This is a genomic window from Nocardia sp. CA-107356 (assembly GCF_050946365.1).
Lineage (GTDB): Bacteria > Actinomycetota > Actinomycetes > Mycobacteriales > Mycobacteriaceae > Nocardia.
This window is the reverse complement of sequence record NZ_CP191992.1, coordinates 5,559,308-5,789,993: the sequence shown is the minus strand read 5'-3', so window position 1 is coordinate 5,789,993 and position 230,686 is coordinate 5,559,308. Positions and strand designations below refer to the sequence as shown.

The 230,686-nt window shown below is 65.0% G+C and carries 178 protein-coding genes, 17 pseudogenes and 1 riboswitch (2 of these 196 cut by a window edge); of the genes and pseudogenes, 114 read left to right on the top strand and 81 right to left on the bottom strand.

What is annotated here, in order from left to right:
• Window positions 1–729: pseudogene (locus ACQP1G_RS26155) on the bottom strand (IS110 family transposase) (it extends 497 nt beyond the left edge of the window).
• Window positions 730–1,087: 358 nt separating this feature from the next.
• Here ACQP1G_RS26155 and ACQP1G_RS26150 point away from each other — a divergent pair.
• Window positions 1,088–1,507: a hypothetical protein gene (locus ACQP1G_RS26150; RefSeq protein WP_433192208.1), complete on the top strand. Its 420-nt coding sequence runs from the start codon at window positions 1,088–1,090 to the stop codon at window positions 1,505–1,507.
• Between the two features lie 29 nt (window positions 1,508–1,536).
• On the opposite strand, the gene ACQP1G_RS26145 is transcribed toward ACQP1G_RS26150, so the two are convergent.
• Together ACQP1G_RS26145 and ACQP1G_RS26140 are read right to left on the bottom strand one after the other, a co-directional pair.
• The gene (locus ACQP1G_RS26145) at window positions 1,537–2,346 is read right to left on the bottom strand and encodes a transposase (protein ID WP_433192207.1); all 810 of its coding nucleotides are present in this window, start codon (window positions 2,344–2,346) and stop codon (window positions 1,537–1,539) included.
• A 9-nt stretch (window positions 2,347–2,355) separates the two neighbouring features.
• Complete coding sequence (locus ACQP1G_RS26140; RefSeq protein ID WP_433192206.1) at window positions 2,356–3,234, bottom strand: transposase; 879 nt, start codon at window positions 3,232–3,234, stop codon at window positions 2,356–2,358.
• Window positions 3,235–3,632: 398 nt separating this feature from the next.
• Between ACQP1G_RS26140 and ACQP1G_RS26135 the strand changes: the two genes are divergently transcribed.
• From ACQP1G_RS26135 to ACQP1G_RS26120, 4 genes and pseudogenes are all read left to right on the top strand, one after another.
• A complete protein-coding gene (locus ACQP1G_RS26135) occupies window positions 3,633–4,217 on the top strand; it encodes a helix-turn-helix transcriptional regulator (RefSeq protein ID WP_433192205.1) in 585 nt (194 codons plus the stop codon).
• A 790-nt stretch (window positions 4,218–5,007) separates the two neighbouring features.
• Window positions 5,008–5,772, top strand: a complete 765-nt coding sequence (locus tag ACQP1G_RS26130; protein WP_433192204.1) for a response regulator transcription factor — start codon at window positions 5,008–5,010, stop codon at window positions 5,770–5,772.
• A 268-nt stretch (window positions 5,773–6,040) separates the two neighbouring features.
• A pseudogene (locus ACQP1G_RS26125) lies at window positions 6,041–6,466 on the top strand (helix-turn-helix domain-containing protein); the annotation flags it as partial.
• A 256-nt stretch (window positions 6,467–6,722) separates the two neighbouring features.
• Window positions 6,723–7,481, top strand: a complete 759-nt coding sequence (locus ACQP1G_RS26120; RefSeq protein WP_433192203.1) for a response regulator transcription factor — start codon at window positions 6,723–6,725, stop codon at window positions 7,479–7,481.
• A 483-nt stretch (window positions 7,482–7,964) separates the two neighbouring features.
• Here ACQP1G_RS26120 and ACQP1G_RS26115 read toward each other — a convergent pair.
• Both ACQP1G_RS26115 and ACQP1G_RS26110 read right to left on the bottom strand, forming a co-directional pair.
• Window positions 7,965–9,162: pseudogene (locus tag ACQP1G_RS26115) on the bottom strand (IS4 family transposase).
• Window positions 9,163–9,206: 44 nt separating this feature from the next.
• A complete protein-coding gene (locus ACQP1G_RS26110) occupies window positions 9,207–9,410 on the bottom strand; it encodes a hypothetical protein (RefSeq protein ID WP_433192202.1) in 204 nt (67 codons plus the stop codon).
• A 182-nt stretch (window positions 9,411–9,592) separates the two neighbouring features.
• Here ACQP1G_RS26110 and ACQP1G_RS26105 point away from each other — a divergent pair.
• A pseudogene (locus tag ACQP1G_RS26105) lies at window positions 9,593–10,828 on the top strand (IS110 family transposase).
• A 187-nt stretch (window positions 10,829–11,015) separates the two neighbouring features.
• Window positions 11,016–11,204 carry a hypothetical protein gene (locus ACQP1G_RS26100; RefSeq protein WP_433192201.1) on the top strand — a complete coding sequence of 63 codons (189 nt, stop codon included), beginning with the start codon at window positions 11,016–11,018 and terminating at the stop codon, window positions 11,202–11,204.
• An 886-nt stretch (window positions 11,205–12,090) separates the two neighbouring features.
• On the opposite strand, the gene ACQP1G_RS26095 is transcribed toward ACQP1G_RS26100, so the two are convergent.
• Window positions 12,091–12,948 carry an IS701 family transposase gene (locus ACQP1G_RS26095; RefSeq protein WP_433192200.1) on the bottom strand — a complete coding sequence of 286 codons (858 nt, stop codon included), beginning with the start codon at window positions 12,946–12,948 and terminating at the stop codon, window positions 12,091–12,093.
• Between the two features lie 153 nt (window positions 12,949–13,101).
• Here ACQP1G_RS26095 and ACQP1G_RS26090 point away from each other — a divergent pair, with 153 nt between their 5' ends.
• The 3 genes from ACQP1G_RS26090 to ACQP1G_RS26080 are packed head-to-tail and all read left to right on the top strand — an operon-like array spanning window position 13,102 to window position 16,240.
• The gene (locus ACQP1G_RS26090) at window positions 13,102–14,334 is read left to right on the top strand and encodes a tyrosine-type recombinase/integrase (protein WP_433192199.1); all 1,233 of its coding nucleotides are present in this window, start codon (window positions 13,102–13,104) and stop codon (window positions 14,332–14,334) included.
• A complete protein-coding gene (locus ACQP1G_RS26085; protein ID WP_433192198.1) occupies window positions 14,331–15,251 on the top strand; it encodes a tyrosine-type recombinase/integrase in 921 nt (306 codons plus the stop codon). Before ACQP1G_RS26090 ends, ACQP1G_RS26085 begins: the two co-directional genes overlap by 4 nt.
• Window positions 15,248–16,240: a tyrosine-type recombinase/integrase gene (locus tag ACQP1G_RS26080; protein ID WP_433192197.1), complete on the top strand. Its 993-nt coding sequence runs from the start codon at window positions 15,248–15,250 to the stop codon at window positions 16,238–16,240. Before ACQP1G_RS26085 ends, ACQP1G_RS26080 begins: the two co-directional genes overlap by 4 nt.
• 21 nt (window positions 16,241–16,261) lie before the next feature.
• Here the strand turns inward: ACQP1G_RS26080 and ACQP1G_RS26075 are convergent, their stop codons facing one another.
• Complete coding sequence (locus ACQP1G_RS26075) at window positions 16,262–16,687, bottom strand: transposase (protein WP_433192196.1); 426 nt, start codon at window positions 16,685–16,687, stop codon at window positions 16,262–16,264.
• A 2,139-nt stretch (window positions 16,688–18,826) separates the two neighbouring features.
• Here ACQP1G_RS26075 and ACQP1G_RS26070 point away from each other — a divergent pair.
• The 7 genes from ACQP1G_RS26070 (at window position 18,827) to ACQP1G_RS26040 (ending at window position 24,765) form a co-directional block, all read left to right on the top strand.
• On the top strand, window positions 18,827–19,162 hold the full coding sequence (locus tag ACQP1G_RS26070; protein WP_433192195.1) for a reverse transcriptase N-terminal domain-containing protein: 336 nt from the start codon (window positions 18,827–18,829) through the stop codon (window positions 19,160–19,162).
• 106 nt (window positions 19,163–19,268) lie between these two features.
• Window positions 19,269–19,511 (top strand): DUF5372 family protein, encoded by a 243-nt coding sequence (locus ACQP1G_RS26065; protein ID WP_433192194.1) that lies wholly within the window; start codon window positions 19,269–19,271, stop codon window positions 19,509–19,511.
• A gap of 32 nt (window positions 19,512–19,543) precedes the next feature.
• On the top strand, window positions 19,544–19,894 hold the full coding sequence (locus tag ACQP1G_RS26060) for a DUF6788 family protein (RefSeq protein WP_433192193.1): 351 nt from the start codon (window positions 19,544–19,546) through the stop codon (window positions 19,892–19,894).
• A 3-nt stretch (window positions 19,895–19,897) separates the two neighbouring features.
• The gene (locus tag ACQP1G_RS26055; RefSeq protein WP_433192192.1) at window positions 19,898–22,051 is read left to right on the top strand and encodes a recombinase family protein; all 2,154 of its coding nucleotides are present in this window, start codon (window positions 19,898–19,900) and stop codon (window positions 22,049–22,051) included.
• A 90-nt stretch (window positions 22,052–22,141) separates the two neighbouring features.
• Window positions 22,142–22,555, top strand: coding sequence for a reverse transcriptase/maturase family protein (locus tag ACQP1G_RS26050; RefSeq protein ID WP_433192191.1), 414 nt, complete (start codon window positions 22,142–22,144; stop codon window positions 22,553–22,555).
• A 77-nt stretch (window positions 22,556–22,632) separates the two neighbouring features.
• Window positions 22,633–22,980 carry a hypothetical protein gene (locus ACQP1G_RS26045; RefSeq protein ID WP_433192190.1) on the top strand — a complete coding sequence of 116 codons (348 nt, stop codon included), beginning with the start codon at window positions 22,633–22,635 and terminating at the stop codon, window positions 22,978–22,980.
• 129 nt (window positions 22,981–23,109) lie between these two features.
• Entirely contained in the window at window positions 23,110–24,765 is a 1,656-nt protein-coding gene (locus ACQP1G_RS26040) for a recombinase family protein (protein ID WP_433192189.1), read from the top strand.
• Here ACQP1G_RS26040 and ACQP1G_RS26035 read toward each other — a convergent pair.
• Window positions 24,650–25,825, bottom strand: coding sequence for an IS110 family transposase (locus ACQP1G_RS26035; protein ID WP_433192188.1), 1,176 nt, complete (start codon window positions 25,823–25,825; stop codon window positions 24,650–24,652). The genes ACQP1G_RS26040 and ACQP1G_RS26035 overlap by 116 nt on opposite strands.
• A 243-nt stretch (window positions 25,826–26,068) precedes the next feature.
• Window positions 26,069–26,293, bottom strand: a complete 225-nt coding sequence (locus ACQP1G_RS26030; protein ID WP_433192187.1) for a hypothetical protein — start codon at window positions 26,291–26,293, stop codon at window positions 26,069–26,071.
• Window positions 26,294–26,388: 95 nt separating this feature from the next.
• Here ACQP1G_RS26030 and ACQP1G_RS26025 point away from each other — a divergent pair, with 95 nt between their 5' ends.
• The 3 genes from ACQP1G_RS26025 (at window position 26,389) to ACQP1G_RS26015 (ending at window position 30,704) form a co-directional block, all read left to right on the top strand.
• Window positions 26,389–27,069 (top strand): transposase, encoded by a 681-nt coding sequence (locus tag ACQP1G_RS26025; RefSeq protein ID WP_433192186.1) that lies wholly within the window; start codon window positions 26,389–26,391, stop codon window positions 27,067–27,069.
• Window positions 27,070–27,972: 903 nt separating this feature from the next.
• Window positions 27,973–29,034 carry a terpene synthase family protein gene (locus tag ACQP1G_RS26020; RefSeq protein WP_433192185.1) on the top strand — a complete coding sequence of 354 codons (1,062 nt, stop codon included), beginning with the start codon at window positions 27,973–27,975 and terminating at the stop codon, window positions 29,032–29,034.
• Between the two features lie 332 nt (window positions 29,035–29,366).
• Window positions 29,367–30,704 carry a cytochrome P450 gene (locus ACQP1G_RS26015; protein WP_433192184.1) on the top strand — a complete coding sequence of 446 codons (1,338 nt, stop codon included), beginning with the start codon at window positions 29,367–29,369 and terminating at the stop codon, window positions 30,702–30,704.
• A gap of 125 nt (window positions 30,705–30,829) precedes the next feature.
• Here the strand turns inward: ACQP1G_RS26015 and ACQP1G_RS26010 are convergent, their stop codons facing one another.
• On the bottom strand, window positions 30,830–31,372 hold the full coding sequence (locus ACQP1G_RS26010) for a response regulator transcription factor (protein WP_433208825.1): 543 nt from the start codon (window positions 31,370–31,372) through the stop codon (window positions 30,830–30,832).
• Window positions 31,373–32,295: 923 nt separating this feature from the next.
• Between ACQP1G_RS26010 and ACQP1G_RS26005 the strand changes: the two genes are divergently transcribed.
• The gene (locus ACQP1G_RS26005) at window positions 32,296–33,336 is read left to right on the top strand and encodes a polyprenyl synthetase family protein (RefSeq protein ID WP_433192183.1); all 1,041 of its coding nucleotides are present in this window, start codon (window positions 32,296–32,298) and stop codon (window positions 33,334–33,336) included.
• A gap of 698 nt (window positions 33,337–34,034) precedes the next feature.
• Window positions 34,035–34,870 (top strand): annotated as a pseudogene (locus ACQP1G_RS26000) (IS256 family transposase); the annotation flags it as partial.
• A gap of 879 nt (window positions 34,871–35,749) precedes the next feature.
• Here the strand turns inward: ACQP1G_RS26000 and ACQP1G_RS25995 are convergent.
• Window positions 35,750–36,004 (bottom strand): annotated as a pseudogene (locus ACQP1G_RS25995) (ISAzo13-like element transposase-related protein); the annotation flags it as partial.
• A 77-nt stretch (window positions 36,005–36,081) separates the two neighbouring features.
• Here ACQP1G_RS25995 and ACQP1G_RS25990 point away from each other — a divergent pair.
• The gene (locus ACQP1G_RS25990) at window positions 36,082–37,431 is read left to right on the top strand and encodes an IS4 family transposase (RefSeq protein ID WP_433192182.1); all 1,350 of its coding nucleotides are present in this window, start codon (window positions 36,082–36,084) and stop codon (window positions 37,429–37,431) included.
• A 26-nt stretch (window positions 37,432–37,457) separates the two neighbouring features.
• Here the strand turns inward: ACQP1G_RS25990 and ACQP1G_RS25985 are convergent.
• A pseudogene (locus ACQP1G_RS25985) lies at window positions 37,458–38,417 on the bottom strand (ISAzo13 family transposase); the annotation flags it as partial.
• 53 nt (window positions 38,418–38,470) lie between these two features.
• Between ACQP1G_RS25985 and ACQP1G_RS25980 the strand changes: the two are divergent.
• Window positions 38,471–38,977: pseudogene (locus ACQP1G_RS25980) on the top strand (transposase); the annotation flags it as partial.
• A 381-nt stretch (window positions 38,978–39,358) separates the two neighbouring features.
• Here ACQP1G_RS25980 and ACQP1G_RS25975 read toward each other — a convergent pair.
• Together ACQP1G_RS25975 and ACQP1G_RS25970 are read right to left on the bottom strand one after the other, a co-directional pair.
• Window positions 39,359–39,469: pseudogene (locus tag ACQP1G_RS25975) on the bottom strand (IS630 family transposase); the annotation flags it as partial.
• A gap of 473 nt (window positions 39,470–39,942) precedes the next feature.
• Entirely contained in the window at window positions 39,943–40,869 is a 927-nt protein-coding gene (locus tag ACQP1G_RS25970; RefSeq protein ID WP_433192181.1) for a hypothetical protein, read from the bottom strand.
• A gap of 344 nt (window positions 40,870–41,213) precedes the next feature.
• Here ACQP1G_RS25970 and ACQP1G_RS25965 point away from each other — a divergent pair.
• The 3 genes and pseudogenes from ACQP1G_RS25965 to ACQP1G_RS25955 form a co-directional block, all read left to right on the top strand.
• A protein-coding gene (locus ACQP1G_RS25965) for an IS5 family transposase (RefSeq protein WP_433192180.1) occupies window positions 41,214–41,986 on the top strand; the annotation gives its coding sequence in 2 pieces (ribosomal slippage) (window positions 41,214–41,544 and window positions 41,544–41,986; 774 coding nt in all).
• Between the two features lie 252 nt (window positions 41,987–42,238).
• Window positions 42,239–42,481 (top strand): hypothetical protein, encoded by a 243-nt coding sequence (locus ACQP1G_RS25960; RefSeq protein ID WP_433192179.1) that lies wholly within the window; start codon window positions 42,239–42,241, stop codon window positions 42,479–42,481.
• A 140-nt stretch (window positions 42,482–42,621) separates the two neighbouring features.
• Window positions 42,622–44,076: pseudogene (locus tag ACQP1G_RS25955) on the top strand (ISL3 family transposase); the annotation flags it as partial.
• Window positions 44,077–44,123: 47 nt separating this feature from the next.
• Here the strand turns inward: ACQP1G_RS25955 and ACQP1G_RS25950 are convergent.
• From ACQP1G_RS25950 to ACQP1G_RS25905, 10 genes are all read right to left on the bottom strand, one after another.
• On the bottom strand, window positions 44,124–46,439 hold the full coding sequence (locus tag ACQP1G_RS25950) for a tyrosine-type recombinase/integrase (protein WP_433192178.1): 2,316 nt from the start codon (window positions 46,437–46,439) through the stop codon (window positions 44,124–44,126).
• A complete protein-coding gene (locus tag ACQP1G_RS25945) occupies window positions 46,436–47,206 on the bottom strand; it encodes a tyrosine-type recombinase/integrase (protein ID WP_433192177.1) in 771 nt (256 codons plus the stop codon). The genes ACQP1G_RS25950 and ACQP1G_RS25945 overlap by 4 nt, the downstream gene beginning before the upstream one ends.
• Before the next feature lie 31 nt (window positions 47,207–47,237).
• Window positions 47,238–49,199: a tyrosine-type recombinase/integrase gene (locus ACQP1G_RS25940; RefSeq protein WP_433192176.1), complete on the bottom strand. Its 1,962-nt coding sequence runs from the start codon at window positions 49,197–49,199 to the stop codon at window positions 47,238–47,240.
• A 363-nt stretch (window positions 49,200–49,562) separates the two neighbouring features.
• The gene (locus ACQP1G_RS25935; protein WP_433192175.1) at window positions 49,563–50,201 is read right to left on the bottom strand and encodes a tyrosine-type recombinase/integrase; all 639 of its coding nucleotides are present in this window, start codon (window positions 50,199–50,201) and stop codon (window positions 49,563–49,565) included.
• Window positions 50,202–50,209: 8 nt separating this feature from the next.
• Window positions 50,210–50,623, bottom strand: a complete 414-nt coding sequence (locus ACQP1G_RS25930) for a site-specific integrase (protein ID WP_433206472.1) — start codon at window positions 50,621–50,623, stop codon at window positions 50,210–50,212.
• Between the two features lie 559 nt (window positions 50,624–51,182).
• Window positions 51,183–51,749: a hypothetical protein gene (locus ACQP1G_RS25925; RefSeq protein WP_433192174.1), complete on the bottom strand. Its 567-nt coding sequence runs from the start codon at window positions 51,747–51,749 to the stop codon at window positions 51,183–51,185.
• Window positions 51,750–51,781: 32 nt separating this feature from the next.
• Window positions 51,782–53,224 carry a tyrosine-type recombinase/integrase gene (locus tag ACQP1G_RS25920; RefSeq protein WP_433208822.1) on the bottom strand — a complete coding sequence of 481 codons (1,443 nt, stop codon included), beginning with the start codon at window positions 53,222–53,224 and terminating at the stop codon, window positions 51,782–51,784.
• Window positions 53,225–53,320: 96 nt separating this feature from the next.
• Window positions 53,321–54,403 carry a hypothetical protein gene (locus tag ACQP1G_RS25915; protein ID WP_433192173.1) on the bottom strand — a complete coding sequence of 361 codons (1,083 nt, stop codon included), beginning with the start codon at window positions 54,401–54,403 and terminating at the stop codon, window positions 53,321–53,323.
• Window positions 54,400–54,840, bottom strand: coding sequence for a tyrosine-type recombinase/integrase (locus ACQP1G_RS25910; RefSeq protein WP_433192172.1), 441 nt, complete (start codon window positions 54,838–54,840; stop codon window positions 54,400–54,402). Before ACQP1G_RS25910 ends, ACQP1G_RS25915 begins: the two co-directional genes overlap by 4 nt.
• A complete protein-coding gene (locus ACQP1G_RS25905; RefSeq protein WP_433192171.1) occupies window positions 54,837–55,646 on the bottom strand; it encodes a hypothetical protein in 810 nt (269 codons plus the stop codon). Before ACQP1G_RS25905 ends, ACQP1G_RS25910 begins: the two co-directional genes overlap by 4 nt.
• A 168-nt stretch (window positions 55,647–55,814) precedes the next feature.
• On the opposite strand from ACQP1G_RS25905, the gene ACQP1G_RS25900 reads away from it, so the two are divergent.
• Entirely contained in the window at window positions 55,815–56,993 is a 1,179-nt protein-coding gene (locus ACQP1G_RS25900; RefSeq protein ID WP_433192170.1) for a hypothetical protein, read from the top strand.
• 489 nt (window positions 56,994–57,482) lie between these two features.
• Here ACQP1G_RS25900 and ACQP1G_RS25895 read toward each other — a convergent pair whose 3' ends face one another.
• Together ACQP1G_RS25895 and ACQP1G_RS25890 are read right to left on the bottom strand one after the other, a co-directional pair.
• Window positions 57,483–57,845 (bottom strand): transposase, encoded by a 363-nt coding sequence (locus ACQP1G_RS25895; RefSeq protein WP_433208819.1) that lies wholly within the window; start codon window positions 57,843–57,845, stop codon window positions 57,483–57,485.
• Between the two features lie 101 nt (window positions 57,846–57,946).
• Window positions 57,947–58,078 (bottom strand): transposase, encoded by a 132-nt coding sequence (locus ACQP1G_RS25890; RefSeq protein ID WP_433192169.1) that lies wholly within the window; start codon window positions 58,076–58,078, stop codon window positions 57,947–57,949.
• 192 nt (window positions 58,079–58,270) lie between these two features.
• On the opposite strand from ACQP1G_RS25890, the gene prcB reads away from it, so the two are divergent.
• From prcB to ACQP1G_RS25850, 8 genes are all read left to right on the top strand, one after another.
• The gene (gene prcB, locus ACQP1G_RS25885) at window positions 58,271–59,083 is read left to right on the top strand and encodes a proteasome subunit beta (RefSeq protein ID WP_433192168.1); all 813 of its coding nucleotides are present in this window, start codon (window positions 58,271–58,273) and stop codon (window positions 59,081–59,083) included.
• Window positions 59,084–59,276: 193 nt separating this feature from the next.
• A complete protein-coding gene (locus ACQP1G_RS25880; RefSeq protein WP_433192167.1) occupies window positions 59,277–59,573 on the top strand; it encodes a Dabb family protein in 297 nt (98 codons plus the stop codon).
• A 14-nt stretch (window positions 59,574–59,587) separates the two neighbouring features.
• Complete coding sequence (locus ACQP1G_RS25875) at window positions 59,588–61,003, top strand: phenylacetate--CoA ligase family protein (protein ID WP_433192166.1); 1,416 nt, start codon at window positions 59,588–59,590, stop codon at window positions 61,001–61,003.
• Complete coding sequence (locus ACQP1G_RS25870; protein ID WP_433192165.1) at window positions 61,000–61,983, top strand: aminotransferase class IV; 984 nt, start codon at window positions 61,000–61,002, stop codon at window positions 61,981–61,983. Before ACQP1G_RS25875 ends, ACQP1G_RS25870 begins: the two co-directional genes overlap by 4 nt.
• A 2-nt stretch (window positions 61,984–61,985) precedes the next feature.
• Window positions 61,986–62,585 (top strand): prephenate dehydratase domain-containing protein, encoded by a 600-nt coding sequence (locus tag ACQP1G_RS25865; protein WP_433192164.1) that lies wholly within the window; start codon window positions 61,986–61,988, stop codon window positions 62,583–62,585.
• An 11-nt stretch (window positions 62,586–62,596) separates the two neighbouring features.
• Window positions 62,597–63,580 (top strand): ornithine cyclodeaminase family protein, encoded by a 984-nt coding sequence (locus ACQP1G_RS25860; protein WP_433192163.1) that lies wholly within the window; start codon window positions 62,597–62,599, stop codon window positions 63,578–63,580.
• Between the two features lie 27 nt (window positions 63,581–63,607).
• Window positions 63,608–63,895 carry a DUF1330 domain-containing protein gene (locus tag ACQP1G_RS25855; RefSeq protein WP_433192162.1) on the top strand — a complete coding sequence of 96 codons (288 nt, stop codon included), beginning with the start codon at window positions 63,608–63,610 and terminating at the stop codon, window positions 63,893–63,895.
• Window positions 63,895–64,740 carry a PhzF family phenazine biosynthesis protein gene (locus ACQP1G_RS25850; protein WP_433208816.1) on the top strand — a complete coding sequence of 282 codons (846 nt, stop codon included), beginning with the start codon at window positions 63,895–63,897 and terminating at the stop codon, window positions 64,738–64,740. Before ACQP1G_RS25855 ends, ACQP1G_RS25850 begins: the two co-directional genes overlap by 1 nt.
• 22 nt (window positions 64,741–64,762) lie before the next feature.
• On the opposite strand, the gene ACQP1G_RS25845 is transcribed toward ACQP1G_RS25850, so the two are convergent.
• The 7 genes from ACQP1G_RS25845 to ACQP1G_RS25815 all read right to left on the bottom strand — a co-directional run bounded on the left by ACQP1G_RS25845 (window position 64,763) and on the right by ACQP1G_RS25815 (window position 79,590).
• Complete coding sequence (locus tag ACQP1G_RS25845) at window positions 64,763–65,992, bottom strand: cytochrome P450 (RefSeq protein WP_433192161.1); 1,230 nt, start codon at window positions 65,990–65,992, stop codon at window positions 64,763–64,765.
• A 7-nt stretch (window positions 65,993–65,999) separates the two neighbouring features.
• A complete protein-coding gene (locus ACQP1G_RS25840) occupies window positions 66,000–67,790 on the bottom strand; it encodes a beta-ketoacyl synthase N-terminal-like domain-containing protein (protein ID WP_433192160.1) in 1,791 nt (596 codons plus the stop codon).
• A gap of 48 nt (window positions 67,791–67,838) precedes the next feature.
• Entirely contained in the window at window positions 67,839–69,689 is a 1,851-nt protein-coding gene (locus ACQP1G_RS25835; protein WP_433192159.1) for a non-ribosomal peptide synthetase, read from the bottom strand.
• Window positions 69,686–75,778 (bottom strand): acyltransferase domain-containing protein, encoded by a 6,093-nt coding sequence (locus ACQP1G_RS25830; protein ID WP_433192158.1) that lies wholly within the window; start codon window positions 75,776–75,778, stop codon window positions 69,686–69,688. Before ACQP1G_RS25830 ends, ACQP1G_RS25835 begins: the two co-directional genes overlap by 4 nt.
• 194 nt (window positions 75,779–75,972) lie before the next feature.
• Window positions 75,973–77,160 carry a LysR family transcriptional regulator gene (locus tag ACQP1G_RS25825; protein WP_433192157.1) on the bottom strand — a complete coding sequence of 396 codons (1,188 nt, stop codon included), beginning with the start codon at window positions 77,158–77,160 and terminating at the stop codon, window positions 75,973–75,975.
• A gap of 259 nt (window positions 77,161–77,419) precedes the next feature.
• Window positions 77,420–78,526 carry an enoyl-CoA hydratase/isomerase family protein gene (locus ACQP1G_RS25820; protein WP_433192156.1) on the bottom strand — a complete coding sequence of 369 codons (1,107 nt, stop codon included), beginning with the start codon at window positions 78,524–78,526 and terminating at the stop codon, window positions 77,420–77,422.
• A 680-nt stretch (window positions 78,527–79,206) separates the two neighbouring features.
• Window positions 79,207–79,590: a group I truncated hemoglobin gene (locus tag ACQP1G_RS25815; protein WP_433192155.1), complete on the bottom strand. Its 384-nt coding sequence runs from the start codon at window positions 79,588–79,590 to the stop codon at window positions 79,207–79,209.
• A 1,392-nt stretch (window positions 79,591–80,982) separates the two neighbouring features.
• Here ACQP1G_RS25815 and ACQP1G_RS25810 point away from each other — a divergent pair.
• The 4 genes and pseudogenes from ACQP1G_RS25810 to ACQP1G_RS25795 all read left to right on the top strand — a co-directional run.
• Window positions 80,983–81,420 (top strand): annotated as a pseudogene (locus ACQP1G_RS25810) (helix-turn-helix domain-containing protein); the annotation flags it as partial.
• Window positions 81,421–81,484: 64 nt separating this feature from the next.
• A pseudogene (locus tag ACQP1G_RS25805) lies at window positions 81,485–81,913 on the top strand (transposase); the annotation flags it as partial.
• A 240-nt stretch (window positions 81,914–82,153) separates the two neighbouring features.
• A complete protein-coding gene (locus tag ACQP1G_RS25800; protein ID WP_433192154.1) occupies window positions 82,154–83,092 on the top strand; it encodes an IS5 family transposase in 939 nt (312 codons plus the stop codon).
• 111 nt (window positions 83,093–83,203) lie between these two features.
• Window positions 83,204–84,298, top strand: a complete 1,095-nt coding sequence (locus ACQP1G_RS25795) for an IS110 family transposase (protein WP_433208813.1) — start codon at window positions 83,204–83,206, stop codon at window positions 84,296–84,298.
• Between the two features lie 332 nt (window positions 84,299–84,630).
• Here ACQP1G_RS25795 and ACQP1G_RS25790 read toward each other — a convergent pair whose 3' ends face one another.
• Window positions 84,631–85,077 (bottom strand): hypothetical protein, encoded by a 447-nt coding sequence (locus ACQP1G_RS25790; protein ID WP_433192153.1) that lies wholly within the window; start codon window positions 85,075–85,077, stop codon window positions 84,631–84,633.
• 60 nt (window positions 85,078–85,137) lie between these two features.
• On the opposite strand from ACQP1G_RS25790, the gene ACQP1G_RS25785 reads away from it, so the two are divergent.
• From ACQP1G_RS25785 to ACQP1G_RS25765, 5 genes are all read left to right on the top strand, one after another.
• Complete coding sequence (locus ACQP1G_RS25785; RefSeq protein ID WP_433192152.1) at window positions 85,138–85,302, top strand: hypothetical protein; 165 nt, start codon at window positions 85,138–85,140, stop codon at window positions 85,300–85,302.
• 835 nt (window positions 85,303–86,137) lie between these two features.
• Window positions 86,138–86,749 (top strand): SGNH/GDSL hydrolase family protein, encoded by a 612-nt coding sequence (locus tag ACQP1G_RS25780; RefSeq protein ID WP_433192151.1) that lies wholly within the window; start codon window positions 86,138–86,140, stop codon window positions 86,747–86,749.
• 35 nt (window positions 86,750–86,784) lie between these two features.
• On the top strand, window positions 86,785–92,850 hold the full coding sequence (locus tag ACQP1G_RS25775; RefSeq protein ID WP_433192150.1) for an SDR family NAD(P)-dependent oxidoreductase: 6,066 nt from the start codon (window positions 86,785–86,787) through the stop codon (window positions 92,848–92,850).
• Window positions 92,847–93,212 carry a hypothetical protein gene (locus ACQP1G_RS25770; RefSeq protein ID WP_433192149.1) on the top strand — a complete coding sequence of 122 codons (366 nt, stop codon included), beginning with the start codon at window positions 92,847–92,849 and terminating at the stop codon, window positions 93,210–93,212. The genes ACQP1G_RS25775 and ACQP1G_RS25770 overlap by 4 nt, the downstream gene beginning before the upstream one ends.
• Window positions 93,206–94,804, top strand: a complete 1,599-nt coding sequence (locus ACQP1G_RS25765) for a PfaD family polyunsaturated fatty acid/polyketide biosynthesis protein (RefSeq protein WP_433192148.1) — start codon at window positions 93,206–93,208, stop codon at window positions 94,802–94,804. The genes ACQP1G_RS25770 and ACQP1G_RS25765 overlap by 7 nt, the downstream gene beginning before the upstream one ends.
• 226 nt (window positions 94,805–95,030) lie before the next feature.
• Here ACQP1G_RS25765 and ACQP1G_RS25760 read toward each other — a convergent pair whose 3' ends face one another.
• Together ACQP1G_RS25760 and ACQP1G_RS25755 are read right to left on the bottom strand one after the other, a co-directional pair.
• Window positions 95,031–95,930 carry an IS110 family transposase gene (locus ACQP1G_RS25760; protein ID WP_433208810.1) on the bottom strand — a complete coding sequence of 300 codons (900 nt, stop codon included), beginning with the start codon at window positions 95,928–95,930 and terminating at the stop codon, window positions 95,031–95,033.
• A complete protein-coding gene (locus ACQP1G_RS25755) occupies window positions 95,905–96,681 on the bottom strand; it encodes an IS3 family transposase (protein WP_433208807.1) in 777 nt (258 codons plus the stop codon). The genes ACQP1G_RS25760 and ACQP1G_RS25755 overlap by 26 nt, the downstream gene beginning before the upstream one ends.
• A gap of 617 nt (window positions 96,682–97,298) precedes the next feature.
• On the opposite strand from ACQP1G_RS25755, the gene ACQP1G_RS25750 reads away from it, so the two are divergent.
• The 8 genes from ACQP1G_RS25750 (at window position 97,299) to ACQP1G_RS25715 (ending at window position 105,070) form a co-directional block, all read left to right on the top strand.
• Entirely contained in the window at window positions 97,299–98,000 is a 702-nt protein-coding gene (locus ACQP1G_RS25750; protein WP_433192147.1) for an IS110 family transposase, read from the top strand.
• Between the two features lie 33 nt (window positions 98,001–98,033).
• The gene (locus ACQP1G_RS25745) at window positions 98,034–98,411 is read left to right on the top strand and encodes a transposase (protein ID WP_433192146.1); all 378 of its coding nucleotides are present in this window, start codon (window positions 98,034–98,036) and stop codon (window positions 98,409–98,411) included.
• A 341-nt stretch (window positions 98,412–98,752) separates the two neighbouring features.
• Window positions 98,753–99,523: a TnsA-like heteromeric transposase endonuclease subunit gene (locus ACQP1G_RS25740; RefSeq protein WP_433208557.1), complete on the top strand. Its 771-nt coding sequence runs from the start codon at window positions 98,753–98,755 to the stop codon at window positions 99,521–99,523.
• Window positions 99,520–101,592, top strand: a complete 2,073-nt coding sequence (locus ACQP1G_RS25735) for a Mu transposase C-terminal domain-containing protein (RefSeq protein ID WP_433192145.1) — start codon at window positions 99,520–99,522, stop codon at window positions 101,590–101,592. Before ACQP1G_RS25740 ends, ACQP1G_RS25735 begins: the two co-directional genes overlap by 4 nt.
• Window positions 101,583–102,626, top strand: a complete 1,044-nt coding sequence (locus ACQP1G_RS25730) for a TniB family NTP-binding protein (protein WP_433192144.1) — start codon at window positions 101,583–101,585, stop codon at window positions 102,624–102,626. The genes ACQP1G_RS25735 and ACQP1G_RS25730 overlap by 10 nt, the downstream gene beginning before the upstream one ends.
• A complete protein-coding gene (locus tag ACQP1G_RS25725) occupies window positions 102,626–103,579 on the top strand; it encodes a TniQ family protein (protein WP_433192143.1) in 954 nt (317 codons plus the stop codon). The genes ACQP1G_RS25730 and ACQP1G_RS25725 overlap by 1 nt, the downstream gene beginning before the upstream one ends.
• Window positions 103,580–103,715: 136 nt before the next feature.
• The gene (locus tag ACQP1G_RS25720) at window positions 103,716–104,750 is read left to right on the top strand and encodes a tyrosine-type recombinase/integrase (RefSeq protein ID WP_433208804.1); all 1,035 of its coding nucleotides are present in this window, start codon (window positions 103,716–103,718) and stop codon (window positions 104,748–104,750) included.
• Entirely contained in the window at window positions 104,747–105,070 is a 324-nt protein-coding gene (locus tag ACQP1G_RS25715) for a helix-turn-helix domain-containing protein (protein ID WP_433192142.1), read from the top strand. Before ACQP1G_RS25720 ends, ACQP1G_RS25715 begins: the two co-directional genes overlap by 4 nt.
• Window positions 105,071–105,275: 205 nt before the next feature.
• Here ACQP1G_RS25715 and ACQP1G_RS25710 read toward each other — a convergent pair whose 3' ends face one another.
• From ACQP1G_RS25710 to ACQP1G_RS25700, 3 genes and pseudogenes are all read right to left on the bottom strand, one after another.
• The gene (locus ACQP1G_RS25710) at window positions 105,276–105,785 is read right to left on the bottom strand and encodes a DUF4254 domain-containing protein (RefSeq protein ID WP_433192141.1); all 510 of its coding nucleotides are present in this window, start codon (window positions 105,783–105,785) and stop codon (window positions 105,276–105,278) included.
• Window positions 105,785–106,213 carry a hypothetical protein gene (locus ACQP1G_RS25705; protein WP_433192140.1) on the bottom strand — a complete coding sequence of 143 codons (429 nt, stop codon included), beginning with the start codon at window positions 106,211–106,213 and terminating at the stop codon, window positions 105,785–105,787. The genes ACQP1G_RS25710 and ACQP1G_RS25705 overlap by 1 nt, the downstream gene beginning before the upstream one ends.
• Before the next feature lie 1,002 nt (window positions 106,214–107,215).
• A pseudogene (locus tag ACQP1G_RS25700) lies at window positions 107,216–107,682 on the bottom strand (transposase); the annotation flags it as partial.
• 107 nt (window positions 107,683–107,789) lie between these two features.
• Between ACQP1G_RS25700 and ACQP1G_RS25695 the strand changes: the two are divergent.
• Window positions 107,790–109,829 (top strand): annotated as a pseudogene (locus ACQP1G_RS25695) (ISAzo13 family transposase).
• A gap of 17 nt (window positions 109,830–109,846) precedes the next feature.
• On the opposite strand, the pseudogene ACQP1G_RS25690 reads toward ACQP1G_RS25695, so the two are convergent.
• A pseudogene (locus tag ACQP1G_RS25690) lies at window positions 109,847–110,608 on the bottom strand (IS256 family transposase); the annotation flags it as partial.
• Between the two features lie 2,471 nt (window positions 110,609–113,079).
• Here ACQP1G_RS25690 and ACQP1G_RS25685 point away from each other — a divergent pair.
• The gene (locus ACQP1G_RS25685) at window positions 113,080–114,336 is read left to right on the top strand and encodes a cytochrome P450 (protein ID WP_433192139.1); all 1,257 of its coding nucleotides are present in this window, start codon (window positions 113,080–113,082) and stop codon (window positions 114,334–114,336) included.
• 114 nt (window positions 114,337–114,450) lie between these two features.
• A complete protein-coding gene (locus tag ACQP1G_RS25680; RefSeq protein WP_433192138.1) occupies window positions 114,451–116,208 on the top strand; it encodes a hypothetical protein in 1,758 nt (585 codons plus the stop codon).
• Between the two features lie 237 nt (window positions 116,209–116,445).
• Here the strand turns inward: ACQP1G_RS25680 and ACQP1G_RS25675 are convergent, their stop codons facing one another.
• From ACQP1G_RS25675 to ACQP1G_RS25650, 6 genes are all read right to left on the bottom strand, one after another.
• Entirely contained in the window at window positions 116,446–117,522 is a 1,077-nt protein-coding gene (locus ACQP1G_RS25675) for a terpene synthase family protein (RefSeq protein WP_433192137.1), read from the bottom strand.
• Window positions 117,523–117,606: 84 nt separating this feature from the next.
• Window positions 117,607–118,953, bottom strand: coding sequence for a cytochrome P450 (locus ACQP1G_RS25670; protein ID WP_433192136.1), 1,347 nt, complete (start codon window positions 118,951–118,953; stop codon window positions 117,607–117,609).
• Between the two features lie 510 nt (window positions 118,954–119,463).
• Window positions 119,464–119,985 (bottom strand): hypothetical protein, encoded by a 522-nt coding sequence (locus ACQP1G_RS25665; protein WP_433192135.1) that lies wholly within the window; start codon window positions 119,983–119,985, stop codon window positions 119,464–119,466.
• Between the two features lie 523 nt (window positions 119,986–120,508).
• A complete protein-coding gene (locus tag ACQP1G_RS25660; RefSeq protein ID WP_433192134.1) occupies window positions 120,509–121,519 on the bottom strand; it encodes an amidohydrolase family protein in 1,011 nt (336 codons plus the stop codon).
• Window positions 121,520–121,524: 5 nt separating this feature from the next.
• The gene (locus ACQP1G_RS25655) at window positions 121,525–121,914 is read right to left on the bottom strand and encodes a metal-sulfur cluster assembly factor (RefSeq protein ID WP_433192133.1); all 390 of its coding nucleotides are present in this window, start codon (window positions 121,912–121,914) and stop codon (window positions 121,525–121,527) included.
• Between the two features lie 586 nt (window positions 121,915–122,500).
• The gene (locus ACQP1G_RS25650; RefSeq protein ID WP_433192132.1) at window positions 122,501–122,845 is read right to left on the bottom strand and encodes a hypothetical protein; all 345 of its coding nucleotides are present in this window, start codon (window positions 122,843–122,845) and stop codon (window positions 122,501–122,503) included.
• A 112-nt stretch (window positions 122,846–122,957) separates the two neighbouring features.
• On the opposite strand from ACQP1G_RS25650, the gene ACQP1G_RS25645 reads away from it, so the two are divergent.
• Window positions 122,958–124,130, top strand: coding sequence for an IS630 family transposase (locus tag ACQP1G_RS25645; protein WP_433192131.1), 1,173 nt, complete (start codon window positions 122,958–122,960; stop codon window positions 124,128–124,130).
• Here the strand turns inward: ACQP1G_RS25645 and ACQP1G_RS25640 are convergent.
• From ACQP1G_RS25640 to ACQP1G_RS25630, 3 genes are all read right to left on the bottom strand, one after another.
• Window positions 124,127–124,624, bottom strand: coding sequence for a hypothetical protein (locus ACQP1G_RS25640; RefSeq protein WP_433192130.1), 498 nt, complete (start codon window positions 124,622–124,624; stop codon window positions 124,127–124,129). The two genes, ACQP1G_RS25645 and ACQP1G_RS25640, sit on opposite strands and share 4 nt — an antisense overlap.
• A 788-nt stretch (window positions 124,625–125,412) precedes the next feature.
• Complete coding sequence (locus tag ACQP1G_RS25635; RefSeq protein WP_433192129.1) at window positions 125,413–126,240, bottom strand: hypothetical protein; 828 nt, start codon at window positions 126,238–126,240, stop codon at window positions 125,413–125,415.
• A 405-nt stretch (window positions 126,241–126,645) separates the two neighbouring features.
• Window positions 126,646–128,295: a hypothetical protein gene (locus tag ACQP1G_RS25630; protein WP_433192128.1), complete on the bottom strand. Its 1,650-nt coding sequence runs from the start codon at window positions 128,293–128,295 to the stop codon at window positions 126,646–126,648.
• A gap of 197 nt (window positions 128,296–128,492) precedes the next feature.
• Between ACQP1G_RS25630 and map the strand changes: the two genes are divergently transcribed.
• Window positions 128,493–129,260: a type I methionyl aminopeptidase gene (map, locus tag ACQP1G_RS25625; RefSeq protein WP_433192127.1), complete on the top strand. Its 768-nt coding sequence runs from the start codon at window positions 128,493–128,495 to the stop codon at window positions 129,258–129,260.
• Window positions 129,261–129,263: 3 nt separating this feature from the next.
• Here the strand turns inward: map and ACQP1G_RS25620 are convergent, their stop codons facing one another.
• Window positions 129,264–129,983 (bottom strand): glyoxalase, encoded by a 720-nt coding sequence (locus tag ACQP1G_RS25620; protein ID WP_433192126.1) that lies wholly within the window; start codon window positions 129,981–129,983, stop codon window positions 129,264–129,266.
• Between the two features lie 113 nt (window positions 129,984–130,096).
• Here ACQP1G_RS25620 and ACQP1G_RS25615 point away from each other — a divergent pair, with 113 nt between their 5' ends.
• Window positions 130,097–130,645 carry a PadR family transcriptional regulator gene (locus tag ACQP1G_RS25615; protein WP_433192125.1) on the top strand — a complete coding sequence of 183 codons (549 nt, stop codon included), beginning with the start codon at window positions 130,097–130,099 and terminating at the stop codon, window positions 130,643–130,645.
• A gap of 89 nt (window positions 130,646–130,734) precedes the next feature.
• Complete coding sequence (locus tag ACQP1G_RS25610; protein ID WP_433192124.1) at window positions 130,735–131,118, top strand: PPOX class F420-dependent oxidoreductase; 384 nt, start codon at window positions 130,735–130,737, stop codon at window positions 131,116–131,118.
• A gap of 43 nt (window positions 131,119–131,161) precedes the next feature.
• Here the strand turns inward: ACQP1G_RS25610 and ACQP1G_RS25605 are convergent, their stop codons facing one another.
• The 3 genes from ACQP1G_RS25605 to ACQP1G_RS25595 form a co-directional block, all read right to left on the bottom strand.
• The gene (locus ACQP1G_RS25605; RefSeq protein ID WP_433208801.1) at window positions 131,162–132,559 is read right to left on the bottom strand and encodes a metallopeptidase TldD-related protein; all 1,398 of its coding nucleotides are present in this window, start codon (window positions 132,557–132,559) and stop codon (window positions 131,162–131,164) included.
• An 8-nt stretch (window positions 132,560–132,567) separates the two neighbouring features.
• The gene (locus tag ACQP1G_RS25600; RefSeq protein ID WP_433192123.1) at window positions 132,568–134,097 is read right to left on the bottom strand and encodes a TldD/PmbA family protein; all 1,530 of its coding nucleotides are present in this window, start codon (window positions 134,095–134,097) and stop codon (window positions 132,568–132,570) included.
• A 113-nt stretch (window positions 134,098–134,210) separates the two neighbouring features.
• Window positions 134,211–134,978 carry a glucose 1-dehydrogenase gene (locus tag ACQP1G_RS25595; RefSeq protein WP_433192122.1) on the bottom strand — a complete coding sequence of 256 codons (768 nt, stop codon included), beginning with the start codon at window positions 134,976–134,978 and terminating at the stop codon, window positions 134,211–134,213.
• Window positions 134,979–135,064: 86 nt separating this feature from the next.
• Here ACQP1G_RS25595 and ACQP1G_RS25590 point away from each other — a divergent pair, with 86 nt between their 5' ends.
• Together ACQP1G_RS25590 and ACQP1G_RS25585 are read left to right on the top strand one after the other, a co-directional pair.
• Window positions 135,065–135,400, top strand: coding sequence for an ArsR/SmtB family transcription factor (locus ACQP1G_RS25590; protein WP_433192121.1), 336 nt, complete (start codon window positions 135,065–135,067; stop codon window positions 135,398–135,400).
• Between the two features lie 76 nt (window positions 135,401–135,476).
• Window positions 135,477–136,130 (top strand): TetR/AcrR family transcriptional regulator, encoded by a 654-nt coding sequence (locus ACQP1G_RS25585; protein WP_433192120.1) that lies wholly within the window; start codon window positions 135,477–135,479, stop codon window positions 136,128–136,130.
• Between the two features lie 4 nt (window positions 136,131–136,134).
• Here the strand turns inward: ACQP1G_RS25585 and ACQP1G_RS25580 are convergent, their stop codons facing one another.
• Window positions 136,135–136,902, bottom strand: a complete 768-nt coding sequence (locus tag ACQP1G_RS25580; RefSeq protein ID WP_433192119.1) for a TSUP family transporter — start codon at window positions 136,900–136,902, stop codon at window positions 136,135–136,137.
• Window positions 136,903–136,986: 84 nt separating this feature from the next.
• Between ACQP1G_RS25580 and ACQP1G_RS25575 the strand changes: the two genes are divergently transcribed.
• The 9 genes from ACQP1G_RS25575 (at window position 136,987) to ACQP1G_RS25535 (ending at window position 159,491) form a co-directional block, all read left to right on the top strand.
• A complete protein-coding gene (locus tag ACQP1G_RS25575) occupies window positions 136,987–138,165 on the top strand; it encodes a sensor histidine kinase (RefSeq protein WP_433192118.1) in 1,179 nt (392 codons plus the stop codon).
• 70 nt (window positions 138,166–138,235) lie between these two features.
• Window positions 138,236–138,895, top strand: coding sequence for a response regulator (locus ACQP1G_RS25570; protein WP_433192117.1), 660 nt, complete (start codon window positions 138,236–138,238; stop codon window positions 138,893–138,895).
• An 84-nt stretch (window positions 138,896–138,979) separates the two neighbouring features.
• The gene (locus ACQP1G_RS25565) at window positions 138,980–139,456 is read left to right on the top strand and encodes an FxsA family protein (RefSeq protein ID WP_433192116.1); all 477 of its coding nucleotides are present in this window, start codon (window positions 138,980–138,982) and stop codon (window positions 139,454–139,456) included.
• Between the two features lie 101 nt (window positions 139,457–139,557).
• The gene (locus ACQP1G_RS25560; protein WP_433192115.1) at window positions 139,558–139,815 is read left to right on the top strand and encodes a hypothetical protein; all 258 of its coding nucleotides are present in this window, start codon (window positions 139,558–139,560) and stop codon (window positions 139,813–139,815) included.
• Between the two features lie 27 nt (window positions 139,816–139,842).
• Window positions 139,843–141,435 (top strand): amidohydrolase, encoded by a 1,593-nt coding sequence (locus ACQP1G_RS25555; RefSeq protein WP_433192114.1) that lies wholly within the window; start codon window positions 139,843–139,845, stop codon window positions 141,433–141,435.
• Between the two features lie 108 nt (window positions 141,436–141,543).
• The gene (gene lnt, locus ACQP1G_RS25550) at window positions 141,544–143,202 is read left to right on the top strand and encodes an apolipoprotein N-acyltransferase (RefSeq protein ID WP_433192113.1); all 1,659 of its coding nucleotides are present in this window, start codon (window positions 141,544–141,546) and stop codon (window positions 143,200–143,202) included.
• A 397-nt stretch (window positions 143,203–143,599) separates the two neighbouring features.
• Complete coding sequence (locus ACQP1G_RS25545; RefSeq protein WP_433192112.1) at window positions 143,600–157,267, top strand: amino acid adenylation domain-containing protein; 13,668 nt, start codon at window positions 143,600–143,602, stop codon at window positions 157,265–157,267.
• A 371-nt stretch (window positions 157,268–157,638) separates the two neighbouring features.
• Window positions 157,639–158,625: an ATP-binding cassette domain-containing protein gene (locus ACQP1G_RS25540; RefSeq protein ID WP_433192111.1), complete on the top strand. Its 987-nt coding sequence runs from the start codon at window positions 157,639–157,641 to the stop codon at window positions 158,623–158,625.
• Window positions 158,625–159,491, top strand: coding sequence for an ABC transporter permease (locus tag ACQP1G_RS25535; protein WP_433192110.1), 867 nt, complete (start codon window positions 158,625–158,627; stop codon window positions 159,489–159,491). Before ACQP1G_RS25540 ends, ACQP1G_RS25535 begins: the two co-directional genes overlap by 1 nt.
• Before the next feature lie 181 nt (window positions 159,492–159,672).
• On the opposite strand, the gene ACQP1G_RS25530 is transcribed toward ACQP1G_RS25535, so the two are convergent.
• Window positions 159,673–160,008 carry an RNA polymerase-binding protein RbpA gene (locus ACQP1G_RS25530; RefSeq protein ID WP_040691372.1) on the bottom strand — a complete coding sequence of 112 codons (336 nt, stop codon included), beginning with the start codon at window positions 160,006–160,008 and terminating at the stop codon, window positions 159,673–159,675.
• Window positions 160,009–160,300: 292 nt separating this feature from the next.
• Between ACQP1G_RS25530 and ACQP1G_RS25525 the strand changes: the two genes are divergently transcribed.
• The gene (locus tag ACQP1G_RS25525; RefSeq protein ID WP_433192109.1) at window positions 160,301–160,627 is read left to right on the top strand and encodes a hypothetical protein; all 327 of its coding nucleotides are present in this window, start codon (window positions 160,301–160,303) and stop codon (window positions 160,625–160,627) included.
• Window positions 160,628–160,646: 19 nt separating this feature from the next.
• On the opposite strand, the gene ACQP1G_RS25520 is transcribed toward ACQP1G_RS25525, so the two are convergent.
• The 3 genes from ACQP1G_RS25520 to ACQP1G_RS25510 form a co-directional block, all read right to left on the bottom strand.
• The gene (locus ACQP1G_RS25520) at window positions 160,647–161,189 is read right to left on the bottom strand and encodes a YaeQ family protein (protein WP_433192108.1); all 543 of its coding nucleotides are present in this window, start codon (window positions 161,187–161,189) and stop codon (window positions 160,647–160,649) included.
• A 52-nt stretch (window positions 161,190–161,241) separates the two neighbouring features.
• Entirely contained in the window at window positions 161,242–162,228 is a 987-nt protein-coding gene (locus ACQP1G_RS25515) for a hypothetical protein (RefSeq protein ID WP_433192107.1), read from the bottom strand.
• 252 nt (window positions 162,229–162,480) lie between these two features.
• Window positions 162,481–163,176 carry a M23 family metallopeptidase gene (locus tag ACQP1G_RS25510; protein ID WP_433192106.1) on the bottom strand — a complete coding sequence of 232 codons (696 nt, stop codon included), beginning with the start codon at window positions 163,174–163,176 and terminating at the stop codon, window positions 162,481–162,483.
• Window positions 163,177–163,359: 183 nt separating this feature from the next.
• On the opposite strand from ACQP1G_RS25510, the gene ACQP1G_RS25505 reads away from it, so the two are divergent.
• On the top strand, window positions 163,360–163,683 hold the full coding sequence (locus ACQP1G_RS25505) for an ArsR/SmtB family transcription factor (protein WP_433192105.1): 324 nt from the start codon (window positions 163,360–163,362) through the stop codon (window positions 163,681–163,683).
• 4 nt (window positions 163,684–163,687) lie between these two features.
• Here the strand turns inward: ACQP1G_RS25505 and ACQP1G_RS25500 are convergent, their stop codons facing one another.
• Window positions 163,688–164,674 (bottom strand): glycosyltransferase family 9 protein, encoded by a 987-nt coding sequence (locus ACQP1G_RS25500; RefSeq protein WP_433192104.1) that lies wholly within the window; start codon window positions 164,672–164,674, stop codon window positions 163,688–163,690.
• A gap of 201 nt (window positions 164,675–164,875) precedes the next feature.
• On the opposite strand from ACQP1G_RS25500, the gene ACQP1G_RS25495 reads away from it, so the two are divergent.
• From ACQP1G_RS25495 to ACQP1G_RS25480, 4 genes are all read left to right on the top strand, one after another.
• Complete coding sequence (locus ACQP1G_RS25495; protein ID WP_433192103.1) at window positions 164,876–165,286, top strand: VOC family protein; 411 nt, start codon at window positions 164,876–164,878, stop codon at window positions 165,284–165,286.
• A gap of 69 nt (window positions 165,287–165,355) precedes the next feature.
• Window positions 165,356–165,931, top strand: coding sequence for an HdeD family acid-resistance protein (locus ACQP1G_RS25490; protein WP_433192102.1), 576 nt, complete (start codon window positions 165,356–165,358; stop codon window positions 165,929–165,931).
• Between the two features lie 129 nt (window positions 165,932–166,060).
• Window positions 166,061–166,420: an Rv2640c family ArsR-like transcriptional regulator gene (locus ACQP1G_RS25485; protein WP_433192101.1), complete on the top strand. Its 360-nt coding sequence runs from the start codon at window positions 166,061–166,063 to the stop codon at window positions 166,418–166,420.
• Window positions 166,421–166,630: 210 nt separating this feature from the next.
• Window positions 166,631–167,581: an amidohydrolase family protein gene (locus ACQP1G_RS25480; RefSeq protein WP_433192100.1), complete on the top strand. Its 951-nt coding sequence runs from the start codon at window positions 166,631–166,633 to the stop codon at window positions 167,579–167,581.
• Between the two features lie 15 nt (window positions 167,582–167,596).
• Here the strand turns inward: ACQP1G_RS25480 and ACQP1G_RS25475 are convergent, their stop codons facing one another.
• Together ACQP1G_RS25475 and ACQP1G_RS25470 are read right to left on the bottom strand one after the other, a co-directional pair.
• Complete coding sequence (locus tag ACQP1G_RS25475; protein ID WP_433192099.1) at window positions 167,597–167,866, bottom strand: metal-sensitive transcriptional regulator; 270 nt, start codon at window positions 167,864–167,866, stop codon at window positions 167,597–167,599.
• An 82-nt stretch (window positions 167,867–167,948) separates the two neighbouring features.
• Window positions 167,949–168,154 (bottom strand): annotated as a pseudogene (locus tag ACQP1G_RS25470) (MMPL family transporter); the annotation flags it as partial.
• A gap of 257 nt (window positions 168,155–168,411) precedes the next feature.
• Between ACQP1G_RS25470 and ACQP1G_RS25465 the strand changes: the two are divergent.
• The 4 genes from ACQP1G_RS25465 (at window position 168,412) to ACQP1G_RS25450 (ending at window position 174,335) form a co-directional block, all read left to right on the top strand.
• On the top strand, window positions 168,412–170,040 hold the full coding sequence (locus ACQP1G_RS25465; protein ID WP_433192098.1) for an FAD-dependent oxidoreductase: 1,629 nt from the start codon (window positions 168,412–168,414) through the stop codon (window positions 170,038–170,040).
• A gap of 288 nt (window positions 170,041–170,328) precedes the next feature.
• Entirely contained in the window at window positions 170,329–171,255 is a 927-nt protein-coding gene (locus ACQP1G_RS25460) for an ATP-binding cassette domain-containing protein (RefSeq protein ID WP_433192097.1), read from the top strand.
• On the top strand, window positions 171,252–172,853 hold the full coding sequence (locus tag ACQP1G_RS25455; RefSeq protein ID WP_433192096.1) for a hypothetical protein: 1,602 nt from the start codon (window positions 171,252–171,254) through the stop codon (window positions 172,851–172,853). The genes ACQP1G_RS25460 and ACQP1G_RS25455 overlap by 4 nt, the downstream gene beginning before the upstream one ends.
• A 348-nt stretch (window positions 172,854–173,201) precedes the next feature.
• The gene (locus ACQP1G_RS25450) at window positions 173,202–174,335 is read left to right on the top strand and encodes a CapA family protein (protein ID WP_433208798.1); all 1,134 of its coding nucleotides are present in this window, start codon (window positions 173,202–173,204) and stop codon (window positions 174,333–174,335) included.
• Window positions 174,336–174,350: 15 nt separating this feature from the next.
• Here ACQP1G_RS25450 and ACQP1G_RS25445 read toward each other — a convergent pair whose 3' ends face one another.
• A complete protein-coding gene (locus tag ACQP1G_RS25445; protein ID WP_433192095.1) occupies window positions 174,351–176,297 on the bottom strand; it encodes a glycoside hydrolase family 15 protein in 1,947 nt (648 codons plus the stop codon).
• 525 nt (window positions 176,298–176,822) lie between these two features.
• Entirely contained in the window at window positions 176,823–177,092 is a 270-nt protein-coding gene (locus tag ACQP1G_RS25440; protein WP_433192094.1) for a hypothetical protein, read from the bottom strand.
• Window positions 177,093–177,774: 682 nt separating this feature from the next.
• Here ACQP1G_RS25440 and ACQP1G_RS25435 point away from each other — a divergent pair.
• Together ACQP1G_RS25435 and ACQP1G_RS25430 are read left to right on the top strand one after the other, a co-directional pair.
• A complete protein-coding gene (locus ACQP1G_RS25435; protein WP_433192093.1) occupies window positions 177,775–178,527 on the top strand; it encodes a FadR/GntR family transcriptional regulator in 753 nt (250 codons plus the stop codon).
• On the top strand, window positions 178,524–179,255 hold the full coding sequence (locus tag ACQP1G_RS25430; protein ID WP_433192092.1) for a cache domain-containing protein: 732 nt from the start codon (window positions 178,524–178,526) through the stop codon (window positions 179,253–179,255). Before ACQP1G_RS25435 ends, ACQP1G_RS25430 begins: the two co-directional genes overlap by 4 nt.
• Here ACQP1G_RS25430 and ACQP1G_RS25425 read toward each other — a convergent pair.
• Both ACQP1G_RS25425 and ACQP1G_RS25420 read right to left on the bottom strand, forming a co-directional pair.
• On the bottom strand, window positions 179,149–179,514 hold the full coding sequence (locus ACQP1G_RS25425) for a hypothetical protein (protein WP_433208795.1): 366 nt from the start codon (window positions 179,512–179,514) through the stop codon (window positions 179,149–179,151). The genes ACQP1G_RS25430 and ACQP1G_RS25425 overlap by 107 nt on opposite strands.
• 253 nt (window positions 179,515–179,767) lie before the next feature.
• Entirely contained in the window at window positions 179,768–180,724 is a 957-nt protein-coding gene (locus tag ACQP1G_RS25420; protein WP_433192091.1) for a LysR family transcriptional regulator, read from the bottom strand.
• Between the two features lie 64 nt (window positions 180,725–180,788).
• Between ACQP1G_RS25420 and ACQP1G_RS25415 the strand changes: the two genes are divergently transcribed.
• The 11 genes from ACQP1G_RS25415 to ACQP1G_RS25365 all read left to right on the top strand — a co-directional run bounded on the left by ACQP1G_RS25415 (window position 180,789) and on the right by ACQP1G_RS25365 (window position 192,852).
• Window positions 180,789–181,949 (top strand): XdhC family protein, encoded by a 1,161-nt coding sequence (locus ACQP1G_RS25415; RefSeq protein WP_433192090.1) that lies wholly within the window; start codon window positions 180,789–180,791, stop codon window positions 181,947–181,949.
• Window positions 181,950–182,005: 56 nt separating this feature from the next.
• Window positions 182,006–182,899: an FAD binding domain-containing protein gene (locus tag ACQP1G_RS25410; RefSeq protein ID WP_433192089.1), complete on the top strand. Its 894-nt coding sequence runs from the start codon at window positions 182,006–182,008 to the stop codon at window positions 182,897–182,899.
• 2 nt (window positions 182,900–182,901) lie between these two features.
• On the top strand, window positions 182,902–183,420 hold the full coding sequence (locus ACQP1G_RS25405) for a (2Fe-2S)-binding protein (RefSeq protein WP_433192088.1): 519 nt from the start codon (window positions 182,902–182,904) through the stop codon (window positions 183,418–183,420).
• A complete protein-coding gene (locus tag ACQP1G_RS25400) occupies window positions 183,417–185,807 on the top strand; it encodes an aerobic carbon-monoxide dehydrogenase large subunit (protein WP_433192087.1) in 2,391 nt (796 codons plus the stop codon). Before ACQP1G_RS25405 ends, ACQP1G_RS25400 begins: the two co-directional genes overlap by 4 nt.
• A 25-nt stretch (window positions 185,808–185,832) precedes the next feature.
• Window positions 185,833–186,726, top strand: a complete 894-nt coding sequence (locus ACQP1G_RS25395) for an XdhC family protein (protein WP_433192086.1) — start codon at window positions 185,833–185,835, stop codon at window positions 186,724–186,726.
• On the top strand, window positions 186,723–187,316 hold the full coding sequence (locus ACQP1G_RS25390) for a nucleotidyltransferase family protein (RefSeq protein WP_433192085.1): 594 nt from the start codon (window positions 186,723–186,725) through the stop codon (window positions 187,314–187,316). The genes ACQP1G_RS25395 and ACQP1G_RS25390 overlap by 4 nt, the downstream gene beginning before the upstream one ends.
• Entirely contained in the window at window positions 187,313–188,200 is an 888-nt protein-coding gene (locus ACQP1G_RS25385; protein WP_433192084.1) for an AAA family ATPase, read from the top strand. The genes ACQP1G_RS25390 and ACQP1G_RS25385 overlap by 4 nt, the downstream gene beginning before the upstream one ends.
• Before the next feature lie 13 nt (window positions 188,201–188,213).
• A complete protein-coding gene (locus tag ACQP1G_RS25380; RefSeq protein ID WP_433192083.1) occupies window positions 188,214–188,864 on the top strand; it encodes an SRPBCC family protein in 651 nt (216 codons plus the stop codon).
• Window positions 188,861–190,060, top strand: coding sequence for a vWA domain-containing protein (locus ACQP1G_RS25375; protein WP_433192082.1), 1,200 nt, complete (start codon window positions 188,861–188,863; stop codon window positions 190,058–190,060). The genes ACQP1G_RS25380 and ACQP1G_RS25375 overlap by 4 nt, the downstream gene beginning before the upstream one ends.
• A gap of 453 nt (window positions 190,061–190,513) precedes the next feature.
• Window positions 190,514–191,527 carry an alcohol dehydrogenase catalytic domain-containing protein gene (locus ACQP1G_RS25370; protein ID WP_433192081.1) on the top strand — a complete coding sequence of 338 codons (1,014 nt, stop codon included), beginning with the start codon at window positions 190,514–190,516 and terminating at the stop codon, window positions 191,525–191,527.
• A gap of 437 nt (window positions 191,528–191,964) precedes the next feature.
• Window positions 191,965–192,852: an alpha/beta hydrolase gene (locus ACQP1G_RS25365; RefSeq protein WP_433192080.1), complete on the top strand. Its 888-nt coding sequence runs from the start codon at window positions 191,965–191,967 to the stop codon at window positions 192,850–192,852.
• Between the two features lie 266 nt (window positions 192,853–193,118).
• Here the strand turns inward: ACQP1G_RS25365 and ACQP1G_RS25360 are convergent, their stop codons facing one another.
• Both ACQP1G_RS25360 and ACQP1G_RS25355 read right to left on the bottom strand, forming a co-directional pair.
• On the bottom strand, window positions 193,119–194,030 hold the full coding sequence (locus ACQP1G_RS25360; protein ID WP_433192079.1) for a cutinase family protein: 912 nt from the start codon (window positions 194,028–194,030) through the stop codon (window positions 193,119–193,121).
• Window positions 194,031–194,830: 800 nt separating this feature from the next.
• Complete coding sequence (locus tag ACQP1G_RS25355; protein ID WP_433192078.1) at window positions 194,831–194,971, bottom strand: hypothetical protein; 141 nt, start codon at window positions 194,969–194,971, stop codon at window positions 194,831–194,833.
• A gap of 277 nt (window positions 194,972–195,248) precedes the next feature.
• Between ACQP1G_RS25355 and ACQP1G_RS25350 the strand changes: the two genes are divergently transcribed.
• The 4 genes from ACQP1G_RS25350 to ACQP1G_RS25335 all read left to right on the top strand — a co-directional run bounded on the left by ACQP1G_RS25350 (window position 195,249) and on the right by ACQP1G_RS25335 (window position 199,160).
• Window positions 195,249–195,716 (top strand): hypothetical protein, encoded by a 468-nt coding sequence (locus ACQP1G_RS25350; RefSeq protein WP_433192077.1) that lies wholly within the window; start codon window positions 195,249–195,251, stop codon window positions 195,714–195,716.
• 3 nt (window positions 195,717–195,719) lie between these two features.
• A complete protein-coding gene (locus tag ACQP1G_RS25345; RefSeq protein ID WP_433192076.1) occupies window positions 195,720–196,139 on the top strand; it encodes a hypothetical protein in 420 nt (139 codons plus the stop codon).
• Between the two features lie 303 nt (window positions 196,140–196,442).
• Window positions 196,443–197,564: an aminoglycoside phosphotransferase family protein gene (locus ACQP1G_RS25340; protein WP_433192075.1), complete on the top strand. Its 1,122-nt coding sequence runs from the start codon at window positions 196,443–196,445 to the stop codon at window positions 197,562–197,564.
• A gap of 432 nt (window positions 197,565–197,996) precedes the next feature.
• Window positions 197,997–199,160, top strand: a complete 1,164-nt coding sequence (locus ACQP1G_RS25335) for a cytochrome P450 (RefSeq protein ID WP_433192074.1) — start codon at window positions 197,997–197,999, stop codon at window positions 199,158–199,160.
• A 211-nt stretch (window positions 199,161–199,371) separates the two neighbouring features.
• Here ACQP1G_RS25335 and ACQP1G_RS25330 read toward each other — a convergent pair whose 3' ends face one another.
• The gene (locus tag ACQP1G_RS25330; protein WP_433192073.1) at window positions 199,372–200,007 is read right to left on the bottom strand and encodes a DUF3159 domain-containing protein; all 636 of its coding nucleotides are present in this window, start codon (window positions 200,005–200,007) and stop codon (window positions 199,372–199,374) included.
• Between the two features lie 4 nt (window positions 200,008–200,011).
• On the bottom strand, window positions 200,012–200,965 hold the full coding sequence (locus tag ACQP1G_RS25325) for a TauD/TfdA dioxygenase family protein (RefSeq protein WP_433192072.1): 954 nt from the start codon (window positions 200,963–200,965) through the stop codon (window positions 200,012–200,014).
• Window positions 200,966–201,037: 72 nt separating this feature from the next.
• Here ACQP1G_RS25325 and ACQP1G_RS25320 point away from each other — a divergent pair, with 72 nt between their 5' ends.
• The 4 genes from ACQP1G_RS25320 (at window position 201,038) to ACQP1G_RS25305 (ending at window position 204,636) form a co-directional block, all read left to right on the top strand.
• Window positions 201,038–201,637 (top strand): TetR/AcrR family transcriptional regulator, encoded by a 600-nt coding sequence (locus ACQP1G_RS25320; protein ID WP_433192071.1) that lies wholly within the window; start codon window positions 201,038–201,040, stop codon window positions 201,635–201,637.
• Window positions 201,638–202,582: 945 nt separating this feature from the next.
• Window positions 202,583–202,891, top strand: coding sequence for a hypothetical protein (locus ACQP1G_RS25315; RefSeq protein WP_433192070.1), 309 nt, complete (start codon window positions 202,583–202,585; stop codon window positions 202,889–202,891).
• 228 nt (window positions 202,892–203,119) lie between these two features.
• On the top strand, window positions 203,120–203,431 hold the full coding sequence (locus ACQP1G_RS25310; protein WP_433192069.1) for an RDD family protein: 312 nt from the start codon (window positions 203,120–203,122) through the stop codon (window positions 203,429–203,431).
• A 92-nt stretch (window positions 203,432–203,523) separates the two neighbouring features.
• Window positions 203,524–204,636 (top strand): BTAD domain-containing putative transcriptional regulator, encoded by a 1,113-nt coding sequence (locus ACQP1G_RS25305; RefSeq protein WP_433192068.1) that lies wholly within the window; start codon window positions 203,524–203,526, stop codon window positions 204,634–204,636.
• 258 nt (window positions 204,637–204,894) lie between these two features.
• Here the strand turns inward: ACQP1G_RS25305 and ACQP1G_RS25300 are convergent, their stop codons facing one another.
• A complete protein-coding gene (locus tag ACQP1G_RS25300; protein WP_433192067.1) occupies window positions 204,895–207,072 on the bottom strand; it encodes a protein kinase domain-containing protein in 2,178 nt (725 codons plus the stop codon).
• A gap of 304 nt (window positions 207,073–207,376) precedes the next feature.
• Here ACQP1G_RS25300 and ACQP1G_RS25295 point away from each other — a divergent pair, with 304 nt between their 5' ends.
• The gene (locus ACQP1G_RS25295) at window positions 207,377–207,556 is read left to right on the top strand and encodes a hypothetical protein (RefSeq protein WP_433192066.1); all 180 of its coding nucleotides are present in this window, start codon (window positions 207,377–207,379) and stop codon (window positions 207,554–207,556) included.
• A gap of 157 nt (window positions 207,557–207,713) precedes the next feature.
• On the opposite strand, the gene ACQP1G_RS25290 is transcribed toward ACQP1G_RS25295, so the two are convergent.
• Window positions 207,714–209,900 carry an acyltransferase family protein gene (locus ACQP1G_RS25290; RefSeq protein WP_433192065.1) on the bottom strand — a complete coding sequence of 729 codons (2,187 nt, stop codon included), beginning with the start codon at window positions 209,898–209,900 and terminating at the stop codon, window positions 207,714–207,716.
• A 392-nt stretch (window positions 209,901–210,292) separates the two neighbouring features.
• Between ACQP1G_RS25290 and ACQP1G_RS25285 the strand changes: the two genes are divergently transcribed.
• Window positions 210,293–211,336 (top strand): endonuclease/exonuclease/phosphatase family protein, encoded by a 1,044-nt coding sequence (locus ACQP1G_RS25285; RefSeq protein ID WP_433192064.1) that lies wholly within the window; start codon window positions 210,293–210,295, stop codon window positions 211,334–211,336.
• Between the two features lie 183 nt (window positions 211,337–211,519).
• Complete coding sequence (locus ACQP1G_RS25280) at window positions 211,520–211,825, top strand: hypothetical protein (RefSeq protein WP_433208792.1); 306 nt, start codon at window positions 211,520–211,522, stop codon at window positions 211,823–211,825.
• Window positions 211,826–211,977: 152 nt separating this feature from the next.
• Here ACQP1G_RS25280 and ACQP1G_RS25275 read toward each other — a convergent pair whose 3' ends face one another.
• Complete coding sequence (locus ACQP1G_RS25275; protein ID WP_433192063.1) at window positions 211,978–212,766, bottom strand: SGNH/GDSL hydrolase family protein; 789 nt, start codon at window positions 212,764–212,766, stop codon at window positions 211,978–211,980.
• 104 nt (window positions 212,767–212,870) lie between these two features.
• On the bottom strand, window positions 212,871–213,572 hold the full coding sequence (locus ACQP1G_RS25270) for a S1 family peptidase (protein WP_433192062.1): 702 nt from the start codon (window positions 213,570–213,572) through the stop codon (window positions 212,871–212,873).
• A gap of 459 nt (window positions 213,573–214,031) precedes the next feature.
• Here ACQP1G_RS25270 and ACQP1G_RS25265 point away from each other — a divergent pair, with 459 nt between their 5' ends.
• The 3 genes from ACQP1G_RS25265 (at window position 214,032) to ACQP1G_RS25255 (ending at window position 218,160) form a co-directional block, all read left to right on the top strand.
• Window positions 214,032–214,733, top strand: coding sequence for a response regulator (locus ACQP1G_RS25265; protein WP_433192061.1), 702 nt, complete (start codon window positions 214,032–214,034; stop codon window positions 214,731–214,733).
• A gap of 128 nt (window positions 214,734–214,861) precedes the next feature.
• On the top strand, window positions 214,862–215,851 hold the full coding sequence (locus tag ACQP1G_RS25260; protein WP_433208789.1) for a HAMP domain-containing sensor histidine kinase: 990 nt from the start codon (window positions 214,862–214,864) through the stop codon (window positions 215,849–215,851).
• Window positions 215,852–216,345: 494 nt separating this feature from the next.
• Window positions 216,346–218,160, top strand: a complete 1,815-nt coding sequence (locus ACQP1G_RS25255) for a DUF4153 domain-containing protein (RefSeq protein WP_433192060.1) — start codon at window positions 216,346–216,348, stop codon at window positions 218,158–218,160.
• Window positions 218,161–218,277: 117 nt separating this feature from the next.
• On the opposite strand, the gene ACQP1G_RS25250 is transcribed toward ACQP1G_RS25255, so the two are convergent.
• The 5 genes and pseudogenes from ACQP1G_RS25250 to ACQP1G_RS25230 all read right to left on the bottom strand — a co-directional run bounded on the left by ACQP1G_RS25250 (window position 218,278) and on the right by ACQP1G_RS25230 (window position 222,970).
• Complete coding sequence (locus ACQP1G_RS25250; RefSeq protein WP_433192059.1) at window positions 218,278–218,757, bottom strand: LOG family protein; 480 nt, start codon at window positions 218,755–218,757, stop codon at window positions 218,278–218,280.
• Between the two features lie 193 nt (window positions 218,758–218,950).
• A complete protein-coding gene (locus ACQP1G_RS25245) occupies window positions 218,951–220,189 on the bottom strand; it encodes an alpha/beta fold hydrolase (protein ID WP_433192058.1) in 1,239 nt (412 codons plus the stop codon).
• Window positions 220,190–220,231: 42 nt separating this feature from the next.
• Complete coding sequence (locus tag ACQP1G_RS25240) at window positions 220,232–221,140, bottom strand: IS5 family transposase (RefSeq protein ID WP_433192057.1); 909 nt, start codon at window positions 221,138–221,140, stop codon at window positions 220,232–220,234.
• 159 nt (window positions 221,141–221,299) lie between these two features.
• Window positions 221,300–221,458: pseudogene (locus ACQP1G_RS25235) on the bottom strand (TetR family transcriptional regulator); the annotation flags it as partial.
• Window positions 221,459–221,596: 138 nt separating this feature from the next.
• The gene (locus ACQP1G_RS25230; RefSeq protein ID WP_433192056.1) at window positions 221,597–222,970 is read right to left on the bottom strand and encodes a purine-cytosine permease family protein; all 1,374 of its coding nucleotides are present in this window, start codon (window positions 222,968–222,970) and stop codon (window positions 221,597–221,599) included.
• A riboswitch (TPP riboswitch) is annotated at window positions 222,967–223,082 on the bottom strand. (Overlaps the previous gene by 4 nt.)
• A gap of 182 nt (window positions 223,083–223,264) precedes the next feature.
• Here ACQP1G_RS25230 and ACQP1G_RS25225 point away from each other — a divergent pair.
• A complete protein-coding gene (locus tag ACQP1G_RS25225) occupies window positions 223,265–223,543 on the top strand; it encodes a hypothetical protein (protein ID WP_433192055.1) in 279 nt (92 codons plus the stop codon).
• On the opposite strand, the gene ACQP1G_RS25220 is transcribed toward ACQP1G_RS25225, so the two are convergent.
• Complete coding sequence (locus ACQP1G_RS25220) at window positions 223,536–224,318, bottom strand: DUF72 domain-containing protein (protein WP_433192054.1); 783 nt, start codon at window positions 224,316–224,318, stop codon at window positions 223,536–223,538. The genes ACQP1G_RS25225 and ACQP1G_RS25220 overlap by 8 nt on opposite strands.
• 82 nt (window positions 224,319–224,400) lie before the next feature.
• Between ACQP1G_RS25220 and ACQP1G_RS25215 the strand changes: the two genes are divergently transcribed.
• Complete coding sequence (locus ACQP1G_RS25215) at window positions 224,401–224,865, top strand: DUF4383 domain-containing protein (protein WP_433192053.1); 465 nt, start codon at window positions 224,401–224,403, stop codon at window positions 224,863–224,865.
• Here ACQP1G_RS25215 and ACQP1G_RS25210 read toward each other — a convergent pair.
• Complete coding sequence (locus tag ACQP1G_RS25210; RefSeq protein WP_433192052.1) at window positions 224,859–225,953, bottom strand: glutamate--cysteine ligase 2; 1,095 nt, start codon at window positions 225,951–225,953, stop codon at window positions 224,859–224,861. The two genes, ACQP1G_RS25215 and ACQP1G_RS25210, sit on opposite strands and share 7 nt — an antisense overlap.
• 181 nt (window positions 225,954–226,134) lie before the next feature.
• Between ACQP1G_RS25210 and ACQP1G_RS25205 the strand changes: the two genes are divergently transcribed.
• The 4 genes from ACQP1G_RS25205 to ACQP1G_RS25190 all read left to right on the top strand — a co-directional run bounded on the left by ACQP1G_RS25205 (window position 226,135) and on the right by ACQP1G_RS25190 (window position 230,022).
• Window positions 226,135–226,665 carry a pyridoxamine 5'-phosphate oxidase family protein gene (locus ACQP1G_RS25205; protein WP_433192051.1) on the top strand — a complete coding sequence of 177 codons (531 nt, stop codon included), beginning with the start codon at window positions 226,135–226,137 and terminating at the stop codon, window positions 226,663–226,665.
• Between the two features lie 602 nt (window positions 226,666–227,267).
• A complete protein-coding gene (locus ACQP1G_RS25200) occupies window positions 227,268–228,161 on the top strand; it encodes an SAM-dependent methyltransferase (RefSeq protein WP_433192050.1) in 894 nt (297 codons plus the stop codon).
• A gap of 61 nt (window positions 228,162–228,222) precedes the next feature.
• Complete coding sequence (locus tag ACQP1G_RS25195) at window positions 228,223–229,002, top strand: helix-turn-helix domain-containing protein (protein WP_433192049.1); 780 nt, start codon at window positions 228,223–228,225, stop codon at window positions 229,000–229,002.
• A 174-nt stretch (window positions 229,003–229,176) separates the two neighbouring features.
• Complete coding sequence (locus tag ACQP1G_RS25190) at window positions 229,177–230,022, top strand: fructosamine kinase family protein (protein WP_433192048.1); 846 nt, start codon at window positions 229,177–229,179, stop codon at window positions 230,020–230,022.
• Window positions 230,023–230,029: 7 nt separating this feature from the next.
• Here the strand turns inward: ACQP1G_RS25190 and ACQP1G_RS25185 are convergent, their stop codons facing one another.
• Window positions 230,030–230,686: the 3' portion of a TIGR03619 family F420-dependent LLM class oxidoreductase gene (locus tag ACQP1G_RS25185; protein ID WP_433192047.1), read on the bottom strand. Its footprint extends 216 nt past the window's final position; only the last 657 of its 873 coding nucleotides appear in the window; its start codon lies beyond the right edge, outside the window; its stop codon occupies window positions 230,030–230,032.

Sequence of the window (230,686 nt, the reverse complement as noted above, 5' to 3'; positions counted from 1 at the left end):
CGCGGACCGCCGCCGTGTAGGCGCCGGTCACTGTGTCGGCCTGGCCCGGTGCTCGGCGCGTAGCGCCGTCTGGATCGCGGCGGCCTTCGCGGGCACGTGGTGGCGTCTGGCCCGCTTGAGCGCGGCGGTGATCTGGCCGATCGTCAGCTGGGCCGCGGCGGCAGGGTCCGCGGCCTTGGCCAGCAGTTCGAGGGTGTCGGCACCGGCGAGCCCGAGAGGTTTGTATGCCTCGAGCGCGGCCGGGAAGTATTCGCGCAATGCCGTGCGCAGGCGCAGCATGTGGCGGGTGCGTTCCCAGATCAGCGTCTGATGAGCGCGGGCTGCGACCTTGACCGCTTCGGCCTCGTCGGAGTCGGCGGCGACTTGGCGCAACTGGTGGCGGCGAGTGCGTAGCATGTCGGCCAGTGTTCGGGCGTCGGCCTTGTCATCCTTGGCTCCCGACAGCGACATCAGTTCCCGGTGTCGCGCAGCCTGTTTCGGGTTGACCCCGTAGACCTGGTAGCCAGCGGCGACCAGTGCCCGTACCCACGGGCCACGATCGGTCTCGATGCACACCAGCACCTGCCCGGGATCGGAGTCCTGCGGCAGGAACCGGGCGATCAGCTCATGCAACCGAGTCATGCCGTCGATGCCCTCGGGCAGCCGGGCCGCCTTCAGCGTGCGGCCTTGTTCATCCTGTATCTCCACGTCGTGGTGGTCTTCGGCCCAGTCGTCTCCGACGAACAGCACTTATGCTCCTGAATCTGCCGTGTTCGGTTGTCAGCAGCCGACGGGAGACTCATCGCCCTAATGGACCAGTGCTCACGCCAAACCTGTTGGCGGGCACGACATCCAATAAGTTGTTTTGCTCCCGGCCACCCGGCAGGGGCACGGTCTGACACCAGAACTCGACAGTTCAGGCTGCGGGAGTGCTCACCCACCGGGGGCTACCGGCACCGAGTCTGCCCTACTGAACGACCCGGTAGATCCCATTAGGGTGAGATGAGTCCATCGGCTCACAGCCGATCAGCCTGACGCGGGGCGAGATACGGATCAACATTTCATGACCAGCACGAGGGCGTCGAGGGTCAGCGACCACCATGGACGGATGGGTTCTCAGGGGCCGCGCGGTGACGAACCGAAGCGGCGGCGCGTGTTCAGCGCTTCGGACAAGATCGCGTATCTGCAGGCGTATGAGGAGGCGGTCGAACGCGGTGAGGGCTGGGCGTATCTGCGGCAGGAGGGCCTGTATTCGTCGTTGATCAGCGAGTGGCGTAAGCAGCGTGACGCCGGGGTGCTCGAAGGCAAGAAGCCGGGCGGGAGGGTCGTGAAGCTGACTGCCGAGCACGCAGAGATTGCGCGGCTCAAGCGGGAGAACGAGCGTCTGAACAAGCGGTTGGCGACCACCGAGACTGAATCGCCTGTAAGTGTTGGAGATGGCCGGCCCGGGGCTGGCCATCTCCAACACTTACAGGCGATTCAGACCGCGCTGGACATCATGGGAAAAGCACACGCTGTCTTGGCTTGACTCTGTCGGTGATCTTGTGAGTTGCGAGATCAACTGCTGACCGCCCGCCAGGACCGTGGTCGGGGAATTCCCTTGTGGTCCAAATAGTTTTGGAAGGCTGTTGGCGGACGCGGCGGGGATGGTTCGTCTGGTAGCTGTCCTGCGCTGAGGCGTTCGATGTTCACGGCGATGGCGGTGAACACGTGCTGCAGGTGGGTTTTGGTCTGGCCGCGGTAGCGGCATCTTCTCATGCCGTGGCCGTGAGCGAATTCGCAGATGGTGCCCTCGATGCCGGAGCGGACCGCAGACCGTGTGCGCCAGGCCGGGCTCTGTTGCTCGGTGCGGGCCCGCACCTGCAGGTCGAGGAGTTCTTGCGGGGGAAAGCCCACGTTGCGGGCGCTTTCGCGGGAGGTGGTGCACTGACTGCGGGCCGGGCATGGCTGGCACTGGCCCTTGGTGAACCGAGCCACGATCAGCGGAGCCGCGGTCGGAGACGACGTCGGGTAGGGGCCGTGCCATCCCCTGCTGACCTGGCCTTGGGGACAGGTCACCTGCCGGCGGTCGAAGTCGATGCGGAAGTCGTCGCGGCCGAAGCCCTCGTTCTCGTGGTGCTGGCGGGTGGGGTTACCCGGCAGCGGCCCGGTGAGGGTGACCTGATGTTCGCGGGCCGCCTGCGCGACGTGGACCAGGAAGGTATAGCCGCCGTCGACCAGGTGCTCGGCAGGAAGCAGCCTGCGACGCTGCAAGCGGGTATGGATTCCGGGAAGCACCTGGGCATCGTGTGTGGTGGCCGGGGTCGTGACCACGTCGGTGATTACGTTGGTGCCCTCGGGTGCACAGGTTTTGGTTAGATGGACCAAGAATCCCTTCTATCTGGTGACTTGTCCCCGGCGCGCGTAGCGGGCCTGGATGTCGTAGGGAGAAACGATAGCCACCGCCGAGGGTGGCAGACCGCCGTCAGTGTCGGTGCGCCAGCGCAGGCGGTCCTTGTCATCGCGGTAGTAGTTCTGCAGGACGATCTGTCGCAGAGCCTGGGCCTGAGGGCCCGACAGGTGGTCCGGTCCGTGCTCTCGCATATGCTCCAGCAGTTGGCAGGCGTCCTCGCCGGTGGTGAGGATCCTGGTCTTGGGTCGGGTGGGGTTGCGGCCCACACGCATCTGACGGCCGTAGCGACGTCCCCATTCCTCATCGACCAGGCCGGTCAGCAGGTGCGGAGCAGCGCGGGCGAGTTCTTCGAGTGCGGCGCGGACGGCCTCGGTGATCAGCTCGAGCCGGGTCAGGTCGCGTACCACGGCCAACACGTGGGTGCAGTCGGTGCGCTGGGTGGTGCGCTCACGCACCAGTCCGGCGTCGGCGAGCCGGGCCAGGACGAGATCGAGCAGCCGGTCGGCGCGGTCTCCTTCGGCGAGCCGGTCACGGAAATCGCTCAGCACACTGTGATGGAAGCCGGGGTCGTTCAACTCCAGGGCCAGCGCGTACTTGAAGTCGATACGACAGCGCACGGCCTCGGCCACCTGCCGATCAGACAGGTCCAGCACATACTGCAGCACGCACACGGTGGCCAGCTGGGCCGGAGACAGACCCGGCCGCCCGTCACGCGGATACCAGTCGGCGAAATCCTCATTGTCCCAAAGGCTTTCGAGCCGATCACGTATCCACATCGCCGTGGTGCCGCGAGGATTGCTGGCGCGGGCTATCAGCGCCGTCAGCGGCGGGACCGTCTTGGCCGACCCGGGCCCGAGTGACATTCACCTGTTCCTTCAAGGGACGCAACAGTATTCGCGCCCCGCAGTGTGACAGCCCATCAGCCATGACACACCGAATTTCAAGATCACCGACAGAGTCACGCTGAGATCACCTCATTGACTGTCGCACGCATAGAAAACAGCCGGGACGACGGATAGATTGTTCGATCGTGGTGAGGTGACATCGGGAGTGCTAAGTTGAGGGGATGATCGTGCCCCAGTTGGGCAGTGAACGACTCGACGGCGTATTGCGCGTCCTCGAGGATTGCGAGCGCGCGGCCGACTTGGAATCGTTTCGTCACATAGCGCTTGAGGGGATGGCGCAATATCTCGGCTATCGGCACACCACGTTGGTCGTCGGTGCCACACTCGGACTGTGTTTCGCCGACGACCGAGCGGTGGTGAACGGTATCGCCGAGCGGTTGGTTGAACCGTATTTCGAGTCGTTTCCCCAGCGTGAAGTGTTTGCCGCACCGACCGTCGAGCCCGCTGTCATGTACGTTGTCCGCCGACATGACATGGTCACGTATGACCAGATCCGACGACTGCGGTTCGACCATCTCACCCGGCATCTGGGCGATGTTCTGTTCAAGAACGGCATCGGCTCGCATATCATCGTTAAAGTCCGTCAGTCGCGGACCGCTGCCGCGTTGATGGGGGTATTCGATCCTGAGCCGGGCGCGTTCACCCCGGTCGATCTGCGACTGACCGCGCTGGTCGGACGTCATCTGGGCAATCTCATCCGCTGGCACACCGACGAAACAAGCTACGTCGAGCCCCTGTTCAGCCAGCAGGTGACCGTCACGAACCTGCTGGTCCGCGGATTCACCATCCGCGAGATCGCCGGGGCGCTGGACATCGGCGTGGACACGGTGAAGAAATACATCGCCCAGGTCTTGAGGGTCACCGGCTGCCGAAGCCGTACCCAGCTGGCGCTGGCCTGGCAGCAGGGATTCGACCAAGCCATCACACACCCCGCCGACTGACCCCGCCAAATCCCAGATGGCTGCGCGGTCGCAGTGCCTCGGAGCCTGAGACGATCAGGCTGACGCTTCGCCTTCCGATCAATTAACTTTGACGACCTTGCGGCATGTAATGGGTCCACCCCTTGGCAAGCGATTTACACCGCGGTCGAAATGACCGGTTGGATGAATCGCCAGTGTAGCGATGCGCCAGCAAACCAACGGTCCCTCGTTCACCTTACTGCGGCTGCAATGAGGTGAGAGGCTGCGGTTTTCGAATTCGCATTCGGTGGCACTTGGTCGGTGAAACGATCCTGGCGCCATGTCGGTGCCCCTTAATTTCCTAGCACAGGCAATGCAGTTGCATAATGACCTCGGCTGCATTGCAGTTAGTGGTTCGGGTCGGACCGACGTCCAATGGGCGATGCTATCGCACATTCTGTTCGAGCTGGAACTTTGTGAGCAAGAGTGTGTAGCTGCTTACTGTATCGAAGTTCGCGCCCGGATTGTCAAAATATTAAGTTGCAGTATTTGGGGACGTATTTATTGAATTCCTTACGCATACAGGAATGCCGGAATGGCGCGATTGGATTCGCAAATGAATATCTGGTCTGGGTGGGACGCGGCAGCTCGTTGAATGATCACGTGCAGCCTTTTTAGGTGCTACGTCGCATCCGACACGGCCCGATACTCCTACATCTCCCCGGCTAGGTATGGCCCGAAAGTGGAATACTTCGTCGCAAGACATGGCCTGAAAGTGGAATATCTTGGCGCGGGTGCGTCGTCCATGCGTTAACGGTGGGATGCTTTGCGCGTGTTTCAGCTTTACCCGATCGATGATCTACCGCCGCTTACCAGCCGTGATCTCGACAGTATCCTGTGCGTGCTGGAGGATTGCGAGAGGGCGCACTCTGTCACGGATTTACGAAAGGCGGCGCTAGAGGGCATGGCTCGCTACTTGGGCTACAGCAACACGACGTTCCGCATGGGCGACACGTTGGATGCATGCTTTCTCGACCGGACCGCTGTCCTCAACGGTGATGTGACCCGGATGCTTCCGGCATACCTCGAAAAATGGCAACCACACGACCCGTTCGCCCAGCCTGCCGTAGTCCATCTACTCGGGCAGTATGATGTCGCGTCACTGGATTGGCTTCCGTGCCCGCGCCGAGAAAGCGTGCGTGACTACCTGGACAAATTTTTGTTCGCCAACAGAGTGCACGCCAAAGTGGTGATCCGGCTGCGTAGTTCCCAGACTAACGCCATGATCGGCTTACTAGCCCCGGAGTCGGGTACCTTCGGCCCCCGTGACCTCGCCATTGGCCGTCTCGTATCTCGGCACCTGGGTGGTCTTACGGATCTGCATCTCAAAAGGCGGACGATCATTCCTGCCGGCCTCACGCCCCGACAAGCGGAAGTCGTCGACCTCGTTGCCCAAGGCCTGACCAACGTCGAGATAGCCGAACGTCTCTACGTCGGCATCGACACGGTGAAAAAGCATCTCACACAAGCGCTTTCGGTCACCGGCTGCCGGAACCGGACAGCGCTCGCCCTCTTCTGGCTATCTGGGCGTCGATAAGCCCTGACGGGAACGTCGAGCGGTCCAGGTGATCTGTCCGCCGGATCGGACCACAGGGACCAAGCCAGCCTGGTTGCTGTCACCAGCCGCGGGCGGAGGCTTCGGTCGGGTCCTATGGCTGGAGTATCGTGTGCAGTATTCAAGACCATCTAGTTGTTGCGGGTCATGACGTTGGTGACACCACACGGAGTGTGAGGTGAGGGGCGGGTCTTTCAGCGGCAGGATGAGAAACGCCAATCCCTGCATCCGCCACCAAGAAAGACCCGCCGTGTCCCACCGTAATGCCCCACTCACCCCCGCTGGAAGACTGCGGCTGGTGCGTCGGTGTGAGCATCGTCCGATCGCGCATGTCGCGGCCGAAGCAGCGATCTCACGCCAATGCCTCTCGAAATGGGTGAACCGCTACCGCGCCAGCGGAGAAGCCGGGCTCCTGGACCGGGCCAGTGTCCCGCACCACCAGCCCACCACCCTCGACCCGATGCTGGTCGCAAAGATCGAGACGCTGCGCCGCGATCGGAAGTGGTCGGCCCGCAAGATCACCAGTGAACTCGCTGCCGAAGGCCACGCGGTCTCGATCAGAACGGTCGGGCGCTGGCTCGAGCGCCTCGGCATCAACCGACGCCGGTTCCTGGACCCGAACGGGCAGGTCAACCGGAAACCTCCGAACACGATCATCGCCCGCTACCCAGGACACGAGAACACCGGACGAGGCGAAATCCTGCCCGGCTTGCGGTGCCGAGTCCGGCCGGGTGCGCGGCTATCACGAACTTCTCGGAGCCGAACTCGGCCACCGGGTATTTCACTGAAATGGGCATCACCGAACCCGCTCTTGCAAGGATTCATTCATTCATTCATTCGCGCGCGGGAGCGCAGCAGTGTTCCTTTATACTAGCAGTAGCGCGATATCGCGATATAGGGAGTGTGAGATTAACGGTTCGAACGTGCCTCTATTGGGCACCAACCAGCTGAACGGCGTGCTACGATTGGTTGAGGACTGTGCATCCGCCGCCGACTTGGAGTCGTTCGGTAAGAGCGCGGCGGAAGGGTTGGCCCGCCACCTCGGCTACCGGCACACAACATTCATGGCCGGCGCCACACCCGAGTTATGCCTGCAAGACCCCGGAAGTGCGCGCGGCATCGTCAAGCGGATGACCGAGCCATATCTGGAGACATACTATCAATACAACGTGTTTGCTGAGCCCGGTGCGATGGGTCTTCTTCAGCGCGACGGCGTAGTGTCACTGGACCATCTCCCACCGACGCGGCCCGACCATCTCTCCCGATTCCTGCATGATTATTTGTTCCGGTTCGGTATACACGCCGTAATGATCTTGAACATATGCCAGTCGCCGACCGCTACCGCGGTGATGGGGGTGATGGAACCCGAGTCCGGGGCATTCGGTCCGGACGATCTGAGGGTGGCCAAGCTCGTCGGGCGTCATCTGGGCAATCTTGTCCGCTGGCATGCCGACGAATCAATCCAGACAGCCCTTCCGGCCGGGTTGACGCCACGGCAAGCTGAGGTTGTCGCGCTCGTTGCCAGGGGCCTGACTAATGCCGAGATAGCCCGTGAACTCTTCGTAGGTGTTGACACCGTTAAAAAGCACCTTACCCAGGCGCTCGGTGCTACAGGTTGTCGCAACCGAACGCAACTTGGCCTCTACTGGCTGTCCAATACAGGTAAACGTAATCCTCTCGACTGCACCTAAAGTCCTTGACGGCGTGAGGCACGCTACGCTTCGAACAGGCTCGGGTCTCAAGATAACGGCTCTGGCAGGCCAGCGATGCTGATCGGGTGGCGCCAAAGGGGGTTGGGCAGACGACGATGCCGGGACGTGGCGGTACTGCCAGGGGGTGCGGCTCTGGTTGAGGTTCCTCGCATTGTTGGAGGGCAGGTTCCAGCCGGAACCGGGTGATGGTGGCTTGCCTCAATACCAGTGACTTAAGGATCTGGGGAGCTGCCTATTGTTCTTCTTGGCTGGGTAGTTGTTGCGGTGCGCCAGTGTGGGGCGATGGTTTCGGCTTCGGCTGGATTCGGTTGTGGTGGAACGGGTTTGCGGTGTTCATCGCGTTTGACCTTGAAGCCAGACATTTTGCGTTTGACGACGCGGGGGTTGACGCGTCCGCGGCGGGCCGGCAGCAGGTGGCGGGCGATCTCGCGCAGTCCCTCGGCCAGCGCTCCGGCCAGGTGGTCAGGGGGAAAAACCCGCCTGCGCGGTCACCTGCCGGCGCGCGAGGCGGATGCTGCGGGTGAACGATAACCGGTCGGCGTCGATGCTCGCGGCGTCGGCATCAGGGTGCGGATGGCGTAATGGACCAGCAGGTGGCCCCAGACCTCCTGCTCGACACCCTCGGGTGAACGCGACCGCAGCACCTGCGCGGGTCCGCGCTGGTGGGTCTTGAGTTCATCGAGCGCGGTTTCGATCTCCCACCGCTCGTGATGCAATGCCGCAGATCAGTCGCCGGGGCGGCGTCGGGATCGAGGATCGTGGTGATCAACCGGTAGGGGGCCTCTTGGACGGGGAAGCCGGGACCGTCAAGGGTGTACTCGATGACCCGCACGATCGTTGGATCGAGGCGTTTGCGGTGGTCTTTCGCCTCGACAATTTCCGACAGGTAGGAGCCGTCTGCCAGTTCCTGACGGACCGGCAGGATCAGGTGAAGATCTGATGCGCCACAACAGATCCGCGCCACCGGCGCACGCTGCCCGCCACAGCTGCACATCGGTGAAGCCTCGGTCGGCCAGCAGCAGATCCCCACACCCAGATGCCCGAACAGTTGCCTGGCCAGGACCGGTTCAGCCGTTTTGAACGGCCCCAGAGCGGCGGCGGTGATCGCATGAGTGCCGCACTCTGCCAGCGCCACCATCCGCACCTGCGGATACGCGCACCGCTCGGTGCGATGGGTCTTCGGGCGCCCGAAGTACTCGGCGTTCTCAGTACTGTCGGGGACGTCGAACACGGTGCCGTCCACCGCGACCAGGCGCCATCCCCGATACCGGGCACCGGGTGTCGACTCCGTGGCCAACGGCCGCGCGACCTCGGCGAACAACGCCTTCAGCGGCGCGGGCCCCAGCTTCACCCGGGCCCGTGAGATGGCGGCGGTCGTCGGCACCTGCCACGAACCCGACCAGCGTTTGGCCCACACCAAACCCTGCGTCAACAGCCGTGCGACCTCTTCATAGCCTTGCCCGGAGAACAGGCACATCGCCAGCACGAAATAGACCACCACCCGCGGCGGCAGCAACCGAATCCGCTGCCCGGACCGATCGCACTGGGCCACAACCCGATCCACCAACTCCGGCGGAAATGTCCGAGTCAACAACCCGACCGCGATACGGTCGGACAACCGTTCGTCCGTCTCCGACTTGACCTGCCCCGGCCTCGGCATCCACGCACCTCCCGAACGCAGACCCTACCAGGACAATCCTTAAGTCACTGGTATTGTGGCTTGCCTCGAACTTGTCCGGCAATCACCAATCCAGTTTCTTCTGGATGCGCTGGGTGTTGTACCAGCCGTAATGGCAACGGACGCCCATACCAGCCGAGGGCTTCGAGCCCGGTCATCGAGAGCGGCGCCTCGTGGCGGGTGTTGTCACCGGTTCTGATGACAACACCGGCCGTGGCGAGGATGATCATGCCGATTTCACCGACGGGTGCGAGCCTTCGTCTTCCGCAGACCGTTTGAGTCTTCAGCGAGTTCGGGCGCCGTCGGTAGCGGGGCGGAATGGCTCGTGAGATGTCGTGCCGCAGAGCACTGTCCATTAGGGCGCCATGCCTCGCTGCGTGGATCAACCGGACCAAGGACAGGGAGTGTATGGATGCCGGCAGTGGCGTGCGGGATCGACTGGGCACAGGATCACCACGACGTGGCGATCGTTGACCAAGATGGCAAAGTCGTTGCCAGCGAACGGATTCCGGATACCTCTGCGGGTTTGAGCACGCTATTGCGGATGCTGTCCGAGCACGACCCCGTCGACGATCAGTTGCCGATCGCAATCGAGACCACCCGCGGCCTGCTGCTGGCAGCTCTGCGGTCGGTGGGGCGAAAAGTGTTTGCGATCAACCCATTTGCGGTGTCGCGATATCGCGACCGCTATCGGTCCTCCCGCGGCAAATCCGATGCCTTCGACGCCAGGGTGCTCGCCAACATCTTGCGCACCGATATCGACACCCACCGGCCGTTGCCCAACGACTCGGTCGAAGTGGGAGCCCTGCGGGTGCTGACTCGCTCCCAACAGGACGCCGCCTGAGAGTGCAACGAGGTCACCAACCGGATCCGGACACTGCTGAAGGCGTTCTTCCCGGCGGCGCTGTCGGCGTTCGAGCGCGGCGGCCGCCACCGGCTGGACTCCGCGGCCTGCCGAACGATTCTGGCCGCTGTCTCGCCCCCGCAGGCCGCCCAGTCGTTGACAACGCGGCGGCTGTCATCGCTTCTGAAAAAGGCGGGGCGCCAACGCGGAATCGCCGAAGAAGCAAACCGCCTGCACTTGCTGCTGCATCAGCCTACGATGCGGCAACCCGCACCCGTTGAACGTGCGATGGGACTGCAACTACAGGGCCTGGTTCGCCAGCTCGACGCCATCTGCACCACGGTGACCGAGCTGGAAACCGCCATCGAAACCACCTACCACACCCACCTCGACTCCCGGATCGTGAGCAGCTTTCCCGGTCTCGGGACACAACTCGGTGCCCGCTTCCTCGCCGAAATCGGCGACGACCGCGCCCGGTTCTCCGATGCCCGAGGACTGAGAGCCTTCGCCGGCGCAGCACCAGTCACCCGTGCCTCGGGCAAGAGCACTTTCGTGCACGCCCGTCGTGCCAAGAACGATCGCCTCGCGGCCGCCGGATATGTCTGGGCACTGGCCGCCGTCCGCCACAACAGAGACTGGGAAGCCCTCTACCGAGCTCGTCGTGACCGCGGCGACCGACACGTCGCCGCGCTGCGGCGACTGTTCAATGTCATGCTCAGCAAGCTCCACCATTGCCTGATTGTCGGTCAGGTTTACGACCCGGCCCATGCCTTCGCTTCAACCGAAAGCCCAGCCACTGCTTGACATCCTGCGTTGGTGAGATGTCTCGATGTAGGAGAACAGGGCGTTCTCGGCTTTCTCGCGAGTCTGCCCTGCCCTCGGTAGACCAGCTCGGTCCGCAACGTGAAGAAGAATTTTTCCATCAACGCGTTGATGACCAAGCCGCGCGTTGCGGCGCGCGGGCCGTCAGCGCGGTATTGATGGTTTCGCAGTGCAGATTTTCACTGGCTTGAGCCATTCGCAGTTGCGGCAGCCCGAGCTGGTGGAGGCGACGATGGGCCGACAAGCTCTGGCGCTGCTCCGCATGCTCGACGCCATCTGCCGCCGCGCCAACGAGCTCAAGCAGGCCGCGGCCGAGGAATTTCGCAAGCATCGCAACTACGCAGTCATCACGAGCTAATTCGATACGAGCGGGCCGGACGACACCCTCCGGCCTCACGCACATCACCCGCTCCACTGGTTTCCGGCCGACCGCGATCCTGCGTCGGGCCAGCTTCGCATGCACCCGGGCACACTCGTAAGTGCCGACGGAGCCGGTATGGATATCGACGATCTCAGCCTCGATCCACGTGCGTCCAGCAGTCTGGGCGTCTCGACTCTGAAGGAGGAGAAGTGACGTAACCGGGCGATAAGCTCGCGGCAGCCAGCCGGTGGGAGTCCGGTCCGGGAGATGCCAGGGTCCCCGGTAGCGAAGCCCCCGATGTCGGTTGAGAGGCCGGGGTCGAAGCGGGGTGGAGCAACTGTCCGGTCCGCAGCGTGAAGCGAAGTCTGCAGCGTCGTCAAGGCTCCCGCGTGGTGCGGGAAAGAGAGGGTGCCGAGCCTGTGTGGATTTGGCGAAGGCCATGGAAGGCGTCCGGGAACCTGGAGCAGACGCCGAGGAACCCTCCCGCGTAGGGGACGTGGACCGGGCAGAAGGGTGTCGGCGGGAACTGGAGAGGCCCTCCTCGGCCCCGGTCCTGCGGGGATCGGGAAGCAAGTCCCGCCTATAACCCGTGCTCCCGGGAAGTGGCGGGTGGTCGAGAGGGAGTCGGAGGGGGCCCATATTAGCGATTGAGCCTGCGGGACAATATAACCCGGGGTGAGCGAAGGGCCCCTGCTTCATCGATGCATCGACGATGTCGGGAGGAACGCTGATGAGTGCCGCGACGGCGGCTAGCACGACAGTTGTATTTCGTTGTGTTGTAATCGGTTTCGTTGATATCGGATCTGCCGTGCGTGGTTTTGGTGGTGTCGTCGCCATCGTGTGGCGGCGAGGGCGTGGGTGAGTGTGCGGGCTGGGTGGAGCACTATCGCCAGGAGACGGCGGATGTCGGCGACTGTGATCGGGCCCAGCCCGCGTGGGCTTTTGGGTCGGTGGCTGCGGTGACGGCGAGGAAGGTGTGGGCGAGCGTGGCGAGGGTGATGTGGCGGTACCAGGGATCCCATTTGCGGACTTGATAGTGGTCCAGTCCGCATTGGTCCTTGGCAGCTTGGAAGCATTCCTCGACTGCCCACCTGGCTCCGGCGACGGTGACGATCTGTTCCCGCGTGACGGTGTCGGGGTGAAAGCACAGGTAGTAGGCGATATCGGTCGGGTCGTCGAGGGATCGGCGGGCGAGCAGGGTGCGCACGAACCCGGCCGGGAGGTCGCCGAACGAAGGCAGGGTGGCCCAGGCGAAGTCGTATTCGCGTTCACCGCGGACTCCCGGCCCGGCCGAGACCCGATGCCATGCCTGGGTGGGGGCGCGCCCGATGAGGGTGTCGACACGGCGGCGGCCGTCGAGGTCGAGCACGGTCTGTTTGACCGGGACCTCGACCACATACGAGAGACGGCGAGCCTCGCAGAAGGCCCGGAACTTCCCGTCTCGCCCGTAGGCGGAATCCGCCGCGACCCAGCCGGCGCTCACTCCGGCTTCCAGGGCCCGGGCGATCATCGCTTCGGCCAGCCGTGGCTTCGTGATAACCCCTTGGCTGCAACGGTTTTCAGGTATTCCCGCCTCGATGCAGCGGTCCCGGTCGCTGATCCAGGATTCGGGCAGATAGAGTTCCCGATCGATCAACGCCCGCCCCGACCGGCCCGCATAAGCAAGGAACACGCCCAGCTGGCTGTTCTCCACACGGCCCGCCGTGCCGGAGTACTGGCGTTGCACCCCAGCAGATTTCACGCCTTATGACGAGCTGGCGGTAATGCCGAAGTGCGGCCAGGAGATTGGCTGTGAGGTCGCTGTCTGAGGCTGATTGAGCGGCATTTCGTGGTGGTGGTTCCGGTTCGGGTGTCTCTGGTTGTCGATGAGTCCCATCGATGACAGGAGACGACCATGGACTCTCGAGACGGAGCACGGCGCTGGGGTTCGATCGCGGTGGATGGCCCGCTGGCGCCGTTCGCTGACGGGTTACGACGTGAACTGGCAGCTCAGGGATATACCCTGGACACGATCGTCGATCACGTGCATCTGTTCGCAGATCTGAGTGACTGGCTGTCCGGCCGCGGTCTGACCGGCGCGGGGCTGACGAGCGAGGCGGCCGGGGAGTTCCTGCGGGACCGTCGCGCTCGGGGCCTGCACATCGGCGTGACCGTTCGCGCGGTCACGCCGATACTGGGGTATCTGCGCGAATTGCGGGTTGCCCCACCATATTCGGCGGCTGTCGCGGCTACTGCGCCGGATGTTCTGCTGAGCGAGTATCGCCGTTATCTGGAGTCCGAACGGGGGTTGTCGGCAGGGACGGTCACGCACTATCTGCGGTGCGCCCGGGTGTTTCTGGCGTGGCTTCCGGCGCAATGTGATTCGTTGCTGGGGTTGTCGTCGGGCCAGGTCACCGGCTATGTCATGCAGTGGGCGCGACGCCGGAAGGGTCGCCCGCCGGACATGGTGACGCTGCCGGCGTTACGGTCGTTGCTGCGTTTCCTGCACGTGGCTGGGTATGTCCCGGTCCTGTTGGTCGACGCTGTCCCGGCCGGTCGGGCTCATCCTGGTCGGTTGGGGGTGCCGCAGGCGGCGTCGGCCGAGGGGATCCGCGCAGTGCTCGCCTCGTGCGACCGTGACAGCGCAGTCGGCCGCCGCGACTACGCGATCGTGTTGTCGCTGACGCGTCTGGGTTTACGCGGAGGCGAGGTGGCGCGTCTGGAACTCGCCGACGTCGGCTGGCGAACCGGAGAGGTGACGATCCGCGGGAAGGGCAGCCGGGTCGATATTCTGCCGCTGCCTGGTGATGTCGGCGAAGCGTGGGCGCAGTATCTGCTGCACGCTCGGCCGAAAACTATCTCTACCACGGTGTTCGTGACCATGGTCGCGCCGTTCACCGCGCTGGCGACCTCGTCGGTCACTCAGGTGCTGGCCCGCGCTTGCACTCGTGCCGACGTCGCCCGGTTCGGGCCACACCGGATCCGGCATGCGGTGGCATGTGGTCTTCTCGATGCCGGAGCGTCGATGGCCGAGATCGGGCAACTGCTGCGCCACGCCCAGGAACGCACCACGGCGATCTACGCCAAGGTCGACCAGGCCCGGCTGGCCGAGCTGGCCCGGCCTTGCCCGCAGGGAGCCCCCCGATGAGCATCCGGACCCAGGTCGAAGCTTATCTGGCGATGCGCCGCGCACTGGGCTACCAGCTCCGCGCCGAGGGCCGGATGCTGCTGGACTTCGCCGACCGGCTCGACGCAGCCGGACAGCCCACCATCACCGTGTCAGCGGCGCTGGCCTGGGCGATCGAACCGAGGAACGCGGCACCGGCGCACTGGTGCCGCAGGCTGGGCGTGGTGCGAGGCTTCGCCCGTCACCTGCACACGCTCGACCCCGATTGCCAGGTCCCACCTGCTGACCTATTGGCGGGCCCCACGCACCGGCCGACACCGTATATCTATACCGAGCAGGAGATCTCAGCGCTGGTGCACGCGGCGCAGACCATCGCCGCACCGATGCCGGCGGCTACCTGCCACGCGGTGATCAGTCTGATTGCCGCGAGCGGATTGCGGCTGGGTGAGACACTCGCGCTCGACCGCGGCGACGTCGATCTGGACGCCGGAATACTCACCGTGGTCGGCAAGAACCAGCACACGCGGTTGATTCCGTTGCACCCTAGCACCACCCAGATGCTGGGTCGTTACGCCGAACGCCGCGACCGGCTCTGCCCGGCAACCGGTTCGGCCAGCTTCTTCCTCACCACCCGCGGACACCGGCCGCAGCCCAGCAGCCTGCAGCACACTTTCGCCAAACTCCTTGTCCTGGCCGAGATCCCAACACCGCCTGGACGGCGTCGTCCCAGAATCCATGACCTGCGGCATTCTTTCGCGGTCAACACGCTCATCGACTGGTATCGGTCCGGCGCCGACGTCGCCGCGCGCATGCCGATCCTGTCGACCTATCTGGGCCACTCCGGCGGGCCGGAAGCGACCTACTGGTATCTGCAAGCAACACCGGAACTACTCGCTCTGGCCGCCGAGCGGCTCGAACACCATCGGAGGACATCATGACCGCGCTGGCCCCGATCCTGGAGGCGTTCTTCACCGACCGGCTGATGACCCAGCAAGGCGTCAGCCCGCACACGATCGCCTCTTACCGCGACACCTTCAAACTGCTGCTGGGCTACCTGCATTCCCGCACCGGCACGCTGCCCACCGACCTGGATCTCACCGATCTCGACGCCACCGTGATCGCCGAGTTTCTCCAGCATCTGGAAACGGTGCGACACAACACCATCAGCAGCCGAAACACCCGCCTGGCGGCCATCCACTCGCTGTTCCGCTACGCCAGCCTCCACTCTCCCGAGCACGCGAACCTGATCAGTCGGGTACTGGCCATCCAAACCAAACGCACCACCACGACCATCGTGAACTTCTTGTCCCGCGCCGAACTCGACGCCCTGCTCGCCGCTCCCGACCGCTCCACCTGGCACGGACGTCGCGACCACGCCCTGCTCGTCCTCGATGCCCAGACCGGGCTGCGGGTCTCCGAAATCATCGGCCTCACCATCGAGGATGTCCACCTCGGGACCGGAGCGCACGTCTACTGCCGGGGCAAAGGCCGCAAAGACCGGTGCACCCCGCTCACCACTCACACCAAACAGATTCTCACCAGCTGGCTCGACCACCGCCGACCAGCAGCCGGCACCGCCCCGCTGTTCTGCACCCGCACCGGCGCCACGTTGTCACACGACGCGGTCGAACAACTGATCAAAAAGCACACCGCCACAGCAGCGAAAACATGTATCACGTTGCAGGACAAGAAGATAACCCCGCACACCCTGCGGCACTCCGCTGCGATGGAGCTTCTGCATTCCGGCGTCGACATCACCGTCATCGCCCTCTGGCTCGGCCACGAGAGCCCGACCACCACCCGCATCTACCTGCACGCCGACATGGCCATCAAAGAAAAAGCCCTCGCCCGAACCGCTACACCCACCACGACCCCGGACCGCTACCAAGCCCCCGACACCCTACTGGCATTCCTCGACCAACTCTGACCGCTCAACCCAATGCCGCAGTCAGGCAACGCCTGCCTGCGGCATTGCATCCCTCGTCGGCATTACCGCCAGCTCGTCATAAGGCGTGAAATGCCGATATCGGCATTTCGTGCCCTTCTTCAAGAACCCGGTCTCGTCCGGGACCAGGACACCGTCCGGGCAAGCCAGCGACTCGGCCGCATAGGCCCTGACTCGATCACGCAACTCGTCGGCACTCCACCGCGACCGATTCAGGAAATGCTGCAACCCGTCCGGCTCGACCACACCTGCGGCCTTGGACAACTGCCAAGAGTTCTTGCGCTCCACCGGCGCCAGCAACCCCGTCACATACGCCCGCGCCCACCGTCGCGGTTCCACCCGCCCGAACACCCCCGCCACCCGCGAGAACGCCTCATCGAAACCCACTCGCCACGCCGAAACATCCTCAGCGACAACATCATCCAGCACGTCAACAAACTACAACAAAGCGAACCACCATGCAGCACAACGAAATACAACTGTCGTGTTAACATCTGCCCGAATGTCCTGTCGAACGTTGCTTGACGAGACAACAGCATTGCAGCTTGGTTGGCATAGAGAATCTGAGCGTTGTCGACGCTGACCTGCACTCACTGGACACATGTCTCGCCCCCTGACTGACCGGTGAAGTCCATACCGCGACCAGACACACCTGCGGCGCAGCCGAAGGGGCCCTCCGTGCACCTCGACATGCAGCTAATTGAACACTGCCTTCAGTGAGTTCTTCGACCGTCGGATGCGAACAACCCGTAGGATGCGCTTCCTTTCATCAACAGGCCGGTAGAGATCGAGGTCAGTAATAGGGTGACCACGCGGGTCGTAACCGACACCTGCCCAGATCATGCCCCGGGGAGGTTGGCCGTTACGGCTCATGTGTTCGGCTAACTCCGCGCAACCGGCAAGTAGGGGACATTCTTGACATATCTGTGCAGATTGTTGCCACACGAGATTCGAGCCCACTTCCAAGTCCCAGTCAGTCGGATTCTGAGAGCACGGTGGGCACTGCGTTGGTACCCTCATCCGTCGTGTTCTGCCATCAGCATATGTTGACGGCAGCGGCGGGATCGACCTCGGCATACTGATCATCCTCTCGATAGCCAGTGTCCGATCCCGATGTGATCGGCACCAGCGCTTGCCATTGAAACTGGAACCAATTCAGCATGGTGGCCAGTTCCGTAGGGAGGCATCGGTAGCAAGACCGGGAGGCAACCATTGGCTGCCGGTCCTCGGCACCGACCCCGGGGACTTAACGCTAAGACGATTCCGACATCACAGACACGGCACGATGGTGGAGTTTGTCGGCGGAACGTGAAAACTGGATCTGTCCCAATTTTCGTTTGCGCCGTGAGGCGCTGGTGCGCCGTGAGGCGCCAGGAATCGAGGGAGGTGAGAGACCTTCTCGCCGGGCTGTCGCAGCAGCCTGGTAGGAGCGAAGCGCAGTCCGACCCGGGAGACGCCGGGGAGGGCGGGAAGCAGCGCTGCTGTAGCCGGAACGGTTCGGAACTGTCAGACGGGCCGGGTCCGGCGAGCGAGATCGGACGGCATACGACAGGAACCAGTGGTAAAGCTTCGTAAGCGAGGCACCGGCTCAAATCTGGTGGATATGGGCCGGGATGCAGTGCACGGCAACCGATTTCGGTTTCATGGTTGTCGATTCCGAAAGCCGGCTGAGCGTGCAGGTGGGGAGGCCACGATGAAGAACTGCGGCGTAGTCGTGGCGATGCTGCCGGAGCAAAGCTGGGTGCCAATCCGATCGATCGATTTCTGGTGAACACGGGAACTGCCTGGAAACCGTTCCCGCGCTGCGGAATCCATCCGCGACGTGGGATAGGTCCGTCGTCGGCCGAAGGTGCCGGGCAGGCGGAGGCCCTGTAGTAGTCCGAGCACGCGGTGCGACACGAGGTCGCACGAGTTGAGTGAGCTTCATCGAAGGAGGTCGGCGGATGCCGAAGGTGTAGTTACGGATCAGTGTTCGTGGATCTGTCCCCGGGCCTGACGTGCGCTGCCGGTAACGGTGGGGTGCGAAGCTCAGGTCGAAAGGCTCGAGGGCTCCCGTTCCATCCGGGAGCTACAAGTCACGGGGAAGGCCGACAGGGTGAACAACCGTGAACCCCTGATGATGCCTCGTCATCGGAATCCCCGCAGATGGGTCGCTGCAGCGGGGTCAAGGACTGGTCGCTGAAAAGCGCAGGCGCCGACCGGAAGACTCGAAGCCGGTCGGGAGAACACCGCTGTCCTCGGGGTATAGGGGGCACCCGACCCGGCCGCATCTCACTCGTGTGGAACGTGACAACCCCGTTGGAGTCCGGCGGCGCACGCGTCGTCGGCAAGCCGACCGTGAGGAAGGCCCGATTCTCCAGCGGACGCAGGATGGCCCAAGAAGCCAATGCCGGCGGCCGAAAGGCAGTGGGAAAACGAGACATTCGTGGTCGGCTCCTCCACCGACCGTCTCGCATAACCGGCCGGATACGGGCATTGCCTGGACCCGAAAGGGCGCTGACGTGGGCCAGGTGAGCCTGTGAAGAGACGACGACAACGACAACGGAACCGAAGGGCAAGTTGGACACCATGATCGAGACAGCCGCGGCGGTCGACGACACCGTGGTGAACGGACCGGAGGGCAACCTCCTCGATTGGCAGTCGATCGACTGGCGGACCGTCGAGGGCGAAGTACGGCGTCTGAGGCAGAGAATCTTCACGGCAACGCAGGCGGGCGACCTCAAGAAGGTCCGCAATCTGCAGAAGCTGATGCTCCGATCCCGTGCGAACACGCTGCTGAGCGTGCGGCGGGTGACAGAGATCAACGCTGGTCGCAAGACGCCCGGGGTGGACGGTCGGGTGGTGCTGTTGGCTCAGGAGAAGGTCGAGTTGGCCGACTGGGCGCAGTATTGCTCGTCGTCGTAGACGCCTCGGGCGGTCAAGCGGGTGTTCATCCCAAAGGCAGGCGGGAAGCAGCGCCCGCTCGGAATCCCGACGGTCACGGCATAGTGCCGCATCGTCCAGTGAAGATTTGGGTTTCGTTGTCGTCACCCGCCCGTTCCATCCGCTGAACGGGCAGCGGCTCGAGGTCTTGTTCGTCAAGCGCCGCGGCGCGGACCTGGTGTTCGTGTGTGTGGGTGGAGTCGGCGATCGGGCCACGACGACCCTGCCGACGGCGTGGACCGATCGTGGTGACCCGCCGCTGCCGCGTCGGCTCTCGGTCGAGGGCCTGGCGGCGTTGGCCGAGGTGACACGCGCAATCGAGGGTTGTTGATTGCCATGGCCTTTCACGCCAAATCTTGTGTGATGACAGCACACAAGAACGATCTCTCGGGTGTGACGACCAAGGCGCTGCTGGCTCGGCGGCGTCGGTTGGCGGCGCGGCTGGGCGATGTCGAGCAGATGCTGATCGGATCGCTGATGGAGCAGACACGCCGATGCGGCAAACCGGGGTGCGGCTGCGCCGAAGGCGCGGGGCACGGCCCGTATGTCTACTTCACCCCGAAAACCGCCGGGCGGGGTCGTTCGAAATACGTGCCGTCGAACCTGGTCGCGGCGGTGCGGACGCGCCTGACCCGAGGCGAGGAGGTCGCCGAAGTGCTGTCGGGAATCTCGGCGATCAACACCGAACTGCTGACCCGACGAGAGCTGGGATAGCCGATGACCGCGCACGCGCCGAGCGTCGTGTTGATCGGGGCTGCGCGCACCGAAGTTGTTGCGGTGCTGGCCAGTATGGCGATCTCGGCGCTGGAGAACTGCAGTGATGAACGTCGAAACGAAGATCACCGGGGCGCATCGGGAGCGGTTGGCGGTGATCTATCTGCGTCAGTCGTCGATGGCCCAGGTCCGCGAGACACCGAGTCCACGACACGCCAGTACGGTCTGGTGGAGGAGGCCGTGCGGCTGGGGTGGGCGCGCCGCGACGTCGTGGTGATCGACACCGACCTGGGAGTTTCGGGCCGGTTCGGTGTGGTCCGGGCAGGTTTCACCGAGCTCGTGAGCAGGGTCTGCTCCGGGGAGGTGGGGGCGATCTTCGGGATCGAGATCTCCCGGCTGGCCCGCTCGAACGCGGAGGTGGCCCGGCTGATGGAGTTCGCCGCGATCACCGAGACGCTGCTGATCGATGCCGACGGCATCTACGATCCCGGCGATGTCAACGACCGGATGCTGCTCGGGATGAAGTCCACAATGGGCGAGGTGGAGCTGCACGTGATGGCGCAGCGACTTCAAGCCAGCAAGAAGGCCGCGGCCGCGCGGGGCGAGCTGCGCACACCGCTGCCGGTCGGTTACGTCCACGACGAGTGCGGCGAGGTGACCGTCGACCCCGATGCCGAGGTCCAGGCCGCGATCGGTGACCTGTTCGCGGCGTTCGCCGCGTGCGGTTCGGCCTACGGCGTGGTCGCGGCCTTCGCCGACCGGCGGTTCCCGCTGCGCGCCTATGGCGGGGTCTGGGCGGGGCAGCTGCGATGGGGTCGCCTGACCCACGCCCGGGTGCTGGGGGTGCTGCGCAACCCTTGCTACGCGGGCGCATATGTCCACGGCCGCTTCGCATCTCGGCGAAGTGTCGATCCTGACGGTGTCGTTCACAGCGGAACTGTCGAGCGGCCCCGCGCGAAATGGGAGGTGCTGATCAACGACCACCACGACGGCTACATCGGTTGGGACGATTATCTGGCCAACGAGGCCAAGCTGGCCGCCAACCGCACCACGACCGGCGCCCGGCCCCCGCGCGAGGGCTCCGCGTTGTGTCAGGGCATCATCGGCTGCGGGTCCTGCGGAGCCCGGATGGCCACCAATTACCGCAACAACCAGCGGCCTACCTACGAATGCACCAGCCGCGCAGACCATTTGACCACCCCCACCTGTCGCTCAGTCGCTGCGGCCACCCTCGACGCAGCAGTCGCCGACAGACTGCTGGCCGCGCTGGATCCCACCGAGGTCGCCTTGGCGTTGGCCGCTGCCGACGAGGTCGCCGACCGGCGTCACCGTGTCAGCCGCGCCGCTGAGCTTGCTGTCGAACGCGCCCGCTACGAAGCGCAACGCGCCGAACGCGCCTTCGCGGCTGTCGACCCGGAAAACCGTTTGGTGGCAGCAACATTGGAAACACGCTGGGAAGCCAAGCTCGCCGCTCTCGCCGAAGCCGAGCAGGCTGTCGAGGCGGCGCTGCAACAGCTGCCGCCACTGCCCAGCCGCGCCGACATCGAGGCGCTGACCGCAGACCTGCCCCGACTCTGGCTCGCCGAAACCACCAGCAACAAGAACCGGAAACGACTGCTGCGCACCCTGATCGCCGATATCACCCTGCTGCCCGAGAGCGATCGGGCCATGGCGCGGATAGGGATCCGCTGGCACACCGGCGCGACCGAGGAACTGCGGGTTGCCCGCCCCGTCCATCCAGGAACGGCCAAGCGCAGCGGATCGGCGGCGGTCGAAATGGTGACCCGCCTCGGCCCGACCACGCCCACCGATGAGCTGGCCGATCTGCTCAACGCCGCCGGTCTCACCACCGGGCACGGCCAAAGATTCGACGTCAAGGCTGTTCAATGGATCCGCCATGCCTACCACGTCCCCGCCCCGACGCCCTTCACCGCCGGCGAGATCAGCGTCGCCGACGCCGCGCAGCGTCTGAACTGCAACGCAGGGTTGATCTACGACTGGATCAAGGCCGGCAAGCTGCCCGCCCGCCGCGGCCCAGGCAACAGGCTCTGCATCCCCTGGACCGACAGCGTCGAATCCGAAAGCCGCTGCCGCATAGCCGAATCCGGGCACCTCAACCCCGCGGCTCGCCACACCAAACCGCGCATCCGCACCTGAGCAAGAACTGCTTGTCGGTGCCCACAGGCATGATGTCCTCACCCGAGTTGCTCCACCACGCCACACCAACCGGAAGATCCCAACACGCGATTGCAGAAGGGGCAGTATGAAACCTCCGTCCCGGTGATTGCCGACCGGGTGCTCCAAGCGCGGGTGGTCAACGCGCTGGAACCCGAGTGGGAGGCACGGTTCGAACCGAAGTCGTATGGCTTCCGGCCCGGCCGTGGTTGTCAGGACGCGATCTCGGCCATCTACCTCACGTTGAAAGGTAAGAATCCGCAACGCGTGTGGGTGTTGGACGCGGACCTGAAAGCAGCGTTCGACCGCATCGATCACGACCACCTGCTCACTCAACTGGCCACGTTCCCTGCCCGGGGACTGGTGGCGGGCTGGTTGAAGGCGGGAGTGCTCGATCGCGGCAGGTTCGTGCCGACCGAGGAGGGCACGCCCCAAGGCGGGCTCGCTACGCCCCCAACGCAGTTGGCAACTTCTGTTTCGACGTGACGCTGAGCTATCGGCGGCTGGAACGGCCGCGTCGGGTTCCGGGGACGGTGTGACATGTTCGGTAGTAGGTTTGTGTCGTGGCTGGAAGTCGTTGCGACGCTGCTGAATTCGCTTGTCGTGTCAACACGGCGGCGGAGTTGGTGGATGCCGGCGTGCCGGTGGCCGATGCTGTGCTCGGGCTGGCGGATCGGTTCGGGTGTTCGCTGCGGCAAGCCCGCCGCTATGTGGATCGCGCCGTCGCCGGCGGACCGATGCCAGTTACGGAATCCACGGTGGTATTCAGTATCAAACTCAAACTGCCTGCGGCACTGGCGATTCGGGCGCGTGAACACGCACGAGACTCCGGCAGCACGCTCTCCGCCGTGGTAGCGCAAGCGCTGATGGAGTTCCTGGTGCGGGGCCGGACAAGGCCCGGGGGCCGGTGAACGAGCGGCGGGTCGAGACGGAGTTCGTGTTCGATCGGCACGCGGCCACGGATGTGTCGGTGGCCTACGAGATATTGGTTCCGCAACGACGGGCCCGCATCACGCGGGCTCAGGAAGGACTGCCACCACGTGAGCAGCGCGGTGATCTACGCCCGGGTGTCCTCGGCCCGGCAGAAGAAGAACGAAACGATCGGCTCGCAGATCGCGGCGCTGCGAGCGCACGCCGAACACCTCGGGCTCGAGGTGCCTGAGGAATGGGTGTTCGCCGACGACGGGCACTCCGGCGCCACCCTGGTGCGGCCGGCGCTGGAGCGGCTGCGTGACGTGGTTGCCGGGATCGGTGTCGATGTGGTGTTGTGCTACTCCCCGGACCGGTTGGCCCGCAAGTTCGCCTACCAGGCGTTGCTGATCGAGGAATTCACAAGGGCCGGAACGAAAGTCGAGTTCGTCAACGGCCCGCGCGGTGATTCCCCGGAGGACCAGTTGTTGGTGCAGTTCCAGGGCATGTTCGCCGAATACGAGAAGGCCCAGATCATGGAGCGTTATCGGCGCGGCAAGACCCACCGCGCCAAGAGTGGGTCGGTGAATGTGCTCTGCGGTGCCCCATTCGGCTACCGCTATCTACGCAAAACCGACCACAGCGGCGCGGTTTACGAGGTTGTCGAGCACGAGGCAGTCCTGGTCGCGGAGCTGTTCCGCCGCTACGCCGACGACGGCGCGACCATCGCCGACCTTGCCCGCTGGCTCACCGAGCAAGGTGTCCCGACCCGCACCGGCAAAGCTCGCTGGGATCGGTCGGTGATCTGGGGCATGCTGCGCAACCCTGCCTACGCTGGGCGCGCGGTGTTCGGAAAGACCATGGTGGTGCACGAATCCCCAGCTCTCAATCGGGTGGCCCGGTTGCAGGGGCGGTCGGTGCCGAAGGCGTCGAAGACCGTGGACCGCCCGCGGCAGGAGTGGATAGAGATCCCGGTGCCGGCGATCGTCACCGCCGAGACGTTCGAGCGGGTCGCACAAAGGCTGGTCGACAACAAACGCTTCTCCACCCGCAACAGCAAACAACCCTTGCTGCTGCAAGGGATGGCCGCCTGCGCGGGCTGCGGATACGGCTACTACCGGACCTCGACGCGCACCACGAACAAGAAGATCTACTACTACCGGTGCCTGGGCTCGGACGACTGGCGCTACGAAAACGGCAGGGTCTGTGCCAACAAACCGGTCCGCGCGGACTACCTCGACACCGTCGTCTGGGACCACATCACCGCCCTGCTGGCCGATCCACAGCTGATCCGCACCGAGGTCGACAAACGACTCGAGACCGCCAAGACATCTGATCCCGTTGTCGCGCAACGCAAACGACTCGACACCGCGCTCGCCAAGGCACGTTCCGGCATCGCCGCGATGATCGAAGCGTTCGGCGAACAACTGATCACCATCGACGAGCTGCGCTCCCGCATGCCAGACCTGCGCGCCCGGGAAGTCAACCTACGCAACCAGATCGACGCACTCGACACCCAACTCGCCGACCGCCACGCCTACCTCGCACTCGCCGCCGACCTGCAAGGATTCCTCACCCAGCTCAACACCAACGCCGAAACCGCCACCGTCGACGAACGCCGCCGCGTGCTGAAACTGCTGGTCAAAGACGTCCTCATCGGACCCGAGAAGATCACCATCCGCCACCGCATCCCCATCCGCGAACGCACCGGCGACGGCACTCCCTCAACTGGCGAAACCGACCAGGAGGGCGAACATTGCCAACTGCGTTGGGGGCGTAGTGGCTGACGCCGCGGGCGCGTTGGCGGTCGTAGTAGGCGCGGGCGCCCGGCGACCATAACAATGAAGCGAACGCCTGGGTGGCCAGGGCGTCGATGAGCCGGTCGTTATGCACGAACCGGGTCAGAACCAGCTTCTTCTTGCCGGACGCGCGGGTGATAGGGGAGGTGCCGGCGTAGTTTTTGCGGGCTTTGGAGGTGGCGTAACGGTGGGGGTCGTCTCCGAATTCTGCGAGCACCCGGGCACCGAGGATCGGCCCCAATCCTGGCTGGGACAAGATGATCTCAGCAGCCGGGTGCTTTCCAAAATGATCCTCGACCTGCCCTTGGAGGGTTTTGATCTGGGTATTGAGGACAGTCAGGACCGCCAGCAGCGCCTGGACCGACGCGGCATAGGCTTCCGTCACGACCTCGGGCTGGCCGAGCTGTTGACTACGCAGCGCAGCCTGGATGGCGGCGGCTTTGTCGGCGATGTTGTGGCGGCGCGCTCGCTTGAGGGCGGCACTGATCTGCGTGATGGTCAGCCGGGCGGCCTTGGACGGGGTGGGTGCCTTGGCGAGCAGTTCCACGGTGTCCGCGGCGTCCAGATCCGCGAAAGCGGCCAGTGCGGCGGGAAAGTAGTCGCGCAGTGCGTGACGTAACCGCTGAAGGTGGCGAGTGCGCTCCCAGATCATCGTCTTGTGCATGCGGGACACAACCTTCACCGCCTCGGCGCGGGCGGAATCGCCTGCAACGGTGCGTAATTCGTGTGCATGGGTGCGGACCATATCGGCCAGCACGTGGGCGTCGCCGGCGTCGCTCTTGTCTCCGGAGACCCCCAATCGGTCACGAAACCTTGCTGCCTGCAACGGGTTCACGGCCAACACTGTGTATCCGGCGGCGACCAGCGCCCCCACCCACGGGCCTCGATCGGTTTCGATCCCGACCAGCACCTCGATGATCGAGTGCAATCTCGCCATCCCGGTCACCCCTTCGGGCAGGCGAGCTTTGGCCAGACCGCGCCCCGAGCTGTCTATCACCTCCACATCGTGATGGTCCTCGGCCCAGTCATCTCCTACGAACAGTCTCAACGGTCCTCCGTGCTCGATGCCGATCACTTGTCGAGTAGCCGGCAGGAGAACCATCAGCGACCTAATCAAACAGTGCTCACGCCCTTTACGAGCGGGCACGACATCCCAGCAGCGATCGACTCTCCCGGCCCACCGACAGGGGCACGATCTTCCAGTAGGACTCGAGGTCCAGGATGTCCTAGTGCTCACCCGCCGGTCGGCTACCGCAAGGAGTTTGCCCCGATAGCGCACTCCCACAACTGATTAGGATTGTCGGTGAATACCGACGAGCTGGCGTTCGAGCTCGCATGGGCGGAGCGTCGGGTACTGGGGATCCAAACCAAGCTGCACCGTTGGGCCGGTGATGATCTTCATCGCAGGTTCGATGATCTGTTCAATCTCGTCGCCGATCCCGCGTTCCTTCTGGTCGCGTGGTAGCGGGTGCGGAACAACAGGGGCGCACGCACGGCCGGATTTGACACCGGTCACCAGCCCCGATCATATCGTGACCGACCGGCGGGTGCTCGTCGCGCGCCGCGAGACGTGATGACGGACTGGGTGCGCGGGCCAACCAGCTGCGCGAGATGCTGGCCTCGATCTTCCGAGCACTGGAATGCGCCTTCGACTATTCCACCCGCTCAGCCTTGATCCTGCTCACCGGATTCCAGACCCCTGCGGACCTGCGCGCAGCCGGGCGGGATGACGTGCGAATCCACCTTCTCGAACAGGGTGCCTGGGCCAAAGGCATCGCCATCATGACCGACAAGGCCTGGCCGCTGCCGCCGAGCAGGCCATCGCCTTGCCCGGTCACCGCGCCCCTGATCGCGCGGCTGGCACGTCAACTGCTCGATCTCGACCGCGAGATCAAAGACCTCGACAAACAAGTCACCGAACGATTCGGCGAGCATCCCCACGCCGGGGCCATCACCAGCGTGGACGGGCTCGGCTCCATCCTGGGGGCACAACTGCTCGCCGACGCCGACGACGACCTGCGCACCGTCTTCCGCAGCGCGGGACGACTGGCCGCCTACGCTGGGCTGGCCCCGGTGCCCGCGACTCCGGCAAGATCAAGGGAAACCTGCACGCCCCAAGCGATACCACCGCGGTATGCGCAAAGTCTTCTACATGGCTGCGGTGTCGAGCATTCGCCGCGCCGACGGCCCTCCCGCGCCTTCTGCCGGAAGAAACGAGCCGAGGGCAAGGCCCACTCCAAGCACTCATCGCGCTGGCCGCCTGATCGACGTCATCTGGGGACTCGTATGTGACAACCGCACCTTCACGATAGAGGCGCCAACCCCGATCAGCGCTGCGGCTTGACACGATCATTGAAACTCGGTGGGTTCCCGGATTACGATCGAGGTCACCTTCGACGCCGCAGCGCGTAGCGCCTCTCGATCCAGTTCGAGGCTGTGCTCCGCCACGCCGATCTCTCTGCGCCCGTCTTCGATGGGCGGACATTCGGGGCGCGGGCCAGCCGCTGGATTGCGTAAGAGGAGGCATGAAGCCAAGTCAAATCCGGAAGCGGGGTTGAGCCGCGATATCGGCGGCACGGATGTCGGCACCATCGGCGGGCCAGGTTTGAGGCGGACGAGGTCGCTTTCGGTGAGGTTGAACGAGGGCAAGTTGGTAGGTTGCTTGCTTTGATAGCCTTATGAACGACTTGGCCCGGTGCGCCGCTGGCACGTTCCGCGATGAACGATTCCACCTTCAGGCCATGTTCTGATGCACTACCAACGCCGTAACTTCGTGCTTATCATTCGCGGATACTGTTTAGGGATCATGCGACACCTGTCGCGACAGCCACGCTCTGCGGCCACCGCGGAAAGAAGGTATCTGTCTTTCGCGCGTTGGCAGCCTCGTTGAGGAAAGAGGAAGCAAAAGTCATGCGGCCCCGTGAGTCAGCTCGTGGAGGCATCGACGGGCCGTACGGAGGGGGAAGCGTGTCGTGAACGCGCTGCAGTGCTGGTCGAACTTAGTCTCCATGGACCTGCGGCAGCGAGAGGCAGGGGACACGGTCGGGTCCGTAAATCTATGGGGTGAAAGGTTTGTTGTGACACGGGAACAGTATTGTCTGACGTTGCGGACGGCGCCACCAATTCGTTGGATGGACGACCGCCTCTGCAGGTATATCAAAAATGTCGCCTGCTACTTGTAAGAGGGTGCCCGTCGTGGTGTCCGATGAGGAATTTATTCGAGATCCTTCGCCCATTTGGTGTCCATTCACGCCGAAGGCCAACCAGGACACGATCGGGTTGGTGGAGAGCACATCGGAATGGTTGCTCGCCAGGAGAGTCTGCCCAACTTGGAAAGCGGCCGACTGGCAGGCCACCGCCGGTGCGTGGGGTACCGCCTACACGATGCCGCTTGCGACCGGAGCATATGCCGAGACTTTGACACGCTATATGTCGCTGGGTTTTGCGCTCGATGACGAGCAGGAGCAGTCTGGAAGGTCCGTCCACGCGCTCGAGTCGTTCATCGGGATGACGAGCCGACTGGTAAATATCCTCGAAGTTCCCGGGGCCGTTACGGCTGAAGATGGGCCCTATGTATGTGCATTCTCCGATGTCGCGCGTGGTTTTTCTGCGCTCGCTCCTCGCTCTGCCTTGACCCGGTTGTTCAACGGGTTCAGAGACCTCATGCTTGGTTGGATTCAGGAATCCATGCTTCAGACGGCATCGATTGTTCCGACCGTCAATGATTACTTTCCATTCCGTTATGCCAGTGGTGCCGCAGGGGCGGTCGCCAGCATGGTCGAACTCTCACTAATGGAAGAAGTGCCGCACGACGAAATGGGTTCACCGCTGGGGCGAGCATTGACGGCGTCCGCATTGATGGTCGTGTTGATCGATAACGAGAAGCTGTCGAGGAAGAAGGAGCAAGTCGCAGGTGTCTACGACCTGTCGCTTTCAACGGTGTTGCATGCGAACCGATACTGCTCCCGATTCGATGCCCCGCAGGTCGCCACAGAAATGCGGGACCGTATTCTAGCGGTTTTCTTGACGCTGCGAGATCGCGTACATGATGAACATAGCCCACGCATGGGCCGCTATGCCGATGCGCTCTCACTGCTAATCGCGGGAGTGGTCGCATTCACGCCAATCGCGGCGCGATATACCGTGGCCGGCGCACCTGCACAGCCGGCGCCTACATCAGAAAGGCCCCGTCACGCTACCGACGAGTGTCTCCCCGTGCCATCAGTGGCTTGGTGGTGGGATGCACCCGCAGCGTAGGGATCTCCATACCGCTCATCGCGGCGTCTGCCGGGTCTGCACATTCCCGGATGGTCGTTGTGCAGGCTACCAACCATCCGTAGCCGGAGCCCGGTCTCGTCACCATCCACAACCACTGCGTATCAGCTCAGTTCGAACCGGGGGTCGGCACCCGGACGAGACGTTTCGGGGCCGACCGGCCCCGAAGCCACCAGCCCGGTGGCGAAGGCCGTTTCGTCGAAATCCGCCGCCGTCTCTTGGGTTGGTGCGTCAACAATATATCCCGATGAACGTCGGGATTCCTCCCTTTGGGCGTTAGCACAGCATAGACATGTATCGTGAGGAAAAAGCATATGGGCACTCTGCAGTCGATTCCTGCCGCCCCGGGAGCTCTCCCGTTGTTCGGCCACCTCACGCGCATGCTGCGCGACCCATTCGGGCTGTTCGCCGACCTGCATAAATATGGAGACCTCGTCCGAATCTTTTTTGGTCCGTCCGAGATTGTCGTCGTGTGCGCGGCGGAACTGACCCGCGAAGTTCTGCTACACGATCGCACCTTCGACAAGGCAGGCCCTCTATTTGAACTGGGCTGTGAACTTTTTGGGCAGAACCTCGCAACTTGTCCCCACGACCTGCACCGTGTCCGACGGCGACGAGCCCAACCCGCGTTTCACCGGGATCGCCTCGTCGGCTACGCAGACACCATGACCAGCCACATTGATAACTTCACGAGATCCTGGCGCAACGACCAGATCGTGGATGTCTGGTCCGCGACAAGAAAACTTACTGCTGCCGTCATAGCTGACACGATATTCGGCGCCTCCCTACCGGCTCACCATCTGGAGCGGATGGTCAACGCTCTAACCACAATCATCGACGGCTCGGTCACACAAACCGTGATGCCAGCGGCCTGGCGTCGATTGCCCCTCCCTGCCAACCGCCACTACCGCGCCGCGAAGGCCCAGGTTCGCCGCATCGTCCACGACATCACTGCGGATCGGCACCCCGGCGATGGGGACCAGGGCAGCTTGATCTCTGCACTTGTCGCAGCCGAGATCAGTACCGCTGACCTCGCTAACGAGATCGCGATGCTCTTTGTAGCCGGATACGAGACCACGGCATCCACTCTCGCGTGGGCGCTGCACCTGCTGGCCAAACATCCCGACGTTGAGCACCGCCTCCATGCCGAAGTCCAAATGGTGCTCGGCGGAGCACCCGCCGGTTACGACCACCTCACCGACCTCGACCTCACCGCACGTGTTATTACCGAATCCCTGCGATTGCACCCGCCCGCATGGGTGATCACCCGCAAGGTCACCAGCGACACCGAACTCGGCGGCCACAACCTGTCGGCCGGAACCACGCTCCTCTACAGCCCGCACATCATCCACCACCGATCCGACCTCTATCACCAGCCCGACCGGTTCGATGTGGACCGCTGGCTGCCCGGGCACGCGAGCAACCTACCTCGCGGCGCCTACATCCCCTTCGGCCACGGCGCACGCAGATGCATAGGCGAACACTTCGCCACGATGGAAGCCACACTCGCGCTCGCGACAATCATCGCGCGCTGGGAACTCAGACCTATCCCTGGTACCGTCGTCCGCCCGGCCCTCGCTGCCAGCACTCACCCGAAAGGTCTGCTCATGAAGGCAGTTGCACGGCATCCCACCAAGTCCGGGCTCCTGTGATTTCTGCGCAAAAGAATCATGGTTTGCAGACGAAGTCCAACTGACCCGCCCCGGGAGAGACGCCGTAGGTATGACAGGGCTATGCAACGAGGCATCATTTCTTTCCCCTGGTCGCGCGGGGTTACCTACTTTGGGGAGAAGAAACCAGCACGACCGTCCGCCCGAGTCCCGGAACCTGACCGTGGTCTGTCTCGCTTGTTGACCAAGAAGGACCTCAACCATCGGGGCAGCGTTGAGCCACCGAGGTCGGCGGAGTCGGTGATTGGCAGTTCACAGGGGTAGAGCGGCGTGTTCCGCTGGGGTGGACTGACTATGCTCCGTCGCCCGCAATGCGGCAAGACCGGTTCGCCCGCAACGGACGCGCTGTAACCGTGCACGCCTGCGCGTGCAGCCAGCCCTTCGCGTGTGCAGCGATACCCTTGCGAATCGCGGAAGACCTCGGCACCGAGCGCCCTTACCTGCGCCCCCGACATCCAGTAGAGGGCAAGCTGCGTCCGGTTCTGACAACCGGTGACAGCAAGCGCTTGCGTGAGGTGCTTTTTCACCGTGTCGACGCCTACGAAGAGCGTACCGGCGATCTCCTGGTTGGTCAGACCGCTGGCGACAAGGGTGACGACCTCGGCTTGCCGTGCTGTAAGCGCGGCCTTCGTGGCGGTGGTCTCCCGCATGAGGTGCAGATCCATCAGATTGCCCAGATGCCGGGCCAGTGGGGCGCCGCCGATTCGTGCTGGTACAGCAGTCTTGCCGGCTACCACTGCTGACACGAACGAGCCCCGCTGGTCGCTCAGGCAGGGCGCCGCGGCGATGCCGCCGAGTAGTAAACCGCACCACTGTCGAACCGTCGGCCAGGGTCCCACCTGTGGCGCCATCGTACGACGGCACCGTTTCGACGTGCATCCTTGCACGAAGATCGAGTGCGCCGGATCTCGAGACTACGGACTCCACCTTCGGCCCATGTCAATTCATTCAGCGCCAGTTTAGTGTCATGGCATGTCATGTCTGCTCAGACCTCGCAGAGTCCCCTTGCGCCGCCTCATCAACGGCGTAGTTTGGCTTGGGCGAGCTACGCACACGGCAGATGGATGATGTGCGCGAACCAAGACTGACGGACTGCAAGGAAAGTGGCGCGTGTTTCCGGCTTATTTCTATCGCAGTCAGGCACGACGCACCCGGCGCCCGCGAATTTTATGTCCTTCGGCAACCTACGTTTATGCAGTTCTCCATATAAGCACGCGAACTCCTTAGGGGCTGACCAAGCTGTGACATACGGCTGCGCGCCACGATATCTGGATCAAAGTAATTCAGCCGCACCTGCCGCTCTCGCCTTTCCAAACCGATGAGTGTGCCTTGGACTCGGGGGTGACGTCAGCGCCGCGTGCTGGTCGACCGAAGTATCTGGTTGTTACCGGGTGTGCCGGTGCTCATGACACTGATGGAGAAGGGGTGCATGGCTGCGGTCGTCATCGAGCGCTCAGACTTATCAGTCAGTCAGTCAGTCAGTCCGGCGGCCCCGGAACGCAGACCATAGCGCCAGCTACCAGAGATATAGAGATTTCTGGTCCATTATCAGATCGAGGAAGTACGGACAATAGTGTTCGAGCTAACCGCTACACGCGCGGCGCGCGGCGCGCAGCAAGTTCTCGCCGATGCGGGTAAAGAGACGTTTCTCGCGCTGCGGCAGGCCGTCGAGGGCCTGCCGCAGCGGGTCCGACACGCAGCGGGTGTCCACTTCGCCTGGTGGGATACCGCTGGAGCCCCGCAGACAGGCAGTACGGGCAAGGCGGTGCGTTCCGCGCTAGCTCTGCTCGCATGTGAAGCGGTAGGCGGCAACCGATCAGCAGCCGTGCCGGCTGCGGTGGCAGTTGAGCTGGTCCACAACGCATCGCTACTTCATGACGACATCATTGACAACGATCGGCTCCGTCGCGGCCGCCCGGCCCTGTGGATTCAGCTCGGACTCCCTGCTGGCATTCTTGTCGGCGACGCGCTGCTTTTCCTCGCCATCGAGGTTCTGGCTGACACTCGACCGCCACTCGGTCTCGCTGGGCTTGCTGAGCTGCTTCCCTCAGTACAGGAGTTGATCGACGGCGAATACGCCGACAGCCTGCTGGAAACCTGGACCGAGGTGTCACTGACGCAGAGCCAAACGGTCGCCACAGCCAAGACGAGTCCGCTAGTAGCGACGGCCTGTGCGCTGGGGGCACTTGCCGGTGGGGCAGACGCAGACCGCGTAGGCCACCTGCGCGCTTTCGGCGCGCACCTGGGAGCTGCGTATCAGCTCATCGATGACCTGCTCGGCATTCTCGGCGACCCCCTGCGTACCGGCAAATCGGCTGGCTCCGATCTTCAGGCCCGCAAGAAGTCGCCGCCCGTGGTCGCTGCGCTGAGCGCGGACAATGCGGCAGGACGCGAATTGGCCCGTCGCTATAGCCAACGTGACCATATGTCACCGGCGGATTTGCACCACTTGGTTTACCTGGTGCAAGAGGCCGGGGGATGTGCCTGGGCCGTCGAACAGGCCGAGCAGCATATCGCCTCCGGTCTGGAACGGCTGCATTCGGCTGGCCCAGAGCCGACGGCAGCCGTGGAACTGACATCGCTCGCGCGCCTAATCATTGACCGCGACGACTGATCGCACGCGGCGGGTTGCAATAGGCGCGCCCGCCCCGTCGGTCAATATCGGGGGAGTCGGTTTCGGCTCAGCAGCCCATCCAGCGCTGCGGGCGTGTGGACGGCGATGCTGTGGCAATCTCCGGTAGGTGACTGCCGCTCGTCGGATTGTGGTGGGGTTTGAGGTGGTTCGACTGATCGCGTCCAGACGGTTACACTGCGCAAGCTGTTGACTGAGCGATCGGTTGAGACGATTACCCCGAGTGGGCCTTCGTTGTTCACCAGCCGCACCGCCACGCTGACAGCTTCGGGTTTCCAGGTTGTGCCTCGGGTTCAGCCGGGTTCCTCTTCGCCTTGGACATGGACTTCATGCTCGCAGTCCAGTCCCCGAACAATGCGGTGATACCCCCGGCGTTAGCCGGCAAACGACCGGGTCGTCGAGGACGCATCAAAGGAGTGAGATGGATTCCCGACTATCGACCCGAATGCCGGTGACAGTGGTATGCGGGTGCGTATGTGACAGTGCTTGCACCGACCCGTAGCGTGTCGTGAGACCGCACAGCCGCTCGGCGGGCCGCGAGACTCTCACCCCACCAATCCGTATTCGAGCAATGATCAAAACCTGTGGATGACCGGGAAGGAGTACCTTCCCGGACGATCTGAAAATCCACGGGTTTGATCAGTCCTGGCGCGCCAACGCCGGGCGGGAAGGTACGTCCCATGCTCAAAATAATCGACGCTGGCGCCGAGTCCAATCAAGGCGGTGTGGCGGCCGGTGAGTCGCGTTCACCGATCGACGAGATCGTGCGCGAGGGTGCTCGGCGGATGCTCGAGGCCGCGTTGCGGACCGAGGTCGCCGCTTATGTCGAGCGGTTCGCTGACCAGCTCGACGAGGACGGCCGGAAGCTGGTGGTACGCAATGGTTACCACAACGAACGCCAGGTGTTGACCGCCGCCGGCGCGGTCACGGTGAAAGCGCCACGGGTCAACGACAAACGTGTCGATCCGGAATCCGGTGAGCGGCAACGGTTTTCCTCGGCGATCCCGCCCGCCTGGGCACGTAAGTCCCCGCAGGTCAGCGAGGTGTTGCCGCTGCTGTATTTGCACGGGTTGTCCACCGGGGACTTCGGTCCGGCGCTGGAACAGTTCCTCGGTTCCGGCGCCGGGCTCTCAGCAGCGTCGTTCACCCGGTTGACCGGCCAGTGGAGCGACGAGTACCGCGCGTTCGCCGCCCGGGACCTCTCGGGCACCAATTACGTGTATCTGTGGGTGGATGGCATCCACGTCAAAGTTCGCCTGGAGCAGGAGAAACTGTGCCTGCTGGTGATGATCGGGGTCCGTACCGACGGTCGCAAAGAGTTGGTCGCGCTCACCGACGGGTATCGAGAATCGACCGAGTCGTGGGCGGATCTGCTGCGCGATGCCCGTCGCCGCGGCATGACAGCCCGGTACTCGCAGTCGGTGACGGTGCGCTCGGGTTCTGGAAAGCACTACGCGATGTATTCCCGCACACCCGTGAACAACGCTGCTGGTTCCACAGAAGCTGTAAGGAATTAATCTGTCGGGGTGTCGGCGGCGAGCAGCTCCGGGGCTGTGCGGAACCGGATGGGGGCGGGCGTGGGTGTGTAGCCGACCTGCTCCAGGAGTGGACGGGTCTCGCGGATGACATTGCCGATGGAGGACCTGCTGACGTCACCGAGCGCGTCGGTCAGGACGTCCATCGTGCACAGACCGCGTTGGTAGAGGACGGTCAGGACGACGCGTTCGGCGTTTCCGATCTTCTGTGGGAACACCCCGCGCCGGGTGCCCGGCTGGCGTGGCGCGCCGCGCCGCTGGTGGGTAACCCGCTCAGTCTGAGCCAGCTGCCGGGCTTGCAGGTCTTGGATGAGGGCATCCAATTGCGTGCGGGTCATGCCGGTCAGGGTCGGCGTCGACAGCTTTTCGATGATCGCGGTCCGCTGCGGCGCGGTGTCGTGGTCGAGGAAGGCGACCAGGTCGCTGGCGGTGGTGAAGCGAACGGCGGCGGTGCCGGGCAGGTGGTTGTGGTCTTCGAGGATCCGGCGGGTTTCCTTCACGAGGTCGCCGATGCAGACGCCGGTGACCTCCAACAGATCGCCGAGGACGTTCAGCGAGCACACCTGCCTCTGGTAGAGGAGGGTGAGCAGGACACGGGCCGGGTCGTCGAACAGCGGCTTGACCCGTTGGCTGCCGGTGGCGCGGCGCGCCCGGCCACCGCGCTGCTCGCTGTAGCGCTCCTGGGAACGCGCCGCCTGAAGGGGCGCCAAAACCTCGCAGAGCCGGGCGAGTTGATTGTGGTCCAGGCCGGTCAGCCGCGGATCGTCGAGACGCCGAAGCATCTGCTTACGCCGGTGAGCCGCCGTCGAGCCCACCTCGGGGATACCCTCACCCGTCGGTGCAGCGCTGGCCTCGGAATGGAGGGTGTAGTTCCATGTGCCGTGTCTGTCGTGTCGTTGAAGCGGCAGGGCGGCGAACCGCTGTTTGCTGACCGAGACCCCGATAGGGTAGTCGCCGGTGTCGAGTGCGGCCTCGATACGCAACCCGGTGCGGGTGGTGGTGGACGCGATCGTGTGCAGGACGACGTCGTGGCTGGTCAGCGGACGGCTGCGCCAGTTGTGGGTGATGTGAGAGAACATCCGGTGTTCAATCTTGTTCCACTTCGATGTGCCAGGACAATGCCGTTGCTTGACACCACAAGTGGTTCGTCGCGGTCGTGGTGGCATGTTGGTGGTGTGATCTTGTATCGGTCATGCATCCTTGGACCGGGTTGTCGGATCACGTGCGGTTGGGGGCGGTGACCCGGTGGGTAACTCCTGAGTTGATCGCAGAGGCGCTGGCCGAGTGCGGCGTCGGGGACGCCAGGCCCAGTGCGCTGCCGGCCGGGTTTATGGTCTATTTCGTGCTTGCTTTGGCCTTGTTCCAGCAGGACTCCTATGACGATGTGGCCGAGCACATGGTGGGCGGTATCGCGGGGCTGGGTAACGACATTCCGAACAAGTCCTCGTTCGCCCGGGCCCGTCAGCGCTTGGGGCCGCGGGTCCTGGAGACGGTATTTCGCATGCTGGCCGGGCCGCTGGCCCCGACACGGTTGGAGGGCTCCTTCTTTCGCGGGATGCGTATCGCCGCGGTGGACGGGTTCTTGCTGGATGCACCGGAAACCGAAGCGAATCGACGCCAGCTCGGTGGCTCGAAAGACGGCAAGGGACAGCCGGCGGGGTTCCCTCAGGCGAGGGTAGTGACGCTGACAGAGACCGGGACGCATGCTCAGATCGATGCCGCAGTGGGCGGATTCCGTTGTGGCGAACCCGAATTGGCGATCAGGCTCGCTGCCTCGGCCGCCGGGATGCTGGTGATCATGGATCGGGGATTCCCCGGGGTTGCGCTGTGGCGGGCCTATACCGAGGCCGGGGCTCACCTGTTGATCCGGGCGCGCTCGTGCGTGGCCGCCCGGCCCATCGAGTACCTGCCGGACGGGACTTACCTGGCCCGGATGAACCTGGCCGGGCAGAAGCGAGCGGCACCGGGGCATGTCGTGCTGCGGGTGGTGGAGTACCGAGTCGGCGCAGGCGAGGTGATCCGGCTGCTGACCGACCTGCTCGACCCCGACGCCTACCCCGCGGCCGAGTTGGCGTGGCTCTACCACGAGAGATGGGAAGCGGAGTCTTCGTACCGTGAAATCAAGACCTTCCAACGCGGTCCGCAGCAAGTCCTGCGGTCGGCCGATCCGGACCTGGTGTACCAGGAGGTGTGGGCACATCTGATCGTCCATCATTGCCTGACCCGGATCATCATGGAGCTGGCCGAAGGAGAGAAACTCGATCCCGACCGTATCTCGTTCCTCAAGGTGCTCAAGCACGTGCGCCGCAGTGTGATCGGGCAGACCGCGACCACGGCCAGGAAGATCAGGCTGTTCATGAGCACGCTGGCGTCGAAGGTACGACGCAAACTCGACAGCGGACAACGGCGTCTGCGCGAGTCCGACCGGTTACTCAAGCGGCCGGACTCGAAGTACTCCTTCCGCCAGAAAGGCCAAGCACGCAAGACAACCCGCAGAACCGCCGGCAAAGTCATTGCGTTACACCCCGTAACTGCTCAGTAGGTATGACAGATCAAGCAACGGCATTGCGTGCCAGGAGGAAAGTGACAGACGGTGATCGCCAGGCCGGTCTCGGCGGCTAGCGCCGCCAGCTCGCTTTTCCGCACCCGGTAGCGGTAGCCGTTCGAGCCGCCGCAATCCGCGGTGATCAGTAGTTTCGCCGCACTCGGATAGTCGAGGCTGCCACGCGCGGTCCACCAGCGGCGGATTGATTCCACCGCGAACACGCTCGTGTCATGGTCGACGCCGACATTCACCCAACCGGTGTTGCGGGCGAGGTCATAGACGCCATAAGGGATGGCCTGCTCGACATCGGGACCGGAGAAGAAGAAATGATGGTCCTCGACCTGCACGGGCTCGCCCTTGGGCCGCCACTCGCGCCCGGCCATCGGCAGCCGCCCGATCTGCTCACGCTTTTTGGTATCCACACTGATCACCGGCTCGCCCGCCGCCTGATACTGCTTCACCTGCTCGTTGATATAGCGGAACTGGGCATCCCGGTCCGGGTGCTGAGCACCTTCGAGGGTCTTGGCGACACCTTGCAGGCTGAAACCCTCGGCCTTCAACAGCCGCCCGACCGTCATCGCGGAGACTGGATGACCCTGCCGTGTCAGCTCGTCGGCGAGATTGCGCAGCGACTTCGTCGTCCACCGCAGAGGTGAGGTCGGGTCACCCCGCTCGTCCGGCTCGACCAGCGCCATCAACGCGTCCCGAACCCCTGGGTCGGTCTCCTCCACCCGTTTGCGGCCACCACCGGGCACACGCACCCGTCCGCCGGGTAGCGGCTGCTCGCCGGCCTCCAGCTCGAAAACGCCCCTGCGGACGGTGGTTTCGCTGACTCCGGCCGCCCGCGCCACCGCCCGCACCCCGCCACGCCCCAACACCCGAGCTTCGCCGGCCAACATCAAACGCCGCTGCCGCTCGTTCAGATGCGGCAACAACACCGCCAACCTCTCGGCCAGACCGCGACCCTCGCTCACCACCGCCATAGCACACCGAAACGCATTGCAACGCAAGACAACACGTTATTACGTTACAGCTTCACAAATCGGCGAATGTCCTTGCCGCGCTATCGAAATCAGCGAATCCCGGCGCGATCGCGGCGATGAAGGACATCTACAACGCCGAGGATATCGACAAGGCACAGCTGGCCGTCAAAGCGTTCGACATCGACTACGGCAAGAAATACCCCAAAGCGGTCGCCAAAATCGTCAACGACCTCGACGTCCTACTCGAATTCTTCAAATACCCGGCCGAACACTCGATCCACCTACGCACCACCAACCCGATCGAATCCACCTTCGCCACAGTGCGATTGAGGACGAAAGTCACCAAGGGGCCCGGCTCGCGCGCCGCCGGAATCGCCATGGCCTACAAGCTGATCGAGGCCGCCCAGACCCGCTGGCGCAAGGTCAACGCACCCGAACTGGTTGCGCTCGTCCACAACGGTGCCCTGTTCCACAAGGGCAAACTCCTCGAACGCCCCCGCGACATCACACCCACCTCGTCAGCCGACCCAGCCGACACCACCAGAACGGAGGTCGCCTGAAACTTGCCTATCCACAGGTCTTGACAATATCTCCGTATTCATACGCATCGGCTCTCAAAGATCGTGAGGCTGGTGAGACGATGCGTCGGTGCGGGCGCACCATTCGGTGATCGGCGGGCCAGATCACACAGCTCGGGCGCGATGTCGAGGGCGTGGATCGGCCCGGCGACCTGTTCAACCACACAGTCACTGCCGCAGTGCACCTGGCAGTCGAACCAACACCCCGACCGAGTCAGGGGATCGAGCACTTGAGCCAACCGAGCGGCCAACTCAGTGAGCGCAGCGCCGACCTGCGCGGGCGAACCTATGTTGCGGATGCGCCACCACCCACGGTGATAGTCCCCGGAGCGGGTTGTCGTTCCAGGTGTCGATTTAGTCCGTGATGTCGTCTTCGAGGGCTTTGACCGAGGTGTGGACGCCGCGGCGGATGAGTTTGTCGGTGAGCAGGCCGAACCAGCGTTCGACCTGGTTCATCCAGCTCGAGCCGGTGGGCTGTTCAGTGGGTACTGAATCCGCACGTCAGCACTGAACACGCCTTCGAACGTCCAGAGAAGCGGAGACTGTCTCGCCCAAGATCGTTACCGGACGACCGACGGCCAGCCCGCACGGGCACACTCCGCTGTTTCTGACACGATCTGCAAGCTGGTAAATTCCCATCAGTTTGCCAGCCCGCACGCTGAGGATCTGTGCGGGGCCGTTCAAAGGGCTCAGAAGGGCGGTCCTTGCCGCGAATCTCAGGGGCTACTCGTCACAGCCGTCATCGAAGTCTGTGACGTTTGAGTTCCCGGCCTTTCGTTTCCATTCGTCGATCAAGGCGCGGTTTCGGATGTCGAATTCTCGGCGCGCACTGTCGGGCCAGGTATCGGTGTCCAGGTCCAATCCGCGGGAGCTCGCGAATTCGATGAACTGGTCCGCCATTGCCTTGCTCCGGGCACGGAGAAATGCTTCCTCCGCGAGTGTTAGGTTCACAGAACCCTCATTCCATACCATGTCGTTCCTCTCATCAACGTCTTACCCAGCTGCGGATCGCCACCCGTCAGGTCGGCGAGCTCGGCGGGCGATGGGTAGCCGGTGACGGGTCCCTCGAACCGGGCCATGATGCGTTCCAATTGCTGTTGATCAGCAGGAGAGAGCTGGTCACGGATGAGCTGGATTCTCTCCTTAATCTTGGAAACCGAGTCCGATAGGTATTTGGGATTGAAGTCGTAACCTGCGCGCGCCCAAGCATAGCCCCCGTCCTCGCCAGCGGCTGTAACCAGCATTCGGTCTATGCCGGAGCGGCGATAATAGTTCTCCATCGCTGTGCCGAATGCGGTCGAGAACCCTTGACCGCGGGCTTGCGGATCCAACAACATATTCCAATTATTGACGACGATCCGGCCCTCGTCTTTGTAGATCATTCGTGAGAGTTCGCCTACACCTTTATCGTCCTTGCCGATGATCTCTGCGAAGTACCCGAAACCGTCGACCGGTGATCCCTCCTGAACCGAGCCGGTAGTCGACGCGTAGAAGGCGTCGTAGATTTTCAGCCGGTAGGGACCGTACTGTTGCTCGAATCCTGCCAGTTGCTCGCGAAGCCGGTCGTTGTTCGGGCTGTCGACCTCAAGTAGATCCCGTACAGGCGGCATGGATGATAGATCGGGGATTTTCCGAACTATTCCGGCAGTCTGTCCGGGTAGCTGGGCGGTGGATCTGATAGCGGTGTGCGCCTCGTCGGCTGTGGCAAGTCTGTGTGCGGCGATCTCATCAGCGTTCTCCAAGTCCGCTACGGTCTCACCGATCACCTGCCCGAACTCTCGGCTGCGACCTGCCTCGGGTCCGGCGAACTCCTCGAACGCCCTCGTCACGCGTTCAGCAAGCCCCCGCAGCACACCCCGGAGATCTTCGAGCAATCCTCTCCCTGACAACCGACGAATCAGGCAGGCGACATCGACTGACAACGAAAACCGTAAGCACCAACCGGTGTGGACGACAGTAACGTTCCCCCGGCCCGCCCTGCATTGCCCGAAGGTAGAGTATTCGCCGCGGTTCGCCGGACGTCACAGCAATCGTCGATGGCAACTCCGTCGATCGCGCACAGTCCAGGTAGGAATACTGGCACAGCGGCACAGACCCTCCCGAAGAGTCGTTCCACATCCGAAGTGGAACGACTCGATACCACGACGGCTAAGCTAAGAGCTCCTAACAGGTTCGGTCAGTTGGCGTCGGGTTCCGTTGCAGTGCAGGATGTTTCGATGTGGCAGCACCATGGATCGTGGACGACGAGTTCTGGGCGGTAATCGAACCGCTACTGCCGGTGAAACCGGCCGGAACACCAGGACCGGCGCAGATGGACAGTCGACGGGTACTGCAGGGGATCTTGTTCGTGCTGATCACCGGGATCGGATGGGAAGACCTGCCCCAGGAACTGGGATTCGGATCCGGGATGACCTGTTGGCGCAGGTTACGGGACTGGCAAGCCGCCGGAGCGTTCGAGCAGATCCATCAAGCCGTGCTCGCCCGTGCCTATGCCGCCCGGATGATCGACTTCGACCGGGTCATCGTCGACGGCTCGCACGTGCGCGCGAAAAAAGGGGCGCCGCAACAGGTCCGAGCCCGGTCGACCGCGCCAAGACCGGTTCCAAGCACCACATCCTGACCTGCGGGAACGGATTCCCGCTCGCAGTCGCATTGTCAGCGGCCAACGTCAACGACCTCCTGCTGTTGCCCACGCTGCTCGACCCTGTCCGACCCCTGCGCGGGCGCGCGGGACAACCCCGTCGCCGAATCACCAACCTGATCGCGGACAAAGGAAATGACTACCCCAGCGTGTATTCCGCACTGCGGCAACGACATATCACCGGCTACATCGCCCGCCGCGGAACCCGCGACAAGGTCACCGCCGGCCGCTGGATCGTCGAGCAGACCTTCGCCCTGCTGCACCAGTACCGGCGGCTGGCCATCCGATGGGAACGACGCACCGACATCCACCACGGATTCCTCGACCTCGCCGCAGCACTGATCTGCTAGCGACGACTCAGCAACCGAACCCGATAGGGGCTCTAAGCCGCCCCCAGTGATCGGCGACCAGTGTGACTCGCGGCGATCTGTGGCGGTGTTCTCGGGTGTCGGGTGGCGCATCGACGACTAGGGTGCCCCGCGGGCAGGCTGCTTCAGCCGGACTGGGGTCGGCCGAGCGGCCGTTGATCCTGGGTTGGAGCGAGTTCCTTGCCAGGAGCTGGATCGGATCTCAGCTTGAGACTGGAACACACCTTCAGATTCTTGAAACAAACCCTGGAATGGACCCGCCCGCAGTTCCGCACCGCGGACCAAGCCGACCGCTGGACCTGGCTCATCCTCGCCGCCTACACCCAACTCCGCCTGTCACGCGGACTCACCACCGACCTGCGCGACCCCTGGGAGAAACCCGTCACCGACCCCACCGGCTCACCCCGGCCCGCATCCGGCGGGGGTTTCGCAACATCCACCCGAAAGCCCAGTTCACCGCCTGTCAATGGCCAGTAGCGGGTGGCTCTGGAACAAATTTGATGATCGGGCCGTGTCGATCACACTGGGGCGCAGGGCAATCGCGTACAGACGCGGTTCGTGGTGTTGGATGATGTCGCGAAAACCCTTGTAAGCCTGCTGTTTCGCATCTCGCGGGGATTCGCCTCGATGATGTCTCGGCGACGAGCAGTCGGATCCAGTTCGACGCCTCGACCTGTAGTATTTCGGCCGCCTGCACGCGATGCGGGTGTTGCTCGTCCGCAGTGCACAGCCGCTACCAGCGCAAGATCGTGGATCTGGCGGTCGCTGGTCGGGAAGTAGTGATCCGGCTGAAGGTGCGCCGGTTCCGGTGCCTGGATTCCCGATGCGAGCGGAGGATCTTCTCCGAACAGGTCAGCGAGCTGGTCGCCCGATATCAGCGGCGTAGCCCGCTGGTGACCGAGCTTCTGACACGAATCGGGCTGGCCCTCGGTGGCCGGCCCGGTGCGAGACTGACTCAGCAACTGGCGGTGGAGGTTTCGCGGTCGACATTGCTGCGGCTCGTTCGGGCGGTCCCGCTGCCCGCTATCGGCCCGCTGGTAGAGATCGGGGTCGACGACTTCGCCATTCGCCGCGGCCACAACTACGGCAGCGTGGTGATCGACATGCTCACCCATCGCACAGTCGACCTGCTGCCCGACCGCACCTCCGACACCTTCGCAGCCTGGCTGGCCGACCACCCGGGCATCCGCGTCGTGTGCCGTGACCGCGGCGGCCCGTATGCCGACGGCGCACGGCGTGGTGCCCCGAAAGCGCTCCAGATCGCGGACAGGTGGCATTTGCTCCATAACCTGACCGGTGCGGTCGACAAAGTCGTTCGCACGCACCGTAAATGCTTGCGCGAGCACGACGAGCATACGGCGGTCGTGCAACCGACACCACCGGTTCGAGCCGATGGGCAAGCCTCCGGTCGGCGTGCGGAGATGACCCGAAAACGACACGCTGAGATTCATGCGCTGATCACGAAGGGAGTCGGCCCGAACGCGATCAGCAAGGCGCTCAGGCTGGACGGCAAGACCGTTCGCCGCTCCGCTCTGGCCGCCACCCCCGACCAGCTGCTCACCGCAGTCGGCCACCGCGGCAGCGCACTCGATGAACACATCCCTTACCTGGCGGCACGGTGGGAAGAAGGCTGCAACAACGCACGGGTGCTGTTCCGGGAGGTCCGCGCACGCGGCTACCGAGGTAGCGAGCGGTCAGTGCGGCGGCTGGTGCATAGTTGGCGCGAGGCGATGGGTCCGGCGCCTGTACTGACCGCGCCGCCGCCGATCACACCGCGCCAGTTCACCGGGTGGCTGATGCGGCCCCGGCACAAGCTCACCGCCGACGAAATCACCAACCTGCAGCTCATTCTCGACCGCTGCGACACCCTCCGCGAGCTCGATCGACATGTCACCGGCTTCGGCGACATGCTGCGCCACCGCCGCGGACACCTCCTCGACGCCTGGATCGCCGATGCGAGAGCGAGCGACCTCGCGCCACTGCGGAGTTTCGCTTCAGGGCTGGTCAAGGACTACGACGCCGTCCGCAACGGGTTGACCCTGCCGCAGAGTTCTGGTGCTGTCGAAGGCACCGTGACGCGCATTATTCTGTGGAATCTGAAATGTCAAGCGAGTGCTGGTCAGCCGTGGGTGACGGCGACGATCGGTAGCTGGGTGACCGTCAGCGGTGTCTTGCTTTGGCGCGGTGACGGGCCGGCGGGCGTTGGGACGTCGGCGAGCCGCTGCAGCAACCGGTCGAGCGCGGCTTGGCCGTCCTCGACCGCGGCTTGCTCGTCGTCGGTGAGTGGGATGCTGACGAGCATCCGTTGAAGGTTCGTTTTCGCTTGCAGCAGTTGGCTTTTGCTGGATTCTTTGGGTGTGTAGAAGTCGCAGCGGGCGCAGGCCATCCGGTGGGCGCATTGTTCGAAGAATGTGTAGGTGCAGTATCCGTGGCCGAGGTCGTAGTGCTGCCAGGGCTCGCCGGTGGCCGCGGCGCCGCTGGTGATGGCGTCGCGGTCGACGAGGACTTCGATGGTGCGGACGTTGCGGGCGAAGTAGCCGGCGTCGTCGTAGGCCTTGGCCAGGGTGTTGGGAGCGATTTTGGCGTAGAACTGGGTCGATTGCGGCGAGCGGTGCCCGAGCCAGGCCTGCAGCTCGAACAGTGTCATGGGCTCTTTGGCGTTGTAGAGCTGGCTCGCGATGGTCGATCGGGCTCGGTGGCTGGTGATGGCGCCGCGGACGTCGGTGTCCGGGACACCCGCTTTGCGGCAGAGCATGGGGATGACGGTTTGGTTGATGTAGACGGTGGAGACCCGCCGGGCGCGGTTGGCGAACAGCATGTCGACCTGCTCGCCGGTGCGCCGGTCGAGCAACCGCGGCTGGGTCGGGCGGATGGCCTGCCATGCCTCGATGGCCTGGCCCAGGATCGGGTCGACCGGCTTGGTGAACGCGGTGCCGGTCTTGTTGGTGGGAATGTCGAGTAGGCAGACCGCGTCCCGCGCCAGGACCTTGTCGGAGTCGGCGGGGATCGTTGTGCTGTCGTGTTGCCATCGGATGCAACCGGTGCGCAGTCGGACGATTTCGTTGCTGCGGAGTCCGGCGAACAGCCAGGTGATCGTGACAGCGCGGACCAGCTCCAGCGGATAGAACTGTCCGGACGAGGTCACCGGCAGGTCGTCGCCGTGCAGGTTCAACCCGGCCCATAACAGTTTCGCCCAGATGTCGTCGGCGATGACTCGCGGGTTCGGACCCAGCAGGGCGGCGATGCTGCGCGGAGTTCCCAGCGCCCGCAGCGGATCGAAGCGACGCGGCAACCATTCCCATTCCTGGCAGTCGCTGAAGAACCGTCGAATCGCCGCGAGCTGGGCCTCCTTGCTGGGCGCTTCGAGCGGCTTGCCGATTCGGTCACCGAGCCCGGCAGTGCGCTGCACGTAGTCGCCGACCTTCATCCGGTCCAGTGCAGCAATCCAGGCCGCGCAAGTCTGGCGGGTCCAGTCCGCGGGATCGGCGACGTCGGGGTGCTCAGCTGCGAGCCAGCGGCCGACCTTCAGCAGGTTGGACCGGGTCTGGCCGCGAGTGGGCGGGGTCAAGGTCGAGGTGGCATGCCAGCGATCGACCCATTGCTCCCAAACGGGTGCTCCGCCTGTTGCTTTCGGTGACTGCCCGCCGATGCGGTGATGTGGTGGGTCGCAGAAGCCCAGTGCCGCCACCGCCCGTTGCAGGGCATACAAGGTGTTCAGCCGAGCGCCTTCGAGCAGCCGGTTGCTGCGGAACTGGTCGAACAGGTCGGTGTTCAGGTCTTCCAGGTGCGGGCTGCGATTGAACAGCAACAGCTGGCAGGTCACCATCGGCAGCAGCGAATCATCGTCACGACCGAGTTGATATCCCCACTGCAACAACACCTTTCGCAGTCGAGCGATTTCACTGTTCACGCGCTCCTTGCCGAAGATCCTCCAGGACAATGTCAGTCGCTGGAAGCTGCCCAGGCGGTGGAACTCGGTGAACGAACCCAGTAGATAGGCGTGCGCCGCCAAATAGGGACGCACCTCGTCACCGGCCCACTCGGGTGCGTGGCGGCGGAATTCGGTCTGGGTGCGGCCCACGAGGTGAACCCACTCGTCGGTGGTCCAGCCCCAGAACGATTGCCGGGTCTCGGCGCAACGCACCAGCAGAACCGCAGCTGTGTCGAGCATCGCGCGCCGGCGATGAGGAGTCGGCGGCGAATCCAAGCCGGCGTTGACCGTCTCGATCGGCCGCAGCAACCGCCCGATCGTCCGCCAGCCGGGTGCGGTCGGATCGTGATATTGCAGCCGCCGCAAGTTCCGGATGCCGAGCTCGGTGACCGCCCGTGCCTCCTGCGGTGGGACCTCGATCGAGGTGTCGAAGTGATGACCGACCAACGGCGATGCCCACCGATCATCCTGAACAGCAGTGGATTTCAGCGTGGACAGAGTCACCGGCCATCTCCGGCCGCCGCAATGTCGGTGCCGGCGAGCATCGCGACGCGCCAGGCGTGGATGTGTTCCATGCTCCGGTTGAGCTTGTCGGCCAGGTCCCGACCAGACAGGTGGATATATCGAAGCGTGGAGTCGGTGTGCCGGTGACCAGCAAAAGTAGCGATGGCGTGGAGTTCCCAGCCCATCCTGGCCAGGTCGGTCAAGCACAAATGCCGGGTCGTATGCGTGGAGAACCGGGGAACCTCCGCGGCCAGCGCGATCCGCCGGATCACCTTCGACCACGTCCACAAGGTCAACGACTCGGCCCGGTTTCGCCGCGACTCGGACAGGAACAGCGGGCCACGAGCCCGGCTGATCGTCGCTCGATGCCGCAGATAAAGCGACAACAACACTCCCGTCGGCGCCGAATACGGCACTACCCGTTCGAGCCGGTTCTTCGTGGTCTCCGCCCGCACCCGCACCGTCCGATGCGCCGGATCCAGATCGTCGGTGCGCAGCGAGCACAACTCCTCCCGCCGCAACGCCGCGTCGTAGGCCAACGCCAGCATCACCCGATTACGGATCGACTCGCCCGCTGCCACCGTGAGAACGTCGCGCCACTGCTGCTCGGTCGGGATCCACGGCAGCTTCGTCACCCGCTGAACAAGGCCGCGCTGATGCCCGCCGGCCCGAAGTCGTCCGGGCGTATAGCGGCCTCGCCCAACAGGATTCGACTCTCGCAGCCCCTCCTCCATGAGGTGGTCGTAATACAGGCGAACCGGCACCATTATGTGGAATCTAAAATGTCAAGTCCGTGCCTTATTTGCGCTGGTTGACCGCGATGATCGGTAGCAGGCCGGTGGTGGCCGGTGCGGCGATCTGGCGGGGTGTTGCGCCATCGGGAGTGGGGACGTTGATCAGGCGTTCCAGTAAACGATCGAGGGCAGCTTGGCCGTCGTCGACCGCTGCCTGTTCGTCCTCGGTGAGTGGAACGTTGGCCAGCATGCGCTGAAGATTCTCCTTGGCCTCCAGCAACTGTGCTTTGCTGGAATCCTTCGGTGCGTAGAAATCGCAACGAGCACAAGCCATTCGGTGCGGGCACTGCTCGAAGAAGCTGTAGGTGCAGTAGCCATGCCCGAGGTCGTAGTACTGCCACGGCTGTCCAGATGCCGCCGCACCGGAAGTAACCGCGTCGCGATCGACGAGCACTTCGATGGTGCGGACGTTGCGGGCGAAGTACCCGGCGTCGTTGTATGCCTTCGCCAGGGTGGTCGGCGCGATCTTGGCGTAATGCTGTGTCGCCGAAGGACTTCGGTGCCCGAGCCATGCCTGCAGCTCGAACAGGGTCATCGGTTCCTTGGCGTTGTAGAGCTGGCTGGCGATGGTGGACCGTGCCCGATGGCTGGTGATCTTGCCGCGGACATCGGTGCTCGGCACTCCCGCCTTGGCGCAGAGCGCCGGGATGATGCGAATGTTCAAGTACTGTTTGGCGATTCCCAGCGCGCGGTAGGACAACAGCAGGTGCACTCGTTCGCCGGTCTTGCGGTCCAAGACGGCGGGTTGTGTCGGTCGGACGGCCTCCCAGGCGGCGATGGCGTGGCCCACGATCGGGTCGACCGGTTTGGTGAACGCGGTGCCGGTCTTGTGGACCGGGATGTCCAGCAGGCAGACCGCGTCCTTGTCGAGCGTCTCACCGTCGGTGTCGCCGGGGAGCGCGACGTCCTCGCGTTGCCAGCGGATGCATCCGACCCGCAGCCGGACGATCTCGTCGCTGCGCAGTCCGGCGAATAGCCAGGTCAGCACCAACGCTTTGAGCATTTCGATGGGGTATTTGCGGCCGACGGCGTCGGTGTAGACGTCGCTGTGCTCAAGGTTGAGTCCGGCCCACAACAGCTTGGCCCAGACATCGTCGGCTATCACCCGTGGGTCCGGGCCGATTAGAGCTTGGATGCTGCGCGGGGTGGCCAGTGCGCGGGCCGGGTCGAATCGGCGGGGAATCCAGCCCCATTCGTGGCAGTCCCGGAAGAGCTGGCGGGCACCGGCGAGCAGTCCGCTCTTTGTGCGTGGCATCAGTGGCTCACCGATGCGGTCCCGCAAGGACTCGTCATTTTGGGTGTAGTCGCCGATGCGGAGACGGTCGACGGCGGCGACCCAGGCAGCACACAGTTCACGGGTCCACTGGCCAGGCTCGCGAATATCGGGATGTTCGGCGGCCAGCCATCGCCCCATCCGCAACATCTGACCGCGGCGTCCCTTTCTGCCCGAGACGGGGAGTGGAGAGGTGTCGTGCCATCGCTGCACCCAGTCGGCCCAGATCGGGTCCACCCCCTCCGCCGGTGCCAGCATCAACCGCGCGGGCGGTCGCGGTGGGCCGACATATCCGAGTGCTGCCAGTGCCCGATGGAGGCTGTGGGTGGTCTGGCGCAACGAGTACGGAATCGACATGTTCACCCGCAACCCGTTCAGCACGTCTTCGGACAGGTCAGCCAGCAGCGGGCTGCGGTTGAGCAACAGCGCATGGCAAACCAGGCTCGCGGTCCGTGCGTTCACTTGCGGTGAGCGCTGTCCCCAGCCATGCAGCACCGAGGTGACCTGCTCCACCGCCTGGTCGACGATGGCCTCGCCGAACACTTTCCGCGCGACCGCCGCCCGACCGACATTGCCCAAAAGGTCCAGATCGGTGAACCCGAACAAGTAGGCCAGAGCGATTGCGTAGGATCTCGCCGAGGTGCGTCCGAACTGCGGATGCGTTGCCAGGAAAGCGTTTCCGCTGGTCCCCAATACTCCTGCCCACGCTGTCGAGTCCCAGGCCCAGAAGCTCGCCCTGTGGGTGGCGCAGCCCTGCAGTATCACAGCGACCGCATCTCTGGCGCAACGGTGATGGAACCAAATCATCCACTACCGCAAGGCATTCCATCGCGTTGACAAGCGGCAGCACCAGGCGGTGAAGTGCCTGCCATTGAAGGTTCTCGCGATCCTGCCATCGCTCAGGCCAGCTGCGCATCTCCTCCCAATCGAGAGTCTCGAACGCGGCTTGTTCGGCGACCGACAGTGCCGCCGAGCGGTCGAATCGGTCGGGGCGGAACGGCCAGCGCCAGCGTGGACCCGCGGTCGTCACCCTGGCGACCGCTGAAGATGATGCTGTCACGGTGCGACTTCCCCCGACTCGTCAGCCAGCTGGGCCAGCGTCCGGACTCGCCACCCGTGGATCTGTTCCATTCCCCGGCTGAGCTTTTCGGCCAGATCGCGACCGGACAGGTGGATGTAGGCGAGCGTGGAGTCGGTCGAGCGATGACCGGCGAATGTGGCGATCGCGTGCAATTCCCAGCCCATGCGTGCCAGGTCGGTCAAGCACAGGTGCCGCGTGGTGTGCGTGGAGAACCGCGGCAGCTCGGCCGCCAACGCCAGCCGTCGTACGACCTTCGACCAGGTCCACAGACTCAGCGGCGCTGCCCGGTTGCGGCGCGACTCGGACAAGAACAACGGTCCCCGCGCCCGGCTGATCGTCGCCCGGTGAGTCAGGTAACCCGACAGCAGGACCCCGGTCGGCGCGGAATAGGGCACCATCCGCTCCAGCCGGTTCTTCGTCGTCTCCGCACGGATCCGCAGCATCCGCCGGGCCGGATCGAGATCGTCGGTGCGCAGCGAGCACAGCTCCTCCCGCCGCAGCGCCGTGTCGTAGGCCAGAGCCAGCATCACCCGGTTGCGGACCGATTCCTCGGCAGCCACGGCCAGCAACTCCAGCCACCGCGACTCGGTCGGAATCCACGGCAGCTTCGTCAACTGCGGGATCAGGCCACGCTGATGGCCACCACCACGGCTACGTGACGTATAACGGCCCCGCCCAACGGGATTGGACTCCCGCACCCCTCCTCGACCAAGAAATCGTAAAACAGTCTCACGGGAACCATCCGCTGCTGCAGAGTCGCATTCGCCAAACCGACACCCGAGTCGATCGACACCACATTCACGCCCCGCCGGCTCGGCCGCTCCGCCAATTCCCGGACATAGCGTGCGATGTGGGATCGATCCGCCTCTGCTACCGGGTCGACCTCCACCCGCTCGCACATCTCAAGATATTCGGCCAGCCCACGCGCATAGGCATCAATCGTCCGAGGCGCACGACCGAGATCGGTCCACACCCGCAACCAGACAGCGGCCCGCTCGTGGCGGCCGAGCACCGGCCACTTCTCCATCAGCACCATCGTGCCCAACAAATCTCCTCAGTCCGTGGTCGTACCGCGACGAAACAGTCTCCGCCGCAGTCAGATTCCACGTAACTGATAGCCGCTGCTGGATCGTCGCATTCGCCAGCCCTGCACCGGAATCGATCGACACCACGTTCGTGCCGCGACGGTGCGGACGAGAGGTCAACTCCCGCACGAACACCGCGACGTGGGCGCGGCTCGCGGTCACCGGATCGACCTGCTCCCGCTCGCACAACAGCAGATACTCGGCCAGCCCGCGCCCATAGGCGTCGATCGTGCGCGGCGCCCGACCGAGATCGATCCAGATCCCTAGCCACGCCGCCGCCTGCTCGTGTCGTCCGAGCACCGGCCACTTCTCCGTCAGCGCCACCGCGCCACTCAATCTGCCTCCAAAGTCCGTGGTCATCCCGGGGACACACGATCATCCCCAGGCTCAGATTCCACGTAACTTTTAAATCGGTCAAGTTGTCGCTTAGCGCCCGATTTTCGGGTTTCGGCTCTGTTTATGCTGTTCAGACCGTGGCGAACGTGTCCGCGACGCGCGGTCTGGGCGTCGTTACTGGCAGAACATTTGGGTGACGTTGCGTTCGCGTTCGCGCTTGACGTTGGCGCGTGCGCCGTCGAGGGACCGGCGCAGGGTGCGGTTCTCGGCGGTGGCCTTGGCGAGATTTTCGTTCAATGTCACGAGAAGTGTTCTGAGCTTGTCGTTTTCGTCGATGAGGTGGTTTCCTTCGGGGTCGTAGAGTTGCCCGGTCAGGTCGCTGATGCGGGTGTCGCGGTCCTTGATCGCGGCGCGGAGCGAGGCGGCGAGCGCTTCGGCGTTGAGGGCGCGTTCGCGCCAGGACGCGGTGTCCGCGTCGAGGGCTTGCTCGGCGCGTGCGGCGCTGGCGGCCTGAGAAGCATCCCGGGCGGCCAGGACAGCCCGGGTCAGTTCCGGGCGGCGTTTGTCGTAGATGAAGGTCCGGCCGACGCCGGCCAGGTCGCAGATGTTGTCGATGGTGAACGGTGCGCCGGTCTTGGCGAGTTTGGCCAGGGCCTTGCGGACTCGTTTCTCGCAGTCGGTGCTGGTGCGGGATCGTTGGTCGATCGCTTCGACGGGCCGGCGACGGGCGCTGAGTGCCAAAGGGTTCGGTCTTTCCGGTCGGGCTGCTGTGGTCAGGCAGTTTCACTGGATGAATCGGTTTGCCGGAGATGGAATCCGGTGGAGAACAGCGGGTCGAAGTAGTCGTGGACCGGGCTGCGCAGGTCCAGCTGTTCGGCAGCTTCGAGCAGGCCGAGTTCTTCGAGTGCTTGACGCAGACTGGTGAGCACCGGTTCCCAGGGCTCCCATTGGGTGAGGATGTAGTCGCGGGCCTCGTCGGTGGGCGCTCCTTCGGCGAAGTGGGCCGCGGCGTCGCGTTTGCGTTCCCAGTAGGCCAGGTCCGCGCCGGTGAGTACGAAGTGCTCGCAGGGACCTTTCGGGCCGTCGCTGCAGTTCTTGCCGTAGGGGCAGGACGCGCCGCCGACGACCGGACCGTAGCGGCAGAGACCGTGCTCGACAGGCACCACGCTCAGGTCGATCCGGGCCGCCGCGGCGGCGGGATTGTCGGCTTTCAGCTCGGTGGGGCGCAGCAGGATAGTGCCGGGCTTGTCCATCCCTGGCCCGGCGGCCCAGATCCGTTGTAGGTGACGGGACATGGTGTCGTCGCTGTAGCTGGCGTAGTGGGCCAGCGCTTTCTCGGAGAAGTGCCCGAGCAGCTGCCGGACCAGCGCCGGTGGGGCACCGTTGTTCAGCAGTGAGGTGGCCAGCGTCGCGCGGGTCTGGTGCGAGGTGACCGAGCTGAGCCCCAGTCCCTGCAGCCATTCGTTGAACAGATCACGGAACCAGGCCGCCGAGGCGAACAGTGTCAGGTCGTAGTTGGCGTTCGTGCGGGGAAACAGCGGCATCTCGCGTTCCCAGGTGGCTTCCAGCCGAGTCCGTCCGCGCTCGTCGAGGGCGGCCAATTCGTCACGGTAACGGGTGCGCAGCCTGGCTCGAGTGATTTTCTGCCGCCGGAGCAGGCGTTCGTAAACCGGTAGGTAGCAAGGCATCCCGTAGTCGACGACACCGGCCTTGGCGACATCGCGCCAGATATAGGGTTGAGCGGCGCCGACGATCCCGAGGCAGCCGAGCCGGAGCCCGAGCGTCTCGACGATCCGGCCTCCTTGGAATGCGTGGGTGAGCCAGATGTCGGACAGACCGGCGTTCTCGATGTCGAGAGCGTCGAGAGCCTGCAAGCTCTCCGGCGCGACCAGCAGCTGGAAGTCACCGTAGCTCAACGGCCGTGGCCGCGGATTCTTCTGCGGGACAGGGTATTCCGGCAGGCTGAGGATGAACGGATCCAGTTCGGCAACGGTCCGGCCTTGAGCGCGGGCCTCACGCAGGACGATCCGGACCGCGGACATGAGAACCTGCCGTGTCGATGCGCTGAGCACCCGCGGCTGGTCATAGGGCGTGACCACCGGCAGCGGAATCTTCTCCTGGAACCACAGATCCCAGGTCTGCTTGACCGTCTCCGCGTCGGCCTTGCCCAAGGCCCGTGGGTCCTCACCGCGGTCGGCACGGTTCTGTTCGAGCACGGCCGACAAGAGCCCGATGCCGCCGAGCCGGTAGTAGATGGTCTGGGCTGTAGGGCCCTTGCCAGCGGGTTTGAGCGCTTCGTCGCGCAGATGATCCTAGAGGACATCGCGAAGCCAGCGTTGTTTCACCGGGGTGAGGTCCCAAGGCCTTCGCCGGCAGACCCCTCCCGCGTCGCGAAAAGGTGCCGCACCGATCAGGATCGGGTCGAACCACCCGGCGGCTCTGGCCGAGTCGGCGGTGAACATGAGGCTTCGAGCCGCAGAGACCAAGGCCAGCAACACATACCGCGGATTCCGTATGTTCGCAGCTGCCATCTCGGCGACCTCCGGATCGCTGAGCGAGCGAACCCCGGAAGCCGCCAGCATCTCGACGATCGTCCGCAGGACTGACGGCCGCCACTGGGCGCGCCAGGCGATCTGAGCATGTCGATGCAGAGCGTATCGGATCTCGCGTTGCAAGCCGGTCGGCAGCGCGGCCAGTGACAGCAGACCCCGGGCGCTGGGCGGCAACGTGGAGGCGACGACGGTCGGATCGCCGAAGAACGCCTCCCAATCCGCATCGGGCCGCGACGCTTCCGGGCGTTTCAGGCAGTTCCTCAGGTGCTGGGCATGGTTGTTGCAAAGTGCCTGCTCGACTCCGCCAAGGACCATGTTCGTGACCTTGTCGTGGACACAGCGATCGATCGCGCATTCCCCCACCTGTGGCAGCGGCTTTTGCCTTGGGTGCCAATCGCTTTCGCTCGTCCCCCTTGCCTGAGCCTTGCGCAAAGAATTGAAGTGGGATCGGCAATAGCCCCGAGCTATCTGCTCCCGTTCGCAGTCACCCACTGCGCAGCCAGGGCCGCGCACCAGCGCCCAACCGAAGGTTTTCGACCGGTTCGGCTCAGCGGCGGCAACGAATTCCTCGTAGGGGACGGTGTCCTTGACCTGGGAGTATCGGCGCGCATGGTCGACGCAGAGCTGGGCTGACGGCGCGGTCGCGTGCATCCCGGCCTCACAGTCTTCGACACGGCAGTGCCAGCCGTAGGTGGGGTGGTGCGGCGGAAACTCGATCGGCTCCGCTCGCAACCAGTCCGGGAACTGCTGGCTGACGATCTCGTAGCGCCGCAGGGGATCCAGATCCAGATACTCGGCCGCCGTGGCCGGAACGGAGGTCAAGGTGATGTCCGGGGCGGTCACGAGTCGGCTCCGGGGGTCTGTCGCGGTGCAAGATAGCTCTCGGTCGGTGGGCGAGCGGTGGCGTCCCACGCCTGTTGCAGGAACTTCATCGCGTGCCGGTTGGCCGACTTTCCGTAGACGTCGGTAACCATGGACGGGCTGGACCAGCCGAATTCCTGGGCCACCAGTTCGGCGTTGAAATCGGACTCGGCATAGAGCGCGGCCGCGGCCTTGTGCCGGAAGGAATGCGGAATCACGCGAATATTCAGGCCAGCGCGAGAACAGCACCGGCGCAACATCTTTCGGACACCACCGGTATGTAGTGCTGTGCCGGCACTGTTTCCAGTGAGGTGGATCAGGATCTGCTCGTGGTCGACCAGGTGCTGGATCGGGCCGAACTCGTCGAGCAGGTAGGCGTAGAACGTGCTGATCATGTCGGCCGAGACCGCACGAATCACCCCATCGACGGTGTAGCCGTCGCGGGCAGCGGTCGCCGAGACGTAGACTTGGCGCGAGCGCGGTTGGGGTTGTCGTCGCGGCCGACGACGTGGACGTGCGGGTCGGCGCGCTGCCCGCACGGGTGGTTGCGGGTCAGGTGCAGGTCACAGAACCGCAGCCCGCAGAGCCCGCCGACGCGTAGCCCACCATCGTGCAACCAGGTCACGATCATGACGTCCCGGGCAGATGTGAGCATCCCGGGCTCGAACAGTGCCTCCACGATCTCGTCCGGTAGGAACCGTGGCCGCCGCGAACTCTTGCGCGGGGCAAGCGGATTCGACTCGACCGGCCGCCGGCCACGACGGGTGAAACTGCGCCCAGAGGTCAACGCCTCGATCAGATCCGGCCGGACCTCACCGGTCACTCGCAACGCCAGGTAGTAGGCCTTCACCACCGTCGCGACGTTGCCCGCCGCCGACGGGCCCAGCGGCTTCTGGTCCGGGCGGCGCCAGGCCAGGCCGTAGACGCCGTCGACCTGGCCGGTGACACCGTTCATGTAACGGCGCAGGTCATCGAAGGTGACCGTGTCCGAAGCGCGGTTATTCACATGCAGCCAATTCAGGTGATCGACCAGGCTGTAGGCGTAAGTCTCCTGTGTCGAGGTCCCATACCTGGTCAGCACCGCCAGCGACGGGCGGTGCACCTCGCCGGACGGAGTGAAGATCCAATGCGACAGCTGGCCGTCGCGGTGGCGGACCTTCCGGACCGTGAACCGGTCCAGATCCGCCGTCGGCGGTGTGGACGTGGGTGTGGCGAACGTAGGCATCAATCCCTGTTCGCCACAGGACCGTTCAGGGATGGGTACGAACATCGCGGACGCTGCTTACGTGGGCGCTAAGCGCAGCATGTTTGGTCGTGCCAACTTCGACCTGCTCCGTCAGCGAGTACTCGCACGATGAGCGGATCATCAAATTTGTTCCAGAGCCAGGACCAAATGGCCATTGACAGTTTCGGCAAACTTCATGTCCGCCATGGCAAAGGCTCTCGGGGTTCCGGGCCCCGCGAGCGCATGGTGCCGCTGATCTCGTCGTCGGGCACTCCACAACCCGGCCCGTCAGGTTATGGATCTAGCGCCGCCGACGTCCGCGACTGGGCGCTGGTGTTGCAACACGGCGGGCCCCGCAGCCAGCCCTGCAACATCAACACCGTCCGCAAGTACGTGCGCGCCGCCCACCCGATGCTGGGCGAATGGCCCACCCGATACGACCACCTGCGCAAAGTCACCACCGGCGACGTCACCGCGGTCGCCGACGGCTTGCACGGGCACTTGCGGCGCCGAACCCTCGGCGCATTGCGCTCGCTGACGCGGCTCTGCAAGCGCAACGACATCATCTTCGCCGACCCAGCAGCGCGAGTCCGCATCGGAAACCGCGACCAACCGATCATTATTCCCTTGCGCGGCAACCAAATCGACGAAGCAACCCGGTCCGCGACCACACCTGCAGCCCGGATCGCGCTCGCTTTGGCCGCAGTTCACGCCGCCCGCCCGGAAGGCATCCGCACCCTGCGCCTGGACGATATCGACCTCGGTAACTGGCGGCTGACCATCGGCTCGGTGACCCGCCCGCTCGACGAGCTCACCCACCGGCTCCTGATCGACTGGCTGGACTACCGGCGGAAACGCTGGCCGGGCAAAGCCAACCCGCACCTGATCATCAACAAACAGACCGCCTCGACCACCCGAGCCATCAGCGACAACCCACCCAGCGCACCGTTCCGCCGCCGCGCTGCCACCCTCGAAGCCCTCCGCGTCGACCGTCAACTCGACGAAGCGCTCACCCACGGCCCCGACCCACTCCACTTGGCGGTCGTATTCGGACTCGACGAGACCACAGCAATCCGATACTGCGCAGCCGCACGACAAATCCTCCAGATCCGAGCTGCCGGGGTTACCACGTTCCGCACGTGTGAGACACGACCGGGGTGGGCGCCCTCTTCATCCCGGGACGGTGGTGCTCTCCCGCTAGGGCCTCGAATCTTCGCGGCACCCGCCGCTTCCCAGCGGCCAGTCCTGTTCCCCCGCTACCACATCCCATCGGCGGAGGTGACGGTGACGAGACGTCAACGAGGATTCACTGCGGGTTCGCCCGTTCGGTCTTCTCCTGGCCTGTAGTCCCCGGATGGAACGAGAACCCTTGAGCCTTCACCCTGGTGCTTCGCGCCCCACGGTTACCCAAGGTCGGAGACAAGCCATAAGCACTGGCCTGGAACTACACCTTCAACATCGAACCTCCACTGATTTGTTCACTCACAACGTGCGACCTCGTGTCGCACTCAGACCTCCGTCGCCATAGGACTCGTGTCCCGCCGGCGATCCCGCGTTCGTGCGTGTCTACGTAGCAGCGTGACGTAGGCGCCCCACTCATCTCCTTCAATACCCCTCGCTGGGCATCGCCCCGTACCCGAGGTGCGTCGGATAACATTTCGACTCCGACACAGAGCACGGCACCGGTTTCAGGCGATCGTTTCCGGTGGATGGGAACTCGCATCAACTGGAGATTGGGATTCAGGCAATCCACCTTCCGCCTTATCACGCGGGTCCCTCCGGCACCCCGTCCCCGACCGGGGCCTGGCATGCTCTTGTCCCGTTAGCCTTTCGGCATCAGGTCAGCCATTCGACCCAGGAACCTCCCTCCAAGTCCCTCCCGGCTGAACCGGGGATACGACACGCCGCTTTCGCGGCGCACATTGTTCGTTCGATGACCATTCGGCGCAGTTTGGTGTGGTCGTATGCCTTGTCGGCGTGCAGCTTTGTCGGTCGGCGTCGGCGTGGCCCGCGCCGCGACCGCACTGCCGGGATCGCTTGGACGAGCGGGCGCAGCGCTTCGGCGTCATTGGTATTAGCTGCCGAAATACCCACGGCCAGAGGCAGTCCCACACGGTCGAACAGCACGTGGATCTTCGAACCGGACTTACTCGATCGACCGGGCTCGGGCCAGTCATATCGCCCCTTATTCGCTCGCACCGACGCCGCATCGATCACCGCCCGCGACCAGTCGATCAAGCCCTGGCTACCCAACTCGTCCAGCACCGCGCGCGTAATCGCCGCCAGAGACCGGCCTCAGTCTATACGGTGAATCGGCGATGCGCCGTCGGGACAGTGCCCCCGAACGACGGCGGCAGCATCCGCCACGCACAACCACTGGTCAGCACGAACACCACCGCGGTGAACACGGCCCGCTCAGCGACCGGCGCCACCGCCGGAACTGCGCGCAGAGATCTGTCATGCCGCCGAGAGCTGCCCGGCCGCTGCGATCGCTGTGCACGAGAGTTGAGCGTTTGCGCCAGGTTACGTTGTCGTCAGTCGCATTGGTCGACGGCGCCGTCGGAGTCGAGCGGGTAGGGTTGATGTCCGGCACGGATTTGTCGGCGGACAGAACAGGAACTGCGATGGCGGATGGGTTCGACTGGAGTCGGTCGTCGTCCTCGTTTTCCGATTACCTGCGCCGGAATATGCCGGAACTCTTGCCGTGGAACCGCTTCGGGGTAGCAGGCAGGCTGGCGCACGATGCCGTACACGGCACCACGATCGTCGCGGTGAGCTATCACGACGGTGTGCTGCTGGCCGGCGACCGGCGCGGCACCATGGGGCATCTGCTGGCCAGTCGTGACATGCAGAAGGTGTACATCACCGATATCTACTCGGCGGCAGGTTTCGCGGGCACCGTGGCCACGGCGGTCGAGATGATCCGCTTGTTCGCGGTGGAATTGGAGCATTACGAGAAGATCGAGGGCGTGTCGCTGACGTTCGAAGGCAAGGCCAACAAGCTGTCGAAGATGGTGCGCGACAACCTCCCGGCGGCGGCACAGGACATGGCGGTGTTGCCGCTGCTCGTCGGTTACGACCTGGATGCCGTGGATCCGAGCCGGGCGGGTCGGATCTTCTCCTACGACGTGGTGGGCGGGCGCAGTGAGGAGCGGTTCGGATACGCTGCTGTCGGTTCGGGTTCGATGTTCGCGAAGTCCTCGCTGAAGAAGACCTATGCCCCGGGTATTGACGAGGGGCAGGCCTTGCGAATCGCCGTCGAGGCACTGTTCGACGCCGCGGACGACGACACGGCGACCGGTGGGCCAGACGTACTCCGCGGCATCTATCCGACCGCGGTCGTCGTCGATTCTGACGGCGCACAGGAGGTGCGCGAGGAACGTTTCGTCGAGATCACCCGCGAATTGGTGCGCGAGCGAACGGCGGCGTCCTCGTGAACTGAGTTTCGACCGGAAAATACCTGTCACGCTTCATGCCGTGGCAGGTATTTTCATGTCCGGGAACGGCCATTGATTTTTTCGATGTAGGGCATCGGGAACGCACGATTGAACGGCTGTCGACGCGAGAGCAGGATCAACTCGAAGGGTCGTAACCAGCTTATTCCCGGCTGGTGTGGTGTGAAAGGCAGTCGTGATCACACACATCGTGCTGTTCAAATTGAAGGACGGATTCGATCGCGATTCGCCCTCGGTGGTCGACGCCGAAGGGTTGGCGCGGGCAGTGGGCGATCATGTGCCGGAACTGCTCAGCTGGCGTGTGGGGTGGAACTCGGTCCATCGCGACATCGCCTACGACTTCGCGGCGATAGGCGTGCTGCCAGATCTCGTGGCATTGGACAGATACCACCAGAACGCATTCCATCGGACCGCTGTGCGCAAATGGCGGTCCATTTCCGACTGGGTGGTCGTCGATCTCGCCAGCAGTTGATTGGAGTACTTCCGTTGTTCACGCAATATGACCAGGAGTCCGCAGTCCTCACCAGTATGCTGCGAGACCAGTTTTCCGCATACTTGGCTGGGGAGTGGGACGCCGAAAAATTGGCGGTCTATCAGACCGGAAAACTACGTGACGTCGTTGCCTATGCCCGTGCCAACTCGCCGTTCTATCGGGATCGCCTCGCGGGCTTCACCGACGATCACATCGCCGCGTTGCGGATCGATACGCTGTCGCAGCTGCCGTTCACCACGAAAGACGATCTCCGGCAAGCTCAGTTCGACATCTTGTCCCGGCCGATTTCCGACGCGTGGGTCTTCTACGAGACCACCGGGACGACGGGGCCGGCGACGCCGTGCCCGCGCACCCACGTGGATTCGATCTATAACAACACCGTGCTCACCGCCTACTATCGCGAGGTTCTCGCGACATACGGTGAGCATCAGGTGATCGGGATTTCCGGCCCCAGCGAAATGCACGCGACCGGAGACACTTTCGGCGACGTATGTCGCAATCTCGGTTATGCGGTGGCGAAGATGTGGCCCGTCTCGCCGGTCGTCGGATTCGACCGCGCCCTGGAGGTCATGCGTCAGTTGCCGGTGACGGGGATGTTCTGCACCCCGGGTATGGCCATGCGTCTGGCGCAGAAGGCGATCGACTCCGGTTTGCGACCGAGGCTGGACTTCTCGCTGAAAGTCCTGCTGCTCACCGGCGAACTCGCCTCACCGAGCCTGCTCGAGAACATCGCCCTGCTCTGGAATGCCGAGGTGCGCAATGTGCTCTATGCCTCGCAGGAGGCGTCGGTGCTGGCTGCGGCCACCTCGGACGGGGCGCTGCGCACTGCGCCGCTGATCAACGCCTACGAGGTCGTCGATCCCGACACCAGTGAGATCGTGCGACCGGACGCCGATGGCCGACGCTGCGGCGAACTGGTCATCACCAACCTGTACCTGGGTGCGAAGCCGCTGCTCCGGTATCGCACCGGCGATCTGGTGCGGATAGTTGAGCCGGAACCCGGTGCGGCCGTAGTGGCTTCGTCGGTCGAGGTGCTGGGGCGAGTGCGTGATCGCCTGTCCATCAACGGAACTGTGCTCACCGGGTACGATCTGGAGAACTTCCTGCTCGACGGACTGCTCGGGTACCGTGACTACCAGATCACGATCGACCATGATACGCAGCACCGGGATCGGATCGGCTTGCTGTTGCGGGCCGATCCGAACTTCGACCGGTCGGTGCTGCAGCGGGCCGTGCGGCGATGCCGCGATTCTCTGGATGCCTCGCTGACCATCCGATTCGGCGACCCTGGTGCGGTCACCAGCACCGGGGCGATGGTGAGTTGGAAGGCGGCGCGCGTGGTCGATCTGCGCGCCGAGCGATCAATCGAGAACGAGGCCGCCGCGCGTATCGCGGCGGCGCGCCGGTGACGCCGTCGGGCGGCGCGGACGCGCCGATACTCGGGTTGGGCACATGGGCTTACGACCGTGGTTGCGTGGTGCCAGCGGGCGAATCGCGTTTGCCGCTGGGAACGCAGGCGCTGCACTACGGCACCGGAGTGTTCGAAGGAATTCGGGCGTTCCGTTCGGATTCCGGGCTCTCTCTGTTCCGAGCGCACGATCACTTCGAGCGGCTGCTGCGGGGTTGCCGACTGCTGCGGATCGCCCCACCGGGTTCGGTCGACGACCTTGTCGACCGAACCGCGGAACTGTTGCGGCACAACGAGCACTGTGACGACACCTATGTGCGTCCGGTGGCGTACAAGCTGTCCTTGCTGCCGGAAACACCGGCCGGTGTCGCGTTGCATGGCGTCTCTGACGGGATGTCCATCACCACTCACAGCTTTCCGCAGGACGGCCAGTCCCGGCCGCTGTGTTGCGGGATCAGTTCCTGGCGTAGACCATCGCGCGATGCGTTGCCCGCGCAAGCCAAGATCACCGGCGGGTACGTCACCGCGGCACTCGCCGGTGACGAGGCGCGTGCCGTCGGCGACGACGACGCGATCCTGCTCGACAGCGCGGGCAATGTCGCGGAGGCGACCACCTCGAATGTCTTCGCCATGCTCTGCGGACGACTCGTGACTCCACCGCCGACCGGAGATCTGCTGCCCGGCATCACCAGGGACACCGTGTTGGCTCTCTGCCGGGAATCCGGGCTCGAGGTCCTGGAACACCCGATCAGTCCGGCCGAGTTGCTCACGGCCGACGAGATCTTCCTGACCTCGACAGGCAAGGGCGTGGCTCCGGTGGTCGCGGTGGCGGGCCGGGCCGTCGGCTCGGGCGCGATCGGCGAGACAACGAGGCGGATCGCGACGCACTACGACGCCGTGACCCGGGGGGCCGATGGTGATCACCGGGACTGGTTGACCGCGGTGACTGCCGTGGCCTCGAACCTATCGACTGAGGAATGACGATGACGCTGCTCAGCTTCATGACACTGGGTCCGAGCCGGACCGACTCGGCGGTGGTCGGCACGCTAGGACCTGCCGGTACCAGTAGTGAATTGGCCGCGACCGAGCTCGCCGGGCGGTTCACCGAATCCGTGCCGGATCCTTCTGGGGTCCGGCTGTTCGACACCTATGAAGCCGCGGGAGACGCGTTGCGCGCGAACCAGGTGACCCACGTGGTCGTCGCCAACGCATACAAGGCCGTGCATCGGTTCTATATGGACCCGACGCTGGAACTGACCGATGTGTTCGTCATGGATACCCCGCAGTACGGCATCGCCGCCCGCCCGGGCACCGAACCCAGAACCGAGTCGCCCACCATCATGACCCATCCATCGCCGGTACAGCTGATCGAACAGCTACTCCCGCAGTCGATCACCTCGCACGAGGTGATCCTGACCAACTCGACCAGTGCGGCCGCGCTCGCCGTCTCGGAGGGCACGGCAGACCTCGCGCTCACCACTGCGCCCGCGGTGGGCCTCTACGGCCTGGAGTTCATCTCGAAGACGCGGCCGATCCGCATGGTGTGGTCGGTTTTCGGGCGTCGGTCCGATCGAGTTGAGTGAGAGGAGTTCTCGTGTTGGTGCTCGATGGCGCCCAGGTGCGCCAGGTGTTTTCGCCCGCCGCCGCCTACCAAGTGGTGGCGGAGGTGATGCGTCGCTTCAGCAAGGGTGATGTGGTGCAGCCGGTTCGCACGGTCCTCGGTTACCAAGGTGATGGATCCTTGTTCGCCGCAATGCCATGTCATGTGAGCGGGGAAAAGGAGACTGGTTACGGAGTGAAGGCGGTATTGCATATGCCGGGCAACACCGTCCGCGGGTTGCCCACGCACGTGGGAATACTGGTGGTCTTCGATCCCGAGAACGGGCAGCCGCTGGGCATCATCGAGGGCGCTGCGGTGACTGCCCTGCGCACGGCCGCGGCGTCCGCGGTGGCCTCCGATGCCTTGGCCCTGCCGGAGGCGGGTGACCTCGCGCTGCTCGGCGCGGGTAGGCAGGCGCGCGGCCATCTAGTCGCCCTGAGCGAGATCCGCCGACTGCGCCGGGTGCGGCTGTGGAATCGCGGCGCCGAGCGCGCAGAAGATTTTCGCACGTGGGCGGGCTCGGACCTCGGGATCGACGTCGAGCTGGTGGCCATGCCCGCCGAGGCGCTGCGGGGGGCGGACCTGGTGTGCGGCACCGTCGGGGCGACCGCCCCCCTCATCCATGCGGTGGATCTCGCCGAGGGCTGTCACATCAACGCGGTCGGTGCGTCCGTCCCCGCGCAGCGTGAACTGGACGTGGCTGCGGTGGCGGCCTGTTCGGTCTTCGTCGACAGCCGAGAATCCGCGCTGCGCGAATCCTCCGATATTGCGTTGGCGATCGAGGAGAAGCGGATTTCGCCCGACTTGTGCGAGATCGGTGAGGTGCTACTCGGTGTGCGGCCGGGCCGGGCCGCTCCCACCGAGCGGACGCTGTACAAGTCGCTGGGCATCGCCGCGCAGGATGTCGCGTCCGGATTCGCGGTGGTGCGTGCGGCGCGCCACCTCGGGGTCGGCTCCGTCACCGAGTTCTCTTGCTGAACAACATGATTGGAAACGAGGCAAACTATGCCAACCCTGCTGATCGGTAATGTCGGGACCATCGGTGACCCGGCGGCCATGGCCGAGTACCGGCGGAAAGTCGGCCGTACCCTTGAGATGTACGGTGGCTGGTTCGAGATCCGCGGCGGCGAATTCACAGTGCTCGAGGGCGATTGGCAGCCGACGCACCTGTCAGTGATGGCATTCCCCTCGGCGGAGCACGCCCGGCGCTGGTATTCCTCGCCGGAGTATCGGGAGATCCTTTCGCTGCGTGATGGAACCCACATGGATCTCGTGCTCGTCGAGGGCGGATGATGCCGCGGCCGCGCGCGCGGACGTTCGCACAGGTCGATGTATTCGCCGAGACGCCGTATTTCGGCAATCCGGTCGCGGTGGTTCTCGACGGTGACGACATCTCCGAAACGGACATGGTCCGCGTCGCGCGATGGATGAACTTGTCCGAGACCACCTTCGTCGTGACGCCGACCTCCGACAAAGCCGATTACGGCCTGCGAATATTCACACCCGGTGGGGAAGTACCGTTCGCGGGCCACCCCACGCTCGGGTCGGCACATGCCTGGCTCAAGGCCGGCGGTAGCCCGAGTGCGACGACAACATTGATCCAGGAATGCGGCCTCGGACTGGTTGAGGTTCGATGCTCGGACGCCGGACTGAGTTTTCGCGCTCCGGAACTCCTGCGCGAAGGCCCGCTGGAACCCGCGCATCTCGACCGGATCGCGCAGGGACTGTGCATAACTCGCGACCAGATCATCGCCCATCAGTGGGTGGACAACGGTCCGGGCTGGGCCGCCGTGCTGCTCGGTTCCGCGGCGGAGGTGCTGGCCGTGGAGCCGGACGAGCGGCGCATGAACGAGCTGATGCTCGGCATCGTAGGCGCCCACCCCGAGGGGGCGCCCCTCCAGTTCGAAGTGCGTGCCTTCGGCGCACCCGCTGGTGTCCCCGAGGATCCGGCCACCGGAAGCCTCATCGCAGGTCTCGCGCAATGGCTGATCGGCAGCGGGGTCGCGCCGCGCGAGTACCGGGTCGGCCAAGGCAGCAGGCTGGGCCGAGCCGGGGTGCTCACGGTGTGTGCGGAGGGGGAACAAATATGGGTAGGCGGGAACAGCGTGACCTGTATCCGCGGGACCATCGATCTGTGACAGTGTCTGCTTCGAGCGGCCCTCAGTTGGAGGCCTCGGCAGGTCGGTCAGGGGCCCCACCGAATCGGATGGGCAGGGTGGAGAATCCCGTGAGCAGGTTCGATCGAATGCGTGCCGCCGGGCCGGTCCGCTCGAAGCCGGTGGTGAAATCCCGCAGTGCCAGCAGCAATTCCGCTATCTCGATCTTGGCCAGGGCGGCACCGACACAGTAGTGCGGGCCGTGGCCGAAGGAAAGATGACGGTTCGGAGTGCGGCCCAGGTCGAATACCTCCGGCCGTGTGAAGGCGCGCTCGTCGCGGTTGCCGGAAGCGTGCCACAGAGTCACGATATCGCCGGCGGTGATCGGCACACCATGAATTGTGCTGTCGCGCAAGGCTGTTCGGCCGAAATGCATAGAGGGTGAGGCCCAGCGCAGCACTTCGTCGACCGCGGTATCGACGGCGCACTCGCCGGTCACCAGCCGCCGCCACTGATCCGGATGCTTGGCGAGGGTGTGCACCGCATCGATCATGGTCAGCCGGCTTGTCTCGTCGCCGCCGATGATCAGGCTGTAGCAGTTCAGGACTATGTCGTCGTCGCTGAGCGGCTCATCGCCGAGCGTGCTCGCGGCGAGCAGGCTGATGACGTCGTCGCCGGGTGCGGCTCGGCGTTCCTCCACAAGGTCCTGGAAATAGAGCAGGATGTCGTTGCGCGCCATTTCGGATTCGATGTCCTCGGCGTGATCTTCCTCGGCGCTGAGTGCCGTCTTGGTCAGGGAGAGCAGGAATTCGTGGTCGCTGCCGGGTACGCCGAGCAGACTGCAGATCGTGGTCATTGGGATCCGACTGGCGACATCGGTCGCGAAATCGCACTCGCCGCGATCGACGGCGGCGCGAACCAGCCGACGGGTATTGGCGCGAACGGCGACGGCGACGTCGCTCAGCACTCGCGGAGAAAGCGCACGCAGCAGGATCTTTCGCAATTCGTTGTGGCGGGGCCCGTCGGTGACCGCGAGCATCCGGCCCGCGCCGGCGTCTCCGCCATCCAGCAAGGTCACCAGGACATTGCCGTATTCCGAGGTGAAGGTGACATCGTCGCGGTAGGTTGCAAGGATATCGGTGTAGCGGGAGAGGACCCAGAAGCCCCGATGGTGCGCCGATGGCGGATTCCAATGCACCGGAGTGGTGTCTCTGAGCGTGCGCCAGAACTCGCTGAGGTCGTGCGTCGCGAAGGTGGCGGGATCGGCCAGATCAACGGTGTCGATGGCGACCATGGCGCGCTCACCAATCCGTGCGCCAGAATCGGCGCGGTTCGAACGGATAGGTGGGCAACGGAACTCGGTGGCTTTCCGAGCCCTGGTGCAGTGCGGCGAAGTCGACGCGCTGGCCCTGCGCCCACGCGGTGGCGAGTCCGAGCAATGCCGGTTCTTCGTGCTGGCGATCCGTCCCTGACAGCGTGAGTCCTTCGGCGGTGCGAGCGAACTCCGACATGTCCAAGCACTCCGTGCTCGCCGTGGTCTGGATCGGTCCGCCGGTCGCGTTGGCTAGTACGTCGAGCAACTGGTCGCGGGATCGAACCACGGCCGCCCAGCGCCGCGTCATTGTCTTGCGTCCGAGATTGAGGCTGAAGCAGACATCGTCGAGCCGCAGCTCCGGCCGTTGGATCAGCCAGTCCCGCAGTCTGGCGCGCTGGCGGGCGAGCGCCCTATCGTCGAGGGCGGACAGCGTCGCGATGCGCGGGAGGACCCGTTCAGGTGCGCGTGTGCCGCGCACCGGCGGTTCCTCGAGCACGAGATGCGCGTTGTAGCCGCCGCCGCCCAGTGCGGTGACACCTGCGCGGCGGATGCCGCAATTGGGCTCCCAGTCCGCAGGTTCGAGCTGAGGAACGAACGGCGTGCTGGGGAAATCCAGTTCGGGGTTCACCTCAGTGAGGTTGATCGTCGGCGCCAGCTGACGATGGAAGAGGGCGAAGGCGGCCTTGACGGTGCCGGATCCACCCGCGATGACGCCTGCGTGCCCGATGTTGCCCTTCGCGGTGCCGATGGAGCAGATGCCGGACTGTTTGCCGAACGCGATGCTCGCGGCGCTGACCTCGAGCGCGTCGGTGAGCGGGAGCCCGAATCCGTTGGCCTCGTACATGGTTACGGTGTCCGGTGTCACCCCGCCCGCCTGCATCGCGTTGGCGATGCAGGCGCTCAGGCGTTCGGGTTGCGCCAGTCCGTATGCCATCGCGCTGACCCCGTTGTTGTTGATGGCCGAGCCTTTGATCGTCGCGTAAATGTGGTCTCGATCATGCATGGCCCGCGGCAGCGGTTTCAGCAGCAGGGTGGCGACGCCGCTGGCGAGGACGGTGCCGGTGCCGTTCGCGTCGAAGGGACGGCAGTGGCCGTCCTTGGACAGGATGCGGCCCTCCTCCCAGAGGTACCCGCGAACGTGGGGGAGCCGGACCATGACACCGCCCGCGAGGGCCATGTCGGTCTGGCCGAGCAGCAGCGACTGGCAGGCCAGGTGTACCGCGTAGTGGAATCCGGAGCACACCGCCGTCACGGTGACCGCTTCGCCGGTCAATCCCGCGAAGTACAGGAAGTTGGAGGTGAGGGTGTCCGGCGCCCATGCGATGCTGCGGTCCATGACCTCGGGACCGACCGTGACCCAATCCGGTGGAGCGCTGTAGAGTGCTGCGGTCTGCGGATTGGCCGACCCGTAGACACCTACCTCACCGCCGACCCGATCCGGATCGTATCCGCCGTCTTCCATTGCTTCCCAAGCACTTTCGATGAAAAGACGATGCTCGGGCGTCATCATCGCCGCCATCCGGTCGGTGATACCGAAGATCGTGGGATCGAATTCGTCGTAGCCGGCGAGCAATCCGTTCGCCCGGACATAGGCCGGATTGTTGATGATCGCCTCGTCCACGTGGATGTCCTCCTTGCGGAGGTGGGTGATGCATTCGCGGCCGCTGACGAGGTTGTGCCAGAACTGCTCCTTGTTGCGTGCCCCGGGAAAACGGCACGACATGCCGATGATCGCGACATCAGTCGCCTCGTACTTCTCGGTGTGCGGATCATTCATCGAACCAAAGCCTCCGAGTCGAATGGAAATTCGTTTCCGCGCGCGGGCTCAGGCGCCGGGGGAGCGCCCGCGCTCGCGTAGTGCCGCCCGCCGTGCGCCGGCCCGTCGGCGCGCCTGCTGCACTGCCTCCGGCGCCGCATCGCTGTCGTCGTCGAGCCATCGACCCAGCGTCGCGATCGTGCGGAACCGGAACAGATCGGCGGCGCTGACCCGCCTGCCGAACTGGCGGTTCAACGTTCTCGCCAGCCGAACCAGGAGCAGCGAATTTCCGCCGAGATCGTAGAATGCGGCGCGGACGCTGATCGTGTCCGGCTCGCGATCGAGCAGCGTGCCCCAGATCTCCCGGAGTGCCACTTCGGTTGGTGTACCAGGAGATTCGAAAGATTCGGTGGTCTCGGGCACCGGCGGATCTGGCAGTGTCGCCCGGTCGAGTTTGCCGTTGGGCGCGGTCGGCAATTCGCTCAGGAACACGATCGCCCCGGGGATCATGTGCTCTGGTAGGGCAGCGCTCAACCGGGCTCTGATCGCGGACTGCAGTTGTGGATCGAGCCAAGGCTGGTTGTCGCTCGTGGCTTGGGCGGATTCGAGCTCCGGCACCGCATAGGCGATCAACGCGCCGCTGTCACTGTTCCCGGCGACCGGGCGCACGACCGCTGCCGCCTCGCGTACCTCGGGGCACTCGGACAGCCGCGTCTGCACCTCCTCCAGTTCGATGCGAAAGCCACGGACCTTGACCTGGTGGTCGGCCCGTCCCGCGAACTCGAGTTCGCCGTCGGCGGTGCGCCGCACGATGTCGCCGGTGCGGTACATCCGCTCGCCGACCAGGTGCGGATCCGGGACGAACCGCTCTGCGGTCGTGCGAGGACGATTGATATAGCCCAGCGCTAACCCCGCTCCGCCGAGGTAGAGTTCGCCGGGTTGTCCGGCTGGCACGGACCGAAGGCTTCGGTCGAGCACGTAGATCCGGGCGGTGATAGAGGGTGTACCGATCGAGGGATCGCCCGCCGCGTCCGGCGGGACGAGCTTGAAGCTGCAGAACACCGTGCCCTCGGTGGGGCCGTAACCGTTGAACACGCGGTCTGCGGTGGTCTCTCGATAGACGCGGTCGACCAAGCGGTGGCGGACCGTCTCGCCACCGAGCACCACGGTCCGCAGGTTGGGCGGCAGCGCGCCGCCGTCGAGCAGGCTCGACATGATCGAGGGAACGGTGTTGAGGTGTGTCACTCGGTGCAGGTGTGGGCTCGCGGCGAGGTGTAGCGCGCTGTCCACCAGGATCACCGACCGCCCCCGGGCCAGTGCGGAGAATATCTCCATGACCGACAGGTCGAAGCAGATCGAAGTCACGGCCGCGACACCGCTCAGGTCGCACCTGGCGAAGATACGATCTAGGTCCGAGAGCATTGCGGCACAACTGTGATGGCGGATAACAACGCCTTTCGGCTGCCCCGTCGAGCCGGACGTGTAGACCACATAGGCTGCGTCATGCACGACGGAGGCACCTGGGCGCTGCCCGGGTTCGGTCTCGATGGTGTCGCCGACGATCAGCAAGGTCGGGCCCTGCGGGCATCGTTCGCGGACTGCCGGTGTGGTCAGCAGGAGATGAGCTCCGCTGTCTCGCACCATGAACCGCAACCGGTCCGCGGGATACTCGGGATCCAAAGGCAGGAAGCAGGCGCCCGCGCGCAGGATGGCGAGCAGGCCGATAATCATGTCCGGCGTTCGCTCGACGCAAAGTCCGACGGGTACACCCGGGCCCGCGCCCTCGGCTGCCAGCCGGTCGGCCAGTTCTCCCGACCGCTGCTCCAGCTCTGCATAGGTCAGCGCACCCGTCTCGAACCAGATCGCCGGTGCGTCGGGAAAGTCGTGCGCGCTCCGCAGGAACGCGCTGTGGAGGGTCATCGCGTAGCTCGTGTCGAGGCGGCGGTGGTCCGATCTGGCACCGCATGTGCGAGTGCCAGATCGGGACGGCGCAGCGCACTGAAGAGCACGGTGCGGTAGTGCTCGAGCAATGTCATCACGGTCTCCCTTTCCAGGAAACTGGGCTTGTACTGGGCGTGGCCGACCACCTCGCCGGCCACGTCACCCATCGAGATCTCCAGATCGAATTTTGCGAATCGCCGCTGCACCGGCATAGGGACCAGCGGGAGCCCGCCGGGCGGGTGGATGAGCTCGCCGACGCCGTGGAAAAGCTTGACAGTGTGGTCGAATGCGTCGCTGGAGAGCCAATTGACGGCGAAGTCGAACCAGGGCAGGCGACCGTCGACCCGGGGTGGCTGCAACGTGTTCGTAAGCAGGTCGAGGGGATAATTCATGTGGGTCAACATCCCCTGCGAGAATTCGTGCACCTCCCGCAGGAGCTCGTGGAAGGTACGGTGCCCGGCTGGTTTCGCGCGTATCAGCACGGTGTTGAGGTAGTAACCGACCGCTGCTTCGAAGCCCGGTTCGGCGCGCTGGGCGACGGCCGTGGCGATCAGCATGTCCTCGACCTCGGTAATGCGGTTCAGCGTCGCGAAGAAGCCGGCGAGGGTCACCGTGCTGATCGAAAAACCCTCCCGCGCAGCGAACGTCGTCAGCAACCGGGTCTCCTCGGTGGACCATCGAAAGGTCAGGTCCGCGCCCGCGTAGGTGACTCCGATCGATCGAGCCGCGCGTCTCGGTCCCGACACCTCGGCCGGATGCGGCAGCTCGATATGTGGTGGTGGATCGGCTAAATGCTTTGTCCACCATCGCAGCGCCGATTCGGCTTCGGGTCCGGCGAGCCAGCGACGCTCCCATTCGACGAAACGCGTGTAGGGGGCCAGTGGGCGCTGCGCTGGCAACGGCCCGTGCTCAGACTGCGCGTAGCACTTCTGGATGTCGTGCACCAGGACGTCCAGCGATGTCGCGTCGGCGGCGATGTGGTGAACCACCAGCAGGAGGTAGTTGTCCTGAGGTGAGCTGGACAAGAGCACGATGCGGAGAATTGGCCCGCCGTCGAGATCGAGTGGTCGGTGCCCGTACTCGGCGAGCGTGTCGCGCACGGTCTCGTCATCGATGCCCGGGGCGTCGATCCAGTGGAACTCAAACCGCGGTTCGTCGAGAATCAGCTGAAGTGGCTGTCCAGCTGCTTCGACGAAGACCGTACGCAGCGCCGGATGTCGTTGCACCACCGCGCGGATAGCGTGGCACAGCCGCTGCTCGTCGAGTCGGGCCGGGACCCGGGCCGTGAACATGAAGTTGTACGGCACTCCCTCTAGCGCCAACTGCTGCATGATCCAGATGCCGGTCTGGCCGTGGGACGCGGGCGCCAAGTGGAAGGATCGCGTCTGGGCCGCCGCGGTCCGTAGTTCCTCAAGTGCAGACGGTGCGTCGTCGTCGGGATCGATCAGCTCTCGCGCGAGGAGTTCGTTGAGCAGATCCTCGGCATCTGCTTCTGACAGCTCGTCCAGTATCGCTAGTGGATCGCCCGCTCGCACAGCGTCATCGCTCGAACCGGCGGGCCGGTCCATGCGGTCGCGGAGCCGACGGAGCAGCTCTGCGAACGTGCGGTCGTCGAGGAATTCCGCGGGTGAGATCCGCCGCCCCGAGATTGCCTGCATCCGATTGCTCAGTCGCATCGCGAGCATTGAGTCCAAACCAAGGTCGCGCAGCCTGGTTTCAGCGTTCAGTGTGCCGACTGATACCCCGAGCACGGCGGCGATCTCGGTGCGCAGGATGTCCGCCGCCGCGGCGGCGTCCGTGGGTATGTGGTCGCTGGGGGAAGGCTTCTCGGTGTGTTCCGACGGGGCGCTGCGCGGGGGCGTATCCAGCCAGTAACGATCCTTCTGCCAGCGCACCAGCGGTGTCTCGACCACCTGGCCGCCGTCCGGGAAGAGGGCCTCCAGCGTCAGCGGCACACCGTGGACGAACAGCGCGGCCGCGGTGCGGAGCAGTGTGTGGACATCGGACTGCCCGCGCTGCAGGGAGTTCCCGACGTAGACCGAAAGTCCTTGGGCTACAGCCGTTTCCTCGATATTGCCGCGGAGGGTGCCATGGGGGCCGAGCTCGAGGAATGTGTCGACTCCTTGCCCGAGCAGTGCGGTGACGGCGGGCGCGAAGCACACCTGGTCGCGAAGATTGTGCACCCAGTAGTCGGCGTCGACGCGGGGGTTCACGGCGCCGTCGAGCGCGGTCGAGTGGAACGCCGTAGTGAACGAAAGGGCTTTGATGTCGGTGAGGGCGGCGCGCAGCGCAGGTAGCAGCGGATCCATTGCGGCGCTGTGGAATGCGCGGTCGGTATTGACCAGACGAGCTGTCGTTCCGGCGCGCCGCAGCTCCGCGGCCAGTGCCTGGATGTCCTCGGCCGGGCCAGAGATCGTGGCACTGGTCGGACTGTTGAGCGCCGCGACCGCCACCCGTCCACCGAAGCGCGCGAGGTGCGGTACGAGTCGATCCTCTGGCAGTTCGACAGCGATCATCGCCCCGGTGTCGGCTTTGTGCTGCAACAGGTGTGAGCGCGCGACCACAACTCGGGCAGCGTCCTCGAGCGACAATGCGCCCGCTACACATGCGGCGGCCACCTCTCCGAGGCTGTGACCGATCACGGCCACCGGCGTCACGCCGAGGTCGCCCCACAGCCGGGCCAACGCGAGTTGGAGCGCGAACAATACGGGTTGCTGGATGGCGACCTCGTCCAGCCGCGATCGTTCCGGCGGCGCTGTCAGCTCTGCGAGCACCGACCAACCGGCCACGGCATGTACCGCCGCGTCGCAGGCCCGCAGATGTTCCCGAAATCCGGCGCTGCGGTCCAGCAACTCGCGGCCCATTCCTGGCCACTGTGTACCGCTTCCGGCGAAAACGAACACGACCCGCCTACTGTGCCCACTCGGGGCCACCCCTCGTGACACGTCAGGATGCGCTTCGCCGCCGGTCGCGCGCGCGAGTCCGGCGAGGATGTCTCGACGATCGCGCGCCAGCAGTGTGATCCGGTGGCTCTTCGGAGTGCGCCTGGTCGTGAGGGTGTAGGCGAGGTCGGGCACCCAGAGGTTCGGCTCGCGCTCGACGTGATTGGACAATTCCCGGCAGGTTTCGGCCAGGGCGCTCTCGGAGTGCGCCGTGATCGGAATCAGATACGGCGGCTCTCCCTGCTCGTATTCGTTTGTGGCGTCTGGGAATACGCTGCTGCGGCGCGCGGTCACATGGCGTCCGTCGCAGCCGGAAAAAAAGGAGCTCTGCCGTATCGGATACCCGGCCGCATGCAGATGGCCGAGGGCGCAACGCAGGCTCCAACCATCGTCGACGCCTCGCTGTAGCGTGGCCAGGCTGTGAATTCGCCCACCCGAGAGGATCTCGCGGACCGGCTCGAGCGCGATCGGGTGCGGGCTCAGTTCGATGACGATATCGACTTCGAGGTCCGCCATCGTCCGCACGGCGCTCGCCAAGTCGCTGGCCTGTCCAACGTTGCGCACCCAATAGTCCGGTCCGAGTGCGTAATCGGCGAGGTGCTCCCCGGTGACCGTGGAGACCATCGGAACACGCGATCGTCTCGGAATTATCCGCTCCAATGCGGTGCGCAATGGCTCGAGAACCGGGTCGACCATGGGCGAATGTGCGGCGTACCCCATCCGGACGCGGTGGTTCGTGATGGCGTCGGCGGTGAGTCGCTGCCGCAGTTCGTCAAGTTCGACGGTGGCGCCGGAGACCAGGGTGGAGGTGGGGCTGTTGTAGCCGGCCAGGCCAATTCGTTCGCCGGCGGTGCCTAGATACGGCTCCAGGGCATCGGCGGCCGCGCCAACGACGATACTGTCTCCGTGGCCGACGGCCACGCGTTGGATGAGGTCGGCGTGCGTCGCGGCCAGCAGGGACGCATCGTCGAAGTCCAGCGCTCCCGACAGGTAGGCCGCGGCGAATTCACCGATGCTGTGACCGAGTACGACATCGGGTTCGACACCCACCGAGCGCCACGTGTCGGCCAAGGCGATCTGCACACAGAACAGCAGCGGCTGGACCACCCTCATGTCGTCGAGCCAAGCTTCCTCGCCCGGGGTGATCAGCCGATCGACCACGGAAAAACCCAGCAATGCGCGCATGCGCTCGTCGCCACGGAGCAAAGATCGGCGGAACTTCGGCATACCCGCGAGCAAGCGCCGGCCCATGCCCAGCCACTGGGATCCGGTGCCCGAGCACAGGAAGGCGATGCGCGGCCGGCCGAGCACGTGGTGACTGGTGTTCGATCCCGGGCAGTCCTGGCCGACGGCGAAGGCATCGAGCTGGGTGCGCAGCTCCGCGAGATCCCGCGCGGCCGCAGCGAATCGGAACGGTCCAGTTCCACAGACGCGCAACGTCTCCCGCGCGAGGGGAGCCAACTCGGCTCGACGGTCCGGTTCCAGCGCGGCACGCACGGCATCGACTCGCCGCGCGAGGGCTGCCGCGGAATCCTCGGCGAACAGCAGCAGGGCACCTTCCGGATGCGGGAGTTCCTCGGTGACGACGTGACAGTTCGTACCGCCGAAACCGAAGGCGCTGATACCGGCGCGGCGCGCGTCGGAGCGCCGCGCCCACGCCGTCGTGCGGTCTTGGACTTCCAGATTTGCCTCTGCGAGCGCGATCTGCGGATTGGCCTGGCTGTAGTGGAGGCTGGCCGGCAGGACGCCGTTGCGCAAGGCGAGCGCAACCTTGACAAGGCCCGCGATACCCGCGGCGGGCTCGAGATGTCCGATATTCGTTTTGACGGAACCGATCCGCACCGCCTCCCCGGGACCGCGACCTTGGCCCAGGACGTTTCCGATGGCTCGTGCCTCGATCGGATCGCCCAGTGGTGTTCCGGTGCCGTGGCATTCGACATAGTCGACCAGTGCCGGCGACAATCCGGCGTTGCGGTAGGCGGCGCGCAGGACGGCTTCCTGGGCACGCGGATTCGGGGCGGTCAGCCCGTTGCTCGCGCCGTCGTTGTTGATCGCTGAACCCCGGATGAGGCAGTACACGGGCAAATCCCGGGCCAAGGCCACACGCAGCGGGGCGAGCGCGACGATCGCCGCACCCTCGGAACGCACGTAGCCATCGGCACGGGCATCGAAGGTCTTGCATCGGCCGTCCGGCGACAGCGCCCCTAGTTCGTCCATGGCATGGTCATGGTCGGCGCAAAAGTTGAGATCGACCCCGCCTGCCAGCGCTAGCTCGGCTTCGCCCAGCCGGATCGCCTGACAGGCGAGATGGACCGCGACGAGCGAGGATGAACAGGCCGTATCGATGGTGATGCTCGGTCCTTCCAGACCGAGGGCATACGAGACGCGGTTGGCGATGATGCTGTTGTGCGTTCCAGTGGCCGTATGCGGTCCGATCCGGCTGTGCGCACCGAGTCGATGCGCCATGGCCGCATAGTCGCTCCAACTGGCCCCCAGATAGACGCCGGTGTTGGTGCCGGTCAGCCCGCCGGGTGCGATTCCCGCGTCTTCCAGCGCCTCCCAGGCGAGTTCCAGCACCAGACGTTGCTGGGGGTCCATGGCCTTCGCTTCACGTGGTGAGATCCCGAAGAACAACGGATCGAACAGGTCGATGTCGTCGAGGAATCCACCCCAGCGCACTGTTCCCCGGCGGGCCGCTGGCGCGGCGCGCACGGCGTCGTGCTCGTTGATGAGCAATCGCCAGAATGCTGTGGGATCCGGTGCGCCGGGCAGTCTGCAGCCGATGCCGACGACCGCGAGGGGCTCCATGGGCTGGCCCGCCCGGGCCGTGCAGGTCCGCGCGGTCGCTCCGGAACGGAAGTCCTGCCCTCGGGGCCCGCGGGCGAGGAACTCCGACAACGTCGCCAGCGTCGGATGGTCCCACACCGACAGAATCGGGACCGCCCGGCCCAGGAACTCCGATACTGCGGCCACCAGGGCCGCCGAACCGGTCGAGTCCAATCCGTAGCGGTGCAAGGGCGCGTGTTCGTCGACCGCGTCGGAGGCGACACCGAGTGAGTCCGCCATCCACGAGAGCAGAAAGCTCCGGATCGCTGCGATACTTCGCGGGCTGGAGTCAGCGGACATGTCTGCTCCTCGGCAGGTCGCGGCGACGGTCGACCATATCCGAACCGTCTTGCCACACTATTCGTCAATGTTCGGCGTAAATTCAAATTCATTTTGTCGATCCAGCTGAACACTTGAAGTGATGCAGGATTGCATACGAGCCCGGCAACCCGCGTCGCGATCGGAAAATCCACATTCAGAGCAGCGTCGAGAATTCAAACGATCTCATCGCGGTAGTCTCCTTGATCATCGACCGTCTGAAATACCGTGGGCAGCACTGTCGAAACAGCTGAGATGAACTCGTGCGCGCGTCTGCTCGATACCATGTCCGACAACGTCGTGACGCCGATGGCAGCGATATTCGGCGCATCTGCGATAATTTCGACCGGCCGGATGCTCGTGTCCAGCGCGTAATTTCGAGCCAAGGGCTGATTCAAAAGCGCGAAACCCACGTCGGCCGCGACCATTGCCAGCATGGTGCTGAGGCTCGACATCTGGACCACCTCTGGTATCGGCGCGCCCGCCCGAGTGAAGAAGTCGGAGCGCTCCGCTGCCGCCGCGGCATCGTCGGCGGGGCTGTCGACGACAAGGAGTGGACGCGTCGCGAGCCGCGGCAAGGTCGCGAATCCATGCGCGGCCAAGGGATCGCCGTCTGCGACGAATGCCACCACGGGCACCCGGGCCAGCGAGATGAACGTGAAGTCCGGATCGGGCAGTCGCGAGGTCAGGGCGAGTTCGCAACCGCCGGACCGGAGTAGCTCGCATACCCGATCGACGGTCCCCTCGTGCATCATGACGGTCAGCTCCGGATGGCGCTGCTTCAGCTTGCTGAGCACCGGAGGAAATATCCATGCGGCGATCGAATGGAGCGAGGCGGCCTCCAATTCGCCATGGATGCCGCCCTGCCATTCCCGGCCGCGGTCGCGTAGTCGCCTTGCCTGACCGAGAAGCGATCTCGCATCGGCCAGAAGTACGCGCCCGCTCGGTGTCAAACTGACGCCTTTGGTGCGGTTTCTGAAGAAGAGTTGTGTCCCCAGCTTCCGTTCCAGTCGCTGAACGCCGGTGGAAACCGCGGACTGGGACGCGTGCAGAGCTTTGGCTGCGTCGGATATGTTGCCCATTTCAGCGGAGAGGACGAAGTATTGCAGTTGAACCAAGCTGAAATCCGGACAATCGGCCATGAAACCCCCTGGGATCACTTCGATAAGCTCTGGGTCTAGGACGCCGTGCGTCCTGTTGGTCTGTTGTCTACCGTCGAACGCGTTCGCGTGGTTGGCGCCCGTTGTGAAATATCTGGCATTGCGTTCGCTGATCATTCTGGATGTTGTTGCGGCAGAGCGCAATCCGCTTCCTGTGGCAAATTCGCAGTGTATGGCCAGGCGCAGGCGCAGGCCGCCTCGCACGGCGGCGGGCAGGCATGATCTCTATCGTCCCTTCCAGCCCCTCGCCAGGGCCAACAGGACGCCAATACCAAGCGGTCGCATTCACGGCGGACGGGCCGGTCAGCTTTCGACGTGGATATACTCGTCGACGCCGATATGGATGGTGGCGGCCTCTCATTAGCCGTGCGATCGGCCGCCTGCGAGCTCATCGTCGAGGGCGAGCCTATCGGCAACGACAAAGCCACGCCGTGGCGAGCACGTCGAACCCAACAGCTCATGATCAGGAAGCGATAGCAACCTCGAGTCCGGTTCGGTTCAGGATCGGCTTGTCCTTACTCGGCGACAATTTGAGTTCGTTCTCGCCGAGTGGGACAAAGTAGGCGTCGACTTGTGCGGGTGTTACCTCGGTAAGAGCGACCGGACACCACTGCGGCGTATGATCTTTGTCAATAACCTGAGCACGGATACCCTCTACCAGATCATGAGTGGCCAGTGCGGCGACTGAGACACGGTATTCCTGGTCCAGGGCCTCCTCAATTGTAAAATTACGCGCGCTACGTAACGCGCGCAGGGTGACCTTCAGTGCGACAGGTGATTTCGCGGCGATCTCGGCTGCCAATCGCCGGGCGGCAGGTGAATGAGCGCTGTACAGTGCCTCAAGGATTTCTTCCACGGTGTCAGAACGGTAGCAGGAGTCGATCCATTCCCGGTGACTCGCGATCTCGGATGGGGCGGCCTCCTCAGCGTATCTTGCGATGGCGATCTCCGGTTCAGACGTGGCGAGTGCGTTCAGTAGAGATGGAAGCTGCCTGGATGGCACGTAGCAATCGGCAAAACCGGCCGCGATGGCGTCTGCTGCGTTCACCCGGCCCGCTGTCAATGCCATGTGGGTTCCGATCTCACCGGGTGCGCGAGATAAAAGATAGGTGCTGCCGACGTCTGGGGCAAAGCCGATGCTGACTTCAGGCATACCGACGGAGGACTGCTCAGTGACTATACGGTGGCTGCCGTGCGCAGAAAGACCGACTCCGCCGCCGAGCACGATACCGTCCATGATCGCGATATATGGTTTCGGATAGCGGGCGATGCAGGCGCTTAGCGAGTATGCGGTACGAAATAACCTCCCGCTGAGAGAATCTGGGCCGGTCCTGCCGTTCAGCCCGTCGTCGTGGAAGATGGCGACGTCACCGCCAGCGCACAGGCCGCGGGTGCCAGCGCCGGTGAGCACTACCGCACGCACGGAGGTGTCGTTGGCCCAGTCTTGCAACGCTCCCAGAATAGTGCAGTACATTGCATGATTTACGGCGTTGATCACCTCGGGTCGGTTGAGCGAGATCAGCCCCAACCCGTCGCGCTTATCAATGACGACGCTAGGCCTGTTGCTCACTCGGCCCCGCCTTTCTGCGGCCAGTACCTTTGCCGCATTGCTGGTACTCGGCTTCGATGTTGTCGCGTGGCGTGGCCGATAGCCGAGGTGCATCACGGCCGTCAAATGCGGCCGAGTGCCGAGAAAATCGTGGACAGGAATGAAACTAGACACGATGCCGGGTAGGGAGTATGGCCCTTAAGTGGAATTCGCAGCTAGTGGTCTATTGCAGCACTGGAGATTGCGAAGACGTGTGGTGTTGTCCGGGTGCTTCTCCTTAATCAAGGTTGAGGTTGCGGATTCGAAGAAATGTCGGAGCCCCGTGAACGCGGAACTTCATCGGAAATGCTGCAAATCTAGGCGTTCGACTGCACAGCACAATTCTGGTGGCGGCAGGCTCTCATGGCCTGCCACTCCATCATCCACCCGAACAGGTGAGAAAAGACGAAGGCCACCGGAAAGCCTGATGCGGCAAGCCTCCACGCTGCCGCAGACATCTCGCCGTGCCACCGGCCGGTCCGCGATTAGTAGCTAATCGACCACGGCACCCGTCGGCACACGCGAACCCGCCGCCTTCGAGCTGAGACCTCAGAATGCCCAATCGAATTCCGCTGCTGACCGCAAAACCTGACTTCACGCGCGCCGGACCGACTCGAAGCGCCGCTTAAACGTTCTGGAAGGCACAGCATCGCCTTACACGGCTAGAGGTCCATTGCAGGCGATGAAGCGATGTCGATGGCTTGCGGGGCGATGGTGTCCAGACTGTCCTCGACGATGTCAGCAGGACCGCCGGTGCCAGAGAGCGCCGCTTCGAGGTGTACTGCTGCTCGGACGAAATGGTGAAAGGTGATGCCGCGGCCCTGGTGGATTTGTTTCATTGGGGCGCTGATGTAAGGCGTGGGGCCGCCGAGGGCTGCGGCGAAGAACTCAACCTGCTTGCCTTTTAGCCGCGACATGTTGGTGCCGGTGAAGAACTTGACCAGTTCGGCGTCGGCGAGAATCTGGCTGTAGAAGTCTTCGACTATGACTTCAAGCGTCTCGTGACCGCCGATCTTGTCGTAGATGCTGGTGATTGTGCTACTCATATAACGTCCTGCTTCGATGGCGTACCGATGTTGATGGGCTCGCGTCGATTACGAGGATGGTTCGATCAGTCGCGCCCCTATCGGCATTTCGACGAAGTCGCCCACCGAGATGGAGGCCGCAAACTAAAGTCAGAATCCAGGGGAGCGCCCCGCCGGGCTGCCGGACCAGTAAGTCTTTGGACTCATGGGGTGAAACCAGAGAAATTGCGGAGAAGTACAGGGCAATGCTCGAACACGCCGTGAGTGTCCCATCTCTCGCGTTGGCTCCGCAACGTCCGCGTCGAAGGACTCCACTTTCGGGCCATATTGCGGATGCTTTGGATCGCCCTAATGTCGATTTATCCAGCCGGGGACGGGGAAGAGTCGGTTCTGGATGCGGTCAAGGGTGCGTGGCGACTGTCGGCACCATGAGAGAGTCGACCAGGGAGTGACGGTGAGCCTGTGCGGATCTTCGGTAATCGGGGTGACACCGTCGGCTACATGACAGCGGACTCCGATCTGCCGTCGGATTCCGCTAACGCTTTGAACCTGCGTCTCGGGTGCTACATCGTCGAGGGAGTGATCCCTGTCGGACGGCGTTCACTGCTTGGTCGAAAGCGCCGTCATCTGTTGGGACTTCGATATCGCGTGGTCTTTGATACCCCGCAATCCGTCCAGTCGGCCGATGGTGGCGTTGAACGCAGCCTGGGATTCCAGCGCTTGAGGTGCGGGCGGGGTATGCTGGGTCGATCCCAGGGTTGGGCGAGCGGCTCCCGTGCTCGGCGTCGGATCGTTTGGTTGCTGGCCATCATTCAGGTGCTCGCGTTCGTCTCGACCGTCTGCGGTGCACCAGCCACCGCCCACGCCGTAACGGCCACGTCAGGTAGAAGCGCGTTGGCCATCAATGAGTTGGGCACGACGAATATTACGGATCCCCGGATGGTTTGGTTGTCGAACTACCTGTTCGTCGCCAGCCGTCGCTGCGTCTGGTCCAGATGAACATGGCGTCTTGCTTGTGCGCCGCCGAGCCGGGTGGTTCCGCAGCGAATCACTGCTGACAGTCCTATTACAGTCCGATACCGTCCAAGTTGATCACCGAATTTGAGATGACCAGGGACGAATTCGATACAACTGCTGGCGAGATGTTCGACGTCGCGGACGTCGAACTCTTGGTGGTGTCCGTGCAGCTTTGTTGATCGGAGTTGCTCAAACGCCGTCGTGGTGGGTGGACTGCTGTAGCTGTTGTGGGGGAGGGATATTCTCCTAATCGGTTCGGGGCTGAGCTGGCCGACGCCGACTGGGCCCATGGGCGGTCAGGACTGTGACTGTGCCTTGGTGCTGCGTTCCTCAATGATCATGTATCTTCTTGTCGGTCTTGTTGATTCGGGTGTCATGGGGTGAGTTCTGCCGAAGGTGCTGGTCGCGCGTCCTGCGCGGGATGTGTTGGAGGAGCGGAAGATTCGTAAGCTCGCTGGTGCTCGGCATGCTCCGGGTGATTGGATTCGCCGGGCGCGGATGATCACGGCGAGCTGGGACGGGAAGTCCACCGCGGTGATCGCGCAGGAGTTGGGTTGTCATCCGCAGACGGTGCGAGAACGCCTGCACCGGTTCAACATTCACGGCATGGAGGGGCTGGGCGATCGGCCGGGGTCGGGGCGCAAACCTCGCCTGACCGAGACAGAGCGCAGTCGTATCGTGGCCTTGGTCGCCACCACGCCACCGGGGCGGTTGACGCGGCAATCCGACGGCGCTTTGGAAGCCGAGCAGGACGGGGCACCGTCGAGCTGGACGCTGGATTCGCTGACCGCGGCCCTGCGCGCCGAAGGCATTGTCGTGGGTCGTAGTCAGGTGCGCAGAATCCTTGTGGCAGAAGGGATTCGAGTAAAGACCCGTACTTCGTCCCAAAAGAACCCATATCGTCGGTCTCTACACGCAGCCACCCGAAGGTGCCACGGTAGTCTGCGCCGACGAGCTGGGTCCGGTATCGCCCCGCACCTTCGGCCCCGCACCGGGGTGGTCGGTCGACGGACACCGGATCAAGGCGCCCCTGGAGTACTCGCGAGGCCCGGACAGGGTCTGGGTGTACGGCTCGATCCGCGTCCGCGACGGCCAGGCCGTCACGCTCACCGCGTCGTCCCGCAACAGCATCAACTATCAGCGTTTCCTCGAGCTGGTCGAACAGGCCAATCCCCTCGGCGATATCTACGTGATCACCGACAACCTCTCCAGCCACAACAGCAAATCCACCCGCGAATGGCTCGAAGACCACCGCCGGATCAAACACGCGTTCATCCCGGTCGGGGCGTGTTGTTGGCTCAACCTGCAAGAAGCGTGGTGGCGAATCTTCCGGCGAGAAGCCCCGGTTTCATCGGGCGGAGCCGCGGTTGCGGGCGCGCGGCTATGTGCGGGGGCTGCTGGCGCCGTTGGCCGGGAAAAACGGCTTGGCGATGAAGACATCAACACAAGGAAAAACAAGCCCATTACCAGCGAAGACAGCATTACATCACGAAGTGATAGGTTCTGTCTCCCAATGAGCTGAATCGAGCGGCCCCATGGTCGGGGCCGGTCGTGCATCATGTTCGCCGTGGCGACCGCGATCGGTGATCGATACCAGGTTCTGACCGACAAGCAGTGGGAACTGCTGGAGTTGCCGCTGCCGAAATCGCAAGGGCACGTGGACCGTAACTTCGCCAATAATCGCCTGGTGGTGGAAGGCATGCTGTATCGGTTGCGGACCAGCCTGCCCTGGCGGGACTTGCCCGAACACTTCGGGCCGTGGCAGACGGTGTGGAAACGCCACCGCCGCTACGCCGCCGACGGCACCTGGGATCGGGTGCTGACCGCGCTGCTCGCTTTGGCCGACACCACCGGCGACCTGGACTGGGTCGTCTCGATCGACTCGACGATCGTGCGCGCCCACCAGCACGCCCCACGGCCGCCGACTCTGTGTCGGGGCTATGAACCAGCCGACCATGCGATCGGGCGCTCCCGCGGCGGGTTGACCACCAAGATCCACCTCGCCACCGACGGTGCAGGTCGAGGTTTGGCAGTGCTACTTACACCCGGCCAGACCAACGATTCGCCGTTGTTGCCACCGTTGTTGGATGCGGTGGCGGTGCCTCGTCTGGAAGGCGGCCCGCCTCGGCGCAACCCGGACGTCGTGATCGCCGACCGCGCCTACTCCGCTGCGTCGAACCGAACTCTGCTGCGCCGCAAACGGATCCAGACCGTGATTCCCGAACGCCGCGATCAGGTCGACAACCGCAAACGCAAGGGCCGAGCCGGTGGCCGGGCTTCGACGCGCAGCTCTACAAGCGGCGCAATGTCATCGAACGTGCCTTCAACCGGGCCAAGCAGTGGCGGGCGGTGGCCACGCGCTACGACTGTGAGGATCAATGCGTGCCGCCCCGGGCGGTGGTCTGACCCGCGTTACGACTGGCCATCGGGCCTTGAGTTTGATCTGTCGACCACTGTCCGGGGCGGTGCTTGCTGTCGCCGGACCGGGCTGGATGTGTCCCGATAGGGGCCTTGCCGCGAAAAAGGCGCCGTCACAGTCCTGACCGTCCATGCCCGGCCTGGCGTCGGCCAGCCCAGTCCCGAATCCGTCAGAGGAGACAGCCGACCCGTGCCCAGCATGCCGCAAGACGACCGCTCCGGCCAGATCGACCCCAGCGACGAAACCGTGGTCCTGGGGGTCGATACCCACAAAGACGCCCACGTCGCCTTCGTCATCGGAATTCAGGGAAACGCACTGGGGCACAACAGTTTCCCCACAACAACAGCAGGATATCGGCAGCTACTGACCTGGGCGAAGGGTTTCGGCACCCTGCGTCGTGCCGGAGTGGAGGGCACCAGCTCCTACGGCACTGCACTGACCCGCTATCTGCGAGAAGCCGGCGTGTGTGTCTTGGAGGTCAACCAGCCCGACAAAGGGAATCGGCGCCGCCGCGGAAAGACCGACGCCATCGACGCCGAGGCCGCCGCCAGGGCCGTGCTGTCGGGCCGCGTGACCGCCGTCGCCAAGACCGGCGATGGACCCGTGGAGATGGTGCGCATGCTCAAGATGACCAAGGAATCGGCGACCAAGTCCCGCTCCCAGGCCATCAACCAGCTCAAAGCTGTTGTGGTGCGTGCCGATCCGGCATTGCGTGAGTCACTGACCGGGTTGAGCAACCCCCGGCTGATCCGGCGTTGCGCCGACCTCGATCGCGCAGCCCCGACGACCGCGGAGACGACCGCCGTCTACACACTGCGGTCACTAGCTCGGCGCATCCAGGTCCTGACCGAAGAGATCGACGACCTCAACACCCAGATCACTGCCACCATCGCCGCATCCTGCCCGACACTCCTGGACTGCTACGGGGTCGGCCCCGACACCGCCGCCGCCCTGCTCATCACCGCCGGCGACAACCCCGAACGCCTCCGCAGCGAAGCATCCTTCGCTGCCCTGTGCGGTGTCAGCCCCATCGAGGCATCCTCGGGAAAAGCCAGGCGCCGCAGGCTCAATCGAGGCGGCGACCGGCGCGCCAACTCTGCTCTCTACACCATCGTCATCGCGCGTCTGCGCTGGAATACCCGCACCCGCGACTACGTCGCCCGCAGACAATCCGAAGGCAAAACCCGCCGCGAAGCCATCCGATGCCTCAAACGCTACGTCGCACGAGAGATCTACCAGATCATCACCACGCCCAGCAGCCCGAACACCACGCCTCTCCCCACAGCGGCTTGACAATCCATAGGGGCATCAAGCTCGCGACCACCTACCGTGCCGGATTTGTCCTGGCCCTGGTGGTCGAATTTCTCAAATCATTGGGAGACACAACCTAGTTCTGCAAGGCCTTTATCAGGACAAAGCCAGCCTGGTCCGGCGGCAGCAAGCACCGCCCCGGATGATGCTCGACAGATCAAACTCAAGACGCCTTGGCCAGTCATAACTCAAGTCACCCCGCCGGCCGAGGCGGCACTCATACTCACAGTCGTATTCTCGTCGCCACCGCTCGGTGTTGTTTGATCTGGTTGATGCCACGCTCGACGGCGTTGTGGGCACGGTAGATCACGGGGTCAAATGATGGTGGCCGCCCGCCGGTGCGGCTGCGGTTGCGACGGTGCGTGGCCTGGCCCGTCGGAACCGGGATGGTTACCTCGATGCCGCGTTGGCTGCAGCCATCCGCGGTTGCGGCGACTGGAATAGGCGGCGACTGGAATAGGCATTGTCGGCCAGGATCCGACCAGCTCGCACTCGCGGTCGGCCACCGTCGGGTTGAGCACCTCGATCGCGTCCAGCACCGCTGGTATCTGCGGGCTGTCCCCGCCGAGCTGAACTCCACCATCGCGCTGACCGTCATATCCTGCACCTGACTGGCATTTTCTCCCGCATTGAGTGCGGATATCGGCAGTGTCGCCATTGAGGATGACGCTGAACTCCAGACACTCCCAGCGGCCAAACTCCACCTTCGGGTGATGTGTTCCCCCTGGGAGCGCTTTACTGTCACCCATGCCGGTCGGCATCGGCTCATAGTTTGCCGGTTGGTGTCACCTAATTGTTACGACCTTAGACGAGTGGCCGCCATGACTCACGAGACTCCACAGTTCGATATCGAGGACGTGTGGCATGCACTGGAGCGGCTCGATCCGCCGCACGAACTGGCTGACCAGTTGGCGGCCTGCGTCTCGATCGGCCGCGCCTCAACACGATGGTCCGATCCTGCCAGCGACCTCATGCCGGTTGAATAGCCAGAGGCAGAGTGGTGTGCGTGCTGGTCGCCGTACAGCGGAGGCCGCGGGTGTGGTGACGCGATCCTGGTTTGCGGAGCGTCAAGTGCTCGGTCAAGAGGTGTTGGCAGCATGTTTGCTGGGTACTGGTCCTGCCCGGACGTCGACGCTCGTATCAGTCATACGGCATGTCCTGGGCAGAAACATGTGTCGCTGTACACGGAAGCCGACGCAAAGATTGAGCACAGGGTGGTCGATCGAGTTGACTCGGTCGACGGACGCTGGGTCCACGCGCACTCCGCTATCGAGCCCGTGTCGGGTGCCGCCTTGGTGATCGCGAACGACGACACTCCGCCCAGTGCGTGTATCGAGCGCTTCCACCGACACTGCACGCTGGTCGACCGAGTGGACGGTATCTACGCGGATGACCTCCGACTGTCGCCTGTGCAGCGATACCGATATTTCGTACGGGCGCACCTGGCTGGCGCCTCCACTTGTTTCCGCGGGTGGCGTGAGCTCAGCAATCTCCGCCGCCGACACGTGCGGGTGTTAGTTGACTTCCGCCAGTTGAGACCGGTGCCGCCCTCCAGGTTGTGCCGGTGGGTCTGCTCGGCAACCACCTCCTCGACGTGGCGACGGCCAGCGGGTGGGATACCGGCGACAGATCAGCTTGACCGTCCGTCGAAACTGCTTGCGTTGATCTCGAACCGCGATGGAGTAACTGATGAAACTTCGGTTGCACATATCGGCGTCGACACGGATCCGCGAACTCGGAATAGGCGGCGACAACCTGGGGCGGCCAGCCTCGGGAAGTCGATGTCCAACTGCGAATGATCAATGAGTGAAAGGACGGGTCATGTCTAGATATCTGCTCACTGTTCTCGGTGACAGCGTCTCGGCAGGTTGGGGGGATCCCGCGCCGGATGGCGGACATCGCGGGTGGGTTTCGAGATTCTCTTCTATGACAAACCTGCCGCCACGGAGCGTGCACAACCTTGCCGAGTACGGCGCGACCGTCCAGCATGCGGTGCACCACCAACTCCCGCACGCAGTGCGCGGTAAGGCTCCGCTGGTGGTTGCTTTCGTCGGCGCGAACGACCTGCTCGCCAGCCGTCAGCACTACGACGCTGCGCTCTTCCAGCACAACTTGCGCACCATCTTCGATGCTCTCACCGGTGCGGACACCATAGTGGTGACGGCCAACTACCCAGATATCCCGGGAAATCTCGAGGTCTCCGAGTCGGTGCGTCGCGCGCTTCGCGATCGTTTCGCCGAGGCCAACGAGGCTCTCGCGGAAATCGCCGAGGACACCGGTGTGACCTGCATCGACTTGTGTCGGCCGCAGGTATGGCGTGAGCCGACGATGTGGGACGCCGACCGGCTGCATCCCGGCCCGCGGTTACACCAGCATTTCGCCGAGGAACTTGTGAGCCTGACCCAGAGTTCGGGTCTGTTCACCGCAGCCTGACCCAGATATCAAGCAACCCTGAGGAGAACACCTAGATGGACGCGGACTTCGCCGACCGGCGGCTCGCCCGTACCCCGATTGCCATTGTGGGAATGTCGGGTCTGTTTCCCATGGCACGGACACATCGGGAGTATTGGCAGAACGTCTTCGTTGGGACGGACTGCACTCAGGACGTGCCTGAGTCACGGTGGTCGGTGACGGACTACTACGATCCTGACCCCGCGGCGCGAGACAAGACTTACTCCCGGCGTGGGGGGTTCCTGCCGAATATCGAGTTCGACCCGGTCGAATTCGGGCTGCCGCCCAACCAGTTGGGGATCACCAGCACGATGCAGCTGCTTAGCCTCGGCGTGGCACGGGACCTACTGCTCGACGCAGGCGCGCCGGGATCGACGTGGTATGCCCCGTCACGCACCGGTGTGGTGCTCGGCACCACCGGCGCAGTCCCGCTTACGCATCCGCTGGCGGCCCGGTTGTCCACACCGGTGCTGAAGGAGGTGGTGCGCAGCTGCGGGATGTCCGCGCGGGACGCCGACGAGATCGCCAACAGGTACGTCACAGCGTTCGCACCATGGGAGGAGAACACCTTCCCTGGGCTGGAGTTCAATGTGGTCGCGGGGCGAGTGGCCAACCGTCTCGGGCTCGGTGGGATGAATTGCACGGTCGACGCAGCATGCGCGGCGTCGCTGGCGGCGATCCGGGTAGCGGTTGCCGAACTTGTCGATGGTCGTGCCGACATGATGATCACCGGCGGGGTGGACACCGATACCTCCATCTTCATGTACATGTGCTTTTCGAAAGTCGAGGCGCTCTCACACAGCGACCGGATCAGCCCGTTCGCGGCCTCTGCGGACGGCACGTTGCTCGGCGAGGGTATCGGCATGCTTGGGCTGAAGCGGCTCGGTGACGCGGAGCGGGACGGAAACCGCATCTATGCGGTGCTGCGTGGTATTGGGTCCTCCAGCGACGGGCGGGGGGCGAGCATCTATGCACCGCGCGCAGAAGGCCAGCGGGTCGCTCTGGACCGGGCCTATGCTGACGCTGACTGCTCACCAGGATCGGTCGAATTATTCGAGGCGCACGCCACCGGGACCGCAGTCGGTGACCGCACCGAGCTGTCCGCTCTCGGTGACCTGCTTCGCGCCGCCTCCGACGAACCGCGCTTCGCCGCGCTGGGTAGCGTGAAATCCCAGATCGGACATACCAAAGGCACTGCGGGCACTGCCGGCCTGATGAAGCTCGCGTTCGCGCTGCACCAGAAAGTGCTGCCTGGCACGATCAACGTCGAGGAACCCAACAGCGCCCTCGACTCCGCTGACGCCCCATTCTACGTCAACAGGTGGACACGCCCGTGGATCCTCGACCCGGACCGCCCTGTCCGAAGGGCTGCTGTGTCTTCAATGGGCTTTGGTGGGACGAACTTCCACTTCGTTCTGGAGGAACACCGGACAGACCGAACAGGGCTGCGAATGTTGCACCGCACCCCGATGGCCTACTTATGGCACGCACCCGACAAGGAGTGCTTGCTCGAACTGCTGCGCAGTGCGGCGCCGGCAAGCGATGACGGTGACATCCCGGCCATCCATGCCAGGGTCGGGTTCGTCGCCAGCGACGAGGAGGAGGCCACCGCCCTGCGGGAGCTGGCGATCGAGTACTTGTCCGGGGATGAGGTTGGCGAAGAGTGGTCCCATCCTGCGGGCGTTTTCTTCCGTCGCCAAGCGCTGCCTGGCCTGCGCATTGGTGCGTTGTTCGCCGGTCAGGGCAGCCAGTATCTGAACATGGGGCTGGAAGCCGCCCTGAACAACCCGGCTGTTGCGCAAGTGTTCGATCGTGCCAATGCCTGTTTCGCAGGCGCGGCACCTCGGCTGGCCCAGGTGGTGTTTCCGCCTCCGGTATTCGACGGGGCGCTGCGCAAGCGTCAGGAGGCGGATTTGCGGCGCACCGAGTATGCGCAGCCGGCGATCGGGGCCCTGTCTGTGGGGCAGTTCGTCTACCTCAGCGAGCTCGGCTTGGTCTGTAACGCCTTCGCCGGGCACAGCTTCGGCGAGTTGACCGCGTTATGGGCGGCAGGTTCGATATCTGATGCAGACTACTTCCGTCTTGCCGCGGCGCGCGGCCGGGCAATGGCGCCAGTGGCCGAGGGGGACTCGGGCACAATGGCTGCGGTAAAGGCCAGCCGCGAGCAGGTCACGGACATCCTTACCGCATTTCCGGACCTAACCATCTGCAACCACAATGCGCCTGAGCAGGTGGTCGTCGGAGGCGGCACCGAGGACGTCAAGCGGCTGGTCAAGGAGTGCGGTCGGCGGAATGTCACGGCGCGCCTCCTGCCGGTTGCCGCGGCCTTCCACACCTGCCACGTGGCACATGCGGTCGACCTTTTCCAACCCGAGGTGGACGCGGTGTGCATCACAACGCCGACCGGCCCGGTGTACGCGAACTCGCCCGGCGCCTTCTACGGAGACGACACGGGAGCGAATGCACGCACGTTGGTCCAACAGTTGCTTGAACCTGTTGAATTCGTCGCGGTCCTGAAGGGTATGCGCGCTGATGGCGTCACCGTCTTCGTCGAGTTCGGGCCCAAGCAGGTGCTCACCCAGTTCGTGAGGCAGACACTCGGCGACGAGGTCTGCGCCATCCCCACGGACGCGGGACCGCTCGGCAACAGCGACGTGGCGCTCAAACGCGCAGCTGTGCGGCTTGCCGTGCTCGGTGCACCGCTGTCAGGCATCAACCGATACACCGAACCTCCCGTTGCTGAACCCGTCACCTCCAGTGGCATGAGCGTGACGATCTCTGGCGCGGAGTACGTGCCCGAACAACGCCGCGCGGCCTACGAGGCGGCGCTGGCGGACGGTTACCGACTAGAAGGTGCGCTTGCCGACTCAACTGGTTTGAAAAACAAAGCTTCCACGCCGACGCCCGGGCAAATGGCCCCGGTGATCACCTCGACTCTACCTACCACCGATCCATCCGCTACTCCGGTAACACTCATGGAGGACACCGTGCTCAATCCCGTGGACCAACATCTCGCCGCACATAGCCAGTACCTGGAGAGTCAGCTGCGGGTGGGCGAGCGGGTGGCGGAGGTGCTGCGGCAACCGCTCGATCCACCCACTGCGGAAGCGGTGCAGGCGATCACCCGGCAGAGCGAGGCCATCGGCCGGGCTCACGCTCGGGCGAGCGAGATCTTGGCAACTCTCGCCGAGTTGGAGACCGGATCCCCTCGACACGCCACTATCCGAAGATCCGCCCCGACCTGGACACCAACCACAGAGCACGACCGCGACGCAGACGAGGTGCACGGTATGGCCGGTTTGCCAGAGCGACCCGTACGTGAGTTTCGCCTCGCGCCGGAAGCCCCCCTACCCACTCCGCCCCCGGAACCGACACTGCAAACTGCCCCGTTACCCGCCAGCGAAGCTGAAACGGAAATGGTGAACGGTGTGGCCCGCGTGGAGTTGAGGTCGTCGCTGGTCGAGGTAATTGCGGAGAAGACCGGGTACCCGGTGGGCATGATTGATCCGGCGATGGATCTGGAGACGGATCTTGGTGTCGACTCGATCAAGAAAGTCCAGGTCTTCGCGGCGATACGGGATCGGGTGCCCGGGTTGCCTGACATCGGTCCAGAAATGCTCGGTGAGTTGCGCACCGTGAACCAGGTCGTCGCCGTCCTCACTGAAACAGGTGATGTCGACCCAAAAGCGCATGAGGCGGCGCAGACGCGTCGCCACACCGTCGAACTGACCAGACTGCCCGCCATCGATACGATCGAAAAGCCCTACTGCGCCGACCCAGTCGTGGTGCTGGTGGACGACGGGCATGTCGGCGGCGACGCGCTTGTGACCGGTCTGACCGCCCAGGGGTGGACCGTGCGTCGGGCACGACACGCCTCTGACATCGAGGCACTGTTCATTGGGCGAATCGACCTGTGCCTCTCGTTGGCCGAGACCGAGCGGGATTGGGCGGGCGCGCGGCGGTATCTCGCCGAGACGATAATGCTCGCCCGGCGGGCCGCGACGGTACTGGACCCCACGTCGAGCCGAGCCGGATTTGTCACGATCACCCGGCTCGACGGCGGCCTCGGCTTGCACGGCCACTGCGGCGCTGCCCCGTCGCTGGTCGGCGGCGTCAGCGGCGTGGTCAAGACACTGGCCGGGGAACGGCCAGGATTGTTCTGCCGCTCGGTCGATGTCGCCCTCCAGCTGCCCGGTGCCGAATTCGTCGACGCGGTGCTCGATGAGATCCGCGACGCGGCGATCGACACCGCCGAAGTGGGCGTCGATGCCACCTGTGCCCGCTGGACCGTGCTGCCCAGCAGACACGGTTCGGCCCAGCAGGTATCGACTGTCGGCCCCGACCCGGACAGGGAAGTTCTCACCCTGACATCGGAGGACCTCGTCCTGGTGACCGGCGGAGCACGTGGCATCACCGCCCATTGCGTACATGCGCTCGCCGGATACACGAACGCCCGGTTCCTGCTACTCGGCCGAACCGAACTGGGTGCTGAACCGAGCTGGGCGAGCGGCGTCGCCGACAACGAGCTCCAGTCGGCCGCCATCGTTGCGCTGTCACTGGACGATAACCGCCCGACCCCCCAGCATGTGGCGCGGGTGCGCGATGATTTGCTCGCTCAGCGGGAGGTCCGGAAAAACCTGGCCATGCTCGGGAAGCGCGCCGCCTACCTCGCCGTCGATATCGCCGACGCGGCCGCTGTCGACCTCGCGTTGTCCGAACACCGCGGCCGAATCACCGGACTGGTCCACGGCGCAGGCGTGCTCGCCGATGCCCGGCTTGCGGACAAGACCGCCGCACAGGTCGAGCGGGTTTTCCGGTCCAAGCTCGACGGGCTGCGTCACGTACTCGACGCCGTGGACAGTCCAGCACTACAACACCTGGTGCTATTCACCTCGGTGGCAGGGCTGCTGGGCAACCCTGGGCAGGCCGACTATGCTGCGGCCAACGAGGCGTTGTGCCGGTTCGCTGCCGGCTGGAAGCACGCGCACCCCGATACGCACGTGACCGCCATCGACTGGAGCGCCTGGAACGGCGGTATGGTCACCGACGATCTGCGGGAGCTGTTCACGACTAGGGGCATCTCACTGCTCGACGTCGAGGTCGGCGCGCGCGCCTTTGTCGAACAGTTCACCGAGGACCATGCCAGCGACCTACGGGTGCTCATCGGCGACAGCGTGGCGCTCGGCGGACAGTGTGTGGTGCCATCACTTGCTTTCACCGCGCGGCGTGACATCGGCGATGCCGCGGCCGATCCGGTACTGCAGGCACATCGGATCGGGGCGCACCCGGTTTTTCCGGCCACTTTCGGCCTGGGCTGGCTGATCAACACGGTGGAGCGAGCACATCCAGGCATGTGCGTCGTGCACGTGACGAACTTCCAGGTGCACAAGGGAATTGTCTTCGACAACGCCATGTGCTCCGGCTACCAGACCCACGTCGAACCCGGTATTTCGCACGGCGACCGGATCCAGGTGCGCGCCACAGTGCGCAGCCAGACCGACGCCGGTCAGCTCATACCGCACTACGCGGCCACCCTTGAGCTCGCGACCGCGCCCCAGACCGCGCCGCGCATGGAGGTCCTGCCGTTCGCGGACGGACCGGAGGACGGGCCGGAAATTTATCGCCACGGCACCCTGTTTCACGGACCCCGCCTGCAGGGCCTCCGGCGAGTCCTGGGTCGGTCATCCTCCCGGTTGGTGCTGCTGTGCCGACTTGCGGACGTCGCTGGCACGGCATATACGGGTCGGCTCCACAGCCCGGTCCTCGCCGACCTGCTGCTGCAAGGCCCGGCTGTACTGGGTACGGACCTCCTCGGCGACGCCTGCCTGCCGCTGGACATCGGTGCCGCGGACTACTTCGCCCCGCTGCCTGACAACGAACCGTTCCTCCTCGTGGTCGACGACGTCTGCTCCACGGACGCGACCATCACGACGAACGCGACCGCTGCCACCCTGCATGGAGAGGTGCTGCAGCGCTTCACCGCTATCACCATGGTGTCCACAAAAGACATGACGGCGAAGTTCCGCGAGGCCGTGCGCTCTTGGCACCCGGGAGAGGGAGCCTCCGGGGAGAGCGTGTCATGAGCACGGCTCTCGAGTTCATCGGTGAACCCTTCGACTCGGTGATGTGGCTGGAGTCCCGGAAGCCGGAGAACATGCTGTCGCCGCTGCCATCAGAGGCGTCGGTACTCGCCCGAGTGCGGACGGCGCTGGTTGTTGCACACGTCAGTGCGCTGCGGGCACAGGCAGCGCTCCAGCTCCGGCCGTTGGCTGGGACCTGGTGCCCGGCCGGATCCGATGCGCTGACTCCGAACTGCGACGAGGCCGTGTCCAAGCCGCTCGCCCAGAGCGCTGCGGATGCCAGCATATGGAAACAAGAAATGCCGGTTTACGAACTGAGCGACCTCACGGTCGAACTTCGAGAAAAGGACGCACAGCCATGGTGAACCGGATGCACACCGCGCGAGATATTGCCCGCGAATCCACCGATGTGTATCGCGAATTGCTTCAGTTGGATCGACCTTGTTTCGTGGTGCGCGACGAGCATGGGATCGGCGTCACCACCGACCCAACCTCGGCCCGCACTACGCAAGTCTTGGCTTCGGTCCCGGCATTGCCGCCCGAGTCCCTTGGTGAACGCGGCTTTCTGAGCACACATCGTGTCCGGACGGCCTATGCCACCGGCGCGATGGCCAATGGCATCGCTTCGGCGGATATGGTGATTGCCTTGTCCAATGCGGGCTATCTCAGCTCTTTCGGGGCGGGCGGACTGGCGCCGGATCGAATCGATGAGGCTCTAGGTCGGATTAAGCGGGATACGTCAGGAAAACCGTTCGCCGCGAACCTGATCCATAGCCCAAACGAGCTTGCGCTGGAGCGGGCCGCTGTGCAGCTGTTCCTGCGCCACCAGGTGCATTGTGTCGAAGCGTCTGCATTCCTTGATCTGACCCCGCAGGTCGTGCACTACCGAGCCGCCGGATTGAGCAGGGATGGGAACGGCCGGATCGTGGTAGGCCACCGGGTGATCGCCAAAGTATCGCGGGCTGAGGTCGCCGAACGATTTCTTCGGCCGGCACCGCAAGCCATGCTCGGTCAGCTGGTGGCGGACCGAGCGATCACCGAGGAGCAAGCCGAGCTGGCACTGCAGGTTCCGATGGCCGACGACCTCACCGCCGAAGCCGATTCCGGGGGCCATACCGATCGCCGACCGCTCGTCGTGCTGCTCCCACAGATCATCGCGTTGCGCGACCGGATCCAGCGCGAACTCGGCTACCTGCACTCGGTCCGGGTAGGTGCGGCCGGGGGCATCGGAACGCCGGTCGCGGCGGCGGCCGCGTTCGGCCTCGGCGCGGCATATGCGGTCACTGGGTCGATCAATCAGGCGTGTGTTGAAGCCAACCAGTCGGCCGTGGTGAAGGATTTGCTCGCCACGGCTGAGGAAACGGACTGTGCGATGGCGCCGTCGGCCGACATGTTCGAGATGGGTGTCGATGTCCAGGTGCTCAAGCGGGGGACGATGTTCGCAGGTCGGGCCAAACGACTGTACGAGGTGTACCGGGCCAATGATTCGATCGAGTCCATTCCAGTCACTGAGCGTGCCGAACTTGAAGATCGCGTGTTTCATCGGCCGTTGTCGGCGGTGTGGCAAGACTGCGAACGCTTTTTCGCCGAGCGTGATCCGGACCAGATCCAGCGTGCCCATGACACTCCCAAGCGACGCATGGCGCTGGTGTTCCGCTGGTACCTTGGGCTGTCCTCAGGGTGGGGCATTCAGGGCACACCCGACCGCGTGGCGGACTACCAAATCTGGTGCGGCCCAGCAATGGGTGCGTTCAACCAGTGGGTGACCGCAACCTATCTCGCAGCGCCTGCCAACCGCACCGTCGTCGACGTCGCCACGCACATCATGCGAGGTGCCGCATTCGCCTCCCGGATCAACCAGCTGCGCCTGGCCGGTGTGCGACTGCCCGCCGATTGTTCCAGCTACCGACCGACCCCGTTGGTTAAGCACACCGTCCACCGCGAGGAGCAGCAATGAAATCGACGGCTACAACCGGACAACGGGTTGGGCTGGTGTGGGAGCTGTTGTATCGCGAGCGATTCGAACGCTCGGGGCAAATATTCCGCCAGCGCGGCTGGCGCGGCCCACTCACCGCGGCGCACCGTCGAGATAGTCGATCGTCACCTAATCCGAAAATGATGGTGAGCGGGCAGGCGGTAGCTGTCGGCAGAGCCGACACCGGTTGTTGTTGGTTGTGAAAGGGTCAGGCGGCGGGGGTGAGGGTGACGGTGTAGCCGAGGGCTTCGAGTTGGCGAACGTGACTGCGGCGCTTGTTATCCGGGTTGATGTGATGGGTGAAGTGATCGGCGCCGAGATCTATGAATGCGGTGTTGTGGTCGTGGAGCAGGTGCCAGACGATCACGAGGATGGAACGGCGGATGGCGACGACGGCGCGTTTCTTGCCCCGGCGTCTGGCGATGCGCCGGTAGCGTTCACCGAGGAATGTTTTGGTCCGCCCAGCGGCGACTGCGGCTTCGCCGAGGACCCTGGCGAGGTAGCGGTTGCCGTGCCCGGTGGATCCGTTGCCCTTGGTCTTGCCTGCCGAGGAGTTGATGCCCGGGGAGAACTTCGCCCAGGAGCACAGGTGCCCCGCGGTTGGGAACCGGGACATGTCGGTGCCGACCTCGGCGATGATGATCGCGGCGGCGACCGGGCCGATGCCGGGGATCTCATCCAGGCGCGCCGCCGCCGGGGCGAAAGGGGTCAACTGCGCCTCGATCTGTTCATCGACGGCGTTGATGTCGGCGGTGATACCGTCGATCCGGGCCAGCGTCCGGGCCAGCAGAAACCGGTGATGGTTACCGAAGTGTCCGTTGAACGCCTCCTCGTGTTGGCCGATCTTGGTGCGCATTCGTGATCGCGCCATCTGTGCCAGCACCTTCGGATCACGCTCGCCGCTGATCAACGCGGCCATCATCTCTCGCCCGGACACCCCGAAAATATCGGACGCCACGACCGAGAGTTTGATCCACGCATCCTTGAGGAGTTTCTCGACTTGGTTCTTCTCCGCCGTACGAGTGACCTGTCCCCGATAACGCGACCATCCAGTAGTCGAGTCCGGGTTGTTTCGTTCAGATTCAGTTGATGCTGCAGACCACCGGATGGTGGGTGTGGGTGCAGGCCGCAGCGTACTCGGCCGGGGTCAGATAGCCCAGCGCCGAATGTCGATGCCGCCGGTTATGGTCTTGCTTGAAGTCGCCGATCACCACGCGGGCCTCGAGCAGAGTTGTCCAATGGTTGCGGTTGAGACACTCGGTACGTAGTCGGCGTTTGAACGACTCGACATAGCCGTTGTTCCACGGCGTGCCCGGCGGGATGTAGACGATCCCCACCTTGTCGCCGCAGAACCGTTGCAGCGCTTGGGAAATCATCTCCGGACTGTTGTCGAGCCGCAGCACCTTCGGCGCACCGCGGACGGCGAACACCCGCTCGAGTTCAGCCACGAGGCGATCGGCAGTGATCGAGCGCTCGACCAGATGCAGCAGCGATTCGCGGGTGTGCTCGTCGACCATCGACGCGATCTTCACCGCCCGCCCGTCCGTGGCGGAGTCGAACTGGAAATCCAACGCCCACACCACTTTCGGCGCATCCGCCTCGGTCGGCGGCACCGACGAGACACCGGCCCGTTTGCGCGGGTGACGCTCACGCACCTGCAGGCCCTCCTCGCGCCACAGCCGATGCACCCGCTTCTTGTTGACCACGCTGCCCTCGTCGAACCGCAACGCCGCCCAGGCACGGCGGAACCCATGGCACGGGTGTTTCGTCGCATACGAGGGCAGCCACGCCCGCAGACCGGCATCCGGATCGGCCGGAGTCTGTGCCGGCGGCAACCGCCGGTAGGTGGATCTGTGCAGCCCAACAACCTACTTATTTCGTAGCGATTGGTTCGGCACCCCGGACGCCTGCCGCTATCGGGACTCTTGAGGTCCAATCCGAGACCGGCGTGGGGTGGTGTTGGTGATCGTTGCGTTGGTTCGGCCACGGTGACTCCTGGCTGCTCGCGGGGCCCGCGAGTCCTCTTGCAAGACAGCGAGCGCCACGGCCGGACCGATCTACTTGCCGGCCACCGACTGCTGCGAATCTCCTTGGGCGAGAAGTCCTTCTGTAAGGGCTGCAGCGGTGGGCGGTGAACGTCGCTACCTCGACCCCTACCAACAACCGGGGCTTGGAGCTCTCGTGCAAGGCCGCGGGCGAGGTGGCGGCGGGATCGGTCGGGCAGGGCATCGACACGGTGTGTCGGCCCTGTCCGGCCGTCGTAATCGATTGGGATAGCTCGTGGTTCGAGCCCTCCCGCACGACCAGACGCCCCGTGATTCGTGAGCTTCGAGCTCTGAGGAAGACCGGCGCCGTGCGGGTGAGCTGGGATCGCGAACAGCTCATCGGAGGCCAGCCCACAGAGGCTCGTAAGTAGGGCGCTGCGCGTTCTCGCCAGGGTTATCGACCACCGGAAAACACCTGATGGAGGACTGGATTGAGCAACTACTGTGGCGTGGACTGGGTCGAAGGCCATCACGACATCGCCATCGTTGATTCCGGCGGCACACTGGTCGCGAAGAAACGCATCGGCGACGACCCCACCGGATTCGCTGAGCTCACGCAGCTGCTGGCCGACGCCGGTGACACCGCCGAGGACCCGATCCCGGTCGCGATCGAAACCCCGCGCGGACTGATGGTCGCCGCACTGCGGGCGTCCGGCCGGCCGGTGTTCGCGATCAATCCGATGGCGGTGGCCCGCTACCGTGAACGTCACTCAATGGCACGCGCCAAGTCCGACCACGCCGACGCGATGACCCTGGCCAACATCCTGCGTGTCGACGCGCACCTGCACCGGCGGCTGCCCGCCGACAGCGAGCGTGCCCAAGCCATCACGGTGCTCGCCCGCGCCCAGCAAGATGCGGTCTGGCGGCGCACCAAGGCCAGCAACGAGCTCAGATCGCTGCTGCGCGAATACTATCCGGCATTCCTGGCCGTGTTCGCTGGTAAGTCCGCCACCAACCTCGCCAAACCCGAGGCCCGTGCTGTCCTGGCTATCGCCCCCACCCCCGCCCACGTCGCCAAACTCACCAAGACCCGCATCGCGAATGCTCTGCGCCGCGCCGGACGCCAGCGCAACATCGACGCACTCTCCGGCGAGCTCCTCGACGGCCTGCGGAGACCCCAGCTGCGCCAATGAGAGCTTGTTGAAAGGGCTTTCGGTCGGCAGGCCATGGCGCTGCTGGCCGTTCTCGATGTCGCTTGCGCCGGTGCTGCCGACCTCGAACAGGCTGCGGCCGAGGAATTCCGCAAACACCCCGACCACGCCATCATCACCAGCTTTCCAGGCCTGGCCGACCTCACCGGCGCCCGCGTGCTCGCCGAGATCGGCGACGACAGAACCAAATTCGCCACCGACCGCGCGCTGAAGGCCTACGCCGGATCTGCACCGGTCACCCGCGCATCCGGCAAGACGATCTCCATCACCCACCGCCGGGTCAAGAACGACCGTCTGGCCGCCGCCGGCTGGGTCTGGGCATTCACCGCCGCCGGTCGATACGGCCCGGCCCGCGAGCACTACCAACGCCGTCGAGCACATGGAGACGGCTAACCAACAGTCGACGAGTTCCTGAACCGTCCGATTGACTCCCTCCCTCTGATTCTTGCCTGGAACAGGCATGTTCGGCGTTCTCCTGCGCTGGACCACGGGAGTGAAGTAGCTTCGCCGTGGCCGATTGGATCGCGGCCTTGCCGAAGGTTCTTCACAGAGAGTGAAATCGAGGAGGCGTGGGTTGGGTCTGGCGGCGGTGCGGGACATGCGCGAGCTCCTGTCCTGTCCCGTTGAGACTGAGGCAGTCTCGTTGATCTGAGGTATTTGGCGAATCCGCCTCATCTACGTGAGACGGATGGTTACGGTGGGCCCGTTCGTGCGGCGGCGAGGTCCGGGGTGTGATGGCGACTGGTGGTGTGGCTACTGCCACTGCTGCTGTCTGCGGAACGGGCGTATTCACGTTGCGGTACTTGGAGATCGACGTCACGGGCCCGGTCGAGCGGCATGCTGTGCTGACGACGTGCTGGGGGACTCGGTTCGAGGATGTTCCGCCGGTGCGGCAGTTTCCAAGTTTCAAGGGACAGAAGAACTTTCCGGGTCTCTACTTCGCAGCGTGCATGGGTGGGCACATCGGGTTCGAGTCGTGGCTTGAGCGTGATCACCTCATGTTGCTCGACTTCTCGCCGCAGGTGACAGCGATTGCAGCGCAACCATTTTGGTTGTCGTGGCCGACAGGTGAGATGCGGCGGCGGCATGCTCCGGACTTCTTCGTCCGGCTGGCCGACGGCCGGGGTGTGGTCATCGATGTGCGGGCCGACGATCGGATCGAGGACTCGGATGCGGAGGCGTTCGCGGCGACTGCTGCGGCGTGTGAGTCGGTGGGCTGGGGTTACCGCAGGGTCGGCACCCCGGAGGCGGTGCTTGTCGCGAATGTTCGCTGGCTGGCCGGATACCGGCATGCTCGGTGCCTGCGTGCCGAGCACCGGATGCGGCTGGTGGAGGTGTTTTCCGGGCCGAGACCGCTGCTGGAAGGTGCGGAGATGGTGGGTGACCGGCTGACGGTGTTGCCGTCAGTGTTTCATCTGCTGTGGTCGGGAACGTTGTCCGCGGACCTGGAATCGGCGCCGTTGACCGGGCACTCGATGGTGAGCCTTTCCGGGGAGGGCCGATGACGGTGTCGCGCCCGCTGGGGCTGCAGGTGGGTGAGCAGATCAGTCTCGATGGCGCCTCCTTGACGGTCGCCGCGTTGTCCGGGGGCCGGGTCGTCCTGGTCGATGTGACCGGGGAATCGCGTGACCTCGCGCTGAGTGATCTGTTGTCCGCGAGCGGATTTCGCATGGTCACACGGGCACCGGCTGCGTTGCCACCGCAGGGGCTGGTCGACAGTGTTCCAGCGGGCATAGCTGAGCAGGCCCGGTGGTGGGAACACCACATCGTCGAGGTGATCACCGGAGTTCCGCCGGAGACCGGGCGCACGGCGCGACCCAAACCGGAATACGACCCGCGCACGCGCAGTCTGCGGCAGCGCGAACTGGCGAAGGTGGACGAGTTGTCCCGCGCGGGAGATACGGTGCCGTTGAGCACGTTCCAGCGGATGCGGCTTGCTTACGAGAAACAGGGTGTGTGGGGTTTGATCGACCATCGCAGCACCCGGCGGCAAGGCGCCCGGACCGATGAGCGAGTGCTGGCCGCGATCGGGAAGGCGGTGGCCGAGCAGGCGAACCAGTCGACGGGCACCGTCGGCCGCCTGCGGCGCCGCGTCGAGCAGCTGCTGATCGCCGAGGACATTGATCCGGCGGTGGTGATGCCGGCGCGGGCGACCTTTTATCGGCTGGTCTCGCAGATCGCGGCGGGCAAGCACACGTTCGGGTCGGCGCGCACACGCCGGTCGCTGGCGCAGCGCCCGGACGGGCCGTTCGGCACGGTGACGGCGCTGCGGCCGGGTGAATGGACCCAGATCGATTCCACGCCTTTGGACGTCCGCGTGGTGCTGGACAACGGGGTGGTGGATCGGGTCGAGCTGACCTGGATCATCGACTTGGCCACGCGCACGATCCCGGCGGCGGTGCTGCGCCCGACGACGAAGGCGGTGGACGCGGCGCTGCTGCTGGCGCGAGCGATGACGCCGGAACCGATGCGGCCGGGCTGGCGTGACGCGCTGCGGATGTCGCGGTCGGTGCTGCCGCACCGGAGGCTCACCGCGATCGATGCCCGGCTCGAGCATGCCGCTGCGCGTCCGGTGATCGTGCCCGAAACCATTGTCTGCGACCACGGCATGGCCTACATGTCCGCGGCGTTCCGCAATGCCTGCCGCGCCATCGGCATCACCCTGCAGCCCTCCCACGAGGGTTCTCCCTGGGAGAAGGGCACGGTCGAGACCAGTTTCTCCGCGGTCGGCACTCTGTTCGCCCAATACGTCGCAGGCTATGTCGGCTCGAGCGTCGAACGACGCGGACGAGGCGCGGAAACCGGCGCGGTCTGGTCGATGCTCGAGTTGCAGGAATTACTGGACGAGTGGTTGGTGACGACCTGGGCGAATCGGCCCCACGATGGGCTACGGCACCCGTTGATTCCCGCAAAAGCGTTGTCGCCGAACGAAATGTATGCCGCCCTGGTGGAAACCGCGGGATACGTTCCGGTCCCGCTCGGCGCTGATGACTACATCGAGTTGCTGCCGGTCCGTTGGCGGGCGATCAACGCCTACGGGGTGAAGATCGCTCACCGCACCTACGACTGCGCCGAACTCACTCCCTACCGCCGTCAGCATTCCGGGGTGAACGCGCGAAAAGGGTTGTGGGAGGTCCACTACGACCCCTACGACGTCACCCGCATCTGGGTCCGCAACCACCGCGACGGCGGCTGGATCCAAGCCCCGTGGACACATCTGCGGGCTGATCCGACGCCTTTCGGTGAACAAGCATGGGACCACGCCCGGCAGATGCTGGCCCGCCGCGGCACCGACCCGGCCACCGAAGCCGAGATCGCCGCAGCAGCAGCACAATTGCTCGACACCGCCGAACAAGGCCCCGACACAGCGACCAAGCGCGGCAAATCGACGACCAAGGACCAGCGGGTGGCAGGGCGGACCAGAGCGGTCTCGGCCGCCGAGCGGCCAGTTCCGCCACGGCAACCCGCACCGACCTGGGATGAAGATGAAGACACCGAGGACGACGACTCGTTGGCCGAGGTGATCCCGTTGGGCGTCTTCGACGCCCGCGAGGAGGCCAAGAAATGGTGGTAGCCGGCCACAGCGCCGAGCCCGCAGACGAATTCGGAACTACACTGGAGGCCGATCTGCGCGAGCCGACGATGACGCTGGCCGGATGGCGCAAGTTCGTCGACTCACCCGACGCCTCGTTCGACCTGCTCCCGGACAAAAGGTGGGCGGCTCTGTCGGATTCGAACCGGGACGCCTACGACGAGGCCCGCATCGACTATCACTCCGAGATGATCATCGTCGCGACCTCCACCGTCCGCGAGGTCGCCCGCCAGGGCCGGTTGCTGACTTTGTTGAATCGGCGCGAGATCAGCGCCCGCCGCGGGCTGATCGTGTCCGGTCAGCAAACCACAGGCAAGACCACCGCGCTCAAACAGCTCGGCCGCACCCACGAACTGATGGTGCGCCAACGCTATCCGAGCAGGCTGGCCGACCGGATCCCGGTGGTCTACGTCACCACCCCACCGAAAGGGTCGCCACGAAAGCTGGCCATGGAGTTCGCTCGGTTTCTCGGTCTGCCGCCGGTCAAACGCGGCTACAACACCACCGATATCGCCGACGTGGTCTGCCAGCTCATGCTCCAAGCCAGGGTGGACCTGGTACTGGTCGACGAACTACACAACCTGAACCTGGCCACCGCGGCCGGGGAGGACATGTCCGACCACTTGAAATATTTCACCGAGCACCTGCCGGCCACCTTCGTTTACTCCGGCATCGACATCGAGCGCAGGCTGTTCACCGGAGTTCGAGGCAAACAGATCGCCGGACGATGCGTGCTGATCAACACCGGCCCGTTCCCCTGCGACGCCGAATGGAAGGGACTGATTGCCACCCTCGACAACGCATTACGCCTGCACCGTCACCAGCCGGGCACCTTGCCCCGGCACGCCCGCTACCTGCACCAGCGCACCGGCGGCATGATCGGCAGCCTGTCGCACTTGATCCGCGCCGCCGCCCAACTGGCGATCCTGGAAGGCGACGAGGCCATCACCCGCAAACTGCTCGACTCCATCCCCCTCGACCACGCCGCCGAATCCGCCCGCCACGGCGCAGCCTGATGCCGCCGTTCGGCTTCCGGCCAGGACCGCCACATCGACTCCCGTTCCCCGTCGCACCATTCCACGGCGAGACCATCGGGTCATACCTCTACCGGCTCGCGACCGCGAACCTGATCCACCCCGACGACCTGCGCATACACCTGATCGGCACCCCCAACCGGCCAGCCGCAGTCCCGCTGGCCAGCCTCGCCGCAGCCACAGGGCGAGCACCACAGGACCTCATCCACGCCCTACCGGAACTGCGCCCCGGCGTCGAACCCGGCACCACTCCACCGCTGCCCGCACACGTTCGCCGCCGAGTCTGCCTGCGCTGCGCTCGGCGCCGCAGCACGTTCGTCTTCGCCGTCACCTGGAAGCCGGTCGACACCGTGCTCTGTCCTAAACACCGCATCTGGCTGGGATCACGTGGTCGTTCCTACCTCGATCAGCAATACAACGTCGACGGCCTTACCGATATCCTTCGCGCACAACGCCGCCACCAGCGCCTCGCACACCACGTCGGACCCACCATCGCCGCTCTCGCCTTCACCGAGGCCACCAGAATCACCGGCACCTGGGCGCGTCACGGACGCCACCTCGACCGGCGCAACCCCCTGATCCGCGCCTTCCGAACCAAACTCCCGCTCACAGGCAAACTCCACAACGGTGACCCACTCACCGCTGTCGTCACCTACCCCGAAACCGTTGATCTGGCCCATGTTCTCGCGGACTTCCGCTGGCGCTACCCCCGCCCCGGACTCGCTTCGACCGCCATCCACGAGTTCGCCCGCGCGGTCAACCACACACTCGGCATCAACTACCAGCACTCCACCGAAGGCTACGACGGGCTCTATCCCTGGCTGCGAAAACGCCACACCCTGGTCGATCCGGACCATCAGCGCTCGGTGGACCAACTGCTATCAAAGAACTCTCACCCCGACCGACAATCTGACGATCTGCCTCATGATCAATGAGACCAGCACCTCGACGACCGTCCCACGAAGTTGAGGCACCGCAGGCAGAGACAACACAGTGCCTCATCTCCAATCGGACAGGACACGGGCGCAGGGTGTGGTGCATCTGGACCCAGCGACGGCGGTGTTCGAGGGCATGTTGGAGGGGTGGGCGCGGCAGCAACGCACACGATTCCTGAAGTGGGACAGCACGATCAAGCCTCGGCTATCGCTGGTGCGGCGGTTGGCGGCGTTCTCCAACCAGTATCCGTGGGAGTGGCAGCCGACCGAGGTGGAGGCCTTCTTCGACCATCTGCGGGCGGGGAACCCGAACTTCACCGTCGCCACCGCCCGGCAGTACCAGAACTCGTTGAGGATGTTCTGCGACTTCATCTGCGACGGCCGCTACGGATGGCAGCAAACGTGCCACGAGCAGTTCGGGCAGGTGCCTGCCCAGATCTTGCACGAGCACAACAGCGTCGTGCATGTGACCGAGTTCGAGGGTCGCCCGGGTCGGCGTCCGCTGTCCTACGAGGAGGTGCAGGCGCTGTTCGATGCGGCCGACGGCCGCGTGGAGGACATCCGCAAACGAGGCCGCAAGGGCGCGCTGGCAGCGATGCGGGATTCCGCGCTGTTGAAAACCGTTTATGCCTTCGGATTACGTCGTCGTGAGGCGGTCGGTATCGATCTGGTGGACCTGCGTCACAACCCGAAAGCACCGCAGTACAACAGGTTCGGGGCGGTGTTCGTGCGGTGGGGTAAGTCATCCAATGGAAGCCCGCCCAAGCGGCGCACAGTGTTCACCGTGCCGGAGATGGACTGGATCGTTGGCGTGCTCGAGCACTATCTCAGCGAGGTCCGGCCGAGGTTCGACGTCGGTAATCATCCGGCGTTGTGGGTGAGCGAGCGGGGTGGGCGGTTGTCCAAGCGCAGCGCGAACGAGGCGTTCCAGACATGCCGGGAGGCCGCGGGCCTGGCCTGCGAGTTGGACTTACATTCGTTGCGTCACAGCATGATCACTCATCTCGTGGAGTTCGACTACCCCGAGAGATTCGTCCAGGACCAGGCTGGGCACGCCACCGCGAGTTCGACTGCCATCTATACCGGTGTTTCGGACGAATACCGTAATCAACTGTTGCGCCGGAAGCTTACCGAACGCCACGGCGACCTGTGGGAGGACAACGGCTGGTGATCAGGAAGATGGGCTATCGCTGGAACCTGCGCCGGGTTATGGCCGCCAAGGACATGTTCCAGACAACCGATTTGGTGCCGGCGCTGGCCGAGCGCGGGATCATCCTGTCGCGTGAGCAGGTGTTCCGGCTGGTCACCCAACCGCCGCAACGATTGTCGATGGACACCCTCGCCGCGCTGTGCGACATCCTGGACTGCACGCCGAACGACCTGATCGAGATCCAGACCGTCAACACCGAGATCCGCAAGGCAGCCGGAGACAAGCACGGACCGGCACCGGCGGTGCGGCGCACCTCGATTCGCAAGCCTCCAGGGCTGTGAGCCTGCCGCCGTCGGAAGTTGCGCGGCTGGCCCGGCAGGCGGCACGCCTGGAGTCGGCGCTGGACTCCGCTGTCGCGCAGTGCGCCACAGGCGCGCAGACTAACCGACGTCGGTGGATCTGGGCTGAGTCGGCGCTTCACGCCAATCTCGATTAGTAGCGCACTCGGTCGCGACCGAGTGGAGATGTTGAATGGTCCCTCGGCGCTCACATGTCTTCGTTTGTGAATCCGCAGGTGCACCGACTTTGCTGTCGCCGCAAATACCGATACTCGAGGCCGCCAATGCTGGCCGGGAGATGTTTGGCTCCGGCACGCAATTCAAGTACGAGGTGCTGGTATCCGACGGCGAGATCGTTCAGTTGAACATTTATGTGATGGAACACCGAATCCGGCTCGCTGGCCAGTGTTGTGAATGCCAGGGCTGTGAGATAAGCCATACGGTCGACGACGCAGCCGACGGTCTCGGTGTGTAGTAGCGCGCTTGGCCTCGGCGTCGGTGTCATCGCGGCAACCAAATAGTCGATGGCACCGATCCATCGCAGCCGTGCGTCATCGAGATGTCCGCCAGCATGCGTGGCGCGCTCAAGCCACATCTCGTGTAATAACGCGAGTTCAGTGGCGGCGGCGAGGATCGGATTGTCGCCTGTCGGCCCGCCTCGGCAGACCCGTAGGAGCTCGTCCTTGTCGGGAATCGTGTCGGTTCGCCGAGTTGTCATCAGTCGCCTCCTGCGGGCACAGGCAGCCGTCGCGAACCGGCAACGTCGTCGTAGCCGTCGACCAGCTCGAGCAGACGATGCCAGGCGGTGTGCACTCTCGGCTCGGCCGTGGTGGCAGCTGTCGTCGGAACTGTTTCGGCTCGGACCCGGGCGTCCGCGATCCGATCGCTCACCAACCCGACTGTTTCGGTATGCAGGGTGCCGCCGCAACTGTGCTGCTCGATCGCCAAGTCGATCCGGTGTACGAGATAGCCACTTTGGCAATATTCTCCGCGCACGGCATCGGTGTATGCGCTATCGCTGGAGGTGCGGTGCCAGTCCGCCAGCGGGCTGTCCCATCGCGCCGCCGGGTGATCGTCTGTGTGGTGACGGCTTCGAACAGCGCACAGCACCTTCCGCGCCGACGGCAACGGTTCTATGTGATGCATAGCCGCGCCTCCCGTGAGCAGACGGCGTCACTGGTGCGGCAGGGTGGAGCACTTCCGTTATCAGCTCCGGCCATGGCGTGCAATTCAGTGAACAAAAGCGGCACTGCTGCCTCCGAACCTGAGTTCGTAATTGTCGTGACTAGACGTTTCTGTCAAATCCGTGGTGGGAAGGCGCCTGCCGGTGCAGCATCGTGACTGCCTGTCCATCGCTGAGGGAGTACGCCTTTCCAGGCGTCTGTTACTCCGCACAGACAATAATGCAGGGGACTCTCCCCAGTATGTGCTCTGTGGTTGGTCCACCAGAATGGGCGCCTCGGACGTGCGATGCAGGGCATCGAGGTACTGCTGGCAGTGGCTGCCATGTCCAGCGTGCTCGCCGAGCACGAAACGAGCCTCCTCCCATCCCATCGGCGGAGGTACATCGGCGCAGTACCTGTGCCGTTCCCGCCACAGGTCGATTATCGCGGGCGTTATGGCAGCCATCGTGCCTCCATCAGATGTAGGGAGGGGCTGCGAGGATTGCCCAATGCTACCCGTCCACACTGACAGGAATCGGGTTCCGTCAGCCATTCGGCGAATTCCGCCGGCGCGTTCGCGACGCTGTCGAATGCCGCCATCACCGAGTGCTCGAAATTCGAAGATCGGTCACTGGTAGTGCGCACGGCGACCGTGCTTTCCCGTCGTCTCGCAACCGGAGCCGACTGTCGCTGCGCACGTGCGACTGTATCCATCACAAATTCCTCCTCTCCATCTATTCCATCTATGACATGACTTTAAGACGATCGCAGTCAGGTCTACATGGCACGGAGGTGGAGTCTGTCGTCATGGAGTAGCCCGCGCCTGGGTTCGCAAAAGATGGACACGTGAGGTACCACTTTGGTGGTATCAATTTCCGTCCGCGATTGGTCCGCCCTCGTGGTGAGGAAGGAGATATGTATGCAAACCAGTGGGCGGTCAAGTCCCGGGGCGTGGTGTAGCTGGGGTGGTCACCGCATGATCCGGTTATCGGTCAGGCAGTGAGTTCTGCCGGTGCGGGTCCTCCTGTTCGTCGATGGGCGTGAGGCCGCGTGAGCGGGCCAGGACGTCGAGACCCAGATAACGTCGGCCCTCGATCCACTCGTCGTGTTGCTCGGCCAGCACAGCCCCGACCAGCCGGATGATCGACCCACGGTCGGGGAAGATGCCGACCATGTCGGTGCGGCGGCGGATCTCCTTGTTCAAGTGTTCCTGCGGATTGTTCGACCAGATCTGGCGCCAGATCTGTTTCGGGAACGCGGTGAACGCCAGCAGGTCCGCGCGGGCGGCGTCGAGGTGATCGGCGACCTTCGGCAGCTTCTCAGCCAGGGCGTCGAGCATCGATCATCTTGGGCGGCAACCGATTCGGTGTCGGCTTGATCGAACACCGAATGCAACAACGTCCGGCCCCAGGGCCAGGACGATTTCGGGCAGACCGACATCAAGTTCACCGTGAAGTGGGACTGTAAGGTAATAACGTGTTGTTTTGTGGTGCAAGGTGTTTCGGAGTGCTATGGGGGCGGTGAGGGAGGATGTCGAGCGGTTGTAGGAGCGGTTTGATGTGCTGTTGCCTCACCTGAACGAGCGTCAGAGGCGTCTGACGCTGGCCACCGAAGCGGACTGCTGGGACATGGTGGTGTGCGGACGGTGGCCCGGATCGCGGGAGTCAGCGAAACCACGGTCCGCGAGGGCGTTTTCGAGTTGGAGTCCGGCCAGGGCGCCGTTGCCCGAGGGGCGGGTGCGACGCGTCGGCGGGGGGCCGCAAGCCCGCCGACGAGGTCGATCCGCAGCTCTTGGCGGCGCTGCTGCGGCTCGTTGAGCCAGACGAGCGTGGCGATCCGGAGTCACCGTTGCGGTGGACGACCAAATCTCTGCGGCATCTGGCCGAGGAACTGACCCGGCAGGGACATCCAGTCTCCGCACCGACGGTTGGTAAACTGTTGTGGGACAATGGTTTCAGCATGCAGGCGAACGCCAAAACACTGGAGGGACGCCAGCATCCGGACCGGGACGGGCAATTCCGTTACATCAACGAGCAGGTCAAGGAACACCTCGGCGCCGGCGAGCCTGTGATCAGCGTTGATTCGAAGAAGAAAGAACAACTGGGTCGGTTGCCCAACGGCGGGCGGGAATGGCGGCCGCAAGGCGAACCGATTGAGGTGGAAGACCACAGCTTCTTCTTCACGGGACCCGATGTGGCGCAGGCGATCCCATATGGCGTCTACGACCTGGCCGCCGACGCGGGCTGGGTCAACGTCGGGGTCGACCACGACACCTCCGCGTTCGCGGTGGCCTCGATCCGCCGCTGGTGGCACAACCGTGGATGCCAGGACTACCCGCAGCCGAGCAAGTTGCTGATCACCGCGGACGCGGGTGGTTCCAACAGCTACCGCTACCGGTCGTGGAAGGCCGCGCTGGCCGCCGAGACCGGGCTGGCGATCACCGTCTGCCACTTCCCGCCGGCATCAGCAAATGGAACAAGATCGAGCATCGACTGTTCTCTCAAATCACCATGAACTGGCGGGGCCGACCACTGACCAGCCACGAGGTCGTGGTCAACACCATCGCCTCGACCCGCACCCGCACCGGCCTGCGCGTTCACGCCGAACTCGACACCGGCGACTACCCGACCGGCATCGCGGTCAATACCGAACAGTTCCAAGCGCTCCCGGTTCAGCCGCATAGTTGGCACGGCAGCTGGAACTACACCATCGCACCCACCGGGGCCACTGCCTCCGAACACGTGCAAGATCGTGACCGCGCCCGGGCCGAGGTGCTGGAACTGCTCACCGACCCGCGCGTGACCGGCATGACGCGCGTCGAACTGGACGAACTGTCAGCACAGCTGGCGCCGGGCCAGGCCGCCCGCGCGGCGCAACGCCGCTGGCAACAGCGCGGTGGCCGACGTCGCCATGCGCCCGGAGCCGGTAGCAGACGTCTGCTCTCCGATGCGGCGGGCGTACTGATCACCATCGTCTACCTGCGCCAACTCTGCTCGCAGAAGGTGCTGTCCGAACTGCTCGAATTCAACCCGAACTCGATCGGTGAAATCATCGCCGAAACCCGCGCACTCCTCGACGAGCACGATCATCGCGTCACCCCGGCCACACAACTGCGCTTCACCAGCGCCACGGCCGTCCGCACGTTCCTACACGACAGGTCTGAACCCGGACCCACCCCACCGCCGTCACCGGTACTGTCCGAACCGGCCCTGACCGGAATGCCCCAGCACAAACTCCACCACCTCATCGAACGCCTCGCTCCCCGGCAGGCCGCCGTGACCGAGCGATACCGGCACACTCGCCGCGGCGGCGAACGCATGCCCGGCGCACGCGGCGGAGTCTTCGTCGAGAAGATCACCGACGCCGACAGAGTCCTGGCGACAGTGCTGCTGCACCGCAAACTCTGCACCCGCGAGACCCTCGCCGAACTGTTCGGCGTCAGCCGCGGCACCATCGGCAACGCAGCCCTCCTGGTCAGCCCCCTCCTCGAACAGGACGGCACCACCATCACCCCCGCGCCCACCCGATTCCGCACCGCCGCAGACCTTCTCGCCGCAATACCACGATCGGACACCAACACAGCCGACTCGACACCTTGATTCCTTACAGTCCCACAGTGGGTGCGGCAACGCTGCCAGGACGCGCCGGGCAGGGTCGCCCCGATCACGCCCACCAAACCCGCGTGCGCGTCACTGGTGACCAGTGCGACCCCGCTCAGGCCGCGGGCGACCAGGTCGCGGAAGAACGCCAGCCAACCGGCCCCGTCCTCGCCGGAAACCACTTGCAGGCCAAGGATTTCGCGGTATCCCTCGGCATTGACGCCGGTGGCGATCAAGGCGTGGACATTGACCACGCGCCCACTCTCGCGGACCTTGAGCACCAGGGCGTCGGCGGCGACGAACGTGTAGGGGCCCTGGTCGAGTGGGCGGGTGCGGAATGCTTCGACCTGGGCATCCAGATCGCGGGCCATCATCGACACCTAGGATTTGGACAGTGTTGTGATGTTCGACGAGTTTCTCCATCCGGCGGGTGGAGACCCCGAGCAGATAACAGGTCGCCACCACGCTGGTGAGGGCGCGTTCGGCGCGTTTGCGGCGTTCGAGCAGCCAGTCCGGGAAATAGCTGCCCGACCGCAGTTTTGGATCGCGACGTCGATGGTGCCGACGCGGGTGTCGAAGTCGCGGTGGCGGTAGCCGTTGCGGTGGTTGACCCGCTCGTCGCTGCGTTCGCCGTAGCCGGCGCCGCAGGCCGCGTCGGCCTCGGCGCCCATCAGGGTCTGGATGAACGTCGAGAGCATCGTGCGCAGCAGATCGGGACTGGCAGCGGCCAATTGATCGGACAACACCGAGCTCGGGTCGATACGCTGAATATCGGTCATCGCGTGGGACTTTCTTCCTTCAGTGACTTTGGCGGTCTGTTGAAGGATCACGCGATGGCCACCCTCATGTCCGGGGTTCGGCACTCATCGGGCCGAGCTGCGAGCTGCTACACCATCTTGCTGGACGCAACCCAGTGGGCCTGCCGCAGAAGTGCTGACGACGTTCGCGCCGAATAGGAAGAGTGTCGTGATCATTGGTGCCGGGCGGGTGGTATTTCTGCGGGTATCGCTTTGTGTCAGACTGGCTTCGACATGAAGATCTTCGAAAGTCACAAAAGTCACAAGAGGATCTGTCCGCCGAGTGGAGTGGTCTCACTCGACCTATCGGAATATACATCCTGCACAAATTTGGGAATACTGAGGCGCCATGTGCGGCGATCGAAAGCCGCGTCAGTCGGCGGGCTCCTCGGTAAGGTATTCCGCGGCGCCCGTGGTTGGTACGCCGGATCAGGAATTGCGGTTGGCCATATGTTTTCGACCCGCAGTGGCTGGGCTTCGACGACTGGACTGGCACACCTGCGCACGCGCCGGTGCCTCGGACCTGCCTATTGCCGCCGCGTGGCTGGTGTACGAGGTGCGGCCGACCGAACACGGCGCCGAGACGGCAGCCGCTTCTTTCTCGGTCGTCCTGAGATCCTGGGATCCCATCACACACCTGACAAACCGACGTTTCGCCGCAGCATGCACAGCGCGCCCCGCCGCGTGTCGCCGCCTCGCCTGGGGAGACGACTCGCCGCCAGGAGATGGCGTGAAACGTGCTGCACCACTGGCGCGCGGAGATGAACCATCTCGAAGATTTCGTGCCTAATCTGTACAAGGAACTCGAGGATATCCGTTAAGTCGAACTCGGCCGGTCGCTGCCATCGGATCGGTGCCGGTGACGTTGCGGATCCCCGAAAGCCCGGTGGCCGCGGGTCATTTTCCGACATGGATGAGGTCGGGGTTGTTTTGCCGCGCTGCGGTCCTTACGTATGCAGCCCGTATACCAGCGCTGCGGTAACGGATCACTACGCGAGGGTCATAGCCGAATCGTCGCAACAGATGACCGGCCAACCGCGAGGATCTGTGTGCCGGCTGGCGACGGCAACACCACCAACATGAGGGCGAGAGCCAACCGGTCGACCAGCCGCGCCCAGCAAGTGCAAGGGTGCCGCCGGCTCAGTTGAACCCGCCACTTCGCACCCATAGTTGACGCGGCTGAGCGCCGCGGCTGGCCTATGCAGTCTGTCGTGGTACGTCGATCCGACGGAATTAGGGGTCTATAAACCCGGCGCCGCACTGGGGGATTTCCTCTGTGGCACAGAGGAAACCGTTGGTACACTAGTTTATCGTTCGCGAAGCATCACGGGAGCATGGACACTGTTTCCTGGCCCGATGACGCGCACCATCAATTCGATACCCGCAGCCGCGCGCTGATCGACGAATGGAGTCGAGGCAAAACCGTGACGGCCACAGATTCCACCTTCGGGCCATACCCGCTTGCCCGGCGTCGCCTTTAATGTCACATCATCCACGTCAAAGCTGATGCGACTCTGAGGTGGATGGCAGTAGGGCGCGTGGCAATTGCCGGTTCCCCGAAGAATTGTCGAGGAAGGGCGGTGAGCCTGTGCGCATCTTGAGTAAGCGGTGCCGTACTTTCGAGTATGCGGCGACGGCCGCAGGCCCGTGCGCTGTCGCGCTGCAACCCTCGGCCGTTGGGAAACGGAAGTCCTTCCATGATTGTCTACTGGTGGCAGTGACTGTGGACTTCGGTGATCTCGCGCTGACGAGTGTGGCGGTAAAGGTCGTGCAATGGCTCGCCACCGAGACCGATGCGGCGCAGATCGTTGTCCATGGCTTCGTGAGCCTTCCCGGCCCCGCTGGAAGATTCTCCGGCCGAATCGATTTCGATATTCTATCGGAGATTGCTGACGCCTTGAACGTGCCGACTGAACTCGCCGAACGGCTGTCGGATAGTGGCGCGCGAGTTCACGTCATACCTTTCGGCTGGCAAAACGATAGTCGCATGGAGGTAGTCGAGCGGCCAGGAGCGCAGCACACTATACCCTATCGGTCGACGGTATCGGCACGACCATGCGGTAGTCGCCTACGGACCTCATTCCGTCTTTCTGACATCTCCGCCAGGTAAAGGAATTCAACGAAATGCCTGCTTCGAATTCATCGGCTCATACTTCGGAAAACGCTTGTCTTACTGACGAATCGCAGGCGCCACATACACCTGTACATCAAGATTCATACCGACCCCCGACTCCGAAAATTTTTGTCCACTGAATGTCCGTTTTGTCCGGATACACTTACTGTGACGCAGGCAAGAGTCATCTTGCAGGTGCATCGACTGTGCGACCGCGACTGCTGCTGACACCGACAGGAAGCCGCCCGAATCATCGCCGAAGCCCGGCGCTATGGAAGGCGAGTGGTGCGACACAAGCGTACTTCGGAGAACCATCGAATATGACTGAACTGAGGTCCGAATGACCAATTCGCCGATCGATTACGACGGCTTCCGTGTCGCATTGTATTCCCCGGAGTTCTCCGCTGATCCGCATTGCGTCTATCGAGAGATGCGCGAACGTTACGGTTCGCTGGTCCCGGTAAGCCTCGCTCCTGGAGTGCCTGCCACCCTGGTGATCGGCTACCGGGCCGCCGTACGGATCCTCCACGACCCTGAGCGCTTCCCGGCTGATCCGCGCATCTGGCAACGAGATATCCCCGCCGGCTGCCCGGTGCTGCCGATATTGCAGTGGCGACCGACTGCTATCCGTAGCGCCGGGATGGAGCATGCCAGGTACCGGAATGCGAACGTGGCCGCCATCGGTGGGGTCGAACGTCGCCGGTTGCATGACACGGTGGAAGAGATCGCCATGTCGACGATCAATCGCTTTTGTGAAGCAGGTAGTGCCGATCTGGTCGCCCAGTACGCATTTCCTGTCGCATTCGAGGTTATCAATGCCATGCTCGGTTGCCCCGCAGACATCGGGCAGCGAGCGGCCGCTGGCCTTGCAGCGATGTTCGATGGCATCGACGCCGACCAAGGGGACGCTATGCTCGGCGGAGCCTTGATGGAGCTGGTCGACCACAAACGCATTGAGCCTGGCGAAGACATCACCACCCGGCTGCTCAAACACCCTGCTGGGCTCGACGATCTGGAAGTCATGCAGCAGTTGGTCCCGATCTACGGGGCCGGGGTTGTGCCGTTGCTGAATCTGATCGCCAATACATTGCTGCTCATCCTCACCGATGACCGGTTCGCGGGCGATGTTCTGGGCGGCAGCCTGTCGACGCGGGATGCGATCGATGAGGTTTTGTTCAACGATCCGCCTTTGGCGAACTTCTGCTTCACCTATCCGCAGCAGCCTATCGTGATCGACAATGTGTGGCTGCCGGCTCATCAGCCAGTGGTGATCAGCATGGCTGCCTGCAACAACGATCCCGGGATCCACGAGGGGGATCACACCGGCAACCGTTCGCATCTGGCATGGAGCGCCGGACCACATGCCTGCCCCGCCCGAGAGGCTGCATATCTGATTGCTCAAGACGCCATCGACCAAATCCTCGACATTCTTCCCGACATCCGGCTGGCAATAGCCCCTGAAGAGCTGACATGGCGGCCTGGGCCATTCCACCGGGCGCTCGCTACTCTGCCAGTGGTCTTTCCCGCATCGTCTTTCCCGAGTGGCGGCATGAGACCGCCGTGGAACGCCGCTACCACGGTTCCGCCGCCACTGTAGGGGTTACCGGTGTACCGCAATCCGGAATCCGTCGTATCAGCGACCGCTGCGGAGGTGGAATCCCGTCGCCAAGGCAGACAGCAGGGCCGTCCAGATGTGCCGAGGTGATCTTCCGTGGCGATCGAAATTCCGCACCAAGTAGCTTGCTTTCTGAATTATGTCGGAGTTCCATACCCGGACGTGAATGAGGACCAGGTCCACGAACTAGCTGGTCATGTGCGGTCTTTCGCAACGAATGTGCGGAACACGCATGCGCTTGCCACGGGGGCGATCGCGGATATGGGCTCAGTCTATTCCGGCTATTCCTACGAACAGCTGGTTGCGGCGTGGGCGAGGATGAGTCCGGCCCACATGGCGGAGTTGGATACCGCGTGCCGGGTGGTCGGAAAAGCGTTGGATATCGCGGCGGATGTGATCAAGACGGTCAAGATCGCCGTGCTGACCGAGCTCGCTGCGCTGGCGGTCAGTTATGCGGCGATCATGGGCGCTGCGATAGCGACCGGTGGTATCGCAGCGTTGATGGAACAGGCAGTTGTGGCAGCGGCGCGAAAATTGTGCGAGGCCATGCAGCAAATGCTGTTCGATTATCTCTTGTCTGTGGTGCTCGAAAATGCAATCGTGCCGCTCGAAGATGCCATCGGAAATATTGTTCACAGCGTTGTCAACGCCACCGCAAGTGCGCTCCAGGTGCCGCCTTCGAGCAATTCTGGTGCGCTGCCATTGCGTATAGATCCGGACGAAGTTCGGCAGTATTCCAAACTATTCGACCGGTACGCCGACGACATTATGGAACACGCTCGAGGGTTCGCCGATAATGTGTCGCGCCTGGATTTCACCACACCCGGCGCCGTCCACAGCAGTCTCGGTGTTCCCAATGGGCCGGAAGTCCCACACCTGATTGCGGGACCGGCGGCCGAGCGTGCAAGTTCTGGCCTGGCCTCGACCCCACGTGCGATGGTCGATACGACTCACGGAATCGCTGCGCCACGGACATTCAATACTGCGATGAGCGCACATAACGAGGCTCCGGTTGCTGCGCACAACAGCTGGCCTGTGGAAAGCGTAGGAGCACAGCATGTGCCGTCGGCCGCAGCTGTCGGGGACAGCGGGGACATGGCATCGGCAAGCCGGATTACGGGCGGCCCTGCGTTCGCTGAATCCGACATGCGGCGCGACGGCGCGGAATATGTGCCTGAGTACGCTCGACGCGCCTTCGAGGCGTCCACGCCCATCCCCAGCCTGGCCGAGCCGCACTCGATGACCGAGCCGCACTCGATGACCGAGCCGCACTCGATGACCGAGCCGCACTCGATGACCGAGCCGCACTCGATGACCGAGCCGCACTTGATGACCGAGCGTGTGGGTATCGAAGGCACCGAAACGCAGACCAATTTTGCGGTGACCGACAATCCTGTTCAACTCGATCGTGCCGATCCAGCCGACCGTCAGGCGATAGCGCAACCATCGCAGCCGGCCAGGCAGGCTGACCCGGCACGGCCGTCCACACCATGGGCACGATCGGACCGCGGGCCTGCACCACGCACCCCATGGAGGAAATCCCGCAAACCCTCCGCGCGCCCCACTACTGACGCGGGCCGCACACCGGTTGTGACACCGTGGTCAGCAAGCGAGCGCGCTCCGGACATCGCACACGGGGGACTCCCCGGCTCGCAGCGGGGATCGCTTCCACAGCCGCAGGGTGAGAAGAAGCCGGCAGAACGACAGCTGGCATCGGACTCCATCCCGCATGAAATGGATGCTGCCGCCGAAGAATCGGAATCGCTGCATCGGCCCAACGATCGGCCGCCGACCGTCATTGCGCCCGTAGTCGACTCTGATGACGCCCCTTTCCGGTCGACGTGGCCTTCCTGAGGTCTCAGCAGTGGTTCGAACACGGAATCGAGCTGTTGGGCGAGGCCATGTAACTAACTAACGCGCGAGACGGTTGGCGAGCTTGATTGCGCTGAGCCGTGCGGGTCGAAAACGAACGTTTCGACCCGATCAACCCTTCCCACAGCGACCGGCGAATCCGCAGGTCACCGAAAAACGCGAGAATGGGTGACAACTCGTGCGCGGAATCTACGGGGCTTCCCCAGACGCCGTTATTGCTCATTTTCCAGTGGGGCCCTTTGCGTCCGGCTCATCGGACGCCGAGCACGTGACCATGCGGGAGGTGAATTCTCCCTCGAAGTCGAGTCCATGGTAACGGGGGCTGAGGAGGTGATAGCGAAGGTTGCCGGCGATGCAGTGCTCCAGGGCCTCGCAGTAGCGCGCGGCGTCACGGGAGCTTGTGCGGCGTAGTAGCGCGTCGCGATGTTTGCGGTAGCCGTCCTCGGCCCGATGGATCATTTGTACGAGTTCGTCTACTGCCGCCTGCCAGCTCATGCCATGGTCGACTACCATGATCGTCATGGGGTGGGTCATACCAGCGAGGTTGTGTCGGTACCGGGGGTATTCCTTGCGGAATGAGTAGAGATCGTTGACCAGGAACATGTGCTGGTGCGCGTAGGTGACAGCCGTGGCGAGCGCGGTGTTCCAACTGGAGTCGATGCTGAGCATGTGCGGGATAGCGCGGGCGTAGATAGCGGTACCGTAGTCCGCGCAGCGGTGCTTGAGGTAGCTTTCCAGGCTCATCCCCACCTGACGTCGTTGTTGTCGTCGCACCGGCGCCAGGACCAACTGAGAACGGCACAATAGCTGGAGTTCCTGGAGGAATCCATCGCGGATAGGTGGGGTCATCGGTTCGACCATGCCGCGGACGACATCGATAATGGTACGCACCAGTGAGGGCGATGTGGGGTTTACCGGTCCGGTGATGCCGAGTCGTCGGACGGCCTCGCGTAGTTCTTCCCAGATCTGGCCCTGACTGGCCGCATCGCGTGCCAGTGACTTCTCGTCAATGTCGTCGATGACCGTCAGTAGGGCGGTGAACTTGCTCCACAGGACGAGTTGGGGCCGGTCGATTTCGGGAAACATCATGGCTTGCCACAAGTAGAACCGGTATCTGCGGATGCGCTCGACCCAATTGGCAGCCTCTGGATGGGTGCTGAAGACACTCAGCACCCAGTCGTCCACCTCGCGTTGGAACTTGTCGTCGTAGCAGGGATTCTGCTTCCAGGCGAAGGGGCAGCGCACGACGGGGAGGAAATAGGTCGGGAGTTGTCCGATGTTCGGTGAGGCAGACATGAATAGCTCCGTACAGCAAGCTCGATAATTGCGCGGCTGACTATGCAGCCCTGTCGGTGAGGGGCAGGCGCGACACGGTGGGAGTCACCCGGCACGGCGGCGCCGGGCGGTGGCGCGCATGTGCAGACTCCGAGGGTGCAGGACACCTGATCGCGCGATACGGACGCTTTTTCCGGAAAGGGAATGGAGTTCCCAGCGGGTCGCGAGAGTGGCCAGGGTGAGGGTGGACAAGGTGAGGGCGAAGACGTCGCCGATGCATTTGCGGGCGCCGTGTCCGAACGGGATCAACGCGTTGCGAGGTGGTTGAGGTCGGGCCGGGTCCCACCGGTCGGGATCGAAGCGTTCCGGGTCGGGGTATAGGTCGGGGCGATGATGGATGAGGTAGGCACTGTACGCGACGGTGGTGCCTGCCAGCAGGCGATGGCCGCCGAGGTCGGTGTCCTCGGTGACCTCGCGGGTGAGCAACCAGGCCGGCGGCCGCAGTCGCAAGGTTTCGGTAATAATCCGGCCGGTCAGCGCGAGGTGGGGTAGGTCGGCGTAGTGGGCGTGACGATCGGTCAAGACGGTGTCGACTTCGTGGTGCAGGCGGTTGGCGATTTCGGGGTGCCGGTCGAGCAGGTACAACGCCCAGGCCAAGGTGGTTGCGGTCGTTTCGGTACCGGCGATGAAGAAGCCGATGATCTGGTCGGCGAGTTCGGTGTCGGTCAGACCGCGACCATCGGTGGCGGTGTCGCGGGCGGCCAGCAGCATCGAGAGCAGGTCGTCATGGCGTGTGGTATCGCGGCGGCCGGCGATTATCTCATCGAGGGTTTGGCGCAGGTGGGTGCGGGCGCGGCCGAAGGCGCGGTTGCCCGGGGTAGGCAAGTGGTCCAGTGGCGGCGGCATCAATAGCCGACGGAAGGCACCGTCGACGAGGGTAGTGATATCGTCAAGCGCTTGGCGCAGGACGACGTCGCGTACCGTGTCGGAGAACAGTGCTGCGGTGGTGACGGTCGAGGTGAGTCGCTGGGTTTCGGCGCTGACGTCAAGAATCTGCCCATCTTGCCAGGAGTCGATACGGGCAGTGATCTGCTGTTCCATCAGCTCCGCGTACCCGGGCATGCGGTCGCGGGCGAAGGCCGGTTGCATCAGTCGGCGCTGGCGGCGGTGCACCGAGTACGGGCAGCCAATCACACTCTCGCTCATCACTTCCCGGACCTGATCGAAGATCGGCCCGCCTTTGTCGAAGACGTCGTCGTGACGCAGGACATGTTCGGTCAGATCGGGGTCGCACACTACCACGACCGGGACAGGGCCTAAACCGATGCGAACCAGATCACCGTGGGAGGGCAAGGAAGACAGCAGCCGCAGGGGGTTGCGCAGCAGCGGAACGAGATGCCCCACCAGCGGGAGCGCCCCGGGAACCACCGGGATTGAACTCGATGCTCTCATGATCACTTCCTGAAGTTCGGCGCTGGTACGAAAGTCGCCATGGTCACGGCCCAGCGGGTGCGGTAGGAGACAGAGCAGCACGGCCCCTGTCGATCCGTTGCCGAGCAATAGTCAAGACTTGTGGATGAGGGGGGCCTGACCACTGGGTCGGGTATGGCTATATCGGGTCATCAGTTTGCCATGGGTAGAGGAATTGCACAGGGCGCAACTGCCATGTTTTGAGCGTGGAAGTCAGTTCCAACTCGCCAGTGGCTGCGGCGGAACGGATCAGGACAGCGCCGATGTCGTTGAATTCCTCCCACGCATTCTCCCAAAGCACATGGTTTTACCAGAGTGGCAGAAGATTGCGTGCCGACATGCCGAGCATCTGGCGCAATTTAAGTCCGTTAGTCGTTCGTCGGAGATGGTTAAGGATTGGAGGGGTAGAGTATTTCCGGCGGGGTTGACGATAGTTGCAAGAATTGTTGCTGTGAGTGATTATCAATGGAGCAGATTCGATCGTGTGATCTCTCACGACATAGCTACCAGGAGCGATGCGCCCAACGAGCCGCAGAAGATAATGGTGTGCCGGAGTTGCCGCAGATATGGTATTGCCCAGTGGGAGTCATCGCGCGCGACGGCATTCAATAAGGCTGGCACGTCAACGCGGATCAATAACGGATCATTTGTGCCGGCGAAGGCTGAAGTTACTGATTTCACGGCGGTGAGTTCGCTGTAGAGGATCAGTGCATTGCCTGTAAACAACGCCGGTTGAATTGCCCATGTCAAGCGGAGGCCCCAGGCGTTAGCGGCAATGTTGAGTACAGCGAGAACGGTCATGAGGACTGCAATAACGATAGACAAGGCGGCTCGGTCGAGGCGCTCGTCGAAACTGAAGTGGTAGTCCGCAAGGATGGTCGCCGGCAGACCCTGACGGTGTAGTTCTGCTGCGGCGCGCGCGTCGGCGTGAAGCCCACAACGGAAGTCCACTGTGGACTCAGCGGCACAAACGGCGGCGATGAGCAACTGGAGGACAGCTGCGAGGACGGTCATAGCTGATTCCTCGTGATCAGGTGACACGGAACATATGAGCAGGCTGGAGTACTGGTCGACGCGTGTACTGCGGCGGCCAGGCCCGCCCGTCCGCGAGCAGCGAAACTGACTATCACGACTCTGGCGTGATAGTGCTGGGCCGTGCAGTCCTGGTCCGGAGGCGACAGAAGCCCTGCCCGAGCTCAGCGCTCGCTCGGCCTTTCCCGGTCTGGTATGCGGTTGCGGATGAGGAACGGGAAGTCGGGTTCAGCAGCGACAGCATCATGCGGTAACAACTTCGGGCCTCCACCAATCTCCGGTGAGCACCGGACGATAAGATCTGGCCGACCATGCTGGTTGCACTGGCGAGGAGGTCTCGTCTTCGCAGCTCAACCAGCGGTAGAGATGTCTTCGAATCCTGTCAGGTGTTTTGGGCCCGCTCGGGTCGAGACTCAAGGGTGCACGCGGGTGTAGATGTACCGTGGGCCAGGATCCGAAGCGCGAGCGTGACATCAGCAGCCAATGACATGGAGAACAATTCAATTTATCGCGATGCTGATTCTGCAGTTCCGGCGGATTTTGTCGGTATTTCCATTCCATGGAGGCGAAGTAGGTTCTCGCCAAGAATTTTGCGCTTGGCCTGCTCAGTTAATGGGGCCCCGAGGTATTGAGTGCTCAGTTCCTCGGGCATTTGGAAGTCCCAGAATGCCTCAATGGCCCACCGGGGGTGGAATATCGGTGCCTCGCTTCCGAAGACGATCTTGTCTTCACCGGCCCAGAACAGCAACTTGGCGAGGATCTCTGCGAACTGGCGAGGCGCACGCACGGCGAGATTGACAGTTGCAGCAATTGATACGTACACGTTCGGGTACCGGATGAGCTGCCAAAGCGCCTCGTCCAGGAAAGGGAGGCCGGGGTGGAAGATCACGAAGTTGATATCGGGAAAGGCTGCGGCTGCGCCGTCGATGTCCCACGTTTGTGTGTGTTCTAGAGGTTGCGGGCCGAGCGGAAGCCCTTTGTGCACACCGATCAGGTTCACCTCTAGCGAACGGGCCGTTTCGAACACAGGAAAGGCGACCTGGGGGTCGTCCATGCGCCAACCCTTAGGTGATCCGAAGTCATAACGGGTGTTGTAAAATTTGAACGCGCAGGCGTGATGTTCTTCGACCTGCCGTTCCATCTCCTCATGCGCGGCGCGGCCTTCCAGTGGATTGACGCTTCCCCAAAAAACCACCCGCTCCGGATCCATGGCAGCCATCTCCGCGCAGTCGGTGAGTGGAGAGAACCCATCACGTCCGAGGTCCGACAGCGGCAGTGGCATCGAGACCACCATGTCGACCGGCGATTCGTCGAACACCATGTGGTGGATCTCTTGCGCAGTCCACTTGCGACAAAATCGGTCTTGTGAGAGAAGTCCCGTGTGGGGCGGTGTGAGTGCGCTGTGGAACCCGTAAAGACTGTGAATCAACATCTGGCCGGGTTGGCCGAGGGCATTGCTGAGGTCGAGATTCGGTACGTGCGCGACGCTGTCGAAGACGAACACATCATCGATCATATTGACTACCTCCGCGGTTCTGTGGTGTCTGCTGTGGTGGAATTGACTGGTGTTTGCGCTGGCGCGACCGCTGGTGTGCGATGCTGACCGTGTGCGCGACTGGGTTGCGGAAGGAGCTCGAATGCTTTGGCGAGCCAGGGGGCGGCGCGCGAGGAATCCCAGGATTCATCCCAGTTGACCTTGACGGCGACTTGATTTACTCCGGGCAATTCAGCCACCCTGTCATGCGCTTGCCCCAACATTCGGATCGAAAACGGGCACCAGCCAGTAGTAAGTACTAGTTCGACGACCACAGAGTCGTGGTCTATGAACACCTTGTCGACCAGACCCATATCCACGATTGAGATCTTGCGTTCTTCGCAACACCCGTCGTAGACGGTGCTGAGGGCCTCCATAACCCCTGCGGTGTCAATTGCTGAACATGCCACCAGCGCGTCTCCCTTTTGTCCGACCCCCTGCAGGAGTTGAGACTAGGTCGATGTTCCACACCTCGGGATGGCCCGAAGGTGGAGTTCTCCAGCCAGGTAGCCGCGGTAGCAGGTGCGATTGCCGGGGCGCTTGCCCTCATAGCCCGATAGTATCGGTGCCGTACCAACGCCGCTCTGTATTACCCGCAGAGTGTGAAAATAAACAGGAAGGCATCGGACGCGAGATTCGGCACAAGTCGATAGCATGAGGCATTCGGCCGGAAACGGCAACGAAATCTCTGTATCGAAAACTCGGCTAGGTGCAGCTCGGCTACAGACAAGCTTGCCATTTCCGCAGAAGTCGCGGCGAAAGATTTCCGGTGATGTAGCCCTCTTCTGAAAGTGCAAATCGACGAATTATCAGATCGAACACAGGATGCAACGAAATGCTCCCGTGGACTTTCGCTTCGCGACGGCAGGCGAAGGTTGCTTCGATGGACCGCTGTGGTGGCACCAAAGGTGTCTTATGTGCGGCCGCGCCAGATCGACTCGGCTTCACTAGTGGGTGCGACCGTTAATTCGTCGGGGGTTGCCAGGCGGTGGGGTCGTTGAGGTAGAGGCCGCAGGCGCAGTCAAGGGTTTCTGCGGGGGTGCCGGCGGGGTAGCCGTTGGGCAGGATTGAGTCCTCGTAGCCGTCGCGGCTTGCCAGATAGACGGCGAATCCCCAGGTCGTGGCCGAGCCCGTGTAGCGCAACCGCATCAGTGGCAGCCTGGTGCCGTCGGCGAGTTCGCCGGTGACGTAGGCGAACCTGCCGTGGTATCGGGCGTGGAGGTCGGTCAGCTGTGGCCAGCGTTCGGCGGCTCGGGCGCGCAGTCGTTGCCGCAGTGAGATCTTGGTCGATTCCGGCGGTGTGGCCATGAGCCCTCAGCCTGCCACGTGGCGGCCCGGCGTGTCTGCCCGGCTCGGGGGTGGTTACTCCTGCACAGTGCCTTGTTCGATTCATTCATGATGAGGGACAAGGGAATTCGGCATGCCGATTGGCAGCCCGTATGTGGTGTGCTTGACGAGCGAGCAGCGGTCGGAGTTGGAAGCGGTCACTCGCAGGGCGACCGCACCCCAGCGGCAGGTCCTGCGGGCGCGGATCGTGCTCGCCGCCGCGGACGGTGTATCCAACGCCGGGATCGCGACGGTGTTGGGAGTCTGTGTCGACACCGTCCGGAAATGGCGAAACCGGTTCTGCCGCAATGGGATTAAAGGTCTGGTCGACTTGCCCCGCAGCGGCAGGCCGCGAGCGTTCGCCGCTGGGGTGGTCGCCGAGGTCAAAGCTCTGGCCTGCGAGCTGCCTGCCTGGTCCGGGCTGCGGCTGGCGCGTTGGAGCTGTCCGGAGCTGGCGCGTGAGGTGGTGGCCCGCGGCGTCACCGAACAGATCTCGGCCTCGACCGTGCGTCGCTGGCTGGCCGACGACGCGATCAAGCCCTGGCAGCATCGGTCGTGGATCTTCCCGCGCGACCCGTATTTCGCGGTCAAGGCCGGCCGAGTGCTCGATCTGGATGCCCGCGTCTTCGACGGCCTGCCACTGGGCGCCGACGAGTTCGTGCTGTCTGTCGACGAGAAACCCGGCGTGCAGGCCAGAGCGCGCAAACATCCCAGCCTGCCACCGGAACCACGGCGGGCGGTGCGAATCGAATCGGAGTACGCACGTCACGGCACCCTCGCATATTTCGCCGCTTACGACGTGCACCGCGCCCATGTCATCGGTCGCTGTGAGGCCACCACCGGTATCCAACCATTCGGCCGACTCGTCGATCAGGTCATGACAACCGAACCCTACGCGAGTGCACAGCGAGTGTTCTGGATCGTGGACAACGGTGCCTCCCACCGTAATTGGGCTGCAGCACACCGGCTCAACGACGCCTACCCCAACGCCCACATGATCCACCTGCCCGTGCACGCCTCCTGGCTCAACCAAGTGGAAATCTACTTCTCCGCTGTTCAACGCAAAGCGCTCACGCCCGACAACTTCCCCGACCTCCACCATGTGGCCGAACGCCTGCTCGCCTTCCAGAACCACTACAACGCCACCGCCCACCCCTTCGACTGGACCTTCACCCGAGCCGATCTCAACAATCTGCTCCACCGCCTCGGCCACCACAACCTGCACACACCCCGACCCGAACCCGCCTGGCAACCCCCGACGAATTAACGGTCGCACCCACGAGCACGACAGTTGTATTTCGTTGTGCTGCATGGTTGTTGATCGCCGACCAGACCAAGCCGACGGCCATTGCGCCGTACATCCACCTCGACATCCACACCGCCTTGCGATGCAGCATCGCAATCAGGGCCTCCGAACTCGTCGCGCGGCCAGAGCCCGCTCGTGCCACCGGCGATCGGCCAGGTCTTGTTGCCTGATCCGAGCGGTCTGGATGTGCTCGCGATACTCAGAGGTGTCAAGGCACACTTCGCAAGTCGCTTGCGCTGACGCCTGCTCTGATCCCGCAGCCACTGTTGAAAGCGACGCTCTTTGTCGATCTCGTCGAACGACATCGCTTGCGCCAAGGCCGGATCGGCCTGCAACGGCAACATGGCTCGGGCACGCTCAACCCTGTTCCCAAGCTCGGCGACCAGATCCTTGCCCGACAGATCTCTTTCGGAGTCATCGGTGAAGCGGTGGCGCCGACCGATGAGTACCTTCACGCCGAACCCCCGCAGGCAACGGCACTGGCAACGAACCTTCGAGCGCGAAACGGCGACGGATCATCGTCGGCATGGACGAGCACCATAAACGTTCCTCAGCACATCGGGACAAATTACGGACCCGAGAGGCACGCCAGGTCATCCTTATGAACTGGCGTGGGTACGTCGAATCAGCACATGCGACATACAGCAACCGCAGATGATTCGCAGAATCCCGTCCGCGTCCAACGCAAGGCCTCGAAGCGGCCCATCCGCGCTGAGCGCCCAGCCTCAACCGGCCGAGCTGGCCCCTGATTATTAACCAACTACTTCGGCTTGGCAAAGCGGATCCACCGTTGCAACGCGAAAGCCACACGAACACAGCCCGATTCGCGTCGATGGCTGCCATCACGACGCGCGGATGACGACCCCATCTGGCGGCCCCAGTGCGTAGCGATAGCAATACGCGCACCGCGTAACGCACCCAGGCTCGGGTTGTCTTGACACACAACCGGTCACGGCCCTAATGGCCACGCCATCCCCCGGAGGTTGGTCCGGCACCACGCGTGAGCAACCTTGGCCCAGGGGAAGTGCCGAGTTCCCAAGCCCCCGCGCCCCGGTGATTCCCACACGCTGCTCGCGGAAGTTCTGATTCCCCAGGCTGTGTAGGGATCGGAACGTGCCGGGCCGCAACACGACACTGGTGGCGAGGGTTTGGCGACGGCCATCGCTGCGCAGCTAGCGTCATAGGCCCGGACGTCAGAATAGCCATGATCAGTTGTGCCGATGGGGAAACCGGCCCGGCGCAGTCAAGCGGCGTCAGCCATCTGGTCCAATGCGGATCCGTAAGCGGCGACCCCAACGGGATCAGCCACGGCCGGGCTGTCGCCGATCATCATGGCGAACTCACCAGCAGCAAACGAATGCATCCACACGACAGCCGCAATTATCAGCGGCGCGATGCCGAACTCGATCGTCGCCTGAATGTCACCAGCTGCGGCATGCGGCATGACATTCAGCGCGATACTCAGCAGCAACAGCGCTGCCTCGATCGTGACAATCTTCGACTTGGCGATCACATGCCCCTCGCGGGACGCCGTCGTCGCAAGGTGCATGATCGCGATGAGTGGCAGCGTAATCAGCGGCTCGACGAGGAATGCAAGCCAATAGCGAGGGTCCGCGATCGCGGACCCCGCCATCAGGTTGTTCTGCACGTTGACCGAACCCCACAGCACGCCGGTCACCACGACGCCATTCATGACACGTGATACCCACTGCGAGCTACGGAAGAGTCTTCCGACGCGGGCGGCGGGGCTAGCGACACGCCGACATGCCGCAACAGCGTCCGCGTGCGCCTCGGCATCGGCAATTTCGAGACGCCGCTGTCCCTCTTCGTGGCGATGAGCGTCTCTCGCCGCGCCGAGGCGAGCGATCCGGGCCAGAGCCCGGATGTCCTCTTCAACGGCGCGCTCGGCAAGCAGTTCATCGTCGGATTTGGCGTCGACGAACGCCTCATCAGTCTGCTCAGCCAGGCGTTTTCGTGCGCGGTTCTGTTGTTCGGTGAAGTCGAAGTCGACATCGAACAGTCTCGTAGTCCGGACAGGCCGTCGGAGCGTTGGCATGGTGATAATGGTCATGTCGGGAAGGACCTTCTTCCTGGCATCAGCCCCTTAGCGGATGGTCTAGATCCGCTGAGGGGCATTTTTGTAGCCCATCGCTGGGAGGGGCTAGCTCCATGGGTGGGTGTTGTCGTCGGGATTCGATCACCTACTGAGGCGGCACGTCAACGCCCCTCGGCTGCGGCACCGGAAGAGAAACCCCACGTCGGAACAAGGTCGTCGGCTCCCTTTTGTAGATGATTCGGACAAGTAGCTAACAGTGGGCGACCTAGTCGACTCTGGGAGAGTTTGGGGGAATTCCTGGGGAAATTTGCCCCTCCGAGCGCCATCCAATGCGATCGAACGCGACCGAATCGGCGACGATGAACAGATCGATTCATCGGGATGCGGCCAGACTATGGTCGGTATTTAAATACCGCAAGCTCAGCTGTTGAACTTTACCCGGAGGGGACCGCCGACACTGTTGAACAGCAGATCCCCGTTCGGAAAGAACTGGACCATCGCGTACGCGCCGTTGCCGAGGTTGCTCTGCCCGAAGATGGTGCGGTGCACCGTCTTTCCGGACTTCCAGTCCAGTCCGGTCACCTCCCAGCCGTCGGCCCTGGTGTATCCGTTGACGAAGACGATGCCGGATTTACTGCTCTCGGTGGGCACCATGCTCGTGGAGACCACATCGGCGCGCGACCACACCGAGGTCCAGCGGTGGTCGGATGGATCCCATTGGAACCGTTCGATACCCGACGGTGGCGCGAAGACCGGCCCACCCGCGAGCACATCGACGAGTCGGTCCATCGCCCCCTCCGGCCGGGCATTGTTGACCACGAACGCACCGTAGCCGTCCACGACGACCGACTGCTCGCTCTGGATGAATTCGGGCTGCGGATTCAGCCCCGCCGTCACCGCGATCTGGTCGGCGATCCGATTGGATTTGGTGCCCGGCTTCGGCTGGAAGCCTTCGGGAATGGCGTCGCGCCAGAACGCGACCAACTTCATCCGATCGGCCCCGTCGGTGATGACGACGAGCCGGTCGTCCCTGCCGTAGCCCATGAGGGTGGGGGTGGAGCCGGTGCCGATGCCGAACTTGACCGCGGATGGTTGCCGTCCGAAATCGTAGGGCGCCGCCCACGCGCCGTCGGTGGCGTCGGCCGACAGTCTGGATCCGGTCCATACCACCTTGTGCATGATCTTGTCGGAGGCGGCGTAGATGCCGCCCTGCTCGTCCACCGCCATCGCATTGGAGACCACCTCGTCGGCACCGAAGTGGACCTGCTGCGGTTCGCCCTGCAGGCTGCGGTCGAGGATCGAGAGTCCGCGGGTGCTGAGTATCGCGAGTTGGCCGTCATAGGTCATATTCAGTCCGACGATGGACTCGGGCAGGCCACCGAGTCCCGCGCCGGTGCCGAGCCACGGTTTGAAGTCGAGGGTGCGCAGAATTCGTACGCCCGCTTGCGGATTGTTCGCATTCGTCAGACCGAAGACCACGATCTCCGCGTTCTGTGTGACGTAATAGACCCGATTGTCCTTGTCCACCAAGCTGTAGACGCCGTTGGTGATGCGCGTCCAGTCGAGGCCCCAGTCATTGTGCACGGCGGTCTCCACCTGGCCGACATCGGTGAAGTTCTGGTCGAGTACCTGGTCGAGGGCTTGCGGCGATACTGGTTTCGCGCCGGGCGCGTCGGCGCGAGCGATCTCGTGGAACATGCCATTGCCCGTCTGGACATAGATCACACCCTGGGTGGAGGAGATCCACATGTAGTCCGGATCGGTGGCGGCGAGGGTCATGATGTTGACCGGTCCCGAGGCGACGCGCTGCTGTTGCTTCGGGTCGACGCGGAACTCGCCCTGTGGCGTTTGGTACGGGAAGGTGTCGGACTGGCCTGGATCGATATGGGTGAGGCCATAGGTCGCGGCCGAGAGATAGGGATTGCGGGCTGGGCCGGAGGCGGTGCCGGACTGGTTCTCGGTCGTTGACGAATCGCTGCCGCAAGCGGGGGTTACCAGGGCGATGGCCAGCGCGATGGCGAGAGCGAGTGCTTTGCGGCGCGTGGCTGTGTTGTCGCTACGCTCGCTCATTGGTGTGCTCCTCTACGCTCGCTGTCGGGCAGTCGATCGGGCGGAACGCGTGCCGCGGCTCGGCGGCGAACAATGAAACAACGAGTGCTCTTTCGTGTCCGCGAACATAACACATGGCCTGGTCACACGGGGTGGCTGGTATTTTTATACCGAGTGCGACTATGCTTGGTATAAAAATACCGAGTTGGAGGTTGGGCATGGTGGAGTTGAAGTCGGCGCAGGAGATCGAACACATGCGGGTGGCGGGACGCTTCGTCGCCCAGATTCTCGCGGAACTGCGCGAGCGGGCTCGCGTCGGGGTGAACCTGCTGGAGCTGGAAGCCTATGTGCGGGAACGGATTCGCGAGCGCGGTGCGGTGTCGTGCTACTGGGACTATGCGCCGTCCTTCGGGCGTGGGCCGTTCCGCAACACCATCTGCCTATCGGTGAACGACGCTGTCCTGCACGGACTTCCGTTCGATTACGCGCTCCGTGACGGAGATGTGCTGACTATGGACCTGGCACTCGGCATCGACGGATGGGTCGCCGACTCGGCCACCAGCATAATCGTCGGCACCGCCGATGCGGAGGATCTGCGACTGATCAAGGCGACCGAGGACGCGCTGGCCGCCGCCATCGCGGTGGCATTGCCCGGCAACCGGATCGGCGATATCTCCGCCGCCATTGCGGCGGTCGCGCGGGCGAATGGCTATCCGGTGAATACCGAATTCGGCGGACACGGACTCGGGCGCACGATGCACGAGGATCCGCATGTGTCCAATGTGGGCCGCGCCGGTCGCGGATTCCCGCTGAAACCGGGTTTGACCATTGCGATCGAGCCTTGGTTCGCTCGCACGACCGATCGCATCTATACCGATCCGGATGGCTGGACGATTCGCTCAGCCGATGGTTCGCGGACCGCGCACTCCGAACATACGGTCGCGATCACCGAGGATGGACCGCAAGTGCTCACCGTGGCCGCGTGACACTCAATCCGTCTCGGCCAGCCAATCGGCCAGGTCGGTGGCGGCGCGCAGTTCGGCCGCGACAGCCGCTCGCTCGGCCTCCGACAGCGGCATCGTCCTGAGTTCGGCGCGTAGCTCGGCGGCCCGCTCGGAATCGTCGGTGGCGATGCCTAATTCGGCGAGTGCCGCCAGCGCCCGAGCCTTGTCGACGGTCGATGCCTGCGCACCGAACCGGCCGAGGCCAACCTCGAGCATCCGGATCGCGGCCGCGTCGTCGTTCTTGAAATCGCGCAGGATGCGGGCATTATCGATAGCCCGGGCCAGGCCGTCGAGTTCGCGGGAGCCGCCGTAATCGAGTTCCGCGGGTTCGTCGCGCTGGATGTAGATGATGGTGTTGCCGACCGGGTCGATCACGCTGAACCGGCTTTGGCCGGGGCGGAATCGGGTGATGCGCGGGCAGCCTTTCGCGGGGATCTTTCCGTAGCGCTTGCGCAGTGCCGCGCTGAATGCGCGATGCCGCTCGGCGACATCATCGAGCATGATCAGGCAGCCGACCTGTTCGGCGGGGAGTTCGATGCCGGCAGGTGCGGTGGCGAAATGGACCGCACAGCCGTTGGTCTCCACCGCGCCGTAGGCGTAGGGCCGCGCCTGTTCATGAGTGACCGTGTATCCGAGGGTTCGATAGAAGTCGAGGGTGTCTTTCAGGCCACCGCTCCAGAGCACCGGAACCGCCGTATCGCCCATAACTGCCCCACCTCGAGCTAGGTAATCAATTTTGACTACCAGAGGTTAGGGCGGTGAAACGACGGAAGTCAAATTTGAGTAGTATGGCCTTTCCGTGAGAATAGGAGTCCGAAATGTCGGCGGTGCGCCTGCTCGTCCTCGGCGTAATGCGGTTGCGTCAGCCCACCTACGGATACGCCGTGCGTCGCGAACTGCTGTCCTGGCGTGCCGAGACCTGGACGAATGTGAAGCCGGGTTCGATCTATCACGCGCTCAAACAGCTGACACAGGAAGGCAAATTGAGCGCGTTCGGAACCGAGGGGAGTACCGAGGGCCCCGGCCGGACCTTGTTCGAACTGACCGAGGCGGGGAAGGCCGAGTTCCGCAAGCTCATGGACGAGGCGCTGGTCAGCGTCGATATGGAGGAGCTCGGCGCGGGTATCGCGTTCATGGATGCGCTGCCGCGCGCGCACGTCATCGAGAAACTGCGTGAACAACGCCGCAATGCCGCCGCGGTTCGCGACGACCTGCTCGCCATGATCCCGAAGTTCCCCGGCCGCTACGAACCACCACATGCGACCGATCTGCTGGAGTTGTGGAGCGGGGTGTTCGACAATCTGTCGCATTGGACCGGAGGTGTGCTCCAACGCCTGGAAGCGGGCGAATACCGGATGTCGGACTGAGGCCGGGCCGGGGCCGGACGGGCAAGGTGCAGCGTCCGCGGCTCGAGCGGTGCCGCGCCCGTGGGCCCGATGCCGGATAGGCTGCCCGCATGACGAACACGCTGGGCGAGGTCGGCAAATCCGATTACGTGTTGTTGACGACCTTCCGTAAGGATGGCACGCCGGTCGGCACGGCCGTCTGGGCGGCCGAGGACAACGGCAAGCTGTATGTGTGGACCGAAACCAATAGCTGGAAGGTCAAGCGGCTGCGCAACAATCCGGCCGTCACCCTGCAGCCGTGCAACCCGTCGGGCAAACCGCGCGGTGAGATCATCGAAGGCACCGGCCGAGTGCTCGATGCCGAGGACACCCAACGCGTCCGCAAGCTGATCAAGAGGAAGTACTGGCTGCTCGGACCGATCCTGGTGAACGCGAGCATCATTCGACGCGGCAAGTCCGGCACCATCGGCCTCGAGATCACCCCCACCGCGTAATCGCGAATGCCGGGCTCGTCAATTTGAGCCCGGCGCTCGCCGGTCAGGTCGCCTGGCTCACGGAGGACATGTGGAAGTCCGGGATTCGCAAGGGCGGCATAGCGGTTCGGGTGAACCAGTCCTTCCATTCGCGGGGGAGGGTGGTTTCGGTGGCCCCCGCCTCGGTGGTGCGGCGCAGTAGGTCGATCGGGCTCTCGTTGAAACGGAAGTTGTTGACGGCGGCGGTGACCTCGCCGTCCTCGACGAGGTAGACGCCATCGCGGGTGAGGCCGGTGAGCAGCAGGGTGGCCGGATCGACCTCGCGGATGTACCAGAGCGTGGTGAGCAGCAGGCCACGTTCGGTATTCGCGATCATCCGGTCGAGCGTCACGCCGGATCCCCCGGTCAGCAGCAGGTTCTCGCCGGGAACCGTAGTGGGGGCGTCGAATTCGGCGGCGGTGGCGCGCGGGTAGACCAGGGATTCGATGACGCCGTCGCGCAGCCAGTCCACGCGCCGGGCCGTCAGGCCGTTATCGAAGACCGACACTGATTCCGAGGATGATGACGTCGCCACGAACGGGCGGTACTCGAGTCCATTGGCCCCGGGATCGGAATAGAGCGTCAGTGGAATCTCGCTGAGCCGCTCGCCGATTCGGGTGCCGCCCGCCTTGGCGAAGGCGCTGTGACCCTCGTGTGCGCCACGGCCCTCCATCGACCAGGCCATATAGATCATCAGGTCCGCGACCGCCGAGGGCGGCAGCAGGGTTTCGTAGCGTCCGGCGGGCAACTCGACCCGCCGCTTGGACCAATCCAGACGCCGTGACAGCTCGGTCAGCAGGTCGGGAATATCGACATCGGTGAAGTCCGCGGTCCCGACACCGACCCACCCACTCGCCAGATCCGCGCCCTCGCCGCGCTTTCCATTGATCTCCACCGAACCGGTGGGCTGGACGAAGCGACGGCGAATGCCGGTCGAGCTGCCCAGCCACGTGGTGTGCATCTGATGGTGGGCGAAACCATACAGCCGGTCGGCGCCGTCGAACCCGCCCGCCAGATCGCGCGCCACCTCGGTGAAGACCTCGATACCGGTGCTACCCGGCGCAGCGGCCCAATCGGCACTGTCGTTTCCGCCCGGCAGGCCTTGGGTGTCCGGTGTCAACAGCGGCATCGCGTCTTTTGCGGGTTCGGCGGTGCGGGCCGCGGTTTCGCTGGCGCGGACCAGTGCCTCGATATCGGCGGGGTCGACGCTGGTGGAGCTGACGCTGCCGACGCGCGCGGCATTCGGGCCGTCGCGGAATATCGAAATGACCACCCATTCCCGCGAAATCGAGGAACCATTGGTGGTCATCGAGTTGCCGGCCCAGCGCAGCGACGCCTCGTACGCGTCGGTGACGATCACCATCGCCTCATCCGCATGCGAGAGCGCCAGCGCCTGCTCGACGACCGCGCCCGCGGGCATCATGCGCTCGGTCACTGACCTGCCTCCGTCCGGGTGTTGAGAACGTTGATGCCGCGCACCAGGATCGATGGGCAGCCGTGGCTGACCGCCGCGACCTGGCCGGGTTGGGCCTTACCGCAGTTGAACGCGCCGCCGAGGCGCCAGGTGGACCGGCCGCCGAGTGCCTCCATCGCACCCCAGAAGTCGGTGGTGGTCGCCTGGTAGGCGACATCGCGCAGTTGGCCGTCGAGCTTGCCGTCGCGAATACGGAAGAACCGCTGGCCGGTGAATTGGAAGTTGTAGCGCTGCATATCGATCGACCACGACTTGTCGCCGACGATGTAGATGCCGTTATCGACCCGAGAAATGAGTTCGGCTGTGCTGGTGTCGTTTTCGGGGTCCGGTTGCAACGAGACATTGGCCATTCGCTGGATCGGCACATGGTGCGGGGAGTCCGCGTAGGAGCAGCCGTTGGAGCGTTCCAGGCCCAGGCGCGGGGCGAAGACGCGGTCGAGTTGGTAGCCGACCAGTACACCGTCGCGCACCAGATCCCAGCGTTGTCCGGCGACACCCTCGTCGTCGTAGCCGACCGAGGCCAGACCGTGCACCTCGGTGCGATCGCCGGTGACGTGCATGATCCGTGTCCCGTACCGGAGTGCGCCGAGCTTGTCCGGAGTCGCGAACGAGGTGCCCGCATAGGCGGATTCGTAGCCGATGGCCCGGTCGTATTCGGTGGCGTGCCCGATGGATTCGTGGATGGTCAGCCACAGGTTGGTCGGGTCGATCACCAGATCGGTACGGCCGGCCTCGACACTCGGCGCCGTCACCTTCTCGGCGAGCCACTCCGGGATGCGCGCGAGTTCCTCGTTCCAGTCCCAGATTCCGTCCGCGCCGGTGACGTACTCCCAACCGCGTCCGGCCGGCGCGGCGAGGGTGCGCATGGTCTCGAAGACGCCCGCCGTGGAATTCACGGTGATCGCCTCGAGCTGCGGGTGCAGGCGCACCCGCTGCTGGGTGATCGCGGAGCCCGCGGTGTCGGCGTAGAAGGCCTGCTCCTTGACCTGCAGCACCGAGGCGGTGACATGGTCGACGCCGTCGGCCGCGGACAGGCGGCCCGCATAGTCCTGCAGCAGTGCGACCTTATCGGCGGTCGGCACCGCGAACGGGTCCACGTCGTAGGCCGAGACCCAGTGCACATTGTCGTAGCGAGGTTCGTCGGCGAGTTCGACGCGCTCGCGGTTGAGCGCGCGCAAGGTGGTCGCCACCGTGACCGCCCGGCGCGCCACCTCGACGGCGGTGTCCGCGGTGAGCGCGGCATGCGAGGCGAAACCCCAGGTGCCGTCGACGATCACGCGTACGGCGAAGCCGAGATCGGTGGCATTGGTGATCGCCTCGACCCGGCCGTCCCGCAATCGGATCGACTGGGTGACCAGCCGATGCACGCGTAGATCCGCATGCTGGGCGCCCGCCGCGCGCGCCGCGGACAGGGCGGCGTCGGCGAGCGTGTGCAGTGGTAACGCAAGAAACTCGGCGTCCACATCTTTGGCAGTCGCGATGCTCACCCGACCAAACCTAGTCGGTCCGGCGGGCGGGCGCCGCTACCCGTGCGCTGACGCACACCATGTCGTCGGGCACCGACTGGTACGCCGCGCGAAATACCCAGTGGGGCTGTGGCTTACACGATGGCCGCGGGTGTGGCGGCGACGAGTCCACCGTCGATGAGCAGGTCGTGGCCATTGATGTAGGACGCCTCATCGGAGGCGAGAAAGGCGACTGCGGCGGCGATGTCATCCGCGGTGCCGATGCGGCCCGCGGCCACCGATGCCACAGCGGTGGCCTGGACCTCGGCCGAAGCCTCGGCGTAGAACGCCGGCGTCGCGGTATAGCCCGGGCTCACGGAATTGACCCGGATCCCCTTCGGTGCCAGTTCGGCCGCCAGTGTGCGTGCCAGATTGTGCACGGCCGCCTTGGTCGCCGAGTAGAGGGCGGCGCCCGGCCCGCCGCGATGCAGTGCGAACGATGCGTTGATCACGATCGCGGCCCGATCGGCCAGCAGTGGGAGGGACTTCTGGATGGTGAAATACGCGGCCTTGAAGTTGATGTCGACTACGCGGTAGAACTCGGCCTCGGTGACATCGGTGAGCGGCTGGAACGCACCGACGCCCGCATTGGCGAAAACCACGTCCAGCCGCCCGAATCGGTCCTGGATCGCGGCCGTCAGCACGTCGAGATCGGCGAGATCCGCGGCGTCGCCCAGCTGGGCGAGGACGCGGTCTCCAGCGTCCAACTCCTCGACCGCGGCGTCGAGCCGGGCCTTATCGCGCCCGGTGATGATCACCTGCGCGCCCTCGTCGAGCAACCTGTGCGCGGTGGCCAGGCCCATACCGCTGGTACCGCCGGTGATCAGCGCGATCTTGTCGTCGAATCGGGAATTGCTCGACATGGTGCGACCTCTCATACAGTTGGATTGTTCAAATACTTACGGACAGTTCGACTGTATGTCAACAATCGAGCTATCCTGTCCGTGTGATGACGGCACATCCCGAGCGGGATCGGATCCGGTTGGCGAATGTCTTTGCCGCCCTGGGCAACCCATTGCGGCTGCACATCGTCCGGGTGCTGGCGGACGGGGCCGAGCACACCTGCGGCTCGATCGTGGACGGTGTGCCCAAGTCGAATCTGACCCATCACTACCGGGTGCTGCGCGCCGCCGGGATCATCTGGCAGCGGCCGTCCGGTCGGGAGACCCTGCAGTCGTTGCGCCGCGACGACCTCGACGCCCGCTTTCCCGGCTTGCTGGACTCGGTGATCGATGCGGCACGCCGCGACATCGCCGCGGACCAGCCCGACGCGCACCGAATGTGATCACGGTTCGGCCGCGCGGCGCGCGTGAAAGTGGTGCTTACCGTACCTAAGTCGCGTTATGCCGTACTGTGCCCGCGTGCCGCCATCCGCCCTCCGCGATCGTAAACGGGAACGTACCCGCCGTGCCCTCCTCGAGGCCGCCGTCGAACTTTTCGAGAACAGAGGTTATGAGGAGACCACGGTGGCCGATATCGCCGCCGCCGCGGAGGTGGGTACCCGAACCTTCTTCAACTATTTCGCCAGCAAGGAAGAGTTGCTATTTCCGGAGCAGGACGAACGCGTCCGCGCCGCAGTGGCGGCGATCGCCAGCCGTCGCCCCGGTGAGCGGCCGGTGGAGGTGCTGCTGCGCGCATTGCGGGCGGCCGGTGACAATCCGGGCGAACACCTGGTCGACGACCTGAGTTCGCGCGTCGCCGCACTGCGCGCACAGGTTTCGCGCACCGTACCCGCGGTGAGCGGACGTGCCGCGCATGCGCAGTTGGTCGCGCAACGCGAGATCGCGCGGCAGTTGCATATGGCGTTTCCGGCCGAAATGGACGAGGTCGGTGCGGCCGCATTGGTCGGTGCGGTGGTCGGTGCGGTGTCCGGTGCGCTGACGGTGCTGTTCCAGAGTCCGGTGGCCGGAGTGGATGGTGAGCGACTGCATCGCCAGATCCACGAAACTACCTCGCGGGTGCTGCAGCCCTGGCTTACCTCCGGCACCAAGATGCACGCCGGACCCATGCACTGAGCGGTCAGCCGAATTGCTGCCAGCCCAAACGGATCACCATGCCGATGACCACCACCAGCAGGACGACCCGCACGAACTTCGCGCCATTGCGTAACGCCATGTGCGAGCCGAGGATCGCGCCCGCCACATTGCCGACCGCCATGGCCGCGCCCAGCGCGACCATGATGTGGCCGGTGACGCCGAAGAAGATCAGCGCGCCGAAATTGGATCCGCAGTTGATCACCTTCGCCATCGCGGCCGCGCGCACGAATTCGGTGCCGAGCAGGGTGGCGAAGGTGATGATCAGAAAGGTGCCGGTGCCGGGGCCGAGCAGTCCGTCGTAGAACCCGATCAGCCCGGCGGCCAGGGCGATCACGAGCACGACCTTGCGTCGCGTCGGCGCGTGCGTTGCCATGGTGACGCCGATCGACGGGCGCAGCGTGACGAAGACGGCGACCCCGACCAGCACCACCATCACGATCGGGATGAACAGGTCGCGATCGATGAGTGACACCGCGGCCGCACCGGTCGCGGCGGTGACCGCCGCGATCGCGGCCGCGGGCAGCAGGGTCCGCCACTGCATCGGGACCTTGCGTGCGAACGTCATGACCGATGCGGTGGTGCCCGCGACCGCGGCGAGTTTATTGGTGCCGAGCGCGGTCTGCGGTGCTATACCGGGCGCCACCAGGAACAGTGTCGGCAGAATGATCAATCCGCCGCCGCCGACCACCGCATCCACCCAGCCTGCCGCGGTCGCGGCCGTCAATAAGGCCGCCCAGTCTGCAAAATCCACCCGGCCAGCCAACCAGATGGTTGGGTTGTGCGGCATCGGCGGGTGCGGCTACCACCGGTTCCGATCGCACCTAGGCTGATGTTCGTGCGCCGGTTCAGTCTGTGGCTTCGCGGTAAGCCCCTCATCGCGGATTCGATCCTGGCCGTCGCGTTGATGCTGCTCGAGGTGCTCGGGGTCAGCAACTCCGATAACAAGCTGGCGTATCTGGGAATCGGGGTGCTGCTGCCGGGACCGGTGGCATTTCGGCGGCTGTACCCGCGCGCGATGGCCGCCGCGATGCTCGGGCTCTCGATCGCCTCGACACTGGTGAGCTACGCGTCCGAGGACAAGGCCGACCACATCGCGCTGATCGGGCTCGGCATCATGCTGTACACCCTGGTCGCCTACGTCGGCCGCACGGAAGCGCTGTGGTACGCGCTCGGCCTGGTCGCCGACTGCACCCTCTCATTTTTCTTGCTGCACAAGCCATCCGGTTCGGACCTCATCTTCACCGCGATGTTCTACGCACTGTGCTGGACGCTGGCCGAATTCATCGGCGCGCGACACGCCTACGACCAAGAGGTGGCAGCACGGCTGGCGGTCGCCGACTACGACCGGGAACGCCGTGCTCACGATGCCGTCGCCACCGAGCGCACCCGCATTGCCCGCGAACTGCACGATGTCGTCGCGCACGCGGTGAGCGTGATCATCGTGCAGGCCGACGGTGCGAAGTACGCGCTGCGTCGCGATCCGGACGCCGCCGAACGGGCGCTGACCACCATCGCTGGTACCGGTCGTGAGGCACTGCGCGAACTGCGCAGGACCGTCGCGCTGCTGCGTATCGAACACGCACCGGATCAGCTGCCCCAGCACGGAACCGCCGGTCTGGCCAAGGTGGTCGAGATGATGCGCGACACCGGCCTCGCCGTGGAACTCGAAATGACCGGTGAACTCGACGACATCACCCCCGAGGTGAGTCTCGGCATGCACCGTATCGTGCAGGAATCGCTCACCAACACGCTGCGGCACGCTGGCTCGCACCCGAAGGCATGGGTGCGCGTGCAACGCCGCGTGACCGATGTCGTGATCGAGGTCAGCGACACCGGCGGAGTTCCGGTAGCAGAGCAGGCCGCGAGCCTGATCGAGGGCGGCGGTATGGGATTGGTCGGCATGCGTGAACGCATCGCCGTCCTGGGCGGCACGCTGGAAGCCGGCCGCACACCCGAGGGCGCGTGGCGGGTGCACGCGACCATCCCACTGCTGCGCGGCAACGAAAGCTGTTAGCGGAGGCCTCCTTTCGACGCCTCGCGTACGGTGCGGAAAACACGCTGGACGCTGCCGATAGATTGGGGACGTGCCGATTACCGTTCTCGTTGTCGATGACCAGGAACTCATGCGTATGGGGTTGAAGATGGTGCTCGGCGCGCATCCGGATATCGAGGTGATCGGAGAGGCCGAGAACGGCGCTATCGCGATAGCGCGGGCCAAGGAGTTGCGCCCGGATGTGGTGCTGATGGATGTGCGGATGCCGGTGGTCGATGGTGTGTCCGCCACGCAGCGCATCGTCGAGGCGGGCGACGGCTGCAAGGTCCTGGTGATGACGACCTTCGATCTCGACGAACACGCGCTCGGCGCGCTGCGGGCGGGGGCGAGCGGATTTCTGCTGAAGGACACACCGCCCGAGGATCTGGTCTCGGCGATCCGGAGCGTGGCCGGCGGTGATGCGGTGGTGTCGCCCAAGGTGACGAAGCGACTGTTGGACCGGCTCATCGCCGATGATCCCGGCGGCATGCGGGATCCGGTGGTGCTCGAGGTGCTGACCGCGCGGGAGCGCGAGGTGCTCGAGCAGATCGCGGCGGGGCGGTCCAATGCCGAGATCGCGGAGCAGTTGTACCTGTCCGAGGCAACCGTCAAGACGCACGTCGGGCGGGTACTGACGAAACTCGGTCTGCGCGACCGGGTTCAAGCGGTGGTGCTGGCATACGAGACCGGGCTGGTTCGACCCGGCGGGTGAGATCTCAGCGAGCTATCAGGGTGGCTCGGGAGAAAAACCGGACCGCGCGACGTTGAACCGGGTAGATCGTCCGAAAGGATCGCCATGCCCGCCGTACTGTTCGTGCTCTATGTCATCGTCGAGATCGCCGCGCTGATCGGCGTCGGTCACCTCATCGGTGTGATGCCGACCATTCTGCTGCTGATCGCCGGATCCGCCGCGGGCATGCTGCTCATCGGCTCACAGGGCCGTCGTGTCTTCGAACAGTTCCGCCGTGCCGGGCGCGGGGAAATCAATCCGGGCACCGCGGTCGCGGACGGCGCACTCGTCGCCGCGGGCGGATTCCTGATGTTCATCCCGGGCCTGGTCACCTCGGTCATCGGGCTGCTTCTGCTGCTGCCGCCGACCCGCTTCCTGGTCCGTCCGCTGGTGGCCGCCTTCGCGGCGCGCCGGTTCAGCCGCCTGGCCGCGGCGATGCCGTACCGCGGTGTGATCATCGACGGTGACGACGTGGTCGACGGCGTTGTGGTCACGGAGTGGTACGACGACCCGCGGCCGTCGACCCGGCCGGCCCTCCCATAGTGCCTGCTCGCGGCCGATCGAGGCTCGCGCGCGATTAAACCGTGCCAACTATCATGGCCGCGCCCATTTCCTGGGACGCCACAAGGGACTAGGGTGGCCGGATGGCGACCGAAGAGCTCACCGTCACGGTGAGTGAGGAGCTGGCGGCGGCGGTCAGGCAGGCCGCAGCCGCTGCGGGACAGTCGATTTCCGGATTCACAACGGCCGCGCTGCGGCTGGAACTGATCGCGGTCGAGGCGGGCATGCGGGCCGCGCCCGATCGCGGTGGCGCGCCGCCGAGATACGCGGAGGTCATGGCGGTGCTGGCGCAACCGGCGGACGTCTCCCCGACAACGCGGCTGTCCGACTCGAAGGACTGAAACGCGCATACGGCAGACTGGTCTCTCGTGAGTACCCAGTTGCTGATCGGCGGTCGTTTCTACAGTTCGAGTTCACCCGACGCGACGGCAATGGCCGTGACCGACGGGACCGTGGTGTGGCTGGGCGCCGAACAACCGGGGCGTGCGCTGCACCCGGGTGCGGAAATCATCGACTTGGACGGGGCTTTCGTCGCGCCCGCCTTCGTCGATCCGCATGTGCATGTGACGGCGCTGGGGTTGAAGCTGACCGGATTGGATCTGTCGGCAGCGCGGTCGCTCGACCACTGCCTGGAGCTGTTGCGTGCGTTCGCGGTGGCCCATCCCGATGGCGCGATCCTTGGCGACGGCTGGGATGAGACCGGATGGCCGCAGGGGCGACCGCCGACGATCGAGGAGATCGATGCGGCGGTGCGGCCGGGTCGGCAGGTGTATCTGTCGCGGGTGGACGCCCATTCGGCGGTGGTGTCCTCGGCATTGCTGAACGCGACGGTCACTGCGGCGGAAGGGTTCACCCGCGGTGAGCCGCTGCGCGCCGCGGCACATCATCTGGTGCGCGGCGAGGTGTTGGCGGGATTGGATCGCGCACAACGGGATCGGGCCCGCAAGGCCGCGTTGGATGCGGCGGCCGCGCGCGGCGTCGCCGCCGTGCACGAATGCGGTGGACCGGAGATCGCTGGGCGCACCGATATTCGCGAACTGCTCGAGTTCGAACACGGTGTCGAGGTGCGGGCCTATTGGGGCGAGGCCGTGCGCACCGTGGACGCGGCGCGATCGCTGATCGCCGAACTCGGGGTGCATGCGTTGGGCGGCGATCTCTTCGTCGACGGATCGATCGGCTCGCGCAGCGCCCGGCTGCGCGCGCCCTACGCCGACGACGGCGGAACCGGCCTCGGTTATCTCGATGCCGGCACGATCGCCGCACACGTGCGTGCCTGCACCGAGGCGGGCATCCAGGCCGGATTCCACGTCATCGGCGACGCTGCGATGGACGAGGTCGTCGCCGGTTTCGGACAGGTCGTCGATGCACTCGGCGGCCCGGCCGTCGCGGCGCGCGGTCACCGCGTCGAACATGCGGAGATGATCGACGCCGACCAGATCGCCCAGTTGGGTGCGTGGGGTGTAATCGCCAGCGTCCAACCGGGCTTCGACGCGACCTGGGGCGGTCCGGACGGTATGTACGCCACCCGCCTCGGCCCCGAACGTGCCGCCGCCCTGAATCCCTTCGCGGCCATGGCCGCCGCGGGTATTGCCCTTGCCATCGGCTCGGACGCCCCCGTCACCGCCCTCGACCCCTGGTCCGCCATCCGCGCCGCGGTCAACCACCGCACCCCCGGCCACGGCCTCTCACCCCGCGCCGCCTTCGCCGCCGCCACCCGCGGCGCTTGGCGCGCTGGTGGCGTCCGCGATGGTCTGGCGGGCACGCTGGTGCCAGGAGCCCCCGGCTCCTACGCGATCTGGGATGCCGACGACCTCGTCGTCGCCGCGGCCGCCGACACCGTCCAACGCTGGTCCACCGACCCCCGCTCCCGAGTCCCCGGCCTCCCGCCGCTCGACCCCGACGCGAAACTCCCCACCTGCCTGCGCACCGTCCACCGCGGAGTAACGATCCATGAGGCCTGAAACACCCCGGATTCCCGGCCCACACCCGCATTCCTGGTACCGCGAAGCCGAATACGTGACGAAAGTGCCGAAAATCGCGTCACTCGACCGGGCGGTGGGGGAGTACCGATGAGCGACGGTGCTGCCGCGACGGCGCTGACCCGGATCGCCACCACGCTCGGTCGGTATCCGGTGCCGAGTCGGGTGGTGGCGGCGGTGGTCGCGGGGTTGCTGATTTTCGGGAGCTTCCCGCCACGGCCGTACTGGTTCCTCGCGCCGATCGGAATCGCGGTGTTGACGCTGACCGTGCGTGGTGCCGGGCGGCTGCGGGGCGGGTTCGGATACGGGTTGCTTGCGGGACTCGGGTTCTTCGTGCCGTTGCTGCCATGGACCGGGATCTATGTGGGGCCGGTGCCGTGGCTCGCGTTGTCGACAGTGTGTTCCTTATATATAGGACTTTTCGGGCTCGTGACCCGGTTGTTGTTCGCACTGCCGGGATGGCCGGTGTGGGTGGCATTGGCATGGACGGCCACCGAGTGGCTGCGGTCGAGTTTTCCGTTCGGCGGATTTCCGTGGGGGCGCTTGGCATTCGGGCAGGCCGATGGTTGGTATCTGTCGCTCGCCATGGTGGGCGGTGCGCCGCTCATCGGATTCGCGGTGGCGCTCACCGCAACCGCGGCGGCAGCACTGCTCGTACACCTGTGGGCTCGAATGACGGTCGCGCCGACGGCGGGCGGAAAACTCGCTGGTCCCACTACCACGACGCGCCTCGGAGTGATTGCCGCGGCGGCAACTCTGGTCGTTGTCCCGGTTGCCGGACTGATCCTGCGGACCACGCTGCCCGGCCCGCAGGAGGGCGACCGGATGATCACGGTCGCCGCCATCCAGGGCAGTGTGCCCCGGCTCGGTTTGGATTTCAATGCGCAGCGGCGCGCTGTGCTGGACAACCACGTCCGGCGTACCGAGGAATTGGCTCGGGAAGTCGCACAGGGCCGGGTCCGCAAGCCCGATGTGGTGATCTGGCCGGAGAACTCCTCCGATATCGATCCGCTGCGCAATGACGATGCGGCCGCCGAGATCACCGGAGCCTCCGAGCAGATCGGCGCGCCCATTCTCGTCGGCGCGGTGCTGGTGAACGGCGACCGCACGACGTCGAACTCGGTGATCGTCTGGAACGGCGCGGCCGGGCCGGGGGAGCGCCACGACAAGAAGATCATCCAGCCGTTCGGCGAATACCTACCCATGCGCGGCTTCTTCCGGTTGTTCTCCGAATACGCCGATCGCGCCGGATACTTCGTGCCGGGAAACGGTGACGGCACGGTCCATGCGGACGGCGTCGACATCGGCGTCGCGACCTGCTACGAGGTTGCCTTCGACCGCGCCTTCCGCGATTCGATGCACGCGGGCGCGCAATTGCTGACCGTACCCACCAATAACGCCACCTTCGGCGACAGTGAGATGACCTACCAGCAGCTGGCCATGTCCCGGGTCCGCGCCGTCGAGCACGGTCGTGCCCTGGTGGTCGCCGCCACCTCGGGCGTCAGCGCCATCGTCGCCGCGGATGGCGCGGTTGTGCAGCAGACCCCGAAGTTCGCCCCCGCCGCACTGGTCGCCGAACTGCCGTTGCGCAGCACTACCACACTCGCGACCCGTTTCGGCCCCGCACCGGAACTGCTCTCGGTTATCATGACCGCTGCTGCCTTTGTGGTGGCAGCTATTCGGCAGCGAAATGCGCGCGGCAGGATCCCGACCGACGAAGACGCCACCACGGATCAGCCGGTCGGTTGAACATGTCAGACCTGTTGAAGACGGCGTAAAAGCATTCCCTCTAACCGAACATTCGGTTTGTTACGGGGCTGGTGTTACCCACAGTTGGACGCCCCGGGCGTTAGCCTGTCGTTTGCTAGACTGTCGCCAAGCTGCGGCGCTCTTCCTTTCGTGACGGCTGCGTCCCTGTATATCCACCGTGGAACCGGCATTATGGCCATATTTGCGGACAGGTAGCCATTGAAAGTGCGCTGCTGCCAACGTCGTTCGAAGTGAAACAAATCCGCAACGCTGGCCATCCGCTGCATCCGATGCTCCGAATCAATGGGCGTGGATCACGTCCTACGGCTGGCGCGTGCGCGCCTGCGGTGGCGGTGCTCGGGGAGATGCGCATCAACAGCGGCAGAAGGAGTGATTGATGAGTTCATTGGCCACGGATCGCGTCGACCAATGCTCTTCCGGTGAATTCTCGGCACAACCATTCGCACTGTCGCCCGCGCAAACGGCCCTGTGGTACGCCCAACGAATCCGCCCCGACGTCCCGCTCACCATCGCCCAGTATGTCGAGATCCATGGCGACCTGGATGTCGGTCGTCTGCTCTATTCGATCGAACGGTTCGGAGCCGAAACAGAGGTCGGGCATGTCCGGCTGGTCGAGATCGACGGCGTTCCGCACCAGGTAATCGACCACACCCGCCGCCCTGGTTGGGCGCGGATCGATCTGCGCGCCGAGCCTGATCCGCACGCGGCCGCACTGCGCTGGATGAACGAGCACGCCAGTTCGCCGATCGATCTCGAGAACGATCCGCTGACCACGAACATAGTGTTGCGGACCGGCGACGCGGACTACATCTGGTACGCACGCGCCCATCACATCGTGATCGACGGCTACGGCGCGATGAACGCACTCACCCGCACCGCGGAGATCTATACGGCGGTGGAGAACCGCACCGAACCCGCGATCTCCCGCGCGACGCCGCTGGCCACTATCTATGCGGACGAATCCACCTACCGCGACTCCAGCCGGTTCCGCAACGACCGCGACTACTGGCTCGAGCAATTGGCGGGCGCGGGTGGGCCGATGACGCTGTCCAGCGTGAACGGCCTGACCGCCGCCCCCGAAGCGGGGCGGCGGCGTGCTTGCGCGGTCCTGGACGAACGCGCCGAGGCGGCCATGACCGCGGCGACGGCCGCGCTCGAGACCCACAACAGCTCGACCATGTTCGTCGCGGCACTGGCCTGCTATGTGCGGTCGGTGACCGGCAATCCGGATGTGGTGCTGAGCCTGCCGGTTTCGGCACGGACCACGGTCGCGCTGCGCCGGTCCGCAGGTGTGGTCTCCAATGTGGTGCCGATCCGGCTGCGGTTCGATGCCGAAACCACCGTCCGCGACGTGGTGCGTAGCGCGGAATTGCAGATCACCGGCGCGCTGCGGCATCAGCGCTATCGCCACGACGACATCCGCCGCGACTGCGGCTACTCCCGTGACGCGCGCGGTTTCTTCGGCCCGATGGTCAACATCATGCTGTTCCATACCGAGCTGAAATTCGGCAGTCTGCTCGGCTCGCTGCACGTGCTCGCCACCGGCCCGGTCGAGGACCTGTCCATCAACCTGTACAACGGCGAGGGCGGTCGCATCCACGTCGACTTCGAGGCCAACCCGCGGCTCTACGCGGAGCCCGAGGTCACGGCGCACCACGCCCGGTTCCTGGACTACCTGACCCGATTCCTCGCCGCCGAGCCCGATACCAATGCCGAAAGCCTCGCCGCGATCACCGACGACGAGCGCGAGCGCGTACTGCGCACCTGGAACGCCACCGAGACGGCACCTCATCAGGGCACCCTGTCCGATCTGTTCACCGATCGCGCGATGATCTGCTCGGATACGGTCGCGCTCGAATTCGCCGGCGAGACACTGACTTACCGCGAACTCGACCAGCGGGCCAACCGGCTGGCTCGACTGCTGATCGACCGCGGCGCAGGTCCGGAGACGGTGGTCGCCCTGTGCCTGCGGCGCAGCATCGAACTCGTCGTCGGCATGTACGCGATCATCAAGGCGGGCGCGGCCTACCTGCCCCTTGATACCGACAACCCCGCCGACCGGATCGATCAGATCCTCCAGCAGGCCGACCCCGTGTGCGTATTGACCGCGACCCGAGACGAACTCACGCTCCCGGAGCGCACGGCCGTGCTGGCCATCGACACCATCGACCTGTCGAATTTCGCCGCCGCCCCGATCACCGACACCGACCGCCGCGCCCCGCTACGTACCGACCACCTCGCCTACGTGATCTTCACCTCCGGCTCGACCGGGAAGCCCAAGGGCGTCGGGGTAACCCACGCCGCGATCGTCAACCGGCTGCGTTGGATGCAGCAGGAGTACCCCCTCGACGGCACCGACGCCGTCCTGCAGAAGACTCCGGCCACTTTCGACGTCTCGGTCTGGGAATTCTTTTGGCCCTTGCAGATCGGCGCGCGACTGGTTATCGCCGAACCCGACGGGCACCGCGATCCGGACTACCTGGCCCGGATTATCAGCGAAAAGTCCATCACGACGGCGCATTTCGTGCCCTCCATGCTCTCGGTGTTCGTCACCGACACCGATGTGCGCAGTTGCACCGGCCTGCGCCGGGTGTTCTGCAGCGGTGAAGCATTGCCCGCGGCTACCGTGCGCGATTTCCACGCCGCCCTGCACGGGCCGGAACTGCACAATCTGTACGGACCGACCGAAGCCGCCGTCGACGTCACCTACTGGCCGTGCCCGGCCGACCCGACCACCGTGCCCATCGGATCTCCGGTCTGGAACACCCAGACCTACGTCCTCGACTCGCTCCTGCGGCCGGTGCCGCCGGGGGTCGTGGGGGAGCTGTACCTCGCGGGCGTCCAGCTGGCGCGCGGGTATCTCGGCCAATCGAGGCTTACTGCCGACCGTTTCGTGGCCAACCCGTTCACGCCCGGCACCCGGATGTACCGCACCGGCGACTTGGCCCGCTGGCAGGGCAATCCGGATCTCGGCCAGCACGACGGTGATTCGGACTGTGGCGTGCTGGAATACGTGGGCCGCAGCGACTTCCAGGTCAAGATCCGTGGCCTGCGCATCGAGCTCGGCGAGATCGAGGCGGCATTGCTGGCCGACGAGCGGATCGCGCGCGCGGTGTGCGTGGCTCACGCCAGCCGCACCGGCGACGAGCTCGCCGCCTATGTTGTCGCCGCTCCGGCATTCACGGCCGAGCTGGACACCACCACACTGCTGAATGCATTGCGCCGCACCCTGCCCAGCTACATGGTGCCCGCCTCCCTGATGGTCCTCGATGAACTACCGCTCAGTGCGAACGGCAAGATCGACCGCAAAGCCCTGCCCGAACCCATCATCGCCCGCCCCCTCGGTCTGGTCACCGCCGAACCGCGCAGCGAGGTGGAACGGGTACTCGCCGGCATCTTCAGCGAAGTCCTGTGCATCGACGAAATCGGTGTCGAGGACGGCTTTTTCGACCTGGGCGGCAATTCGCTCATCGCCGCACGCGCGGTGGCGCGGATCAACGCCACGCTCGGCGCCGGGCTGACCATCCGTGACCTGTTCGAGGCCTCGACCATCGCCGCGCTCAGTGAGCGCTTCGCCGCACACAACCCGGATGCGTCCTCCCCGAAACTGGTCCCGGCCGAACGGCCGCGACGGATTCCGCTGTCGCTGGCCCAGCAGCGGCTGTGGATCCTCAACCGTTTCGCCGAACACGCCGCCGCATACAACATGCCGCTGGCCGTCGAAATCGACGGGCCGATCGATCTCGTGGCGCTGCGGGCCGGGCTCGTCGATGTGATCGAGCGCCACGAATCCCTGCGCACCACCTTCCCGGACGGGGCGGACGGACCCTGCCAGCTGATACATCCTGCTACCGAGATTCCCCTCACCCTGGACCCGATCGACGCCATCGGCGCCGATGTACGCGCACTCGCCGAGGAGTTCGCCGGGTACGGCTTCGATCTGCGCAGCCAGGCCCCGATTCGGGTCGCGCTGTGGACCACCGGACCGGATCGGCACATCTTCCTCGTTGTGTTGCACCACATCTGCGGTGACGGCTGGTCGGTGGCACCATTGGCCAGAGACCTGATGTCCGCCGTCACCGCGCGCGCGGAGGGCACCACGCCGCACTGGACACCGCTGCCGGTCCAGTACGCCGATTTCGCACTGTGGCAACGGGAACTGCTCGGTGACGAAGCCGATCCGGCAAGTGCGCTGAGCCGTCAGCTCGCCTACTGGCGCTCGGGCCTGCGCGGCCTGCCCGACCAGCTCGACCTGCCGCTGGATCGTCCGCGCCCTCTGCGCCGCTCGACCACCGGCGGCCGGGTCGAGTTCACCATCGCACCCGAGATCCGCCGCGCCGCGGGCGAACTCGCGGCCAGCCGGGGCGTCAGCATGTTCATGGTGCTGCACGCGGCTCTGGCCACCCTGCTGGCGCGGCTGTGCGCGAGTACCGATATCGCCATCGGCACCCCGATCGCGGGTCGCTCCGACCCGGCGCTCGACGACCTGGTCGGTATGTTCGTCAATACGCTGGTGCTGCGGACCGAGGTCGATCCGGCCGCCGGATTCGACCAGATGCTCGATGTGGTCCGCGAAACCGATCTGAACGCCTTCGCCAACGCGGATGTGCCGTTCGAGCGGCTGGTCGAGCTCGTCAACCCGGAGCGCTCCGCCGCCAGGCATCCGCTGTTCCAGGTGATGTTGTCCTACGATCGCGCACCCGATCTGAGCATCAAACTGCCCGGCGTGCAGGCGCGGGTGTTGCCGATCGCCGCCGATATCGCCAAATTCGATCTGCAGCTGGAGGTACACGACGGCCTGTCCGATGGTCCATTGCACGCCGAATTCGGCTATGCCACAGATATTTTCGACCAGCGCACGGTCGAATCGTTCGCCCATCGCTTCATCGCCGTACTCGGTGCCGTTGTCGCCGCACCGAATATGCCGGTCGGTGATCTGGACGTTCTGGATACGCGCGAGACCGCGAAGCTGGTGCCGATCGCCGGCGCGCCCGGCGAACCGTCGATCACCCTGGCGCGGTTGCTCAGCGACACCGCCGAGCGGGTGCCCGATGCGATCGCCGTGCGTTACAAGAGCGTCGACACCAGCTACTGCGAACTCGACGAGATGTCGAATCGCCTGGCGCGCACCCTGATCGAACACGGCGCCGGACCCGAGGTCGTGGTGGCGATCGCGCTGCCGCGCAGCCTCGACTCGATCGCGGCCATCTGGGCAGTCGCGAAAACCGGTGCGGCATATGTGCCGATCGATCCGAGCTATCCGGCCGAGCGGATCGGGCATATGATCGCTGATTCCGGCGCCATGCTCGGACTCACCGTGCCGGATTGCCTGGCCGCCCTGCCCGCCTGGCCCGCGGCCCGCGGCAAACACCGCAAGCACTATGTCGACTGGCTGGTGCTCGGCTCCGACGAGCTGGCCACTGAATCCGCGCGCTACGGTACCGATCCCATCACCGACGCGGACCGGCATTACCCGCTGCGCACCGGACATCCGGCCTATCTGATCTACACCTCGGGTTCCACCGGAAAGCCCAAGGCGGTCATCGTCACCCACGCCGGTATCGCCTCGCTCGCGAACGAGCAGATGCACCTGTTCGGCGTGACGGATTCGGCACGGACACTGCACTTCTCCTCGCCCAGTTTCGATGCGTCGGTGCTGGAAATGCTGCTCGGCTTCGCGGCGGGCGCGACCATCGTCGTCGCACCCGCTGGCATGTACGGCGGTGCCGAACTCGCCGAGTTGCTGCGCACGGAGCGGGTCACGCATGCCTTCATCACCCCGGCCGCGCTGGCCACCGTGCCGAACGAGGGACTCGACGAACTCGAGGCCGTCATCGTCGGTGGTGAGGCGTGCTCGGACGAACTGGTCGAGCGCTGGTCGCGCGGGCATCGCATGCACAACATGTACGGACCGTCGGAGGCGACCGTCGCGGCCACCGCCAGCGGTCCGATGCACGCGGGCCGCGCGGTACCACTCGGCATGCCGGTGCGCGGCATGCGGCTGTTCGTACTCGACGGTCGACTGCATCCGGTGCCGCCGGGTACGCCGGGGGAGCTCTACCTGTCCGGTCCCGGTCTGGCGCGCGGCTATCTCGGCCGCTACAGCCTTACCGCACAACGCTTTCCGGCCAACCCGCTCGGCCGGCGTGGCGAGCGGATGTACCGCACCGGCGACCTCGTGGTCTCCGATCCGACCGGGCAGCTGCGCTTCCTCGGCCGCGCCGACGACCAGATCAAGATCCGCGGCTTCCGCATCGAACTGCGCGAGATCGACCATGTACTTCGGGCGCACCCGGGGGTGCGGCGCGCGCTCACGGTCGTACACACCGACGATGAGGGCGAGACCCGCCTGGTCGCCTATGTGACCGCGGACGAGGCGATCGATGCCGCCGATATCACCGAGACCGCACGGCAGCGGCTGCCCGGCTACATGGTGCCCGCCTCGATCGCCGTACTCGACGAGATGCCGGTGACCCCGGCCGGCAAACTCGACCGAAAGGCCTTGCCTGCACCGGTTTTCGCGGCAGCCGGTACCTCGCGCGCCCCGCGCACCGAGCTGGAACGACAGGTCGCCGTTGTGTTCGGCGATATCCTCGGTCACCCCGTGACCGGCGCCGAGGACAGCTTCTTCGACGTGGGCGGCAATTCGCTGCTCGCCACCCGGCTCGCGGCCGCGCTATACGAGGAGTTCGGTGTCGACCTGCCGGTACGGCTGATCTTCGAGACGCCGACGGTGGCCGGGATCGCGGCACGCATAACGGAAGCGCCCCGGACGCAACGGATGGCGCTGGCTGTGCATATCCCGCGTCCGGGACGCATTCCATTGTCGCTGCCCCAGCAGCGACTGTGGTTCCTCAATCGATTCTCTCCCGAATCGAGTGCGTACAACATCGCATTCGTCATTCGAATCGACGGCGATCTGGATGTGCCCGCTCTGCGCGCGGCGCTGACCGACGTGGTGGAACGACATGAGGTGCTGCGCACCGTCTTTCCCGAGGACAGTGCGGGCGCACAGCAATCGGTGCTGCCCACCGCCCGCGCCGTGCCGGTACTCGACGTGGTGCCGACCGACGACGGCGCCGCCGAACAGGCGCTGCGGGCATTCGCGCGTACCGGATTCGATCTCACCAGGGACATCCCGCTGCGGATCACCTTGCTGCGCACCGAAACTCGACGACATCTGCTCGGCATCGTGCTGCACCATATCGCCGCCGACGGCTGGTCGCTCGGACCGTTGACCAAAGATCTGGCGGCCGCCTATATGGCCAGGCACGAGGGCGGTGTACCCGCCTGGACGCCACTTCCGGTGCAGTACGCGGACTTCGGGCTGTGGCAGCGCGCCTACCTCGGCGACGAGGCCGATCCGCAGAGCCTCGCGACCGAACAGCTCGCGTACTGGCGCACCGCGCTCGCGGATCTACCCGAGGAACTGCCGCTGCCCTACGACCGGCCGCGCCCGGCCCAGCCGACACAGCAGGCGGGCACCGTGCGCTTCAGTGTGCCCGGGCCGGTGCAGCAGGCTCTGGGCGAACTCGCGCGCAAACAAGGCGTCAGCACATTCATGGTGCTGCGTTCGGCGCTCGCGGTCTTGTTGCGCTTCGTTACCGGTGGTCGCGATATTGTGATCGGCACGCCGGTCGCGGGCCGCAACGACACCAAGCTCGACGAGTTGGTCGGCATGTTCGTCAACACGCTGGTATTGCGTTCGGACGTGGCCCCGGACATTTCGTTCGCGAGGCTGTTGGGCGCGGATCGGGATACCGAGCTGGCCGCCCTGGCGCACGGCGATGTTCCCTTCGAGCGCATCGTCAAGGAACTGGGCCGCGGCGCCCGTGGTGGCAGTCGCCATCCGCTGTTCCAGGTGGCGCTGACGGTGCAGGACCGGCCGGTGCCGTCGCTCGAACTGCCCGGCCTGGCACTGCGCGCCGAAGAACTGGATATCGCGCTGGCGAAATTCGACCTGGAGCTGCGGGTGGCGGCGTTGTCCCCCGACACCGGTTCGAGCGATCCTTGGCATGCGTTCGAATTCGTCTACGCCGCTGAGCTTTTCGATGCCACGACGATCAAGACGCTGGCCGATCGGTTCCTGGCGGTGCTGGCGGCCATTACCGTTACCCCACGGGTGCTGGTTCGAGATATCGACGCGCGCACCGAATTCGAGCGACGTGTGCTGACCCCGGCCACCGGCGCGCCGACCACCCCACAGTGCACGCTGGCCGCGTATTTCACGGCGACCGCGTATCGGAATCTGCACCGCACGGCCATTCGAGCGGGCGGCATCTCGCTGACCTACGCCGAGGTCGACCGGCGCTCGAATCGCTTGGCGCGGGCGCTGATCGAACGAGGTTTCGGTGTGGGGGACCGGGTAGCGCTCGGCCTGACCCGCTCGATCGAATCGGTCGTCACGATGCTCGCCGTCGCCAAATCCGGTGCGGCGTTCGTGCCGGTCGATCCGAACTACCCGGTCGACCGGTTGCGGCACATGCTGGTGGACTCCGGCTGCCGGGTCGGGATCACAGTGTCCGCGCATGCCGATCGGCTGCGCGCGGCAGACGGACCGGTCACCGACTGGTTGCTGCTGGATGATCCCGAATTCGCCGATGAACTGGCCGAACTCGATGACAGCCCGGTCGAGGATTACGACCGCCTGCGCACGACCGACATCGGCGATCTGGCGTATGTGATCTACACCTCGGGCTCGACCGGAAAACCCAAGGGCGTGGCCGTCACACACAGCGGCCTGTCGAATTTCGGCGACGAGGTCCGCGAGCGCATGCGGATCGACCAGGATTCGCGCACGCTGCACTTCTCCTCACCGAGTTTCGACGCGGCCATCTTGGACCTGCTGCTCGCGATCGGATCCGGCGCGGCCATGGTGGTCTGCCCAACGGATATCTACGGTGGCGACGAACTGGCCGCGCTGCTGGAGCGCGAACGCGTCACCCATGCGTTCATCACCCCGGCCGCGCTGGCCACCATTGATCGGGAGCGGTGGTCATTGCCGAACCTGCGTGCGCTGCTGGTGGGTGGTGAGGCCGTCGGTGCCGAGTTGGTGGCCCGCTGGGCGCCGGGCCGGCAGATGCACAACGTCTACGGGCCGACCGAAACCACTGTCGTCGTCACGATCTCCGATCCGCTGGCGGTCGGTGGACCGATCACCATCGGCACCCCGGTGCGCGGTGCGCGGGCGCTGGTACTCGACGAGGGGATGCGCCCGGTGCCGGTCGGCGTGCCCGGCGACCTGTACCTCGGCGGATTCGGTGTCACGCGTGGGTATCTCGACCGGTTCGAGCTCACCGCGACGCGGTTCGTCGCCGACCCCTACGGTCCCGCAGGTTCGCGGATGTACCGCAGCGGTGATGTGGTGCGCTGGAATGCCGCGGGCGAAATCGTCTACCTCGGGCGCAGTGACCATCAGGTGAAGGTGCGCGGTTTCCGCATCGAACTCAGTGAGATCACCAGTGTGCTCGTCGAACATCGGGACGTGCGGTTCGCGCACACCGAGGTCCGCCACATCGCGAGTGCGGACCGGATCATCTCGTTCATTCAGCCCGCCGACGAAACCGGCACGCTGGATGTCGACGCGGTGCGCGCCCACGTCGCCGAAAAGCTGCCCGCGCATATGGTTCCGGCCAGTATCACCGTGCTGGACGGGATTCCGCTGACCCCGACCGGCAAGTTGGATATCGCCGCACTGCCGGAACCGCAGTTGACGGTGCGCGCGGCGCTGCGCGCACCCGAGACCGCCTCCGAGCGACTGGTCGCCGAGGTGATGGGCGAATTGCTCGGCATCGAAACCGTGAGCGCCGACGACAGCTTCTTCGATATCGGCGGAAACTCGCTGCTGGCAACGCAACTCGTGACCCGGCTGGCCGCTGCGACGAATACCCGGCTCGAGGTGCGCGCCGTCTTCGCGACGCCGACGGTCGCCGACCTCGCGGCGCTGCTCGATTCCGGAACCGGTGCGAACACCGGGCTGGAGTTGGTGCGCCGCGAGCGACCGGAGCGGATTCCGTTGTCGGCCGCCCAGTACCGGCTGTGGTTCCTGAACCGGTTCAACGAGATCGGCGCCGATGCGGACCATACCGCTGGTGCGTACAACATTCCGGTCGTATTGCGCCTGCACGGCGAGCTGAATGCCGACGCGCTGACGCGGGCGCTGCACGCGGTGCAATGGCGGCACGAAACGCTGCGCACGGTGTTCCCCGAGATCGATGGGGCACCGGTGCAGCAGGTGCTCGATCCCGCCGATGCCGAGGTCGCGCTGTTCGTCGCGACGATGCCGCCCGCGGAAGTTCCCGGCGCTGTCCAGGATTTCGCGACGCCGGGATTCGACCTGGCGACGACCGTGCCGATCCGCGCCGCGCTGATCACGGTCGATACGGCCGCAGCCACCGACGCGCCGCCAGCGGCGTCGACCGAGCACGTCCTGGTACTGGTCGTGCACCACATCGCCATGGACGGCTGGTCGCTGGAACCTCTGGCCGCCGACGTGGCAGTCGCATACCGAGCGGCGTGCGAGGACCAGACCCCCGACTGGCAGGAATCCGAGATCCAATACGCGGATTACACACTGTGGCACCAGGACACGCTCGGCAGCGAGGACGAGCCGGATTCGGTGGTGAACCGCCAGCTCGATTACTGGCGGCGCACCCTCGACGGGATCCCGGAGCTGCTGAGCCTGCCCGCGGATCGGCCGCGCCCGCCCGCACCGACCTACCGCGGCGGCACCGTCGAATGTGCGATCGACCCGTTCGCCCATCGGGAACTGCGGAGGATCGCTACCGGCAATAACGTCAGCATGTTCATGGTGCTGCACGCCGCGCTAGCGGTGCTGCTGCACCGGATGACCGCGACCGATGACATCGTGGTCGGCACCCCGATCGCCGGGCGCGGCCATCCCGCGCTGGACCGGATGGTCGGCATGTTCGTGAACACACTGGTACTGCGCACCCGGATCGATCCCGACGCCAGGTTCACCGATCTGCTGCACAAGGTGCGCGACACCGATCTGGATGCGTTCGCGCACGCCGACCTGCCGTTCGAACGCCTCGTCGAGGTGCTGAATCCGGTTCGTTCGCAGGCCCATCACCCGATGTTCCAGGTGATGCTGTCGGTGCAGAACCATCCGGCGCGGGTGCTGGAACTGCCCGGTCTGCGCATCGAGGCGGAGGATGTCGACACCGGTATCGCGAAATTCGATGTGCAGTTCACCCTGACCGAATCCCATACCGACACAAAGGAACCGGACGGGATCACGCTGTCGGTCAATTATGCGAGCGATCTGTTCGACGAGCAGACCGCAGAGTGGCTGGGTAGGCGACTGGTCCGCCTGCTCGCCGCCGTCGCCGCGAATCCGACCACTGCGGTGGGGGATCTGGAACTGCTCGATCCCGCGGAATGGTCCGGGCTGGCCCCAGTATGTGGCGCGCGGGCGGACCGGCCGGTCACCTTCCCGGAGCTGTTCGAGGCCGCGGTGAATGTCGACCGCAAGGCCATAGCGTTGCGCTCGGACGAGACCCAGGTGACCTACGATGCGCTCGACCGGTGGACCAACCGGCTGGCGCGGGTGCTCATGGAACGCGGCGTCGGTCCGGAAACACTGGTGGCGCTGGGGATTCCGCGTTCGGTCGAATCGGTCGCGACCATGCTCGCGGTGGCCAAGGCGGGTGCGGCGTTCGTGCCGGTCGATCCGATGTATCCAGCACACCGGATCAGTCACATGCTCACCGACTCCGGTGCGGCGCTGGGGATCACGCTGGCCGAGCACTGCGATCGGATGCCCGGCGATGCCGAATGGATCGTGCTCGACGACGCTGAATTCCGTGGTCGGGTGCTGGACGCGCTTGATGAGCGGATCACCTCGGGGGAGCGGACCGCCCCGCTGCGGATGGACAATCCGGCGTACGTCATCTACACCTCCGGCTCGACCGGCACACCCAAGGGCGTGGTGGTCACGCACGGTGGGCTGTCGAACTTTGCCGCGGAGACCGCGCAGCGCTTCGACGTCCACCCCGGTTGCCGGGTCCTGCATTTCGCGACGCCGAGCTTCGACGCCGCCATGCTCGACCTGCTGCTCGCGCTGGGTGGCGCGGCGACGCTGGTGATCACGCCATCCGGTGTGGTCGGCGGTGCCGAACTGGGCAAGGTATTCATCGACGAGGGAATCACGCACGCGTTCATCACCACCTCGGCACTGGGCACGGTCGATCCGACCGGGGTCACCGAACTGGCACATGTACTGGTCGGCGGCGAGGCGTTGCCTCCGGATCTGGTGACTCGCTGGGCGCCGGGTCGCAATCTGTACAACGTGTACGGGCCGACCGAAACCACCATCGTCACAGTGATCTCGCAGCCCATGGTGCCCGGCGGGCCGATCACCATCGGCGGCCCGATCCGCGGTGTCAACGCGACCATCCTCGACGCGCGCCTGCATCCCGCTCCGGTCGGAGTGACCGGTGAATTGCATTTGGCGGGTAACGCTCTGGCGCGGGGCTACCTGAACCGACCGGGCCTGACCGCACAGCGATTCATCGCGAATCCGTACGGCAAACCGGGTGAAAGGATGTACCGCACCGGCGATCTCGCGCGGTGGTTCGGCCGCAGCTCCGCCGAGGCGCGCGAGATCGAATACGTCGGCCGCACCGACCATCAGGTGAAGATCCGCGGCTTCCGCATTGAACTCGGCGAGATCGATGCCGCACTCGCCCAGCATCACGCGGTGGAGTTCTCGACCACCATCGGGTACCGGACACCCGCCGGTGCCACGGTGTTGGTGTCCTATGTAAAGGCGCGCAACGGAATCACGTTGGGTGCTGCGGAGCTCACCGAGCACGTTGCCGCACGGGTGCCGAATTACATGGTGCCGCAATCGATCATGCTGATCGATGAGGTACCGCTCAGCCCGGTCGGCAAACTCGACCGAAACGCATTGCCGGAACCGGTCTTCAGCGCGAGCGAGGGCTATCGGGCGCCGACCACCCCGACCGAGGAGCAGCTGTGCGCCGCCTTCGCGACCGTGCTCGGTGTCGAAGTGGTTGGTGTCGACGATGGGTTCTTCGAACTCGGCGGCAACTCATTGCTGGCTACGAAGGTCGTGGCACAGCTGCGTGCCAATGGGATCGATCTCCCGGTGCAGCTGATGTTCGGCGACTCCACCCCGGCCGCCATCGCGGCTCGGCTGGACGGAACCGGCGCCACTGGAGCGGCGATCGCCGCGACGCTGGAACCGGTATTGCCGATCCGCGCCCGCACGGCCGCGAGCCGGGCCCCGCTGTTCTGCATCCATCCCGCGATCGGACTGGCCTGGTGCTACTCGGGTCTGCTCGCGTATCTCGCGCCGGACCGCCCGGTGTACGGACTGCAGGCACCGCATGTCGCGGGCGAGGACGGGTTCGATTCGATCGGCGAGGCCGCGGAAAACTATGTGGCGCATATCAAGTCGATTCAGCCACAGGGGCCGTACCACCTGCTCGGCTGGTCGCTGGGCGGCCTGATCGCGCATGAGGTCGCGATCCAACTGCAGGAGGCGGGTGACGAGGTCGCGCTGCTGTCGATGATGGACAGCTACCAGCTGACCGACGAATGGCTCGAGCACGCGATCCCGACCATCGCCGAGATCATCGGCGAATTCGGCAGCGACGCACTGGGCGACGACGAGGAATTCGACCAGCGCATGAGCTTGCGCGACGCCGCGGAACTGCTGCGCTCACGCCCCGGCCCGTTCGCCGCGCTGACTGTCGAGCACCTGGAGCGCCTCTACGCGGGCTACACCAACGGCACCGTCCTCGCCCACGGTTTCCGCCCGCGCACTTTCGACGGCGACCTCCTGTTCTTCACCGCGGGCGATGACGAAATCAACTGCACCGACCCCACCCGCTGCGCCGCGGCCTGGCAACCCTTCATCACCGGCACCATCCACAACCATGACGTGCGCTGCAAGCACTCGGCCATGACAACACCGGAATCACTCGCCGTCATCGGTCCCGTGCTCAACGAACATCTCGAAGACGCAGTGGCACCCGGGAAGGAGGCACGACGGTGAATGCCGAGGGCGCGACAGCCCGCTTGGTCACCGATGGTGCCAGGTGTGAGTTCGATGGCGTCGCGATCGGATGCGACTCGGTCTTGTACCAGTGCATCGGGATTCGCGTCGGCGCGGACGGCGGTGTGCGTCGGGGGGCATGGTCGTGAGAGAGCGTTTCGAACAATCCATGGACCCAGCACCCGGGGCCTCGAGCGAAACCTGGTGTTACCGAGGCGGATTCGCGCGAGATATCGACAGCGACCGCGCGTCGCTCGACACCGGTGCCGAGACCCGGAGAAGGAGCGAAATTTGAACGAGTGTCAGCGAGTGAACCGTCAGCGGAGCGCGCGAAGGCGCACGACGGGGCCGAGTGTTAGCGAGGTGCAGTCGTGAGCCTTGCTGTGGAGGTGCTCGGCCTGGTCAAGAATTACGGTCGGGTGCGGGTGCTGGACGAGATCGACCTACAGATCCCGGCGGGGACCGTGATGGGTCTGCTCGGTCCCAACGGTGCGGGTAAGACGACGACGGTGCGCATCGTGACCACACTGCTGCGGCCGTGCGCCGGGTCGGTGCGGGTCGCGGGTATCGACGTCTTGCGTGACCCGGCGGCGGCGCGGCGGCGGATCGGGTTGTCCGGTCAGTACGCGGCGGTCGACGCCAATCTGACCGGTTACGAGAATCTGCGCATGGTGGCGCGGCTATACGGAATGTCGCAGCGGCAGGCCACCTCTCGCGCAGCAGAACTGTTGAACGCCTTCGGTCTGGACCATGCCGCGCACCGCCGCGCGGGCACCTACTCCGGCGGTATGGCGCGGCGGCTCGACCTGGCCGGGGCATTGGTCGCCCGGCCCGCGGTCGTGGTGCTGGACGAGCCGACCACCGGACTGGATCCGCGTGGCCGACTCGATATGTGGCGCGTCATCGGCGATCTGGTCGATGACGGCACCACGGTGCTGCTCACCACCCAGTACCTGGAAGAGGCCGATCTGCTCGCCGACCGCATCACGGTCATCGATCGCGGTCGCGTCATCGCCAAGGGGTCGGCCGATGAGCTGAAAACCTCCATCGGCGGCGACCGGCTCACCGTCACTTTGGCCGCGGGCCAGGACGTGAAGCCAGCGCTGACGGTCCTGGCACAGGTCGGCATCGGTGAGCCGACCCACGATCCGGGTGCGGACGAAGCCTCCATCATGGTCGGCGACGGCTCGCGCACCATGGTCGAGGCGCTGCGCAGACTCGACGACGCCGGGGTGTGCGTGGTCGACGCCAACGTGCACCGGCCCAGCCTCGACGACGTATTCCTGTCCCTGACCGGCGCCGCCGCGCGCGAACCCGAGCCGGAATCCGACGAAGTACAAGAGGAGATCTTGTCTTGATGAGCACCGCAGTCGCGCGCGCCGAAGCGGCATCGACCGCGAAAACCGAATCACCCCAGGAGATTCCGCCCCCGCACGCCCGGATCATCCGGGACAGCGCCATCGTCGCCTACCGCAATCTGCTGACCATCCTGCGCGTCCCGACCCTGCTGGTAACCGCGACGATCCAGCCACTGATGTTCGTCTTCCTCTTCGCCTACATCTTCGGCGCCTCACTGGGCGGCGGCCAATATCGCGAATTCCTGCTCGCCGGAATCTTCACCCAGACAGTCGCTTTCAACGCCGCCTTCACCACCGTGGGCTTGGCGGGGGATCTGGAGAAGGGGATCATCGACCGCATGCGCACCCTGCCGATGTCGCGGCTGGCGGTGCTGATGGGCCGCACGCTCTCGGATCTGGTGGTGAACATCCTGAGTCTGGCCGTCATGGTCGGCTGCGGCTACGCGGTCGGCTGGCGCATCAACGGCGGTATCGCCGATGCTGCATTGGCGTTCGTGGTGATCCTGCTGTTCGCTTTCGCCATGTCCTGGGTCGGTGCGCTCACCGGTCTGCTCTCACCCACCGTCGAAGTGGCCCAGAGCGCGGGCCTGATCTGGCTGTTCCCCCTCACCTTCATCTCTTCGGCGTTCATCTCCGCGGAGTCACTCCCTGGACCCCTGCGCGCGATCGCCGAATGGAACCCCATTACCGCGGTGTCCGCCGCAGGCCGCAAACTCTTCGACAACGGCGCACCCCCCAGCTTCGGCACCCCCACCGGTTGGCCCGCCGACCACTGCGTCGAATACGCCGTAGCCTGCTCCCTTGCCATCCTTGTTGTCGTCGTTCCCCTGGCTCTGTTCCGCTACCGCAAGGTCGCCAGCAAGTAGTGCCGCTCACTCGCCGTCGAGCGGGTGACATGGTGGCTCGGGCTCGGTATGAGAAAGGCCGCTCGCATCGATTGATGCAAGCGGCCTTCTCTTGTCTTCAAGGCTGGGGCTCCGGGGTCCGGACACCTTCCGGCCCGAACCTTGCCCCGCAGTCATGGGCTCCGGAGAGCCCTGACCGAACCTAAACCCGGCGGCGTGTCTTCAGAAGGTCGAGGCGCTCTTTGAGCAGCTCCTCGAGCTCCTCCTTGCTGCGACGCTCGAGCAGCATGTCCCAGTGCGTGCGGGGCGGCTTGACCTTCTTGGTCTCCTGAGTGGTGCCCTCCATGAGGGTGCCCTCCTGGCCGTTGCGGCAGAGCCAGGTCGGGGGGATCTCGGCATCGTCGGCGAATGGAACGTCGAATTCCTCGCCGTTATCGGTCCGGTACCGAGCGATCCGTCGCGGGGCCAGGTCGTGGTCGCGATCGGTTTCGTAGCTCACCGCTCCGAGCCGACTGCCCCGGAGTACGCGATCTGCCATGGTGTGCCTCTCCCTGTGTGCTCGAGTCTTGTTGCGTTGCCACCGCGTCCGTCGGCGGGCGCAGCCGAACAAACGCGTGACGCTCGCTGGACCTTAGGTGTAACGACCGTGCCTGCGCCAATAGTTCCCGACGCACGCTGACCCTTTCGAGTGAGCTGCGCGCAGTCCCTAGCGGCCGTGAACTGTTCCATTGTAGTGCGTGACACGGATGCGATCCGCCACGCCCGTACCGCGGCGGAAATCGGGGGCTACAAGCCCCATCCGGCCACCGGAACGGTTAATGTTCTGCGTCATGTCGCGCCGCTTGCTGTCCTGCTGCCTGTGGTGTGGGCGGGAGATCGTCGAATCGGAGGCCGGACGCCGTCGCCGGTACTGCCGTCAGTCCTGCCGCCAACGCGCCTACGAGCACCGCAACAGTTTGAAGGGAACCGGGATTCCCGACGATTCGGTGGTACTGAGTGCCCAGGAGGCGGCCGATCTGGCCGACCGCTGGTTTGCCGCCCGCTGCGCCGCCGAGGACGTCGCCACCGCCATCGGTGAGGGCGCGGACACCGAAGAGTTGAAGGCGCTGAGCGCCACGTTGCTGACACTGACCCGCGAGGCCGAACGGTTGCGTTGAGTGCGAACCGACTCGCGGGCTATGCCAGTCGATGCTCCGCGACCGATGTGTTCAGGTCCGTGCCGTTGAGGTCGAGGTACAGCAGCCGTTCGGTGATGGACATGGTCACGGTGTTGCGGCGCTCGATCGCGGCGACGGCGGCATCGATGAAGTCCCGATCGAAGCTGTAGAGGGGAATCGCTTCCGCGCGATGGATCCGCTTGCCGGTGAGTTGTGCCAGCACCTTGGCGGGGTCGCGATGGGTGTAGATGGCAACGCGCTCAGCCATTTTGCTGCCGCGATGTACGCGCTCCGCATCGGGTGCGCCGACTTCGATCCAGGCGGTGAGGCGTCCGGTGAGATCGCGCACCAGCACCGCGGGCTCATCGGTGGCGGAGACCCCGCCGTCACTGAAGGTGATGCCCTCTTCGTATTCGAGGCAGTAGGCGAGCAGTCGGGTCAGCATGAATTCGGCCGTTTCGGACGGGTGGCGCGCGACCCGCAACTCCAACTCCTGATAGACGTCGCGGTCGACGTCGGCCAGGTGGATGGCGAAGTTGTGCAGTGTTGCGCTGAGGGCCATAGGTGCAGGAGCTTAAATGACCGCCTGCGCCCTTGTAGGGAGCCCCATCGGATCACCCGCGGGGCCGGGCGCCCGCCGTGAACAACCGCGCGGCGCTCGAGGTGTTGTCGACCGTGGCCCGAGCCCGCCAGTACACGGCGAAGATCAGCAGGCCGATCACCCACACCAGTGCACCGATGGCCAGCAGTGTGCTGCCATCCGGATGCACCAGCGACTGCGCCCGCATCGCCTGCCAGAACACGATCGCGAGCAGCCCGGCATAGCCGAGAGTGAGCACCCCGATCAGCGCGGCCCGGGTGCGTTCGGCGCGCAACCACCGATAGCGCGGCGCCAACCAGGCGAGCGCGACGACCGCGAGAAGTAACACCTGGATGGCGTGCAGCCCCAGGAAATGCGGGATCCGCAGATCGCCTCCGATGGTGCTCCAGTGCGTGATCGGCATACCACCGACCCCGTCACGCGCGTCGAGCGAGGGGTTGTCCAGCACCGTATGCCCCGCCACCAACTCGACCACATTGCCGTCGGCGTCACGCACCAACTGCTTGCCGGTGAACCCCATCAGATAGCCGAGCGCCATACCGACGACGGCAAGCCCGAGTCCGGCGCGAATGGCCCGCGTGGTCGGCCGGTCTACCAGCCGCTGCCACGAAAGTATCAGCACGATAATCAGATTCGCGAAGAACAGCCCGGGCACACCGGACGCGAACACCATTTGCCCGATCGAATTCACCGCATCGGTTTCATGGTTGAAGTGACTGTAGGTGCCGCGTGCCGCCTGCACCACGACGAATCCGACGTCGACCGATCCGGTGACCGCGAACACCGTCCCCATCCACCAGGTGACCCGACTTCCCTTGTGCGGCAACGACAGTAGCCAGGCCAGCGTGAACCCGTAGAGGACGAATGCGACCCCGAATTTGAACGGTTTGAGCCATACGGATTCGTTGAGCAGCATCCGATCGTCGAATGCCATGCCGCCCACGGAGAACAGGACGAGCGCGCCCATCGCGGCCACCGTCCACAGCAGCGGGCGATGCATGCGACCTCCGCGCGGCAGGTCGAGCGCGGTAGGGCGATGGTGTCGAGGGAGCGTGGAATTGCCAGGGGCGGAAAGGGTATCGATCATCGGCATGATCCGACGGTAGGAATCGATGGCACGCGACCACGTCCCGCTGCGGCGCCATTCGCGGGTAGTACCGGGGTATGAGAAATCGGCCGCCGCGGTATTCGCGATCCCTCATCGAATCGCGAATATCGCGGCGGCCGAGTCCGATCCCGCGGTGCGGGCCGCCTACTCCGAGGCGATACCGACGGCGATACCGCGCGCGTCGAGCCAGGGCATCGGATCGATCGGCGCGCCGTCGGCCTGGTGCACCTCGTAGTGCAGGTGTGGTCCGGTGGAGAAGCCGCGGTTGCCGACGGTCGCGATGACATCGCCCGCGCGCACCTGCTGGCCGACCGTGGCGAGGATATCGTTGACGTGGCCGTAGACGCCGATGGTGCCGTCGTCCTGCTGTACCCGCACCCACATGCCGAAGCCGGAGGCAGGGCCCGCGTCGATGACGGTGCCGTCGGTGACCGCGCCGATCGGGGTTCCGATGGGGTCGGCGAAGTCGAGGCCCGCATGCAGCGCGCCCCACCGCATGCCGAAATTGGAGGTCAGCACGCCCGCGATGGGGCGAACGGTGCGCGGCCTCGCTTCGGCGGCTACGCGGTTCTGCTCCCAGAGCACGGCCTCGGGGACGGGCTGCGGTATCTGCGCTTCACTCGGGGTGAACGAGGTGACGGCGACGGTGGCGCCGGCTGGATCGGTGATCGAGTCGGTCTTTCCGCCGGTCGCGCCGGGCTGTGCATCAGGGTGCCCGGCGGCCAGCACACCGAGCGAGGCGCTGACGACCGCGGCGGCCACCGCCCGGGTGGTGGTGGTGCGGCCACGGCGTGAACAAATCGCGGCGCGACGGAAAGATAACGGAACGGTCACGGGCATGGATCGAACGTACGGGGCCGCGGTTGGGGTTCCGCAATCGTGTGGCAACCGTCACGGGTCAAGAAAACTCCAGTTGACATGTCACAACTAGATAACGGCACGACACGAATATTCCGCTTACCTGGTGAGATGCGGTGGCGCGCAGAATTGACCAGAGCGATGCCAGGCGACCACACTATTTCAGTGCCAACTAAAGGAGTTCGCGCACTGGAGGCGCTGGCCGACCCGACCCGTCGGGCCATCTTCGAGGCATTGCCGACCGCACCGCTGTCCGTGGGCGACCTGGCGAAGCTCGTCGGGGTGACCAGTTCCGCGGCCTCCCAACATCTGCGCGTCCTGCGCGAGGCCCGGCTCGTCATGATGCGTCCGGACGGTAACCGGCGGCTCTATTTCCTCGACCCGCGCGGCCTCGGCGATGCGCGCGATTACCTGGAGCAGTTCTGGCCAAGCGCGCTTGCCGCATACGCCGCGGCTTTGACCAACGCCCGCGCCGACCGCAACGTCTGAAACGTCAACCCACGCGGCGATACGCCGTACGCCCGCGATTGTTTCCGTTGCCGGGCCATGCGCGCTTGGCGAGTTGTTTGTCGACGGCGGTGATCACCTCGGTCACGCCGATACGCAGCAGTCCGGGATCGGGTGTATCGGCCATCGGGTCGCCGATCTGACCGGCCCACAGCACCGCATGCCTGCCGAGCAGATGTGGCGGCGGCCCACCCCAGCGTGGGGGCGTTGGACCGAACAGCAATACGGTGCGAGTACCGAACGCGGTGGCGAGGTGTGCGACGCCGGTATCACCGCAGATGACCAGGGCGGCCTCGGCAACGGTGGCCGCGAGTTCGATGAGGTTCTGCTCGCCCGCTAGTACCCGGCTCACCGGTAGGCCCGCGCGCGCGGCGACATTCAGGGCGATATCGCGCTCGTATTCGTCACCGGTGAGCACCACCTCGCGACCGAGCACCAGCAGATGGCGCACGACGGCGGCGAGCCGGTCGGGCGGCCAGCGCCGTGCCGGAGCGCCCGCGCCGACATGTACTACGACGCAATCGCGGTGGCTGGTGGTGGCGACCGGCGGGACCAGTCCCAGATTGCGACGGTCGGCGACGATGCCGTCGGATTCGAGTAGATGACACCAGCGCTCGACGTGATGCATATCGGTCTGCCACTCCGGGCCCTCCAACTCGGGAAATGCCGGGTTGCGGTAGGAGAGGATGCGGCCGGGATCGGTCTTGGTGAGCGCGACGATGCTCTCGGCGCTCGCACCGTGCAGGTTCACCGCGAGTGCGGGTGCGCTGGCATCCCAGCGTAGGTCGCCGAGTTCGGCGGTCGGCACCATGGTGTCCACGGAGGCGATGAGGTCGACGATCGGTTTCAAGCGATGCGGTGCTGCCAGGACGATCTGATCGTGCGGCTTCGCCCGTCGCAACGCGCGCAACGCGGGAACCGCGGTGAGCAGATCACCGAGGCCACGTGCCTGCAGCACGAGAACAACCGCCACCCTCTTCTCCTAGCCACCCGAGACTCGCGAACCCGACCCACCCGCTTCACCCCATGGGTGCACACGACTAGAGCCACTTAGGGATGACTACCCGAGCCCGATCGGCGATAAACGTGAGTGAGTCGCTCGTTATCGAGCCCGCCGCCCGGGCCGGAGGACTAACCTCGGCGATGGCGGCACCTACACCAAGGAGCGTTTCCTATGACCTCCAGGCTCAACCCGTACATCAGTTTCGGAGACACGGCGCGCGCCGCGCTCGAGTTCTATCGAGACGTGTTCGACGGCACGCTGTCCATTCAAACCTTCGGGGATATGGGCGATAAGGACGCGCCCGGCGCGGATCTGGTCATGCACGGCATGCTGGAGACGCCGAGCGGTTTCACACTGATGGCTTCGGATACCCCGCCCGGCATGGAATACAAACCAGGAAACAGTATTTCGATCAGCCTCAGCGGTGACGACGCCGATGAGCTGCGCGGCTACTGGGACCAGCTCACCTCCGGCGGCACGGTCACCGTGCCGCTGGAGAAGCAGATGTGGGGCGATGAGTTCGGTATGTGCATGGATCGATTCGGTATCGCGTGGATGGTGAACATCGCCTCCTCGGCCTAGCGCCGGCCGTTGAACGCGTTGTGTAGCAAATGCCCAGAAAACCGCTGGCGCGAGGCTTAACATCACGTCATGACGACAAACAGCGTGCTAGAGGGTCCTCTGCAGTCGCTTGCGCGCAGTGCGTGGCAGACGGTTCTGGTTACCGGCATCCTTGCGGTGATCCTCGGTGTGATGATCATGGTGTGGCCGAATGTGACACTGGCGGCCGCGGGCATCATCTTCGGTATCTATCTGGTGGTGAGCGGCTTTCTGCAGCTGCTGGCCGCGTTCGGCGCTCCCGCCAGCGCGGGAATGCGAGTGCTGGCGTTCATCAGTGGTGTGTTGTCGATCATCATCGGTGTCTTCTGTTTCCGTGACCAGTTGGCCTCGATTCTGTTGCTCGGCCTGTGGATCGGTATCGGCTGGCTGTTCCGTGGTATCGCGCTGCTGATGGCGGCGATCTCCGAGCCCGCACTGCCTGCCCGGGGTTGGCAGGGTTTCTTCGGTGTCATCACCGCGATCGGTGGCGTGGTGCTGATCGCATGGCCGGTCCAGTCGGTGGCGACGCTGGCGTTGGTCGCGGGCTGGTGGCTGATCATCGTCGGCGTTATGGAGATCGTCACCTCCTTCGGTATCCGCAAGGATGCGAAGAAGCTCGCCGTCTGAGGTTTTCGATTGCCCGCGGCCGTCGCTGTATGCGGCGGCCGCAGGCGTCTTTCGGGGGCAATACTGCTGGGGGAGTGGTGATTTCGGGGCCTTGGCGGCAAGGCTTTCGATATATGTCAAGATGAAAGCATGCCCAAGGCGCTGCCCGTCATCGATGTTTCCGCGCCGATCTGCTGTGCGCCGGTGGCGGCGGCGCCGGTCGACGACCAGGCCGCACTCGAAGTGGCATTGCGGCTGAAGGCGCTGGCGGATCCGGTGCGGGTCAAATTGATGTCATTGCTGCTCGCTGGGCGAGACACCACGGTCAACACCCGAGAACTGGCCGCGGCTGTGGCGCTCGCGGAATCGACGGTCAGTCATCACCTGGGCCAACTACGCGCCGCTGGGCTGGTGGAATCGGTGCGCCAGGGGATGACCGTCCAGCATGCCGCACGCCGAGATGCGTTGTCCGCCTTGTGTTTCGTGCTCGACCCGGAGTGCTGCCGGTAGGTCGGTCTGGTTGTCCGGAAATTGCCAACCGGCCGTAACCGTTCTCTTCCTATCATGCTCATACGTAGATATGCGCACCTAAAATATATATCCCCCTGATTGATCCCTCTTGACCGATCCCTTCTGCGTAACTGATGATGACATCAGTAATGCTAGAAATCTCATCTTGGTGGTGGGGTTTGCGCAAGTCCGAGACGAAGGAGGAGGCGGATGACCGCCGCCCGCATCGATGTGCACCAGCACCTGGTTCCCCGCGACTATGCCGACTGGCTGCGCGCGAAAGGCATTGTTGCCCCTGGTGGTCGCGATCTGCCCGACTGGAGTCCAGAAAGCGCGCTCGCGCTGATGGATCGGTATTCGATCGCCACGGCGATCTTGTCGCTGTCCACGCCCGGCACTCATCTCGGCGATGATGCCGAGGCGCGGATGTGGGCGCGCCGGGTCAACGAGACCGGTGCGGATCTGGTGCGGGATCACCCCGATCGGTTCGGGCTGTTCGCCACCGTGCCGCTGCCCGATGTGGACGGATCGGTCGGGGAGATCGCGTACGCATACGACGAACTGAATGCGGATGGTGTCGTGCTGCTGGCGAACGCGCGTGGCCGCTACCTCGGCGACCCGATCTTCGATCCGGTTATGGCCGAGCTCGATCGGCGGGCCGCCGTGGTCCTGGTGCACCCCTCGGAACTGCCCGGCCCCGCGGTCGCGGGGATTCCGCCGTTCGCGGCCGACTTTCTGCTCGACACCACCCGCGCCGCAACGAATTTGGTGCTGCGCGGTGTGCCGCGGCGCTATCCGAACATTCGGTTCATCCTGTCGCACGCGGGCGGGTTCGTACCCTACGCATCGCATCGCATCGCTGCCGCGATTACCGCCGAAACCGGCGGTAACGCGCTCGAGATCTTGGCCGACCTCAGCGGTTTCTACTTCGATACCGCGCTGTCGGGCAGCCCCGCGGCACTGCCGAGCCTGCTGGCCTTCGCTCGTCCCGATCACGTGCTCTTCGGCAGCGACTGGCCGTTCGCGCCCGAACTCGGTGTCGCGTACTTCACCGGCCAGTTCGATGCCTATCCCGGCCTCGACGACACCGGGAGAGCCGCGATCAACCGTGGGAACGCTCTCGACCTGTTTCCTCGTCTAGCGAAGGAATCCCTCCAATAGAGGCCGCTGTGCCGGTCAGGCGAGGGCGAGGAAGAGCTTCTCGAGTTCGGCTTCGGACATCGGCTCGGAACCGTCGGCGGTGTCTCCGGTGAGGCATTCGCGCAGACCGGTGGCGACGATCTTGAAACCAGCGCGGTCCAGTGCGCGGGAGACGGCGGCGAGTTGGGTGACCACGTCCTTGCAGTCGCGACCCTGCTCGATCATGGAGATCACCCCGGCGAGTTGGCCGTGCGCACGGCGCAGCCGGTTGAGCACCAGGGCGATGGTCTCTTCGTTGCCGACCATGGGTATTCCTTTCATCGAGTAGATTGCCGATCATACCCCTGGGGGTATTTAGGGCGGTGTGGGCCGAGCCCCATATGTGATTTCAATGGTGGGCGAAGCTGATCGGGGGGAGTAGCTTGCGCAGCCTCCGGGGACCACCAGGCGGCGTGCCCGGTCAGCCTCAGCAGCGCCGACATCAACACCAAGCGCACCGCGAACGCGTCGAGCAGCACGGCGACCCCAAGGGTGATGCCCATTTCCGTCGGCGGCAGCGGGTCGGCGAGCGTGAAGGTGAAGGAACAGCGCGATCAGCACCACCAACCAAACGCCGAACACGATCCGGGCGCGACCGGCCATAGCTGCCCCGAGTCGGCTCAGTACCGCACCGGATCCCTGCGGTGGCACTGTGTCGTGAGCCGCGGAAACCGCCGACGAGTTGGTCATCACAGTTCTCCTTTCATACCCCCTGGGGTATATTGAATGCGAAGGAAAATACCCCAGGGGGTATCTGACTGTGAAGAGTGGCATCGCGCACATCGGTGCCGTGGCCCGCTGGGAGGATCGAGATGAAAGTTGTGATCGTCGGTGGAGTGGCCGGTGGCATGTCGGCCGCCACCCGTCTGCGGCGACTGATGGAATCGGCGGAAATCGTTGTGCTGGAGCGCGGCGATCATGTGTCGTTCGCGAACTGCGGTCTGCCCTATTACGTCGGCGGCGTGATCCCGAAACGCGAATCACTGCTCTTGCAGACGCCCGAGTCGCTGGCGGCGCGGTTCCGACTCGACGTGCGAGTCCGGCACGAGGTGGTGGCCATCGACACGCAAGCTCGGACCGTCACCGTGCGTGAGCTGGACTCGGGCCGTGAATATGTCGAACCGTTCGATGAATTGGTGCTGAGCACCGGTGCCGCGGCGATCGTGCCGCCGCTGCCGGGTGCCGAGCGCGCTCTGGTACTGCGCGATGTCGCCGACGTCGACCGCCTCGTGGAAGCGGTGGCCGGGGTACGGTCCGCGGTAGTGGTAGGGGCGGGGTTCATCGGTGTGGAGATGGCCGAAAATCTGGTGCGGCGCGGTATTTCGACCACCCTCGTCGAGCGCGGCCCGCAGGTGCTCGCACCGCTGGATGTCGAGATGGCCGCGCCCGTCGCCGCCGAAATGCGTGATCACGGGATCCGGTTGGAGTTGGGCGCCGAGCTGACTCGTATCGATGTCGACACGGTGAGTCTGTCGGATCGGCGCGTGGTCCCGGCCGAACTGGTGGTCATGGCGATCGGGGTGCGCCCGGAGAGCGGTCTGGCCCGTGCGGCCGGATTGGCGGTCGGCTCGGGGGGCGGCATCATGGTCGACAACCAACTGCGCACATCGGCACCGCACATTTATGCGGTCGGCGATGTGGTGGAAAAGCGGGACGCGGTGACAGGGCAGTCGGCGCTCGTCCCGCTGGCCAATGCCGCGAATCGGCAGGGGCGGCTGGTCGCGGACGTAATCGCGGGGCTGTCGGTGGTGGACCCGCCCGCTCAGAGCACCGCAATCGTCGGTGTCTTCGAGCTGACCGTGGCGATGACCGGATGGAGCGAAAAGCGGCTGCGAGCCGTCGGCCGCCCCTTCCGCATCCTGCATTCGCATCCGCTGGCTCATGCCGGGTACTACCCGGATGCCCGATCGATGTCGGTGAAGCTGCTGGTCGATCTCGAGACCGACGCGATACTGGGTGCGCAGGCGGTGGGTGGTGAAGGTGTCGACAAGCGGATCGACGTACTGGCCACCGCGATGGCAGGCGGTATTCCCGCCTCGCGGTTGATGGACCTCGAACTCGCCTACGCGCCGCAGTTCGGTTCGGCCAAGGATCCGGTGAACATGCTGGGCTATATGGCCGATAATCTCCGCAGCGGCGCGATCCGTACGGTGCAGTGGCACGAAGTCGATGAGGTGATCGCGGCGGGCGCGCATCCGGTCGATGTGCGCTCGCGGGAGGAGTTCGTCGCTGGCTCGATTCCCGGCGCACTCAACGTCCCACTCGATGAGCTGCGCGAGCGAGTGGCCGACATCCCTGCCGGTCCTGTTCTGGTGTTCTGTCAGGTCGGGCAGCGTGGCAACAGTGCGACGCGGTTGCTGGCTCAGCTCGGCCGGGACGCCGTCAACCTGGACGGCGGATACCGGACCTGGCGGGACGCGGTCGCGGACCAGACCCGATAAATCCCGCGAGGAAATCCGTTTCAGCGAAAGGAAAAGGCGCAATGTGTCAGCGAATTGTCTGCCGGAAATGCGGCAAGCCGGGCTACACCGGGTGTGGCGACCATGTCGAGCAGGTACTCGGCGACGTGCCGAAGGCGCAGCGGTGTTCGTGCGCCGATCAGGCGCCGCGCCGCAAAAGGTGGTTCTCCGGCGCTTGAACGCTCGGCGCCCCAGGGCAACAGTGATGCGCATCGGCCGCCGGGCCGAGAATGAATGTGTGACATCGGTGTAGATGGATGGAGGTGCGCCATGGGCGTCATCGAGGCGACCGGGCTGACGAAGCGCTACGGCCGGACGCTGGCGCTGGATCGGCTCGATCTCGACATCTCCCGCGGTGAGATCTACGGATTCCTCGGCCCGAACGGGGCAGGCAAGACCACGACGATCCGAGTGCTGCTCGGTCTGCACCGGCCGTCCGCGGGCAGGGTGCGGATCGCGGGTCTGGATGCCTGGTCGGATCCGGTGGCGGCGCACCGGCATTGTGCGTATGTGGCGTCCGAGCCCACCTTGTGGCCCGCGCTCACCGGCGCCGAAACGCTGGACTATCTGGCGAATCTGCGGGGTGGATGCGACCGCGCCTACCGCGACGTGCTGATGAAGCGGTTCGATTTCGACGCCGACAAGAAGATTCGCGCCCTGTCCAAGGGCAACCGGCAGAAGGTGCAGTTGATAGCGGCCTTCGCCACGCGCGCGGAAATCCTGATCCTCGACGAGCCGACCTCCGGGCTGGATCCGTTGATGGAGGCGGCGTTCCGAGAGACTGTTGCGCAGGCCAGGGCGCGCGAGCAGACGATCTTCCTGTCTTCGCATGTGCTCAGCGAGGTGGAGGCGGTCTGCGATCGGGTCGGCATTCTGCGCGCGGGTCGACTCATCGATGAGGGCACCATGACCCAGTTGCGGCATTTGTCGGCCCGCAGTGTCGAGGTGAGCTTCGCCGAATCCGATGTCGATATCGGACCATTGTGTCGTCTCGATGGTGTCGAAGTCGTCGACCGCGCCGATCATCAACTGGCACTGCAGGTGCGCGGTGATATGGGACCGCTGCTCGCGGCACTGGCCGGTATGCCGGTGGTGACGCTGGACAGCCGGGAACCGAGTCTGGAAGAGATCTTTCTCATCCACTATCACGACGGGAGCGCCGATTCCAGCCGGGGGGTGCCCGAGGTGAACCGGTGAACGAGGTCTTGCGTGGCTGGACGGTCGTGGTCCGCGCCAGGCTGCGCGCCAACCGGATGTCAGTGCTCGTGATGGCCGTGCTGATGGCGGTGATTGGCGCCGCGCAGCTACAGGCATTCGTCTCGGTATTTCCGGAAAAGGCGACGCGCACAGCGATACTCGGACCGTTCGTCAACAACACCGCACTACGCGTGCTGTATGGGTACCCGTACGATATCGCCGATCCGGCGGGATGGGTCGCATGGCGGAGTATGACCTTCGCCGGGATCGTCATGGCGATGTGGGCCGCGATCATCACCACCGGAGCGCTGCGCGGCGAAGAGGACTGTGCCCGTGGCGAATTGGTGCTCAGCGGGCTGCAACCGCGGCGGCGGTGGTTCGCGGCGGTGTTGGCCGCCACGGCGCTGCAAGCCGTCGTCATCGGCGCGGTGACGGTCACGGCATTGGCCGCGGACGGTGTACCCCAGCATCTGGTCACCTTCGCCAACTGTGTGGAACTCGGTCTGCAGCTGGTACTTCCCGCGTTGGTGTTCGGGGCGATCGCGGCACTGACCAGCCAGCTGGCGGCCACCGTTCGTGCGGCGCGACTGCTGGCGGCCGGAATTCTGGTGGTCGCCTTCATTATTCGCGCACCCGCCGATATCGGCTCCGGAATTACCTGGCTGCGCTGGGTAACGCCGCTCGGCTGGTTCGAGCTATTGCGCCCACCCGCCGCGCCGTCATTACTGGTTCTCACGGTAGTCGCGGCGGGAATCATTGTGCCGGTACTGATCTCACTTCCGCTGCTGGCAGTGCGGGACATCGGACGCGGTGTACTGCCGGTGCGGGACAGCAGACCGGCCCGTCGGGCCCTGTTGGGTGCGTCGTGGCAGGCGGCGCTGCGCGACGAGGCGGCGCATCTGGGTTTCTGGCTGGTCGGGACTGCGGCCTATGCATTGCTGATGGGTGCCATGGTGCAGACCGCACTGGACTTCGTGCGACGCACACCGACCTACGCGCAGTTCTTCGGTGACAAGCTCGCTGTCGATGGCTTCATCGCCGCGTTCTATTCGCTGATCCAGCTGATCGCGGCGCTGTTGGCGGTCACGCTGCTGGTCGCCGCGCGCGGTGAAGAAGCCTCGGGACGTTTGGAGATCGTGCTGGCGATGCCGCGCTCGCGGATCGGATGGCTGTGTGGCAGGGCGCTGCTGGCTGTAGGCCTGGCGACGGTGGTGTGCGTGATCGCGGCGGTGGCGATCTGGGCCGGAGCGTCCGCGACCGGAGTGCGGGTCGGCATCGGCTCGCTGTTGGCCGCGGCGGGTAATAGCCTGCCGCTCATCGTGGTCACGGTGGGCGTCACCGCAGCGGTGCTCGGCCTGGCGCCTCGTGCCGTCGCCTTCGTCTACGCGCTGGTGGTGACCGTCTTCTTGTGGGACGCACTCGGCACCGCCCTGAAGGCGCCGAACTGGTCGTTGCAGCTGAGCCCGTTCCACGCGCTGCCACGGGTGCCGATGCAGCACTTCGCCCTGCCGCCCGCACTGTGGATCACGGCGATCGGGCTGGGATCATTCGGTATCGCGCTGTTCGCTTTCCGTCGTCGCGACCTCGCGATGGGCTGAACGCGGCGTCGGCTGCTACCGCGATAGGCGGCCGCAGACCCGGCGCGGAGGAGAGGATTTCGGCGCAGCGCGGATCACATCGGTGCTGGGGTGGCTTCGGTCATCCGAACAGAGGACCTCGGACTCTCGGAGCTCGATCGGGTCGGTGCGATGGTGGTGGTGCCGGGGAAATCCGGTGATCTGCGCGAGGTGCTGGATCGTTCGATCGAGGTCTTTCGCGAGCAGCTCGACCGCCATTGCGAGACGGTGATTCGATTCTCTGCAGATCTTTGCGTTGGCGGGCTCCGGATATCGGTGAGCCCCGGATATTTCTCGATCGATGACGGCAACGGCGGTGGGTGGTTCGGTGTGGTCGATGACTCCGATCCGGTGACCGTTTTACTGGGCGGTGACGTGATGCTGGGGCGTGGCGTCGATCAGATCCTGCCGCATCCCGGAGACCCGACACTGCGCGAGCGTCACGTCGATGACGCCCGCACCTACGTCGAGCTGGCCGAGCTGACGAACGGGCCGATCCCGCAACCTGTGGACTTCAGCTGGCCGTGGGGTGACGCATTGCCGATTCTGCAGACTCTCGCACCCGATATCCGGCTGATCAACCTGGAAACCACGATCACCGCGGATGGTGAATTCGCCGACGGCAAGGGCATCCACTATCGGATGCACCCGGACAACCTTCCGGTGCTGACCGCGATTCGGCCCGACGTATGCGCGCTGGCCAACAATCACATCCTCGATTTCGGTTGCCGCGGAATGAAAGACACGCTCGACGCGCTGGCGACCGCGGGTATCCACGGCGTCGGGGCCGGAGCCGATGCCGAAACCGCGCTCCATCCGGCGGTGTTGACTGTCCGCGACGACCATCGTGCCGTGATCGCGTCCATCGCTGCGCGGTCGAGCGGTGTTCCCGGATTCTGGGCGGCCCACCACAACCGGCCGGGTGTGTGGTTGATCGACGACTCATCCGCCCACCGCGCGGCCGACAAAGTCGCGGCACAGGTGTTGGCGCACAAGCACACCGGAGATATCACCGTCGTATCGGTGCACTGGGGGCCGAATTGGGGCTATGGGGTGGAGCTGAGTGAAATTCAGTTCGCGCACCGGTTGATCGACGCCGGCATCGATGTCGTGCACGGGCATTCCGCGCACCATCCCCGCCCGATCGAGATCTATCGTGACCGGCCGATCTTGTACGGCTGCGGTGACGTCATCGACGACTATGAAGGCATCAGGGGCTATGAGTCCTACCGAACCGAGCTGAGGCTGCTGTATGTCGCGTCGATTGATCCCGGTGGTGGGCCGACGGCGCTGGGAATGCTGCCGTTTCGGGTGCGGCGGATGCGTCTCGAGCGGGCCGCACAGGTCGACGCGCAATGGTTGTGCTCCACAATCGAGCACATCAGTCGCCGGTTTCGGATTCGTGTCGTGCGAGGACATGAGGATCTGCTGATCGTCGAGGGAGAACCTGGCGTGTTGTCGTAATCCCCAGCGACAGGGCTAGCGGTGCATGTATCCCAGTGTGAATGACGCATCGTCCAGTCGCGGGGCGATGGATTCCCCCCCGAGTGCCTGCCGCAGGATGGCTTGTTCGTCCTGGATGACGTGCATTACGGCGTTGATCAGGGCGAGGTGGGTGAACGCCTGGGGGAAGTTGCCCCAGTGCCGGCCGGTTCGGGGGTCGATCTCCTCGGCGTAGAGACCAAGGGGGCTGGCGTAGGCAAGCAGTTTCTCGCACAGCTGTTTGGCTCGTGTCTTTTCGCCGATCTCCGACAGCGCCGAGACCAGCCAGAACGAGCAGATCGTGAAAGCACCTTCTTCCCCTGCGCATCCATCGTCGGTTTCACCGACTCGGTACCGCAATACGAGGCCGTCCTCGGTCAATTCGTCGGCGATGGCCAACACCGTATTGCGTACCCGGTCGTCGTCGGGGGGCAGGAAACGAACCAGCGGGATGAGCAGGGTCGAAGCATCCAGCGCCGTACTGCCGTAGTACTGGGTGAACACCCGCCGGGAGTCGACCGCATAAGTGCAGATGTCGGCATGGATTTCATCTGCGGCCTGTTGCCAGCGATGCGCACGTTCGAAGTCCTGGTGGATGCGGGCCAGCCGAGCGCCGCGGTCGGCGGCAACCCAACACATCACCTTGCTGGAGGTGAAGTGTTGGGCCGGCCCGCGTACTTCCCAGATGCCATGGTCGGGCTCGCGCCAGTAGGTGAGGGCGCTTTTGACCGCCCGGCTCAGTACCAGCCAGGCTCGCGCATCGATTTGGTCTTGGTTGCGCGCGTAGAGATAGACCGCGTCCAGCGCAGCGCCCCACACATCGTGCTGGCGTTGCCGGTACGCGTCGTTGCCGATGCGCACGGGGCCGGCATTTTCGTAGCCACGCAGGTGGGTGAGTGTCTGCTCGGTGAGGTCGCTTTCGCCGCCGATGCCGTAGACGATCTGCATATCCCGGACGTTTTCGGTCAAGTTCATGATGTAGGAGAAGAAGTCGTTCGCCTCCCAGCTGAAGCCCAGTGTGTACAGGCCCCACAGCGCGAAGGCGGAGTCGCGTATCCACGAGTAGCGATAGTCCCAATTGCGTTGTCCGCCTGGTGTTTCGGGTAATGACGTGGTGGCGGCGGCGCTAATGGCGCCGGTGGGTGCGAAGGTCAGCCCCTTGAGAGTCAGTGCGCTGCGGGTGAGCTGGGCAGCCCACGGATGGTCCGGGAACCGCCCGCCGGCCAGCCAGTGCCGCCAATGGTGGATTGTCCGCAGCAGCCGTTTATCGGCCTCGTCAAAGGCGCTGGGCGCGTCGCGACTACCCCAGGCGAGCGCGCAAAAGCGTGTGTCGCCCGCCTTCAGCAGGGTGCGAGCAAGCGCGTGCGTACCTTCCAGCCCCAAGCGCATGTCGGTGCTCAGCGTCAGCTGCAGATCGATCCCGTCATTGCTGGCCTGCGCGAGGTGGTAACTGTCGAGGTACTCCCAATGCGCGCGATGCCTGCCATAGTCGAAGGACGGCTGGCAATCGAGCATGAACTGGATTTGCCCGGTCTCACAGTGCACTGTCCGCAGCAGAATGTGCTCGGCGTCGTAGTCGGTGGGGGTCCGACGATGGGCGCTACGGCCGGGAGTCTGGTGCCGCCAAGGCCCGACCAGCAGCACATCGCGAACCGTCGCCCACCCCTCGCCGCTGCGCCAATTCGTCTCCATGACCATCGTGCCGGGGACGTAGCGGCGATCGGTGGGCACCATGAAGTCGGCGGGGGCGAACCGAAACGAACCGGCGGAACGATCGAGTATGGCTGCGAAGACACTGGGGGAGTCCATGCGGGGTAGACACATCCACTCGATGGCTCCGCTGGGGGCGATCAGTGCGGTCACCTCGCAGTCGGAGATGAAGCCGTAGTCGTCGATGCGCGGGAACGCCGTGGGCCGCGGCGTGCGTTCGATCTCGTCGTCCATGTGTCGCTCCATCATCTCGGCGCTGGAATCTGGCCGGCTACTCCATGCGATTGCCTGGTGCACCGCCTTCCTTCTCGACCGAACTGCGAGCGGGATTGGGGACGTGAGTGTTATGGCGTTTCCAAATAGCCCACCACCTTGTCGGTCGTATCGGCAAGCCCGGAATTTGCTGCGACGTGATGGGGCGGGTGAGCTGTCCCGGATCCGGTGGAGACTCTGCTCTCTCGCCTGGCGGAGAACGCCTCAGTTGACCGAAACGAAGATCCGCAAGCTCATCGAGTCAGTCGGCGACACCGCGGCCGTCTTCGCCGTAGGTGCATGATCCGACAAGCCAGGTCTGTATCCGGGCCTACAACTCCGCATACAGCTTCGGCCTCGGCAACAGCGTGCTGTTGTCGAGGCCACTGAGCTTGTCCGGTTTCCCGGACGGTGGGTTGTGATGGTTACGCTGCCGGTTGAGCGACAGTGTGGGCGCGCTCGGACTCTATGGTGAGCATGCACCGGAACGGTCGATCCTCGGCGACGTTATGCCAGTACCTGCTTTCTGGCCGCCAGCGGCAGCGGCGGAATGAGTTTCGCCCAGAATTCGTGGCGGACCGCATCCCACAGCCTCGCCAGATCTGGAAAGAGTTCTCGCGCCTGCGCGAGATCCGGGTAGTTGCTGGGGCAGAAGGAAGCTACCTGCGAAGCGTCGGATGCGTTGTCGACGGCGACAATGGCGATCAGATGATGCTGAACGAAGCGCCACGTCACACTGAATCCGTCGACTTCGGTCCGGCGAAGATCCTCATCCATCTTCGATCCCCCGTCGCCGCACGCTTACCTCGTGCATTTGGCGACCACCGCAAACCGGCCGCAGGTGGGTCCCCACCTCGGCTGGCAACTCAGTACGGCCACGGGTGCACCACCGAAGGTGCTCCCTGGGCCAGGTCGAATTCTCGGACATGGGGTATTCCTGCTTCGATCGTGACGCCGTCGCGTCAAGGTGTCGGGGTATTCACACGTCTTGAACATAAGACATTAGATTTCATAGTTCAAGAGGTCAGCCGGTAAAGATCGCGTTAAGCCCCGCCGCCCATCGAGCTCGCGCCTAGTCGGCCGATAGTTCGGCTAGTAACGGCGGTGGGATAGCCGAAGCGGTGGATGTCGAAGCGGGCGTACGGCGACCGCACGCGCGGCCACGGGCCGCGCGTGCGCTCCGATGGGCGCGTTCCGATCCGAGAGTCGGTCCGGTCGAACAGTACGGCGAGGTCAGCGCCGTTTTATGCCGCCGCGTCTGTGCAGGTTATTCGGCACACGCGGCGGGACAGTCGGCGCTGGCTGTCCGCATCCGCCGCCCTGGTGTCTGATGATTGTCGATACGGCCAGGGTGGCCCTGAGTGCGGAATAGAACCGGTGTACGTCTAACTTCATAGTTCATAGTTCAAGTGTTAGTTGGCTAGAATCGTGTTACGTCCCCGCTACCCGAGGAGTCGTGTTGCCCCAGCAGAAGAGGGTCGGATTGACCGCGCTCGGCGCCGTGCTGTCACCGCTCGAGGGTGGCGGTCCGAAAACCGATGCCGTGGTGCAGCGGCTGTCTGCAGCGATCAGCCTCGGTGTGATGAGCGACGGCCAGCAGTTGCCGAGTGAGACCGATCTGGCCAACCAGTTGGGTGTATCGACGATGACTCTGCGGGAAGCGCTGGTCGTACTTCGGCAGCAGGGCATCGTCCACACCAAGCGTGGGCGCGGGGGTGGCAGTTTCATCAGCGCTTCGGCGGAGGTCTTCGAGAACACCTCGCAGGCACGCTTGCAACAGATGAGCATCCAGGAACTGCGCGATCTGGGGGACGAGCACTTCGCCGTCACCGGAGCGGTCGCCGTGTTTGCCGCGCGCCGCGGGTTGCAGGCCGATATAATCCGGCTCCGGGCCCTGGCCGACCGGCTGATGGGCAGCACCGACCTCGTCTCGGCACGCCGAGCCGACAGCCGCTTTCATATCGAGATGGCGGTGTGCGCGCAGTCCACCCGGCTGACCCGCGCCGAGGTCGGTCTGCAGGCCGAACTCTCCGCCCTGCTCTGGCTGCCGCGGTTGAAGCTGGACCCGGCGGCCGAGGCGACCGTCCATCGTGACCTGGTGGACGCGATCGAACGAGAAGACGATGCTCGGGCGAGAGAACTGGCAGAATCGCATACCGAATCACGCATCCGCCGCCTCGTCGCCTTACGCTTGGAGCTCAGTGATCGATGAGGGATACCGATAACTTTCCGGCCCCAGCGACCATCGAGTCGCTCGCTGATTCCGTTGCAAAACTGGCCGACGAGATCTACCTGTCGCTGACGACCATCGGGACCGCGCTGACAACCCTCTGGGATGGTCTCACCGAGAAGCCGCAGTCCGCTCCCCAGTCGACTGATCTGGCACCGCTGCGCGAGACCATTATGGGCGAGCTCGAGCGGCGCGGAAGGCTGTTCACCGGAGCGGGCGTAGTGATGGCCGACGGCGTTCTCGCCGATCGCCCCCGACACCTGGATTGGTGGCTTCCGGACGCGCAACGCCTGATATTGGAATTGAATCCCGATAGTGAATACTTCTACGACTACACCAAAATGGACTGGTTCATAGTTCCACGCGAGCAGGGTCGGCGATGGGTGCAGGGGCCGCATCTCGACTACGCGTGCACCGATGAGTACGTTTGCACATTCTCGATACCGGTCGCGAGCACATCGGGAACATTTCTCGGAATCGCCGGTGCCGATGTGCCGGTTGCCGCGATCGAGGAGGCCTTGCTCCCGCGATTCCAGGCATTCGGTCAGCGGATAGTGCTGGTCAATAGCGAAGGCCGCGTCATTATGGGGACCGATCCCGAATTCACGACCGGATCCAAGACGAGCCGGATGGACAGATCTGCTGTGACAGTCCCGGTCGAGGCGATGCCTTGGTCGTTGCATCCGCTGGGACCCACGCCATCCCGCTGAGCCTTTCCGGTAGGGGATCGCACTGTCGATCAGGCATCGTGGAACACCACCTTCTCGTCGATGGCGCGGCGGCCGATGCGGACATGTTTGCGGGGAAGGTTGGGTCGGGGTAGCCGACCGCCAGACCGCACAAGACCGAAAACTCTGTTGGGACAGCGAGCTGTGCGTGCACGATCTCGGGATATCCCGCGATCGAGACCTGGACGCAAGTTTCCAGGCCGTGAGCTGTCAGGGCCAAGAGCAAGGTTTGCACAAACATCCCTACACCGAGTGCATCGACACTGCCGAGATCGCGGTGCATGCAGACGATGCCGGCCAACGGCGCGCGGAAGAACTCCCAGTTGCGCAGCACCGCCACCCTTCTGGCGTCGATGTCTTCGCGAGCGGTTCCCATTGCCTGATAGCGCCCCGCGGTGGCCCGGAGGTACTCGCGATTGTGGACGGACGCGCGAGCGTTGCCGGGGGTAGGTGCGCGATACCGGCCGCGCCGATGCTTCACGCGGTGCCCGCGTTCAACTCCACAACGTCACATGCACTTTCGGGCGGAACCTCGTGACACCAACGCCGGACCCGCGGATCATCGCCTGGATGCATCGCGGGGTGGTGATGAACCGCAGCAGTTCCGAGACCGCGGGCTGGCGGGTGTCGGGTGGCAGGGTGGTCGCGCACCACTCATCGGATACCTGAAGGCCGGGTCCCTTGATATGGCTCAACCGGCCGGTCGCGAGGTCGGAGGAGACGGCGAAGCCGATCGTCAGGGTGATGCCCCCGACCCGGCGGACCTCTTCGAGGGCGGCAGCGTCGCTCTGGAATATCCGCTGGTGTGATTCGGGAATGGCCAACTCGCGCAACATCGTCGCGACGTGCCCGTCGACACTGCCGGCGCTCGGGCCCAGCATCCACTGCTGCTCCCGCAGCAGTGCCGGATGCGGTGCGAGGTCCGCCAGCGGGCTGTCGGGGCGCGCGACCGAAATGATCTGATACTTCAGAAACGGCCGGGCGCTGATGGTCGTGTCGGTGCTGTCCGGTCCGGGCCCCAGCGCGATGTCCACCGCACGGGACTCGATCAGGCTGCGGAATTGGCTGGTGGGATGCACACTCAGCTCGACCGACAGATCCTTCGCCCTGGCCGCGAACAGGTCGATGAGGCCGGGCGCCGCATGTTCGGCGAACGCGCTCGATGCCGCGATGCGCAGCAGTCGTCGGCCGTGCGCCGCCTGGCTCACCTCGATGGCGGTCTGGCGCTGCAGTCCGAGAATCTCGATCGCCCGGCTGGCCAGGCGCAGCCCACCGGGCGTGAAGGCCAGACCCGCCGCTGTGCGGGTGAACAGTGGGTCGTCGAGCTCTTTGCGCAGTTGGGCGATGTGGGTCGAGACACCGGCGTCGGACATCCCCAGCTCTCTGGCCGCCGCATGGACGGAGCCGAGCCGCGCCACGGTCGAGTAGGCCCGAAGCTGGGCGGGCGTCACAATCCGAGTCTACGTTGGAGGTGGACGCAGCGCCGACCGTCGCATCGCGTCTGGAGGACGCATTATGCAGGACGTGCTCACGGATCTGATGACAACCTGGAACGCCGGGGGCACGGCTGGGGTCGCGACGGTCGTGCGGACGTTCCATTCATCGCCGCGACCGCCTGGTGCGGCCATGGTGGTCGCTCCGGACGGGACGGTCGGCGGTTCGGTCTCCGGTGGCTGCGTCGAGGGCGCGGTCTACGAACTCGCCACCGACGTCGTCCGGACCGGTCGTCCGGTGCTGCAGCGCTACGGCTTCTCCGATAACGACGCATTCGCCATTGGTCTCACCTGCGGCGGCATTATCGACATCTTCGTCGAGGCGATCTCCCGGGAGACGTTTCCGGAACTCGGCGAGGTCGCGGCGGACATCGCCGACCACCGGCCGGTCGCGATCGCGACCGTCATCGAGCACCCCGACTCCGCCTGGGTAGGGAGACGGCTGCTGATCCGACCCAGCAGTGCGCACGGCACGCTGGGGTCGGCGCGTGCCGACGATGCGGTGATCGATGACGCGGGAGGGCTGCTCGCGGCGGGCCGCAGCGAGGTGCTGTCCTACGGTCCGGACGGGCAGCGTCGCGGCGAGGGCATGTCGGTTTTCGTCGCCAGTTATGCCCGACAGCCGCGGATGCTGGTGTTCGGGGCGATCGATTTCGCCGCCGCCGTCGCCCAGCAGGGATCGTTCCTCGGGTACCGGGTGACGGTATGCGATGCGCGGCCGGTCTTCGCCACCTCCGCCCGGTTCCCGACCGCCGATGAGGTCGTGGTCGACTGGCCGCACCGCTACCTGGCCGCGCAGATCGCGGCCGGCGCGGTCGATTCGCGGACGGTGGTCTGCGTGCTGACCCACGATCCCAAGTTCGACGTTCCGCTGCTCGAGGTGGCACTGCGTGCGCCGGACATCGGCTATGTCGGCGCCATGGGGTCGCGCCGCACACACGACGAGCGGCTGATCCGGCTGCGCCAAGCCGGCGTCACCGACGAGCAACTCGCCCGACTTGCCAGCCCGATCGGGCTCGATCTGGGCGGTCGGACGCCTGAGGAGACGGCGGTGTCCATCGCGGCCGAGATCATCGCTCGACGCTGGGGCGGGCACGGCCGCGCACTTGCCCAAACCGGCGGCCGGATTCACCACACACCGGGCGCGAACAGCGAATTAAGTGATTCCTTAACTCGGTCTTGACGACTGCATCGGCGGGGCAGAAGCTGAGCTTCTTCCGCTGATGTGAGGTAGATCACATGCAAGTTCCTGGGCCATTCGAATACGAGCGTGCAACGGGCGTGGATCACGCCATCGGACTACTGGACCGGCTCGGGGAGGAGGCGCGCATCGTCGCGGGCGGGCACAGCCTGCTGCCGATGATGAAGCTGCGTCTGGCCAATCCGGAATATCTCATCGACATCAACGACCTGGCCGCCGAACTGGGGTACATCGTCACCGATCCGACCCTGGTGCGAATCGGTGCGATGGTCCGGCATCGGCATATGCTCGAGTCCGACGATCTCGCCGTGGTGTGCCCGATCTTCCGTGACGCCGAGCGCGTGATCGCCGATCCGGTCGTGCGCAACCGCGGCACGATCGGCGGCTCGCTATGCCAGGCCGATCCGGCCGAAGATCTCTGCACGGTCTGCACGGTCCTGGGCGCCACCTGCCTGGTGCGCGGCCCGACCGGCGACCGGGAGATCGCGATGGACGACTTCCTGGTCGGTCCGTACGAAACCGCCATGTCGCACAGCGAACTTCTGATCGAGATCCGAATTCCCGTGCGGCACCGGACATCGAGCGCCTACGCGAAGGTGGAGCGCCGGGTCGGCGACTGGGCGATCGCGGCGGCCGGCGCGACAGTGACACTGCACGGCAACGGGACGATCGCGGCCGCGCGGATCGGTCTGACGGCGGTCAACCCCGATCCGTCGGCACTCGCCTCCTCGGTGGACGTGCTCCTCGGTGCGCCGCCCAGCGAGGAGGTTTTCTCGGAGGCGGGCCGCCGGGCGAGCGCTGCGTGCTCACCCACCTCCGACGCGCGCGGCAGCGCGGACTACAAGCGCCATCTCGCGTCCGAACTGACGATTCGCGTGCTGCGCACCGCGGTCGAGCGCGTACTGAATGAATCTGCGCCGGAAGGGAATTAGCCATGCAGGTAACCATGACCGTCAATGGCGAGCCGGTGACCGCGGAGGTCGAGCCACGCACCCTGCTCGTGCACTTCCTGCGAGATCAGTTGCGGCTCACCGGAACCCACTGGGGCTGTGACACCAGTAACTGCGGCACCTGTGTGGTGGAGGTCGACGGCGAACCGGTGAAGTCGTGCACGATGCTGGCCGTTATGGCCGGCGGACGTTCGGTGCGCACCGTCGAGGGGCTCGCGGTGGACGGCCAACTCGATCCGGTGCAGGAGGGCTTCATGCAATGTCACGGGTTGCAGTGCGGATTCTGCACGCCCGGAATGATGATCACCGCCCGCGCCCTGCTCGATCGCAATCCGAATCCCGACGAGCAGACCATCCGGGAGGCGATCTCGGGCCAGATCTGCCGCTGCACCGGATATACCACCATCGTGCGGTCGATCCAGTGGGCCGCGGCGAAGCAACGAGGCGAAGCGGTAGAGCCCGAACCCGCCACCACGTCGACACCGGTTGGGAGCGCGTCATGACCGCCGTCGAGTCCCGGCCCGAAGACCGTGTCGACAACGACCACAAGCCGTGCGGTCACGGCAGGATGCTCCGCAAGGAGGATCCGCGGTTCATTCGCGGACGCGGCAACTACGTCGACGACGTGTCGCTGCCCGGCATGCTGCATATGGCGATCCTGCGTTCCCCGTTCGCGCATGCGCGGATCGTGAGCATCGATATCTCTGCGGCACAGGCACATCCGAAGGTCAGGGCGGTCGTCACGGGTGCGGATCTGGCGGCGAAGGGACTGGCCTGGATGCCGACGCTGTCCAACGATGTGCAGGCGGTGCTGGCGACGGATAAGGTCCGGTTCCAGGGCCAGGAGGTAGCCTTCGTCGTCGCCGAGGATCGCTACTCCGCGCGTGATGCATTGGAGCTCATCAACGTCGAGTACGAGATGCTCGATCCGGTGATCGACGCCCGGACCGCACTGGCGCCCGGAATGCCGGTGATCCGCGACGATCTCGAGGGCAAACAGGACAACCACTGCTTCGACTGGGAGACCGGCGACGCCGCCGCGACCGAGGCGGTGTTCGCGCGCGCCGACGTCATAGTCGAGCAGGAGATCGTCTATCCGCGAGTGCATCCCGCCCCGATGGAAACCTGTGGTGCCGTCGCGGATCTCGATCCCGTGACGGGGAAGCTCACGCTGTGGTCGACGAGCCAGGCGCCGCATGCCCACCGCACGCTCTACGCGCTGGTGGCCGGACTGCCCGAGCACAAGATCCGGGTGATCTCACCGGATATCGGCGGCGGGTTCGGCAATAAGGTGCCCATCTATCCGGGATACGTCTGTGCCATCGTCGGGTCGCTGTTGTTGGGCAAACCGGTGAAGTGGATGGAGGATCGCAGCGAAAATCTCACCAGCACCGGGTTCGCCCGCGACTACATCATGGTCGGCGAGATCGCTGCCGACGCCAGCGGCAAGATCCTCGCCATCCGGTCGACCGTGCTCGCCGATCACGGCGCCTTCAATGGCCAGGCCGCGCCGTTGAAGTATCCGGCCGGCTTCTTCGGGGTCTTCACCGGTAGCTACGACATCGAGGCCGCCTACTGCAAGATGACCGCGGTCTACACGAACAAGGCCCCCGGCGGTGTCGCCTACGCGTGCTCGTTCCGGATCACCGAGGCCGTGTACTTCGTCGAGCGGTTGGTGGATTGCCTCGCCTACGAACTGAAGATGGATCCGGCCGAGCTACGGCTGCGGAATCTCCTTCGCCCCGAACAGTTTCCTTACACCAGCAAGACCGGCTGGGTCTACGACTCCGGCGACTACGAGAAGACCATGCGCCTGGCGATGGATATGATCGGCTACGACGCCTTGCGAAAAGAACAGCAGGACAAGCGCGCCCGCGGCGAGTTGATGGGCATCGGAATGTCTTTCTTCACCGAGGCGGTCGGCGCGGGTCCGCGCAAGGATATGGACATCCTCGGACTCGGGATGGCCGACGGCTGCGAGCTGCGCGTCCATCCGACCGGTAAGGCCGTTGTGCGCCTATCGGTTCAGACTCAGGGGCAGGGGCACGAGACGACGTTCGCCCAGATCGTCGCCGAGGAGCTCGGCATACCACCGGACGACATCGACGTCGTGCACGGCGACACCGATCAGACTCCATTCGGCCTCGGCACCTACGGCACCCGGTCGACACCGGTCTCGGGCGCCGCTGCTGCACTGGTTGCGCGGAAGGTGCGTGACAAGGCACGGATCATCGCGTCCGGCATGCTCGAGGTCTCGGTCGCCGACCTCGAGTGGGAGAAGGGCTCGTTCCACGTCAAGGGCGATCCGTCCGCGGCCGTGACGATCCAGCAGATCGCGATGCGAGCACATGGCACCGGTGATCTGCCCGAGGGCATCGAGGGCGGACTCGACGCGCAGATCTGTTACAACCCGGAGAATCTCACCTACCCCTATGGTGCGTACTTCTGCGTCGTCGACATCGACCCGGGGACGGCCGTGGTGAAGGTCCGGCGCTTCCTGGCCGTCGACGACTGTGGAACCCGGATCAATCCGATGATCATCGAGGGTCAGGTGCACGGCGGTCTCACCGATGGTATCGGCATGGCGCTGATGGAGATCATGGCCTTCGACGAGGACGGCAACTGCCTCGGCGGATCCCTGATGGACTACCTCATCCCGACCGCGCTCGAGGTTCCGCACTTCGAGACCGGGTACACGGTCACCCCGTCGCCGCACCATCCGATCGGCGCGAAAGGCATCGGTGAATCGGCCACGGTCGGATCACCACCGGCGGTAGTCAACGCGGTGGTGGATGCGTTGGCGCCGTTCGGAGTTCGGCACGCCGACATGCCGCTGACGCCGTCGCGGGTGTGGGAAGCGATGCAGGGCCGGGCCACACCGCCCATCTGAGCGGATGCGAGCGATGGGATCACCGATGAAGTTGACCGAGCGTGCACAGCAGCTGGTCCGCACCCGGACTCCGTTCGTGCACGCGACCGTCGTGCGCGCGCAGCAGCCGACCTCGGCGCACGCCGGGGACGAGGCGATCCTGTTGCAGGACGGGACGATCGAAGGATTCGTCGGCGGCCAGTGCGCCCAGAACTCGGTCCGCAAGGCGGCGCTGGGTGCCCTGCAGTCGCACGAGAGTGTGCTGCTGCGCGTGCTGCCCGACGGCGATCTGCAGTTTCCCGAAGCGCCCGGCGCGGCAGTGGTGGTAAATCCCTGTCTATCCGGCGGAGCGCTGGAGATATTCCTCGAGCCGCAGATTCCGGCACCGCTGATGCGCATCTGGGGCGCGACACCCATCGCGGACGCCCTGGCCGAAATGTGCGAACTGGTGGGATTCGGGGTGCAGCGCAGTACTGCCGGAGCCGACTCGCTGGATTCGCTGGCCGATACGACAGCGGTGGTGATCGCGAGCCACGGAGGCCCGGAAGCCGAGATGATCCGCGCCGCGCTCGACGCCGGTGTGGGCTATATCGGATTGGTGGCCAGCAGGATTCGGGGTGCGTCGATTCTCGACGAGCTCGGATTGACCGACGCCGAGCGGTCGCGCGTGCGCACCCCGGTGGGTTTGCCGATCGGCGCCAAGACCTCCGCGGAGATCGCCGTCTCGATTGTCGCGCAAGTGATCCAGGCGATCCGCAAGGGTGGCCTTGTCGTCGCAGCCCGCCCGGCGAGCGTCATATTCGAGGCGCTCGATCCAGTGTGCGGTATGACCGTGACGGTCGGGCCGGACACACCGCATCTCACTATCGACGATATCGACTACTGGTTCTGCAGCTCCGGCTGCCGCACCTCCTTCGCCGCGGCGAAGACGGGCTCATGACAATCGGGCTCGTCACCGGAGTCGTACTCGCCGCGGGAAGCTCACGGCGTCTCGGCACCGCGAAACAGTTACTGCCGTATCGGAATACGACCGTTCTCGGCGCCACCCTCGAGGTGGTGCGATCCTGCGCTTTCGATCAGATCATCGTCACCCTCGGCGGCGCAGCCGCGGCGGTCCGGCAGCAGGTCGATCTCGCCGGGCTGGAGGTGACCATGGCCGACGACTTCGGTTCGGGCTGTTCGTCGTCGTTGCGTTCGGCCCTGAACTCGGTGCATCCCCGGGCCGCCGGAATCGTGCTGATGCTCGGTGATCAACCGGGTCTGTCGGCGGCGACCGTCGACCGACTGATCGGCGAGGGAACGACCGCCGCGATCACGGTCTGCCGGTACCACGACGGTATCGAGCATCCATTCTGGCTGAGTCGCAGCATATTCGGCGAGTTGGACCTTGTGCACGGCGACAAACCCGTGTGGAAGATCATCGAGTCGGGGCGCGTCCCGGTGTCTCGACTCGACATCGACGCACCGATGCCCCTGGACGTGGACACCTGGGACGACTACGAGCGCCTGCGGGACGCGACGTCGCCATGATGTCGCCGTTCGACGATATCGAGGACGTGGTGCGACGATTCGACGCCGACGACTACCTGCTCGATACCGGGACCGCCGCCGCCTTCTATCTGGCCACCACGTTGGGTCGGCCGCTGCTACTGGAGGGCGAACCGGGAGTGGGCAAGACGACGGCGGCGAAGACCCTGGCCACCGTGCTCGGTGCACCGCTGATCCGCCTGCAGTGTTACGAGGGCCTCACCGTGAGCGAAGCGCTGTACGACTGGAATTACCAGCGTCAGCTGCTCAGCATCCGGCTCGCCGAGGCGCGCGGCGCCGACCTCACCGAAGCCGACCTGTTCACCGAGGCATTCCTGGTGGACCGCCCGATCCTGCGCTGTGTGCGATATCGCGGTCCGACGCCTCCGGTGCTGTTGGTCGACGAAATCGACCGTGCCGACGACGAATTCGAAGCGCTGCTGCTCGAATTCCTCGGTGAGGCCACCGTGACAGTTCCCGAGCTCGGGACCTTCGTCGCGGAGCATCCGCCGCTCGCGGTGCTGACCTCGAACCGCAGTCGCGACCTGCACGACGCGCTGCGGCGGCGCTGCCTCTACCACTGGATCGACTACCCGGAGCCGGCCCGCGCGGTGGCGATCGTGCGCCGCACCGTGCCCGGGGCAACCGACGCGCTGATCGAGCACGCCACCCGATTCGTCGGCCGCGCCCGCGATCTCGATCTCGACAAGCCGCCCGGCGTCGCCGAGACGATCGACTGGATCGCCGCGCTGGCGATGCTCGACGTCGCCGATCTCACCGCGGCGGAGGCGGTCGCCGCGCTGAGCGCACTGGCGAAGACCCCCGACGACTGCGCCACCGTGCGCGCGGCATTCGTCGAATACACCCAAAGCCTGGCTACCGGATGAGAGGGAAACTCCGATGAAGATCGCCAACGAGTTCACCGTCAACGCACCCGTCGAGCAGGCATGGGAGGTGCTGACCGATCTCGAACAGGTGGTCCCGCTGATGCCAGGCGCACAGATGCTCGGCTGGGAGGGAGACGACTTCCTCGGCAAACTGAAGGTCAAAGTCGGCCCGGTGACCAGCGAATTCACCGGGAGGGCGAATTTCGTCGAACGCGACGAACACGACCATCGCGCCGTCATCAACGGCAGCGGCCGGGATTCACGCGGATCCGGAAACGCCGCGGCGACCATCACCACGCGACTGCGCGAAGACGGCGACAAGACCCGCGTCACCGTGGACACCGACCTCAAGATCGTCGGCAAGTTCGCCCAATTCGGCAGCGGGATGTTGCAGCAGGTGTCCGAGAAGCTGCTCGGTCAATTCGTCGCATCCCTGGAAGCGAAACTCGCGAAGGGCGATTCGGCCGCCGCGGAGCCGGCAGTCGGGCCGGACAGCCGAGGGATGCGGGCGCAACCAGTCGCACAGCCCGAGCCGGCGCCGCTCGACCTCGTCGATCTGGTCGGGCCCGCGATGATCAAGAAGTATGCGCCGGCGATCGCGTTCGTACTGGCGGCCGTGCTCGCAATTGTCCTGGTACGCAGGCAGATGCGCGGGAAGCGATGACACGAGCGATACTGCTGCGCGGCGTCGATCTGGCCGCGTTCGCTGTTGCGGTGGTCGCGCGGCTGCGCCGTGGTGGCGTCGCGGTGGCGCCGAGCGGTCCCGCGCTGTTCGTGCAAGCCTTGCGCCGCATGGCGCCGCGGACGCGCACCGAGCTCTACTGGGCTACGCGGCTCACGCTCGTCGATCGCATGCAGGATCTCGCCGCCTTCGACGCGGTCTTCGCGATGGTGTTCGCCGATGCGGTGCTGGGTATGGACCCGCCGAGCCGAACGCGCGGACTGCCGACCGAACGCGCGGCGGCGCCGGGCACGGGCGGTACGTGGCAGTCCCGGCAAGGCGGTGAGGTCCCTTGGGCGACACTGCAATCAGCGACCGGCGTCGACCGATCGACCGACCAAGGTGTGGCGCTACCGGACGTACTGCCGAGCCGGCTCGCGGCACGAGCACAGGAACCGTTCGCCCGCTTCGATCCGGACGATCTGCGGACGGTCGGCGCCTGGCTGGAGCAGGCGTCGGCGCTCTGGCCGCAGCGCAGCAGCAGGCGCTACGAAAACCATCCGCACGGCAAGCGGATCGACTTCCGGGCGACGATGAACAACTCCCGCCGCACCGGCTGGGAGTCAGCGGTGCTGGTCCGCACTCGTGCCCGTAGCCGCCCGCGCCGAATCGTGATGATCTGCGACGTCAGTCGCTCGATGCAGCCGTATTCGACGATCTACCTGCACCTGATGCGGGCCGCAATGCTGCGCCGTTCGCCCGATCGCCCCGAGGTTTTCGCATTCTCCACGTCGCTGACCAGGCTGACCTCGGTGCTGGCGCATCGTTCCCCGGATATCGCGGTGGCCCGGGCCAACGACAAGGTGGTCGACCGCTACGGTGGCACGCACATCGGCCGATGCCTCGGCACGCTGCTCACAACTCCGTCCGGCAACGCGGTGCGCGGCGCCGTCGTCGTCATCGCATCCGACGGCTGGGACAGCGATACCCCCGATGTCCTCGCCCGTGCGATGGCCCGGATCCGACGCCGGGCTTGGCGCGTCATCTGGCTCAATCCCCGTGCGGGCGACTCCCGATTCCGGCCGGCCGCCGGTGCAATGGCGGCGGCCCTGCCGTACTGCGACGTCATGATGCCGGCGCACACGCTGGCCGGCATACACGCGTTCATGCACACTCTGGCATCGACGACTGTCACCTGAAGGTAGAACCGACACCGTCTACCCACACTCACCGGCGACAAGGCGGAAGACTGATGGTGCATGACATCCGGAGTACTTACTCGTTGTCGACGCGGCACCAGCAAGCACGCACGTCGCGTTACACCTCGGTACCTCCCCGGCGAACGTATAATTCTCACGGCATCGTTTAGGGCACGTGCCTTTTGCGGCGGGGCGTGCGACGCCGCGCAGGATGGATGACGACCCGTCGGCTGGCCATTGCACAGTGGCACGACCGGGTAGTTCGCGCCGGGTGCCGCTGGCCTCATCGTTGAGGGCGATGGCATCCGGGGTTGAGTAAGGCAACAAACGATAAAGCGTGAGAACGGCTATTACATCTGGTGCCCAATTACCGTTCGAGACGGCGCCGCTGCCTCGGTCCCGCTGCGGTGAGGTCCCCGACGCCGCCGCTCCCCAGGGAAAGCGAGGATACCGATGGCTACTCATCAGGCTGTTCACGTGCAGTCCGCCGGTGCGGCATTGAAACTGGTCGATGTTGAAACGACCTCACCGCCTCGCGACCATGTGCGCCTCGCGGTCTCGGCGTGCGGGATCTGCGGCACCGACCATGCGTTCGTCAGCGGCGGGTTCCCGAACATGGCGTGGCCGCTGACACCTGGGCATGAGATCGCCGGCACGATCGCCGAACTCGGGGCCGGCGTCGACAACTTCGTCGTGGGTGACCGCGTCGCTGTGGGCTGGTTCGGCGGGCATTGCAACAAGTGCGTCCCCTGCCGCAAAGGCGACTTCATGTACTGCCGGAACGTGCAGGTCCCCAGTTGGCAGTACCCCGGCGGATACGCCGAGTCGGTGACCGTACCGGCCAATGCGCTGGCCCGCATCCCTGACGAGCTTTCCCTGGTCGAGGCCGCGCCGATGGGGTGTGCCGGAGTCACCACCTACCACGCGCTTCGCGAAACCAGGGCGGTGCCAGGCGATCGCGTCGCCATTCTGGGGATCGGCGGCCTGGGCCACCTCGGCGTGCAGTTCGCCCGCGCGATGGGCTTCGAAACGATTGCGATCGGCCGCGGCGCGGGCAAAGCCGAGGACGCCCACGCGCTCGGCGCCCACCACTACATCGACTCGACCGCCGTCGACGTCAGCAAAGCGTTGCGGGGGCTCGGCGGTGCGTCGGTTGTGCTGGGGACCGTGGGCAGCGCCACAGCCATGGCCGAAACGGTCGGTGGGCTGCTACCGCGCGGTGAGCTCATCGCCATCGGCGTCACAGCCGAGCCACTGCCGATCAGCCCGATGCAGCTGATCGGGTCCGGACTCAGCGTTACCGGCCACGCCTCCGGCACTGCGCGCGATATCGAGGAAACGATGCAATTCGCGGTCCAATCCGGCGTGCGCACGCGAATCCAGGAACGGCCGCTGAATGAAGCCGCCGAGGCATTTGCCGCAATGGAAGAGGGACGGGCCCGATACCGCATGGTCCTCACGGTCTGACTGCGCGTGATGGCCCGGACATTGCTTCTCATGGCGTTTCTGGCGTCGATAGCGTTGGGAGGCAAGAAATCTACCGTGTCCGGGCGTTCGAGGATGCGCTATCCGCTGGACTTGCTGATCGCGATGTCGTTGTAGGGCGCCAAGTACATGCGGACCTTGTGGGGCCCGAAGTGGCAGTTCTACCGCGGATAGATGATCTTCTCGATGACCTCGGTGCGGGGTGGCGTTCGGTCTGGTCCGCAGTCGTCCGGACCGATGACGCAGCCTGTGCACCCCTCGGTCTCGTAGCGACGCGGCCAGGTGCAGCAGATCCGAAACCCCTTATGGTTGCGACGACGCGGATCGGCTCGTTGGGCGCAGGGAGCCGAGAACCCTTCGACATCACATCATCCACGCCGTACGTTGGTCGGAAGGCAGATGTAGCGGAGGGAATCGCGATGCGCGTTGATATCGAATTCACCAGTGGCACAGTGACGTTGCGGGGCTGGCTGTATCGGCCGGAACAGGCGCAGGGCAGCGTCGGGTTGGTGGTGATGACGCACGGCTTCGCGGGCGTGAAGGAATGGGTCGCCCCATTCGCTGAAGTGTTCAGCAAGGCCGGTCTGGCTTGTCTCGTCTACGACCACCCTGGATTCGGGACCTCCGATGGCGAACCGCGCTACGAGGTCGACCCTGTCGCGCAGATCGAGGGCTACCGCGATGCCATCACCTTCGCGCAGACCCTGGACGGTATCGACCCGGAACGCATCGGCATCTGGGGAACCAGTTTCGCGGGCGGCCACGTCCTGGTCGTCGCGGCGACCGACCGGCGTGTCCGTGCCGTCGTGTCACAGGTGCCACTGACCAACGGCTGGGCCAACTTCCGCAGTTTGGTGCCCTCCATCATGCTGCCCACCGTCCATGCGGCCATCGCCGCCGACCGCCGAGCCCGCGCTGCAGGCAAACCGCACCAGACGATCAAAGCGGCCTCCGATGATCCCACCGAACTCGTCGCGATGCCTGGTATCGAGGTCTACAACTGGTTGATGGCCAACGGCCCGCAAGTCCCTACCTGGCGCAACGAGGTCACCCTCTCCAGCGTCGATAAGTTCCAGTCCTACGCCCCGGAAGCGTTCCTGCACCGCGTATCCCCGACGCCTCTGCTGATGGTGATCGCCGATCAGGACACCCTGACACCCGCCGATATCGCTCTGCAGAGCTACGCCCAGGCGCTGGAACCCAAACAGCTGGCTCTGATCCCTGGCCCCCACTTCGCCGTGTACGAGGAGCAGTTCCAACGAGCATCCAGCATCGCCCGCGACTTTCTGCTTGCCAAGCTCAGCTAGCGATCGCGTGGTCGCCAACCATGTCGAGCGATAGCGAGAACCGTCGGTGTCGCCGCTGACCGAACCGAGTAGCCGACTCTGAGCACCGGGATGAACTCTGGTCGTCGCGGCCCGCGCCTGGCTGGAACCGACACCGCCATCGCTGACCGATGACGCCGTGCCCGGCCTCGGGGTGCTTGTCGGGCCGGCGCGGCGTATCCCTCGAAGTAGGCCTCGCGAACAGGCATACGAGCCATCGCCGCGGGTCTGCGCCAGGGCACAGGTGGTTAGTTGTGTGCGATGTCGATGAGTTGTTGGTGTAGCCAGGTCAGGGGTGTGGCGCCGTTGGGGTTGATGGTGTAGTGGGGGTAGCTTTGGTGGATTCCGGATTTGAGGAAGTCGTCGATTTGTTGTTTGCGTTGTTCGTAGGCGGAGTTGTTGAGTTGGTCGTGGAGTAGGCCGAGTCCGCCGGCGGCGAGGGCGTCGGCGATGAGGTTGCCTGCTTGTTGTTGGTAGGTGCCGAATTGGGTGGGGTCGGGGTTGGAGATCTGGGCGAGGAATCCGGCGATGCGGGCGGCGTAGTCGCCGTCGGGGGTTGCGCAGTAGAGGTCTCCTACGGCGCAGAATGTGTAGGTTTTGGGGGTGAGCCAGCCGAAGCCGCCCAGGCGTGGGCCGCCGGCGCCGGCGCCGGTGACGGGTGGGCCGATGAGGTTGTCGGTGGGGGAGCGGCGGGGGTCGGAGATGAGTCCGACCAGTGTGACGCGGTCTGGTGTTATGGCGCCGAGTCCGGTGCCGATTTCGGCGGCGAGGTCGCCGGCGGCGTCGGCGCCTTGGCTGTAGCCCAGGAGTGCGAATCGTGTTGTGTTGCAGTGTTGGGCCATGGTGGTGACGAGGTCGCGGGCGTTGTCGAGGGCTTCTCGTTTGGAGCGGCCGTATACGTCGCCTTCCCAGGGGAAGGCGGTGGCGGCGTAGGCGACGTAGTCGGTGTGGACGTCGCCGGGTAGGTCGTTGGCGACGGCGGCGAGCATTCCTTGGCCGGGGTCGGATTTCGATGTTTCCCAGGTGCCGGGGACTGCGACGACGTAGATGTCGGGGCAGGGTGGTGGGGCTGCTTGTGCGGTGGGGGCGCCGCTGAGGGGGAGGGCGGTGGTGATCAGTGCGGCTGCGCAGGCGGCGGCGGTGTTCCATCGAGAAAACATCGTGTACTCCCGGGTTTTCGCGGCTGGGTGCGTTGTTAGTTCGGCGAAGGTTACTTCGCGAGTGTAGAGGGCGGGTGGTGATAGTGCTGGGGTGGCAGGTTGGTGGTGTGTCCGCCCGCCGGAGACGGACCGCCGGGTGTCCCGTCTTGGGAGAGCTACACCCACACCAACCAGTAACCGGGATCGGCGTGGTGTGCTCGATATGGGCCGCCGTACCGTCGGCGTCGACGAGGTCGGGGGCCAGCAGCAGCGGCTGGTCGTCGGCGTAGAGGTTGGTAGGTGAGGATTCCGAGTCCGGCTTCCGCGTAGGGCAGCGCGGTCGCCAGATAGGCAGCGCACCTGGGCCTTCGGCACGTCTAACGCGTTGTCCCGCGGCGGTGCTGCCCTGGCGGAATTCGCGGCGTCTTCGGCCGTGGCGTCGATGATCGGCTACGGGTCGATGGTGGGCGTGTCGGTGCCGTGCGATACCGGTGGGTGCTCCTAACCTGAAACAGGCAGGCACCGGCCAGCTTTGGACTGGTCGGTGCCTGCCTCCAGGCGGATATGGAAGCAGTGCCGTCAAATGCCTTGTTGAGCGGGGGCGACAGGGCTGGTGGATCGCCTTGGCCGAGCGTCCACGCGCTCTGTGCTCGGAAGATGATGGTGCGCTTGTCGTCGGCGATCAAGGCAACACCAAACGGTGCGTTGTCGGGTACATCAGCAACCTGGAATTTTGCATAGATGACTACACCGGCGGCGACCGCTCAACGTTGCGGGTTGGTCCTCGGTTGCTGTTGCCGGCGCAGTCCGTCGACCGAGAACTAAGGGATCAGATCCAGCATGGTGGTGGTTTTCACCTGCATGATCGCGGTGTTGATCGCTACCGCAGACGCAAGCACAAGGCTGGCCATCGGTTCGCGCAACGGCTTGTCGATCACCAGCGCGGAGGTTTCGGCCGTCACGATCGCTCGTTCCAGGCCGGCCGTGGTTCTGATGATCCGGGCGATTTCCGCATCGGTGTGATCGACGATCGTGAACCTTCGCGGTTCGAGCAGCCGGTCTGCTGCCTCGGACAGTCCTTTCGCCGTCGCAGACCGCAATGCACATGTCGGCCACGCCTCGGTTGCTGATCTCGGTCAGGACGGGCAAGCCAGAATTGCGTGCCGTCACCGGACCACGGGGTATCCAGGCGACCCCTATGACCACGTAGATCGGCCAGTTCGGACGGAAGCCCATGGGGTGGGCGATATCCACCCCATGGGTGGCTATCGCCAACGGCACACATGGCCGAATCTATTCATGCAAGCCGACGAAATCTCTCACACGAGGAAAGACACGCATCCTGTGCATCTCATCGCCGTCATTGTCCTGACTGCAGTCATCGCCGGTCTCTTGCGCTGGTTGGTGATTCGAGAGCGGCGTCGCAGCCTGATCCATCTCCCCAACGGACCGCAGAATTGGATGCCCGATCTCGTTTACGCCCAGCTGCGTCCGATGCGGCTGCGTGGCCCGTTTATCGCACTCACCGCGCTCTGGTCGGCGCTGCTGATCACCGAGATCGCAACGAATCCGGACGCGAGCAATGTGATGCTCTATGTCTATTCGGTCGCGCTTGTTGCTTCGGCCGTCAACCTCACCACGATGCACCTCCGATGGCGGTTCGCGGACGGGGTCTTCGACGATCTTGCCCGCCCTGCAGGTAGGTGAGTCATGGTCGTGGTCATCATTGTGCTGATGTTCGTACCGGTCGTTATCGGATCTGTGCTCGTGTGGCGGTATATGCGTCCTGTCCGAGTGTTCGAATCTGCCGACAAAGGCGCGAATCGTGAAATCGGCCGCGCGTTGAAGGCCCGCGAGCTACCCCCGGACGTGACTGCCGAATCGTGGATCCCACGCATGGAACAGGCGCAATATGCAGCCTCGCGCCAGCGCGTGTTGTATACCGGTCTCGCCGCGCTGTTCATGGTGCTGCTCGCCGCCGGTATCGGAGGCGGTCTGCACCCGACGGACTGGCGACTGTACTGGTATTCGGTGTCGATCGTCGGTTGGGCATGGACCGCATACGTCGCACACCGCAACGCGCGCACCGCCGATCATCTGTTGCACCAACTGGGTGAACTCTCCGTCTGACTCGCCAGCTCGTGGGGAGCTTGCGGTCCATACCCATGCCGTATCGCATCCGCTGGCGACGGTCGTCCGGCTGCTGCGGACCATGCCGCGCCGGCGGTGACGAGCCGGAAATTGGGGCAACATCCTTGTCGTACGCAACATCCTTGTCGTACAACGTCTTCCGGATTTATGGGGTACTGTCTGCGGGCCCCGGGCCGCTTGCGGCCAGCTGCGCGGGACAGTGTTGTCGTACTCCGGAATCGAGGCAAGCGCATGAACCACAAGCTCTGGTTGCTCAGGCGATCCGCCACGGTCAGTGCTCATATGCTGGGTGAGAAGATCACCCGGCCGCAGGCGCGGTCCATCGACGATGTCCCGGTTTCTGGCGAAGAAATCGCTCCCGAGTGGCTGACGGCTGTCCTGTGTCGCGATGTCCCCGATGCCGAGGTGCTGTCGTTCGACACATCCAACGGCAGCCGCGGCACGTCAACCCGGGTCGCGATCCGGGTGGACTACAACGACGTGGGCACCCAGGCGGGATTGCCCACGGAGCTGTTCGCGAAGACGACTACGGCCTTCAGCCAGCGCATACTGCTCGGCGGCGGAAAGATGATCGAGGGGGAGACCCGGTTCTTCCGGGACTTCCGGCCGCGAGTCGAGATGGAGGCACCGATCGGCTACTGGGGCGCCTCCGATCCGTCGTCGTGGCGGTCGATCGCGCTGATGGAGGATATCGGCGCCACGCGCGGTGCCGTGTTCAGCGAGCCGACTGCTCCCATCGCCCGCGACCAGATCGAAGATCTGGTCCGCAATCTCGCCCGGTTACACGGCACGTTCTGGGAGGACTCGTCTATCGCGGTCCTCAATACCCCGGCCTATATGCTCAACGCTTATCTCGCCGCGATCGATATGAAGAAGCGCTGTGAGGTAGGCCTGCGCCGGGCGGAAGAGGTCGTTCCCGATGCCTTGCATGGGCAGAGCGAGCGGTTGTGGGCGGGTGTCGAGCGGGCCATCGCGATCGCGACCGACGACGTTCCCGCGACCTTGTTACACGGCGACCCGCACATCGGGCAAACCTATAAGACTCGCGAGGGGCGAATGGGATATGTCGACTGGCAGGTGGTGATGCGTGGCGGGTGGGCGCACGATTTCGCCTATGCCGTCAATTCCGGATGTGAGCCCGAGGACCGGCGTGCGTGGGACCGCGAACTGTTGGCGGCGTACCTGGACGAGCTGGGACACGCCGGCGGCGAGGTGCCGTCGTTCGACGATGCCTGGTTGCTGTATCGGCAGCAGTCCATGTTCGCCTACGCGGCATGGGCTTTCACCATCGGCCGTGCGGCGTATCAACCCAAGATGCAGTCGACCGAAACATGTTTGACGCTGTTGAAGCGCATCACCACCGCGATCGACGATCACGATTCGTTGGGAGCCCTCGGCGTCTAGTCCCGCCGGGAGGGGTGCGGTACTTGCGGGCGTCAGGTACCGCACCCGACCATCGCCCGCGTCGTGCCTGCCTCGGCAGTCCATGCGCATCGCCGACTACCGCAATTGCGTAGTCGCCGGCCTGAAGCTCACGTGCGTGAAAGAGATTCTGCCGGGCTGGTTTCGAGTGCTGCGTTTTCCGCGATGCCATTGACCGGTTCCTGCCGAGGCGGCAGGATTACTGCGCTCTTCGGAGCAGCGGCTCGGCACAGCGCAGTCCACAGCAACCTGCAATATGAACAGTCTGGAGTCTTCTTCTTGAGTACGCCGCAGTCCCAGGTGCGCCCACAGTCGTGCCCGGTCATCCACGGCTCGCCAATCGCTTCGGACGGCCCGCGAATACCGCTGCACTCGCCGGAGTTCGCCGTCGATCCGCACCATGCATACCGTGAAATGCGAAGACAGTACGGCTCTTTGGCTCCGGTCGAACTGGCGCCCGGCGTGCCCGCCACGCTGGTGATCGGCTACAACGCCGCGGTACGAATCCTCAACGATCCCGATCACTTCCCCGCCGACCCGCGCGCCTGGCAGAAGACGGTCCCCTCCGACTGCCCGATCCTCCCGCTGCTGGAGTGGCGTCCCATGGCCAGCAGAAGCACCGGGACCGACTTCGTGCGGTATCGGCAGGCGATCAGTGCGAGCATCGACGCCGTGGATCTCTACGCCATGCACGACATCGTGGAGAATATCGCGACCCCCCTGATCAACAGCTTCTGCCAGACGGGCCGCGCGGAGCTGATCAGCCAGTACGTGTACCCGCTGGTATTCGAAGTCGTCAATTCCATGCTCGGCTGTCCGCCGGAGATCGGGCAGCAGGTCGCCGCCGGTACGGCCGCGTTGCTCGAGGGGGTCGATGCCGAAAAAGGCAGCCAGATGCTCGGCGTGGCACTGATGAATCTGGTGACCCTCAAACGAACGGAGCCCGGAAACGACATCACCTCGGTCCTGCAACAGCATCCGGCCGCGCTGGATGACGTGGAGGTGTCGCATCATGTATCGCAGGTCTACGGTACGGGCATCGAGTTCGAACTGAATCTGATCGTCAATACCCTCCTGCTGATCCTCACCGACAACCGTTTCGGTGACAGCGTCCTGGGCGGGAATCTGTCCTCGCGGGAGGCCTTGGATGAGGTGTTGTTCGATGACCCGCCGCTGGCGAACCTGCTGATCACCTACCCTCGTCAGCCGGTTCTCGTCGATGGCGTGTGGCTGCCTGCCAATCAGCCGGTCGTCATCAGCATGGCCGCCTGCAACAACGACCCTTCCATCCGCACCGATGACCTGTCAGGTAATCGCTCCCACCTGGCTTGGGGCATCGGCCCACACGCCTGCCCCGCGCAATCCCTCGCCTATTTGATCGCTCAGGATGCCATCGACCAGCTCCTCGATGCCCTACCCGAAATCCGGCTCGACGTATCGGACGGCACGCCGACGTGGCGGCCCGGGCCGTTCCACCGGGCATTGACGGAACTGCCGGTGACCTTTCCACCCGCCCCTCCGTTGAACGCGAATATCGAACCCGTGCGCCCACCGGACCCGTACGCAACCGGACGCTAGCGGGTGCCGCCCGTTGGTTCGCTCAGGACCCTTGGCGGAGCTTGTCAGTGGCGTGAGATGTTCTGCGGGGTAACGGAGTTCGGCCTGCTTCGAGTTGAGATCGTAGCCGGTGACGAGTTTGTCGAGAACCCGATGCTGGGGACTCGTTCGCCCGACTCGAGCTGGTGAACGACCCCACGACGCGCCAAGTGATGGGAAACCGGGGCTTCAGTTATCGCTTGCGGACCCACAACCATGAGGCGACGACGGCGATGAGTACCGATGGTTTGCCGAGCAGCATGGTCCCCAAGGCCAGGGCCGTGATCTGATCGGCGGCATACAGCGGCAGGAGTATCAGCACATGGAGCGCCCACATCACGGCCCAGCCCGCGGTCAGGCGTCTGTGCTTCCGGATCCGGGGCTGATCGACATCGGCGGGTTCGATCCGGATGCGTTGGCACACATGCAGGCTCAACGGACGGCCCCGGATCAGGGTGGCGCCGAAGGCGACAGTCAAGACCGCGCAGCCGACGATCTCGGGTAGGAAGAAAGCACGGCCCTCACCGGTGAACAGCACCAGCGCCGAATAGGCGGTGACAGCAGCCAGGGCGGCCGTGACGACCTTCGGTGAATCACCGCGCCGCAGCCGCCATCCGGCGAGCAGGGCCGCCGCGGTCAACGTGGCCGCAACCGCCGGACCGGTCCCGAACAGTTGATATCCGACCAGGAATACCGCAACCGGCGTGACGGCGTCGACGAGGTGTCGAACGCCGCCACGCGCGATGACAGCCTGCCCGAGTGCCCTGGCGGCCGACGGTATTCGCGCGGAGTCGCGCGGCGGCCCGGACCGGCTGTCGTCGAATGCCATTCGGTCAACGGGCGGGACGGGGGCCGACGATGGAGGCGCGTTCCATGATGCGCACCTGGGGCCAGTAGTCGCTGGCGGCGTAGTGCTGGACGGCCCGGTTGTCCCAGAACGCGACGGTGTCGGGCTCCCACCGCAGCCGAACCTGATGCTCGGGGGCGTCGGCCGTCCGGCACAACCGGTCGATCAGCTCACGGCCCTCCTCGAGGTCCAAGCCGTGGATCCGGTCGGCGAAGACCCGGTTGACGTAGAGGTGCTTGCGGCCGGTGACGGCGTGCGTGCACACCAGCGGGTGGGCCACCGCCGGATGCTCGGCGCGCATCTTCTCCCGCTGCTCATCGTTGAGCATGTGCCCGAACGCGCGAATGAAATCATGGACGGCATCGAGGTTTTCGATACGCGCCCGGGTGTCCTCGTCGAGGGCGTCGTAGGCGGCGTACATATCGGCGAACAGCGTGTCCCCGCCGATCGGGGGCACCGAAATCGCATGCAGGACAGCGCCCATCGACGGCTGCTCGCGCCAGGTGACGTCGTGGTGCCAGGCGTTCTCGAAACCGCCGACCTGGGCGCTCTTTTCGAATCGCACGAGTTCTGGCTGGGCGGTGTTGGAGGGGATGAACGGGTGGACCTCGAGCGTGCCGAACCGTCGCGCGAAGGCCACGTGCCGTTCCGGAGTGAGCGACTGGTCGCGGAAGAACAGCACTTTGTACTCGTGCAGCGCCTGCCGCAGTTCGACGATCACCGCGTTCGGCAGCTCGGTGGTCAGGTCCACCCCGGAGATCTCCGCACCAAGGGTTGCGCCGACCTGGCGGGCGTCGAAATGCTGCCAGCTCAGCAGGGCGAGCCGGTCACGCTCGGCGGCGACATGTGTGAAAGGGCCGGACCAGACCGGGTATCCGGGGAGCTGAACGGTGCGGGGCGTGAATCCGGCGGCCGGGTCCTTGTCGGCGATCACGGACATGGCGACCTTCTTTCTCGGAGGAAGCGAGGCTGTAGTCAGTCGACTACAGCCGGTGTGAGCTACTGTAGTCGTATGACTACAGAGGGTGCAAGGACGTCTCCCGACGACAGCAACCCGCTCGGTCGCGACGCCGTGGTGTCCGCGGTGCTCACCCACGCCGCGGATCTGTTCGCCGAACGCGGCCCGGCCGCGACGTCGATCCGAGACATCGCCGAGCGGGCGGGGGTGAACCACGGACTGGTATTCCGGCACTTGGGCGCCAAGGACAAGCTCGTGGCGGCCGTACTCGATCACCTCTCCGCCGAGACTGCCGGGTTCGCCGATACCGGCACCTTGTCGCCGGATGACCCCCGACTGCGCCGGCACTGGATCGTGCTGGCACGCTGCATTCTCGACGGCTACCCGGTCGGACAGATGCAGAGCCGATTTCCTGTCATCACGGCCCTGATCGACCAGGCCCGCTCACATCGAGCCGACGACCGCGACGCCGCCCTCTCTGTGGCACACGCTGCGGCGTTCGTACTCGGCTGGCAACTGTTCGAGCCCTTCCTGCGCAACGCCGCCGGGCTCGACAGCATCCCGAATGCTCAACTGCGGCAGGCCATCCACGCCGAAGCCGTCCGGATTCTGTGTGGCAGCCCGCAACCATCCCCGTCCGGCCAAAACCAATAGCCCGGATCGCGCCGTCTCGGCTTCCCGGTCCGAACAGGTCGACGTCGAACCGACGGCCGGATCCAGGACATCCTCGATTGCCGTTGGGCGGGCATTCGAGTGCGAAATGCGCTGCGGCACAGTACATCCGCTTCTGCCGATTATCGTGTGTCGCTACGGGCGGTATTCGTCCGAAAATCGGTCGATGCAAGTTATCGGACACGCGCGGCTTCCCACGCGTTTCTCGACACCGCCTGGCGCGGCCACTCGACGAACTCCGCGCGCCCGGGGCAGATGTTCAAGAACCGAACGATTTCCAACACCCGACTTGCTGCTACTCGATGGCGAGCCGGGCGGCCTCGACGAACTGCTCCACGGGCACCTCGGTCGACTCGCCACCGCCGGCGGCGGTTCCTCGAACTGGATGTTGGATGCGTAGTGCCCCAGCGTCACTCGATTCGGCAGTCGGGGGTGCAGGACGCCGGCAGCCGCTGGCCATTCTCAATACCCAGCTGTCGAGAATCGATCGTTATTGCAACATCTGACGAGCTCCGGTGTCTAGGCCGAAATCCGTTGTTACGCATGGCTACCGGGACCCTCTTCCGGTGGAGAGGTCGCATACCCGCACGGTGCCATGCCGGCTGCCGGTGATCACGGTCGGGCGGTGATCGAGCCCGGCGTGTGACCGCCACGATCAGGTCGGTGTGGACGGTAATCACGTCCTGTCGTGCACAGCTCGTTCCGGTTGCAAGCTCTGCCAGCCGGTGACCAGCGAGCGATCCCATCCTTGGATCCAGAAAGTCCGATCCGATGGAGCCACGCACAGCTCGTTCCGGGGTTGCAAGGGTTCTGCCAGCCGGCGATCAGCGGGCGATCCGATCCTTGGGTCACGTTCAAAGACGGAGACGAGCCGCGAACCAGGAGACCGGTTCCGATCCCCACGAGAGCCCCAAAGGAGGTGAAAACATGGCAACTCATTTCATGAGCAAAACGGTGAACATTCCGTCGGGCACTGGGCGTCGCAGCACCCAGGCGGTCGTGGAGTTTCCCGCGACCGTGCGCCGCGCCGACGTCGCCCTCAACGGCTTCAAGCTCGATTTCGCTGGAGCTGGCGCTGTCCAGCGACCGATCGGTGTCATCGAAGTCGATGTCGATTTCGTCAAGGTGTCCGGCCGGACGGTGATCTTCGACGTCCAAGCCCAGTACGCGGACGCGAACTTCGACGACCCGTACACCGGTTACGTCACGGTGCTGGTCATCGCGGACCTGGTCTAACGCGACCCGGAGCACCCCCGGATTGTCGGCGCCTGGTCTCCGTCGACAATCCGGTGGTCTCCACAACGGCTTCGCAGTGCGACTGCGATCCGACCGTGGTAACCCCGTGAAGCGGGCTACGCCAACCTGCCCGTGCGACCGCTCGTCGCCCGACTGAACCGGTCCCGCTCACCATGAGCGGGACCGGTTCAGTGTGCTCAGCCCCGCCGAAGAACGTCCGCAATCGCCGTGTCGAACCAGGTGGTTCGGCAGGGCAGGACAGGCCAGTCCCTCGGTAAGAAGTGGGTCGGCATCGCAGTGATCGAGGAGTCCATCGGGCGGCCGTTGGGGCCATCTCTCGCCCTCGCCCGGTGGGGTGTCCAATTGACGATCAATCTCGTCGTATCTCCTGTTGGGTATCCCGGGCCTGCTGGACAGCATGTGGCCCCTCTGGGACGCCGAACATCAAACCCGGCACGACAAGGCCGTTCGATCGGTCGTTGTCCGGATTCGTCCTTGAACAGGAGTAACCTTGTTCGCCACAGTCATTGCAGCGGCTGACCTGGCTGCATCTGGATACATTCAGCGAAACGGCGAAGCTGGTTGCAGCATCGACCAGTGTGGTACCCGGCACCGACGAGGTGGAGGTAACCATGCCGCAGATTGACGTTCGTGTCCTCGGACCCGTGCACCTGCTCGTCGATGCGCAAGAGCTGCCGGTGGGCGGTCCCAAACCGCGGGCCGTGCTCGCCATGCTGACCATCAATCGGCAGCAGGTGGTTTCGACGGACGCCTTGGCGAACGCGCTGTGGGACGGGAGCCCGCCCAAGGCCTATACGAACAGTCTGCAGGTGTTCGTCTGCAGACTGCGCAACCGCTTGGAATCGGCCGGGGTCGACCGCACCATCTTGCACACTGTGGCCCCCGGTTACCGCCTCGACATCTCCGATGCCGAATGCGACGTCGGACGATACGCATCGGCCCGTCAGGCCGGCAGAACGGCCAGCAAATCAGGCGACCCTGCTGCCGCCGCTGCGCACTTCCAGCGCGCGCTCGACCAGTGGAGCGGCACGGCGTTGGCCGATCTGCTCGGTATCCGATACACCGACGATTTCTCGACCGCGATGGCGGAGGAACACCTCACCACGGCGTCGGACCGAATCGGTGCGGATCTGCTGTGCGGCAAGGCCTCCGACGTCGTCGGCGAATTGCGAACGCTGACCGCCGAACATCCATTTCGGGAACCGTTATGGGGGCAGCTGATCACCGCGCTGTACCTGTCGGACCGACAGCGCGATGCGTTGGAGGCGTGCCGCAGGGTGCGGGCGATCCTGGCCGACGAATTGGGAATCGACCCGTGCGCGGAGCTCGTCCGGCTGGAGCAGCAGGTGCGGCAGCAGGGACCGATCCTCGAGGCGAATCCAGCCGCCATGATGCAGGCCAAGACGTTGCTCACCACCGTGGCCGAGATCCCGAGAACCCACCGCACTGGGCGGCTGCGGTTCGACGACGGCCGCATCCTCGCGGTCCCCCCGAAGGGGTTGAGGATCGGGCGCGGTCCCGACAACGATCTGACGTTGGACGATCCGAAAGTCAGCCGCGACCACGCGGAGATCGTCCCCGAACGGGAAGGCCTGGCGATCAGGGACCTGCACTCGTGCAACGGTGTCTACATCGACTGCGCACTCATCGAGCTCACCACCCCGCTGTCGACCGGCACCGTGATCCGGATCGGTTCGACAACAATGACTTTCGAAGAAACATGACCTGCTGTGTAGTGCGGTGCACCACCGCAGAACATTGGTGGCGACGGCTGTGTGCCAACACTCCGTGCGGCACGAACAGCGACTCGGCAACGCCGCCGATCGGCGGTCCGAAATCAGCGAGTTCGGCGACAACGAGACCGCAGGATCTGACCTGGCATAGTGTCGGCGCGTCTACAGTGGTCCGGACTACGTGCCCGAGCATCTGACCCGCACAGGCATTCCGGTCCAACGGTGATAGGAACCGGAAATGCAGGGACTTCATCGGGTATACAGCCGCACCTGCGACACGCCGGTCCCGTTCCTTATCGGGTCGGTGTACTCCGGAGCGATGACGAGGGTGTATTCGCCGTCGACCGGTAGGGCCGTGGTATCGATGCTGCCGCTGCCGTCACTGCTGATGCATCCTGTAGCGATGTTCTTGCCGGCCGGGTCGCGCAAAGACAACGGGGAACACCCAGAGGGCAGGGTCGAGGAGGCAACCTCGACGGATACCTTCTGACCTGCGGTCCCGTGGAACCGGAACCGGCTTACTGCGCCGGGGGTGTCGATCCTGCTGGTGACCGGAGTCCCGTCCGGGGAGATCGTCGTGTCCTGGTCGACCACGGTGAACAACCGCACCTGCGACTCGCCGGTCCCGCTTCTTACCGGGTCGGTGTAGTCCGGATCGATGACGAGGGTGTACTGGCCGTCGACCGGCAGGGCCGTGGTGTCGACGAAGCCGCTGCCGTTACTGCTGATGCATCCTGTAGCGATGTTCTTGCCGACCGGGTCGCGCAAAGACAACGGGGAACACCCAGAGGGCAGGGTCGAGGAGGCAACCTCGACGGACACCTTCTGCCCCTTAGTGCCGTGGAACCGGAACCGGCTTACTGCGCCGGGGGTGTCGATCCTGCTGGTGACCGGAGTCCCGTCCGGGGAGATCGTCGTGTCCTGGTCGACGACGGTGATCACGCGTACCGTGGCTTCGCCGGTGGCGTCGTTCGACGGACGCAACACCACGGCGTACTTGCCGCTAGCCGGTAGGGCGGTGGTGTCGATGAAGCCGCTGCTGTCACTGCTGATGCATCCTGTAGCGATGTTCTTGCCGACCGGGTCGCGCAACGACAACGAACACCCAGAGTGCAGGGTCGAGGAGGCAACCTCGACGAACACTTTCTGACCCTTAGTGCCTGTGAATGCCAACTCGTCTGTGTCACCGGGTTTGGTAATGCTGAGCGTATTCTCGCCAACCCGGCTGTCGGGCCGCGGCCAGATTATGTATTTCACTGCGGCGCCTACCCCGAGGACCAGCAGAACCACCGCGATCGCCGCGGCGGTCGATCGCCTCCGCCACCACGGCGTCGCCGGTCTCGAGCGCAGTACCCGGCGCGCCGCCGCGAGGAGTTGTCGACAACGTGTCGAGAAGCTATCGGCGCGATTCGCGGATGCGGAAGTGTGGTCCAAGGGTTGATCGGACACCGTGTCGGGCAGCGGTGTCGATGGTTGCGAAGACGGTGCGGGGACCTGGTGTCGGGTGTGCCGGGCCTGGGCAGGGCGGGTGACAGGTGGCCCCGAGCGTGCCCCGGTCGCATCGGTGGCGTGGTCGGGTGCGGCCGAGTCCAGGGCTTGTCGGGCGGCCGCGGCGAGGGCGCGACAACTCGGTGGACGATCGTCGGGGTCCTTCGCCAGGGCCTGTTCGATGACGCTGTCGAAGGCACTGGGCAGGCCGGTGTCGCGGGCCGCGGGCATCCGACTGGGCTGTGGGATCGGCGCCTCGCGGTGCGCACGCACCAGTTCCGTCGCCGTACCCGAATAAGGCGGGGATCCGGTGAGCAGGTGGTAGAACGTGCAGCCGAGGGAGTACACGTCCGCGCGAGCATCGACTGCGGTGAAGTTGAACCGTTCCGGCGCGGTGTAGCCGAAGGTGGCCAGCAGCATCCCTTTACCGGTCAGGCCCTGGGTGTCCTCGAGCGCCTTCGCGATGCCGAAATCGGAGAGGACCACCCGCTCGTCCTGGCCGCCGGCGGGTCGGCCGAGCAGGATGTTGGCAGGTTTGACGTCACGGTGCAGCACACCGTGTGCGTGTGCATAGTCGAGCCCCTTGGCGGCCTCGGAGATGATCCACAACGCCCGAGCGGCCGGTAGCGCACCGCATGTCCGAACCGCTGTGGCAGCGTCGCCGCCGTCGATGTATTGCATCGAGATCCACAGCTGGTCGTCTTCGCTCCCGCGGTCGTAGACAGTGACGATGTTGGGGTGGTCGAGCTGGGCGATGTGCTCGGCCTCGCTCAGGAACCGGTCACGAGAATCGTCGTCGGCGCTCTCCAGCAGCTTGAGCGCGATAAATCTCGGCAAATTGGGGTGACGGGCCAGATACACCGCGCCCATACCGCCAGCGCCGAGCCGACGTTGGATCAGGTAACCCGCGAACACCTGACCTGGGGTCAGTTCCCGCATGCATACCATTCTCGCCCAGGCCGCCACCGTGCACGATGGTTTAACGCCAGCATCGGCAGTGAGTCTGCGCTGAAACGGATGGCCAGACCCACACCCGGCCGATTCGCCGATATGAAGCGAGTCCGCAAACTGCCACGTGATTGCCATGCATTCGCTACGATTCGGCTCGTTCCGGTGAATCTGAAGGCCATAGGCGGCAGGTGCTCTCATAGCCGTCGTTCTCTATACCGGACAGGGGGCTCCGTGCCGGAGACCAACTCCCTGTCGCTGTGCCAACACCATCAGCCTGGCAAAGGGAGCCAGTATGAAGCGAACCGACCCAACAGCCCCCGCATTCGAACTGCTCTCACACATCCACGCCGCGGGCTTCAGCTCCGTGGACCACTTCATCGCGACGCTACGCGTCGACCCACTGGCCGATACAACCCAGCTACCCCCCCTCGCTCCGGCACTACCGTCTCGCCCCGGACGGCACCGCAAATAGGCTGCCGCGCCCAGTCGGTCTTGTCGGCCAACCACCCCCGCGACAATCCGGTCGGCGAACGCCTGGAACAGACCGTCGTCGTGCCCGCACACCGCGTATTCTCCGGGGTCGCCGGGCAACCTCGGAAGGCCCCGATTTCGTTCGCGCCCACCGGGGTTCAGGCGCGGGCCAGCGCGCGGTCGGCCAGCGCGGCAACGATCGGCGCGAGCGATTTGGCGTAGGTGACCGTCATGTGATTGTCGTCCCGGTAGATCAGGTTGTTGCGGGTGATGAGCGGGCAGCGGTCAGTGGTGCAGAACAATGCGGTGAGGTCGGCGTAATGCCCGTCGCCCGCGCTCGTCGCGGCCCGTTCGGCTGTGATGCCCGCGTCGTTCACGGCGACCGGCCGTGGCGGGGAGCAGACCAGCGCGTCGTCCAGATGGTCGGATAGGCAGGTCGGCACGGTGGTGTGCGGATCCGGAATCGGCCCGAGGACAAGGACATTCGCGCCGGTCGCCCGCAGCTGTGTGGTCAGGTGGGACAGGCTATCGATCCAGGTCTGGTCGTAGGTGGTGAACCCGAAGTCGCCGCCGTATCGCCGGGACATGCTCAGCACGATCAGCCGCGGATGCTCAGCCTGCAGCCGGGCCAGGATCTGGTGACGCCACTGCACACATTCGGTGTACTCCCGGCCCAGGTAGGGGCTGGTGATGGGCAGTTCCATCAGCGGGCAGGTGACCTTGCTCATCGTTTCCAGGCGCCAATGCCGCTGCTCGGCGATCTGCTCGAACGCCGGGCTCCACATCGCCGCGTGCGAGTCGCCCACCAGTGCCACCGTGTTTGCCGAGCCGAGATCGCCCGAAGCGCACTCGGGCTGCCCGACATCGAGCCAGGAACGCACGCAACCGTTTCCGAACACCGCCGCCTTGTCGCCCGGCGCGTCGGCGAGCGCCGGGGAGAGATTCGACGGAACCGAATGCGATTCGGCCGATGCCGCGACGGCGGCCTGCACCTGCGCGGTCAGCTGTTGCACCGCCGCGTCGTTCGGATCGACGGCGTGCGACGGCGGCGCGTCTGGCGCCGCCACGACGGTCAGGGCCTCGGCCGCCGCCCCACGGCCAACCGGGGCGGGCACGAGCATGAGCAGCACCACCCCAACGATGACGGCGACCGCGGTGACGATACCGCCGCCGACGAGGCTCAGCGTGGCCGAACGCCGCAGCGGCGCCGCAAAACGGGCGGGATCCTCGACGAACCACAGCGTGAGCATGGCGAGGCCACCGGCTGTGACAACCGCACCCACCGAGCCGACCGCATCGAGCGGGTGACCGACCAGCCGTGGCGCGAGCAGCAGCACCGGCCAGTGCCAGAGATACCAGGAGTACGAAAGACGACCGAGCGCCCGTAGCGGAGCCGCCGACAATACGCGACCGACTCCCAGCCGGGGTCCGGCGCAGCCCGCGGCGACGATCAACGCGGCGCCCAGCACGGGCAGCAGCGCCGCGGTACCGGGATACGGCGTCCGCCCGTCCAAATTGGTGCAACTCACGAGGATCAATACCAGCCCTAGCCACCCGGCGACAGTGGCCAGCGGTACCGGAAATCGGCGCCATACGGGGACCGACAGCGCCACAATGCCACCGACGGCCAACTCCCACGCCCGTGCGGGTAGCGCGAAGAATGCCCACGACGGCAGCGTGCCGGTCCAAGCCAGCGAAACCACGAACGACACCGCGGCAACTACCGTGAGGACGAGCAGATACGGAACCGGCGAGGCGTCCGCTCCTGGCCTGCGGCGGCGCTGCACAAACCAGGCGATGCCGATGATCAGCGCAGGCCATAACACATAGAACTGCTCCTCCACCCCGAGCGACCAATAGTGCTGAAAAGGCGAAGGCGGCGCATCGGCGGCGAGATAGTCGGTGCCGTGCATGGCAAGCCGATAGTTTCCCGCGTACAAGGCATTGGCGATTCCGTCGCCGAGCACCTCGCGAGCCTGCAACGGAGGCAGCAGCATCGCCGCAGCAACCGCGGTCGCCACCAGCACGATGCCTGCAGCGGGTAGCAACCTGCGCGCCCGAGCGCCATAGAACCACGCAAGCCCGATCGTGCCGGTAGCCACCATCTCACGCCACAGCATCCCGGTGATAAGAAACCCAGAGATGACGAAGAAAATATCGACCCCGACAAACCCACCGCCGACACCAGGCGCACCCGCATGAAAAACAACGACAGCCAGCACCGCGACCGCACGCAGCCCCTCGACGTCAGCCCGAAATCCCGCCCGCGCAGGCCGCGCGTTGAGCGTCCGGTCGTTCGAGTCGGCCTGCCGAACTAGCAATTCGCTGGATGCAGTACCTATCATGGGACGCATTCTTATCAGCTATTTTTCGGCTATGGCCGCAACGACATTTAATATTTGTCGATAGCACGTACGGAACCCCCGCGCGACATCTGAAAGTCGCCCTCTCGATTGGTAATCCTGGCGCCTCGTTGGGTGCGGGTCCGAGGCGAAATACACATTCGCAGAACGCAACACCGCAGTGACCCGGTCCAGCGCGGCCACTTACTTCGTCGCCACCGGTCCTCCTCGACCATGTCCGTGGACGGGCGGTCGGCGCGCTCGCTCGCATCGGCGTCGGCGTGACAGATCCAGGGTTCCCGCAAACGCCTCACGATGCACGCCGAGGCGCAGTACTCGGTAGGGCTGACGCTGCTCGCAATCGTTGGCCTTTCGATGGAGGCCATGATGGATTGATGACGCGAAGCGATGATGACTCGGGGTCGGCAGGGGCGGGCCGAGCGCTCGCGGCGGGTGCCACTGCTGCACCTGCGGCACGACAGATCCGGGTGCTCGCGTTGAACACGTGGCACAGCGGCAGCAAAATCTCCAATGGAATTCAGCTGATCACCGATCTCATCATCTCGACACAGGCTTCGATCGTGCTGCTCTCGGAGGCAACCGAAGCGACCGCGGCCGTCGCGGCCGAGCTGGTGCTGCGGGGGCGCGAGTTCAACGCCGTCCGCTCGCACGACACGGGAATTCTGTCGGTGTTTCCGGTCCAGGACAGCACTGATCTGCAATGGATGGTCAAGGCGCGGTTGAACATCGACGGAAAGCGACTCACCGTCTACTCTGCGCATCTGGAGTATCGCTGGTATGCCTCCAACCTGCCCCGAGGGTACGGACCCGGAGCACCGGCGCCGGGCGAGTTCGCCGAGCACGAGTGGAACAAGCTGCCGGACGGCCCAGTGACCGACCTTGCCGTGATCCGGCGCATGAACGCGGCCTCGGGCCGCCCCGAGGTCATCAGCAACTTTCTCGCCGACGCGAAAGCCGAGATCGCTGACGGGTCTTCGGTCATCATGGGTGGCGACCTGAACGAGCCGTCTCTGCTGGATTGGACGCCCGCCACAGCGGACTTGTTCGACCACAACGGGGTGGTGTCGGCATGGGAGACCACTCGACGCCTGCAAGAAGCCGGTTTCATCGATGCATACCGATCGATGTATCCGGACCCGGCCACCCATCCCGGACTCACCTGGCCCTCGGACAACGTCGATGTGGATGTTTCCGAGCTCGCCTGGGCTCCTGAGGCCGACGAACGCGACCGCGTCGACTACATCTTCGCTCATGGTGCCGCGCTGAGTCTGTCTGCGGTCGGCATCATCGGCCCGCGCGGGTCCATCGTGCGCGGTACCCGACTGCAAAAACCAACCCAGGACAATTTCCTCGCCTCGCCAGCGCAGTGGGGCAGCGACCACAAAGGCATCTTCGCGGCATACCAACTTGCCGACTGACAGAGCGGATGGGGTGTGTGCCTCTGCCCCGGGGCTGACCCACCGACTGACGGTGTGCCTGAGTGGCACGGCCGAACGCTCGCGCGGTAGAACTTCGTACTGTCACCCGAATAGTGGGGAGTTTGCAACGTGAGCGTGTCAGAAGTCGTCTACAACATCGTGGTCGTCGCGCATCTGCTCGGTATGGCGGCGGTCGTCGGCGGGTATGTCGCCGGACAGCCCGCCATTTCCGAGTTGATGGTGTGGGGCGCGCGGGCGCAGATCGTCACCGGTTTGATCCTGGTGGGGATGGCCGATGCGATCGATTCGCTCGGCAAGGATCCGAATATGGCGAAGATCGGCACCAAGCTGGTCATCTCGGTGCTGGTCGCCGCGTTCGCGGAGATCGGCCGGGCGGATGCGAAGCGCGGGAAGGCGGTGCCGTGGATGACCCACGCCTCCGGTGGGTTGGCGATTCTCAACGTGTTCATCGCAGCGCTCTGGACGTGAGCGTCAGGTGACCGCGTCGGCTTCCGGTCCTGGTCAGCCACCAAGCATCCCGCCGCGATATGACTTACCGCGTTGGATTTCTGAGCGCGGTAGAACGAGCAGCGCGAGGCCGGAAGCCGCTTCGGCGCGGGCGCGCTGAGTCATCTCATCCGTCAGGCGAAGACGGGGAGCAGTTGCGGGCGTTTGGGTTCGGTATCGGTAACGGATGAGCGTCCACGCAGTCGGCGGCCGCCCCAGGGCAGCAGGTGATTTGTCATCCAGTGCAACTCTGCGGTGAGTGCCTCCGGGAAGGTTCGCTCGAGCGGTGGCAATGGTTCGCGCCAGCTGTCGTCGGCGCCGGGAACGGCGAGGGTGGCGGCGACCGCGCGGGCGACCAGGTCGTGGCCGAGGGGACTCAGATGCAGCCGGTCCTCGGCCCACACACGCGGATGTGTGGTGGCGGCAACCGGTTCGAAGTCGATCAGCGTGACGCCGTATCCGGTTGACAGTCGGCGCATTTCGGCATTGAGTGCACGAATCCGGGGCGAGAGCGGGCGAGTCGACGGCGCGATGGCGCCGATATCGGGGAAGGTGAATGTGATGACGCGGGCGCCGAGTTCGGTGAGCGCGGCGAACATCGCCTCGATATCGGCGAGCAGGGCGGCGCGGTCGAAGCGCGGCCGGATGAGGTCGTTCATCCCGGCCACGACGGTAGCGAGGTCCGGTTTCAGTGCGATGGCGGGCCCGAGTTGGGTGGCGCGGATCTGGGCCGCGCGTTGGCCGCGAATGGCCAGGTTGGCGTAGCCGAGGCCGGGATCGGCCGCGCCGAGTAGGGCGGCGAAACGGTCGGCCCAATCGCGATGTCCGCCGCTGCCGTCCGGATCGCCGATGCCTTCGGTTTCGCTGTCGCCGATCGCGACGTAGCGCTGGTACTGCTGTCGTGTCGGGCTCGGCTCCACCATCGGCTCCCGCGAGTGTCGACTGTCGGCGCAGGAATATCCTACGGGCAGACCGGATTTCGGGCCAAGGGTGCCGAATCCGGCCGCGCGGCGCGGCGGTGTCGATCTCAGAGTGGACGGAATCCCGCGCCGATACCACCCGACCGATCTATCGTGTCCAGGATCATCCCGATGTGCGTCGCCACGGCCGGATCATGCACCGGACTTTCGCATGCGATATCGAAGACGGGTACGCCCAGCACCGTGATCGCGATATGTCCGACGTTCATTCCGACCAGACGGTCGCCGATGGTTACCGGCCCGCCCGAATCGCCGGGCTCGGAGCAGACCTGGTTCTGGAACCACCATCCGTGCGTATCCCAGACCACACCGCAGGTGAAGCCGGAGGTACGGCCGTTCTTGCAGACGATATCGCCCGGCCGCGCGGGCGCGCCGATGCCGCCGATGAAGGTCTGCGATACCTGGCGGATCGGCGTGACCTTGGCGCGGTCGAATTCGATCACAGCGAAGTCGTTGTCATGGTCGACGGCGGCGACGGTGCCGATGACGCCCGCCTGTTGCGTCTCGGCCTGTACGGACAAGCCGATCTCGGCACAGTGTCCGGCGGTGAGTCCGACGAGCCGGTCGGTGTGGTCGTAGCCGACGGTGGTGAGGGTGCAGGTCGATCGGCCGCCGAGCAGAATGCCCGATCCACCGCCGAGTGTCGCCATATGTCCGGCCGCCGCATATGCGGTGAGCCCCGTCGGGCCGATGACCGCGATTGCCGCGGCCATGAGCACGCGTATCCCGATCCGCTCCAGAGCAACCATGCAGCTAACTGTCCGCTGTCGCCGCGGCTTCCGGTGGTCGCTTCCGTTGCGGGTAGGACACGGTTTGATGTCTGCGCTGCTGCAGGACAAGGTCACCATGATCAGACCGCCCGGTGGGCGCTGTGGTCGGCGACGGCGCGCAGGTGGGACCGGCCGCGGCGCTGCGTCAGCGATGTACCTGCCACGGTGAATCGGTCGGTCGGCATCGTGATGGGCGCGGGTAGCTCCGGAGACCGCGGATGTGGCGGTGATGGTCGACGATAGAGGGTGCGGGTCGTAGCGAATAGGTTGCGGCTGTTGCGCTTCCGGCGCGGCGCGGAGCACGAGCGGATCGAACACGCAGCCCGGCCGGTAGCTGGCCGATTCCGCGCGTCTGGTCAGCGGCAGTCCCGGGGTGCACACGGAATCTCCACAAATGGCGCGGCTTCTCTCCACAGCGGGTGGCTAGGGTTTCGGTTCATGGAACAGAACGCGGCGGTCAGCGGGCAGGGGGCGCGACGGATTCTCGTGGTCGATGATGAGGTGACCATCGCCGAATCGGTGGCGGCGCGGCTGCGGGCCGAGGGGTTCACCGTAGACGTGGCGCATGACGGTCCCGGCGCCGTTGCCGCGGCAGAAGGGTTCGCACCTGATCTCGTCGTGCTCGATGTCATGCTGCCCGGCTTCGACGGCCTCGAGGTGTGCCGTCGCATCCAAGCCGCGCGCCCGATACCGGTCCTCATGCTCACCGCGCGTACCGACGAAACCGACCAGCTCATCGGCCTCGGCGTCGGCGCGGACGACTACCTCACCAAGCCGTTCTCCCTGCGCGTGCTGGCCGCCCGCGTCCACGCTCTGCTGCGCCGCATGGACCGGGCCGCCGAACGCGATGGCGCGACCATCGTCGTCGGCGACCTGCGTATCGACGTCGACCAGCGCCGGGTCTGGCGCGCCGATATCGAAGCCCAGCTCACCCCCCTCGAATTCGACCTGCTGGCCCGCCTCGCGCGCCGCCCCCGCGTGGTCCTGGCCCGCGAGCGCCTGCTCGAAGAGGTCTGGGACTGGGCGGACGCGGCGGGTACCCGGGCGGTCGACAGCCACGTCAAGGCACTGCGCCGCAAGCTCGGTGCCGACCTGATCCGCACGGTGCACGGTGTCGGCTACGCGTTGGAGGCGCGATGAGTGGGGAGTTGATGACGGGCGGTGGTCGGGCGATGAGTGAGCGCGACGAGGCTCCGGTTTCCGGTAGTGCGGCGTGGAGTACGGCCGTTTCGCAGCGGCTGCGGGGGATATCGAACGCGGTGGCGGAGATGTTGCCGCGGCCGCTGGATCCGGTGAAATCGATCAAGCTGAAATTCGCGATTCTGATGTTGGGGTCGGCCGGGGTGGCGTTCGGGTTCTTTCGGCTGCGGATCGGGTGGCTGCCGCCGAAGACGACGATCGCGGCGACGGTGATCGCGCTGGTCACCTCGCAGATCCTCGCGCACGGAACCACCAGACCGCTGCGGGAGATGACGGCCGCGGCCAAACGGATGGCGCACGGCGACTACACCCGCCGGGTCCGCGCCAGTTCCCGCGATGAGGTCGGGCAGTTGGCGGCGGCCTTCAATCAGATGGCCGCCGACCTGGCTGCCGCTGATCAGCAGCGCCGTGACCTGATCGCGAACGTTTCGCACGAACTGCGCACCCCGATCACCGCGCTGAACGCGTTGCTGGAGAACCTGGTCGACGGCGTATCCAAACCCGACGACAAAACCCTGCGCACCGCACTCGCGCAAACCGAACGGCTCGGCCTGCTCGTCTCCGAACTGCTCGACCTGTCCACCATCGAATCCGGCGCCCGCGCACTCGACCGCGAAGAACTCAGCGTCACACCGCTTTTAGCCGAGGTCGTCGCCGAGGCCGAGGTGATGGCCGCGGCACTCGGGCGCGGCGTGCGCTTCTGCACCGACGTGCAACCAAGCACCGCAAGCGTTTTCGCAGACCGTGCACGCCTGCATCAGGTGCTGCTCAACCTGCTCGATAATGCCGCCCGCCACGGCCCCTCCGGTGGCGAGGTCCGCATCGACGCCCGATCCGACCGCGGCAACCTCATCATCGACGTTCAAGACCAAGGCCCCGGCATCCCGATCGCCGAGCGCGCCACCATATTCGATCGCTTTACCCGCGGCGGCCGCGCCGACGGCGGCGGCACCGGCCTCGGCCTGGCGATCTCCCGCTGGATAGTCGACCTGCACGGCGGCACCATCGCTGTCGCCGACCCGGGGTCCCGCATCCGCGTCGTGCTCCCGGCCCACTAGCCCAACCCCAAATCACCTACCCGAACACATCGTGACCCGGACCCGACAAAGTCCCGGGCCGGTCCCGCACACCCATAGGAGGGGACACTGTGCCAGATCAACCCACCCCGGACGACTCATCGCAACCCGAATCGACATCGGCATTGCCGAATGCGCCGAAGACGCGAGCCGAGTCGGATGTTGTGGCGCCTGATGTTGTGGTGGCACCCGATGCGCCGACCAACGCGGCCGAATCATCGCCACCGGCTCCGGTGTCGCCGAACGAGCCCGTCGCCGAGGCGCGTTCGGAGGCGGAAGACCCCGCGCCCCCACCGAGGTCCGCAGCGGACTCGCCGATATCCGAAACTGCGCTGATCCAGGGCGCGCAACCGGGCCAACCTCCTCGGTTGACTCGCCCGACGAGCGTGTCTCGACATCAGCCGCCGACGCCCCCCATGCGGCCGGTTGCCCCACCGGTTTCCAGGTCGGATGCACCCACCCCCTGGCTTGCGCCGATGCCGAGATGGCGGCGCATCGCCTGCCCACCAGGCGTATTGCCCGCCGCCGGAATCACCGGTCTCGCGGGCGCAGCGCTGATCCCACTGGATCGCCCTGGACTCGGCTGGGTACTGGCCGGTTCGGTCGCCGCGGCCGCGATCTTCACCGTGGATCACAGCGCACGCCGAGCTGCTGCCGCGCGCGATGCTGCCGCGTCGACGACGCATTCGCCGGAACCGGCCGAATCGTCATCGCTCGCCTCCGCGGCGACTACCGGCGGTCGGATCCAGCCCGAAGGTGCTGGTGCGGCACCGGATCAGGCCGATCTGAGCGCCGGAGGTTCGGGCGCTGTGGTCGGTGGCGGTCTGCTGGGGTCCGAAGGTGTTGGTGTGGAGGCGGATCAGGGCGATGCAACGGGTGGGCGTGCGGCAGGAGCGGCCGGCGGCATCGAGGTGACGCCGGTTTTGTCGGAACCGGGTGAATTGTCGTCGCGCGCAGCTGAGGGGATGGAACGAGATGCGGGGCAGTCGGCCTCGGCGATTACCGGGGGGCGGGTGCGGTCCGAAGGTGTGGGGGTGGATCGGGGCAATTCGGTGGCGAGTGGAGTGAGATTTGGTGTGCTCCAGTGGAATTGGGGTCGGGTGTGGTGGGCGGCGTTGGCGTTGGCGTTGCTGGGGGTTGGGGCGGTTCGGGCTGCGGGGTGGTTGTTCGCGTTGTGTGTGGTGGGGGCGGGGGTGGCCGGGTCGTTGGCGGTTGTCGGGCGGCGGTCGGTGTATGGGGCCTGGTATGACGTGATCGCGGTGCCGATCGAATCGATTGCGGGCATTCCGTGGGTGTATTCGGCGTTCGGGCGGATCGGTGACGGTACCGCGCGGCGATCCTGGCGGGCTGGGGTGTCAGTGGCGGTGACGCTCGCGTTGCTGGCGGTTTTCGTGCCCCTGCTGGGTGGGGCCGATGCGACTTTCGCGACACTGCTGTCGGCGGTGACACCGGAGATCCACGCGGAATCGGTTATGCGGTGGATCTTCACGTTCGTGGCACTCGGGTTCGGCAGCATCGGGGCGATGTATTTGCTGGCGGGTCCGCGGGCCGCGGCGACAGGGGAATCGACCGGCGGCACCCTGCGACGGTTGGAGTGGGCATTGCCGGTTGGCGCGCTGACGGTGCTGTTCGCGGTCTTTGTCATCGCCCAGTTCGTCGCGTTGTTCGGTGGCGACGACTACGTCCAGCGCAGCGCGAATCTGACGTATGCCGAATACGCGCGGAGCGGATTCTGGCAGCTGTCGATCGTCACCATGCTGACGCTGGCGGTAATCGCGGTCGTATTGCGGTGGGCCGCACGGGACTCCGCCGCGGACCGGGCCTGGCTGCGGATCCTGCTGTCCGCGATCGGTGTGCTGTCGCTGATCATCGTGGCCTCCGCGCTCGGCCGCATGTGGACCTACCAGCAGGCGTACGGCTTCACCGTTATGCGCCTGCTGGTCGAGGTCTGCGAACTCTGGCTGGGCCTGGTCTACTTGCTGATGATCGCCGCCGCGCACCGACTGGACGGCAGCTGGGTCCCGCGCGCCGCCATCGGCACTGCGATGGCGACCTTGTTCGCCCTGTCCGTCCTCAACCCGGAAGGCATTGTCGCGGAACGGAATATCGATCGCTGGCAGCATGGCAGAAGCCTCGACACGGCCTACTTGGGCGGACTCTCACCCGATATCGTCCCCGCCGTCGGGCGGCTTCCCGAACCGCAACGCAGCGAAGTCCTCCACGCGATCCGTCTGCGTCTCGAGCAGGACAGCTGGCAGGGGTGGAACCTGTCTCGCGCGAACGCCCGTTAGTCGAGTGTCGTCCAACACCACCGCGGCGCCGATCCTCGTCTGCCAGGGCGTGGTTATCGAGCTGGGACGGAAAGGCTGATTCGGGCCGGCTGGTGGCGAGACGTCGAGTCGTTCGGCCTAGTTGAGGGCGCGGCGGACGGCGTCGGCCGGGTCGGTGGCGAGTTGTGCTGCGGCTATCGGGTTCCCGGCGGCGTCGTGGAGTTGCCAACCGCCGAGGGAGATGACGGGGCTGGCGCCGCGGTGGCGGGCGAACGCGAGTTCGGAGAGGGTGCCCCACGAGCCGCCGATCACGATGACGGCGTCGGCGGAGTGGATGAGGATCGCGTTGCGGGCCTCGCCCATATTTGTGTAGAGGACCGCGGATAGGCCGGGGCAGGCGCCAGCGCGGTCGGTGTCGGGGCGGATGCCGATGACGAGACCGCCCGCGCTGGCGGCACCTGCGGCCACCGCGGCCATGACGCCGGTGCCGCCGCCGCACAGGACGGTGGCACCGGCGCGCGCGAGCAGTCGCCCGATCTCCTCGGCCCACCCGGCCTCGGTGGCCGTGCAGTCACGTGGTCCGCATACGGCGACTTGTAGGGGTGGGTGACCAGCCATGGCCTCGACGATAGTTGCGGGCGCTCTGGTTCGGCCTCGGACGGCCCGCAGGTGTCCTGCATGGTCTTTGTCCGCCCGGCGATCGGATGGCTTGTCGGGAGGCCGGCTCTCGGGGAGAGCTGTCTCGATCTGCGGCTGCGCCGGGCTGCGGTGCGTCCTCGCCCATGCGTTCACGGGATCTGTGAGCGAAGAGTCACGCGCGCTTGGTGAGCAGAGTGTCGAGCAGGGTAGCGAAGTCTTCGGCGGCCGAGTTGTATCCGATGTGGTCGCCCGCGAATTCCAGGATGTCGAGTCCGAGGCTTTCGCTGAGCACCGCGTTGGGCAGAGCGGGGAAGGTGTCCTTCGAGTCGTGACCAACGGCGAGGACCAGCCTATCCGAGGCGGTCCGCAGCGCGTCGAGATCCGGCGTGTAGCGGATGTACTGGCGCAGTTCATACTCCATCCAGAACATCATGTTCTGCTGGATGCGCGCGTTCGTTGCCGCGACTTCGGGGCCGGGTTCCTCGGTCGGGTCGACCTCGGGCCGGTGCAGCCCGACGCCTTCGGCGAAGACGGTCAATGCGGCGAGGAATCCCTCGGTCTTGCTGGTCTGATAGACCCCGTCGAAGAAGTGGAGCCACTTGTCGGCATCGGGCAGCACCCTCGCCAGCGGCGGTTCGTGCGCGATCAGCGTGTGCACGAGTTCTGGATGCGCGGTGAGCAATTCGAGTGCGACGATGGCGCCGGAGCTGCTGCCGAGTACCGCTGCGGGCTGGCCGCCGAGGTGGGCGAGCAGCGCGGCGGCATCGGCGCCGTCGAGGTCGACGCGATGGTCGATCGCACCGTCGTCGGGACTGCGGGAGAAGCCGCGCCGATCGTAGGAGACCACCGTGTAGCGGTCGGCGAGTCGTTCGGCGATCTGGTCGAAGGTCCCCGCGTCACCGTTGCCGCCGGGGATGAGCAGCAGCAGCGGACCGCTGCCGCGGATCTCGTAGTAGAGCGTGGCGCCGGGGACGGTGAGGGTGTGGTTGGTGGGGACGTCCATGGGAAAGGCTCCTGGTAGGAAGGACAGTTGCCGCAACGCTTCCCGGATGACGGGCAGTGCCGCGGTGGGCGGGTCGGCATCGACCCAGCGGTCGATGGCGACCTGCAATGCCGTCGCGATCGCGCCGGCCATGATCCGCGGGAACATATCGGAATGCAGGTCACGGCTGGTGCGTTGGGCAATGGCCGTCGCGATGGCCTCCTGGATGACGGCTTGCGCCTTGAGATATTCACCCTGCAGCGCGGGCTCGGTGGTGATCAGCCGAACGCCGGGGGTCCACACCCGATCGGGCAGTTGGTCATCGCGGAATTCGGCGAGTACCGCGTGAATGACAGCGGGCCACAGCGATTCGGCCGCCGGACGATCGTGTAGTCCGTCCGCGATCCGCCGTGCCCGATCCACCGCCACCGAACAGACGGCCTCGTATTTACTGGCGAACTAGGGCTTGTTTCATAAGTCGGCGCATCGGAGCCACTGGTTGATGGCGGCGATGTGGATCGTGGCCAGGTAGCGGACGGCGAGTTTGTCGTATCTGGTTGCGACAGCGCGGTTTTGCTTGAGTTGGTTGATGCCGCGTTCGACGGCGTTGCGGTTTCGGTAAGCCTTGGGGTCGAAGGCTGGTGGTCGTCCACCGGCCGAGCCGCGGTTGCGGCGGTGAGTCGCCTGATCACCCGGGATCGCGATGGTGGCTTTGATCCCGCGTTGGCGCAGGTAGGCCCGGTTGGCGCGGGACGAGTAAGCCTTGTCGGCCAGCACCCGATCCGGTCGGACCCGCGCCCTGCCCAGTCCAAGGCGTGGCACCCGGATCGAGGTGAGCACGGCGGCGAAATGCGGGCTGTCACCGGCTTGGCCGCCGGTCACTAGCAAGGCCAGGGGGCGCAAGCCCTGCTCACAGGCCAGATGCAGTTTCGTGGTCCAGCCGCCACGCGAGCGACCCAACGCGTGGTCGGCGGGTTCGACCTCGACCCCGCCGGGCGGATGCTTCTGCCCATCACCGTCGCGGCGGGCGCCGGCGGCGTGCTGGTGGGCCCGCATGATGGTGGAGTCCACACTGATCTGCCAGATAATCGCACCGACGGCATCGGCGAAGGCCTGCAACATTTTCAGGATCAACGCCCACCTCCCGCCACGCTGCCAGCGCCGGAACAGTCCGTAGACCGTCTGCCACTGCCCGTACCGGATGGGCACGTCCCGCCATGGCGTGCCGGTGCGGGTCCGCCACCGAATCCCGTCGATGAGCTGCCGTTTCGTCCACTTCGGCGGACGGCCCGCCTTCACACCACGGGGCAGCAGCGGTTCCAGCCGTGCCCACTGGGCATCGGTCAGATCCGCGCGCCCCGCGACCGATACGCTGGTCACGAGGTCTCCGGTATTTCAGGGTTTTGCTTGGTCGCTAAACCCCCTTACCGGAGACCTCTCTCACATCAGGGCACCAACACACCAACGCGCACAACATCTTTCAACTCACCAGCCGAGCGAGAACCTCGGCGCCGCCGAGCACTTATGAAACAAGCCCTAGTTGTTGAAGGTGCGTGGCGAGACGCCCGCCGCCGCCGCGATGTCCTCGACCAGCACAGTGTCGAGCCCATGCGCGATCGCCAGCCGCAGTGCCGCGAACCCGAGCGCCTCCCGAGTCGCCAGCTTCTTGCGTTCGCGCAACCCGAGTACGAATGCCACTCGATTCACGATACGCAATCTTGCGGGGCACGCAAGATTGCGTAATCGGAAAGTTTTACGCCGCAACGAGATCGACTGCACCGCAACCGGCATCGCGTGAGATCAGAAGAGCTCCAATGCGCCTCGGCGAATTCGGCGTTACTGGGCCGATTTGCGCGATACCGCAACCCGGCCGAGAACCCAGGCGACCACCACGGCGGCCAGGAACGACAACAGCGACGCACTCATCCACGCCTGCTTGGTGAAGTGCAGCTTCTCCTGCAGGTCCACCCAGAAGTCCGTCCACACTCCGGCGTCACCCGGGTTGATCAGCTGATATATCGAAAGTCCCACCAGCCACGCGAAAACCATGCCCCAGCGCGAGGGTGCGTTCGCCTCGGTATTCCACTGCCCCTTCGCGCGCAGGAAGAAGTCGGCGACCAGGACGCCGAGCAGTGGTACGAAGACCGAACCGATCAGACCCAGGAACCCGAAGTAGTTCTCCATATTCAGCCGCAGCGCCAGCAGTGTGATCAGCACGCCGAGACCGATCGACAGCACGCGCCGGTCGACCCGCGGCGCGAGGTTCTGGATGGAGACGGCCGTCGAGTACACGTTCGCGAACGACTGGTCGGCCTCACGGAAGACGAAGATGAAGAAGAACACCGTGCCCAGGCCGACGTTCAGGAACGGTGAGTACACCCCGCCGTCGCCGGACGCGAGTGCCAGCGCGAACAACCCCAGCACATACGCGATGATCTGGGTGAACGCATACGCCCCACTCGCCGCGCCGAATGCCGCACCGGTGCTGCGGGAATGGCGGGTGTAGTCGGCGGCGACCGGCACCCAGGAGATGGAGACGGCCAGCGCAGCGTCGGTGGCGATCCAGAACAGGTTCCAGTCGACGCCGAACGGCCCGTCGCCCTTGGGGCCGGGGTTGGTGGTGAGGTCGGGCAGACCCGCCCGCACGAACTGGATGTAGAACCAGATCAACGCGATCACCACGCCGACGGTCACGAACCGCCGCAGCATCCGCACCGAGCCGAGCGGCCAGATCGTCAGCACTGTCGTCAGCACACCCGCGGCGACCACGTAAACCCAGTGCGGCCCACCGTCGAACAGTTCCTCGGCCGCATTGCCGATAACGATCAGTTCGAAGGTGCCCCATCCGATCAGCTGGGCGACATTGAGCACCGTCGGCAGATAGCTGAGCTTGGCGCCGAACAGTCCGCGCAGCAACATCATCGCGGGTTTGCCGGTCTTCGCGCCCGGCACCGCGGCCAGTCCGAGCATGAGCCCGCCGACCACCGTCCCGATGATCATCGCGAGGATGCCAGCGGCGATGGAGATCTGGGCCGCGCCATCGGCATTCGGCGCGAGCACGGTATACGCGCCGGAGAATGCGAACAGGCTGACGCCGAGGTTCGCCCAGAACGCACTCTGGTCCCAGAACGAGAGCACCTTCGGCGCGGGCTGGTCCAGGGTCAGCGGAGCTTCGCGCCGCTCGGATCGATCAAGGGTGGGTGCAGACATCGGCGTTACCGCTCTCCCTACGCCGGAATTACCCGGACAGGTTCATGCGGTCGGCGAAGCGTGGGGTCCGCCCTCTCAGCCCGGCCGTGCCCGAGCTCCCGCGCTGAGGTTTATTCGGGCGAAATGTTACACCCGCCCGCGACTGCGCCCGTCCCGCCCTTCGGACATTCCAGACAGGTTCCGCGGACCGGCCACGAAAATCGCACACACCGCCCATACTGTCCGGTATTGATCTGGTTATCGCTTGGTTATCTGCCACTCATCATCCGCATCGACCTGGAATGAGTACGCGCCATGATCCTGATCGCTCTGCACGAGACCGTCCTGGCACAAATCGACAACCCGACGCCGGAGGCCCCGCCCAACTCGGACAAGATCCTCCAGATGGTCCGCTACCTGACCTGGATGGTTCTGCTATCGGGAGTCTGCGGCGTCACCTACGCGGGCGGGCGGTTCGCGTGGGAGAAGTGGAGCGGTGGCACCCTGGAATCGCCGAAGATGCTCGCCGGAGCGATGGTCGGCGGCGTCATCGCGACCAGTGCGGGCACCATTATGAATTCCATAGTCAGCTGAAACCCGTTGCCGCGCTTACCGGTTCCGCGAGATCCGGTGTGCGGGTAACGGTTGCCCGAGCGGCGTGCGCGAACGCGGCGGCGTCGTGGACCGCGGCACCGTGCGGGTCATTGTTGAAGTAGACGAAGACGTCGGCGCGGTCCGGCCACGTGTCGGCCAGGCGTCGCGCCCAACTCGTGAGTGCCTTGCGTCCGTAGCGCGGTGCCGGTGTCGCACGGCCGGAGTGCAGTCGCAGATAGCCCCAGTCCGTCGTCCGCCACAGCGGTGTGACGGGACGGGAACGAACGTCGGCCCAGCACAGCGCAGCACCGCATTCCGCAAGCACGGCACGGACTTCTGGAATCCACCACGACGCGTGCCGGGGCTCGACGGCCACTCGGGTACCCGTCGGGAAGCAGCGCAGGCAGGCGGCGAGCAATGACGGATCGGCGCGCAGCGTCGGTGGGAGTTGCAACAGCACCGGGCCCAACTTCGCACCCAGCGCGGATGCGTGCTCCATCAACCGTGCAACGGGTTCCTCGGGTTCTCGCAGCCGCTTGATATGGGTGAGAAAGCGACTGGCCTTGACCGCGAAGCAGAATCCGGGTGGTGTCCGGTCCCGCCACGCCGCGAAGGTCTCGGTGCTCGGCAGTCGGTAGAAGGCATTGTTGCTCTCGACGGTCGCGAATCCCGCGGCGTAGGTCTCCAACCACAGACGCTGTGGTAGGTCCGCCGGATACAGGACGCCGCGCCAATCGCGGTACTGCCAACCCGAGGTGCCGACGAGCAGGGGCATATCTCCATCGAAGCACGCGCATCCCTTTCGCGTGACCAGCACGTCAACTACGCTATGTAGTAGAGGGAATCGGGAGGGCGCAATGCGCGACCAGTTGGTAGTCGAGCGTCGAATAACGTTGGCGCAGTGGAGTTTTCTGCAGTGGGCCGTCTTCGCGCTCGGTGCGGTGCATATCGTGTGGGCGATCGCGGGATGGATCGCCGAACCCAGTTTCGAACTCGGTGAACACGCTCCGGCGACACCGGTGCTCGGCATGGACTACAACGGCTGGCACGCGGTGGCCGGACTATTGCTGTTCGGGCCGGCGCTGATCGCCGCGAGCCGCAAGACGTGGTCGGCCTGGTATTGCGTGATCGCCGGGCTGGGCGGGGGATTCGCGGTCGGGGTGTGGGCGCTGTTCTCGCACCATGTGCTGATCTTCAGCTTCCCGAGCCATATGACCGACGCGATCGAGCATATGGTGACCGGCGCGACGCTACTGGCGCTCGTCGCGATTCAGGCCGTGCGCGACGGTGGGCTGCGCCCGGTGTTCGGCTTGTCTCAGTAGCAGCCTTCGAGGGTGGCGGCGGAGAGCGTAGCGATGACATCGGTGACGTCATTGTGGGCATGCATGGCGGCGCGTTGCCGACGGGCGCCATTGCCACGTGCCAGGACCGCCGCGACGGAATCGGCGACGAAGTCCCGGTCGCCGAACTGCTCGAGCGCCGGGGTGACATAGTCGATCAACCGGGCGAGCAGCGTGCGATTCGGAAAGGGGCGTCCGGTCAAGGTATCGAGGCCATCACCGTCCAGGCCGGACCGGGCGGCTTTCCAATACGCGGCACGCAAGACTTCCGCGGGCACCTGCGGCGGGGGCCGCCTGTCCTGCTGCGCCATCACGACCGCGGCGCGGATCAACGTGGCCAAGAGCGCCGTTTCCTCGACGGTCGCCGGCACATCGCTGACGCGCACCTCGACGGTGGGAAACGCCGCCGAGGGCCTGACATCCCAATACACCATCGCCGTATCGAGGATGCTGCCGCTGGCCAGCATCATCTCGACCATCTCGTCGTAGGCCGCGATGGATTCGAAAAAGGGTGGGGGACCGGCGCTGGGCCAGCGTCGCCACATAATGCTGCGCCAACTGGCGTATCCGGTATCGGTGGCGCGGTAGATCGGGGAGTTGGCCGTCAGTGCCAGCAATACCGGCAGCCAGGGCCGCAGATAATTTCCGACCTGCACCGCGGTTTCCCGATTCGGAACCCCGACGTGCACGTGGCATCCGCATAATCCCTGCTCATGCGCGAGCATTCCGAAATTTCGCTCGATGCGCCGGTAGCGCGGGGTGTCGGTGACCGGAAACGCATCCGGTACGGCGGGCGGCACCGCGACAGCGAGCAGTCGCGCACCATGCTTTTCCGCGCAACTCGCGACGCTCGTGCGCAATCGACGCAAATCATCGAGCAGCTCGGAAGTCCGGGTGTGCACCGCGGTATTGGTTTCGACCTGACAGCGCGTCAGCTCCAACTGCAGATCGATTCCGATCTCACCCGCCGCCGCCGCGACTTCGACATTGCGCGGGCTCGGAGCGCCAGTGATCGGCTCCGCCAGCAGGAACTCCTCTTCCACGCCGACAGTTGGCGAGGCCGCGTCCATTCCTGGAGTTTACTGCCCGCTGTGCATCGGCTTGATCACCTCGCGCAATCCGGGCGACCTACCCGAATTCGCCGAAGCGACCGCCGCGGGAGGTTGACCGCGGCTGCGTCCACCCAGCCTTCGTCGGCGATGATGTGTTGCGATGCCGGTGAGTTCCCGGTGACCGGATCGTCCTACTGGTATGGACACAACCAACCTCGCAGACCTGTACGAACTCCCACCGCTCGATTGGGATGCCATTCGGAAACGACTCGACGCGGGCATCGAACAAGCCCCCGGCAGCGGCGGCTTGGACCGGCACACGTGTTGGCTGAGCACGATCAACCCGGACGGCAGTCCACACGTGACCGCCCTGGGTGCCCTCTGGATCGACGGCGCCTTCTGGTTCACCACCGGTGCGCGATCCCGCAAGGGCCGCAACCTGGCCCGTGATCCGCGCTGTTCGATGAGTGTGGCCACCCAGGAGTTCGATCTGGTGGTCGACGGCACCGCAACACGGATCAGCGATCCGACGGCTGTGGCGGATATGGCGGGGCGCTGGGCCGACGCTGGCTGGCCCTGCCGGGTGGACGACACCGGTCAGGCGGTCACCGCCGAATACAGTGCCCCCTCCGCGGGCCCGCCGCCCTGGCATGTCTACCGCCTGACCGCGTACGCCGCCACCGCTCTGTCCACCGTGGAGCCGGGCGGGGCGACTCGATGGCGGTTCTGATACCTGTGGGTGCCAGTGGGGTCGACGAAGAGCCGTGAGCGGGGCAGGTTCGGGCCGGGGGTTATGCGTGCGCGCCGATATCGACCCAGCGCCGCATTCAAGTATTCGAGACGTCGTCGGGGAGACGGCCGCGTTTTGGTCTTCACCGACGCGATGTTGTCGGCCTCGCAGACCGATCGGCGCACGATCCGAGCCGAGGTTTCGTCTGGTCGGGTTCCGGCCCAGCGCCCAGATGGCCAGCCCGCGTCGGCGTGCGGAGGGCTGGATGCCGTATCCGATCTGACCGGCCGCCGCACGAAGTCGTTGTACCCCTGGCGTAGGGCGATCCCGCCGAGCATTTGGTCGCCCTCGACGATCCGTCGGTACCTGGAGCGGCACCGAGTCCGGAGCCGATTTCGTCGGTCAGCCGGCCATCCGGGCCGCGAAACCGGCCGCAGAGTCGACGTCCCCGGAGGGCACAAGTCCGCCCTCGTGGACGTCGGGACCTCAATCGGTGCGTGCCCCGAGCCACGCAGTGTGCAGATGGACGTTCGGTGCGATCAGATCGATTACCGCGACGATAAAGCGGTACCGCCGGATTTCATGATCGGTAGCGTGGTGGTATGCGTACCGAAGGAGACAGTTGGGATATCAATACCAGCGTCGGCTCAACGGCGCTGTTCGTGGCGGCGGCGCGGGCCATCGCGGCGCGTCGACCCGACGCCTTGGCGGTCGACCCCTACGCCGAGGTGTTCCTGCGTGCCGCGGGCGCGGAATGGGCCGCGCTGATCGACGGCGATACCGAGCAGGTGCGTGAGCATCCGCTGTACTCGGCCGATTTCGGGCGAACCTTCGTAGAATTCCAGGCCGCCCGGACGCGGTATTTCGACGACTACTTCGAGGCCGTCACCGCCGCGGGCATTCGGCAGATCGTCATGCTGGCGGCGGGTTTGGATGCCCGCGCCTACCGCCTGCCCTGGCCGGACGGCACCGTCATCTATGAGCTCGACCAACCACGGGTACTCGAATTCAAGCGCGACGCGCTGGCGGCCAATGGCGACAAGGCGCGGGCGGACCGACGCGCGGTGGCAGTGGATCTGCACGAGGATTGGCCGACGGCGTTGCGCGACAATGGTTTCGATCCAGCCGAGCGCTCGGCGTGGCTGCTCGAGGGTCTGCTGATCTATTTGCCCGCGGCCACACAGGACGAACTGTTCGCGACCATCGATGCGCTCGCCGCACCGGGCAGCCGCATCAGCATCGAACAGGTCTCGCCGTCCGACCAGGCGGACACCCCGCTGGCACGGCAATCCGATGCGGCCAAGGACGACTGGATGAACCTGATCTACGACGAGCCGCGAAGCGAAGTGGCACAGTGGTTTTCCGAGCGCGGTTGGGACGCCGAGCGCACCGAACTCACCGACTATCTCCGAGCGGCCGGACGTGATGTCGCCGTCTTGGACGTCGGATTCCCGCTGTCGTCCGTCAGCCTGGTCACCGCGGTGCGACGAGGGTAAGGACTGTCGATTACCAGCGAGGTAATCGTCTTGGGGCCGTTCGGTTCGTAGGATCGGCAGGGTGAGTACGCAGACAGCCGGTGACCTACTGCGCCACTGGCGGCTCGAGCGCAGGCTCAGCCAGCTGGAATTGGCCGGGCGCGCCGAAACCTCCGCGCGACATCTGAGCTTCATCGAAACGGGTCGCGCGAACCCGAGCCGCACCATGGTCGTGCACCTGTGCGAGCAGTTGGAGATCCCCTTGCGCGAACGCAACCGGCTGCTACTCGCGGCCGGTTACGCCCCGGCCTACGCCGAACCCGCCCTGGATACACCCGCGATGGACGCGGTGCGCGGCGCGATGCGCCAGATCCTGGTGGGACATGAGCCCTATCCGGCGCTGGCCATCGACCAGAGCTGGAACATGATCGACGTCAATGCCGGTGTCGCACTGCTGTTGCAGGGGATCGACCCGAAGCTGCTCACCGCACCGGTGAACGCCCTGCGCCTGAGCCTGCACCCCGACGGCATGGCGCGCCGCATCGTCAACCTCGCCGAATGGCGCGGCCACATCTTCGAGCGCCTATCGCGCCAAATCGAGGTCACCGGCGGACCGGAACTGATCGAGCTGCGCGAGGAATTGCGCCGATATCCGGGCGGCGAAGTCGATCTCACGCTCCCCGAACCCGACCAAGCGGTGGTGCCACTGCGTTTGCGCCACGACGACCACGAACTGTCCTTCATCAGCGTCACCACCGTCTTCGGCACCCCGATGAATGTCACCGTCGCCGAACTGGCGATCGAATCGTTCTTCCCCGCCGACGAGGAGACCAAGAAGCGCCTCACCACAGCATCGCAATGACCCGGCGCGCCGATCGATGCACGGCACCGGTTGGGATGCGGCCCCGTGCGAGCCTTGGCGGAAGTGAACGCCAGCTGCGACGGATAACCACGAATCCGCCGCTAGGAGGGTCGAGGGCGAGCCGAGCGCGATGAGTTCGGGTGGGAGCGAGTTGGGAGTAGGCCAGGTGTGCAGGTGAACGAGGCGGCGCAGCTCGCGGAGTTGCTCGGCGTCGCGGTCCGCGCGGTGACCGATGTGGGTTCGAGTCATGCGTGGACGCTGTATCGCGCCGTACTCGCCGATGGCCGCGAAGTATTCGTGAAGGCTGCCGGAGATCGGGCGGAGGTGTTCCGAGCGGAGGCGGCGGGGCTGCGGTGGCTCGCGGCCGGGATGCCGGAATTGGTTCCCGAGGTGCTGGCCGTCAACGAACGGATGCTGGTGCTGCCATGGCTGTCGCAAGCCGCCCCGACATCGGCGGCCGCGGAACGTTTCGGCCGCGATCTCGCCGCGCTGCACGCGAATTCGCCCGGATCGTTCGGCGCGCCCTGGTCGGGTTGGATCGCCGACCTGCCGCTGGACAACACCCAGTTCGACGGCTCGTGGTCGCGCTGGTACGCCGAACATCGCCTCGCCCCGTACCTGCCGCGCGCCGCCGCCGACCTCGGCCGCGACGGCACCCGCCTGTTGGAACGCGTCATCGACACTATCGAAACCCTAGCGGGCCCAACGGAACCGCCCAGCCGCATCCACGGTGACCTGTGGTCCGGCAACGTCCTGTGGACCGCCGAGCGCGCACTGCTCATCGACCCCGCAGCCCACGGCGGCCACCGCGAAACCGACCTTGCGATGCTCGCCCTGTTCGGCGCACCACACCTGGACCGAATCCGCGCTGCCTACCACGAAACCCACCCGCTGGCCGACGGCTGGCGCACCCGCATCCCGCTGCACCAACTGCACCCGCTGCTCGTGCACGTCGTGCTCTTCGGCGCCGGCTACCGAACCCGAACCCTCGCCGCGGCCGCCGCCGCGCTCGCGGCATAGCTCCGCATCAGCTCGTTTTCGCGATGACCTTCTCCGCGAACCGCGACAGGTGCGCGATCTTGGTGTCCAGCGGTTCGGTATCGGGTTCGGTGGTGTAGGGATAGCGGAAGCCGACGATCACATCGGTGACACCCTTGTCCTCCAACCGTTTCACGCCGTCCACGGTGAACCCGTCCAGCGAGATGACATGCACCTCGAAGTCCTTGCGGGTGCCGTACTCGGCGCGCAGGACATCGAGTTTCGCGAGCAGCCGGTCCAATTCGGCCGGGTCGCCGCCCGCGTGCATCCACCCGTCGCCGCGCTGGGCCGCGCGCCGCAAGGCCGGGCCGCTGTGTCCGCCGATGAGGATCGGGATCGGCTCGGTCGGCACCGGGCTGATCTTGATGGGTGGCAGATCGTAGTACTCCCCATGAAATTCGAAGTAGCCGCCCGCGGTGAGCCCGCGCACGATGTCGATGCATTCGTCCATGCGTGCGCCGCGATGTTCGAACGGCACACCCATGATCTCGAAATCATCCGGCCACGGGCTGATACCGACGCCGAAGCCGAAGCGATTACCGCTCAACGCCGCGATCGAGGCGGCCTGTTTGGCCACCAGCACCGGCGGGCGGATGGGCAGCTTCACCACGAACGGGGTCAGGCGCAGGGTCGTCGTGGCCGCCGC

What these genes read in the sequence shown, in the direction of transcription:
- ACQP1G_RS26150 (WP_433192208.1), top strand. Translation starts at nt 1,088, where the DNA reads ATGGGTTCTCAGGGGCCGCGCGGTGACGAACCGAAGCGGCGGCGCGTG.
- ACQP1G_RS26140 (WP_433192206.1), bottom strand. Translation starts at nt 3,234, where the DNA reads ATGTCACTCGGGCCCGGGTCGGCCAAGACGGTCCCGCCGCTGACGGCG.
- ACQP1G_RS26110 (WP_433192202.1), bottom strand. Translation starts at nt 9,410, where the DNA reads ATGATCATCCTCGCCACGGCCGGTGTTGTCATCAGAACCGGTGACAAC.
- ACQP1G_RS26090 (WP_433192199.1), top strand. Translation starts at nt 13,102, where the DNA reads ATGGACTCTCGAGACGGAGCACGGCGCTGGGGTTCGATCGCGGTGGAT.
- ACQP1G_RS26085 (WP_433192198.1), top strand. Translation starts at nt 14,331, where the DNA reads ATGAGCATCCGGACCCAGGTCGAAGCTTATCTGGCGATGCGCCGCGCA.
- ACQP1G_RS26080 (WP_433192197.1), top strand. Translation starts at nt 15,248, where the DNA reads ATGACCGCGCTGGCCCCGATCCTGGAGGCGTTCTTCACCGACCGGCTG.
- ACQP1G_RS26070 (WP_433192195.1), top strand. Translation starts at nt 18,827, where the DNA reads ATGATCGAGACAGCCGCGGCGGTCGACGACACCGTGGTGAACGGACCG.
- ACQP1G_RS26060 (WP_433192193.1), top strand. Translation starts at nt 19,544, where the DNA reads ATGACAGCACACAAGAACGATCTCTCGGGTGTGACGACCAAGGCGCTG.
- ACQP1G_RS26055 (WP_433192192.1), top strand. Translation starts at nt 19,898, where the DNA reads ATGACCGCGCACGCGCCGAGCGTCGTGTTGATCGGGGCTGCGCGCACC.
- ACQP1G_RS26025 (WP_433192186.1), top strand. Translation starts at nt 26,389, where the DNA reads ATGCTGGCCTCGATCTTCCGAGCACTGGAATGCGCCTTCGACTATTCC.
- ACQP1G_RS26015 (WP_433192184.1), top strand. Translation starts at nt 29,367, where the DNA reads ATGGGCACTCTGCAGTCGATTCCTGCCGCCCCGGGAGCTCTCCCGTTG.
- ACQP1G_RS26010 (WP_433208825.1), bottom strand. Translation starts at nt 31,372, where the DNA reads ATGCGGGAGACCACCGCCACGAAGGCCGCGCTTACAGCACGGCAAGCC.
- ACQP1G_RS25990 (WP_433192182.1), top strand. Translation starts at nt 36,082, where the DNA reads ATGCATCCTTGGACCGGGTTGTCGGATCACGTGCGGTTGGGGGCGGTG.
- ACQP1G_RS25945 (WP_433192177.1), bottom strand. Translation starts at nt 47,206, where the DNA reads ATGGTGCCGGTTCGCCTGTATTACGACCACCTCATGGAGGAGGGGCTG.
- ACQP1G_RS25930 (WP_433206472.1), bottom strand. Translation starts at nt 50,623, where the DNA reads ATGGTGCTGATGGAGAAGTGGCCGGTGCTCGGCCGCCACGAGCGGGCC.
- ACQP1G_RS25905 (WP_433192171.1), bottom strand. Translation starts at nt 55,646, where the DNA reads ATGCCTACGTTCGCCACACCCACGTCCACACCGCCGACGGCGGATCTG.
- ACQP1G_RS25900 (WP_433192170.1), top strand. Translation starts at nt 55,815, where the DNA reads ATGGCCATTGACAGTTTCGGCAAACTTCATGTCCGCCATGGCAAAGGC.
- prcB (WP_433192168.1), top strand. Translation starts at nt 58,271, where the DNA reads ATGGCGGATGGGTTCGACTGGAGTCGGTCGTCGTCCTCGTTTTCCGAT.
- ACQP1G_RS25865 (WP_433192164.1), top strand. Translation starts at nt 61,986, where the DNA reads ATGACGCTGCTCAGCTTCATGACACTGGGTCCGAGCCGGACCGACTCG.
- ACQP1G_RS25855 (WP_433192162.1), top strand. Translation starts at nt 63,608, where the DNA reads ATGCCAACCCTGCTGATCGGTAATGTCGGGACCATCGGTGACCCGGCG.
- ACQP1G_RS25850 (WP_433208816.1), top strand. Translation starts at nt 63,895, where the DNA reads ATGCCGCGGCCGCGCGCGCGGACGTTCGCACAGGTCGATGTATTCGCC.
- ACQP1G_RS25845 (WP_433192161.1), bottom strand. Translation starts at nt 65,992, where the DNA reads ATGGTCGCCATCGACACCGTTGATCTGGCCGATCCCGCCACCTTCGCG.
- ACQP1G_RS25840 (WP_433192160.1), bottom strand. Translation starts at nt 67,790, where the DNA reads ATGAATGATCCGCACACCGAGAAGTACGAGGCGACTGATGTCGCGATC.
- ACQP1G_RS25835 (WP_433192159.1), bottom strand. Translation starts at nt 69,689, where the DNA reads ATGACCCTCCACAGCGCGTTCCTGCGGAGCGCGCACGACTTTCCCGAC.
- ACQP1G_RS25830 (WP_433192158.1), bottom strand. Translation starts at nt 75,778, where the DNA reads ATGTCCGCTGACTCCAGCCCGCGAAGTATCGCAGCGATCCGGAGCTTT.
- ACQP1G_RS25815 (WP_433192155.1), bottom strand. Translation starts at nt 79,590, where the DNA reads ATGAGTAGCACAATCACCAGCATCTACGACAAGATCGGCGGTCACGAG.
- ACQP1G_RS25795 (WP_433208813.1), top strand. Translation starts at nt 83,204, where the DNA reads ATGCCGCAAGACGACCGCTCCGGCCAGATCGACCCCAGCGACGAAACC.
- ACQP1G_RS25790 (WP_433192153.1), bottom strand. Translation starts at nt 85,077, where the DNA reads ATGCCGACCGGCATGGGTGACAGTAAAGCGCTCCCAGGGGGAACACAT.
- ACQP1G_RS25785 (WP_433192152.1), top strand. Translation starts at nt 85,138, where the DNA reads ATGACTCACGAGACTCCACAGTTCGATATCGAGGACGTGTGGCATGCA.
- ACQP1G_RS25780 (WP_433192151.1), top strand. Translation starts at nt 86,138, where the DNA reads ATGTCTAGATATCTGCTCACTGTTCTCGGTGACAGCGTCTCGGCAGGT.
- ACQP1G_RS25775 (WP_433192150.1), top strand. Translation starts at nt 86,785, where the DNA reads ATGGACGCGGACTTCGCCGACCGGCGGCTCGCCCGTACCCCGATTGCC.
- ACQP1G_RS25770 (WP_433192149.1), top strand. Translation starts at nt 92,847, where the DNA reads ATGAGCACGGCTCTCGAGTTCATCGGTGAACCCTTCGACTCGGTGATG.
- ACQP1G_RS25765 (WP_433192148.1), top strand. Translation starts at nt 93,206, where the DNA reads ATGGTGAACCGGATGCACACCGCGCGAGATATTGCCCGCGAATCCACC.
- ACQP1G_RS25745 (WP_433192146.1), top strand. Translation starts at nt 98,034, where the DNA reads ATGGCGCTGCTGGCCGTTCTCGATGTCGCTTGCGCCGGTGCTGCCGAC.
- ACQP1G_RS25740 (WP_433208557.1), top strand. Translation starts at nt 98,753, where the DNA reads ATGGCGACTGGTGGTGTGGCTACTGCCACTGCTGCTGTCTGCGGAACG.
- ACQP1G_RS25735 (WP_433192145.1), top strand. Translation starts at nt 99,520, where the DNA reads ATGACGGTGTCGCGCCCGCTGGGGCTGCAGGTGGGTGAGCAGATCAGT.
- ACQP1G_RS25730 (WP_433192144.1), top strand. Translation starts at nt 101,583, where the DNA reads ATGGTGGTAGCCGGCCACAGCGCCGAGCCCGCAGACGAATTCGGAACT.
- ACQP1G_RS25725 (WP_433192143.1), top strand. Translation starts at nt 102,626, where the DNA reads ATGCCGCCGTTCGGCTTCCGGCCAGGACCGCCACATCGACTCCCGTTC.
- ACQP1G_RS25720 (WP_433208804.1), top strand. Translation starts at nt 103,716, where the DNA reads ATGTTGGAGGGGTGGGCGCGGCAGCAACGCACACGATTCCTGAAGTGG.
- ACQP1G_RS25710 (WP_433192141.1), bottom strand. Translation starts at nt 105,785, where the DNA reads ATGACAACTCGGCGAACCGACACGATTCCCGACAAGGACGAGCTCCTA.
- ACQP1G_RS25705 (WP_433192140.1), bottom strand. Translation starts at nt 106,213, where the DNA reads ATGCATCACATAGAACCGTTGCCGTCGGCGCGGAAGGTGCTGTGCGCT.
- ACQP1G_RS25685 (WP_433192139.1), top strand. Translation starts at nt 113,080, where the DNA reads ATGACCAATTCGCCGATCGATTACGACGGCTTCCGTGTCGCATTGTAT.
- ACQP1G_RS25675 (WP_433192137.1), bottom strand. Translation starts at nt 117,522, where the DNA reads ATGTCTGCCTCACCGAACATCGGACAACTCCCGACCTATTTCCTCCCC.
- ACQP1G_RS25670 (WP_433192136.1), bottom strand. Translation starts at nt 118,953, where the DNA reads ATGAGAGCATCGAGTTCAATCCCGGTGGTTCCCGGGGCGCTCCCGCTG.
- ACQP1G_RS25665 (WP_433192135.1), bottom strand. Translation starts at nt 119,985, where the DNA reads ATGACCGTCCTCGCAGCTGTCCTCCAGTTGCTCATCGCCGCCGTTTGT.
- ACQP1G_RS25660 (WP_433192134.1), bottom strand. Translation starts at nt 121,519, where the DNA reads ATGATCGATGATGTGTTCGTCTTCGACAGCGTCGCGCACGTACCGAAT.
- ACQP1G_RS25655 (WP_433192133.1), bottom strand. Translation starts at nt 121,914, where the DNA reads ATGGAGGCCCTCAGCACCGTCTACGACGGGTGTTGCGAAGAACGCAAG.
- ACQP1G_RS25650 (WP_433192132.1), bottom strand. Translation starts at nt 122,845, where the DNA reads ATGGCCACACCGCCGGAATCGACCAAGATCTCACTGCGGCAACGACTG.
- ACQP1G_RS25645 (WP_433192131.1), top strand. Translation starts at nt 122,958, where the DNA reads ATGCCGATTGGCAGCCCGTATGTGGTGTGCTTGACGAGCGAGCAGCGG.
- ACQP1G_RS25635 (WP_433192129.1), bottom strand. Translation starts at nt 126,240, where the DNA reads ATGACCATTATCACCATGCCAACGCTCCGACGGCCTGTCCGGACTACG.
- ACQP1G_RS25630 (WP_433192128.1), bottom strand. Translation starts at nt 128,295, where the DNA reads ATGAGCGAGCGTAGCGACAACACAGCCACGCGCCGCAAAGCACTCGCT.
- map (WP_433192127.1), top strand. Translation starts at nt 128,493, where the DNA reads ATGGTGGAGTTGAAGTCGGCGCAGGAGATCGAACACATGCGGGTGGCG.
- ACQP1G_RS25620 (WP_433192126.1), bottom strand. Translation starts at nt 129,983, where the DNA reads ATGGGCGATACGGCGGTTCCGGTGCTCTGGAGCGGTGGCCTGAAAGAC.
- ACQP1G_RS25615 (WP_433192125.1), top strand. Translation starts at nt 130,097, where the DNA reads ATGTCGGCGGTGCGCCTGCTCGTCCTCGGCGTAATGCGGTTGCGTCAG.
- ACQP1G_RS25610 (WP_433192124.1), top strand. Translation starts at nt 130,735, where the DNA reads ATGACGAACACGCTGGGCGAGGTCGGCAAATCCGATTACGTGTTGTTG.
- ACQP1G_RS25605 (WP_433208801.1), bottom strand. Translation starts at nt 132,559, where the DNA reads ATGATGCCCGCGGGCGCGGTCGTCGAGCAGGCGCTGGCGCTCTCGCAT.
- ACQP1G_RS25595 (WP_433192122.1), bottom strand. Translation starts at nt 134,978, where the DNA reads ATGTCGAGCAATTCCCGATTCGACGACAAGATCGCGCTGATCACCGGC.
- ACQP1G_RS25590 (WP_433192121.1), top strand. Translation starts at nt 135,065, where the DNA reads ATGACGGCACATCCCGAGCGGGATCGGATCCGGTTGGCGAATGTCTTT.
- ACQP1G_RS25565 (WP_433192116.1), top strand. Translation starts at nt 138,980, where the DNA reads ATGCCCGCCGTACTGTTCGTGCTCTATGTCATCGTCGAGATCGCCGCG.
- ACQP1G_RS25560 (WP_433192115.1), top strand. Translation starts at nt 139,558, where the DNA reads ATGGCGACCGAAGAGCTCACCGTCACGGTGAGTGAGGAGCTGGCGGCG.
- lnt (WP_433192113.1), top strand. Translation starts at nt 141,544, where the DNA reads ATGAGCGACGGTGCTGCCGCGACGGCGCTGACCCGGATCGCCACCACG.
- ACQP1G_RS25545 (WP_433192112.1), top strand. Translation starts at nt 143,600, where the DNA reads ATGAGTTCATTGGCCACGGATCGCGTCGACCAATGCTCTTCCGGTGAA.
- ACQP1G_RS25535 (WP_433192110.1), top strand. Translation starts at nt 158,625, where the DNA reads ATGAGCACCGCAGTCGCGCGCGCCGAAGCGGCATCGACCGCGAAAACC.
- ACQP1G_RS25530 (WP_040691372.1), bottom strand. Translation starts at nt 160,008, where the DNA reads ATGGCAGATCGCGTACTCCGGGGCAGTCGGCTCGGAGCGGTGAGCTAC.
- ACQP1G_RS25525 (WP_433192109.1), top strand. Translation starts at nt 160,301, where the DNA reads ATGTCGCGCCGCTTGCTGTCCTGCTGCCTGTGGTGTGGGCGGGAGATC.
- ACQP1G_RS25520 (WP_433192108.1), bottom strand. Translation starts at nt 161,189, where the DNA reads ATGGCCCTCAGCGCAACACTGCACAACTTCGCCATCCACCTGGCCGAC.
- ACQP1G_RS25515 (WP_433192107.1), bottom strand. Translation starts at nt 162,228, where the DNA reads ATGCATCGCCCGCTGCTGTGGACGGTGGCCGCGATGGGCGCGCTCGTC.
- ACQP1G_RS25510 (WP_433192106.1), bottom strand. Translation starts at nt 163,176, where the DNA reads ATGCCCGTGACCGTTCCGTTATCTTTCCGTCGCGCCGCGATTTGTTCA.
- ACQP1G_RS25495 (WP_433192103.1), top strand. Translation starts at nt 164,876, where the DNA reads ATGACCTCCAGGCTCAACCCGTACATCAGTTTCGGAGACACGGCGCGC.
- ACQP1G_RS25490 (WP_433192102.1), top strand. Translation starts at nt 165,356, where the DNA reads ATGACGACAAACAGCGTGCTAGAGGGTCCTCTGCAGTCGCTTGCGCGC.
- ACQP1G_RS25485 (WP_433192101.1), top strand. Translation starts at nt 166,061, where the DNA reads ATGCCCAAGGCGCTGCCCGTCATCGATGTTTCCGCGCCGATCTGCTGT.
- ACQP1G_RS25480 (WP_433192100.1), top strand. Translation starts at nt 166,631, where the DNA reads ATGACCGCCGCCCGCATCGATGTGCACCAGCACCTGGTTCCCCGCGAC.
- ACQP1G_RS25475 (WP_433192099.1), bottom strand. Translation starts at nt 167,866, where the DNA reads ATGGTCGGCAACGAAGAGACCATCGCCCTGGTGCTCAACCGGCTGCGC.
- ACQP1G_RS25465 (WP_433192098.1), top strand. Translation starts at nt 168,412, where the DNA reads ATGAAAGTTGTGATCGTCGGTGGAGTGGCCGGTGGCATGTCGGCCGCC.
- ACQP1G_RS25460 (WP_433192097.1), top strand. Translation starts at nt 170,329, where the DNA reads ATGGGCGTCATCGAGGCGACCGGGCTGACGAAGCGCTACGGCCGGACG.
- ACQP1G_RS25445 (WP_433192095.1), bottom strand. Translation starts at nt 176,297, where the DNA reads ATGGACGACGAGATCGAACGCACGCCGCGGCCCACGGCGTTCCCGCGC.
- ACQP1G_RS25440 (WP_433192094.1), bottom strand. Translation starts at nt 177,092, where the DNA reads ATGGATGAGGATCTTCGCCGGACCGAAGTCGACGGATTCAGTGTGACG.
- ACQP1G_RS25430 (WP_433192092.1), top strand. Translation starts at nt 178,524, where the DNA reads ATGAGGGATACCGATAACTTTCCGGCCCCAGCGACCATCGAGTCGCTC.
- ACQP1G_RS25425 (WP_433208795.1), bottom strand. Translation starts at nt 179,514, where the DNA reads ATGTTTGTGCAAACCTTGCTCTTGGCCCTGACAGCTCACGGCCTGGAA.
- ACQP1G_RS25415 (WP_433192090.1), top strand. Translation starts at nt 180,789, where the DNA reads ATGCAGGACGTGCTCACGGATCTGATGACAACCTGGAACGCCGGGGGC.
- ACQP1G_RS25410 (WP_433192089.1), top strand. Translation starts at nt 182,006, where the DNA reads ATGCAAGTTCCTGGGCCATTCGAATACGAGCGTGCAACGGGCGTGGAT.
- ACQP1G_RS25405 (WP_433192088.1), top strand. Translation starts at nt 182,902, where the DNA reads ATGCAGGTAACCATGACCGTCAATGGCGAGCCGGTGACCGCGGAGGTC.
- ACQP1G_RS25400 (WP_433192087.1), top strand. Translation starts at nt 183,417, where the DNA reads ATGACCGCCGTCGAGTCCCGGCCCGAAGACCGTGTCGACAACGACCAC.
- ACQP1G_RS25395 (WP_433192086.1), top strand. Translation starts at nt 185,833, where the DNA reads ATGAAGTTGACCGAGCGTGCACAGCAGCTGGTCCGCACCCGGACTCCG.
- ACQP1G_RS25390 (WP_433192085.1), top strand. Translation starts at nt 186,723, where the DNA reads ATGACAATCGGGCTCGTCACCGGAGTCGTACTCGCCGCGGGAAGCTCA.
- ACQP1G_RS25385 (WP_433192084.1), top strand. Translation starts at nt 187,313, where the DNA reads ATGATGTCGCCGTTCGACGATATCGAGGACGTGGTGCGACGATTCGAC.
- ACQP1G_RS25380 (WP_433192083.1), top strand. Translation starts at nt 188,214, where the DNA reads ATGAAGATCGCCAACGAGTTCACCGTCAACGCACCCGTCGAGCAGGCA.
- ACQP1G_RS25375 (WP_433192082.1), top strand. Translation starts at nt 188,861, where the DNA reads ATGACACGAGCGATACTGCTGCGCGGCGTCGATCTGGCCGCGTTCGCT.
- ACQP1G_RS25370 (WP_433192081.1), top strand. Translation starts at nt 190,514, where the DNA reads ATGGCTACTCATCAGGCTGTTCACGTGCAGTCCGCCGGTGCGGCATTG.
- ACQP1G_RS25365 (WP_433192080.1), top strand. Translation starts at nt 191,965, where the DNA reads ATGCGCGTTGATATCGAATTCACCAGTGGCACAGTGACGTTGCGGGGC.
- ACQP1G_RS25360 (WP_433192079.1), bottom strand. Translation starts at nt 194,030, where the DNA reads ATGTTTTCTCGATGGAACACCGCCGCCGCCTGCGCAGCCGCACTGATC.
- ACQP1G_RS25345 (WP_433192076.1), top strand. Translation starts at nt 195,720, where the DNA reads ATGGTCGTGGTCATCATTGTGCTGATGTTCGTACCGGTCGTTATCGGA.
- ACQP1G_RS25340 (WP_433192075.1), top strand. Translation starts at nt 196,443, where the DNA reads ATGCTGGGTGAGAAGATCACCCGGCCGCAGGCGCGGTCCATCGACGAT.
- ACQP1G_RS25335 (WP_433192074.1), top strand. Translation starts at nt 197,997, where the DNA reads ATGCGAAGACAGTACGGCTCTTTGGCTCCGGTCGAACTGGCGCCCGGC.
- ACQP1G_RS25330 (WP_433192073.1), bottom strand. Translation starts at nt 200,007, where the DNA reads ATGGCATTCGACGACAGCCGGTCCGGGCCGCCGCGCGACTCCGCGCGA.
- ACQP1G_RS25325 (WP_433192072.1), bottom strand. Translation starts at nt 200,965, where the DNA reads ATGTCCGTGATCGCCGACAAGGACCCGGCCGCCGGATTCACGCCCCGC.
- ACQP1G_RS25320 (WP_433192071.1), top strand. Translation starts at nt 201,038, where the DNA reads ATGACTACAGAGGGTGCAAGGACGTCTCCCGACGACAGCAACCCGCTC.
- ACQP1G_RS25315 (WP_433192070.1), top strand. Translation starts at nt 202,583, where the DNA reads ATGGCAACTCATTTCATGAGCAAAACGGTGAACATTCCGTCGGGCACT.
- ACQP1G_RS25305 (WP_433192068.1), top strand. Translation starts at nt 203,524, where the DNA reads ATGCCGCAGATTGACGTTCGTGTCCTCGGACCCGTGCACCTGCTCGTC.
- ACQP1G_RS25300 (WP_433192067.1), bottom strand. Translation starts at nt 207,072, where the DNA reads ATGCGGGAACTGACCCCAGGTCAGGTGTTCGCGGGTTACCTGATCCAA.
- ACQP1G_RS25295 (WP_433192066.1), top strand. Translation starts at nt 207,377, where the DNA reads ATGAAGCGAACCGACCCAACAGCCCCCGCATTCGAACTGCTCTCACAC.
- ACQP1G_RS25290 (WP_433192065.1), bottom strand. Translation starts at nt 209,900, where the DNA reads ATGATAGGTACTGCATCCAGCGAATTGCTAGTTCGGCAGGCCGACTCG.
- ACQP1G_RS25285 (WP_433192064.1), top strand. Translation starts at nt 210,293, where the DNA reads ATGACGCGAAGCGATGATGACTCGGGGTCGGCAGGGGCGGGCCGAGCG.
- ACQP1G_RS25280 (WP_433208792.1), top strand. Translation starts at nt 211,520, where the DNA reads ATGGCGGCGGTCGTCGGCGGGTATGTCGCCGGACAGCCCGCCATTTCC.
- ACQP1G_RS25275 (WP_433192063.1), bottom strand. Translation starts at nt 212,766, where the DNA reads ATGGTGGAGCCGAGCCCGACACGACAGCAGTACCAGCGCTACGTCGCG.
- ACQP1G_RS25270 (WP_433192062.1), bottom strand. Translation starts at nt 213,572, where the DNA reads ATGGTTGCTCTGGAGCGGATCGGGATACGCGTGCTCATGGCCGCGGCA.
- ACQP1G_RS25265 (WP_433192061.1), top strand. Translation starts at nt 214,032, where the DNA reads ATGGAACAGAACGCGGCGGTCAGCGGGCAGGGGGCGCGACGGATTCTC.
- ACQP1G_RS25260 (WP_433208789.1), top strand. Translation starts at nt 214,862, where the DNA reads ATGTTGCCGCGGCCGCTGGATCCGGTGAAATCGATCAAGCTGAAATTC.
- ACQP1G_RS25255 (WP_433192060.1), top strand. Translation starts at nt 216,346, where the DNA reads ATGCCGAGATGGCGGCGCATCGCCTGCCCACCAGGCGTATTGCCCGCC.
- ACQP1G_RS25250 (WP_433192059.1), bottom strand. Translation starts at nt 218,757, where the DNA reads ATGGCTGGTCACCCACCCCTACAAGTCGCCGTATGCGGACCACGTGAC.
- ACQP1G_RS25230 (WP_433192056.1), bottom strand. Translation starts at nt 222,970, where the DNA reads ATGTCTGCACCCACCCTTGATCGATCCGAGCGGCGCGAAGCTCCGCTG.
- ACQP1G_RS25225 (WP_433192055.1), top strand. Translation starts at nt 223,265, where the DNA reads ATGATCCTGATCGCTCTGCACGAGACCGTCCTGGCACAAATCGACAAC.
- ACQP1G_RS25220 (WP_433192054.1), bottom strand. Translation starts at nt 224,318, where the DNA reads ATGCCCCTGCTCGTCGGCACCTCGGGTTGGCAGTACCGCGATTGGCGC.
- ACQP1G_RS25215 (WP_433192053.1), top strand. Translation starts at nt 224,401, where the DNA reads ATGCGCGACCAGTTGGTAGTCGAGCGTCGAATAACGTTGGCGCAGTGG.
- ACQP1G_RS25210 (WP_433192052.1), bottom strand. Translation starts at nt 225,953, where the DNA reads ATGGACGCGGCCTCGCCAACTGTCGGCGTGGAAGAGGAGTTCCTGCTG.
- ACQP1G_RS25205 (WP_433192051.1), top strand. Translation starts at nt 226,135, where the DNA reads ATGGACACAACCAACCTCGCAGACCTGTACGAACTCCCACCGCTCGAT.
- ACQP1G_RS25200 (WP_433192050.1), top strand. Translation starts at nt 227,268, where the DNA reads ATGCGTACCGAAGGAGACAGTTGGGATATCAATACCAGCGTCGGCTCA.